Source organism: Enterobacter sp. SM3 (assembly GCF_009811935.2).
Lineage (GTDB): Bacteria > Pseudomonadota > Gammaproteobacteria > Enterobacterales > Enterobacteriaceae > Enterobacter > Enterobacter asburiae_D.
In genome coordinates this window covers 1094650-1325335 of the sequence record NZ_CP099971.1, presented here as the reverse complement: position 1 = coordinate 1325335, position 230686 = coordinate 1094650, and the positions used below count along the sequence as shown (strand labels likewise).

The window sequence follows — 230686 nt, the reverse complement described above, 5'->3', positions numbered from 1 at the left end:
CTACCCATTTCCGGTTTGTTCGGATGGTTAGGCATGGAGACCAGCTCGCTTTCACCCTGCGGATAGTTTTCGATAACCAGTTTCACCGGATCGATAACGGCCATCGCACGCGGGGCGTTTTCGTTGAGATCTTCGCGAATGCAGGATTCCAGGGAGGCCATCTCGATGGTGTTGTCCTGCTTGGTCACGCCGATACGTTTGCAGAACTCACGAATAGAGGCGGCAGTGTAACCACGACGACGCAGACCGGAGATGGTCGGCATACGCGGGTCATCCCAGCCCTCAACGTGCTTGTCGGTCACCAGCAGGTTCAGCTTACGCTTGGACATCACGGTGTATTCCAGATTCAGACGAGAGAACTCGTACTGGCGCGGATGCACAGGAATGGTGATGTTATCCAGCACCCAGTCGTACAGACGACGGTTGTCCTGGAACTCCAGCGTACACAGGGAGTGCGTAATGCCTTCCAGCGCATCGCTGATGCAGTGGGTGAAGTCGTACATCGGGTAGATGCACCACTTGTTACCGGTCTGGTGGTGTTCTGCGAACTTGATGCGGTACAGCACCGGATCGCGCATCACGATGAACGGAGATGCCATGTCGATTTTGGCACGCAGGCACGCTTTGCCTTCTTCGAAGCCACCGGCACGCATTTTTTCAAACAGCGCCAGGTTCTCTTCCACGCTGCGATCGCGGAACGGGCTGTTTTTGCCCGGCGCAGTCAGCGTACCGCGATATTCACGGATTTCATCAGCAGACAGTTCGTCAACATACGCCAGACCTTTATTGATCAGTTCAACCGCGTAGGCATACAGCTGATCGAAATAGTCAGAGGAGTAGCAGATATCGCCAGACCAGTTGAAGCCCAGCCATTGCACGTCATTCTTGATGGACTCAACGTATTCGATGTCTTCTTTTACTGGGTTGGTGTCATCGAAACGCAGGTTGCACTGTCCCTGGTAGTCTTGCGCAATGCCAAAGTTCAGGCAAATGGACTTCGCATGCCCGATATGCAGGTAGCCGTTCGGCTCCGGCGGGAAGCGGGTATGAATTGTGGTGTGCTTACCACTGGCCAGATCTTCATCGATGATCTGACGAATAAAGTTACTCGGGCGGGCTTCTGCCTCACTCATCGTGGATTCCTCAAAGCGTAAACAACGTATAACGGCGTATGATCTTATAAGCCGGACGTAGTGACAACCCTTAGTTACGGAAAATACGTATCTGATGAAAATAATGGGGGCGTTTGCTGCAAAAAAAAGCGGCGGAGGATATCCCCCGCCGCTTAAGGCATGACTCTACTCAGGAGCGATTACTTGCCTTTAATCTCATACAGCGGCGTTTGCCCCGCAACAACCTGACCTTTCGCCTGAATGACCAGGCCACTGAAGTCGTCGATGTTGCTGCAAACGACCGGGCTTATCATGGAGCGCGCGTTGGCGTTCAGGAAGTCCAGATCCATTTCCAGAATCGGCTGCCCGGCCACCACTTCAGCGCCCTCTTCCACCAGGCGAGTAAAGCCCTGACCGTTCAGCGCAACGGTATCGATACCCATATGGACAACGATCTCCGCGCCATTTTCGGTTTCGAGGCAGAACGCGTGGTTGGTATTGAAGATTTTCACGATGGTACCGGCCGCAGGAGACACAACAGTTTTTTCCGTTGGTTTCACCGCCACACCGTCACCAACCGCTTTGCTGGCGAAGGCTTCGTCAGGCACCTGCTCAATCGCAACGACGTCACCGGTTACCGGTGAAACCAGCGCGGCTACCGTTTTGGCGTTGGGTACCGCCTGCGGTTTTGCAGCCGCTGGCGCGGCGGCAGGGGCGGCAAAAGCTTCTGCTGCGGCTACCGGACCGGTGGTTTTCATGGCGTTAGCAATTTTCTCTGCCACGAAGCCAACGATAATCTGCACGCTGGTTTTGTTCAGGCGGATAACGCCGGAAGCCCCCAGACGTTTGGCCAGCGCTTCGTTCACCAGGGAAGAGTCTTTAACGTTCAGACGCAGGCGAGTGATACAGGCGTCGATACCGGTCAGGTTGTCAGAACCGCCGACAGCGGCGATGTACTGACGCGCCAGACCTGATACGTCCTGATCCTGAGCACCGCTCACGTTCACATCCTGACCATCCGCTTCGCTACCGGCCACGGCCAGTTCACGACCCGGGGTCATCAGGTTGAATTTGGTGATAGTGAAGCGGAACACCACGTAGTAGATCGCGAAGAACACCAGACCTTGCGGGATCAGCATCCACCAGTGGGTCGCCAGCGGGTTACGGGACGACAGCACCATATCCACCAGACCGGCGCTGAAGCCGAAACCGGCAATCCACTGCATGCTGGCAGCGATGAACACGGAGATACCGGTCAGCACGGCGTGGATCACATACAGCACCGGCGCCACGAACATGAAGGAGAACTCCAGCGGCTCGGTGATACCGGTGAAGAAGGCCGCGAATGCCCCCGCCATCATGATACCCAGCACTTTCGCTTTGTTCTCTGGACGCGCGCAGTGGTAGATAGCCAGCGCAGCACCCGGCAGACCAAACATCATGATCGGGAAGAAGCCCGCCTGGTAACGACCGGTGATACCGACAACCGCTTTACCTGCTTCGATGGACTGTGCGCCACCCAGGAAGTTAGGGATATCGTTAATACCAGCAACGTCGAACCAGAATACGGAGTTCAGCGCGTGGTGCAGACCGACCGGGATCAGCAGACGGTTGAAGAACGCGTACACGCCCGCACCGACAGAACCCAGTTTCTGGATGTGCTCACCGAAGTTCACCAGACCGTCGAAGATCATCGGCCAGACGTACATCATGATGAACGCGACAACGATCATCACAAACGAGGTCAGGATGGGGACCAGGCGGCGTCCGCTAAAGAAGGAGAGCGCTTTTGGCAGCTCTACGCTGCTGAAGCGGTTATACAGTTCAGCGGAGATGATACCCACAAGGATACCGACGAACTGGTTGCTGATCTTACCGAATGCCGCCGGAACCTGGTCCGCCGGAATTTTTTGGATCATAGCCACCGCTGCAGGCGAGCAGAGGGTGGTTAATACGAGGAAACCGACAAAACCCGTCAGCGCAGCGGCGCCGTCTTTGTCTTTTGACATACCGTAGGCCACACCAATCGCGAACAACACGGACATGTTGTCGATAATGGCGGAACCTGACTTGATAAAGAACGCCGCCAGCGCGCTGGTATTACCCCAGCCGTTGGGGTCGATCCAGTAGCCGACACCCATCAGGATGGCTGCGGCAGGCAGCGTGGCGACCGGCACCATCAGTGCGCGACCAACCTTTTGTAAATAACCTAGAATACTCACTTTCTTCCCCCTATGAGACCCCGTTTAAGGCATGTTCTCAGCTCTGTTTTTTATTGTGTCACGAACGATAGATACCGTTGATGCTTCACTGGCATTGTGAGTGTGTGAAAAATTAATTCGTATCGCAAATTAAACGCGTACTTTTTGTGATTTTTGTCACCAAATATCGTTATTCACCCTCCCTTATACTGGCTAACAGCGAAAACTTATTTTATCATTCAAAAAATCAAGACGGATTGATCCGGCCTGAAAGTTTCCAGGTTACGCTTACGTATCAGGTTCCGATAGCCATCCGCCCGCTCTTCTACTTTAACTCTTGAGGTGAACAATGAGACTGATTCCCCTGGCAACTGCTGAACAAGTCGGTAAATGGGCCGCTCGCCATATCGTTAATCGTATTAACGCGTTTAAACCGACCGCCGATCGTCCTTTCGTTCTTGGACTTCCGACCGGCGGCACGCCACTGACCGCCTATAAGGCGCTGGTTGAGATGCATAAAGCAGGCCAGGTTAGCTTTAAGCATGTTGTGACGTTCAACATGGACGAATATGTTGGCCTGCCAAAGGAACATCCGGAAAGCTACCATAGCTTCATGCACCGCAATTTCTTTGATCACGTTGATATCCCAGCTGAAAATATTAACCTGCTGAATGGAAACGCGCCTGATATTGACGCAGAATGCCGCCAGTACGAAGAAAAAATCCGTTCTTACGGTAAAATCCACCTGTTCATGGGTGGCGTGGGCAACGATGGTCATATCGCGTTCAACGAACCGGCGTCATCTCTGGCTTCTCGCACCCGTATTAAAACGCTGACCCATGACACGCGCGTGGCAAACTCCCGCTTCTTTGACGGCGATGTTAACCAGGTTCCGAAATACGCCCTGACCGTTGGCGTAGGCACCCTGCTGGATGCCGAAGAAGTGATGATTCTGGTGCTGGGCGGCGTGAAAGCGCAGGCGCTCCAGGCGGCCGTAGAAGGCAACGTTAACCATATGTGGACCATCAGCTGCCTGCAGCTGCATCCTAAATCAGTCATCGTCTGCGACGAACCGTCCACGATGGAGCTGAAGGTAAAAACGCTGAAATACTTCAACGAGTTAGAAGCTGAGAACATCAAAGGTCTGTAATTGAATAACCGCCTCTTCATCAAGAGGCGGCCGCTTTTTTTAACCGGGGGTCGTTATGTACGCTTTAACCCACGGTCGGATTTATACCGGCCATGAAATTCTGGATGACCATGCGATTGTTATCGCTGATGGCCTGATTGAACGTGTTTGCCCGCTGGCAGAACTGCCGCCGGAGATTGAACAGCGCTCACTCAATGGAGCAGTAATCTCCCCCGGTTTCATCGACGTACAGCTCAACGGCTGCGGCGGTGTGCAATTCAATGACACCGCGGATGCGGTGACGGTCGAAACGCTGGAGATCATGCAGAAAGCCAATGAGAAATCGGGCTGCACCAGCTATCTGCCAACGCTCATCACCAGCAGTGATGACCTCATGAAGCAGGGTATCCGCGTGATGCGCGAATATCTGGCCAAGCACCCTAATCAGGCGCTGGGTCTGCACCTTGAAGGGCCATGGCTGAATATGGTCAAGAAAGGAACGCATAACCCAAATTACGTGCGTAAACCTGATGCGGAGCTGGTTGACTACATGTGTGCGAACGCCGATGTGATCACCAAAGTGACGCTGGCGCCTGAAATAGCGGGGACGGAGGTCATCAGCAAACTGGCTGGTGCCGGGATTATCGTTTCAGCAGGGCACTCAAACGCGACGCTGAAAGAAGCGAAAGCCGGTTTCCGCGCGGGCATTACCTTCGCAACGCACCTTTACAACGCCATGCCGTATATCACAGGCCGTGAACCGGGTCTGGTCGGGGCGATTCTGGATGAGCCAGACGTCTACTGCGGCATTATTGCTGACGGCTTGCATGTCGATTACACCAACATCCGCAACGCTAAGCGGCTGAAAGGTGACAAGCTTTGTCTGGTGACGGATGCCACCGCACCGGCAGGTGCAAATATTGAGCAGTTCATTTTTGCCGGTAAAACAATATACTACCGCAATGGACTGTGTGTGGATGAAAACGGTACGCTGAGCGGTTCCTCTTTAACCATGATTGAAGGGGTGCGTAACCTGGTTGAACATTGCGGGATTGCGCTTGATGAAGTCCTGCGTATGGCAACCCTTTATCCGGCTCGCGCAATGGGCGTTGATAAACAGCTCGGCGGAATTGCACCAGGTATGGTTGCAAACCTGACGGCATTCACACACGATTATAAAATTATTAAGACCATCGTTAATGGTAACGAGGTCGTCACTGAGTAAGTAAAAGTATGACACCTGGCGGACAAGCTCAAATCGGTAATGTCGATCTCGTTAAACAACTTAACAGTGCGGCGGTGTACCGCCTGATTGACCAGCACGGACCAATCTCGCGAATTCAGATAGCCGAACAAAGCCAGCTTGCTCCCGCCAGCGTGACAAAAATTACCCGTCAGCTCATTGAGCGCGGTCTGATCAAAGAAGTCGATCAGCAGGCCTCCACCGGGGGCCGCCGCGCAATCTCCATTATTACCGAAACCCGCAATTTTCAGGCCATTGGCGTCCGTCTGGGCCGCCATGACACCACGCTCACGCTGTACGATCTGAGCAGTAAAGCCATTGCGGAAGAGCACTACCCTCTTCCGGAGCGCACCCAGGAGACGCTGGAGCATGCGCTGCTCAATACCATCGCGCAGTTTATTGAAAGCTGTCAGCGCAAGATCCGCGAACTCATCGCCATCTCCGTAATTCTACCCGGTCTGGTCGACCCGGAAAGCGGCGTGATCCGCTATATGCCGCACATTCAGGTTGAAAACTGGGGACTGGTCGACGCGCTGGAAAAGCGTTTTAAAGTGACCTGCTTTGTGGGTCACGACATTCGCTCGCTGGCGCTGGCAGAGCACTACTTTGGTGCGAGCCAGGACTGTGAAGACTCTATTCTGGTGCGCGTTCACCGCGGAACGGGCGCGGGTATTATCTCTAACGGCCGAATTTTTATTGGTCGCAACGGTAACGTCGGCGAGATTGGCCACATTCAGGTTGAGCCCCTCGGGGAGCGCTGCCACTGCGGCAACTTCGGTTGTCTTGAAACCATTGCCGCCAACACGGCCATCGAGCAGCGCGTTCGCCATCTCCTTGAACAGGGTTACCAAAGCCGCGTCACTCTGGACGATTGCAAGATAGGCACCATCTGCAAAGCCGCCAATAAGGGCGACGCGCTGGCCTGCGAAGTAATCGAGCAGGTAGGACGCCACCTGGGGAAAACCATCGCCATCGCCATTAACCTGTTTAACCCACAAAAAGTGGTGATCGCCGGTGAAATTGTGGAAGCGGAAAAGGTGCTGCTCCCCGCCATTGAAGGCTGTATTAACACCCAGGCGCTGAAAGCATTCCGCCAGAATCTTCCGGTGGTTCGTTCAAAGCTTGACCATCGCTCGGCGATTGGCGCGTTCGCGCTGGTCAAACGCGCCATGCTTAACGGAATTCTGCTGCAGCATTTGCTGGAAAGCTGATCGGACCTTATAGTAACGCCTTCTTTTTTTGATGTCGGACTGTCCATGACCATTAAGAATGTAATTTGTGATATCGACGGCGTGCTGATGCACGACAACGTTGCCGTGCCGGGTGCTGCGGAGTTTCTTCACCGCATCATCGACAAAGGAATGCCACTGGTTCTGCTCACGAACTACCCTTCCCAAACAGGTCAGGATCTGGCAAACCGCTTTGCCACGGCGGGCGTCGACGTCCCGGACAGCGTGTTTTATACCTCGGCGATGGCCACGGCGGATTTTCTGAAGCGTCAGGAAGGGAAAAAAGCCTACGTCGTCGGTGAAGGCGCGCTGATCCACGAGCTGTACAAAGCGGGTTTTACCATCACCGATGTTAATCCGGACTTTGTGATTGTCGGCGAAACGCGCTCCTTTAACTGGGAGATGATGCATAAAGCTGCATACTTTGTCGCCAGCGGCGCGCGCTTTATCGCCACCAACCCGGATACGCACGGCCGTGGTTTTTATCCGGCCTGCGGCGCGCTCTGCGCCGGTATCGAGAAAATCTCCGGTCGTAAGCCGTTTGTGGTCGGGAAACCTAGCCCATGGATCATTCGTGCCGCGCTGAACAAAATGCAGGCCCACTCTGAAGAAACCGTTATTGTCGGCGACAACCTGCGCACCGATATTCTGGCCGGTTTCCAGGCGGGTCTGGAGACAATACTGGTCCTCTCCGGCGTATCTCAACTTGATGACATTGATTCGATGCCGTTCCGGCCAAGCTGGATTTACCCCTCCGTCGATGAAATTGACATTATCTGATACCGAACCACGCCTCAGGGCGTGGTTTTTCATTTAAGGCCTATACAAACAAAACCCCATCTAACAAAAAGCACGTTTTATTGCATAATCATCAATAAAAGACTTCATGACGTACTCTTTTTTCACTATTCCACAATCACCATTGCACTATTTCCGTTTTCACCCGTAAAACGCTTGCGCGCCCTGCCCCTTTGCGGCATTTTCATAAGCAAGCAACATTACAAAGCAACAGGGTTAACGGAGAAGGTTATGTGTTCAATTTTTGGCGTACTGGATATTAAAACTGACGCGGGCGAACTGCGTAAAAAGGCACTCGAACTGTCCCGCCTGATGCGCCATCGCGGACCAGACTGGTCAGGCGTCTACGCCAGTGATAAAGCGATTCTGGCTCACGAACGTCTGTCTATTGTTGACGTCAACGCCGGTGCACAGCCGCTGTATAACGAGAAAAAAACGCACGCGCTGGCTGTCAACGGTGAGATCTACAACCACCAGGCGCTGCGCGCCGAATACGGCGACCGCTACGCGTTCCAGACCGGTTCTGACTGTGAAGTGATCCTGGCGCTGTATCAGGAGAAAGGGCCCGAGTTCCTGGACGACCTGCAGGGCATGTTCGCCTTCGCTCTGTACGACAGTGAAAAAGACGCTTACCTGATTGGCCGTGACCATATCGGCATTATCCCGCTGTACATGGGCCACGATGAGCACGGCAACTTCTATGTTGCCTCTGAAATGAAAGCCCTGGTACCGGTCTGCCGCACCATCAAAGAATTCCCGGCGGGCAGCTACCTGTGGAGCAAAGACGGCGAGATCCGTCAGTATTATCAGCGTGACTGGTTCGATTTCGACGCGGTAAAAGACAACGTCACGGATAAAGCCGAGCTGCGTCAGGCGCTGGAAGATTCCGTGAAAAGCCACCTGATGTCCGACGTGCCGTACGGCGTGCTGCTCTCCGGCGGTCTGGACTCCTCCGTGATCTCCGCGATCACCAAGAAATTCGCGGCCCGTCGCGTGGAAGATCAGGAGCGCTCAGAAGCCTGGTGGCCACAGCTGCACTCTTTTGCCGTTGGCCTGGAAGGCGCACCGGATCTGAAAGCCGCGCAGGAAGTGGCAAATCACCTCGGCACCGTGCACCATGAGATTCATTTCACCGTGCAGGAAGGTCTGGATGCGATCCGCGATGTGATCTATCACATTGAAACCTATGACGTGACCACCATCCGCGCCTCGACCCCGATGTACCTGATGTCGCGTAAGATCAAAGCGATGGGCATCAAGATGGTGCTCTCCGGTGAAGGTTCTGACGAAGTGTTTGGCGGCTACCTGTACTTCCATAAGGCCCCGAACGCCAAAGAGCTGCACGAAGAGACCGTGCGTAAGCTGCAGGCGCTGCATATGTTTGACTGTGCGCGTGCTAACAAAGCGATGTCCGCATGGGGCGTGGAAGCGCGCGTGCCGTTCCTGGATAAAAAATTCCTCGACGTCGCGATGCGCATCAACCCGCAGGACAAGATGTGCGGCAACGGCAAAATGGAAAAACATATCCTGCGCGAATGTTTTGAATCCTACCTGCCGGCGAGCGTGGCATGGCGTCAGAAAGAGCAGTTCTCTGATGGCGTAGGTTATAGCTGGATCGACACCCTGAAAGAGGTCGCGGCGAAACAGGTTTCTGACCAACAGCTGGAAACCGCAAGCTTCCGCTTCCCGTACAACACGCCGGGTTCGAAAGAGGCCTATCTGTACCGTGAAATTTTTGAAGAGCTGTTCCCGGTACCGAGTGCTGCGGAGTGCGTACCGGGTGGCCCATCCGTCGCCTGCTCTTCTGCCAAAGCGATTGAATGGGATGAATCTTTCAAATCCATGAACGATCCATCAGGACGCGCGGTAGGCGTTCACCAGTCAGCCTACAAATAATCACTCAGATCGCAATCGGGCCCCTCAGGGGCCTGATTTTTTTGCCTCGTATTTCACCGTCTAAATCTGATTAATAACCAATAATTGCCGAATATTCGGTCACGCTGTTCGCAACCTAACCAAACAGTCACATTCCGGCTATTTTCGTTGAAAAAGGTGTTGACGCTGCAAGGGTCTATACGCATAATGCGCCCCGCAACGCCGATAAGGTAACGCGAAAAAAGATGGCTACGTAGCTCAGTTGGTTAGAGCACATCACTCATAATGATGGGGTCACAGGTTCGAATCCCGTCGTAGCCACCATCTTTTTTGCGGGAGTGGCGAAATTGGTAGACGCACCAGATTTAGGTTCTGGCGCCGCAAGGTGTGCGAGTTCAAGTCTCGCCTCCCGCACCATTCCCAGGTAAGCGTTGCACGGATGGGGTATCGCCAAGCGGTAAGGCACCGGTTTTTGATACCGGCATTCCCTGGTTCGAATCCAGGTACCCCAGCCATATTTCTTCGATTTTGCGGTTCTCCGCGGTATTGGGGTATCGCCAAGCGGTAAGGCACCGGTTTTTGATACCGGCATTCCCTGGTTCGAATCCAGGTACCCCAGCCATCGAAGATTGCAGTACTGGCTACGTAGCTCAGTTGGTTAGAGCACATCACTCATAATGATGGGGTCACAGGTTCGAATCCCGTCGTAGCCACCAAATTAAGATTGTCGATTTTTCGGTAATCAAGACAAATTGTTGGGGTATCGCCAAGCGGTAAGGCACCGGATTCTGATTCCGGCATTCCGAGGTTCGAATCCTCGTACCCCAGCCAATTTAAAAAGTCGTTAAGCAGTTTGTTTAACGCAATTGGGGTGTCGCCAAGCGGTAAGGCTCTGGTTTCTGATACCAGCATTCCGGGGTTCGAATCCCTGCACCCCAGCCACTTAAGTAACAAAAAAGCCCGCTCTGCGGGCTTTTTTGTTTTTGTTGCTCAGAATTGTGCGGCCTGATGCCCCCTCACCCTAACCCTCTCCCCAAAGGGGCGAGGGAATAGTCGGAGCAAAGATTAAAGTCCTAAGGCGTATTTCAGCGCCTGACGTTTCAGACCACCGGCACGCTCCGCTGCCATCAATCCAATATTACGCAGAATGCGCACCGGGGCTAAGTCATTGCTGAACCCGGCATAGAACAGATCCATCCCCGACTGCATGATGAAATTGTCCGCCATGCGCCGCGTCTGGTAACGTTTCAGGACCTGATGGCTGGCCCAGTTTTCCGCGTGCCCGCGGGCGCTGCCCAGCACATCCAGTAACGCATCGACATCACGATACCCCAGGTTGACACCCTGCCCGGCCAGCGGATGAATGGTGTGTGCCGCATCGCCCACCAGCGCCAGCCCTGCACGGGCATACTGCAAAGCGTGACGGCGCGTGAGCGGAAACGCCCCGGCAGCGACCGGCGTAACGTTGCCCAGACGGCTCGGGAAGTGCAGGCGGATTTCCCGCTGCAATTGTTCCATTGAAAGTCCCTGCAGCTGGCGAATGCGCGCGGGTTTGTCGTACCACACCAGCGACGCCCAGTTATCAAACAGCGGTAAAAAGGCGTGCGGACCGTTAGGCGTAAAGTGCTGCCAGGTGCTTTCTCCCGGCGCATTCTCGCACTCGACGGTAATCAGCATGCAGGATTGCTCATACTGCCAGGCATGAACCCCGATACCCGCCATCTGTCTGACCTGTGAGTTAGCGCCGTCCGCCCCAACGACCAGCTTCACGGCAAGTTCATCGCCGCTGTCGAGCGTCAGTAAATAGCCGCTCTCGTGAGGGTGCAGTGCCTTAAGCGACGCCGGAACGCGCAGCGTCACCTTCGGATGCGTCTCCAGCGCCTGCCAGAGCGCCAGCTGGAGCACGTTGTTTTCCACCATATAACCCAGGCGCGGCAGCTTCAGCTCAGCGGCATCAAACGCGACGTGGGCATTTTCCCACTCCCAGGTTTCAAGACGGCTGTAAGGATGGGCGCGCATCGCCAGCACCGCCTCCCAGACGCCCAGCCCGCGCAGCAGATCGACGGACGCCGCGCTGATCGCGGAAATGCGCACATCCGGTTTGCTGGCGGGATCGAAGGCCGGCGGAGCAGCCTGTTCAATTACCGTTACCTCAAATCCCTGCTGCGCCAGCCCCAGCGCCAGCGCGCCGCCGACCATACCGCCGCCGACAACGGCAACTTCGGTGTGTAGGAGTGTCATGGTCAATTTTCCTTATTGGAGAATCTCTTAAGTTTACCGGATTTTTGCGGTCCTGAGACACATAACCTTCATACTGGTCACAACCCCACCAAAGCATTACAATACGCGGCTTGCAATCCTGAGCTGAGCAAGTCGATGACTAAAAAACTCCATATAAAAACCTGGGGCTGTCAGATGAACGAATACGATTCATCCAAGATGGCCGATCTGCTGGATTCAACCCACGGATACCAGCTGACAGAAAATGCGAAAGAAGCGGACGTGCTGCTGCTGAACACCTGTTCGATTCGTGAAAAAGCGCAAGAAAAAGTCTTTCACGTGTTAGGCCGCTGGAAGCTTCTCAAGCGAAAAAATCCGGACCTGATCATCGGCGTGGGTGGCTGCGTTGCGTCGCAGGAAGGCAAGCTGATCCGCCAGAGAGCCCCGTATGTGGATATTGTCTTTGGTCCTCAGACCCTGCACCGCCTGCCGGAGATGATCAATCAGGTTCGCGGCAACCGCAGCCCGGTCGTTGACGTCAGTTTCCCGGAGATCGAAAAGTTTGACCGTCTGCCAGAGCCGCGCGCCGATGGCCCGACCGCCTTCGTCTCCATCATGGAAGGCTGCAACAAATACTGCACTTACTGCGTAGTGCCTTACACCCGCGGTGAAGAAGTCAGCCGTCCTGCAGACGATATTCTGTTTGAAATCGCCCAGCTTGCCGCGCAGGGCGTTCGCGAAGTGAACCTGCTGGGCCAGAACGTTAACGCCTGGCGCGGGGAGAACTACGACGGCACCACCGGCAGCTTTGCCGAACTGCTGCGTCTGGTGGCCGCGATTGACGGTATCGACCGCATTCGCTTTACCACCAGCCATCCGATGGAGTTTACCGACGACATCATTGACGTGTATCGCGATACGCCAGAGCTGGTGAGCTTCCTGCACCTGCCGATTCAGTGCGGCTCTGACCGCGTGCTGAACCTGATGGGCCGCACGCATACGGTGCTGGAGTACAAATCCACTATTCGTAAGCTGCGTGAAGCGCGTCCGGATATCCAGATCAGCTCCGATTTTATCGTCGGCTTCCCTGGCGAAACCGCTGATGACTTCGAGCGCACCATGAAGCTCATCGGTGAAGTGAATTTTGACGTCAGCTACAGCTTCATCTTCTCTGCACGTCCTGGAACACCTGCGGCCGATATGGTTGACGATGTGCCGGAAGAAGAGAAAAAGCAGCGTCTGTATATTCTGCAGGAGCGTATTAACCAGCAGGCCAACGCGTGGAGCCGCCGTATGCTCGGCACCGTTCAGCGCATTCTGGTGGAAGGCACCTCCCGCAAGAGCATTATGGAACTCTCCGGTCGTACCGAAAACAACCGCGTGGTGAACTTTGAAGGCACCCCGGATATGATCGGTAAATTCGTGGATGTCGAGATCGTCGACGTGCTGACCAACTCGCTGCGCGCGAAGCTGGTACGCACCGAGGACGAAATGGGCCTGCGTATTGCCGAGTCACCGGAATCCGTGATCTCTCGCACCCGCAAAGAAAACGATTCTGGCGTGGGGATTTACCAGCCTTAATCCTCCTGGCCTGCCTTTCCGGCAGGCCTTGTATTTCCTCTCATCGTCCCCAATATCTTCCGCAACGCTTGCGCCTTTATTCTGTGGCGTGAATAATTTCGGTAATGACCGTTTTATTACGCCCTATCGCAATGGGTCAGTTAACCAATTAAAGAGGAACAGTTTGAATATAGATACGCGTGAAATTAGCCTTGAGCCAGCAGACAACGCTCGCCTGCTGAGCCTGTGCGGGCCGTTTGATGACAACATCAAACAACTGGAGCGACGTCTGGGTATCGAAATCAATCGTCGCGATAATCATTTCAAACTTACCGGACGCCCTATCTGCGTCAACGCCGCTGCGGATATTCTGCGTAGCCTGTATGTTGATACCGCCCCAATGCGCGGCGAAACGCAGGATATCGAGCCGGAACAGATCCACCTCGCCATTAAAGAGGCGCGAGTGCTTGAGCAGAGCGCGGAAAGCGTGCCGGACTACGGCAAGGCCATTAACATCAAGACCAAACGCGGCGTCATTAAGCCGCGTACGCCAAACCAGGCGCAGTACATCGCCAATATCCTCGACCACGACATCACCTTCGGCGTGGGCCCGGCAGGTACGGGTAAAACCTATCTGGCCGTTGCCGCTGCGGTAGATGCGCTGGAACGCCAGGAGATCCGTCGTATTCTGCTGACCCGCCCGGCCGTTGAAGCGGGCGAAAAGCTGGGCTTCCTGCCGGGCGATTTAAGTCAGAAGGTCGACCCGTATCTGCGTCCTTTATACGATGCCCTGTTCGAAATGCTGGGCTTTGAGAAGGTCGAGAAGCTCATTGAGCGAAACGTTATCGAAGTTGCCCCGCTCGCCTACATGCGCGGTCGTACGCTGAACGATGCATTCATCATTCTCGATGAGAGCCAGAACACCACCATCGAACAGATGAAGATGTTCCTGACGCGTATCGGCTTTAACTCGAAAGCGGTCATTACCGGTGACGTCACCCAGATCGACCTGCCGCGCAGCACCAAATCCGGCCTGCGCCACGCCATTGAGGTGCTGGCCGAGGTCGACGAAATCAGCTTTAACTTCTTCCACAGTGAAGACGTGGTACGCCACCCGGTGGTCGCGCGTATCGTTAACGCCTATGAAGCCTGGGAAGAGGCGGATCAGAAGCGTAAGGCCGAACTGGCCGCAGAACGTAAGCGCGAAGCGCAGGAGCAAGAACAGAAATGAGTCAGGTGATCCTCGATTTACAGCTGGCCTGTGAAGACAATTCCGGCATGCCAGATGAGGCACAATTTCAGAAATGGCTGGATGCCGTTATTCCTCAGTTTCAGGAAGAATCAGAAGTCACGATTCGCCTGGTGGATGAAGCGGAAAGCCATGAGCTTAACCTGACCTATCGCGGGAAAGATAAGCCGACCAACGTGCTCTCTTTCCCGTTCGAAGCCCCGCCGGGCATCGAGATGCCGCTGCTGGGCGATCTGATCATCTGCCGTCAGGTGGTTGAGCAGGAAGCCAAAGAGCAGCAAAAGCCGCTTGAGGCCCACTGGGCGCATATGGTGGTACACGGTAGCCTGCACCTGCTCGGCTACGATCACATTGAAGATGACGAAGCGGAAGAGATGGAGTCCCTCGAGACAGAGATAATGCTTGCTCTGGGCTATGAGGATCCGTACATTGCCGAGAAAGAATAGTCCGTCACCTGACTGACTCACATGCCGCCACGAAAGGACATCGCGTGGCGGTAAACGTTGAACTAACAAGAGAACCCTTAACAAACGCCATGAGCGACGACAATTCACACAGTAGCGACACGACAACCAGTAAAAAGGGATTTTTCTCCCTCATTCTGAACCAGCTTTTCCACGGCGAACCCAAAAACCGTGATGAACTGCTGGAGCTGATTCGTGATTCCGGGCAAAACGACCTTATCGACGAAGATACGCGCGAAATGCTCGAAGGGGTTATGGACATCGCCGACCAGCGCGTTCGCGATATCATGATCCCCCGCTCGCAGATGATCACCCTGAAACGTAACCAGACCCTGGACGAGTGCCTCGATGTGATCATCGAATCCGCCCACTCGCGTTTCCCGGTCATCAGCGAAGACAAAGATCACATCGAAGGGATTTTGATGGCGAAAGATCTGCTGCCGTTTATGCGCAGCGATGCCGAAGCCTTCAGCATGGAAAAAGTGTTACGCCAGGCCGTGGTTGTGCCAGAAAGTAAACGTGTGGATCGGATGCTGAAAGAGTTTCGCTCTCAGCGTTACCACATGGCGATTGTTATTGATGAGTTTGGTGGCGTTTCCGGTCTGGTCACGATCGAGGATATTCTTGAGCTGATCGTGGGCGAAATCGAAGATGAGTATGACGAAGAAGAAGATATCGACTTCCGTCAGCTTAGCCGCCACACCTGGACCGTGCGTGCGCTGGCCTCGATTGAGGACTTCAACGACGCCTTCGGTACCCACTTCAGCGATGAAGAGGTCGATACCATTGGCGGGCTGGTGATGCAGGCCTTTGGCCACCTCCCGGCGCGCGGTGAGACCGTTGACATCGACGGTTACCAGTTCAAAGTGGCAATGGCCGACAGCCGACGTATTATACAGGTTCACGTCAGAACGCCGGACGACTCACCGGTGCCAAAACTGGAAGATTAATGTAAATGGCATTTGCCCCACTGCTTGAACGCCAGCGCGTCCGTTTGCTGCTGGCGCTGTTACTTGGAGCCAGCGGTACGCTGGCTTTCTCTCCTTACGATATCTGGCCCGCGGCCATTCTCTCCCTGATGGGGCTTCAGGGCCTGACCCTGAATCGTCGTCCGGTACAGGCTGCTGCCGTCGGTTACTTCTGGGGGCTGGGGCTGTTTGGCTCAGGCATCAACTGGGTTTATGTCAGCATCGCCCAGTTTGGCGGCATGCCGGGGCCGGTTAACGTCTTCCTCGTTGTGCTGCTCGCCGCCTATCTCTCGCTCTATACCGGACTCTTCGCAGGGATCCTCTCGCGTCTGTGGCCTAAAACCACCTGGCTGCGCGTCGCGATTGCGGCGCCCGTCGTCTGGCAAATTACCGAGTTCCTGCGCGGCTGGGTGCTGACGGGCTTCCCGTGGCTGCAGTTCGGCTACAGCCAGATTGACGGCCCGCTGAAAGGTCTGGCGCCGGTAATGGGTGTTGAAGCCATTAACTTCCTGCTGATGGTGGTGAGCGGCCTGCTTGTCCTGGCGCTGGTCCAGCGCTGCTGGAAACCGCTGGCCGTGGCGCTGGTGCTGTTCGCCCTGCCCTTCCCGCTGCGCTATATCCAGTGGTTCACGCCCGAGCCCGCTCGCGCCATGCAGGTTTCCATGGTGCAGGGGAATATCCCGCAGTCCATGAAGTGGGATGAGAAAGAGCTGCTGAATACGCTGAAGATTTACGCCAACGCCACCGAAGAGGTGATGGGTAAATCCCAGCTGATTATCTGGCCGGAGTCTGCAATCCCCGATCTGGAAATTAACCAGCAGCCGTTCCTCAACATGATGAACGACCTGCTGCTGGCGCGCGGCAGCACGCTGATCACCGGGATTGTCGATGCGCGTCTGAATCAGCAGAACCGCTACGACACCTACAACAGCATCATTACGCTCGGGAAAGACAGCGAGTACAGCTACCACTCCACTGACCGGTACAATAAGAATCACCTGGTGCCGTTTGGTGAATTTGTCCCGCTGGAGTCGATTCTGCGCCCGCTGGCCCCGTTCTTTGACCTGCCGATGTCCTCTTTCAGCCGCGGCCCGTACGTACAGCCTCAGCTGCACGCGCACGGCGTTGCCCTGACGGCGGCCATCTGCTACGAAATCATTCTCGGCGAGCAGGTGCGTGATAACTTCCGCCCGGATACTGACTATCTGCTGACCATCTCCAACGACGCCTGGTTTGGTAAGTCAATCGGCCCGTGGCAGCACTTCCAGATGGCACGTATGCGCTCCCTGGAGCTGGCGCGTCCGCTGCTGCGTAGCACCAACAACGGCATCACCGCTGTGATTGGTCCGCAGGGTGAAATTCAGGCGATGATCCCACAGTTTACCCGTGAGGTACTGACCACTAAAGTCACGCCAACCACGGGGCTGACGCCATACGCTCGTACCGGCAACTGGCCGCTGTGGATTTTGACCGTGCTGTTCGGCTTTGGCGCGGTGCTGATGAGCCTGCGTCAGCGTCGGAAATAACCTTCCCTTCTGTTGCCGGGTGGCGCTGACGCTTACCCGGCCTACTTTCCCATGCTGTAGGTCGGGTAAGGCGTAGCCGCCACCCGACAATTCCCTCCAAATGCCCATTCTGGCACGCCTATTGCTTTGTTTATTCAGGTAAACGCAGTTTGGCTTAACGTGCAACTTTGTCGCACCAGCGTAGATCATCGGTAGCACCGAAACGGTGCAACGGGAGATATTTGCCTCTGAATGGTGCGGCGCGCTTCGCAAAAATAAACAATAACGCAGCAAAATCTTTACATTAAGCCAGACTAAATGTTAACAAGCTTGCATAACACTGCACTCGCATTGCGCGAGATATAACAACATCACAATGGGTATCAAAGCGTCTCTGGCGCTGATAAAAAAGGAGTTGGGTATGCAATTACGTAAACTGGCCACAGCAATGCTGGTTATGGGAATGTCTGCTGGCGTGGTTCACGCTGAAGATGCGCCGGCAGCAGGCAGCACTCTCGACAAGATTGCCAAAAACGGCGTCATCGTGGTCGGCCACCGTGAATCTTCTGTCCCGTTCTCTTACTACGACAACACGCAAAAAGTCGTGGGCTATTCACAGGATTACTCCAACGCCATCGTTGAAGCTGTGAAGAAAAAGCTGAACAAACCTGACCTGCAGGTGAAGCTGATCCCAATCACTTCACAGAACCGTATTCCACTGCTGCAAAACGGCACCTTTGACTTCGAGTGTGGCTCCACCACCAACAACCTCGAGCGTCAAAAACAGGCTGCCTTCTCAGACACCATCTTTGTCGTGGGCACCCGTCTGCTGACGAAGAAAGGCGGTGAGATCAAAGACTTCGCTGATCTGAAAGGCAAAGCGGTTGTTGTGACCTCCGGTACCACTTCAGAAGTGCTGCTGCACAAGCTGAACGACGAGAAGAAAATGGATATGCGCATCATCAGCGCGAAAGACCATGGCGACTCCTTCCGTACCCTGGAAAGCGGTCGTGCCGTCGCGTTTATGATGGATGACGCCCTGCTGGCGGGCGAACGTGCGAAAGCGAAAAAACCAGACAACTGGGATATCGTCGGTACCGCGCAGTCTAAAGAAGCCTACGGCTGTATGCTGCGTAAAGACGATCCGCAGTTCAAAAAGCTGATCGATGACACCATCGCTCAGGTGCAGACCTCCGGCGAAGCCGAAAAATGGTTCGATAAGTGGTTCAAGAACCCGATTCCACCAAAAAACCTGAACATGAATTTTGAACTGTCTGAAGACATGAAAGCGCTGTTCAAATCTCCAAATGACAAGGCTCTTAACTAATTAGAACAACAGGGGCGGGATCTCCTGCCCTCTCGATTGTCGGGAAGCATGGACAGACTATACGTTGAGTGGTCGTTCCCCACTCAGCGCGAAAAATGAGCTTCTCACCAATCTTCGAGGGTAGCGCTGCTACCCTTTTTTTTCTGGAGTTTATTATGTCAATAGACTGGAACTGGGGCATATTCCTGCAACAAGCCCCGTTCGGCAACACCACCTATCTTGGCTGGCTGTGGAGCGGCTTTCAGGTCACCGTGGCATTATCGATAACGGCGTGGATCATCGCGTTTCTTGTCGGTTCTTTGTTCGGTATTCTGCGCACCGTCCCAAACCGCTTTCTTTCAACACTTGGCACCCTGTATGTGGAACTGTTCCGTAACGTTCCGCTGATCGTGCAATTCTTTACCTGGTATCTGGTCATCCCGGAACTGCTGCCGGAAAATATTGGCATGTGGTTCAAGTCGGAACTGGATCCGAACGTACAGTTCTTTGTCTCCTCCATGATGTGTCTGGGGCTGTTTACCGCTGCGCGCGTTTGCGAGCAGGTGCGTGCCGCCATTCAGTCATTACCCCGTGGACAAAAAAATGCGGGTCTGGCGATGGGGTTGACCCTGCCGCAAACCTACCGCTATGTGCTGCTGCCAAACGCCTACCGCGTTATCGTTCCACCGATGACCTCTGAGATGATGAACCTGGTGAAAAACTCGGCCATCGCCTCGACTATCGGCCTGGTGGACATGGCCGCGCAGGCGGGCAAGCTGCTGGATTACTCCGCACACGCGTGGGAATCCTTCACCGCGATCACGCTCGCATATGTTCTGATTAACGCTTTCATCATGCTGGTGATGAACCTGGTTGAACGCAAAATCCGCCTGCCGGGTAATCTGGGGGGCAAATAATGTACGAATTTGACTGGAGTTCTATCGTTCCATCCATGCCTTACCTGCTTGATGGCCTGGTGATTACCTTAAAAATCACCGTTATCGCCATCATCATTGGTATCGTCTGGGGTACCCTGCTGGCCGTCATGCGCCTGTCGAGCTTTAAGCCGCTCGCCTGGTTTGCAACCGCCTACGTTAACGTGTTCCGCTCCATCCCGCTGGTAATGGTGCTGCTGTGGTTTTACCTGATTGTACCCGGCTTCCTGCAGAACGTGCTGGGGCTGTCGCCGAAAACCGATATCCGTCTAATCTCCGCCATGGTGGCGTTCTCGATGTTTGAGGCCGCTTACTACTCGGAGATTATCCGCGCGGGCATTCAGAGTATCTCCCGCGGGCAATCCAGCGCCGCGCTGGCGCTGGGCATGACGCACTGGCAGTCCATGCAGCTCATTATTCTGCCGCAGGCGTTTCGCGCCATGGTTCCGCTCCTGCTGACTCAGGGTATTGTGCTGTTCCAGGATACCTCACTGGTCTATGTGCTGAGTCTGGCAGACTTCTTCCGTACCGCGTCAACCATCGGTGAACGTGATGGTACGCAGGTCGAGATGGTGCTCTTTGCGGGTGCGGTCTATTTTGTGATTAGTTTAAGCGCGTCGCTGTTGGTCAGCTGGCTGAAGAAAAGGACGGTATAATGATTTCCCTGAAAAATGTTTCTAAATGGTATGGGCACTTTCAGGTGCTGACCGACTGCTCCACTGAAGTCAAAAAAGGCGACGTGGTGGTGGTGTGCGGGCCGTCCGGCTCCGGTAAATCAACGCTGATCAAAACCGTCAACGGACTGGAGCCGGTGCAGCAGGGTGAGATCGTCGTCAACGGCACCAAAGTCAACGACAAGAAAACCAACCTCGCCCAGCTTCGCTCTCATGTTGGCATGGTGTTCCAGCATTTTGAGCTGTTCCCTCACCTCTCCATTATTGAGAACCTGACGCTGGCGCAGGTAAAAGTGCTTAAGCGTGATAAAAAAGCATCGCGTGAGAAAGGTCTGAAGCTCCTGGAACGCGTTGGGCTTTCGGCACATGCCGATAAGTTCCCGGCGCAGCTTTCTGGCGGCCAACAGCAGCGTGTGGCGATCGCCCGCGCGCTGTGCATGGATCCGGTGGCGATGCTGTTTGATGAACCAACGTCGGCGCTCGATCCAGAAATGATCAACGAAGTGCTGGACGTGATGGTCGAACTGGCGCACGAAGGGATGACCATGATGGTGGTGACCCACGAAATGGGCTTTGCCCGTAAAGTGGCCAACCGCGTGATCTTTATGGACGAAGGGAAAATTGTCGAAGATTCACCGAAAGAAGAGTTCTTCGCTAACCCGAAATCCGACCGCGCCAAAGACTTCCTTGCCAAAATCCTGCACTAATCTTCCCGGTGCGCAATCTGCGGATTGCGCACTGCTTCACGCTTTAACTCACTTCCTCTCGTCGGCGTCACATTGCAGCGTTAACCTTGTCACAAAATAACGCTACGTATGGAGAACGCTATGGCACAGCCTATTATTCTCGATTGCGATCCGGGTCATGATGACGCGATCGCGCTCGTCCTTGCACTTGCCTCCCCTGAACTCGACGTGAAAGCCGTCACCTCGTCCGCCGGAAACCAGACCCCTGAAAAAACCCTGCGCAACGTGCTGCGCATGCTCACGCTGCTCAAACGCACCGATATTCCTGTCGCTGGCGGGGCCGTGAAGCCGCTGATGCGCGAGCTGATTATTGCCGAGAACGTTCATGGTGAAAGCGGGCTGGACGGCCCGGCACTGCCGGAGCCGGGCTTCCGCCGCAAAACTGTACCGCCGTCGAGCTGATGGCGAAGGTGCTGCGCGAAAGTGCAGAACCGGTAACGCTGGTGGCTACCGGACCGCAAACCAACGTTGCGCTGCTGCTGAACAGCCATCCTGAGCTGCATAATAAAATTGCCCGTATTGTGATTATGGGTGGCGCCATGGGGCTCGGTAACTGGACGCCTGCGGCGGAATTCAACATCTTTGTCGACCCGGAAGCCGCTGAGATTGTCTTCCAGTCCGGCTTACCGATTGTGATGGCGGGACTGGACGTTACCCACCGCGCGCAGATTATGGCGGACGATATTGAGCGTTTCCGCTCGGTGGGCAACCCGGTTGCGACAACCGTGGCCGAACTGCTCGACTTCTTCATGGAGTATCACAAAGCCGAGAAGTGGGGCTTCCACGGCGCGCCCCTGCACGACCCGTGCACCATTGCCTGGCTACTGAAGCCTGAGATGTTTACCACGGTGAACAGATGGGTTGGCGTTGAGACGCAGGGAAAATACACCCAGGGAATGACGGTGGTGGATTATTACTCCCTGACGGGCAATAAACCGAATACCACGGTGATGGTGGACATCGACCGGGAGGCGTTTGTGGATTTGCTGGCGGAAAGGCTGGCTTACTATAGTGGGGCCTGATGCCCTCACCCCAACCCTCTCCCACGGGGAGAGGGAGCAAACACTAAAAACGGCAACAGGGTTGCCGTTTTGCTTTTACCTAGGGCTCAAACGGCCGACGCTGGAACTGGTCGTGGCCGCATTTCGGACACATCGGCAGGACATCCGGCGTATACACCGCAATATGGTGGTGGCAATTCTCGCACACCAGATTTCCCAACCCGACCACCTCACCACTGTGATACACACCGTGATGGTTCAAATCCTGAAAAACCTCGCGCCACTCCAGCTGCGTTTTATCCGTGATATCGGCCAGCTCTTGCCACAGGCTCTCTTTAATCACCCGCATAAAAACGCTGTCCGTGACCTCCTCCTGACTCTCCTGGTAGCTGCGCGCGAACTCTTCCAGATCGCGACGCACGGCGCGCGTCACCTCTTCCACTTCGGTTCGCGTTAACTCACCCGTTTGCGTCACGCGGGCTCGCGCTTGCTCCACCAGCGCGTCGATATCTCGCTCGCCGTTACGCAGCCGTTCCGTCAGTGTCGCCACCAGTTCGCGGTAAAATTGAGCAACCTTGTTCATCATTTTGCCTCCCGGGTAAGTAACTATTTCTAATAATAGACCTTATTTCATCGCCGCTTTGTCAGGTGAAGCACAGACCCGGTAAATTCCTGCAAAGCGCATTTGTGCGAAAGGCTGTTTTGACGCGGGCGTTTGGGCTATGCTATGCGGATCTGAATTACCACATCCATTGGCTACATTTGTAGCTGTATTGAAAACAGGACCACTGGCTGCCATGCAAGAGCAATACCGCCCGGAAGAGATAGAATCAAAAGTCCAGCAACACTGGGACGAGAAGCGCACCTTTGAAGTAACCGAAGACGAGAGCAAAGAGAAGTATTACTGCCTGTCGATGCTTCCCTATCCTTCTGGTCGACTACACATGGGCCATGTGCGTAACTACACCATCGGCGATGTGATTGCACGTTACCAGCGCATGCTGGGCAAAAACGTTCTGCAGCCTATCGGCTGGGATGCGTTCGGTCTGCCTGCGGAAGGCGCGGCGGTCAAAAACAACACCGCACCGGCGCCGTGGACGTACGACAACATCGCGTACATGAAAAACCAGCTCAAAATGCTGGGCTTTGGCTATGACTGGAGCCGCGAGCTGGCAACCTGTACCCCGGAATACTATCGCTGGGAGCAGAAGTTCTTCACCGAGCTGTACAAAAAAGGCCTGGTATATAAGAAGACCTCTGCCGTTAACTGGTGTCCGAACGACCAGACCGTTCTCGCGAACGAACAGGTTATCGACGGCTGCTGCTGGCGCTGCGACACCAAAGTTGAGCGTAAAGAGATCCCACAGTGGTTTATCAAAATCACCGCTTACGCTGATGAGCTGCTGAACGATCTGGATAACCTGGACCACTGGCCTGATACCGTTAAGACCATGCAGCGCAACTGGATCGGCCGTTCTGAAGGTGTAGAAATTACCTTCAACGTTGAGAACTACGACCAGACCCTGACCGTCTACACCACCCGTCCGGACACCTTCATGGGCGCGACCTACCTGGCCGTGGCCGCTGGTCACCCGCTGGCGCAGAAAGCGGCGGAAAACAATCCGGAACTGGCTAGCTTCATCGACGAGTGCCGCAACACCAAAGTGGCCGAAGCCGACATGGCGACGATGGAGAAAAAAGGCGTCGCGACAGGCTTCTATGCCAAACATCCACTGACTGGCGAAGCTATCCCGGTCTGGGCCGCCAACTTCGTTCTGATGGAGTACGGTACAGGCGCGGTAATGGCCGTACCGGGCCACGATCAGCGCGACTATGAGTTTGCCACCAAATACAGCCTGCCGATTAAAGCCGTTATTCTGGCCGCCGATGGTTCTGAACCAGACCTGTCCGAACACGCGCTGACTGAAAAAGGCACCCTGTTCAACTCCGGTGAATTTAGCGGTCTGAGCTTTGAAGAGGGCTTCAACGCCATCGCCGACAAGCTGGCCTCTCTGGGCGTGGGTGAGCGCAAAGTTAACTTCCGTCTGCGCGACTGGGGGGTGTCCCGTCAGCGTTACTGGGGTGCGCCAATCCCGATGGTGACGCTGGAAGATGGCACCGTGATGCCAACGCCAGAAGATCAGCTCCCGGTGATCCTGCCGGAAGACGTGGTCATGGACGGCATCACCAGCCCGATCAAAGCCGATCCCGAGTGGGCAAAAACCACCGTTAACGGCCAGCCTGCGCTGCGTGAAACCGACACCTTTGACACCTTTATGGAATCCTCCTGGTACTACGCGCGCTACACCTGCCCGCAGTATCAGGACGGTATGCTCGATTCCGATGCGGCAAACTACTGGCTGCCGGTAGACATCTACATTGGCGGCATCGAACACGCCATCATGCACCTGCTCTACTTCCGCTTCTTCCATAAGCTGATGCGCGATGCGGGCATGGTGAACTCTGACGAACCAGCAAAACAGCTGCTGTGTCAGGGCATGGTACTGGCGGATGCGTTCTATTACGTCGGTGCCAACGGCGAGCGTAACTGGGTTTCTCCGGTTGATGCGATCGTTGAGCGCGACGAGAAGGGCCGTATCGTTAAGGCGAAAGACGCCGAAGGTCATGAGCTGGTCTACACCGGCATGAGCAAGATGTCCAAGTCTAAAAACAACGGTATCGATCCGCAGGTGATGGTCGAGCGTTACGGCGCGGATACCGTGCGTCTGTTCATGATGTTTGCCTCTCCGGCAGACATGACCCTCGAATGGCAGGAGTCCGGCGTTGAAGGCGCGAACCGCTTCCTGAAACGCGTCTGGAAACTGGTTTACGAACACACCGCACTGGGCGATGCCCCGGCGCTGAACGCCGCCGCACTGACTGAAGATCAGCAGGCGCTGCGTCGTGATGTTCATAAAACGATTGCGAAAGTGACCGATGATATTGGTCGTCGTCAGACCTTCAATACCGCAATTGCGGCTATTATGGAACTGATGAACAAGCTGGCGAAAGCTCCGCAGGACGGCGAGCAGGATCGTGCCCTCATGCGTGAAGCGCTGCTGGCCGTCGTTCGCATGCTGAACCCGTTCACTCCGCACGTTAGCTTTACCCTGTGGCAGGAACTGAAAGGCGAAGGCGATATCGACAACGCGCCGTGGCCAGTGGCAGACGAATCAGCAATGGTGGAAAACACGACGCTGGTTGTGGTCCAGGTAAACGGCAAAGTCCGCGGTAAAATTACCGTGGCGGTCGATGCAACCGAAGAACAGGTTCGCGAGCGCGCGGGCCAGGAAACTCTGGTCGCAAAATATCTTGAGGGCGTTACCGTGCGTAAAGTGATCTACGTACCGGGTAAACTGCTCAATCTGGTCGTTGGCTAAGCGCGGGAGGAAACGTGCGACAACTGGCAACAATACTCTTATCTCTGTCGGTGCTTGTCACCGCTGGCTGTGGCTGGCACCTGCGCAATACCACGGCGGTGCCTGCTGAGATGAAAACGATGATGTTCGATTCAGGGGATCCGAATGGTCCACTCAGCCGGGCAATTCGTAATCAGCTGCGTCTGAATGGCGTTGAGCTTGTTGAGAAACAAACGCTGCGCCAGGACATTCCATCTCTGCGTGTCCTGGGGATGACTCTCGGCAAAGATACGGCCTCTATCTTCCAGGACGGTCGTACCGCAGAGTACCAGATGGTTATGACGGTCAACGCAGCCGTTCTGATCCCGGGTAAAGACATCTACCCAATCAGCGCTAAAGTGTACCGTTCATTCTTTGATAACCCGCAGACGGCGCTGGCAAAAGATGCCGAGCAGCAGATTATCATCAACGAAATGTACGACAAGGCGGCGGAACAGCTGATCCGTAAACTGCCAGGTATTGCAGCGTCGACTAAACAAGGATCTGACATCGTTGAAAAACCGGTTGCCGGCACGCTTCCTGCTGCTAACTCTCTGGGTAAATGATGATCAGGCTGTATCCTGAACAACTCCGCGCGCAGCTCAATGAAGGGCTGCGCGCGGCGTATCTGCTCCTTGGAAACGATCCGCTATTACTTCAGGAAAGCCTGGATGCCGTGCGGCATGCCGCCGCCGCTCAGGGCTTCGATGAACACCACACCGTCCAGCTGGACAACAACACCGACTGGCACGCCCTCTTCTCGCTTTGTCAGGCAATGAGCCTTTTTGCATCGCGCCAGACCATTCAGATCCTGCTGCCGGAGAACGGTCCTAACGCGGCAATGAATGAGCAACTCGCCACGCTGGTCAGCCTGCTACACAGCGATCTGCTCATTATTGTGCGGGGCAACAAGCTCACCAAAGCACAGGAAAACGCGGCGTGGTTTACCCAGCTCGCAGCCAACGCGGTGCAGGTCACCTGCCAGACGCCTGAGCAGGCGCATCTGCCCAAATGGGTGGCCGCGAGAGCGAAGCAGAACAACCTTCAGCTGGATGATGCGGCGAATCAACTGCTCTGCTACTGCTATGAAGGTAACCTGCTGGCCCTGGCGCAGGCGCTGGACAGACTCTCCCTGCTCTGGCCGGATGGCAAGCTGACCTTGCCGCGCGTCGAGCAGGCCGTTAATGACGCGGCACACTTCACGCCGTTCCACTGGGTGGACGCGCTGCTGTCGGCGAAAAGCAAACGCGCCCTGCATATTCTGCAGCAGCTGCGTCTCGAAGGGAGCGAACCCGTTATTCTGCTGCGTACGCTGCAGCGCGAATTACTGCTGCTGATTACGCTCAAGCGTCAGTCCGCCCATACGCCGCTGCGTTCGCTGTTTGATAAACACCGCGTGTGGCAAAATCGCCGGGCTTTGACCACCGAAGCCGTCAACCGCCTGAGTCATGAACAGCTTCGTCAGGCTGTACAGCTTCTGATGCGCGCAGAGCTCACGTTAAAACAAGATTACGGCCAGTCGGTCTGGGCGGAGCTGGAAAGCCTTTCTCTGCTGCTCTGCCACAAGGCGCTGGCAGACGTTTTTATTGATGGATAGTATGCATTCATTACAGGCCTTGTATGGCGGCACCTTCGACCCGGTACATTACGGGCACCTGAAGCCGGTTGAAATTCTGGCGAATCTGATTGGCCTTCAGCGCGTCACCATCATGCCCAACAATGTCCCGCCCCATCGTCCGCAGCCCGAGGCGACCAGCGAGCAGCGAAAAGAGATGCTGGCTCTTGCCATCGCAGATAAACCGCTCTTCCGACTTGATGAGCGTGAACTGCGTCGCAACACGCCCTCCTGGACGTCCCAGACGCTTCAGGAGTGGCGCGCCGAACAAGGGCCAGACCAGCCGCTGGCGTTTATCATCGGCCAGGATTCCCTGCTGAATCTCCCCACGTGGCATCAGTATGAAACCATTCTGGAGAACAGCCACCTGCTCGTTTGCCGCCGTCCGGGCTATCCGCTGACCATGCGCGAAGAGCAATACCAGCAGTGGCTGGAAGACCATCTCACCGATAATGTTGAAGATCTTCACAATCAGCCTGCCGGGAAGATCTATCTGGCGGAAACGCCGTGGTTCGATATCTCTGCAACCCTCATTCGTGAGCGTTTACAGCAGGGTTTAGCGTGTGACGATCTGCTCCCGACCCCGGTGCTGGCCTATATCCATACGCACGGTTTGTATCAGAAAAGCGCAGATGAATAGCCGGAGGGCATAAAAAGCGGCTTATTGTTTATCCTGCCTTGACAGGGTAAGCCATACTGTTATTCTCCGCTGCCAGACTTTCCCGCCGATCATTGCTTTACAGAAATTGTTTTACAAAAATGGCGATGCAATCTCTGGCGGAGGGTGGGATGATACCCGCCTTCAAAAGCCCGGCCGGAGACATTTGTCCCGACACAGGCGTGAGTTCAGGTATACTGTCTGGCTACTAATTCAAAGTTTTACAATCTCATTCACCCCAGGGGGAAAACTTGCAGGGTAAAGCACTCCAGGATTTTGTTATTGACAAAATTGATGACCTGAAAGGTCAGGACATCATCGCTATCGACGTTAAGGGTAAATCCAGTATTACCGACTGCATGATCATTTGCACCGGTACATCGACGCGTCATGTTGTTTCGATTGCCGATCACGTGGTTCAGGAATCACGTGCAGCAGGGCTATTGCCGCTGGGCGTTGAAGGTGAAGCGACGGCTGACTGGGTGGTGGTCGACCTCGGCGATGTGATTGTCCACGTCATGCAGGACGAGAGCCGTCGCCTGTATGAGCTGGAAAAACTCTGGGGTTAATGCGTGAAGTTGCAGCTGGTCGCTGTCGGCACCAAAATGCCGGACTGGGTACAAACCGGTTTTACTGAGTATCTGCGTCGCTTTCCAAAAGACATGCCGTTCGAACTGGTGGAAATTCCCGCCGGTAAGCGCGGCAAGAACGCGGATATCAAACGTATTCTCGATAAAGAGGGCGAACTGATGCTGGCTGCCGCAGGCAAAAACCGCATCGTCACCCTCGATATTCCAGGAAAACCCTGGGATACGCCGCAGCTGGCGCACGAACTGGAGCGCTGGAAGCAGGATGGGCGTGACGTCAGTCTGTTGATTGGCGGTCCAGAAGGGTTATCCCCCGCCTGCAAAGCAGCAGCTGAACAAAGTTGGTCCCTCTCCGCGCTGACGCTTCCCCACCCGCTCGTCCGGGTACTGGTGGCAGAAAGCCTGTATCGCGCGTGGAGCATTACTACCAACCACCCCTATCACCGCGAGTAATGACTGACCAGGGTAGATTAAGCAGCGGATGAAACTACAGAATTCTTTTCGCGACTATACGGCTGAGTCCGCGCTGTTTGTGCGCCGGGCGCTGGTCGCCTTTACCGGGATTTTGCTGCTTACCGGCGTGCTGATCGCCAACCTTTATAATCTGCAAATTGTCCGCTTTACCGACTACCAGACGCGTTCAAACGAAAACCGTATTAAGCTGGTGCCTATCGCCCCCAGCCGCGGCATTATTTACGATCGTAACGGCACCCCGCTGGCGCTAAACCGCACCATCTATCAAATCGAGATGATGCCGGAAAAAGTCGATAATGTTCAGGATACGCTGGAAGCGCTGAAAAGCGTTGTCGATCTTAACGATGACGATATCGCAGCGTTCAAAAAAGAGCGCTCCCGCTCTCATCGTTTCACCTCCATTCCGGTTAAAACCAATCTGACGGAAGTCCAGGTAGCCCGCTTTGCGGTGAATCAGTACCGCTTCCCCGGCGTGGAAGTGAAGGGATATAAACGTCGCTACTATCCCTACGGCTCCGCGCTGACACATGTGATTGGCTACGTCTCCAAGATTAACGACAAAGACGTCGACCGCCTTGATAAAGACGGCAAGCTGGCAAACTACGCTGCAACGCACGATATCGGTAAGCTGGGGATCGAACGTTACTACGAAGACGTCCTGCACGGGCAAACCGGCTATGAAGAGGTTGAGGTTAACAACCGCGGCCGCGTGATTCGCCAGCTGAAAGAAGTGCCTCCTCAGGCGGGGCATGACGTCTATCTGACGCTCGATCTTAAACTTCAGCAGTATATCGAAACCCTGCTGGCAGGCAGTCGTGCAGCCGTTGTGGTCACCGATCCTCGTACCGGCGGCATCCTGGCAATGGTCTCCATGCCTAGCTATGACCCGAACCTCTTCGTTGACGGCATTTCCAGTAAAGACTATTCCGGTCTGCTGAATGACCCGAACACGCCGCTGGTGAACCGCGCGACGCAAGGGGTTTATCCGCCGGCATCAACGGTTAAACCGTACGTGGCGGTCTCTGCGCTGAGTGCGGGCGTCATCAATCGTAATACCAGCCTGTTTGACCCGGGCTGGTGGCAGCTGCCGGGTTCAGACAAGCGCTATCGTGACTGGAAAAAATGGGGCCACGGTCATCTGAACGTCACCAAATCGCTGGAGGAATCTGCGGATACCTTCTTCTATCAGGTGGCGTATGACATGGGTATCGACCGCCTGTCAGAGTGGATGAGTAAATTCGGCTACGGGCATTACACCGGCGTTGACCTTTCAGAAGAACGTTCTGGCAACATGCCAACGCGTGAATGGAAGCTGAAGCGCTTTAAAAAACCGTGGTATCAGGGTGACACCATTCCGGTGGGTATCGGCCAGGGCTACTGGACGGCGACGCCGATTCAGATGAACAAAGCCATGATGATCCTCATCAATGACGGCGTGGTAAAAGTGCCTCATCTGCTACAGAGCACGGTTGAAGAAGGCAAAAAAGTGCCGTGGAACCAGCCGCACGAGGCCCCGGTGGGTGACATTCATTCTGGCTTCTGGGAAATTGCGAAAGACGGTATGTACGGCGTGGCAAACCGCCCGAACGGGACCGCGCACAAGTACTTCGCCGGTACGCCGTACAAAGTGGCCGCAAAATCCGGTACTGCACAGGTGTTTGGTCTGAAAGCCAACGAAACCTATAACGCGCACCGCATTGCTGAACGTCTGCGTGACCATAAGCTGATGACGGCGTTTGCCCCTTATGATAACCCGCAGGTCGCGGTGGCGATGATTCTGGAGAACGGCGGTGCCGGGCCAGCAGTAGGGACCATCATGCGCCAGATCCTTGACCACATTATGCTGGGTGATAACAACACCGAACTGCCGGCTGAAAACCCGGCCGCCGCTGCGGCGGAGGACCAATAATCATGACGGATAATCCAAATAAAAAATCGTTGTGGGACAAAATCCACATCGACCCAGCCATGCTGCTGATCCTGCTGGCCCTGCTGGTTTACAGCGCCCTGGTTATCTGGAGCGCCAGCGGCCAGGACATCGGCATGATGGAGCGCAAAATCGGCCAGATCGCCATGGGGCTGATCATTATGGTGGTGATGGCGCAAATCCCGCCGCGCGTCTACGAAGGCTGGGCGCCCTACCTCTACATCTTCTGTATTATTTTGCTGGTTGCGGTAGATGCGTTTGGCGCCATTTCAAAAGGGGCGCAGCGCTGGCTGGATCTGGGCGTTGTCCGCTTCCAGCCTTCGGAAATTGCCAAAATCGCCGTTCCATTGATGGTGGCACGCTTTATCAACCGCGACGTCTGTCCGCCGTCTCTGAAAAATACCGCCATCGCGCTGGTGCTGATTTTCCTGCCGACGCTGCTGGTTGCGGCGCAGCCTGACCTCGGTACCTCAATCCTTATCGCCCTCTCCGGCCTGTTTGTCCTTTTCCTGTCGGGTCTGAGCTGGCGTCTGATTGGTATCGCGGTGGTGCTGATTGCGGCGTTCATTCCTATCCTCTGGTTCTTCCTGATGCATGATTACCAGCGTCAGCGCGTCATGATGCTGCTCGATCCGGAAACCGATCCGCTGGGCGCGGGCTATCATATTATTCAGTCCAAGATTGCGATTGGCTCCGGCGGGCTGCGCGGTAAAGGCTGGCTGCACGGCACGCAGTCGCAGCTGGAATTCTTACCGGAACGCCACACCGACTTTATCTTCGCCGTACTGGCGGAAGAGCTTGGGCTGGTGGGCATCCTGATACTCCTGGCGCTGTATGTCCTGCTGATCATGCGAGGATTGTGGATTGCAGCACGCGCACAAACCACCTTTGGCCGCGTCATGGCTGGCGGGTTGATGCTGATTTTATTCGTTTATGTCTTCGTAAATATTGGTATGGTGAGTGGTATTCTGCCGGTGGTAGGCGTACCGCTGCCGCTGGTGAGTTACGGAGGCTCGGCACTGATCGTGTTGATGGCCGGGTTTGGTATCGTGATGTCGATCCATACCCACAGAAAAATGTTGTCAAAAAGCGTATAAAAATAAGGGGATCGGAATGCGTAAGCAGTGGCTGGGGATCTGCATTGCGGCAAGTTTACTTGCGGCCTGCACAAGTGATGATGGTCAGCAACAGGCAACCGTCGCGCCGCCGCAGCCTGCGGTGTGTAATGGCCCAATCGTTGAAATCAGCGGTGCCGATCCCGTTTATGAACCGCTGAATGCCAGTGCCAATCAGGATTACGAGCGCGACGGCAAAAGCTATAAAATTGTTCAGGATCCTTCCCGTTTCAGCCAGGCGGGCTTTGCCGCCATTTATGATGCCGAGCCGGGCAGTAACCTGACGGCTTCCGGGGAAGCGTTCGACCCAATGCAGCTGACGGCGGCACACCCAACGCTGCCGATCCCGAGCTACGCCCGTATCACCAACCTGGCGAATGGCCGCATGATCGTCGTGCGTATCAACGACCGCGGTCCTTACGGGAATGACCGGGTGATTTCCCTGTCGCGCGCGTCTGCCGATCGCCTGAACACCTCGAACAACACCAAAGTTCGTATTGACCCGATTATCGTCGCGCAGGATGGTTCGCTCTCCGGGCCGGGTACCGCCTGTACGACGGTGGCAAAACAGACCTATGCCCTTCCTGACCGCCCAAATCTTGACGGCGGAATGGGAAGCGTCTCGTCTCCGGCAGAGCCTGCTCAGCCGGGGGGAGAAATACGCCCGATCAGCAATGACACGCTGCAAAGCGAGGATGCTACCGGCGCGCCGGTAAAGAGTAGCGGCTTTCTTGGCGCACCGACGACTTTAGCCTCGGGCGTGCTGGAAGGCAGTGAACCCACTCCAGCCCCTGCTCCCGTAGCTGCGCCAGCAACCCAGCCAGCTCCCGTAACGGCGCCAGCGGCCACGCAAAGTGCGGCGGTGGCGGCTCCAGCAGCGGCCAGCGGCAGCTATGTGGTTCAGGTGGGCGCAGTGAGCGATCAGGCTCGAGCCAAACAGTATCAACAGCGTCTGAGCCAGCAGTTTGGCGTACCAGGACGCGTTGAGCAGAACGGCGCGGTCTGGCGCATTCAGATGGGGCCGTTTGCCAGCAAATCGCAGGCAGCATCCCTTCAGCAGCGTCTGCAGAATGAAGCTCAACTTCAGTCATTTATCGCTGTTGCGAAATAATGAACCGGCGGTATCCGAATTGTCAGTTTGTGTAAAATACATTCACAAACTCATGCTTAAAGTCGGATGCCTGCCTGAATAGCATTTGCTATAGTAAGGCACTTTTTTTAATTCCATCACGGATGTCGTAGTTCTGACCATGAAGACCACTTTTTCTGCTCGTTTTGTGCAGCGCATGGCGCTGACCACGGCCCTTTGCGCTGCTGCGCTCTCTGCAGCTCACGCCGATGACCTGAATATCAAGACCATGATCCCTGGCGTTCCGCAAATCGACGCGGAATCCTACATCCTGATCGATTACAACTCTGGCAAAGTGCTGGCAGAACAGAATGCCGATGCCCGCCGTGATCCGGCCAGCCTGACCAAAATGATGACCAGCTACGTTATCGGCCAGGCGATGAAGGCGGGTAAATTCAAAGAATCGGATCTGGTCACCATCGGTAACGATGCGTGGGCAACCGGGAACCCTGTTTTCAAAGGTTCCTCTCTTATGTTCCTGAAGCCGGGTATGCAGGTTCCTGTTTCCCAGCTGATTCGTGGTATCAACCTGCAGTCGGGTAACGATGCCTGCGTGGCGATGGCCGATTTTGCCGCCGGTAGCCAGGATGCCTTCGTGGGTCTGATGAACAGCTACGTAACCGCGCTGGGTCTGAAAAACAGCCATTTCCAGACCGTACACGGCCTGGACGCAGACGGTCAGTACAGCTCCGCACGTGATATGGCCCTGATTGGTCAGGCGCTGATCCGCGATGTCCCTAATGAATACTCTATCTATAAAGAGAAAGAGTTCACCTTCAATGGTATTCGTCAGACCAACCGTAACGGCCTGCTGTGGGATAACAGCCTGAACGTTGACGGCATTAAAACTGGCCACACCGACAAAGCGGGCTACAACCTGGTGGCCTCTGCCACTGAAGGTCAGATGCGTCTGATCTCTGCCGTGATGGGCGGCCGCACCTTTAAAGGTCGTGAAACAGAAAGCAAGAAACTGCTGACCTGGGGCTTCCGTTTCTTCGAAACCGTGAATCCACTGAAAGCAGGCAAAGAGTTTGCGTCTGAACCCGTCTGGTTCGGCGACAATGACCGTGCTTCTCTCGGCGTTGATAAAGACCTCTACCTGACCATTCCGCGCGGTCGTATGAAGGATCTGAAAGCCAGCTACGTGCTGAACAGCACCGAACTGCATGCCCCGCTGCAGAAAAACCAGGTTGTGGGCACCATCAACTTCCAGCTGGATGGAAAAACGATCGATCAGCGTCCGCTGGTTGTCCTGCAGGAAATTCCTGAAGGCAATTTCTTCGGCAAAATCATTGATTACATTAAATTGATGTTCCACCACTGGTTTGGTTAAAAATTGAACACTTGAAAGTGTGATTTTGATCCCCATATACTAAGTATCCTGATAACTCCCACCTGACGTGGGAGTTATTATTTTTTGACGTTACGCCGGAGCTGACATGAAAACCAAACTTAACGAACTGCTTGAATTCCCTACCTCATTTACCTACAAAGTAATGGGTCTGGCGAAACCTGAGCTGGTTGATCAGGTGGTTGAAGTGGTACAGCGCCATGCGCCGGGTGACTACTCTCCGTCAGTAAAACCAAGCAGCAAGGGCAACTACCACTCGGTTTCTATTACCATCACTGCGACACACATTGAGCAGGTGGAAACGCTGTACGAAGAGCTCGGCAATATCGAAATTGTTCGTATGGTGCTGTAGTCCCTTTGCGGTTACCCGGTTTGCCGGGTAACCCCTCTCCCCGCTGTGATATACTCCCCCACACCTTTTGTCCCTCGTCTTCGGAGACGCAGTTTTGTATCAGGATAAAATTCTGGTCCGTCACCTCGGGCTGCAACCTTATGAGCCTGTCTCCCAGGCTATGCATGACTTCACCGATTCACGCGATGACAGCACCCCAGATGAAATCTGGCTGGTCGAACACCTGCCGGTATTTACGCAGGGTCAGGCGGGTAAAGCAGAGCATCTATTAATGACGGGAGATATCCCGGTTATTCAGAGCGATCGCGGCGGTCAGGTCACTTACCATGGGCCCGGGCAGCAGGTGATGTACGTCCTGCTGAATCTGAAACGCAGAAAGCTGGGCGTGCGAGAGCTGGTGACCCTGCTGGAACAAACTGTCGTCAACACGCTGGCGGAATACGGTATTGACGCGCATCCGCGCGCCGATGCGCCGGGCGTCTACGTTGGGGAAATGAAGATCTGCTCCCTGGGGCTGCGTATTCGTAAAGGCTGCTCATTCCATGGCCTGGCCTTGAATATTAATATGGACCTCGCGCCTTTCCAGCGCATAAACCCCTGCGGCTACGCCGGCATGGAAATGACCCAAATGCGCCAGTGGGTAGAAACCGCTACGCCAGAGAATATTCGTCCCGTGCTTTTGAAGAACGTGTTAGCGCTACTTAACAATCCCCCGCACGAATATATCCCTGCTTAATATATCGTACAACAGGGCTCGATAATTTGACGGGCCGCTGTTTATTTACCGCTTTTGCACTTTACAATAATCCACAGATTCTATATTTTCGAAGCGCCCGAATATTACCGCTACATATTATTTAGCCTCCAGCAAGCTTGGCAAACACGGCATAAGTAACGTGAGCAATTATCACACAACTGTTTGCTTTTGATAAACAAGTGAAACAAAACCAACACTTTACGAATCTCTACAAGCATAATAAATAAATTCAACTATCATTCATATTGTGAATGTATACGGAGTGAAAGCGTGGAGTATAATAATTTACCAGCCAAACGACTGAATGAACCTGGTGGCGAAGACAAGCCGCAAATTTTTCGGACTTTACGTAATATTGATCTCAATTTACTGACTATTTTTGAGGCAGTATATGTCCATAAGGGTATCGTTAACGCTGCGAAAATTCTTAATCTCACGCCATCAGCAATAAGCCAGTCAATCCAAAAGCTACGCGCTATATTTCCTGACCCGTTATTTATCCGCAAGGGCCAGGGGGTAACGCCGACGGCTTACGCCACGCATCTCCACGAGTACATCAGCCAGGGGCTGGAGTCGATTCTGGGCGCGCTGGATTTAACCGGGAGCTATGATAAGCAGAGAACCATCACCATCGGCTGCTCCCCTTCTGTGGGTGTGCTGGTGATGCCAGCAATCTTCCAGGCCGTGAAAGAACATGCTCCGCAGCTCCTGCTTCGCAACGTGCCGCTCAATGAACCTGACATTCAGCTTGCGCAGTTCCAGACGGACCTGATTATTGAAAGCGGCAGCTTCAGTGCCAGAGCGCTGGGGCAGAACGTGCTCTATGCAGATAACCTGGTGCTGGTTTGCCGGCAGCAGCATCCGGTTCTCAGCGAACCGCTGACCATCGAAAACCTGCGCAACTACGACCACTCGTCTTTCATGACCGAAGGGCAGTCTAACCATGCGCTTCGTCAGCGTATTGATGAAATTTTCCCGGAACGTCAGATCAGCTTCAGCAGTTACAATATGTTCACCACGGCATCCCTGATCGGCAGCAGCGACATGCTGTGCGTTATGCCATCACGCCTGTATGGCCTGCTACGAAAATGCTGGCCGCTGGAGAGCATTCCGCTCAGTCAGCTTAATGCGGAATCTTTCGAGATTTCACTGCATTACAACAAGCTGAGTTTGCGCGATCCGGTCCTGGAAAACGTCATCCGCATCATCCGTCAGGCCTTCTGACAGGTTTAGCCAGCACAAGCCCCTGCAACAGGCAGGGCAAAAGGCACAAAACAACAACTATTTTACAAATTGGCGATCTGGCAGGCTGCTTTAACGACCGTTTCAATGATATACTGCCTGTCGTTCGTTCAAAAATAGTTGATAAATACAACATTCCCTTGAATTGAAACGCTTTCCTTCGATATTCGCAACTGGAACACGCACGCTATGAGTAAACCCATTGTGATGGAACGCGGTGTTAAATACCGCGATGCCGATAAAATGGCCCTTATCCCGGTTAAAAACGTGGCTACAGAGCGCGAGGCGCTGTTAAGAAAACCGGAATGGATGAAAATCAAACTTCCGGCCGACTCTTCGCGTATCCAGGGGATCAAAGCGGCGATGCGCAAGAATGGCCTTCACTCAGTATGTGAAGAAGCCTCTTGTCCGAACCTTGCTGAATGTTTCAATCACGGTACCGCGACGTTTATGATTCTGGGTGCTATCTGCACCCGCCGCTGCCCGTTCTGCGATGTTGCTCATGGCCGTCCAGTCGCACCTGATGCTAACGAACCCCAGAAGCTAGCGCAGACCATCGCCGACATGGCGCTGCGTTATGTGGTGATCACCTCCGTTGACCGTGACGATCTGCGTGACGGTGGTGCTCAGCACTTCGCCGACTGCATTACGGCCATTCGCGAGAAGAGCCCTAACATCAAAATCGAGACGCTGGTGCCTGACTTCCGTGGCCGTATGGACCGCGCGCTAGATATCCTGACCGCAACGCCGCCAGATGTGTTTAACCACAACCTGGAGAACGTGCCGCGTCTCTACCGTCAGGTCCGCCCGGGCGCAGACTACAACTGGTCTCTGAAACTGCTGGAGCGTTTCAAAGAAGCGCATCCGCATATTCCGACCAAGTCTGGTTTGATGGTGGGTCTGGGTGAAACCAATGAGGAAATCATTGAGGTGATGCGCGATCTTCGCCGCCACGGTGTAACCATGTTGACCCTGGGACAGTACCTGCAGCCAAGCCGTCACCACCTGCCGGTACAGCGCTACGTGAGCCCGGACGAGTTCGATGAAATGAAAGCCGAAGCGATGGCGATGGGCTTCACCCACGCTGCCTGCGGCCCATTCGTTCGCTCCTCATACCATGCCGATATGCAGGCAAAAGGCGAAGAAGTTAAATAATGCTGTAATATTCTTTTACAGTAATACAAAAAAACCGGCCTCATGAGCCGGTTTTTTTTCGCAAGCCCTCAGGCGTTGCTGTCACTCTTTGTGAGAAAGCTTGTCTGCCGGGACGTCATCCTCGGCGCTTTTCTTCGCCGCTGCATCATCGTCGTTCATCGCTTTCTTAAAGCCTTTGATGGCAGCCCCCAGGTCACCACCCAGCGTGCGTAACTTCTTGGTACCAAACAGCAGGACGACCAGTGCGGCAACCACCAGCAGTTTGGTAATACTAATCTCACCCATAGATACCTTCTTTACTTAAAACAGGCTGCATTCAGCGCCAAAACCTGACTGTATTAACGGTCATTTAGCGCGTGCACACAATAGCAATCTGTAACAAGGTGAATCAAGCGTTGTTGAAAAAAACATCACAATAATTGCGGTGGCGCAAACCGACGATTGCGAAGAACGGGTAATTGCTGGCGCGCAAGTGAAATTCTCTCTAAGTTTATCTCCGCCACCAGCAAATGCGGGGCTTCAGCGGCGGCAACGATCGTCACCCCCAGCGGATCAACCACCCTGCTTTGCCCGATGTTTTTCGTGCCACATTCCCCTGCGGCAACGACGTAGCAGGTTGTATCCAGCGCGCGCGCCGCAAGCAGCGTTGCCCAGTGGTGCTCTTTTAACGGCCCTCTGACCCACGCGGCAGGCAGTACCAGTGCGTCCGCCCCCTGCAGCGCCAGATGGAGCGCCAGCTCGGGAAAACGCAGGTCATAGCACGTCATCAGCCCAATCTTAAATCCGTCAATCTCCAGCAATGGGGGGATACCGTCTCCAGGGTCAACGCGACGCGACTCCTGAATGCTGAACGCATCATAGAGATGAAGCTTGGCGTAACGTGCGACAATGACCCCGCCACGAACAGCCACAAGCGTATTCACCGCGCGACCCGGCGTTGAGGGAACATGGATCGTTAAGATCGTCGTCATCGTATTGCCTACGCTCTGGGCGAGCAGCTGCTGTAAAAATTCGCCGTCCAGCGGCTGCGCGGACTTCACGGATAAATCCGGGTCATTATCATCCCGGGCCAGCAGCGCCTCGGGGAGAACCAGCAGCGACGCCCCTTTCTGCCGGGCCTGCTTCATCAGGTCGACGCACGTGAGCGCATTTTCACGCCAGTCAGGCGTGACCACAAATTGCCCTACCGCAACATACATATTTGTCCCCTCATCATAAACGGCGTTAAACTCGCTTCTCTTACACATCAAATAGCAGGTATTTAGCGTGTTACAACTACTTTTAGCCGTTTTTATTGGTGGGGGAACGGGTAGCGTTGCGCGATGGTTTCTGAGTATGCGGTTTAACCCCCTGCATCAGGCGATTCCCATGGGGACGCTTGCCGCTAACCTGATTGGTGCCTTTATCATCGGCATGGGGCTGGCCTGGTTTAACCGAATGACGCACATCGACCCGATGTGGAAGGTATTGATTACCACCGGATTCTGCGGCGGTTTGACAACCTTCTCAACCTTTTCTGCGGAAACGGTTTTTCTCTTTCAGGAAGGCCGTATCGGCTGGGCGCTGATGAATATGGCGATTAACATGCTCGGCTCCTTTGCGATGACGGGGATCGCATTCTGGCTATTTTCTTCCGCAAGCGCGCATTAACAGCCGAACCGTTAATGTTGGCTTAATTTTTCTCTGTCACTCTGGATGTTGTACAGAACGAGGGTGACAGAATGAAACAGAGTCTGATGAGCGCAGGAATGGTGTTGTTGAGCGTGCTGATCGTAGCCAGCTTTCTGAAAATGTATCTGCTTGGCTGATTCAAAACGAAAAAAACCCGCTCAGTGAGCGGGTTTTGAAATTCTTGCTGACGCGTCTGAATTACAGAGCGATTACGTTAGCAGCAGAAGGGCCTTTGGCACCGTTAGTGATTTCGAACTCTACGCGCTGACCTTCAGCCAGAGTTTTGAAACCATTAGACTGGATTGCAGAGAAGTGTACGAACACGTCTTTGCTGCCATCTTCAGGAGTAATGAAACCGAATCCTTTGGACTCATTAAACCACTTAACGTTACCTTTAATCTTAGACATCAAAATTACCTTTACATTAAAAAACGACACAAATGCTGTGTCGGTTATCAGTACATCAATTGTGGGACCTTTTGTCCAGCGGATCTTTGATAAAAAGTGACTAAAGTCGCGTTAATTTTCACTGACAGATTTTTATCGCTTATGAATCAACGCCTGCGCGTTTTTTCACCACCATTTCACATTTTGTCAGTTAAAACTGAAAACGCATCCAGGCGAAGTAAACGTTTCCGTTGTTGTAAGTCCCCGGGATGTAGGTCATCTGGAACGTTGCGGGGCCATAGCCAATCGAGGCCAGCGGCAGCAGCACCGGGATCGGGATGTAGTTCCAGTTATCACGTGCAGTGACCCCGGCGGTATAGCCCAAACCGACGTGGAAGTTCTCGTCCGCTAGCGGACGCCAGGTTTTCTCCCAACCATATCCCCCAATCGGCTCCCATTTATTAAACGAGTCTTTGAAGGCCATCAGATAGATGCCATGCCAGTTGCCTTTTTCATCCCAGCGAGACTGGCCAAAACCCGCGCCCCACGGACGCTCGTTGTATTTATCGGTTTTCTCTTTGTCATAAGCAAAACGCGCATGCCACGTTATTGCCGGAACATAGAGATCGTAATGTTCAGGTGCCGTCCATGTCTGGGAAACATTATCCGTAAAGGTTGAGAACCAGCCTTTATCCGCCGCGTTGCCTTCTGCCTGTGCAACAGAAGAAAACGTTAACTGCCCAAAAATAAACAACAAAATAGAGAAAAAAGTATTACGTACGATCACAATGCAATTACCATTCTTAGTATTCGAGGCAAAGTTTACCATAAAATAGTTGAATCAAGGCTTAACAGCATCGGCGTTATTCCTAATTATTCGGCCTCTTTCCGGGAATATTCTTAAAGAAAGCCAGAGATAGGTGCAAATAAACCCACAAGGGGTGTGACTTTTCACATTAAGCTTTGTTAATCAGCAACATGCAAAACCATACAAAACATTAACAATTTGTTATCATTAATGGGACATGTTGCGCTATTTCTGAGGGTCAAGGGCCGCATGACATAAATGTATGGGCCATGGCAAAACACAGTTGTTCGGTTCTCTAGTCGTCTGTTTATTGATTTTAATCAGCAAGAACAGGCCAATTATTCGGCACATTTTCATCCTTCTTTTTTTATTGATTTTTTGTGCTCCATTGCAGCAGAGATACAGGGGAAATCATGCTTACGTTATTCGAGCTCCTTATTGGCGTCGTCGTCATTGTCGGCGTCGCGCGCTACATCATTAAAGGCTACTCGGCCACGGGCGTATTATTTGTTGGCGGTTTAACGCTGCTGATTATCAGCGCAATAATGGGGCACCAGGTGTTACCAGCCAGCGCGACCAGCACCGGTTACACCGCTACAGATATTGTTGAATACATTAAAATATTGCTCATGAGCCGCGGCGGCGATCTGGGCATGATGATCATGATGCTGTGTGGTTTTGCAGCCTATATGACCCACATCGGCGCCAACGACATGGTCGTTAAGCTTGCCTCCAAACCCCTGCAGTACATCAACTCGCCGTATCTGCTGATGGTCGCCGCCTATTTCCTTGCCTGCCTGATGTCGCTGGCCGTTTCGTCGGCTACCGGACTTGGCGTACTGCTCATGGCGACGCTGTTCCCGGTCATGGTGAACGTCGGTATCAGCCGCGGTGCGGCCGCGGCAATTTGCGCGTCCCCGGCGGCCATTATTCTCTCCCCAACCTCCGGTGACGTTGTGCTGGCGGCAAAGGCGGCGGAGATGTCACTCATCGACTTTGCCTTTAAAACCACGTTACCGATCTCAATTGTTGCCATCGTGGGCATGGGTATCGCGCATTTCTTCTGGCAGCGCTATCTCGATAAGAAAGAAAACATCAGCCATGAAATGATGGACGTGAGTGAAATCACCACCACCGCTCCCGCGTTCTATGCCATTCTGCCGTTCACCCCGATTATCGGAGTGCTGATTTTTGACGGCAAATGGGGTCCACAGCTGCACATCATCACCATTCTGGTCATCTGTATGCTGCTGGCCGCCGTGCTGGAGTTTGTACGCGGTTTTAACACACAAAAAGTCTTCTCAGGTCTGGAAGTGGCATATCGCGGTATGGCGGATGCCTTCGCTGGCGTGGTGATGCTGCTGGTTGCGGCAGGCGTTTTTGCCCAGGGTCTGAGCACGATCGGCTTTATCCAGAGCCTGATTTCTATCGCCACCTCGTTCGGCTCGGCCAGTATTATCCTGATGCTGGTTCTGGTGGTGCTCACCATGCTGGCGGCCATGACCACCGGTTCAGGTAATGCGCCTTTCTACGCCTTCGTTGAGATGATCCCGAAACTGGCCCACTCATCCGGTATTAACCCGGCCTATCTCTCCATTCCCATGCTGCAGGCGTCAAACCTGGGCCGTACCATTTCTCCGGTGTCGGGCGTGGTCGTTGCCGTTGCCGGGATGGCGAAAATCTCGCCATTCGAAGTTGTCAAACGCACCTCAGTACCCGTTATGGTTGGCCTGATTATCGTGATTATCGCCACGGAAGTGCTGGTACCCGGCGCGGCCTAAGCTAAATTAGGGATATCCAAAAAGCGCCTGCGGGCGCTTTTTGTGCTTTAATAACTTCCAGAAATTAATCGTGCTCATTCGATCAGGAAATCATATGTTCAGGAAGGATATCGTCATCCCGTCTGGCGCAATGGCGCTTGCTCTCTGTCTCTTCTCCGCACAGGCGGAACCGCTGAAGGCAACACAGTATGGCGATTTCGATCGCTATGTGCTGGCTCTCTCCTGGCAAACCGGGTTTTGCCAGAGCATGGTCGAGCGCAACCGTAATGAACCTGACGAATGTCGCCTGCAAAAAGAGCGCGAGAATAAAGCCGATTTTCTGACCGTTCACGGGCTATGGCCCGGCCTGCCGAAATCAATTGCCGCGCGCGGCGTGGATGAACGTCGATGGATGCGTTTCGGCTGTGCCACACGTCCGATTCCGAACATGCCGGAAGTGAAGGCCAGCCGCAAATGCGATGCCGCCGAAACCGGGCTGTCGCTTTCCGCTGCCGCAAAGCTCAACGACGTGATGCCGGGCGCGGGCGGGAATTCCTGCCTGGAACGCTACGAATATGCCAAACATGGCGTCTGCTTTGGTTTCGACCCCGATGCCTATTTCGGCACGATGGTGCGGATGAACCAGGAAGTTAAAAGCAGCGCGGTCGGTAAATTCCTCGCCGATAACTACGGGAAACCCGTCAATCGCAGCGACTTTGACAGTGCCGTTGCCAAAAGCTGGGGCAAGGAGAACATCAAAGCGATCAAGCTGACCTGCAACGGCAACCCGGCGTATCTCACCGAGATGCAGATTTCCCTGAAGGCAGACGCCATTAATAGCCCGCTTTCAGCGGCGTCATTTGCACCGCAGCCACATCCGGGTAACTGCGGAAAACAGTTCGTGATTGATAAAGCCGGTTACTGATCTACCGTCGGGCGCACCATATCAAACCGGTTTTCGTCACTGATGCCATAGTACGCCGTCGGCCCACCCGCACGCAGGATGGGCTGCGCTTTGGCCGTCTGGTATATCCCCTCTTCCAGCAGCGTTTCGGCAATATGGATACCGACCACCTCACCCAATACCAGCCAGGTATCGACCGGCGTGCCGTCGGCACCGGTAAGCTGAATGCACTGCGACAGGCGGCACTCAAAGTTCACCGGGCTTTCTGCGACGCGGGGCGCGTTAACCAGCCGGCTGGCCGCTGGCGTTAGCCCGGCGAAGCTAAATTCATCCCGATCGTGGGGAAGCATCGCTGAGGTTTGGTTCATCGCCTGCGCGAGATCGCGCGTCGCCAGGTTCCAGACAAACTCTTTTGTCTCGGTAATATTCCGCACGCTGTCCTTCCAGCCGTTGCTGGAAAAACCGATGATCGGCGGACGATAGTTAAAGCAGTTAAAGAAGCTATAAGGCGCGAGGTTCAGCTGACCGGCACTATCGCATGAGGAGATCCATCCGATCGGACGTGGACCAATAATGGCGTTCAGCGGATCGTGCGGCAGACCGTGACCCTGAGACGGTTGGTAGAAGTACATAGTTCTCTCTCGTTGGTGGGCAACGCCCTGGTTCAGGACGTTCAGCGTAACGCAATCCGCCGGGAATGCAGACTGAATAAATTTCAGCGAAAATTCATATGGACCATGAATGTGACCTTCATCACTTCAAACTTGGCCGCTCAGCCAGTATCATCGGGAGAGTTAAACCCTCGCTGCCAGACGGCGAGGGTTTTCTTTTGGATCGGTTTCTGCGTGACACGCAGCATTAACGACATGGAGTAAAAATGTCCAGACCTACAATTATCATCAATGAGCTCGACGCAGAACGTATCGACAGATTGCTGGAAAAAGCGGAGTTTGCCTCACTTCCCGTGGCCGACGCCCTGAATGAGGAGCTCGACCGGGCGCAGATGTGCACGCCTGAGTCAATGCCGCATGACGTGGTCACCATGAACAGCCAGGTAAAATTCCGCAACCTGACCACCGGCGAAGAGCTGACCCGCACGCTGGTTTATCCGGCGCAGATGACCGACAGCAGCGCCCAGCTTTCCGTGCTTGCGCCTGTGGGTGCCGCGCTGCTGGGTCTACGCACGGGCGATTCCATCCACTGGGAATTGCCGGGCGGCGCCTCTGCCCATCTTGAAGTGCTGGCATTACTCTACCAGCCAGAAGCCGCGGGCGATTACCTGCGTTAACCTCTTCTGAACAAGCGCCTCCGCGTTGCACAGAGGATGCAGCCGCATCCTCTTTCCGCAAATTCACCCCATTTTCCTATATCGCGCAAAGCGGCCTTCATCCACGCTTAATCTGTTTTGGTGCCGCGGGGACGGTCATGAGTGAGATACTGGTTATCACACTTATTTTTCTGATTTTTGTGGCGATTATCGTCACGGCGGTGCTCTACCTTGAACGCCACAGGTAAGCGAGCACTCATGCAACCCCACCCGGGAAAGCGTTCACCAGGCCCTTAACTTTCTGCTCTGCAGCCTCAGGCGTTTCTGCACCGGGGACCAGAATCACCTTCCGGCACTCCTCCTCCCGTTTTTCGAATACCTGATAGGCGCGCTCCGCATCCGCAAGGGGAAGATAATGGGTCACGATCTCTTCCGGCGTAAGCAGCCCTTTTTCGATCAGCGGTAACAGTTCACCCAGCCAGGCATGGACGTGCGTCTGGCCCATCTTAAACGTCAGCCCCTTATCAAAGGCATCGCCAAACAGGAAGCCATGAATAAACCCGGCGTACACACCGGGTACGCTAACCACCCCACCGCGTCGAACGGCAGCAATGCACTGACGCAACGCTTTGCCGCTGCTGCCTTCAATCTTAAGATTGCTGAGGATCGTTTCGGTGGTGCTGCCTTTCGCTTCGAACCCTACCGCATCAATCACGGCGTCAACCCCGCGCTGGCCAGCGGTCTGCTCGATGATTTTTTCCGCTGCGTCGTTATCATCATCAAAGTTGATGGGGATTGCGCCGTAACGCGCCTCGGCAAAGCGCAAACGGTACGGGTGGTGATCGATAACAAAGATCTGCTCCGCTCCCAGCAGCCGCGCGCAGGCAATGGTCAGTAGCCCCACCGGCCCGGCGCCGAAAACCGCTACGCTTGAGCCTTTTTCAATCTGCGCATTTTTTGCGGCCTGCCAGGCCGTGGGCAAAATATCGGAAAGGAAAAGCGCCTTATCATCGGAAAGGAGCTGCGGGACCTTAAACGGCCCGACGTTGCCTTTTGGCACGCGGACATATTCTGCCTGTCCCCCCGGCACGCCGCCGTAGAGATGGCTATAGCCAAACAGCGCGGCCGGCGCGGGGATTTGCTTTTTGTTCAGCGCGGCGCCCTGCCCGGCATTGGTATTTTCACAGGCCGCGTATTGCTGCAGGCGGCAAAAGAAACAGTCCCCGCAGGCGATGACAAAGGGGATCACCACCCGATCCCCTTTTTGCAAATTCTTCACCTCTGAGCCGCACTCGACGATTTCCCCCATAAACTCATGGCCAAAAATGTCGCCGTGCTGCACCTTCGGGATCTTTCCGCGATAGAGATGCAAATCGGAGCCGCAGATCGCCGTGGCCGTGACGCGCAGAATGATATCGTCGGGCTGTTCGATGATGGGATCGGGGACATTCTCGACGCGAACATGGTGCGGACCGTGATACGTAAGTGCTTTCATGCGACCTCCGAAAGGTTCCAGGTAAGTGTATAAGGGTAGCTACCCCTCAAGGTCTGCCCCGGAATACGGGCCTTTTGAGATTTATCCTGGTGAGATAAGAAAACTGACGGAGCGCTTACAGAAACCATTTATATTTTATGGTTAAATAAGTTCAGCGTTTATAAACAAGGAGAAACGGGTATGTATCAGAGAATCATTATGCCGGTTGATGTTTTTGAGATGGAGCTGAGCGACAAGGCCGTTCGCCATGCGGAGTTCCTGGCGCAGCAGGACGGAGTCATCCATCTGTTGCACGTCCTGCCGGGCTCCGCCAGCCTGAGCCTTCACCGCTTTGCCGCCGACGTGCGTCGCTTCGAAGAGCATTTGCAGCATGAAGCGGAAACCCGTCTGCAGACCATGGTCAGCCACTTCAGCATCGACCCTTCAAGGATCAAAACGCACGTCAGATTCGGCAGCGTACGCGATGCGGTAAACGAACTGGCGAACGAGCTGAAAGCAGACGTGGTGGTCATCGGTTCGCGCAACCCTTCCATTACCACGCATCTGCTGGGCTCTAACGCCTCCAGCGTGATCCGCCACACCCACATACCAGTGATGGTCGTAAGATAAAAAAAGAGGCCACCTTTCGGTGGCCTCTCGCTATTGCAGGTGTAGCCTTACTTTCTTCTGTTATGCGGTTTTGGTGCGGATCAGATAGTCAAATGAACTCAGAGACGCCTTCGCCCCTTCACCCGTGGCGATGATAATCTGTTTGTACGGCACGGTGGTGCAGTCGCCCGCCGCAAACACGCCTTTCACGCTGGTTTCACATTTCGCATCGATGATGATTTCGCCCATGCGGTTGCGCTCAATCGCGCCTTCCAGCCAGGTGGTGTTTGGCAGCAGACCAATCTGCACAAAGATCCCTGACAGCTGAACGCTGTGCACATCGCCGCTCACGCGGTCACGGTATTCCAGTCCGGTCACTTTGCTGCCGTCGCCCTTCACTTCCGTGGTTTGCGCGTTCAGTACGATGTCGACGTTTTTCAGGCTGCGAACTTTATCCTGCAGAACCTGGTCGGCCTTCATCTCTGGAGCAAACTCCAGAAGCGTAACGTGTTCAACAATCCCCGCCAGGTCGATAGCCGCTTCCACGCCGGAGTTACCCCCGCCGATCACCGCCACGCGTTTGCCTTTAAACAGCGGGCCGTCGCAGTGCGGGCAGTAGGTCACACCTTTGGTACGGTACTGATCTTCACCCGGCACGTTCATGTTGCGCCATTTCGCGCCGGTGGCAATGATAATGCTGCGCGCTTTCAGCACCGCGCCGGACGCGGTTTCAATCTGGTGTAACCCCCCCTCCACCGCAGCCGGAACCAGCCTGCTGGCGCTCTGGCTGTCGATCACGTCCACGTCGTAGTCGCTGACGTGCGCCTTCAGCGCCCCCGCCAGCTTCTGGCCTTCGGTCTTCGGCACGGAGATGTAGTTTTCGATGTCCACGGTATCCAGCACTTGACCGCCGAAGCGTTCGCCCATCAGTCCGGTACGAATGCCTTTACGCGCAGAATAAACCGCCGCCGCCGCACCCGCAGGGCCGGAGCCAACAATCAGCACGTCGTAGGCATCGCGTTTGTTCAGCTCTTCCGCCGCACGTTTTTCAGCACCGGTATCCACTTTTGCAACGATTTCGGTCAGCGTCATGCGGCCCTGGCCGAACTCTTTGCCGTTCATGTAGACCGCCGGAACGCCCATCACGTTGCGATCGGTGATTTCATTCTGGAAGGTACCGCCGTCAATCGCCGTGTGCTTAATGCGCGGGTTCAGAACCGACATCAGGTTCAGCGCCTGCACCACGTCCGGGCAGTTGTGGCAGGAGAGCGAGTAATAGGTTTCAAATTCGAAATCACCGTCGATATCGCGGATCTGCTCCAGCAGCGCCTGCGCCTCTTTCGATGGATGACCACCCGTCCACAGGAGCGCCAGCACCAGTGAGGTAAATTCGTGGCCCAGCGGAGAACCGGCAAAGCGCGGTCCCTGGTCGGAGCCTGGGTTGGTAATCAGGAAAGAGGGCTTACGGACCGGCAGCGCGTTGTCTTCTTTGAAGGTCACTTTCGGCGACAGTTCAGCGATCTCCGCCAGCAGTTCCTTGATCTCTGCCGATTTGGCGCTGTCGTCAAGCGTAGCGATCAGCTCAACGGGTTTGGTCAGTTTCTCAAGGTAGGCCTTGAGCTGGGTTTTCATATTTGTGTCGAGCATTGTTCTTCCCTCTCTTAAGACGTCATCATGCAAGCTGCCTTATACGGGCGGCCTGAATGCAACTTGCATCATGGTGCTGGAATGAAATGGGCGCGGGTGCGCCCATTGATTGCCGGGTGGCACTTCGTTTACCCGGCCTACGATACTGTAGGCCTGTGCAAGCGCAGCGCCGCCAGGCTTTACAGACTTAGATCTTGCCGACCAGGTCCAGGGATGGAGCCAGCGTCGCTTCGCCTTCTTTCCATTTCGCCGGGCACACTTCGCCTGGGTGAGAAGCCACGTACTGAGCGGCTTTCACTTTACGCAGCAGGTCAGAAGCATCACGGCCGATACCTTCAGCGGTAACTTCGATAGCCTGGATAATGCCCTGCGGGTCAACAACGAAGGTGGCGCGGTCAGCCAGGCCTTCATCTTCACGCATGTTGTCGAAGTTACGGGTCAGGGCGCCAGTCGGGTCACCGATCATCGCGTATTTGATTTTCGCGATGGTTTCAGAGCTGCCGTGCCATGCTTTGTGGGTGAAGTGGGTATCGGTAGAGACAGAGTAAACGTCTACGCCCAGCTTCTGCAGTTCGTCGTAATGGTCTGCCACGTCGCCCAGCTCAGTCGGGCAAACGAAGGTAAAGTCAGCCGGATAGAAGAAGAAGACGCTCCAGCGGCCTTCGGTATCTTTCTCGGTAACTTCGATGAACTCACCGTTTTTGAACGCCTGGTTTTTGAAAGGTTTAATTTTGGTATTAATCAAAGACATCTGTACTTCCTCCGTGTTTTCGTTGAGATGTAAGGTAACCAACTTTATTCATCGGGGCTAATGCGTATGCTTTATCAAATCAATCAGCCAAACCTTACAACGTCGACAAGACAACAAGGTGAACCTTTTACAGGAAAGCCTGAAAGTAAAAAGGCCGCCTCAACGGGCGGCCCTGATACCTGAATTCCCCGCAGGTACATTCAGTGCCAGCCGAAACTGGCGTTGCGTTGCGCTCTACAACCCTTTATATCAAGGTGGTAACAGCCTTTTGATTACACCACCCGTACAGGGATTGGGCAATCCATAAGAGAGACATTCCTGCCTATGGCTGTGATAGGTTGTGTCGAACATCATTCCGGAGCGTTATAAATTTATTTTTATTATAAAACTATCGCAATATATAAATAACAATTGTCATTTAAAACGTTCACGCCCTCTTCTAAGATAAAATTATCTTAATCACCTTTGAAGCGCTATTTCAATAATCTGACGTCGTGATATATTAAGATGAGTTTAATTTAAAATTAAGAGAGTTAACCGAAAGGATTGTAAATGGTTAACTTCAAACTATAGTTATCAGTGATGTGATAAACACAGCATCCTCAGGACGAAACATGGCAAACCTCTACGACCTTAAAAAATTCGATCTTAATCTGTTAGTCATTTTCGAGTGCATTTACCAACATCTTAGTATCAGTAAAGCCGCCGAGACGCTGTATATCACGCCCTCTGCCGTGAGCCAGTCGCTGCAACGTCTGAGAGGACAACTCAACGATCCTCTTTTTATCCGTTCCGGTAAAGGGATCACGCCCACGACCGTCGGCGTCAATCTGCATCATCATCTGGAACAGAACCTTAACCAGCTTGAGCAGACTATCAATATCATGCACAGCAGCAGGTTGAAGAAAAATTTTGTGATTTACTGCCCGCAGTTTATGAGCACCAAAACGATGCTTGAGCCAATGAAGCTGCTTATGAACAAGTACAATTACTCCATTGAATTACATGATGTTTTTCTTGCTCCTGATTCAGCAGAAGATCTCCTGGCTTACCGAAAAGCCGATCTGATATTTTCTTTTGCCACCTCCAGCAGCCGCTCTATTGCCTGCAGTCTGTATCATAAACTTCCCTTTGTTCTCGTTTGTCGGAAAGATCACCCCCGCATGAGCGGCAAACCGACGCGCGAAGAGATTCTGAATGAAAATTTCACCGCCTACCTGAGCGATGAGAACAGCGTCAAAGACTACCAGGAAAAGGCTGAGAACCTGTTAACCGAAAGAAATATCGTTTACCGAAGCGACTCTTTTATATCCCTTCTGTCGGTGATCAGTTCATCCGACCTCATAGGGCTAGCGCCCACACCGGCCTTTGAACAATATGGTCCCGCGCTTAACCTGCGCAAAGTGGAGACAGACATTCAGTTTCCCAGCATTGATATTTACATGATGTATAATCGTTCCGCGCTGAATAGCTCGGCATTCGCGAGTTTTATTGAAGAAATAACTTTACCGTGAGATGTTGTCGTGGTTCTCGCACAGAATGAGAACCACCTCTTTCAGAAACATACACCATCGTTATAGAAACATTCAGCATAAACTTTATACACCTCATTAATTATTGACTGATATAATTCTCACTTTAGTATTGACGCTAACGTCTGGTATTTATTCCTCAGGATGAGAATAAACATGTCAATTTATAAATACCCTCTTAACCAGGATGTTCTTTCTGCGGCCCGGGAACGAATAAAATGGACCCTCGAGAATTTACCCAGAACCTGTGTCTCTTTTTCAGGAGGTAAAGACTCCACCGTCATGCTGCATCTGGTTGCCCGACAGGCGCGACAGATGAAAATAAAAATAGATGTCCTCTTTATCGACTGGGAAGCGCAGTTTTCCCATACCATTACCCACGTTGAGCATATGCGCGAGCTGTACAGCGATGTTATCGGCCATTTCTGGTGGGTAGCACTTCCCCTGACAACGCAAAATTCCCTGTCGCAATTCCAGCCGGAATGGCAATGCTGGGAACCCGGTACCCGATGGGTCCGCCAGCCTCCTGACGATGCGATAACCGATCCCGCTTTTTTTCCCTTCTACCAGCCCGGCATGACGTTTGAAACTTTTGTCCGCAGTTTCTCCGACTGGTTTTCTCACAATCGCCCGGCGGCGGTGATGATTGGCATCCGCGCCGATGAGTCTTACAACCGTTTTCTGGCTATTGCGTCGGCGCGTAAGCAGCGCTTTGCCGATGATAAACCCTGGACGACTGTCGCCCCGGGCGGGCATGCCTGGTATGTTTATCCCCTCTACGACTGGAAAACAGCCGATATCTGGACCTGGTTCGCCAAATCGGGATGTTGCTATAACCCGCTCTATGACCTGATGTTCCAGGCCGGCGTGCCGCCCCGCTATATGCGTATTTGTGAGCCCTTCGGCCCGGAACAACGCCAGGGGCTATGGCTGTACCACGTTGTTGAGCCCGATCGCTGGGCGGCCATGTGCGAGCGCGTGAGCGGCGTGCGCAGCGGGGGAATTTACGCCGGGCACGATAACCATTTTTACGGCCACCGGAAAATCCTGAAACCCGAGCACCTATGCTGGCGCGAATATGCCATGCTGCTCCTCGACAGCATGCCGCAAAATACCGCTGAGCATTACCGCAATAAAATCGCCATTTATCTGCACTGGTATCAGAAGAGAGGCATAGAGGATATTCCCGATACGCAGGACGGTGATATCGGTGCCAAAGACATTCCCTCCTGGCGCCGTATTTGTAAGGTTATCCTTAATAACGACTACTGGTGCAGAGCGCTATCGTTCAGCCCAAATAAACCCAAACATTATCAGCGCTACAGCGACAGAGTGAAGGCAAAACGCAAGGAGTGGGGAATATTATGCGACAAAGACTAATCACCGAGATGGAAACGTACCTTCAGTCACTTCCCGAAGAGGATCGCATTAACGCCATAAATGCTTTTCGCGAAGCAATCCATAAAAACAGCCCTTTTCGCGAGCAACCGATAGACTGCGTCCTCTGGATCAGACAGGACGCTATTACCGCTAACGACTACAACCCCAATAACGTTGCCCCTCCAGAAAAGCGGCTGCTCAGTAAGTCGCTGGAACTCGATGGATTCACCCAACCTATCGTTGTGACAGAAAGTGAACCGCAGCACTACGAAATTGTGGATGGTTTTCATCGTCATGAAATCGGCAAAAACCGGGCAGCGCTGAAGCATCAGCTTAAGGGCTATCTCCCCATCACCTGCCTGCGCCAGGACCGGCAGGATAAACATAACCGTATGGCCGCAACCATTCGTCACAACCGCGCGCGGGGTCGGCACCAGATTAACGCCATGTCGGAGATCGTTCGCGAGCTGGTGCAGCTTGGCTGGAATGACGAGAGGATAAGCAAGGAGCTGGGAATGGACGGGGATGAAGTCTTACGCCTCAAGCAAATTAACGGTCTGCTGGAGCTGTTTGCAGACCGCCGCTACTCAGAAGCCTGGACGGTGAAATAATCAGAGCGTGTTGAGACGCTCTGCCGCCGCCAGCAGCGTCGATTCCTGCTTCGCAAAGCAAAGACGGATCAGCCTGTGCGGGAAGGGATCGGCGCAGAACACCGACAGCGGAATGGCGGCCACACCCACCTCTTTTGTTAACCACTGGCAGAAGCTGACGTCGTCCAGATCGGAAATCGCGCTGTAGTCGGCCAGCAGGAAGTAGGTCCCTTCACAGGGTAAAATCTCCAGGCGGCTTTTGCTCAGCGCGTTCACAAACAGATCCCGGCGTTTTCGATAGAAGTCCGGCAGCTCGCGGTAGTGCTCCGGCTCGGCGCGCAGCATATCCGCCAGCGCCAGCTGGGCGGGTGTGTTCACCGCAAAAGTCAGATACTGGTGCACCTTGCGAAGCTCGGCGCTGATGGCGGCCGGTGCGACGCAGTAGCCCACTTTCCAGCCGGTCATATGGTAGGTCTTACCGAATGACGAGACGGCGACGGCGCGCTCGCGCAGCTGCGGATGGGCCAACACGCTGGCGTGCCCTTCCTCTGCAAAGCAGATGTGCTCGTAAACCTCATCGCTCAGCACGTAAATTTCACGTTCCGCAATCACCTGCCACAGCGCGGCGAAATCGGCTTTCTGCCACACCGTCGCCGACGGATTGTGCGGCGTATTCAGGATCACCAGGCGGGTTTTGTCGCTCAGAAGGGCCGCAAACGTCCGCCAGTCAGGGCGGAAATGCGGTGGCTGCAGCGCCACGCGTTTCACCACGCCGCCGGAGAGTTCAACCGCAGGCGCATAGCTGTCGTAGCTCGGGTCAAAGCAGATAACTTCATCGCCCGCACGCACCAGCGCGGTGATGGCCGCATACAGCGCTTCGGTCGCCCCTGCCGTCACCGTGATGTCGCTGTTGGCATCGGGCTTATAGCCGTACAGCTCCGCCGTTTTATCCGCAATGGCTTCCCGCAGCGCCTGCACGCCGGTCATCGGCGCATACTGATTCGCCCCCTGCGCCACGTGGTACGCCAGACGCTCCTGCAGATAGGTCGGGCCGTCGAAATCCGGGAACCCTTGGGAAAGGTTAATGGCGTTGTGCTGCTGTGCCAGGGCGCTCATCTGCGTAAAGATGGTGGTCCCGAGATTGGGAAGTTTACTCTGTGGAATCAATGCGTTACTGCTCATTGTGTCGTGCCTGCTTGTAATACTTATGTTGCTGCCACTATAACACGATGTTAGTCTTTGGCAATCAAGACGCTTAGACGTCTAAATCATATGAATATTCCTGGCCGCGAGGGTAAAAGGAAATGACAGACAACCTGCAACTCACACATCTTGTCGACGCCTGCCGCTGGATTGGCGCCAAAGGCTGGGCACCCGCCACCGGCGGCAACATGTCGGTGCGTCAGGACGAACGCCTGTGCTGGCTCAGCGAATCCGGCAAAGACAAGGGCAGCCTGACGACGGAGGATTTTCTGCAGGTGGAGATTGCCACCAACCGCGCGCCGTCTGGTCGTAAGCCATCAGCCGAAACGGGGCTACACACCCTTATTTATCGCCTGTTCCCGGAGGCCAACGCCGTCCTGCACGTGCATACCGTCAACGCCACGGTGCTGTCGCGTCTGGTCAAAGAAGCCGAGCTCAACATCAGCGGCTTTGAAATGCAAAAATCCCTCACCGGGCAGACCACGCATCTGGATACGGTGGCTATCCCGGTTTTTGATAACGATCAGGACATTGACGCCCTCGCCTCCCGAATCGCCCATTACGCGCAGGAACGCCCGCTTAATTATGGTTTTCTTCTTCGCGGTCATGGCTTAACCTGCTGGGGACGCGATGTGGCCGAGGCCCGCCGTCATCTGGAAGGATTAGAATTCTTATTTGAATGCGAAATGCGTTTACGACAACTGGAGAGAGTATGATTCGCGCGATTGTGACGGATATTGAAGGCACCACCAGCGATATCCGTTTTGTCCATGATGTTTTGTTCCCCTACGCGCGTGAGCGGCTGGCGGCCTTCGTGACCGCGCAGCAGTACGCCGAGCCGGTCAAATCCATTCTGGACAACCTGCGTGATGAAATCGGCCACCCGCACGCCAGCGTCAGCGAGCTTATCGACGGCCTGTTTGCCTTTATGGATGAAGACCGCAAATCCACGGCGCTCAAAGCCCTGCAGGGAATCATCTGGCATGATGGCTACGTGAACGGCGACTTTACCGGCCACCTCTACCCGGACGTACTGCCTGCGCTGGAAAAGTGGAAAGCACAAGGGATTGATCTCTATGTTTATTCCTCAGGCTCCGTCGCCGCGCAGAAACTGTTATTTGGCTACAGCGATGAAGGTGATATTACTCATCTGTTCAGCGGCTATTTTGATACCCACATCGGCGCCAAGCGCGAGGTGCAGTCTTATCAAAACATTGCGGCGCAAACGGGCATCGCCCCGTCGCAAATCCTGTTCCTGTCCGATATTCATCAGGAGCTGGACGCGGCTGAACAGGCAGGTTTTCGCACCCTGCAGCTGATTCGCGGCGATGATGACGGCGCAAGCCACCACCATCAGGTCCACCAGTTTGACGAGATTAATCCGGAGCAGATCCCTTCATGAGCGCATTGACCATTTATTCCGATAAAGACGCCAGTCAACACCAGTGGCACAGCACCGACGCCGCCGAGATCGCCCAGCAGCTCAACGCTAAAGGCGTGCGGTTTGAACGCTGGGCTGCGGATCGCGATTTAGGAGACGATCCCGCGCCCGAAGCCGTGATCGAAGCGTATCAGCATGCCATCGACAAGCTGGTGGCGGAGAAAGGCTATCAGAGCTGGGACGTGATCAGCCTGCGCGCCGACAATCCGCAGAAAGAGGCGCTGCGTGCGAAGTTCCTGAACGAACACACCCACGGCGAAGACGAAGTACGCTTCTTCGTAGAAGGCGCGGGGCTGTTTTGCCTGCACATTGGCGATGAGGTGTATCAGGTGCTGTGCGAGAAAAACGACCTGATTTCCGTTCCCGCGGGCACGCCGCACTGGTTTGATATGGGCTCAGAGCCGAACTTTACGGCGATCCGTATTTTCGATAACCCGGAAGGCTGGGTGGCCCAGTTTACGGGCGATGCAATCGCGGATGCGTATCCAAGGCTGGCATGATCTTTTCTCCCTCTCCCTGTGGGAGAGGGCCGGGGTGAGGGCATCAGCGCGCACTACGCGTTAAGCCCTTTTGCATACCCCACCAGCTGATCCAGCACAATCCCCCATCCTTCGTGGAAGCCCATCTGTTCATGCTGCTCGCGGATTTCCTTCGTCGGATGACGCGCAATCGCCGTGTAGCGGGTTTTGCCCTCGCCCACATCTTCCAGCAGCAGGATCGCCGTCATAAACGGTTTCTCCGCAGGTTTCCAGTCCTCCCCGTAACCGTCGGTAAAGACCAGCTTTTTACCGGGATCGATTTCAAGAAATACGCCCCGGTTATCCATTCGCTGCCCGTCCACCTCGAACACGGTGTTGAACCGCCCGCCCACGCGCAGGTCGAGGTCGCATTCGGTCACCTTATGGGGAGCAGGAATGAAGAAGTTTTTGATGTGCTCCGGCGTGGTCCAGCAGAGCCACAGCAGGTCGCGCGGTGCATCCACCACGCGCTCCAGTTTTAAGTCTGTTTCAGGATCGAGCGTCACGATGTTGTCCTCTCAGGGGAACCCCTTACAAGGATAGCCGGACTCAGGCGAATTTCCCGTTTGCCACCGCTTCCGGCGTGACCACGCCCGTATCCAGCACCCAGCCGCTAATCAGCGAGGCAGGCGTAACGTCGAACGCCGGGTTATAGACCTGCGCATCTTCCGGCGCCCACTGCACCGCGCCAAAGCTTCCCGCCACGCCCGTCACCTCGCTGGCGGCGCGCTGTTCAATCGGGATCGCGTCACCGTTCGGGCAGTCAGGATCGAGGGTCGTTTGCGGGGCAGCAACATAGAACGGAATGCCGTGGAATTTCGCCAGCACCGCCAGAGAATAGGTGCCGATCTTATTCGCCACGTCGCCGTTGGCGGCAATACGGTCTGCGCCCACCCACACGGCGTCCACCAGCCCTTTCGCCATCAGGCTGGCGGCCATGGAGTCGGTAATCAGCTGATACGGCACACCCAGCTCGCCAAGCTCCCACGCGGTCAGTCTACCGCCCTGCAGCAGCGGACGGGTTTCATCCACCCAGACGCTGCTGACGTTACCGTCCTGATGCGCGCGGGCAATCACGCCCAATGCGGTGCCGACGCCCGCCGTTGCCAGCCCGCCGGTGTTGCAGTGGGTAAGCAGACGGCTGCCGGGCTTAACCAGCGCGCTGCCGGCTTTCGCAATCGCGTCGCAAAGCCGTTTGTCTTCGTCAATCAGGCGCAGCGCTTCGGCTACCAGCGCCGGAACATAATCTTCCTGCCACAGCGCAATCTTCATGCGGTCGAGATTGTTCATCAGGTTCACCGCCGTCGGGCGGGACGCGCGCAGGGTTTCCAGCGCCGCCGCCAGCTCGTCGCGGCTTTTACCGTTTTCCGCCAGCAGCGCTAGCAGCAGGCTTGCAGAGAGACCAATCAGCGGCGCGCCGCGCACCCGCAGGGCATGAATGTGCCCAACCAGCGCCTCGACCGTCGAGGCATCCAGCCAGCGTTTCTCCTGCGGAAGCGCCTGCTGGTCGAGAATAAAGAGCTGATTATCCGCCACCCGCAGGCTGGTCGTCTGTAATGTCTGCATGTCGTTAATTCCCTGTTGCGTTGTTGTAGCACATTGTGTCAGGATGAAATCCAGATGTATAGACGTCTACATGTCTTTATTAGCAAACCGTGAGGAACAGGCCATGTCGCAATACCGTACCTTTACCGCTCAGGACGCCGTGGAGTATGCCAGGCAGTTTGGCGGCCTTGATGACCCATCATCGCTGGTGGAGGCGCAGGAGGTAGGCGACGGCAACCTCAATCTGGTATTTAAAATTTTCGACAGCGCTGGCGTGAGCCGCATCATCGTCAAGCAGGCGCTGCCCTACGTGCGCTGCGTCGGCGAGTCCTGGCCGCTGACGCTGGACCGCGCCCGTCTTGAGGCGCAAACGCTGGTCGAGCACTACCGGCACAGCCCGCAGCACACCGTGAAAATCCACCACTTCGACCCGGAACTGGCGGTAATGGTGATGGAAGATCTCTCCAGCCATCGCATCTGGCGCGGCGAGCTGATCAACAACATTTACTACCCGCAGGCGGCGCAGCAGCTGGGCGAATACCTCGCGCACGCGCTGTTCCACACCAGCGATTTCTACCTGCACCCGCACGAGAAAAAAGCGCAGGTGGCGAAATTCATCAACCCGGAGATGTGCGAGATCACTGAAGATCTGTTCTTCAACGATCCGTATCAGATCCACGAGCGCAACAGCTACCCGGCCGAGCTGGAAAATGACGTAGCGGCCCTGCGCGACGACGCCCAGCTAAAAATTGCCGTAGCCTCTCTGAAGCACCGTTTCTTTTCTCAGGCTGAAGCCCTCCTGCACGGCGATATCCACAGCGGGTCGATTTTTGTAGCCGACGGCAGCCTGAAGGCCATCGACGCCGAGTTCGGCTATTTCGGGCCGATTGGCTTTGACGTCGGCACCGCCATCGGTAACCTGCTGCTGAACTTCTGCGGCCTGCCGGGGCACCTTGGCATTCGCGATGCCGCCGCCGCACGCGAGCAGCGCCTGACCGATATTCAAGAGCTGTGGAACACCTTCGCAGAACGCTTCCAGGCGCTGGCTAACGAGAAAACGCGCGACGCCGCGCTCGGCGCACCGGGCTATGCCTCGGCGTTCCTGAAAAAGGTCTGGCATGACGCCATCGGGTTCTGCGGCACCGAGCTCATTCGCCGCAGCGTCGGGCTTTCCCACGTCGCGGATATTGACACCATCAAGGATGAAGCCATGCGCCACGAATGTCTGCGCCACGCGATAACGCTCGGTAAAGCGCTGATTGTCATTGCCGACCGCATCGACAGCGCGGAAGAGCTGGTGGCACGAGTGCGGCAGTACAGCTGAGTGCTTTTGCCGGGTGGCGGCTTCGCCTTACCCGGCCTACGATCCTGAGTCGGGGTGAGGGCATCAAACCGCACTTACCCCAAATACTCAATCACCGACATCCCGCCGTTATAATCCGTGCTGTAAATAATCCCCTGCGCATCGACAAACACGTCGCACGACTGGATCACCTGCGGACGATTTGGCCGCGTGTCCATCATTCTCTCCGGCGCGGCGGGCACCAGCGCGCCGGTTTCCACCGGTCGATACGGATTGGAAATGTCGTACGCGCGCACGCCCGCGTTCTGATACGTCGCAAAAATCAGCGTCGAGCTGACGAAGCTCCCCGGCCGGTTCTCGTGCAGGTTGTGCGGGCCGAAGTGCGCCCCTTTCGCCACGTAGTCGGTTTCATCCGGCTGCGGGAAGGTCGAGATGCTGACCGGGTTCGACGGCTCGCGGATATCAAACAGCCAGATCAGCTTTTCGCCGTCCTGCTGGTTATCCAGCACCGCTTCGTCCAGCACCACCAGCAAATCGCGATCCGGCAGCGGCAGCGCAGTGTGCGTCCCGCCGCCAAACGGCGGGCTCCAGTTGCGGTGACTAATCAGCTTCGGCCGGGTGCGGTCCTTCACGTCCAGCAGCGTCAGGCCGCCGTCGCGCCAGCTGCCGTAGGCGGTGTCGCCCGCGATAATCGCGTGGTGCAGCGCGTAGCGTTTGCCTTCCGGCCAGTTCGGCTTCTCCCCTTCGGCCTGGTTCATCCCCGGCAGCCACCAGCGCCCCGCCACTTCAGGCTTACGCGGGTCCGCCAGGTCGATGGTCAGGAAGATATAGTCGGTAAAGCCGTCGATCAGCGCAGACACGTAGGCCCAGCGGCCGCCGACGTACCAGATGCGGTGAATGCCGATGCCGCTCAGCGACAGAAATCCGATTTCGCGCGGCCTGTCCGGCGTGGAGATATCAAACACGCGCAGCCCGGCGCTCCATCCTTTGTCCTGCACGTCGCTGACGGTCTCCCCCACCTGCCGGGTGTAGTAGACCTTCTCGTCGGCAAAGCGGGCATCGGCAAACAGATCCCGGGCGTTAATCACCAGCAGCAGGTCGTCATGCGCCTGCAGGTGCACGTTCCAGGTGCCGGGCGGTGCGGGCACGAAGCCTGCCGCTTTCGGGTTCTTCGGGTCGCGCACGTCGACAATCGAAAAGCCCTGCGAAACCATATGGCCGATCCAGGCGAAACCGCGATGCACCATCAGCTGCACGCCGTCCGGACGACCGCCCTGGTCGCTATGGCCAATCAGCCGCATATTGCGGCTGTATTCGGGTTGAGGTAATGCAGACATAATGGAGTCCTTTCGCCGGGTGGCGGCTGCGCCTTACCCGGCCTACAACACCGTAGGCCCGGTAAGCGAAGCGCCACCGGGCATTATTTTGACCTGGCTTCAAGCGTCGCAAACCACGGCGCGATGAAATCTTCCGTCTGGCCCCAGCCAGGAATGATTTTCCCCAGAGACGCCACGTTCACCGGGCCCGGCTGGGCGGTCAGCAGCGCCTGCGGAATGGCGGCCGCTTTGAAATCGTAGGTTGCAGGCGTCGCTTCCCCGGCAATCTTGTTCGCCACCAGGCGCACGTTAGTCGCGCCAATCAGCTTCGGATCCACCGCCACGCTCACCTTCCACGAACTGCCCGGTTCGCGCATCAACTGCAGATCCTGGTTGGAGATGTCGATGCTGTAGAGCTTGATCTCGGTGCGGCCGTTCTCCTTCAGCGCCTTATACGCGCCCTGGCTGAAGGCGTCCCAGGTGCCCCAGATGGCGTCGATTTTGCCTTTCGGGTATTTCGCGAGGATCGCGCCCACCTTGTTGGCGGTATCCCCCTGCACGTCAGAGGACACTGCGCCGATGGACTCCAGCTCTTTGATGTCCGGATACTGCTTTTGCAGCTCTTTATAGGCCGCCTGACGGCGCTCCATCGGCGGGAAGCCCGCGACCCACAGCTTGACGATATTGGCCTTGCCGTTGAAATCTTTCGCCAGTTGCCCGAAGGAGAGGTTCGTCAGGGAGGCATCGTCCTGCTGGGTGACGGTCACGCCCGGGATCTCGCCGTTAACGGCGGTATCAAAAACGGCGACTTTGATACCGGCATCCACCGCTTTCTTCACCAGCGCGGTGGAGTACGGATCGCGCCCCTGAGAGAGAATAATCCCGTCATATTTCTGGCTGATCGCCTGGTTCACGAAGTCCTGGAATTTGGCGTCATCCCCGTTGCTTAAAAAGGTGCTGACCTTAAAGCCGAGCTTTTTCCCTTCCTGAATCGCCCCGGCAATAAACTGCGTGGTGTTGTCGTCTGAGCCAAGGTTACGGATCACCGCGATGCGGATCGGGCCGTCATGGTTGGCAATGGCAGCCGGAAGCGGCGCGGGCGTAGCCGCGAAGCCTGGCAGAGCCGTAAGCAACCCAAGTGCCACCAAAGAGAGTGCAATCTTTTTCATTTTTTATCCCGTTGTGTTGTCAGCGTTTTTGTATGTAGGTAATCGCCAGTGCCACCGCGAGCACCAGCCCTTTTATAATGTCCATGGCGTAATACGGCACGGAGAGCATCACCAGCCCGTTCGACAGCACGCCGAGAATGACCGCTCCGACCAGGGTTCCCAGCGCATTCGGTTTGCCTGAGCCTGCCAGCGAGAAGCCAATCCAGGCCGCAGCTACCGCGTCCATCAGGTATCCGCCGCCCGCATTCACCTGCGACGAACCAATGCGCGACGCCAGCAAAATCCCGCCCAGGCCCGCCAGCAGCGAGGCGATCACGTAGGCCGCCACCTTGTAGCGCGTGGTGCGAATGCCGGAGAGACGCGCCGCTTCGGGGTTGCCGCCAATGGCGTACATCCGGCGTCCGTGAGTGGTCAACGAGAGGCCAAGCTGCGCCAGCACGGTCACCACCAGCATGACGATCACGATGGTCGGCACCTGCCCCAGCAGGCTGAACGCCGCCGGAATAGTGCCTTCCGCCATGTCGCCGCTCGGCAGCACCATGTTCTCGGTAATCGACCCGCCGTAGCTGTAGGTCATCGCCACGCCCTGAATAACAAACAGGCTGGCAAGCGTCGCGAGCATGTCCGGAATACGCAGGATGACGATCAGAAAGGCGTTAAACAGCCCCACCAGCGTGCAGAGCGCGAGGGTGATCAGAATCGACTCGGTAGTGCCAAAGCCGTGCCAGACGAAAAGGGAAATCACCAGCGCGTTAGCCAGCGAGGCGGTGGATCCGACAGAGAGATCGAAACCGCCGATGGTCAATGAAATCGACACGCCAATGGCAATCACCGTCACGATGGCAATCGAGCGCAGAATGTTGATGATGTTGTTCGGATCGAGGAAGCTGTCCGACGCCAGGCCAAAGACGGCCACCAGCGCGACGACGGTTAACAGCATGCCCCACCTGTAGAGAAAATCGAAAATCTGCTGACGGCCAGACGCCGCCGCGTTCACTGAAAGGGCCTTGCTCACGACGCCGTTCCTCCGGTTGAATAATAAAGTAGTGTCTCTTCGCGGGCCTCGGCCCCGGCGATTTCCGCCACGATGCGCCCGTCCCACAGCACGCAGATGCGGTCGCACAGCCCGACCAGCTCGGCAAACTCGCCCGAGGCGTAAATCACCCCTTTGCCCTCGCGCGCCAGGCCGTCAATCAGTTGGAACAGGTCGGTTTTGGCCTTCACGTCCACGCCTTTCGTCGGCTCGTCGAATATGAGCACGCTGGCGTCATTGCGCAGCCATTTACCGATGGCGACCTTCTGCTGGTTGCCGCCTGATAAGCGGCGCAGCACCTGCCCCGGCCCGCGGGCGCGCACGCCGACGCGGGCAATCACCTCTTCCGCCCAGCGCCACGCCTGACGATGACCAAACAGGCTCCAGCGCGAGAAGCTGTTATCGGCGCACACGGCGAGGTTCATGCTCACCGGCTCGTCGATAAAAATGCCCTCTTTCCGCCGCTCTTCCGGCACCAGCGCCAGACCGCGCAGCACGGAGTCGGCCGGGTCGCGCGGCTGCCAGGATTGATGATTCAGCTCGCCGTTTGCCACGCGGCTTTTGGTGGCACCAAACAGCGCCTTGCAGAGTTCGGTTTTCCCCGCGCCCGCCAGCCCGGCAATCCCGAGGATTTCGCCTTTGCGCAGGTGCAGGGAGATATCTTTCAGCAGCGCATCGTCATGCAGACCTTCCACCCGCAGCAGCGTTTCGTCACCGTGCGGCGGTCGCGCGGGCGGATAGATATCGCTCAGCACGTGGCCGAGCATCTTCTCGACGATCGCTTCGCCGCTAAGATCGGCCATCGGGCCGGACTCGATCAGCTTGCCGTCGCGCAGCACCGTTAAGGTGTCGCAGATGGCCTTCAGCTCGTGAATACGGTGGGAGATAAACACCACGCCGATACCCTGCTGCTTTAAACGTCTCACCACCGCAAACAGGCGCTCGCTCTCGTGCGCATCCAGCGGCGCGGTGGGTTCATCAAGAATCAAAAAACGGCAGTGGTGGGATAACGCGCGTGCCAGCAAAATCTGCTGCTTTTCGGCCAGCGAACAGCTGTCGATGGAACGGCGTACGTCCAGAGGGACATCCAGCTGCGCCAGCGCCTGTCTCGCCTGCTGGCGGATCGCGCGCCAGCTGAAGCGATGCCCCGGCTGCGCCAGCTGGTCGAGCATGATGTTTTCGGCAATGCTCAACCCCGGGATCAGCGCCACGTCCACCTCCTGCTGTACGAGGTGGATCCCCAGCCGTTTGGCGTCAAGCGGTTCGCGGATCGTTACCGGCTGGTTGTTAATGCTGATCTCACCCTCATAGTGGTCGTGCGTGCCGCACAGCACCGCCATCAGGGTCGATTTCCCCGCGCCGTTGGCACCGGTCAGCGCATGTACGGATCCGCCGGTTAAGGTGAAATTCACGCGCGACAGCGCCTGAAAGCCGGAAAAGGCCAGGCTGATACCGCGCATCTCAAGGCGACTGGAAACCATCCGCGTAAATCCTTCATAACTCTTCTGATTTATCGAATTTTTCACAGCTCCGGTTGACTGACAACGACGGAAAAGGCATAAGATAAAGCGAAATATTATTAGCCATCCGGATGTCCAGACATAACATCGGGTTAGCGCTTGCTAAAAAAAGGACAACACCATGAGCAACACCGATATCCGCGTCGTGCCTGGCCCGGCGAACTACTTCTCACATTCCGGAAGCCTGACGCAGCTGGATAACTTCTTTACTCCGGAACAGCTTTCCCGCGCGGTGTGGATCTACGGCGAGCGCGCTATCGAAGGCGCGCGCCCTTTCCTGCCGGAGAGCTTTAACGCGCCGGGGGCGAAACGCCTGCTGTTTAAAGGCCACTGCAGCGAGCGCGACGTCACCCATCTGGTGAATGAATCCGGCAGCGACGCCAGCGTGGTGATTGGCGTCGGCGGCGGCGCGGTGATAGATACCGTCAAGGCCGTGGCGCGCCGCTTAGGGGTGCCGTTCGTGGGTATCCCCACCATTGCCGCCACCTGCGCGGCGTGGACCCCGCTCTCCGTCTGGTACAACGATGCCGGTCAGGCGCTGCATTTTGAGATCTTCGACGACGCTAACTTTCTGGTGCTGGTGGAGCCGCAGATCGTCCTTAACGCCCCGGCGGAATATCTGCTGGCGGGCATCGGCGATACGCTGGCGAAGTGGTACGAAGCGGTGGTGTTGGCACCTGAGCCGGAGAACCTGCCGCTGACCGTGCGGCTGGGCATCAACGGCGCGCTGGCGATCCGCGACGTGCTGCTGGCGCGCAGCGAAGAGGCGCTTGCCGACCAGCAGCGCGGTGACCAGACGCAGGCGTTCCGGGACGTGGTAGATGCGATTATCGCCGGTGGCGGGATGGTCGGCGGCCTGGGCGAACGCTATACGCGCGTTGCGGCGGCGCATGCGGTACACAACGGCTTAACCGTGCTGCCGCAGACGGAAAAATACCTGCACGGCACCAAGGTGGCCTACGGCATTCTGGTGCAGAGCGCCCTGCTCGGCCAGGACGACGTGCTGGCGCAGCTGGTGGCGGCGTATCAGCGCTTTAACCTGCCGACCACGCTTCGCGAGCTGGACGTCGACATCAATAACCGGGAAGCGCTGGATAAGGTCATTGCCCACACCCTGCGCCCGGTGGAGTCGATTCACTATCTGCCGGTTGCGTTAACGCCTGACGTTCTGCGCGCCGCGTTTGAGAAAGTGGAATCCTTCAGCCGTTAATCTCGCCGACAGGCTATACCTAATGATGATTCTTACCACTCTCGTAACGAGGTCATCATGCAGATCGATTTAACAGGTAAAAAGGCGCTGGTTACCGGCGCCAGCCGCGGGTTGGGTCGGGCAATTGCACTCTCGCTGGCGCGCGCCGGTGCGGATGTGATTATTACGTATGAAAAATCGGCCGATAAAGCCCAGGCGGTCGCCGATGAGATTAAGGCGCTGGGACGACACGGCGAAGCGGTGCAGGCGGACAGCGCCAGCGCGCAGGCGATTCAGGATGCCGTCACCCATGCGGCGCGCTCCCTTGGCGGGCTGGATATTCTGGTCAATAACGCCGGGATCGCGCGCGGCGGCCCGCTGGAATCCATGACGCTGGCGGATATTGACGCCCTTATCAACGTCAACATCCGCGGCGTGGTGATCGCCATTCAGGAAGCGCTGGTGCACATGTCCGACGGCGGGCGCATTATCAACATCGGCAGCTGTCTGGCGAACCGCGTGGCGCAGCCGGGGATCGCCGTTTACTCGATGACCAAATCGGCCCTTAACTCTCTCACCCGCGGACTAGCCCGTGATTTAGGGCCGCGCGGCATTACCGTTAACCTGGTCCACCCCGGCCCCACCAACAGCGATATGAACCCTGAAGACGGGGAACAGGCTGACTCTCAGCGTCAGCTTATTGCCCTGGGCCATTACGGCCAGCCGGAAGACGTCGCGGCGGCAGTCACGTTTCTTGCCAGCCCGCTTGCCGGGCAAATCTCCGGAACCGGTCTGGACGTGGACGGCGGTTTGAACGCCTGATCGCATATTCCCTGCAAGCCTCTGTCGCCCGGCAGAGGCGTTTCCGAGCACCCTCGAGGGTTCGCGTTTTGCCGCTTTCTCCCGTTTTTTCTCCGCTCTACAGTATCCCATTAGAAATTCGGAATTTATCTAATAGCCTTATTATTTCCTTATATTTTGTGTGGGCGTACAGTGGAGGTACGGATGAAGATTGTCTGGTCCAATGGTGCAAAGAAGGCGTTTTCAAAGATTGACGAGCGGTATCAGCGTCGCATTGAGGTAAAGCTTGCTGAGCTGGATGACCGCTCGGCTCCCCGGCCCGATATCAAAAAAATATCGGCGACAGAAGATCATTTCCGGCTACGCGTTGGCGATTACCGCATCATCTATACGCTTCGGGACGATCCCGATGACCATTGTTATGTTTTGGCCGTCAAGCGCAGAACTTCAACGACTTACCTGCATGAGGAGAGTGCCAACTATGGCTGTACAGCTAATCAAGGACGATAACGGGAAAACGCAGTACGTCGTTATTCCCTATCACGAATATTTTCGTATGCTCTTACAGATGGCAGAAATTGACGACGAAACCGACGACGATCTGGAGGATATTGAGGTCGAACACGATAGTCTTGATGACGTGGAATTGCCTGGGGAAGTCTGCAGCATCATGACCTGGCAGAACGTCAGCCTGCAGGCCGCGTGGCGTATCCTGCGCGGCATGTCCCAGCAGGAGGTGGCGGAAAAACTCGGCATCACCCAGTCCGCCGTGTCACAGCTGGAAGCGCTGGACTCCCGTCCGCAAAAGCGCACCCGCGAAAAGCTGGCGGCAATTTATGGCTGCAAGCAGGAGCAGATCAGCCTCTATTTACCGAAAGAGGGCTAACAGCACTTCGCCCCGCCCTTGCCGCCGTAGCGGGCGTCCTGACGGTCGCGGAAAAATTCTTCGTAGGTCATGGGCGTCTGGTCCGGATGGTTGACGCGCATATGCTCGACGTAGTTGTCGTAGTCCGGCACGCCAATCATCATTTTGGCAGCCTGGCCCAGGTACTTACCTGCTTTGGAAAGGGTGTCGAACATAATTCTGGTCTCACAGGAAATGTAGGCCGGGTAAGCGCTAGCGCCACCCGGCACACAGGTTAATGCGCCCCTTTGGCCTGGGTGACAATCTCTTCCAGGTTTTCAGGCATCGGCTCGTACGGCGTCTCTTTCGCCGTTGGCTTATCGTTTTTCAACGCCGCCAGCGCGGTCTTGAGAGAATACAACGCCAGCACCACGACCACCACCATAAAGAAGATAGTCAGCCCGGCATCCAGACGGTTGTTAAACACCAGCTGCGACAGCTGGGACTCGGTGTACTGCGCCGGGATCTTGCCGCTGTCGATCATCGCCTGGAACTTGTTGGCGATCGCCAGGAAGCCCACCTTGTTGTCCGGGCTGAAGGCTTTCTGCCAGCCCGCCGTCAGGGTACAGATCAGCAGCCATGCGGTTGGCACTAATGCTACCCAGGCGTAACGCTGGCGCTTCATCTTGAACAGCACCACCGCGCAGAGCATCAGCGCCATGCCCGCCAGCATCTGGTTGGCGATACCGAACAGCGGCCACAGGGTGTTAATCCCGCCCAGCGGATCGACCACGCCCTGGTGCAGGAAGTATCCCCACGCCAGCACGCACAGCGCCGTTGCCAGCAGGTTCGCCGGAAGCGAATCGGTACGCTTCAGGTTCGGCGAGATCACGCCCAGCAAATCCTGGAGCATAAAGCGCGCCGCACGAGTTCCCGCATCCACCGCCGTCAGGATAAACAGCGCCTCGAACAGGATGGCGAAGTGATACCAGAAGGAGACGTCCATCAGCCCGCCCAGCGCGCCGTGCAGGATGTAGGCCATCCCCACCGCCAGCGTCGGCGCCCCGCCTGCACGGGAGATAATCGACTGCTCGCCCACTTCACTGGCGATGCTCGTCAACGTATCAGGGGTAATCGCAAAGCCCCAGCCGCTCACCACCTGCGCGGCGGATGCCACCACGTCGACGGTTCCGGCAGGTGCCAGCACCGCCATCGGGCTGTTCATCGCGAAGTACACGCCCGGATCGATGATACAGGCCGAGACCAGCGCCATGATGGCCACGAAAGACTCCATCAGCATGCCGCCGTAGCCGATCAGGCAGGCCTGATTTTCATTCGCCAGCATCTTCGGCGTGGTGCCGGAGGCAATCAGCGCGTGGAAGCCGGACACCGCACCGCAGGCGATGGTGATAAACAGGAACGGGAACAGGTTACCGGTCCAGACCGGGCCGGTGCCGTCAATAAATTTGGTCAGCGCGGGCATGGTCAGGGTCGGGCGCATAATCAGAATGCCGATCGCCAGCCCGATGATGGTGCCGATTTTCAGGAAGGTGGAGAGGTAGTCACGCGGAGCCAGCAGCAGCCACACCGGCAGCACCGCCGCCACAAAGCCGTAGCCCACCAGCATCCAGGTCAGCTGCACGCCGGTAAAGTCGAAGAACGGTGCCCAGGTTGGGCTTTCCGCCACCCAGCCGCCGGAGATAATGGCGAACACCAGAAATACCAGACCAATCACCGACACTTCACCAATGCGCCCCGGGCGCAGATAGCGAATGTAGATCCCCATAAACAGCGCCAGCGGAATGGTGAAGGCAACGGTATAGGTTCCCCACGGGCTGTGGGTCAACGCTTTCACCACGATCATCGCCAGCACCGCGAGGATGATCACCATAATCATAAAGGTCGCCACCAGTGCAATCACCCCGGCGGTTGCCCCCATCTCCTCTTTCACCAGCTCACCCAGCGAACGCCCGTCGCGGCGGGTGGAGACGAACAGCACCATAAAGTCCTGCACCGCGCCCGCCAACACCACGCCCGCGAGGATCCAGATCATCCCAGGCAGGTACCCCATCTGCGCCGCCAGCACCGGCCCCACCAGCGGGCCCGCCCCGGCAATCGCCGCAAAGTGGTGGCCAAACAGCACCTTTTTGTCGGTCGGCACGTAGTCCAGCCCGTCGTTATGGCGGACGGCAGGCGTCATGCGCGTCGCGTCAACGCCTAATACGTTCTTCGCGATATAGCGGCCATAAAAACGGTACGCGATCAGATAAATGCAGACGGAGGCGACGACGATCCAGAGCGCATTGATCTGTTCCCCCCGGTTGAGGGCGATATAGCCCAGGGCAAAGGCTCCCACAACGGAGAGCCCTGCCCATGTAAGGTATTTCCCTGAGTTGTTCATAGTGGTTATCCGTTGTTGTGAAACAGTGAGATGTTACATTTTGTTTCTAGAACAACCGGAAAAATTTAACAACTTTGAAACGCAATAATGCGTGGTCAAACCAGACATTTACACCACATTGTTAAGCCGATCACTTTCGCGACGTCCTCGGTCACACTTTTGCCTTTTTCAGCCAGACGCGGCCTTACGGAATGATTTGTATCATTTTTTTTGCTCATAACCTCGCCAGAATGATCCTGCGCAATCGCGCGCTTACAAGGAAAAGGATATGAACAGTTCTGTACCTCAGGATCATAAGGTCGGGCCGGGCGCGTACTTCGCCCTGGCGTTTGCAGCCGTTTTCTTCTCTGGCCTGTTAGGCGGAAAAGAGTGGTACGGCGTCTTTGATTTCACCACCCTCAACGGTGCGTTTGGCAAAGTGGTCAGTAAAGCCAGCCTGGATGACGGCACCCTGACGACAGCCAGCAGCGCCTTTCGCGGCACCGGCGGCAGCGGCGCGATGGACGGATTTCTCTTCGCGCTCGGTTTAATTCCCGCGGTGATGTTCGCGCTGGGGATGATCAACGTGCTGGAGCACTACGGCGCGCTGCGTGCCGCCCGCAAACTCTTAACCCCGCTGCTGCGCCCGCTGCTGGGCATTCCCGGCACCACCGGGCTGGCGCTGATCGGCAGCCTGCAAAGCACCGACGTGGGCGCGTCGCTGACCCGTAACCTGTCTGACGAAGGGCAAATCAGCGAAAAAGAGAAAGACGTTTTCGCCATGTTCCAGTTCTCCGCCGGGGCGATGATCACCAACTTTTTCTCTTCCGGGGCGATCCTCTTCACGCTGGTCGCCGTTGACGGCACGGCGGCGGTTCCCACGTCCATCGGGGCCTGTATCGCCGTCATGTTCATCATGAAGATCGTGGGCGCAAATCTGCTGCGATTGATCCTGTCCTTCACCCGTAAAGGAGACGCCGCATGAGTGCCCCACAGTCTAACCCCGTGATTACCGATGTCTTCGTCGAAGGCGCGCGCAAGGGCTGGAGCATTGCCACCAGCAGCACCCTGCCCAACGTGGTGATGGCGTTTATCATCATTAAAGCGCTGGAAATCACCGGTGCCCTGAAAGGGCTGGGCATGATCTTCGCCCCATTGATGGGCCTGTTCGGCCTGCCGGGTGAGGCCGCCGCCGTGCTGATCGGCGGCTGGATGTCGATGGGCGGCGGGATCGGCGTCGCCATCGGCCTGTTTGATAAAGGCATTATCACCGGCGAACACCTGGCGATCCTGGCACCCGCCATCTACCTGATGGGCTCGCAGGTGCAGTATCTGGGCCGCATTCTGGGCGTGATCGGCACCCGCGCCAAACGTATCCCGCTGATGATCGCCATCTCGGTCGTCAACGCGTTTTTAGCCATGCTGCTGATGCGCATTATCCTCTGAACAGGACGTGAACATGAATCTTGACCACTATATTGAAGAGCTGAAAACCCTGGTGAACGTGGACTGCGGCACCCAGACCATTGCGGGCGTTGCCGCCGTGGCAGGCGTTATGCAGCAGCTCTGGCAGCGCGAGGGCTGGCACACCGAGCAGGTGAATCTGGGCGATAAGGTGGGCCCCGGCGTGTTCGTCAGCAACAAGCCGCAGGCGGAACGCTTTGACGTGCTGCTGGTCGGGCACCTGGATACCGTGTTTGCGCCCGGTACCGTCGCCGAGCGCCCGATGAGCGAGGACGATATCCGCCTGTACGGCCCCGGCGTGTCGGATATGAAGAGCGGACTTCTGAATATTTTGTGGGCGATGCGCGGGCTCGACGCTGCGAACAACGATCGTCTCGCGATTGCCGTGGCGATGAACCCGGACGAAGAGACCGGCTCGGTGCATTCCCACGAATGGATCGGCGAGCTGGCTAAGCGTTCCCGCTGCGTGCTGGTCTGCGAAGCCGCCCGCGCCGACGGTTCGCTGGTGAAAGCGCGTAAAGGGATGGCGGGCTATCACCTCACCTTCAGCGGCGTGGCGGCGCACGCGGGTAACGACCCGGAGAAAGGCCGCTCGGCGATTACCGCCCTGGCCAACAGCGTCATCGCCATTAATGCGCTAACCGACTGGGATCGCGGCACCACGCTCAACGTCGGGGTGATTCACGGCGGCAGCGCGGCCAACGTGGTGGCGGATAACGCCGTAGCCGAACTCGACGTGCGCTTCTGGGAAAACGACGAGTACGACCGGGTGAATCAGGCGCTGGAGGCGTTATGTGAAAAAGGCTTTTTAGACGGCGTGACCACGACGCTTGCGCGGGTGAATCACAAACCGGCGATGGCAGCCAGCGTTGCGACTCAGGCCCTGATGCAGCAGGTTGAAGCGGCAGGAAAAGCGGAGGGTATCGACATCACCTGGCAGGCGGTCGGCGGCGGCAGCGACGCCAACCACACCGCCGCGCTGGGCATCCCGACGCTCGACGGCCTGGGGCCGATTGGCGCCGGGTTCCACAGCCCCGCGGAATGGCTGGATAAAGCGTCCATTGAGCCGAGAATTCGTTTGTTAAAGCGGATCGTCTCGACATTGTAAACGCCGGGTGGCGGCTTCGCCTTACCCGGCCTACACCTTACGCGTAGGCCCGGTAAGCGAAGCGCCACCGGGCAATTCTGCACCGTTCAACCCAACACCATCGTACTCAACCGGCAGGTGCAGCACCGCCGCCCCTGCTCGTCGAATACCACAATCTCCCAGCTCTGGGTGGAGCGGCCCAGATGCAGCGGTTGGCACACCCCGCGCACCTTACCGTGAGAGACCGCACGATGGTGCGTGGCGTTCAGCTCCGTTCCCACCACGCTCTGCCCGTCGCGGGTCATCAAAAAACCGGCCATTGAGCCCAGCGTTTCCGCCAGCGCCGCCGACGCGCCGCCGTGCAGCAGGCCAAACGGCTGATGGGTGCGCGCATCCACCGGCATCTCCGCTTCCAGCGTGTCATCGCCGATACGGGTATAGACGATGCCGAGATGCGCCACCAGGGTGTTCAGGCTGGTCGCGTTCAGCTCCTCGAGCGGTAAATGACGTTTCCAGATCATTTTACGCTCCCAGCGTGGAGCCGCCGTCCACCACGATATCCTGCAGGGTGATATGGCTGGCGGCATCGGACGCCAGGAACAGCACCGTGCTGGCAATCTCCTGCGGACGGGCGATTTTGCCCAACGGTATGCCGAGCTTAAACTGCTCGCCAAAGCCGCGAATACGCTGCTGCTCCGCGTCGTCGCGGGTCCACAGGGTGCGCTGCATATCGGTGTCCGTTGAGCCCGGCGACACCAGGTTACAGCGCACGCCGCTGCCCGCCAGTTCCAGCCCGACGGTCAGGGCCAGGCTTTTCAGCGCCGCCTTCGAGGCGCCGTAGGCGCTCATGCCGATGCGCGGCGTGTGCGCCGCGTCGGACGCCACGGTGACTATCGCCCCGCCCTGCTGACGGCGGAACTGGCCCATCGTCTGCTGGAACAGGTTGAACGCGCCGCCGACGTTGACCGCGAAGGTCTGCTGCCAGTCTTCCTGCGAGAGCTGGTCCGTCGCCCCCATGCGCAGAATACCCGCCGCGTTGACCAGCACGTCCAGCCGCTCAAGGGTATTAAGCAAACGCCCACACGCATCGCTGACCTGAGCAAAATCCGCCACGTCCAGCGTTTCGGTGGCGAACGGATAATCACCCAGCGGAAACGCCAGATCGAAGCCGGTCACCTGTGCGCCCGCCTCCACAAACGCCAGCGCCGTCGCGTAGCCTATCCCCTTCCCCGCGCCCGTTACCCAAACCGTTTTGCCGGTAAAATCAAAACCCATCACTTCACCTCGCGGGAGAGCAGCGCCCACCAGGCGTCGATTGTTGGATTTTTTGCCAGCATCACGAAATCAATGTCGCCGTGCACTTTGCGCCAGCGGGCGGCCAGCGCCATCATGCGCACCGAATCCAGGCCGTAGTCGATCAGGTTTTCGTCATCCATCGGCTCGTCGGACTCATCCAGCAGCGGCAGGATCAGCTCGCGCAGCGCCGCCTTCGAGGCAGGAACGGACGGCAGCAGCTCGTCGGTCATCACCACGCGGCCAGAGCGTCCGGCCACGTAGTTGAGCGACATCAGGTGCTCGTCGCGGGTGAAATCCGCCAGCGCGTCGGCGATAAAGAACGGCTTGATGTCGCGCATAAAGGCATCGGTGGCGGTGGTCATGCAGCCGATGTGGGCATAGACGCCGGTAATCAGCAGCTGGTTGCGGCCCGTCTCTTTCAGCATCTGCTCCAGCGGCGAGCGGTGAAACGCGCTGTAGCGCCACTTCACCAGCACCGTATCCGCTTCGTCCGGCGTCAGTTCAGCGACGATACGCTGCTGCTCCGGCGAGCGGGTCAGGCCCGGCCCCCACATGTCGTTCAGCAGGGCGCGGTCTTCATCGCTCTGCTCTTTCGGCTGGGCGGTGTAGTAGACCGGAATATGGTGCGCTTTGCAGTAAGCGCGCAATTTAGCGATGTTCGCCACCACCTGCTGCATCATCGCGCTGTTTTCGCCCCAGAAGTTCAGGAAATATTCCTGCATATCGTGGATTAGCAGCGCGGCGCGCTCCGGCTCAAAGCTCCAGTTCACCTTGTTGGTCGGCAGCTCTGCGGCGGTCGGCAGCGCGTAAGCGGTTAATTTTGGAATGGCCATACTCTGTTCCTCAGCCCCGGGCGCGTTCAGCAAGCCACAGGCGCAACTGTTTCTTATCGACTTTGCCGACCGGCGTCAGCGGGAGCGCATCCACACTCTCCACGCGGTCCGGCAGCTTGAATTCGGCAACGCCCTGCTCGCGCAGGAAGCGACGCACCTCGACCGCACGCAGGGGCTGTTTCACCACCAGATACGCGCAGCTTTTTTCGCCCAGCAGGCTATCCTCCATGCTCACCAGCGCGACGTGGATCACCGCCTCATGGCGCAGCAGCAGGTTTTCGATCTCTTCGGCGGCGATCTTCTCGCCGCCGCGGTTGATCTGATCCTTCTCGCGCCCCTGCACGGTGATGTAGCCCTGCTCGTCAATGGCAATCAGATCGCCGGAGCAGTAAAAGCCGTCGGCGTCAAAGGCGCTGGCGTTGTGTTCCGGGCTGTTGAAATAGCCGCGGAAGGTATACGGCCCGCGCGTCATCAGACGCCCAACCTCACCGCGCGGCAGCGGGTTGCCGTGCTCGTCCGCCACCCACACTTCGTCGTCCGGGCACATCGGGCGGCCCTGGGTGTTGATGATGCGCTCCGGCAAGTCATCGAGCGCGGTGTAGTTCACCAGCCCTTCCGCCATGCCGAACACCTGCTGAAGCTGGCAGCCGATTTCCACCGGAATGCGCGCCGCGAGCGTGGCGGAGAGGCGTGCGCCCCCCACCTGCAGCAGCTTGAGGGAAGTGAGCTGCGCGCTCCCCGCGCCGTCGGCAATCGCCTGCAGCCACAGGCTGACCGCCGGAGGGACCAGCGAGGTGACGTTAATCTGATGCCGTTCAATCAGCGGGAAACAGAGCGTGGCGCTCGGATCGTTCGCCAGCACCACGCAGCCGCCCGCGGTGAAGACGCCTAACGATCCCGGCGAGCTCATGGCGTAGTTATGCGCCGCGGGCAGCGCGTTCAGGTAACGCGTTTCGGCGGTGATGCCGCAGATCTCGTTGCTGCGGCGGATGCTGTAGTCGTAGTCGTTATGCGTGCGCGGGATCAGCTTCGGCGTGCCGGTGCTGCCGCCGGAGAGCTGGAAGAAGGCCACCTCGTCGGCGGGCGTCGGGTTCGGGATGAAGTTGTCCGCCGGACGCGCAATCGCCGCTTCCAGGGCGTGGTCAGCCTTATCGCCGCGCAGGAGTACGACGCGTGCCGAGCGGTGCGCATCCACAAAGGCGTTGAGAAAATCATCGCCCGCAAACAGCGCGTGGTCGCGATCGGCAATCAGCACGGCGGGTTTGATCTGCTCCGCGTAGGCGTTCAGCTCGCTGCGCTGATGGCTAAAGAGCGCGTTCACCGGCGCGACGCCGATCTGCAGCAGCGCGAAGAAGGTGATGTAGAACTCGGCCACGTTGCCGAGCTGCACCAGCGCGGTCTCGCCGCGGTGCAGCCCCTGCGCCTGAAGGGCGGACGCGAGGTTGTTCACCGCCTGATTAAACGCGCGGTAGGTGATGTGCCGCTCGCCGTCGATTATCGCCACGGCATCGCTGTCCGCGCGATCCGTCAGGATGTGGGTCAACGGCCGATCCTGCCAGTAGCCTTTTTCGCGGTAGCGGCGGGCGAATTCCTCAGGCCAGCGGGTAAAGGGAATGGTCATGAGTGTTCCTTAGTGCAGGCCAAACACGTTGAGCATGGTGGAGAGCTTCACGCCCGTTTCGCGCCACTCGCCCACCGGCGAGGAGGCGGGCACAATGCCCGCACCGGCAAACAGGCGAACGGTATTTTTATTCAGACGCGCGCAGCGGATGGTCACCACCCACTCGCCGTTGCCTTCGCTGTCGCACCAGCCGACGATGCCGCCGAACAGCTCGCGGTCGAACGGCTCCAGCTCGGCAATCAGTTCTTTTGCTACCTGATGCGGGAAGCCGCTCAGCGCCGGGGTCGGGTGCAGCAGGCAGGCCAGCGTCAGGGCGTTTTCATTTTCACGCGCCTCGCCTTCTACCGGCGTCGCCAGATGCCACAGCGTCGGCGTGGTAATCAGCTGAGGAGAATCCGGCATGCTCAGATGGTGGCTGCGCGGTGCCAGAATGGCCTTCATCGCCTGGGTCACCAGGTCGTGCTCGTGACGGTCCTTTTCGGAGGCCAGCAGCTTATTGCCCGCTTCGCGATCTAATACGTCGTCCGGCTGACGACGCGCCGAGCCTGCCAGCGGCAGCGAGCTAAAGTGCCCGCCCTCTTTGCGCAGCAGCAGTTCGGGGCTTGCCCCCAGCAGCACGCCGCCGTCTTCCAGCGGCACGTGGAAGTTAAAGCTCGCCGGGTTCTGGGCGATCAGGCGCTCCATCAGCGCACCGCTATCAATGTGTTTATCGGTCGCAATGTCGATCAGGCGCGATAGCACCACCTTGTTCACCTGCGGCGTGGCGGTGAGCGACGCGGCGCGAGCGACCATCTCTTCGAACACGGGCTGCGAGGGGATCTCGGTGCGTTGTTCAACCTTCAGCGCCTGCGAGCCGGAAAAATAACGTGAAGACTGCTGACGCGCCGGGCGGGAAAACGTCTGCCAGCGTTCGGGAATAAACAGCGAAGACGGCTTGCGGGTATCGAAAGGGATGGCCCCAACCATGACCGGATGGGCGATGCCGCTGGCTTTTGCATTCCGAAAAGCCTGGGCTAATTTCTGCTGGAAGCGGCCTGCCGGATCGTCGCCGCCAACGGCGGACTCAGAGAAACGGGCAAAACAGCCGGACGTGGTAAAACTGCGGTAAGGCGACATAAAGAAAAAGCTGTCTGATTGCAGCGTGGTCGCGTTGTGCTGAACTTCCTCAGCCAGGGACGTGTCCATATCATCCTCCTTAAAATGATAAAAGAAGCAATAATGATTATCATTTATATTTTCGTCGGCTAACCTAATCCCACATCGCTTCGCTGTCAACCGTCGGGCAAATAACTTGTGCGACAAAAGCTTGCATCCCTTCGCGGTAGCCATGAAAATGAGAAGCATTATCTTCAACAAAAACAGGATGTCGCGCTGTGAAATTCCCTGCCCTATTCCGTAATACCCTGCTTGTACCTGGACTTTTTGTTTTAGGACTTGCCTCAGCCGCTGCCGCCGACTGGCCGCGTCAGGTGACCGACAGCCGCGGCGTTCACACGCTTGAGAACAAACCGACGCGCATTGTCTCCACCAGCGTGACCTTAACCGGCTCCCTGTTGGCGATTGACGCACCGGTCGTCGCCAGCGGCGCGACCACGCCGAACAACCGCGTGGCGGATGGTCAGGGTTTCCTGCGCCAGTGGGGTGATATTGCGAAACAGCGCAAGGTTGCGCGGCTGTACATCGGCGAGCCGAGCGCCGAAGCGGTTGCCGCCCAGATGCCGGATCTGATTTTGATCAGCGCCACCGGTGGGGATTCCGCGCTGGCGCTGTACGATCAGCTCTCCGCCATCGCCCCAACGCTTATCATCAACTACGACGACAAGAGCTGGCAGGAACTGCTGACCCAGTTGGGCACCATCACCGGACAGGAAAAACAGGCCGCAGAGCGCATTGCCGCGTTTGATAAACAGCTCGCGCAGGTGAAACAGCAGATGAAGCTGCCGCCGCAGCCGGTGAACGCCATCGTCTACACCGCCGCCGCGCACAGCGCTAACCTGTGGACCGCGGAATCCGCGCAGGGCAAGCTGCTGCACCAGCTGGGCTTTACGCTGGCGGAGCTGCCCACCGGGCTGCAGACCTCTAAAAGCCAGGGCAAACGCCACGACATTATTCAGCTGGGAGGGGAAAACCTGGCGACGGGGCTGAACGGCGAAGGGCTGTTTGTGTTTGCCGGCGACCAGAAAGACGTGGATGCGATTTACGCCAACCCGCTGCTGGCGCATCTGCCGTCGGTGAAAAACAAACGGGTTTGGGCATTGGGAACCGAGACGTTCCGCCTGGATTATTACAGCGCGATGTTGGTGTTGCAGCGTTTAAATTCAATTTTTAAATAAGTGGCACGTTCCCCGTAGGCCCGGTAAGCGCAGCGCCACCGGGCGTTTTGTCGGGTGGCGGCTACGCCTTACCCGACCTACAAAGTCAAGATGCTCTCCTGCCTGAATCGGCGCAATTCTGCCAACGACATTAATAAAACCACGCCAATAATTGCCAGTACAAACCCGCTGCTGCTCGCCGAGGCCACCGGAGTCATCATCGCTCCCAGGCCGCCGAGGATCGCCGCGCCAATCGCATCCCCCGTGACGTTCTGCGCCGTCCACAGGCCGTTAATGCGCCCGAGCATGCCTTCCGGCGTCTGGGTCTGGATCAGGGTGTACTGTAGCAGCGAGCTGATAGCGCTCAGCCAGCCGAAGATCACCAGGCACAACACGCCCAGCGCCCACACCGGCATCAGGCTGAAGAAGCCGATGGCGATAAACGACGCCAGCGTGGCAAGCAGCATAATCAGCCCCGGACGCGCGCTCTGCGCCAGGTTGCCGCTGGTCAGCGCCCCGCACGCCGCGCCGAGCGGAATGGTGGCGTAGAGAATACCAATCTCCGAGGCGCTCATCTGCCACTCTCCCGCTAATGCCGGGTAGAGCACGCGCACGGCGCTCGCCATGGTCAGCAGGCCGCCGAGCAGCGCAATGCCGCCAATCAGCGGGTTGCTGAACAGAAAACGAATCGCGGCCATCAGCGATTTCAGCGGATGCTCGCGCGGCTGCGGCGGAGGTGGCAGCAGCGGCAGGCGCAGCAGCGTCAGCGTGGTGATGAAGGTCCCCGCCGCCGCCAGGCCGTAGTTCCACGCCACGTTGCCGGTCGCCAGCAGCAGGCCGCCCACCATCGGTGAAATCACCGAGCCGAGGCGCACGGTGAGCATGGTGATCGCCCCCGCCTGCATCAGGTTCTCACGCCCGACCAGCGCGGGCGTCGCCGCCAGCAGCGCCGTCACGCCCAGCGAGGCAAAAAAGCCGTCCCACAGCCCCAGGGCATAAATCGCGATCAGCGACGGCTCCGGCAGCATGGCGTTCAGACACAGCCCGATAAAGCCCACGCCGCAGGTGCCGCGCGCCAGCAGGATCAGCTTTTTACGCTCGTAGCGGTCCGCCAGCACGCCGCCGACCATCAGGCCGATGAACATCGCCCCGCCGGTTAAGGTGACGGATAACCCCACCAGCCAGCTGGAGTGCGTCATGGTCTGGATCTGTACCGGCACGGCCACGCCGAGCAGCCCGAGGGACAAAATGGAGATAAAGCGAGCGATAAATACGGCGCGATACGCCGGGTGCGTTTTCAGCAGGCTGAGGTTGAGCAGCCAGGATTTTTGATTCATGACAAAGCCTTGAGTCTATTTCTACCCTTTCCATGGGCGCACATGCTAACATAGCCAAATAAGATAGATAACGATAATCACTATCATTATCAAATCATGGATGTTGCTATGTCGTTTTCCTCTTCTGCGGTGCGCGCCGTTGCCGTGCCCGTTTTACTGCTGCTCCTGAGCCTTGCGGTTGCACTCAGCCTGCTGGTCGGCGCGAAGCCGCTGCCCGCGTCCGTTATCGTTGATGCGCTCTCCGGTACCTGCCAGAGCGCTGACTGCATCATCGTGCTCGACGCCCGACTGCCCCGCACGCTTGCCGGACTGCTGGCGGGTGGCGCGCTCGGCCTTGCCGGTGCCCTGATGCAAACCCTTACCCGTAACCCGCTGGCGGACCCCGGCATTCTCGGCGTCAACTCCGGCGCCAGCTTTGCCATCGTGCTCGGCGCGGCGCTGTTCGGGTTGACCTCACCCTCCGAACAGCTGGCGATGGCCTTCTGCGGCGCGCTGGCCGCCTCGCTGGTGGTCGCGTTTACCGGCAGCCAGGGCGGCGGTCAGCTGAGTCCGGTCCGCCTGACGCTTGCGGGCGTGGCGCTCGCGGCGGTGCTGGAAGGCCTATCCAACGGCATCGCCCTGCTCAACCCGGATGTTTACGACCAGCTGCGCTTCTGGCAGGCCGGTTCGCTGGATATCCGCACCCTTGAAACCCTAAAAGTGGTGGCGATCCCGGTCATTATCGCTGCCGCCGTGGCGCTGTTTTTAAGCCGGTCGCTCAACAGCCTGAGCCTCGGCAGCGACACCGCGACCGCCCTCGGCAACCGCGTGGCGCGCACGCAGCTGATTGGTCTGCTCGCCATCACGGTTCTGTGCGGCAGCGCGACCGCGGTGGTCGGCCCGATCGCCTTTATTGGCCTGATGATGCCGCACATGGCGCGCTGGCTGGTGGGGGCGGATCACCGCTGGTCGCTGCCGGTGACGCTGCTGGCCACCCCTGCTCTGCTGCTGTTTGCGGACGTGCTGGGCCGCCTGCTGGTGCCCGGCGAGCTGCGCGTCTCGGTGGTCAGCGCCTTTATCGGCGCGCCGGTGCTGATCTTCCTGGTTCGTCGTAAACGCGGAGGTGGCGCATGATGGCCCCATCCCGTCGTTTACTTATCAGCGTCTCGCTGCTGCTTATCGCCATTCTGCTGCTGGCGGTCTGGAGCCTGCGCAGCGGCGCGGTGACACTCGATTTTTCTCAGGTGTTTAACGCCCTGCTCGGCAGCGCGCCGCGCAACATCACCATGGTGGTGACGGAGTGGCGACTGCCCCGCGTGGCGATGGCGATTCTGGTCGGCGCGGCGCTCGGCGTGAGCGGTGCGATATTCCAGTCGCTGATGCGCAACCCGCTCGGCAGCCCGGACGTGATGGGCCTCAACACCGGGGCCTGGAGCGGCGTGCTGGTGGCGATGGTGCTGTTTGGTCAGCACCTGACGGCGATTACCTTTACGGCAATGGCCGGCGGCATTCTGACGTCCTTACTGATCTGGGCGCTGGCCTGGCGCAACGGCATCGACACCTTCCGCCTGATCATCATCGGGATCGGCATCCGCGCCATGCTGATGGCCTTTAACACCTGGCTGTTGCTGCAGGCCTCGCTGGAAACCGCGCTCTCCGCCGGGCTGTGGTACGCCGGTTCGCTCAACGGCCTGACGTGGGGCAAAGCCTGGCCCGCCGCGCCGCTGATTTTGCTGATGTTTATCGGCGCGCTGCTGCTGGTGCGGCGTATGCGCCTGCTGGAGATGGGCGACGACAGCGCCTGCGCGCTGGGCGTGGGCGTCGAACGCTCACGCCTGATGCTGATGCTGGTCGCCGTACTGCTGACCGCCGCCTCCACCGCGATTGCCGGGCCGATCTCGTTTATCGCCCTCGTGGCACCGCACATCGCCCGCCGCCTTAGCGGGACGGCGTGCTGGGGCTTAACCCAGGCGGCTCTGTGCGGCGCGCTGCTGCTGCTGGCCGCCGATCTCTGCGCCCAGCGGCTGTTTATGCCTTATCAACTGCCAGTGGGCGTGGTGACCGTCAGCCTCGGCGGGATTTACCTCATCGTCTTGCTCGTTCAGGAGTCACGCAGGAAATGACAGACACAACCACCCGCTTGCGCGGCGAAAACCTCACCCTCGGCTACGGCAAAAAAATCATTGCTCGTGACCTGTCCGTCGCCATTCCGGACGGCCACTTCACCGCAATTATTGGGCCAAACGGCTGCGGCAAATCGACCCTGCTGCGCACCCTGAGCCGCCTGATGACGCCGTCTGAAGGCAGCGTGTTCCTCGACGGGGAGCAGATCCAGCGCTTTGCCAGCAAAGAGGTAGCGCGGCGCATCGGGCTGCTGGCGCAGAACGCCACCACGCCGGGGGACATCACGGTGCAGGAGCTGGTCTCGCGCGGGCGCTATCCGCACCAGCCGCTGTTCACCCGCTGGCGCAAAGAGGACGACGAAGCGGTCAGCCGCGCGATGGTAGCAACGGGGATTACCGATCTGGCCCAGCAGAGCGTGGACACTCTTTCCGGCGGACAGCGTCAGCGCGCGTGGATCGCGATGGTGCTAGCGCAGGAGACCTCGATCATGCTGCTGGATGAGCCGACGACCTGGCTCGACATCAGCCATCAGATTGATCTGCTGGAGCTGCTGAGCGAGCTGAACCGCACGCAGGGGTATACCCTGGCAGCGGTGCTGCACGATTTAAACCAGGCGTGCCGCTACGCCACGCATCTGATTGCCTTGCGAGACGGGGAGATTGTGGCGCAGGGCGCGCCGAAAGAGATTGTAACGCCGGAGCTGATCGAGCGGATCTACGGCATGCGCTGCATGATTATTGACGATCCGGTGGCGGGTACGCCGCTGGTGGTGCCGTTGGGCAAACGTGCGGTCTGATGTCCCCTCACCCTGACCCTCTCCCCAAAGGGGAGAGGGGACGATTACACCCTCTCCCCTTTGGGGAGAGGGCTGGGGTGAGGGGCTGTTAACGTTACCCCAATATCCCTTTCAACACCGGCCCGATCTTCTCAAACGCCTGCGGTGAAATGATATCCACGTGGGCGCAGTCCTGGCTGTACACCTCAAGCTCCGCCACCCACGGCGCCCACGCGACCTGCGGATCCATCGTTCGCGTCCGCTCGGCGACGAACAGCGTCGCTTTGCCGTCAAACCGCGCGCTGTGCGCCGTGGTGAGCAGTCGTACCGCGTCGGCGTAGTTGCCTTCGATAGCGTTAAACAGCTCGCTGGAGCCCTGCCCCTGCTGGGCCGCGATAAACGCCTGACGCTCGCGCTCGATTTCCGCCAGCACTTCCGGGTCGAGGCCGTTGGCCTCTTTCTCCGCCCAGTTCTGGGTTTCCGGCGGCCAGGTGTCCAGCAGGCCGAGGAAGGCCACCTCCTGACCCTGCTCGCGCAGACGGGCGGCAATGCCCTGCGCCAGCGTGCCGCCGAGGGAATAGCCGCACAGATAATACGGCCCCTGCGGCTGCTGCTGACGCAGCGTAGCCAGATGATGCTCAATCACTCCATCCAGATCCGCACGCTGCTGCATCGGCCCGTCCGGGCGCGGCGACTGAATGCCGACGATAGACCAGCGCGGGCTGAGGTAGCGCGCCAGCACGCTAAACTGCCAGGCAAAGCCGGACGCGGGATGGAAGCAGAACAGCGTCGGGCCGTCGCCTTCGCGCAGCGGCAGCAGGGTTTCATACCCCAGACGCTGCGCCTGCTCGTCGCTCATCTGCGAGTCCAGCAGCGCGCTGAGCTTGCTCACCGTGGAGGCGACCATAATCTGCCCCGGCGTCACCCTGCGCTCGAACGCGCGGCTTAGCTGCGCCGCCAGGCGCATCGCCAGCAGCGAGTGGCCACCGAGGGCAAAGAAGTCGGCCTCAATGTCGTTGACCTCGCAGTCCAGCAGGGCGGAAAACGCCTGCGCGACGGCGGCTTCGGTTTCCGTCTCCGGCGCGCGGCCGGAGATTTTACTCGTCAGCTCCGGCAGCGGCAGCGCCTTGCGGTCGAGCTTGCCGTTCGCGCTGAGCGGCAGCGCGCTGATTTGCAGCAGCACCACCGGCACCATGTGCGGCGGCAACTGGGCTTTGAGCGATTCCAGCAGCGCGTCGCGATCCAGCGGTAAACCGGATTCAGAGACCAGGTATCCCACCAGCTGGCGGGCATCGCCGCCGGTGGCCGCCGCCTGGTTGAACACGCAGGCGTGCGCCACGGCCTGGGCCACGTCCGGCAGCGACAGCATCGCCCGGTCGATTTCACCCAGCTCGATGCGCTGGCCGCGAATTTTCAGCTGATCGTCGCTGCGGCCGAGATATTCCACCGCGCCGTTGTCGAGCCAGCGGGCAACGTCGCCGGTGCGGTACATCCGCTCGCCGGGGGCAAACGGGTCGGCAATAAAGCGGCTGGCGGTGAGGTCCGGACGGCCCAGATACCCCTGCGCCAGCTGAATGCCGGTGAGATAAAGGTCGCCCGCCACGCCGAACGGCACCGGGCGCATCATCGCGTCCAGAATGCGCAGCCCCGTGTTCCACACCGGGAAGCCAATTAGCACGCTGTTTCCCTCCACCGCCGCCAGCTCGGGGCCAAACGCCGGATACCAGCTCACGTCCACTGCCGCTTCCGTTGGGCCATAGAGGTTATGCAGCGGCGCACGGGTGAGCTGTTCCCACTCGCGGCACAGCTCGGTCGGCAGCGCTTCGCCGCTGCAGAACACCTGCTTTAGGGTTTTGCAGCACGCCGCGTTTTCCGGCGTCAGCGAGGCGACAAAGGCCGCCAGCATCGACGGCACGAAGTGGGTGGTGGTCACGCCGTACCGGGCGAAGAAGCTCTGCATCGCCTGCGGATCGCGGTGCGCGTCCGGCTCGGCCATCACCAGCTTCGCCCCGGCGATAAACGGCCACCAGAACTCCCACACCGACACGTCAAAGCTGCACGGCGTTTTCTGCGCCACCACGTCCGTCGCGTCCAGCGGGTAATGGTCCTGCATCCACTTCAGGCGGTTAACGATGGCGGTATGGCCGACCATGACCCCTTTCGGGCGGCCCGTCGAACCGGAGGTAAAGATGATGTACGCCGTCTGCTCCGGCTTCGCCAGGCGCAGCGGTTCCGCATCCGCAGCCGGTAACAGTGTGTTGTAACTAAAAGCGGTAATCGGCAGATCGCTAAAGCGCGGGAGCTGCTCGTCGGTGGTAATGAGCAGGGACGGCTTCGCGTCCTCGAGCATCATCCGCAGGCGATCGTCAGGGTAGCCGGTGTCGAGCGGCAGCCACGCGGCACCGGCCTCGACGATGCCGTGCAGCGCCAGCGTCAGGAACACCGAGCGCGGCAGGGCCACCGCCACGCTGTCGCCCGGCTTCACGCCGCGCGCGCGCAGCAGGTTTGCCAGCGCGACCACCTGCTCGCGCATCTGACGATAGCTGAGTTCAATATGCGCATCCGCCAGCGCGGGGGCGTCCGGCGTTTTGCTCGCCTGCTCCGCCACCAGATCCGCCAGCGTGGTAGACGGCAGCGCCAGCCCGGTATCGTTGATGCGCGCCAGCTGCTGGTATTCCTGCTCCGAAACGGTTTCCACTTCGCCGCAGCGCAGGTCAGGGTTGGCCGCAAACTGCATCAGCATCGCGTTCAGACGCGCGACGTGACGGGTGAGCGTCGCCTCATCGTAACGCTGTTTATTGGCGAGGATCTCAATGCTCAAGCCGCCCTGCTCGTCCGGGAACAGCGCCAGCTCCAGATCGTTCACCGGGCCGGTTGCCAGCGTGTGGGTGATGGCCTCCACGCCGTCGATATCCAGCTGATAATCGAACACCTTAACGTTCAGCACCGGGCCAAACAACGCTTCGTCGCCCGCGGCACGCCCGCTGTCGCGCACGATCTGCTCGGCGTCGTAGCGCTGGTGGCGGCGCATTTTTTTCAGCTGGTTCGCCAGGCGCAGCGCCAGCGCCGGCAGGCTCTCCTGCGGGTTGATATTCACCGCCAGCGGCAGGACATTGAGCACCGGCCCGGTCGCGGTCAGCGCGGCGGAGCCCATGCGGCGCATAAAGATAAACCCGGCGGCGTAGTCGAGCCGCCCGGTCAGGCGGCCCAGCCACAGCGCCACCAGCGCAAGCGCCAGATCGGTGCGCTGCGCCTGCCCTGCCGCCTGCGCAAGCTGGCTGAAGGCGCGGCCGTCGGCGGCGATTTTCAGGCGCAGGATATCGGTGGTGGCGGCGCGTCCCGGCAACGGCGCGGAAGAGAGCGAGACCGGAGAAGGAAGCTGCCTGCGCTGCTCCGCCCAGAACACACCGTCGCGTGCGTACGCCTCGCTGTCGCGATAGCGCTGATACTCGTCCACCACCTCGGCAAACGACGTAAACGGGGAGGCGGGCATCGGTTCACCCTTTTTCCACGCGGCGTAAATAGCGGCGATCTGGCGGGTAATGGCCGGGAAGCTGAAGCCATCCACCACCAGATGGTGATAGCGCTGATACCAGTACCAGTGGCTTTCTCCCACCTGAATCAGATGGTGAAACGCCAGCGGCTGACCGCTGTCGACGCGCAGGTTCTGGTTAAGATCGGCCTCCATTAGCGCCACGGCGGCGTCGTGAGAGGTAACGCGAACGATGGACGGTTCCGGCAGAATGAAGGTGTCATCCACCCACTGCCACACCTCGCCGTTCTCCTCGGCAAAACGCATCCGCAGGGTATCGGCCTGCATCATGCCTTCCGCAATGGCTTTTGCCAGCAACGGCGCGTCGATATCGCCTTTCAGTTCGGTGTAGTGCGCCACGCTCCAGGCGTTTGGCAGGGAGGACAGCTGTTCCGCCATCCAGATACCCGGCTGGGCGGCGACGAGAGGTAGACGATTCATGCGCTTCCCTCCGCAAAGTGGGACGGTTCAAGCGTGCGCCAGTGCCCGGCCAGCCACTGCTGGCACGCCTCCTGAGACTGCGCTTCGCACACCACGCGCCACCCCGCAGGCAGTTCGCACTGCTGCGGCCACAGGCTGTACTGCCCCTGGTCGTTTTGCAAAATGGCGAACTGTCCCTGCGGATTATCGAAAGGATTGCTGAATTCCATACAGACTCCGTTAGTGAATGAGCGGCTGCCAGAGGGTCATCAGCCCCTGCGTCAGCCCACCGCGCCAGCAAAGCGCGTCGTGTCCGCCGTCAACCTGACGCCAGGTAACCTGCTGCTGCGCGTGTAGTTCGGCGTAAATCGCCTGATTGGCATTGAAAATCAGCGGCTCGTTGCGCCCAGCCTCAAGAACGATACGCAGCCCGCTCGCGGTTAGCTCACCCGCTCTGAGCTGTTCGATGAGGCACCCTTCCAGCTGCCCGCCGCGGTGCGGCCACCAGTACGAGCCGGACTGGCTCAGCACGCAGCCAAAACGCTGCGGCCAGTTGAGGCCAGCATAAAGCGAAGAGAGTCCGCCAAAGCTCTGGCCCGCCACCACGGTACGGTCGGCGCGGTCGCTAAATGGCGCGAGATTGTTGACTTGAGGGAGAAGTTCTTCCTGCACCGCCAGCCAGAAATCGCGGTAACAGGGCAGTTCCCGGCTGCGATGTTCTGTATCGATCGCATCAATTAAGACGTAGACCGCAGGCGGCAGTTTGCGCTCGGTGGTGAGCGACGCCAGCGCGGGCCAGACGGGCATGCTTTCGGCCCAGAACTGCCCGTCAAGCAGCACCGCCAGCGGGCGTTGGGGGTTCTCGTCACCGGTGGTATAAATCCACACGCGGCGGCGGTTGTTCAAACGCGCGCTGTTCCACTCAATGCAGACCGGCGGCTGATACGGCGTATCGGGACGACTCCAGCCGGGCTGAACGGGGGCGTCCGGCATCTCCAGTGCCGAGACGGCGTGGCCGCGCCCGCCGCGCCAGCTCTGCGGATTCAGCGGGTCGGAAACCGCGTGCGGCAGCAGCTTGCGCCAGCCTTCGCGCAGCGCCATGCGGTCCGGCTGCGCGCCTTCAAACACTGCGCTGGCAAAATCATTTTCATTCACAGAAGGGATAAAACAGTAGCTCCCGCGCCACTCGGGGCTGAACTCGCCCTGCCACTGCCAGACGTCGGTATCCGGGATGCGCTCGAGGGACTGCGGGCGGGCATGTTGATGGTGATCGGTCACGCCGGTGATGTAGAGCCAGACGCGTTTAACTGCTGACGTTTTCTGCGTTCCTGCCGGGTCTCGCCACCAGAAGGTGACGCGATAGCTCGCCCTCAGACGTTCCCATTCTGGCCCATTTTTCGACTGCCACCAGGCTTCACTTCCCGTTGTTAACGCCGTCACCCTTATAACCTCATGTTTAACAGACTTTTTTGTTTCAGGACAAATTTTATTGATAATATTATTGATAACTATTTGCATTTGCAATAGCGTAATGCCCGCGCTGTGGGAAGCGCGCTCATTAAATAACCATAAAAGCGGGACGTACAATGAATAAGAAGATTCACTCTCTGGCCTTGCTGGTCAATTTAGGGATTTATGGTGTCGCGCTGCCCGCTATGGCAGACGACAAGACCGCCTCTGCGCAGCACGAAGATACGATGGTGATCACCGCCGCCGAACAGAATTTACAGGCGCCGGGGGTGTCAACCATCACCGCCGATGAGATCCGCAAAAACCCGCCTGCGCGGGACGTGGCTGAAATCATTCGCACCATGCCGGGCGTTAACCTGACCGGAAACTCCACCAGCGGCCAGCGCGGGAATAACCGTCAGATTGATATCCGCGGCATGGGGCCTGAAAACACGCTGATCCTGATCGACGGCAAGCCGGTGACCAGCCGCAACTCCATCCGTCTGGGCTGGCGCGGCGAGCGCGACACCCGCGGGGACACCGGCTGGGTGCCGCCAGAGATGATCGAACGCATCGAAGTGATCCGCGGCCCAGCCGCCGCGCGCTACGGCAACGGTGCGGCAGGCGGCGTGGTAAACATCATCACCAAAAAATTCGACGACCAGTGGCACGGCTCCTGGAACACCTACCTGAACGCGCCGGAACACAAGGACGAAGGTTCCACCAAACGCACCAACTTCAGCCTGAGCGGCCCGCTGGGCGGCGACTTCAGCTTCCGCATGTTCGGGAACCTCGATAAGACCCAGGCCGACGCGTGGGACATTAACCAGGGCCACCAGTCTGACCGTACCGGTGCCTACGCCGACACGCTGCCGGCGGGCCGTGAGGGTGTGGAGAATAAAGACATCAACGGCGTGGTGCGCTGGGACTTTGCGCCAATGCAGTCCCTGGAGTTTGAGGCGGGCTACAGCCGCCAGAACAACCTCTACGCGGGCGATACCCAGAACACCAACAACGACAACAGCTCTAGCGGGCTGGTGAAGAAAAACTACGGCAAAGAAACTAACCGTATTTATCGCCAGAACTTCGCGGTCACCTGGAACGGAGGCTGGGATAACGGCATCACCACCAGCAGCTGGGCGCAGTACGAACACACCCGCAACTCCCGTCTGGGCGAAGGGCTGGCGGGCGGGCTGGAAGGGCTGTTCAACAGCAACAAGTTCACCGACACCGACCTGGCCGACGTGATGCTGCACAGCGAAATCAACCTGCCGATTGATTTCCTCGTCAACCAGAACCTGACCCTGGGCACCGAGTGGAACCAGCAGCGCATGAAGGACTCAACCTCCTTTACGCAAACCCAGCAGGGCGGCACCATCCCGGGCATGAGCGACGACCGCAGCCCGTACACCTCAGCGGAGATCTTCTCCCTGTTCGCGGAAAACAACATGGAGCTGACCGACAGCACCATGCTGACCCCTGCCCTGCGCTTCGACCACCACACCATCGTCGGCAACAACTGGAGCCCGTCCCTGAACCTGTCGCAGGGTCTGGGGGATGACTTCACGCTGAAGATGGGGATCGCGCGCGCCTACAAAGCGCCGAGCCTGTACCAGACCAACCCGAACTACCTGCTGTACAGCAAAGGCCAGGGCTGCTACGCCAGCGGTGACGGCGTGGGCTGCTACATGATGGGCAACGACGACCTGAAAGCGGAAACCAGCATCAACAAAGAGATTGGACTGGAGTGGAAACGCGACGGCTGGCTGGCGGGCGTGACCTGGTTCCGCAACGACTATCGCAACAAGATCGAAGCGGGCTACGCGCCGATTGGCCACATCTCTTCCGGTAAAGTGCAGACGGATATCTACCAGTGGGAAAACGTACCGAAAGCGGTGGTCGAAGGGCTGGAAGGCTCCCTGAACGTGCCGGTTAGCGACACGATCAACTGGACCAACAACATCACCTACATGCTGCAGAGCAAGAACAAGGAGACCGGCGACCGTCTGTCGATCATTCCGGAGTACACGCTGAACTCAACCCTGAGCTGGCAGGTGCATCAGGACGTGTCGCTCCAGTCGACCTTTACCTGGTACGGCAAGCAGCAGCCGAAGAAGTACAACTACAAAGGCCAGCCTGTGACCGGGTCTGAGAAAGACGAAGTCAGCCCGTACAGCATCGTTGGCCTGAGCGCGACGTGGGACATGACCAAAAACGTCAGCCTGACCGGCGGCGTGGACAACGTCTTCGACAAACGCCAGTGGCGCGCGGGTAATGCCCAGACAACCGGAAACACCACCACCGGTGCGTATATGTACGGTGCGGGTGCGTACACGTATAATGAACCGGGCCGCACCTGGTACATGAGCGTGAATACGCGATTCTAGGTAAAAGCAAAACGGCAACCCCGTTGCCGTTTTTAGTGTCTGCTCCCTCTCCCCGTGGGAGAGGGCCGGGGTGAGGGCGAGGTAAAAGCAAAACGGCAACCTCGTTGCCGTTTTTAGTGTTTGCTCCCTCTCCCCGTGGGAGAGGGCCGGGGTGAGGGCATCAGGCCGCACAATTCAAAAGGAAAAACATGCACACCACCCATACCACGTTCATTCTCGCCGGCCACACCGTCCACCACGTCACCTTCGACCCAACCACCTTCACCGACACCGATCTCCTCTGGCTCCCCCACCACGCTGAGCTTTCAAACGCCGGGCGCAAACGCAAAGCCGAGCATCTTGCCGGACGCATCGCCGCCGCGCATGCCTTACCCGATCGCACCGTTCCCGGCATCGGCCCCAGCGGAGAACCGCTCTGGCCGGAAGGGGTTTCGGGAAGCATCACCCACAGCGGCACGCAGGCGATGGCGGTTGTCGTCCGTCATCCAGATGCGCTGGTGGGTATTGATTGCGAAGCCATTCTTCCAGACCGGGAAGCCCGCGAAATCAAGGACGGCATCGTTGATGCGCAGGAAGCGATATGCCTGACACACTCGGGCTACCCTTTTGCGCTGGCATTGACGCTCGCTTTTAGCGCCAAAGAGAGTTTGTTTAAAGCCCTCTTCCCGCAGATGAAGATTTACATGGGTTTTGAGTGGGCGAGAGTCACAGAGATAACGGAAAAAACAATCACACTGGCGCTTTCGCGCCCGGCTGGAGAATATCCTGAGGGTAAACGCTTCACCCTCGTCTGGCAGAATAATGATGGGAACGTGTGGACGCTGCTAAAAGCCTGATGGCGCTGCGCTTATCAGGCCTACGGTAAAGCGGTTTTGTAGGCCGGGTAAGCGCAGCGTCACCCGGCGCTCACTGCCCCGCAAGCGCTCTGTAAAACGCGGGATTATCTCTAATCACATTCAGCACTTTCGCCGCTAATCCCGTTGGGTTTCGCCGTTTCGACTCCCAGCTTTTAATCGTGTCAATGCTTGTACCCAGAGCCTTCGCCATTTCGCTTTGAGTGACATTTAACTGCTCTCTTATCGCCCGAACGTCCGCGACCTCATAGCGAGTTACTCGTGATGGCGTTTTCTTACCACGTTGGATTTCGGCTGCCTCTTCAAGCGAAGCCTTCAGTTCATCGAAGATACTCATTGTCTGCCTCTTTTGCCTGATGGAGTACATAGTACACCTTTAGTTAACGGAACTGGAAGCGGTATTTGTGAGAACAGACGTGAGTTTTTTGAGTTCGGCTTTCTCTAGATCGGTCAGGCTGTCCTTAATGCTTTTTGGGTAGGCCATGATGAAATAAATCACCTCCTCCGTGGCCAAAAAGTAGATCACTCTGGCACCGCCTCTCTTTCCCTTTGAGCCTGCGGCCATCCTGATTTTCCGTAGCCCACCCGTGTGTTGGATCAGGTCGCCTTTATCAGGCCAGGCAATGAGTTCCTTTTGGAGATCCTTTAATTCATCATCCGTAGCAATGCTTTTAATCTGCCGGGTAAAGAGTGATGTTTCGATAAACTCTATTGCGTGACTCATCCATAGTTCCTTCCCTGGACGCAGCAAAAGCCTGAATGCTTCAGCACCAGGCTTTTGCTGCATGGTTACTCTTCCTTGAGTAATATTGCGCCGAATAACTGTATTTATATACAGTCAAAAGGTATTTTAAGAATCCGTTTAGACATCCGGGAACATCACGCTATTGCCCGGCGCTTCCCTGTGCAGGTGGATAAAGTTCAGGTGCCGTTCATACTGGTCCAGAATGTCCGTAATCACCTGCTCCTTGCTGTAGTCCATCAAATCATTCCCCTGGCTGCCTTCCAGCAGGAAGGTCTCAAGCCGGTAGTAGGTCGATTTCCCGCTGCGCGCCCGGTAGGTAAACCCGGGTACCGAGTACTGCTGCGGCCAGATCTGATAGACAAAGTTCTGCTCGTCGCCCATGTGCACCAGCAGATCCAGGTGCCCCAGGGTCTCGCCCTCCTCCGGCGGCAGGTTTTTCAGCTCCACGTACGCGCCGCGCAGCTTCAGCTCCTGCGCCACCTCTTCCATCGCCGGGAAGCAGACCGTCTCCATCATCTGTTTGGTGTAGCGCGTGCCCGGGTAGTTCATCAGGCGCGAGAGGCGTTTCTTCCAGCTCAGCCTGTCCTGCGCGCCCATCGGCCGCGGCGCGGTGTCGCGGCTGGCGCTGACGCGGCGGTAGTCTTCCACCTTGAGCGATTTATACAGCCCGGCCATCACAAAGAAGATGACGAAGCTGAACGGCAGTCCCATGATTACCGTGGTGTTCTGCAGCGCAGAGATACCGTTAGTCATCAGCATGCCGAGCGTCAGCAGGCCGATGGCGACGGACCAGAAGATGCGCAGCCAGTTCGGCGCGTCGCTGTTGATGTCTTTAAGCTTCGAGGTGAAGTTGCCCAGCACCAGCGCGCCGGAATCCGCCGAGGTGACGTAAAACAGCAGGCCGGTGATGGTCGCCACGGAGGCGCTAAAGGTGAACGCCGGGTACTGCGCCAGCAGGCTGTAGAAGCCGCGCTCCGGGTGCGCCATCGCTTCCTGCGCGAAGGTTGCATTGCCGTGGATGATCTCGTGCAGCGCGCTGTTGCCGAACACCGACAGCCACAGCAGGGTAAAGGTGAACGGGATAATCAGCGTGCCCATCACAAACTGGCGGATGGTGCGGCCACGTGAAATACGCGCCAGGAACAGGCCGACAAACGGCGACCACGCCACCCACCACGCCCAGAAAAACAGCGTCCAGTTGTTCATCCACTCTACCGGGCGGTCGAAGGCGAAGCTGTTCAGCGTCATGCCCATAAAGCGGTTTACGTAGTCGCCCACGTTCAGCACTAAGGCATTGAGCAGGAACGAGGTATCGCCCATAAAGAGCACGAACAGGATCAGGCCCAGCGCCAGCGCCACGTTCAGCTCGGACAGCACGCGGATGCCTTTATCCACGCCCGACGTCACCGAGATGGTGGCGATAATGACGGAGAGCGCAATCAGCGCCGCTTTGGCCGCCATCGAATCCGGGATATCAAACAGCACGCTCAGCCCGTAGTTGAGCTGCACCACGCCAATCCCGAGCGTCGTCGCGATACCAAAGATGGTGCCAATGACCGCCGCAATGTCGACGCTGTGTCCAATCGGGCCGTTAATTTTTTTACCAAAAATCGGATACAGTGCGGAGCGGATGGTGAGAGGCAAATTATAACGATAGCTAAAGTATCCGAGCGCCATGCCCATCAGGGCGTACATCGACCAGCCCGTCAGGCCGTAGTGGAACAGCGTCCAGACCATCGCCTGGCGCGCGGCCTCCATCGTCTGACCTGCCCCTTCCGGCGGCTGCATATACTGCGTGACCGGTTCCGCCACGGAGAAGAACATCAGGTCGATGCCGATACCCGCGGCAAACAGCATCGCGGCCCAGCTCAGCAGGCTGAACTCGGGCTTGGACTGCTCTGGCCCGAGCTTCACCGACCCGAAGCGCGAGCAGGCGATGCAGACCACGAAGACGATATAGAGCGTCGCGGCCAGCAGATAGTACCAGCCGAAGGTCTTCGACACCCAGTACAGGGTGCGCCCAATCCACTCGGCAGAAAAATCACGAAAGAAGATGGTCGTCAGGGAAAACAACAAAATCAGCCCGGCGGAAGTATAAAAAACGACCGGGTTGATTTTGTCTTTTTCTCTGTCTTGTGAAAGGTCTGTCATCCAGTATCCCCACTGTTTTTGTAACTATTGAAATCCAAATCCGCAACAATTAAGACACATTTTATATTGAACGTCCAATCAAAAACCGCTTTAATGTATTACCAACGCTGATGAATGGAGTGGCAAAAATGCCCAAAGTGGGGATGCAGCCGATCCGGCGCAGGCAGCTTATCGACGCCACGCTGGAAGCAATAAATGAAGTGGGAATGCATGACGCGACGATCGCGCAGATCGCCCGTCGGGCGGGCGTTTCCACGGGGATCATCAGTCACTACTTCAAAGACAAAAACGGTCTGCTGGAAGCGACCATGCGCGACATCACCGGCCAGCTGCGCGACGCGGTTTTGAGCCGCTTACGCGCCCTGCCGGACGGCAGCGCGGAGCAGCGCCTGCAGGCAATTGTCGGCGGCAATTTTGATGAAACCCAGACCAGCGGAGCGGCCATGAAGGCCTGGCTGGCCTTCTGGGCGAGCAGCATGCACCAGCCGATGCTCTACCGTCTGCAGCAGGTGAGCAGCCGTCGCTTGTTGTCAAACCTGGTGTACGAGTTCCGCCGTGAGCTGCCGCGCGAACAGGCCGAAGAGGCGGGCTACGGCCTGGCGGCGCTGATCGACGGGCTGTGGCTGCGCGCCGCGCTGAGCGGCAAGCCGCTGGATAAAACCCTGGCGCAATCGCTCACCAGCCACTTTATCAGCCAGCATTTACCGACCGAATAACCGAGGAGAATTTATGTCCCGAATGGCAGAACAGCAGCTTTATATCAATGGTGGTTATACATCCGCCACCAGCGGTCGCACCTTCGAGACCATCAACCCGGCCAACGGTGAAGTTCTGGCGACCGTACAGGCCGCCGGGAGAGAAGACGTCGATCGCGCCGTGGAAAGCGCAAAACGCGGGCAAAAAATCTGGGCGGCGATGACCGCCATGGAGCGCTCGCGCATCCTGCGTTGCGCCGTCGATATCCTGCGCGAGCGCAACGACGAACTGGCGAAGCTGGAAACCCTCGACACCGGTAAAGCGTATTCCGAAACCTCAACCGTCGACATCGTCACCGGCGCGGACGTGCTGGAGTACTACGCGGGGCTGATCCCGGCGCTGGAAGGCAGCCAGATCCCGCTGCGTGAGACCTCGTTCGTCTACACCCGCCGCGAGCCGCTGGGCGTGGTGGCGGGCATCGGCGCGTGGAACTACCCGATCCAGATCGCCCTGTGGAAATCGGCCCCGGCGCTGTCGGCGGGCAACGCGATGATCTTCAAGCCGAGCGAGGTCACCCCGCTCACCGCCCTGAAGCTTGCCGAGATCTACACCGAAGCGGGCGTGCCGGACGGCGTGTTTAACGTCCTGCCTGGCGTGGGCGCAGAGACCGGCCAGTACCTGACCGAGCATCCGGGCATCGCGAAAGTCTCCTTCACCGGCGGCGTCGCCAGCGGCAAAAAGGTGATGGCCAACTCGGCGGCCTCGTCCCTGAAAGAGGTGACGATGGAGCTGGGCGGCAAATCCCCGCTGATCATTTTTGACGACGCGGATCTGGATCTCGCGGCGGACATCGCCATGATGGCGAACTTCTTCAGCTCCGGCCAGGTGTGCACCAACGGCACCCGCGTGTTCGTGCCCGCGAAATTGAAAGCCGCGTTTGAGCAGAAAATCGTCGAGCGCGTGGGCCGCATCCGCGCGGGCGATCTGTTCGATGAAACCACCAACTTTGGCCCGATGGTCAGTTTCCCGCACCGCGACAGCGTGCTGCGCTACATCGCCAAAGGCAAAGAGGAAGGCGCGCGCGTGCTGTGCGGCGGAGACGCGCTGAAGGGCGAAGGTTTTGACAAAGGCGCGTGGGTCGCCCCGACCGTGTTCACCGACTGCACCGACGAGATGACCATCGTGCGCGAAGAGATCTTCGGCCCGGTGATGTCCATCCTCACCTATGAAAGCGAAGAAGAAGCCATTCGCCGCGCCAACGACACCGACTACGGCCTGGCGGCGGGCATCGTGACTGCCGACCTGAACCGCGCGCACGGCGCCATTCATCAGCTCGAAGCGGGCATCTGCTGGATCAACACCTGGGGTGAATCCGCCGCAGAGATGCCGGTCGGCGGCTACAAACACTCCGGCATTGGCCGCGAGAACGGCGTGATGACGCTGCAGAGCTACACCCAGGTGAAGTCCATCCAGGTTGAGATGGGTAAATTCCAGTCCATATTTTAACCGGGAGGTTTATTTGCAATTTGACTACATCATTATCGGGGCCGGCTCTGCCGGCAACGTATTGGCAACGCGACTGACTGAAGATCCGAACACCACCGTCCTGCTGCTTGAGGCGGGCGGGCCGGACTACCGCTTTGACTTCCGCACCCAGATGCCCGCCGCGCTGGCGTTCCCGCTGCAGGGCAAGCGCTACAACTGGGCGTATGAAACCGAGCCAGAGCCGCACATGAACAACCGCCGCATGGAGTGCGGACGCGGAAAAGGGCTGGGCGGCTCGTCGCTGATCAACGGCATGTGCTACATCCGCGGTAACGCAATGGATCTTGACCACTGGGCCAAAGAGCCGGGTCTGGAGCACTGGAGCTACCTCAACTGCCTGCCCTACTACCGCAAGGCAGAGACGCGCGACGTGGGGCCGAACGACTATCACGGCGGCGACGGTCCGGTGAGCGTTACTACCTCGAAGCCGGGCGTGAACCCGCTGTTTGAGGCAATGGTGGAAGCGGGCGTGCAGGCGGGCTATCCGCGCACCGAGGATCTCAACGGCTACCAGCAGGAAGGCTTCGGCCCGATGGACCGCACGGTCACGCCGCAGGGCCGACGCGCCAGCACCGCGCGCGGCTATCTTGACCAGGCAAAGCAACGTCCGAACCTGACCATCCGCACCCACGCCACGACCGATCGCATTATCTTTGACGGCAAGCGCGCGGCGGGCGTCGAGTGGCTGGAAGGGGAAAGCACTATCCCGTCCAGAGCGACGGCGAACAAAGAGGTGCTGCTGTGTGCAGGCGCGATTGCCTCCCCGCAGATCCTCCAGCGCTCCGGCGTGGGCAGCGCGGACCTGCTCGCCGAGTTCGATATCCCGCTGGTGCACGACCTGCCCGGCGTGGGCGAAAACCTGCAGGATCACCTGGAGATGTACCTCCAGTACGAGTGCAAAGAGCCAGTCTCCCTCTACCCTGCCCTGCAGTGGTGGAACCAGCCGAAGATTGGCGCCGAGTGGCTGTTTGGCGGCACCGGCGTAGGCGCGAGTAACCACTTCGAAGCGGGCGGGTTTATCCGCAGCCGCGAGGAGTTCGAGTGGCCGAACATTCAGTACCACTTCCTGCCGGTAGCGATTAACTACAACGGTTCGAACGCGGTAAAAGAGCACGGCTTCCAGTGCCACGTCGGCTCCATGCGCTCGCCGAGCCGCGGCCACGTGCGCATCAAGTCGCGCGATCCGCACCAGCATCCGGCGATCCTGTTCAACTATATGTCCCACGAGCAGGACTGGCAGGAGTTCCGGGACGCGATTCGCATCACCCGCGAGATCATGCACCAGCCCGCACTGGACAAATATCGCGGTCGCGAAATCAGCCCGGGCGTCGAGTGCCAGACCGACGAACAGCTGGACGAGTTCGTGCGTAACCACGCTGAAACCGCCTTCCACCCATGCGGCACCTGCAAGATGGGTTACGACGAGATGGCGGTGGTCGATGGCGAAGGCCGCGTTCACGGACTGGAAGGGCTGCGCGTGGTGGATGCGTCGATCATGCCGCAGATCATCACTGGTAACCTGAACGCCACCACTATTATGATTGGCGAGAAGATTGCCGACGCCATTCGCGGGCGCGAGCCGCTGGCGAAGAGCACGGCGGCGTATTATGTGGCGAACGGTGCACCGGTAAGACGCTGAGTGCGTTTATCCCCTCACCCTAACCCTCTCCCCTTTGGGGAGAGGGGTAAGTCTTTTACTACCGAAATTCCTCTAACCGCTTAATCTGCCGCCCTTCCCCGTCAAAATTCTCTGCCGCCAGCCAGGCGCGCAGTTCGGCGTCTCTTTGCGGCCATTCGCCGTCAATAATAGAAAGCATATCGCTGTCGCGGTTGCGCCCTTTGCGCACCAGCTTCTGGCGCAGGCGTCCTTCCCAGACAAACCCCAGCCGCTCCGCCGCGCTGCGTGACGCAATGTTCATGGAATCGCACTTCCACTCGAGACGCCGGTAGCCGTGCTCAAACGCATTTTTCAGCAGCAGCCACACCGTTTCGGTGCCCATCCGGGTCCCTTTCATCCTGCGCGACCAGGTCACGTGCCCGATCTCCACCGACCCCAGCAGCCGCTCGTTAGCCATATAGCTCACCAGCCCCACCGCCCGCTCGGTGCGTAAATCAATGACGGCAAAGGGCACCAGCTCATCGTCCATGACCTTAGCCATGATCCAGTGCGCGGTGGCTTCCACGTTCGCTGGCTGCGTGCTGGCAAGCCATGTCCAGTCGCTGTCATCGCCCAGCGCGTAGGCCTCATAGAGATCGGCCGCGTGACGATCGGCATCCAGCGGCTCCAGGCGGCAATACTGGCCGAACAGCGGCGTGCGGGTTAATACGCGCGCGCCTTTCCAGTCGGGAACGATATCGTTAACGGTTTGACCATGTTGATTGATTTCGGGCACGGCGGTGACTCCCTGAAAGGTAAGGAGTTTGTTATAGCAGGTTAAAAAGCGGGCGAAAAGCAGCGTATTCTAATAGCCCGAGCGCATGCGATATTCCCGTAAGATATAAGCAAAGCTGAATTTCGACTTTGCGGAATGTAAGAGTCGACCTAACGTAGCGGAGCATAAAACAATCACAATATATTCTTCTCAGGGATCGCTATGACGAAAAAACTGTTGCCGTTACTGGTGCTGGCTGCGCTCTCAAGCGCGGCCCACGCCGCTACTCCGCCCAACACGCTGGTTGTAGCCCAGGGGCTTGATGATATCGTAAGCCTCGACCCGGCCGAAGCCAACGAGCTTTCCAGCATCCAGACCGTGCCGAGCCTGTATCAGCGCCTGGTACAGCCGGACCGCGATAACCCTGAAAAAATCACCCCGATTCTGGCAGAAAGCTGGGAAGCGGACGCGGCAGCAAAAACGCTGACGATCAAACTTAAGCCCGATGCCAAATTCGCCTCCGGCAACCCGCTGCGCCCGGAAGACGTGATTTTCTCGTACACCCGCGCCGTAACGCTGAACAAATCTCCGGCATTCATCCTGAACGTGCTGGGCTGGGACGCGAGCAACATCGCCAGCCAGCTGAAAAAGGTGGACGACCATACCCTCACGCTTCACTGGACTGCGGACGTTAGCCCGTCGGTGGCGCTGAATATTCTCTCCACGCCGATTGCCTCCATCGTCGATGAAAAGCAGGTCGCGGCGAACGTGAAGGATAACGACTTCGGTAACGCCTGGCTGAAAATGCACTCGGCGGGCAGCGGCGCGTTCAAAATGCGCGTCTATCAGCCGCATCAGGCCATCGTGCTGGAAGCCAACGAGTCAGCGCCCGGCGGCGCGCCGAAGCTCAAAAGCATCATCATTAAAAACGTCCCCGACCCGGCTTCACGCCGCCTGCTGATCCAGCAGGGTGATGCGGACGTGGCGCGCGATCTGGGTGCAGATCAGATAAGCGCCCTGGACGGCAAGGCGGGCGTGAAGGTGCTGAGCATTCCGTCCGCGGAGCAGAATTACCTGGTGTTTAATACCGGCAACAGCGCCAACCCGCTGCTGAACAACCCGGCGTTCTGGGAAGCCTCGCGCTGGCTGGTGGATTATGAAGGCATCACCAAAAATCTGCTGAAAGGCCAGTACTTTGTTCACCAGAGCTTCCTGCCGGTCGGTCTGCCGGGCGCGCTGGAAGACAATCCATTTACGTTTGCCCCGGCAAAAGCGAAAGCGATCCTCGCCAAAGCGGGCATTAAAGACGCGCACTTCACGCTGGACGTGGAGAACAAGCCGCCGTTTATCACCATCGCCCAGTCGATGCAGGCGAGCTTTGCCCAGGGCGGCGTGAAGGTCGATCTGCTGCCTGCCGCCGGGAGCCAGGTCTATGCCCGCGTGCGCGCAAAGCAGCATCAGGCGGCGATTCGTCTGTGGATCCCGGACTATTTTGACGCGCACTCTAACGCCAGCGCCTTTGCGTGGAACGACGGCAAATCCAGCACCGTGGCCGGGCTGAACGGCTGGAAAATTCCAGAGCTGAACAAAGCTACGCTGGCGGCGGTAGCCGAGCCGGATCCGGCGAAGCGTCTGGATCTGTATAAGAAGATGCAGAAACAGCTGCAGCAGAATTCGCCGTATGTGTTCGTCGATCAGGGTAAAACCCAGATCGTGGTGCGCGATAACGTGAAGGGGTATCAGCAGGGGCTGAACGCGGATATGGTCTGGTACGACCGCGTCACGAAGTAGCCCTTGTTGCCGGGTGGCGCTGCGCTTACCCGGCCTACGTTCTCGGTTTTTGTAGGCCGGGTAAGGCGAAGCCGCCACCCGGCATGAAGAGATTTCCCATGCCACATCTTTCCACCCGCGTGCTCCAGGGTCTGCTGACCCTGCTGCTTACGCTCTTCGGGCTGCTGCTCGTCACGTTTGCGCTCTCGGCGTTTTCACCGGTCGATCGCGTGCTGCAGATCGTCGGCGATCACGCCAGCCAGTCAACCTACGATCAGGTTCGCCACCAGCTTGGGCTGGATCGTCCCCTGCCCGTGCAGTTCTGGCACTACCTGCAAAATCTTGCCCACGGTGATTTAGGCACGGCCAGCGCCACCGGGCAGCCGGTGCTGCAGGATCTGCTGCACGCCTTCCCCGCCACGCTGGAGCTGGCAACCCTTGCCTTGATCATCGGCGCCGTGCTCGGCGTGATCGCCGGGGTGCTGTGCGCCCGCTACGCCGGTTCGCCGCTCGATCTCGCCATCAGAACCCTCACCCTGCTCGGCAACTCGGTGCCCATTTTCTGGCTCGGCCTGCTGATGCTGGCCCTGTTCTACGCGAAGCTGCAGTGGAGCGCGGGTCCCGGCAGGCTGGACGATATCTGGCAGTTCACCGTCGAGCCGCGCACCGGCTTTGCGCTGGTGGATACCTGGCTTTCCGGCGATCGCGAGGCGTTCCGCAACGCCCTCAGCCACCTGGTGCTGCCGGTGCTGCTGCTGGCCTATTACTCGCTGGCGAGCATCACCCGCCTGACGCGCTCCGCCTGTCTGAGCGAAATGAACAAAGAGTACATCCTGCTTGCCCGCGCCAAGGGCGCCGGGGAGATGGCCATTCTGCTGCGCCACGTGCTGCCGAACATTCGCGGCACCCTGCTGACGGTGATCGCGCTGGCCTACACCAGCATGCTGGAAGGCGCGGTATTAACCGAAACCGTCTTCTCGTGGCCGGGCATCGGGCGTTATCTCACTACCGCCCTGTTCGCCGGAGACACCACCGCCATCATGGGCGGCACGCTGCTGATTGGCGTCTGCTTTGTGCTGATCAATAACCTTACCGACCTGCTCGTGCGGGCAACCGATCCCAGGGTGCGCTAATGCCGTTTTATCTTTTCTTACGCCGCCTGCGCCGCTCCCCCGCCGCGTTTTGCGGACTGATTGCCATCGCGCTGCTGGTGCTTATCGCCCTGTTCGCGCCGTGGCTCGCGCCGCTTGACCCGAACTGGCAGGACGCGGCCGCGCGCCTGCAGGCACCGAACGGCCAGCACTGGCTGGGCACCGACAGCTACGGGCGCGACCTGCTCTCGCGCCTGATTTACGGCACGCGACCGGCGCTCGGGCTGGTGGCATTAGTCACCGTTATCACCCTGCCCGCCGGACTGCTGGTGGGGATTTTGTCCGGCTATTACGGCGGCTGGATGGAGCGCATCCTGATGCGCTTTACCGACGTGGTGATGTCGATGCCGCGCCTGATCCTCGCCTTCGCGTTTGTGGCGATGCTTGGCCCGGGACTGGTCAACGGCGCGCTGGCGCTGGCCCTAACCACCTGGCCGGCCTACGCGCGGCAGGCGCGGAGCGAGATCCAGCGTCTGCGCCACAGCGACTATCTCGCCGCCGCCGAGATGATGGGCATTCGCGGGCTGCGCCTGCTGGTCGGCCATATTCTGCCCCTGTGCCTGCCGTCCGCGATTGTGCGGCTGGCGCTGGATCTGGCGGGGATTATTCTGGCGGCTGCCGGTCTGGGCTTCCTCGGCCTTGGCGCACGCCCTCCAATGGCCGAATGGGGCGCGATGATTGCCGACGGCATGCAGGTCATTTTCGACCAGTGGTGGATTGCCGCCATTCCGGGCGGCGCGATTCTGTTTGCCAGCCTCGCCTTTAACCTGCTGGGCGATGGCCTGCGCGACGTACTGGAGCCACAGCATGACTGAACAACGCGTCATCGTCGATGCGCTGAATATCGACTACCCCGCCGCGCGCGTGGTCAACAGCCTGAGCTTCACGCTGGGCAACGAGCGGCTGGCGCTGGTGGGAGAGTCCGGCTCGGGCAAGTCGATGTCCGCCCGCGCCCTGATGGGGCTGGTGCGCAAGCCCGGCATCGTGAGCGCGGACCGGCTTAACGTGCTCGGCAACGACCTGCAGACCCTGAGCCCCCGCCGTTGGCAGGCGCTGCGCGGTAACGGGATTGCGATGGTCCTGCAGGACCCGCGCTACGCGCTGAATCCGGCGAAAAACGTCGCCGCTCAGCTTGATGAAGCGCTGACCCTGCATCAGCGCCTGCCCCGCGCCGAGCGCCGGGCGCGCATTCACGACATCATCCGCGCCGTCGGACTCAACGAACATGTCCTCCAGCGCTACCCCGGCGAGCTATCGGGCGGCATGGGCCAGCGGGTGATGATTGCGATTGCGCTTATCAACAACCCGCAGGTGCTGATTGCCGACGAACCCACCTCCGCGCTGGACGCCCGCCTGCGCAACCAGATCCTCGAACTGCTGGTGCAGCAGAGCGAAGAACGCCGGATGGCGATGCTGTTAATCAGCCACGACCTGCCGCTGGTGGCGGAACACTGCGACCGCGTGCTGGTGATGTATCAGGGCGAGAAGGTCGATGAGATGGCGGCGAACCGGCTGCCGCAGGCGACGCACCCGTATACGCGCACCCTGTGGACCTGCCGTCCAAACGCCAACACCTTCGGTCAGATGCTGCCGACGCTGGACCGTTCGCAGCCGTGGAAGGAGACCGATAATGACGCTCGTTGACGTTAAGGATCTCCAGGTGAGCTTCGGAGAGAAAACGGCGGTGTCCGCCGCCAGCTTTGCCATCGAGAAAGGCGAAACCTTCAGCCTGATTGGCGAATCCGGCTGCGGGAAATCGACTATTCTGCGCGTGCTGGCGGGATTGCAGCGCGAGTGGAACGGCCGCATTTCGATACTGGGAGACGCGCTACGGCCAGGACGGCGTTTTGAAGGCGAGCTTCGCCGCAACGTGCAGATGGTGTTTCAGGATCCGTGGGCGTCGCTGCACCCAAACCACACCGTTGCACGCACCCTGTCGGAGCCGTTAAACATCCACGGCGAAACGCAGGTTGCTGAAAAGGTGGCGGATGCGCTGCAGCAGGTGGGGCTTTCCGCCGACGCGGGCAAGCGTTATCCGCATCAGCTTTCCGGCGGCCAGCGCCAGCGCGTGGCGATTGCCCGGGCGCTGCTGCTGCGCCCGCAGCTACTGCTGCTGGACGAGCCGACTTCGGCACTGGATATGTCGGTGCAGGCGGAAATTCTCAATCTTTTGAACCGCCTGAAGGCCGAGCACGGCATGACCTACTTGCTGGTGAGCCACGATGCGGACGTGATTGCGCATATGTCCGACCGGGCAGCGTTTATGGCGCACGGGGAGATCCAGAGGGTGTTTGACCGCGAGGCGATGTTGCGGGGCGAGCACAGGATGGGGTAACCCGCGTGGCGGCGAGCGCCGCGCGGGTTTCGTAGGCCGGGTAAGGCGTAGCCGCCACCCGGCAAAAAATCACTTCAGCAGCTTCACCGTGGCATCAATGTCGATCTCATCTTCGGTGAAGATCAGCGTCGTATTCTGGAAGGTGGTGATCGCCAGCTTCTTCACCGTGCGCATTTCGCCCGGCTTTTTCTCGGATTTCGGCTTGATGCTGTTCATCAGCAGCCCAACCGACAGTACCGCGTTCTCTTTGTCGATTTTGGTATCAACCGGCTCTTCTTCGTTAAACACCACGAAGGATTTGATGGAGGTGAGCTTCACGCGCTCGCCGGCAATAAAGAGATGTTTGCTTTCGGGGATCACCTTCACCGCATAGGCGGAAAGGCCTTTGTTGTTGGTGGTTGGCTCAAAGGTCACCGCGGCATCTTTCTTAATCAGATCGGGGTTCGCGACCTTAATCACATGAAAATAGCGGTTGTCGCCGTTTTCATCTTTGATAAATCCAAAGCCTTTATCTTTAAACCACGTTGTGATTGTACCGTTCATCGCTGTTACCGCCTGTCAGATCGTAATGACTAAAGTTTTGCAGCGCGCAGTGTAATGCACAATGACGGAGGAGACAAAAAAAAGCCCCTGCACGGGTGCAGGGGAAAACTCATGTCAGAGCTTATTAGAATTTAATTAAACACCATTCCACCATCAATTAAGAGCGACTGGCCAGTCATGTAGTCGGAATCCGGGCCTGCCAGGTATGAGACGCAGGCGGCGACATCTTCCGGCTCGGACAAACGGCCAAGCGTAATGCGTTTGGCAAAGGTTTCCGTCCCGTAGCCGAGCGGTTTACCCGCCGCCTCGGAGACCTGACGGTCGATTTCCGCCCACATCGGCGTTTTGACGATGCCCGGGCAGTAAGCGTTAACGGTGATCCCCAGCGGCGCGAGATCCCGTGCCGCGGTCTGGGTTAAGCCACGAACCGCGAACTTGCTGGAACTGTAGACCGCCAGTTCAGGATTGCCGGTGTGGCCCGCCTGGGAGCAGGCGTTGATGATCTTGCCGCCGTGCCCCTCTTTGCGGAAGGCGTCAATCGCGGCCTGGATCCCCCAGATCACCCCTTTCACGTTGATGTTGTAGACCTTGTCGACAATGTCCGGCGTGATGGATTCGATGGGGGTAGACGGCGCAATCCCGGCGTTATTCACGATAACGTTAAAGCCGCCCAGCGCGGTGCGCGCTTTCTCCACCGCCGCAAACACCTGTTCGCGGTCAGAGACATCGACCTTCACGGCAACGGCGTTGCCGCCGTTACGGATGATTTCATCGGCGACGGCTCTTGCCGTCTCAACGTTATAGTCGGCGATGGCGACGGCAAAGCCGTCTTTCACCAGGCGAAGCGCGATCGCTTTACCAATCCCCTGGCCTGAGCCTGTTACGAGAGCAACTTTTTGCATTTCTCTGTCCTTATCGTGAGTCACAAAATCTGGCTGAGATGGAGCTGGCCCATCAGCAGCGGGTTATCGCTGTAGTCAACGGGAATGGCCACCACGGCAGGACCATCCACATCCATCGCCGCGCGCAGCGTCGGCTCAAGCGCCTCGGCGCTCTCAACGGCAAAGCCTTTCGCACCGAAGGCGTCGGCATAGACTTTGAAATCGACCGGGCCGAACTCGACGCCGGAAAGCCGCTGGTATTTTTTCTCTTCCTGAATCGCCACCATGTTGTAGGCGTTATCCACCCAGATGATGTGCAGCACGTTGGCGTTGAGGCGCACCGCGGTTTCCAGCTCCATGCTCGACTGCAGGAAGCCACCGTCACCGGAGACCGATACCACCTTGCGGCCCGGATTCACCAGCCACGCGCCAATCGCCCACGGCAGGGCAACGCCCATGGTCTGCTGACCGTTGGAGATCATCACCTGACGCGCGCGGAAGCTGTAGAGATAGCGGGCGATCCAGATGTGGAAGCTGCCCATGTCGACGGTGAGCGTCACGTCGTTATTCACGATGTCCTGCATGGCGCGCACGATGCGCAGCGGATGCAGGGCAAACTGGTTAAGCGAGGCGCCGCGGCGATCGAGGAGATCGCGCTGATGCTGGCGATCGACCAGAATTTCGGAGGCGCGCTGGCTCAGCTCCAGCTTACGATCGATGCGGTTAGCGAGCAGGTTCAGCGTCTCGGCGATGTCCCCCACCAGCTCCAGATCCGGGACGTAGTTACGTTCTTCATAGGCAGGCAGTACGTCAATGTGCACCAGCGTCGCGTCGCCGCTGTTCCACATGGACGGCTCGTACTCCACCGGGCTGTAGCCAACGCAGATAATCAGATCCGCCAGATGCAGCAGCCGGTCGCCCGCCTGGTTGTTAAAGAGGCCGACGCGTCCGGCGAAGCGGGTGAAGTGCTCCTGATTTACCGCCCCGGCGGCCTGATAGGTGCTGGTCACCGGAATACGGCTTTTCTCCAGCAGCTTGCGCAGCGCGGCGCTGTTCGCGGGCTGGCTGGCCATCAGGCCGAGTAAGATGACCGGGTTTTTGGCGTTTTCGATAAGCTTCGCCACGTCGTTAATCGCCGACTCCGGTGCCGGGCCCATCAGCGCCGGGCCGCTGGCGGGTAAAATCGCGCCCGTCGCGGGCTGGTCGACAATATCCTGCGGCAGGCTGACGAACGCGCCCCCCGGTCTGCCGTGCTCGGCAGCGCGAAACGCGTTCGATACCACCTCGGCAATCGCGTCCGGTGAGCTGACCTCCACGGCGTATTTAGTGACAGGGCTGAACATGGCGACGGTATCCATGCTCTGATGCACCAGCTTGGCTTTATCCGCCCGCTTCACCGCCCCGCCCAGCGCGACTACCGGGTCGCCTTCGCTGTTGGCGGTAGCAATACCGGTGATCAGGTTAGAGCAGCCCGGCCCGGAGGTGACCAGCGCCACTCCGGCCTTGCCGGTTAGACGCCCTACCGCCGCCGCCATAAACGCGGCGTTGGCCTCGTGGCGCACCGGGATAATCTCGATGGAGGAGTCCAGCAGGGAGTCGAAAACCTTGTCAATTTTTGCGCCCGGGATCCCGAACACCTGCTTCACGCCCTGCGCTTCCAGCTGGCCGACAACCATATCGGCGCCGTGCGCCCACTGACGTGACTGTTTCTCACTGTTCACGGTAGTTCTCCTGTTAGTTTTCGACGGAACGGATCGCTGCATCAAGATTGCTGGGGTGAAGGTTGGCCTGTAAGAACGCGCTGTCGGCGGGCAGGTCAATCATCAGCTTGTGAATTTCACCGAAGGTGAGCACGCCGCTCTCCAGTTGGTAGTCGAGCAGATGGCCCCCGCCCTGGCGGTCGTCGGTGATGAAATGCTCGTGATAGCCCGCCACGTTGATGCCCTGCATGTGCTGCGGCGTGCGGAACCCGACCAGCACCCCTTCGCGCTGGTTAAAGCGGAACACCGGCTGGTCGTCCAGCACGTCGGTCATCGCGCGGTACGGCGGCTTCTGACGCGGTACGGTGCGGGTGTGGGCGTGGCGGAAGTTGCCGTCAATGCGCAGCGCGCAGAACAGGTTGTCTGAGGGGATCTGCTGGTCGATTGCGTCGTGGATCTGCTGGCGGCTGACCGGCGCATCGAAGGTGATACGGTACTGCGGCTGGAACCAGGTCATCACCGCGAACGGCGTTTTCTGCTCTGGCTTCGCGGCCCTGGCGCTGCCGTCGGCGCGCAGCTGGTACACCTGACTGCTGAAGGCAATCATTTCACCGTCCAGCTCGTTGAAGGTCCCCAAACCAAAATCACCGTGTGCCAGCAGATCGGCGATGGTGGTCTCTCCTTCGTACACGCCGCTTAGCAGGGCGCTCATTAGCGATGTCTGATAGATCACGCTGTCAGGATGCCGGGCGGAGAACCCCTGCAGGGTCTCGCACAGGCTGGCCTCACAATCGCAGGCAGATGCATGCATCATCGTGCTCGTCCTCTTCAACTTTATTTAGAAAGGTTAAATAAATGTTGACCCGATTCAGCAGAGAGTTCCAATATAGAAACTATGCTGGTTTGAGACGTTTTAGATATGGAACTTCGTTATCTGCGGTATTTTGTCGCGGTTGCACGCGAGCGACACTTCACCAGGGCGGCCGAAGCGCTGGGGATTTCACAGCCTCCTCTGAGTCAGCAGATCAAACGGCTCGAAGAGGAAGTGGGCACGCCGCTGTTCAGACGCCTGACGCGGGGCGTGGAGCTGACCGAGGCGGGAGAAGCCTTCTATGAGGACGCCTGCAAGATCCTTGCGCTGAGCGATGCCGCGCTGGAAAAGGCCCGCGGTATCGCACGCGGGCTGAACGGCAACCTGTCGATTGGGATCACCAGTTCAGATGCCTTTCACCCTAAAATTTTCGCGCTGATTCGCCAGTTTCAGGTGCAGAACATGGCGGTGCAGGTTCACCAGGTGGAAGCCAATATGTCGTCGCTGACGACGATGCTGGCGGAGGGTGAGCTGGATATTGCCTTCGTGCGCCTGCCGTGCGAGAGCAGCAAGGCGTTCGAGTTAAAAGTCCTCGACCGGGAGCCGATGGTGGTAGCGTTGCATCGCGACCATCCGCTGGCGGCGTGCGATTCGCTGGCGCTTGAGCAGCTTCGGGATACGCCGGTGGTGCTGTTCCCGCAGGAGGTCGCGCCGGGGTTGTACGATCGGGTTCACGGCTGCTGCGAGCGGGCCGGTATTAACGTGCAGCGCGCGCTGCAGTCGTCGCAGCTTTCGTCGTCCCTGAGCATGGTTTCCGCGGGCGGCGGGTTCGCGCTGGTGCCAAAATCCATGGCGGCTATTTCACCGCCGAATGTGACCTATCATACGCTGAGCTCACCGGAGCTTTATACCGATATCGCGCTGTGCTGGCGGCGTTTTGAACGCTCGCGGACGGTGAAGCGGTTTTTGACGATGATGAGTGAAGGGTGACGGCTGTGCGGCTGTGCCCGGCGGCGCTTCGCTTGCGCGGGCCTACGGTTCGTGTCGCGGGTAGATTGGTTGGCGGTTTTGTAGGCCGGGTAAGGCGTAGCCGCCACCCGGCAAGTCAGCCTCCGTCGTCAAATCCAGACGTCGTTCTCTGCGGTGCGCTCCCCGCCTTCGTGTCCGGTATTCAGGACCCCACAAGGTTCTATCATCATCATTTTTACCGTTGATTCAGCAGACGTTTTATGTTCAACGCCTTTCGGCACAACGTACATTTCTCCTGGATTGACGAGCACATGCCCGTCACGAAAATCAATACGTAACACGCCCTCGACCACGATGAATGCCTCATCGGTTTCAGGGTGCGCGTGCCATATAAAATCACCCGATATTTTGACGATTTTAAACTGATAGTCATTCATCTGGGCGATGACTTTCGGCTGCCAGTGCGCGTCGAAGAGAGAGAATTTATTGTCTAAATTAACAGGACTATACATTGCGACACTTCCTATGGTTGAGAAGCATCCAGGATAGAATAAGGCCGGCGTGCCGGTCTTGAACGATCGTGCAAATCAGGCAGGATGACCTTTGATGAATTTTTGCCAGCGCCCCGGCGACATACCCAACGTTTTGATGAACTGACGAGTCATGTGACTCTGATCTGAAAACCCCGCAGTAGCGGCAGCCTCAGCAAGCGACAGGCCCGCCTGAATCAGGCGTCGACAGTATTCAAGTCGACGCATGGTCACATAGCGATAAGGACTCGTTCCATAAAGCGCACGAAAATCCCGACTCAGGCTCCAGCGATCTCTGCCACTGACGGCGGATAAAGTATCCAGCGTAATATTGTGAATGAATTCAGCGTGTATATATTCGCGCGCGCGTTCTGCGGATTGATAATCCACCCGATTCCGGCGAAAACGTTGTCCTCCCACGACGGCCAGCGTGTGGGCGAGATCGTAGAGCGCATCGTCTTCTTCCAGCGTATCGAAAGATTCTTCTGGCGCTTTTAACAGCGGTTCGGTCGCTGCAAAAAGCCGGGGATCGGATGAAATTCCGCCGGGAATAAACGGCAAAGGCTTTCCGACCAGGATTTTTTGAATTAACGCCGGATCGATATACAGCATCCGATACTGGAATCCGTCGTTCGTTCCCGCCTCTCCGTCATGTATTTCGTCAGGGTGCAGGACCATTGTCCCGCCCGGCAGGCTATGTTGTTTACTTCCCCGATAGTGAAAACTCTGCACCCCGGATAAGGTCCGGCCTATGGCATAAGTGTCGTGACGATGCGGCTCATAGCCATGCCCGCTGAAATACGCCTCTATGCGCTCTATTTTACCGGGTTGTTGCGCCAGTCTGACCCAGTCTTTGTTGGCTTTTGCCTTCGACATATATGACACCTGATGCCCTGTGAGGGTGAAACAACACCATAAACGCATCGGGTGCAGTTTGGAAAGTTGTTGCAGGCAATCCGGGGAAGCAGGATGCAGTGAAAAGCGCCAGGCAATCAGATGCAGAGTGACAGTATGCTAACCCATCCTGACTCCACATCCTCATTTGCCTCCTGCTTCAGGCGTTAATTGTTGCGCCGGAATACGCAGAACTAGACTTTCGCCTCCGCACGTAATGCGGCCTGCACGGCGGGACGGGCACTGATTTTTTCCCTGTACGCCAGTAGCGCGGGCCAGTCGTTGAGTTCAATTGAGAAGTACGTGCACCATCCCAGCACGGTGAAAAGATAGGCATCCGCCACGCTGAAAGACGCTCCCATCAGATAAGCGCTTGTGGAGAGCGTTTTCTCAAGAAAATCGAACCGCCTGAACAGCTTCTCGCGAAAAATCGATTTGGCCTCTTCGGGCAGCGCACGGTTGAAAAGAGGTGCCGATCCCGCGTGTATTTCGCTGGTGATAAAGTTTAGCCATTCCTGATGCCGCACTCGCTCCCAGCCGTCTGCACGCGGTGCCAGCCCACTTTCTGGCTTGAGGTCTGCCAGGTACTGCAAAATGGCTGGCCCCTCGGTCAGGATTTTCCCGTCATCCAGCTCAAGCGCTGCGACATAACCTTTAGGGTTAATGGTCAGGAAGTCGCGCCCGTCAGCGGTAAGCTTGCTCCTGTTGTCCACTTTAACCAGTTCAAACTCAATCGCCAGTTCGCGAAGCACGATATGGGGTGAGAGTGAGCAGGTGTCCGGGGCGTAATAGAGTTTCATAATCTCTCCGTTAAAGCTGTTGAGTGGTGACGATTCAGTTTGAATACACTGTGCTTAAAACCAATCACCCTGTAAAATTAATGACTCATAAATTAGCTATTAGCTGAGCTACTGATACCCATGATGAATCTTTTACACTGGCGCTTGCTGGTTGCAGTAGCCGATGCCAGTAATATTTCGCGTGCCGCTGAAGAGGTAGGCATGACGCAGTCTGGTGCCAGCCAGGCGATCGCTCAGTTAGAGGCTTCATTAGGATTTGCTGTATTCACGCGAGAGCGGCGCCACATCGGCGTAACAGCCCTGGGCGAGAAGGTGGTCAAAGAGGCAAGGAGCATGCTGGCGCGACTGGACGCCATCCGCGTACTGGCGGATGAGAGCCGGGGGTTAAGTGGGGGGCGCATTCGTCTTGCCAGTTTCCCTTCAGTGACATCCACATTTTTGCCCGGACTGCTGCGCGACTTTAAGCGCCTGCATCCTGAAATCGAGGTTATCGTACTCGAAGGGACGGACCAGGAGGTCGAAGAGTGGCTGGCGGCAGATACGGTTGATCTGGGCGTGGTCATGAACCCTGTTCCTGAGCGTGCTGAAGCGGTCTTAGGGCAGGATGCATGGGTCGCGGTGTTGCCAGCCAGCCACCGTCAGGCTCGTTATACACGTACGCGCGGCATCCCCCTTGAGGAACTGGCAGACCAGCCCTTCGTGCTCGCAACGGGCGGTTGTGCCGTCAATGGAAAAAGCCTGATGGAACAGGCTGGCTTGCAGCTGTCTGACGTGCGGGTGACCGTCCGCGACTGGATCAGCGCCTGCCTGCTGGTGCGCGAAGGTATGGGCGTCGCGCTGATACCTGAATCCGCCCTGCCGGATGAATTACGCGGCCTGTGCGTCGTGCCCGTGGCACCTTCGCTGTGCCGGGAGTTTGGGGTGGTTTGTTCGCAGGCGGGTAAATCCTCCCGCGCGACGCAGGCGTTATTAGAAGGGTTGCTCAAAATGAAAAGGTCTGCGTGAAGGAGTAACCGCGGTGCAAACTGTGCCCGGCGGCGCTGCGCTTGCGCGGGCCTACGGTTCGTGTCGCGGGTAGGTTGGTTGGCCGTTATGTAGGCCGGGTAAGGCGTAGCCGCCACCCGGCAATGCCCTTCTGGAAGCCGCCTCGCAAACCTGCAAGCAACCTTATGTAATTCAGGGGAGATCCCTTTTCATCCCTTCTTTGCGGTCGTAAAGTGCCTGCGTTGCGGCACATCCGTAACCGGGCGTAGGAACCCGTTAGCATAACATGACGTTTTTTTAGACAAAGAGGATGCTAAATGGCGACTACCCCTGGATTTTCTTACGCGCTCTCTGAGGAAAGCGCAGTTCATCACCTCATCAACACTTCAATTTCCGATTCTGCGGATCTCTTCGAACTGACTGACGCTTGTACTGCGTATGTGAGCGTATTGGTGGAAACTGATGACGCAGTGACGTTTGCTACGCTCTGTAAGCGATTGCTGGCTGCGCTTAAGCGACTGCGGGAGTGCTGTGATGCCGAACTTCCTTCGTACCTGGTTGAACAGTTGATTGCGGGGGAAAAGATTACCTCCTGCGTGCCGGACTGCTGGCAGGAGACGACGCTGCAGGTGGACTATGCCGTAGCGTTAACGCTGGCAGTGATGGGTGAGACATTGCCTGTGAGCGTGGCGAAAGAACTCACCGGGCTGCTGCATGATATGGTTTGGTTATTGGCGGAGTTTGTGAAGGAGCCGTATATCACGGCGCACTGAGGCGGGTGATGGGAGCCGGAATCTAGCTGGGTAGAAGCATGGTTCCGGCCTTACGCTAACGTTGAATGTCTGCTAAGAGCGAAAAGCGGACATCTTAAGTCGGTTGTTTTTATTTATACTATTACCTCTATGTAGCCATGTTATATGGCTACATTTATACAGCAGTAAGGATTAGTCTTTTCCTGGACCATAATTGAATTTTGTACCTTTACCAATGGCGTAAAACTGTCCGCCAGCTACGTAATGGACAGTACGTAATTCATCAGGCGCATCATCAAAAATCCAGTGCCCATTTCTGAAAACGCGGTCATCACTCCATGCTCCGACAATTTCCCCCATGAACAAGTTGTGCTGTTTTTGATTTTCTACATTAGGTATGACCTTACAGACTAGCCAGCCAGCGCAACCTTCAACTAAAGGAAGATCAAACTCTTTCTGATAAAATAGTGGAATTTTACTGTTTTTATCGGATGTGTCAGAATAACTGTGGCCTCCAGCATATAAAACCATTTCCATCTGTTTTACTACTGGGATCTGGACAACGTAATATCCACTTTTTTCTACAAGTCCGCGAGTAAATGCTTGTGGACCTATAAAAGCCATCACTTTGTTATTACCTACTAACCCCACCCAGGCAGCTGCCATGACATTTTCAATGCCATCATTTTTAGCCGATATCATCGTCGTTGGCCCGACCTGCAATAAACGATAGGCTTTGTTTAACTCTACTGGTTGAATTGACATAATTTTCTCTTTTGAGTTCTGATAAAAAAGTAATACAGATTACTTATTTGATTGTTCGATTATATGACTGGAATAGTTGCAGATTAATTGCTATTATCAAAATACATTATTGCAATTTCCACAACAATCATGAACAAACTTGATGCTCTAAAGTTTTTTATCATCGCCTCTGAAACCCTGAACTTCCGCGAAGCAGCCATAAAGCTGTCGGTTTCACCATCAGTAGTAACCCGAACAGTCGCTGAGTTGGAGAAACAGCTTGGTGAACCTCTTTTCAAACGCAATACTCGGTCGATCTTTCTCACCAGTTTCGGTGAGTTATTTTTACCCCAAGCGAAGCGACTGCTGGAAGATTCTGAAAAGTTATTTCTGATGGCGAAAGATGATAATGAAATGAAAGGTATTGTTCGTATCACATTACTTCGATTTCCAAATCATGAGCAAATCTTGTATGAACTGTTGACTGCACTGCGTCCATATCCTGAGTTATTTATCGACTGGCGTTTAGATATGATGAAACTTGATACTATCGAGCATCGTATCGATATAGGCATACGCGTAGGGCGAGAGCCTAATCCAAACTTCATCATTAAAAATATCGGGCAAGTTGAACATATTTTGGTTGCATCCCCTGAACTCATTGCGCGCCTGGGAGCACCAACTGATTTAGAAGATCTTCGACAGCGTTATCCATTTAGTGGTTTAATTAATCCTGAAACGGGGAAGTCATTTGAGTTTATGAGTGACGCAGTGAATACTTTTGTCCCTCGTCATATTGAGTTTTATACTACAGACCCATACGCCGAAATTCAGGCTGCATTGGCCGGAAAAACGGTTGTACAATCCAGCGATTTTATCTGTAGGGAGTACTTAGCAAGCGGCCAACTTGTTCCCCCACTGCCAGAACTGCGACAGGAGAAATGGCAATTTTATTTATATCGACCTTATCAGCTGATTACTCCCAAAAGGGTCACGGTCGTTTTCTCGCTATTAGAAAAAATATTACGCAAATATTTCACATCTAAATAATACTTTCCTCAACGTCTGCTTCTGGCACAACACAGACATTCATACTCACATCTATCACCTTCCCTCCCTATCCCCCCACCGCCACGCTCGCCGACAGCCCCGCCACCAGCTCAACCCCCTCCGGTAACCTGTCGATATGAATGCGCACCGGCACGCGCTGTGCCAGCCGGACCCAGCTAAAGGTCGGCTCGACGTCGGGCAGGCCCAGCCCGCCCGTCTCGTCGTTGCTGTCCCCGATCCCATGTCCGATGCTCTCCACGTGCCCCGTGATGACAGGCTCGTATCCCATCAGCACCACCTGCGCGGCATCCCCGACGCGAATATGGCGCAGCTTGGTCTCCTCAAAGTACCCCACCACCCAGAAGCTGTGGGCATCGACGATGGCGACCTTTGTCTCCCCCGCCGTCGCGTAGTCTCCGGGGCGAAGCCGCAGGTGCGTAACGTATCCCGAAACCGGCGCACGGACGGTGGCGTGCGCCAGATTAAGCTCGGCCAGATCCAGCGCGGCTAGCGCGCCGTGATAGTTGGCCGCCGCGACGTTCGCCGCGCTGCCGGTTTGCTGCAAATCCTCGCTCGAAATGGCGTTTTTAATCAGCGTGCGGCGGTGGGCCGCATCCTGGCGCATCAGCATCTCATGGCGTTTCGACTCAACGTCTGCCTGCGCGCTGACCACAGCCAGCTTAAGCCAGCGCGGATCGATGGTGTAGAGCACATCGCCCCGGTTCACCCACTGATTGTCCCGCACGGCCACGCTAATGACCGGCCCGGAGACGTCCGGCGCAATCTGCACCACATCCGCCCGCACGCGGCCGTCGCGGGTCCACGGCGTTTGCGCGTAGTGTTTCCACATCATAAACGCCAGAAGCGTGGCCGCCGCGACGACGCTCAGCGTCAGCGCATAGCGAGCCAGTAAAGAGAGCAGTGATTTCATGACAATAACCCCAACGCGGTCAGACCCTGCATCAGCAGGAAAAAGGTGACAATCCAGGTTGAAACATCCATCAGCGGGCGAAACGGCAAGCGCCGGTAGAGCCTGCTGAGAGAGAAAAGCGCGACGAGGCCCAGCGTGCAGACCAGCGCCGCGAGGGCGACCATCAGCAGCCCCGGAATCAAAACGCCGCCGATATTGAGATCGTTAACCATGGTCTGGCTCCCGTAATGCACAGTGCAGATCCACCAGCCTGAAGACCAACTGGCGCGTATGTTCATCTGCCGCAGGCAGATGGCGTTCGATAAGGGTAACGATGCGTTCGCGTAAGGCGTGGCGGTCTGCGGCGTTTATCCGATGAAAAAGCGCGTCAACCTCCCTGCCGGGCGGTGCGTCAATGCGGCGTAAATGCATAACCGAAAGCCCCAGACGCAGCGCGTGTAACAGCCGATCGAGCGCCTGCTCCGGCGCGCGCTCGCTGCGCTGTAAACGCGGCAGCAACAGCGCGGTTCGGTCCATCATCAGGTTGATCCAGTGCGTTTCATCAACCCGCAGCGTGCCCTTCAGGCTGCGGCGAATGTCGCGCTGGCACAGGTTCAGCAGACGGGTGATGGCACCATCCGCCTGCACGGTTTGCAGCAGGCTCATGCTGACGACGGCATAGCCGGTGGCGGCAAAGAGCGCGATGGCGGTGTTGGCCGCAACGGCGAAATCTCCGCTGTAGTGCGCCCCCAGCTCGCAAAGAATGGGCAGCGTCAGGGTGATACCCATCGCCATAAACGTGGTGGGCGGACGCGCCTGAAACGACCCGGCCAGCAGATATGCCGGGGCAAGTACCGCCACCAGCACCGGGAAATCGCTCACCAGCGGCAGCAGCGCAAAGCTGTAGAACAGGCTAATGACCACGCCCCAGAATGAGCCAATGATGTATTTCACGATGTGCGGTGCCGGGGTGTCGAAGCTGCCAAACAGCGTGCAGCAGACCCCCAGGATAGATACCGCCGTGCCGCCATCCGGCCACGCTGAGAAGATCCAGACCAGGCAGCCGCTCAGGATGATGGCGAAAGCCCCCAACGCCGTGCGGGCCGCGGTAAGAGGATCGCGGTGGAAAACGTAGCCTTTCGCCGCGCGGGTTTGCATCTCCCCAAAGACGGGTTTGGCGTAGAGGATAGCCCCGGAAAGACGTTCGCACTGCTGCAGAAGCGCGATAGCCTCCGAGAGGTAGCGAATAAAACTGACCTGCAGCGCGTCGTCAAACGTCTGCGCCTGCGCGGCATACCGATCGATAAGAAGCGCACAGCGGAGCCGCAGCGCCTCTGCCGTGCTGCTGGCCCCCGCGCCTTCAGCGGCAAGCCAGGCCTGAACGTCCTCCAGCAATGCCTGCACGTCGGCGGGCAGGGCTCCGATCGCTGGCAGGCGATCGTGTAGTTCACAGTTGACGATAACCAGCCGCGCCAGCCGGTCGTGGATCGCCTTTCTGGCCTGCCGCACCGGGGCTGAAAGGGCAAAATCGTACGGAATATGGTGGCTTATTCCCTGCAGGAACTGCAGCGCGAGGGCCAGATGCAGCGGGCCGGAAGCCGCATCGGGTTTACCGGCTATGGTATCCGCCACCCGCCCGCGCGCGGCCTGTAGCGTCTGGGATAATTTCGCGTTGAACTGGCCCGATACGCGCGCGGGCAGCACGTAGCGGTGAATCAGCGCCGCGCAGAAAATCCCAATCGAAATCTCCTGCACGCGGACGATGGCGACGTTAAAGATGCCGCCGGGATCGGACACCGCCGGAAAGCCAATCAGGCTCGCGGTGTAGCCCGCCAGCACGAAGGCATAGGCCCGGGGCGTGCGCTCCAGCAGGGAAAGCCACAGGCAGAACGCGATCCAGCCCGTCAGCACCGCGCTGCACAGGACTGGTGTATTCGCGAAGGTGGGCACAATCAAAACGGTCGCGCTGGCACCTATCACGGTACCGGCCAGCCGGTAGAGGCTCCTGCTCAGCGATGCCCCGACCGACGTCTGCGACACGATGTAAACCGTAATAATGGCCCACGAGGGACGCTCGAGGCCGATCGACAGCGCGAGGTAATAAGCCAGCATCGCCGCGGCAAAACTCTTCGCGGAATAGATCAGCGCGCCCGCATCGTTTCGCAGCGCGGCGGGGAGACGCACGGGATGAGAGAAGATGTTTTTCATGCCGGGATTATTACCGGCTTGCAGACCCGCTTAAATACTCTATTCTGTCAAAAAATACCTAAATGTTGCCAGAATCGTGAAGCCTCAACCCGCTACTACGCTGTATGACCCTGACTCTACCGCCTCTCCTGCCGTGGCGCGTCATCTGGACTTCGTGGATTACGCCGCGGAAGTGCCGGTACACACCCACCGCAAGGGCCAGCTGATTATTGCCCGATACGGTGCGGTCAGCTGTTACGCGGAGAATGACATCTGGATCGTGCCGCCGGACTGCGCCGTCTGGATCCCCGGCGGGATCCCGCACAGCGCCAAAGCGACCTGGAACGCGCATCTCAACTATCTGTTTATTGAGCCCGGCGCGGCGGCGCTGCCGGAGAAGTGTTGCACGCTGGCGATCTCGCCGCTGATTAAGGAGCTGGTCGATCGTCTGACGCGCGAAGGCGTGGATTATCCCGCCGACGGCCACGTCGCGAGGCTGACCCGTGTCACGCTGGACGAGCTTGCCAGCATGCCGCAGCAGAAGCTGAGCCTGCCGGTCTCGACCGTTCCGAAAATTCGCGCCATGGCAGACGCGCTGGTTACCCGCCCTGAGGACAGAAGCACCCTGAAGGACTGGGCGAAACGGCTCGCCCTCAGCGAGCGCTCGTTTGCCCGCCTGATGCAGCGCGAGACCGGGCTGAGCTTCGGGCGATGGCGCCAGCAGCTGCATTTGATTATTGCCCTGCGGGAACTGGCAAGCGGCGTGCCCGTCCAGAACGTGGCGACAACGCTCGGGTACGAATCCGTGAATGCATTTATCACCATGTTCCGAAAAGCGATGGGCAGCACGCCCGCCCACTACTTTGCCGAACGGAAAAACAGCGGCCGTTAGCCCGGTCCCTCGCTCCCCGCCGCCAGCAGCGGCACCACCACGTCGCTGATGGGCACTGTAATACCGTGCTTGCGACCGTAGCGCTGGATCACGCCGTTACGGATATCCCACTCCATCGGGCGATCGGCCTGACGGTCGGCCAGGATCGACGTGCCCAGGTCCTCAGGCGCACGCTGGAAGTTCGCCAGGATCTCCTGCGCCACCGCATCGCCCAGCTTTGCCCCCTCAGCGCGGGCGACGGCAAGCCCCTCGCGCAGGTAGGCCAGCGAAAGTTCGCTAATATCCTCGCGCCTGAACATCCCGGCGCGGCGGTTGGCCAACACCATCAGCCCGGCGACCGCGTTTTGCAGCAGCTTGCGCCAGGCGACAGTGGCGAAATCTGTTGAGAGCTCAACTTGACAGCCCGTACCGCGAAGCGCCTCCACCACCCGCTGCGCCTGCGGCACGTCCGGCAGCGTCAGGCGCGGTTTGGCACGCAGCCAGACGGAGGCATCCGGCTCGCGCTGCGCCGGGAACCAGACCACCGACGGCAGTACCGTCGCGCCGTTAACCCACGGTTCAAGCTGGGCTTTTTGCTCCACGCCGTTTTGCAGCGCGCAGACCACGGTGTTCTCATCGCACAGGGCGCGCAGCCATCCGGCGCTGTCGGCATTTTGCGTCGTTTTTACCGCCACGAAAACGAGATCGACGGGGCGCGTGATGACGGCCGGATCGGTTAATACCGGACCAGGCACCACGGTTTCACCCTCGTCGTGGCGCAGGCGTAATTCCGGGTGCGCGGTGCGTCCGCACAGCAGCGGCGTGCGCCCCGCGTCGTGCAGCACTGCGGCAATGGTGGTACCAATTGCACCCGGTCCAAGCAGCGCTATGTTTGGATAGTCAGACATGAGTCACTCCCCTTTTCGCTAAGCCTGCTAACAGTTATACCACCCAGAAAAATGAGCGCCACGTCGTTGTCTATACTCAACACACAACAGACAACGGAGTGCGCCATGCCTTTACCCGATTTCAAATCCTCTGAACCTTTTACCCTCGGCATTGAGCTTGAGCTGCAGGTGGTTAACCCGCCTGGCTACGATCTCAGCCAGGACTCCTCCGCGCTCATCGCCGCCGTCAAAGACGACATCAAAGGCGGCGAGGTCAAACACGACATCACCGAAAGCATGCTCGAAATCGCCACCGGCGTATGCCAGAACATCGACCAGGCGGCGGCGCAGTTCTCGGTGATGCAGCAGAGCATCCTGCGCGCGGCGGCGGAGCAGCATATCCAGATCTGCGGCGGCGGGACGCACCCGTTCCAGAAGTGGCAGCGTCAGGAGGTCTGCGACGACGAGCGCTATAACGTCACGCTGGAGCGCTTTGGCTATCTGATTTTGCAGGCAACGGTGTTCGGCCAGCACGTGCATGTGGGGTGTCGAACCGGGGACGACGCGATTTACCTGCTGCACGGCCTGTCGCGCTTCGTGCCGCACTTTATCGCCCTGGCGGCCGCCTCGCCGTATATGCAGGGCACGGACACGAAGTTCTCCTCGTCGCGACTCAACATCTTCTCCGGGTTCCCGGATAACGGCCAGATGCCGTGGGTCAACAGCTGGCAGGAGTTCGAAGGGCTGTTCCGCCGCCTGAGTTCGACCAGCATGATCGACAGCATTAAGGATCTGCACTGGGACATCCGCCCCAGCCCGCACTTCGGCACCGTCGAGGTGCGGGTGATGGATACGCCGCTGACGCTCGGCCACGCCATTAACATCGCCGGGCTTATACAGGCGACGTCCCACTGGCTGCTAACCGCGCGGCCCTATAAGCATCAGGAAAAAGATTTTCTGCTGTACCGCTTTAACCGTTTTCAGGCGTGCCGCTACGGGCTGGAGGGGATCCTGACGGACGTGCACACCGGCGAGCACAAAACCGTGGCGGAAGACATTTCGTGGCTGCTGGAGCAGGTTGCGCCGTCGGCCGAGAAGCTCGGCGCGACGAGCGCAATCAATGAAATTGCCCTGCTGTTAAAGCAGGGCAAGAGCGAGGCGCAGCGCATGCGGGAGTTTATCGCCGACGGCGGCTCGCTGATCTCTCTGGTGCAGAAGCACTGCGAGCTGTGGGCGACGAGTCCGTAAGGCCGTGGCCCCACTCGCGCAGGCGCTGGAACAGCACGAACAGCGCGGGGATGAACAGGATCCCCACCACGGTCGCCACCAGCATGCCGCTGAACACCGTGGTGCCGATGATGCGGCGGCTCTGGGCACCTGCCCCGGTCGCCAGCATCATGGGCAGGACGCCGATAATGAACGACACGGCGGTCATCATCACCGCGCGGAAGCGGCGCGAGGCCCCTTCCCGCGCGGCATCGACAATCGCCATCCCGTCCATGCGCCGCGCGCGGGCGAACTCCACGATAAGAATCGCGTTTTTAGCCGCTAGCGCGATCAGCAGCACCAGGCCTATCTGCACGTACACGTCGTTGGCGTAGCCCGCCAGCCACAGCCAGACCAGCGCCCCGCCGATGGCGAACAGCACCGAGAGCATCACGCTCGCCGGGAGCGTCCAGCTCTCGTACTGGGCGACGAGGAACAGCCACGCCATCACCACCGCCGCCAGCACGATCCATATCGCCTGATTGCCGGTCTGCTGCTCCTGATACGACATGCCGCTCCAGGCATAGTCGTACCCGGCTGGCAGGTTTTCCGCCAGAATCTCGCCCATCGCCGCCATCGCGGTGCTGCTGCTCACTCCTTCCGCCGCCGAGCCGCTCACCGACACGGACGGGAACTGGTTGTACTGCTGCAGAAACGGCGCGCCGACGCTCGGCGTAATGGTGACCAGATTGCTCAGGCGCACCCGCTCGCCGCTGTTGCTGCGCACGAACAGCTCGCTGATTTGCTCGGCGCGCTCGCGCCACTGCATCTCGTTTTGCATCACCACGTGGTAGACGCGGTTGTTGACGCTGAAATCCCCGGCGCGCGTGCCGCCAAAGGCGGTTTGCAGGCTGCTGAAGATGCGCGACACCGGCACGTCGAGGCGCGCGGCGCGCTCGCGGTCAACGGTCAGCGTCAGCTGCGGCACGTTGCTGCTCCAGGTGGTGAACACGCGGCTCAGCTGCGGGTGCTGGTTGGCTTTCGCCAGCACCTCACGCGTCACGCGCTCCAGCTCCGCCGGGCTCTGCCCCGCCTGCGCCTGGATGCGCAGGTCGAAGCCGGAGGCGTTGCCCAGCCCCGGCAGCGTCGGCGGCGCGAAGGTCATGATGGTCGCCTCCGGCAGGGCCAGCAGCTGGCGCTGCAGGGTGCCCATCACCTCGTCCAGCGGCGGACGCTCGCTCCAGTCTTTGAGCATGATGGAGATAAACCCGCCGTTGGAGGCGCTGGTGCCGTTGAGGATGTTAAACCCGGAGACCTGAATCACGTCTTCCACCGCCGGATTTTTAGCGATCAGTTCACGCGCCGTGGTCATCACCGCCTCGGTGCGCTCCAGCGAGGCCGCTTCCGGCAGCTGGACGCTGGCGAAGAAGTAGCCCTGATCTTCCTGCGGCAGAAAGCCCTTTGGCATCGACGTAAAGCTGAACGCTACCACGGCCGCCGCGCCCGCGGTAGCCAGCAGCGCCAGCCACGGACGCTGGTTTAAGACATGCACGATGCGGGTGTAGAAACCGCGCGTGGCGTCCAGCCCGCGGTTAAAGGCGCGATAAACCGCCGCAGGTTTCTCCGGGCGCGGACGCAGCAGCATCGCGCACAGGGCGGGCGTCAGGGTCAGCGCCACGAGGCTTGAGAGCGTGACGGCGGTGGAGAGCGTCACCGCGAACTGGCGGTACAGCTCGCCGACAATCCCCGGCAGGAGCGCCACCGGCACAAACACCGCCAGCAGCACCAGCGTCGTTGCGATGACCGGCCCGGCAATCTGGCGCAGCGCCAGCGCGGTCGCCGCCGTGCGGCTCTGCCCTTCCGCCATCAGGGTTTCGACGCTCTCCACCACCACGATGGCGTCATCCACCACCATGGTCAGCGCCAGAATGATGGCAAACAGGCTAAGGGTGTTGGCGGAGTAGCCGAGCGTGTAGAGCACCGCGAAGGTGCCCACCAGCGACACCGGAATGGCGAGCGCGACAATCAGCGTTGCGCGCCAGCTTTGCAGGAACAGGGAAACGACCACCACAACCGCCAGCATGGTGAGCGCCAGCGAGACGCCGATCTCCTTAATGGTGGCGGCAACAAAGGAGGTGGTGTCGAATTTCACCTCGTAGACCAGGTCGTCCGGGAAGCGCGTCGAGAGGCGCTCCAGCTCCGCGCGCACCGCATCGGCCACGCGCAGGGCGTTGGCGGACGGCGTCGGGTAGATGCCGAGGTAGGCGGAGTCGTGCCCGTTCAGCTGCGCGCCGGAGCTGTAGCTGCGCGAGCCGAGCTCGATGGTGGCGACGTCCTTCAGGCGCACCAGCTGGCCCATCTCGCCCGCGCGGATAATGATGTCGGCAAAGTCTTCGGCCTGATTCAGGCGCCCCAGCCCGTTGATGGTCAGGGTCTGCTGCTGACCGTTAAACACCGGCGGCGTGCCGACCTGGCCTGCCGCCCCCTGCACGTTCTGCTCGCGCAGCGCCTGCGCCACGTCGTCGGTGGTGACGTTCAGGGCGTTCATGCGGTCCGGACGCAGCCAGATGCGCATGCTGTAGTCGCGCGCGCCAAACATCTGCACCTGCCCGACGCCCGGCAGGCGGGACAGCGCCTCGCGCACCTGGGTGCTGGCGTAGTTGCTGACGAACAGCGGCGTGTGGGTGTTGTTCGGTGAGTAAAGACTTACCCCCATCATCAGGTTGGTGGCGCGCTTGCGCACCTGCACGCCGTTTTGCTGCGCCTCGGTCGGGAGCTGCGCCACGGCCTGCGCCACGCGGTTTTGCACGTCGATGGCGGCAAGGTCCGGATCGGTGCCCGCCGCAAAGGTAATGTTCAGGCTATAGGTGCCTTCGTCCGAACTGGTCGACTCCATATAGAGCATGTGATCCACGCCGTTCAGCTGAGTCTCCAGCGGCGTGGCGATGGCCTCCGCCACGTCAGCCGAGCTGGCACCCGGCCAGCTGGCCGACACATTCACCACCGGCGGCGTGATCTGCGGGTACTGCTCCACCGGGATAATTCTCAGCGCGATGGCCCCCAGCAGGGTAACGACCAGAGCAATCACCATCGCGAAGCGCGGGCGTTTGATGAAAAACGTCAGCATGATGGCTCCTTAATTCAGTATCTGGACGGCGGTGCCGGGCTGCACGCGCTGCGCGCCGTCAGTAATCACTCGCTCACCGGGCTTCATGCCGGAGGTAATCTGGAACTGCTGGCCAATCTGACCGGCAATTTTCAGCGGGCGCATTTCGGTCTTACCGTCGGCGTTAACTACCCAGGCGAAGAACCCGTCGCCGTTCTGCTGGACCGCGGCGGCGGGCAGGGTCAGGACCGGCTGTTCGCTTGCTGGGCGCAAATACACGTTCACGTTGCCGCCGGGCAGGAGCTGATGGCGCGGATTGGCAAACTCGGCGCGCAGCATCACGCTGGCGGTGCGCGGGTCGATGCGATTGTCCACGGAGGTCAGCTCACCGCTGACGCGCTGGCCGTTGCTGTCAATTAACGCCTGCCAGGCCTGCTTCATGGCGCTGATATCCGCATGCTGTCCGGCTTTGGTGGCAAACGCCCCCTCTTCCAGCGCAAAGGCGATGCGAATGGGGTCGAGCTGCACGACCTCCACCAGCACGCCGCTGGCAGGGTTGACCAGGCTGCCGACGTGGAACTGGCTGTGCCCCACGCGCCCGCCAATCGGCGAGGCGATGCGGGTGTAGTTCAGAATGACGCTGCGGTTGTCGAGACGGGCTTTGGCCTGCTCCAGCGCGGCGCTCGCCACGTCCCGCTGCATGCGGGCATTGTCCACGTCGTGACGGCTGATGGCGTTGCTGCTGCCCAGGCTTTCAAAGCGGGAAAGCTGCTGCTGCGCCTGACGCAGCGTGGCTTCGGCGCTTCTCACCTCGGCCTGCGCCAGGCGCAGGGCGGCGCGCGGTTCGGCGTCGTCCAGCTCGAACAGCACGTCGCCTTTTTTCACGTACTGCCCGTCGCGGAAGTGGATTTTGGTGATCGCGCCTTCCGTACGGGCGCGCAGCTCAACGGTGTGGATTGCTTCGATGCGGCCCGGGATCTGGCGCTCGGCGGCGTGGGCGGTCTGCTCCACGGCGGCGACGCGAACGGGGAGGACGGCGGCGAATGCGGGTTGCAGGGTACTGACAAGAAGTGCTAACAGAACCGGGAATTTCATGGGAGTACCTCAGCGTTGTCTCCCCTCACCCCGGCCCTCTCCCCAAAGGGGCGAGGGAGAAAACCGAGCCCAAAGGAGAGTACCTGACTGTCCCCTCTCCCCTATGGGGAGAGGGTTAGGGTGAGGGGTAAGGTTTTAAGGTTTTCGTTATGCAGCCTTACAGAACCTGCGGGTCAGTCGCTTCTCGATTTCGACGACGAAGAACATCACGCCCGCCACCGCCAGGGTCACAAACCAGTAGCGCAGCGGCAGGGCTTCGGTGCCGAACAGCATCTGCATAAACGGCAGGTAGATAATCGCCGCCTGGAGCAGGAACAGCACGCCCGTCACCAGCCAGATCCCTTTGTTCGCCAGCAGGCCGCGGTTCAGGGAGAACCCCTCGGTGTTGCGGCAGTTAATCATGTACACCCACTGGGCGCAGACCAGCATCTGCAGCAGCACGGTGCGGATGAACTCCGCGCTGTGGCCGCGCGGGGCCAGCCAGGCTTCCAGCGCAAAGGCGGCTATAGCAATCATGGTGCCGACGAAGGCCACGCGCCACACGGCGTAGGCGTCCATGACGTGCTGCCCGGTCTGACGCGGCGGACGGCGCATGATGTTGCGCTCGGCGGCCTCAAAGGCCAGGCCGAAGGAGAGCGTGGCGGAGGTGGCCATGTTCATCCACAGAATCAGCACCGGCGTCAGCGGAATGATGTTGCCCGCCAGCAGCGCAATCACAATCAGCAGCCCCTGCGCGAGGTTGGTCGGCATGATGAACAGAATGGTCTTCTTCAGGTTGTCGTAAACGCGACGCCCCTCTTTCACCGCGCTGGCGATGGTGGCGAAGTTATCGTCCGTCAGGACCATGTCCGCCGCCTCTTTGGTCACTTCCGTGCCCTTGATGCCCATCGCGATGCCCACGTCAGCCTGACGCAGCGCCGGGGCATCGTTCACGCCGTCACCGGTCATGCCGACGATTTCACCTTTATCCTGCAGCGCTTTCACCAGGCGCAGCTTATGCTCCGGGCTGGTACGGGCGAAGATGTCATACTTCACTGCGGCTTCCGCCAGCGCGGCGTCGTCCATCTTCTCCAGCTCGTAGCCGGTAACCGCCTGCTCGCTGTTGGTGATCCCCAGCATCTGGCCGATGCTCATCGCCGTCTGCGGGTGATCCCCGGTGATCATCTTCACGCGGATCCCCGCCTGCTGACAGGCGTTAATCGCATCAATCGCTTCCGGACGCGGCGGATCCATCATCCCGGCGATGCCGAGGAAGATCAGGCCGTGGCTCAGGTCGTCGTGGGTCAGTTCCTGCTCGCCGTTCGCCGGCTTGAACGCCGCGGCGACCATGCGCAGCCCCTGCCGCGCATAGCGCTCCATCTCGGTTTCCCAGTACGCACGGTTGAAGGCTTCCGCACCGTTGCGGGTCTGCTGCTTGGCGCATAGAGCGAAAATCACGTCCGGCGCGCCGGTGATCAGGATCTGCTCCTCACCGCCAATCTGGTAGTGGGTACTCATGTACTTATACTGCGAGTCGAACGGGATCTTGTTAACCAGCGTGGTCATCACCGGCTCAAGGCTGGCCTTCGCCGCCAGCACCTTCAGCGCGCCCTCGGTTGGCCCACCGGTAATGCCCCACAGGCCGCGCTCGTCCTGAATCATCTGGCTGTCGTTACACAGGTCGATGGTGCGCAGGTACTGCTCCAGCACGGTGCCCGGCTGGATCTGCACCGGCTCGTCGCTGCCTTCCAGGAAGATGTTGCCCACCGGCTCGTAGCTGTTGCCGTCCACGCGATAGCAGGCGTCGGCGGTGATGATGGCTTTCACCGTCATCTCGTTCATGGTCAGGGTGCCGGTTTTATCCGAGCAGACCACGGTCATCGCGCCCAGAGTTTCAACCGTCGGCAGCTTGCGGATAATCGCCCGCTTGCGCGCCATCGCCTGTACGCCCAGCGAGAGGATGATGGAGATAATCGCAGGCAGACCTTCCGGCACGGAGGCCACCGCCAGGCTAATCAGGGAGAGCAGCAGCTCGCCCATTGGGATTTCGCGGAACACCAGGCTGAAGACGAACAGCGCGGCCATCATTGCCAGGATAATGGCGAAGATCGCTTTACCCAGCTTGTCCATCTGCACCAGCAGCGGCGTGCGGTGTTTTTCGATACCCGCCATCATCTGGTTGATGTGGCCGAGCTCCGTCTCCTTACCGGTCGCGGTGACCACGCCGACGCCGCCGCCCGCGCTTACGGTCGTCCCGGAGAAGACCATATTGGTGCGGTCTCCCAGCGGCAGTTCGCCACTCAGCGGATTAATGTGCTTATCCACCACGGTAGATTCACCGGTCAGAATCGCCTCTTCCACGCGTAAATTATGCGCTTCGATTAAACGCATATCCGCCGGAATACGATCCCCCGCGCGTAATACAATAATATCGCCCGGGACTATTTCAGTTGTGGGTATCGTTTCGTGATTGCCGTTACGAATAACGCGCGCCTCGCTGGAGAGCATATTGCGAATACTCTTCAGGGATTTTTCCGCGTTGCTTTCCTGAATATGGCCAATTAAGGCATTGATTACCGCGACGCCCAGAATAACCAGCGTATCCACCCAGTGGCCCATTACTGCCGTTAATACGGCGGCGGCCAGCAGGACATAAATCAGCACATCATTAAAATGGGCTAAAAAACGCAGCCAGGCGGGTTTACCTTTTTTCTCCGGCAGCGCGTTCGGACCTGATTTTTGCAGACGTGCCTGCGCCTCTGCACGATCCAGACCGCTGGCCTGGCTCTGCGTGTGAGCAAGCACCTGCGCTGCGGTCTGCTGGTATGCCAGCCCGCCGGAAGGCGGCACGTTTGGGGACAATTTTTTTTCGGTCATCGTATTTTTCCTTCAATATCCGGTGAACAGAAGCCTGAATTCCTTTCTGGCTAAATAAATTCATTTTTAAGTCTTGCGGGTAAAATTGATCTACCGCAATATAATGACTTCTCGGTTATTCAAAACTGATTAAAACTATTTCGATGACCTGATTTTTACAAAATATTTCTAAACCAACACTAAACGAGGGGGAACCATGTTTGGTATTTATCGCGGACGACGCCTGGCGTTATACATTGTCGCAGCCATTGTTATTGCCACGTTAATTGGATACAGCACTTATATGTTTGTAAAATTATTTTCCTGAAACGGACGTTTATTTACATAACGCGATATTAATATAAATACCGGGTCATATGTTGTTATTTATTCGCAGTAATAATGTCGTTGTCTTATTCAAAAAGGCCAGCGGGGCTGATATTGCTTTACGTTACAGAATGCCGGACAATGACATTTTTAACTGACGATTAACATTACGATGAAACACCCGTTAGAATCGCTGCTTACGGCGGGGGGCATTTTATTGCTGGCCCTGATCTCCTGTCTGCTGTTACCCGCGCCTTCGCTGGGTCTGGTGCTGGCGCAGAAGCTGATGACGACCTTCCACATGGTCGATCTAAACCAGCTCTACACCATTCTGTTCTGCCTGTGGTTTTTAGCGCTCGGCGCCATCGAATTCTTCATCCTGCGTTTCGTCTGGCGCCGCTGGTTTTCACTGGCGTCGTAAGCCGGTGAAATCGCGCATGCCGTGGATCAGCGCTTCACACCAGGCCGCGTAATCGTGGCCGCTGGATGAGGGATGGAAGCTGACGCGATACCCTTTCTCCCTCAACGCCTGTTCGAAATCCTGCGTAGTGCGATAAATGCCCCCGCCCGGCCCCATGGTTTCAAACTTTCCGGCCTGCAGCCAGAAGCGAACCGGATATGGCGGCGACTGATTATATTGCCGCGTCAGCCAGCCGGGAGCCTCCCCTTTCGGTGCCCACCAGTACGAACCTGAAAGACTCAGCACGTTACCAAACAGGCGCGGATAGCGCAGCGCGACCCATGACGACGCGATTCCCCCGTAGCTCGACCCCGCCAGCACCGTTTTCTGCCGCTGCATCGCGATGCCCTGTCCGCGCAGCCACGGCAGCAGTTCATGCGCCATAAAGTCGGCGAAATCCGGGTTCGGCGGCAGCTCGTTGCCGCGTCGGGCGTGATCGAGGCTGTCGATAAACACCACGTTAATCGGCGGAAGATGATGGCGAGCGATCAGACCGTCCAGCACGTTAGCGAAATGGTACTCGTCCTGATAAATCTGCCCGTCGAAGAGGATGAGCGTCCAGCGTGCAGGCTGTGCGCCGCGCGGTTTATAGATCATCACCTCGCGGGAATTACCGAGGATTTTGCTTGTGATGCTCTGGCGGCTTAACGATCCGTGGACCAGCGGCTGGGCCGTGGCCTGCACGGAGCAATAGCGTGACGGACTGAGATCGAGCAGCGAATAGCGATTCCAGCGATCCGCCTTCTGTTCACCAAAGGTATTCGGGTTGAGCGGATCGGCCTGGGCGCTCACCAGGATCGCGCGGCGCTGGTCGCGTGCGGAACCCTCGACGATCGGCACGTCCGGCGCGAGCTTGTACTGCATCACCGTGTCGGCGGGCACCACATAGCTGCGGAACCAGACGTCGCTGTTGCCCAGGCGAAACAGCGGGTCGTGATCCCCCGCCGGTGAGCCGAGAATAAAGACGTTATCCCGCGCGCCGCGCCACAGGAAGGTGACGCGCTTGTGTTCTGCGTCTACCGGCTCCACCATCGGCGTTCCCTGCCGAATCTGCGTCTGCCAGAACGCGTCGGTACGCCCTCCGGCAGCAATCTCTTTTGCCAGCGCCTGAAGCGTCGGGCTTTCAGGCGCCAGCATCTGCACGCGCGGTAATGCGGAAGTTTCTTTCATCCGCCACTGAAAACGCCAGGGTTTACCCGCTTCGCCGTGCAGGACCAGCGAGGTGCTCTGCTTTACCGGCAGGGCAAACAGCAGCGCGTGTTCGCCATCGGCGGGCCCATTTTCAATCAGCGTACGAATGCGGCGGTTTTGCCCGTCCAGCAGGCGAGCATCCGTTACGCCATTCAGCGTGGCCGAAACATAATTTTCAGCAAGCTCTGGCAGCATAAAACAGACTTCACCGCTGGCATCAAACTTCCCTTGGACGTCTCCCTGCCGGGAAGAGTGTTCACAGGTTGCCGCCACCGCAGGCAGCACACCTATCCCGAGTAATAATCCGCTCCATACCCTCTTCATTACCGCTTGTTCCCTGACGAAATTTGTTATCAACGCTAATGCAAATGGTAATAATTTGCAATATCATCTAACGCGTTTTAACGGTGTTTTTATGGCGATAGCAAACAAGGATGAGTAGAAAAAATGTTTAAGAATAATAAGATAATGCAGCTGTGGCTGCTGAGTCTGGCGACGACCAGCGTGGCGGCTCAGGCTGAAAATAGAGAAGAAACCATAACGGTGACGCAGAGCGTGAGTGAAGACCCCACCGCCCCGGTAAAAGGGATTGTGGCAACCCAGACGCTCTCCGCGACCAAGACCCGCGCGGAGATCGTGAAAACGCCGCAGTCGGTATCGGTGATCACCCGCGATCAGATGAACATGCAGGACGTGACGTCCGTCTCGCAGGCGCTGCGCTACTCGGCGGGCGTGTTTACCGAGTACCGCGGCTCGTCGAACCGTAACGACGAGGTTTTCGTGCGCGGCTTTAGCTATGTGCCGAAATTCCTCGACGGCCTGAGCTTCGGCGCGACGGCCTCGTCCCAGACGGGTACGATTGACCCGTGGCTGCTGGAGCGCGTGGAGCTGGTGCGTGGCCCGGCGTCGGTCCTGTTTGGTCAGGTCAATCCTGGCGGGTTAATCAGCATGACCAGCAAACGGCCGACCGCGGAACCCATCCATAACGTGCAGTTCCGCACCGGCAATAACGATCTGGCCGAAGGCGCGTTTGATTTCGGCGGCAGGCTGAGCGACGACGGCCGCGTGCTGTATCGCGTCAACGGTATCGCCCGTACTCAGCATAATCAGGTGGATGATTATAAAGAGACGCGGATGGCGATTGCGCCTGCCATCACCTGGTACCCGAACGACCAGACCCGCTTTACGCTGCTGACCAGCTACCAGAAGGATCCGGACGCGGGCTACCGCAACTTCCTGCCCGCCTACGGCACGGTCAAAAGCGTCGACGGAAAATACATCCCGCGCGACTTTAACGTCAGCGATCCGAATTACAATCAGTCCTGGCGCGAGCAGACGACGATCGGCTACGAGCTGGAACATCAGTTCGCCGACGACCTCACCTTCCGCCAGAACGCGCGTTACGCCGCCATCAAACAAAAATACCGTTACCTCGTCTACGCCAGCAGCGCGGCCAACAGCACGGTATTAACGCGACGCGCGCAGCATGAAGAGCGCACCACCAATGAATTTGGCCTGGATAACCAGCTGGAGTATCTGCTGGAGACCGGCAGCGTCAGCCACACCCTGCTCGGCGGGTTCGACTACAAGACCAGCAAAGATAAACAGCTGCTGGCACGCGGGAGCGGTTCACAGTATGACCTTGACTGGACGAACCCGGTGTACGGCGTGAACGTGGATGAAAGCACCTTCAAAACCGCCTCCGCCGAGCAGCAAAATCTCGACCAGATGGGGCTGTATTTGCAGGATCAGATGAGCTGGAACAGCTGGGAATGGCTGGTCTCCGGGCGCTACGACTGGAGCGAAGTGCGAACCAACGACTTCACCGACGGCAGCGTTACCCAGCAGAACGACAGCAAGTTCACCTGGCGAACCGGACTGCTGTACGCGTTCGATTCTGGCCTGTCGCCGTACGTCAGCTACAGCACCTCGTTTGAACCGAACCTGCAAACCAACCGCGCGCCGGGCGTTGCCCCCTTCAAGCCAACCACCGGGGAGCAGACCGAGATTGGCCTGAAGTATCAGCCGGTCGACAGCACGCTGATGACCCTCGCGCTGTACGATTTAACCCAGGACAACGTGGCGACCTATAACAGCGCCGAAGGCTGGTTCGAGAACGCGGGCAAGGTGCGTTCGAAAGGCGTTGAGGCGGAAATCCACTCCACGCTGATGGACAACATCAACCTGATTGGCTCGTATACCTACACCAATGCGAAAACCAAAAGCACGACGGTGGCGGGAACAGAAGGCAAAACGCCTGCGCGCATTCCGGCGCATATGGCATCGGCGTTTGCCAGCTATACCGTTCCGGGCGGCGCGCTGAAGAGTCTGACCGCAGGCGTGGGGATGCGCTACATCGGCACCAGCTACGGCGATGCGAAGAACACCTTCAAGGTGCCGTCGGTGGATCTGTATGACGCGATGCTGAGCTACGATCTGGGCGAGATGAACCGCAGCCTGAAGGGGGCGAGCGTGCAGTTCAACGTCAATAACGTGGCGGACACCAAGTATGTCGCGTCGTGCGCAAGCGATACGGCGTGCTTCTACGGGATTGGCCGGACGGTGACGGCAACGGTGAATTACCGCTGGTAAGCTATCTGTAGGCCCGGTAAGCGTAGCGCCACCGGGCAATTTACGGGCACCATGCCCACAAAAAAGCCGGGTGGCGGCTGCGCCTTACCCGGCCTAGACGCGACATGTTAATGTGTCTGGCTATGGTTCTCTTTACGGTACGCTCCCGGCGGCTGGTTGAACGTACGGGTGAAGATGCGGGTAAACGTCTGCTGCGAATCAAACCCGTAGCGCAGGCAGATATCGTACACGCGCGCATCGGATTCACGCAGGTCGCGCGCCGCCAGCAGCAGCTTGCGTTCACGGATATAGCGCCCCAGGCTCTCCCCTTTGTACTGCATAAACAACCGCTGCAGGTGCCACTTCGAGTAACCCGCGTGGCGGGCAATCTCTTCTATACGTAATGGCTGGTGCAGATTGTCGTCGATCCATTCGACGATAGTGTCGATGACTTGAGCGGAAATGGTCATGCTGCTCTCCCCCTCTGCTTCTCGCTTAAACATTATTCCCACCACGCGCGAAATGCCTGAGTGGTATCACTCACCCGCACGGGCTCACCCAGTTCCGGCGTCAGCAGCCGATAATTTTTGTCCTTGCTGGCGCGCGCCAGCTGGATCAGCGGGTCGTTCCACGCATGTTTCGCCAGCACGAAACGCCCGTTGTGCCCCGGCACCACGGCTTTGGCGTTGAGATCCGCCGAGGCTTGCGCCGTTTCCTCCGGCAGCATGTGGATGTACTTCCAGTCCTGGTCGTACTGGCCGTTTTCCACAATGGCTAAATCCACCTCGCCAAACTGCTCGCCGATGGCCTTAAAGTGCGGGCCGTAGCCGGAATCCCCGCTGTAATAAACCTTCTGCTCTGGCGTGACGAACATAAAGCTGCCCCACAAGGTCTGGTCGCGCTTGATGCCGCGCCCGGAGAAGTGACGCGCCGGCAGAACATGCACCGTTAATTCATCGCTGATGCGCACCGACTGGTTCCAGTCGCGCTCGTCAATAATCTCAGGCTTCATTCCCCAGTAGCGCAGGTGGGATCCCACGCCCAGCGGCGTCACCACGCGCTTCACCTTCGGCAGTAGCGCCCTGATGGTGGCGTAATCCAGATGATCGTAGTGATCGTGCGAGATAATCAGCAGGTCGATTTCCGGCATGCTTTCAGCGCGCCACGGATACTCGCCGGCAAAGGCTTTATTCAGGAACGAGAACGGCGCGGCGTAGTTGCCGAGCACCGGGTCAATCAGGATGCGTTTACCCGCGAGCTGCAGGTACCACGAAGAGTGACCGAGCCACACCAGGGTGTCCTGCTCCAGCGGCAGGCTTGCAAGATCGGTTTTCACCAGCGGCAGCGGCTGGGCCGGGCGCGCATTTTCGGTTTTTTTGGTCAGAAAATCCCACGTCGCGACCAGCATATTTTTGTCGCCGTTATAACCCGGCGTCGGCAGCGTATTGTGGAATTTACCCTCGCGATACTGGGGGGAGGCCTCCACTTCAGTGAGCTGCTCACCCTGCGGTGGCTGGCCGAATCCGGCATTCAGAACAAACGGTAAACTCGCAGCTGAAGCTATGATCATGATTAATACCACGCAGATGAAGAGAGGTTTTTTCATATCCTGACCCGAAAACGCGCCCCATCCGATAGTTTGCGCGGGGTAAACTTGATTATGAGTGAGTAAGCACTCATTATAGATATGATGATAAAGTCGTCAAGACGTTTTCGATCTTTGACATTCCGCGTTGCAGCGTGTCAAAGCACGTGTTTCAATCAGGGTTTTTACAATTGACAGGGGGAAAAATTTAGTGGCACGTCCGAAGAGTGAAGATAAAAAACAGGCCTTACTGGAAGCCGCAACGGTGGCATTTGCACAGTCAGGTATCGCCGCCTCAACGGCGTTAATCGCCCGTAACGCGGGCGTCGCCGAAGGTACCCTGTTTCGCTACTTTCCCACTAAAGACGATCTGCTGAATGCCCTCTACCTGCACCTGAAGCAGGATCTCTGCCAGGCCATGCTGGCAAACCTCGATCGCACCATCACGCTTCCCAAAGAGCATACCCGCAATATCTGGAACAGCTACGTGGACTGGGGTATTCGTAACCCCGTTTCTCATGCGGCTATCCGCCAGATTGGCGTCAGTGAAAAGCTGAGCACCGAAACGGAACTGGCGGTAAAGGAGATGTTCCCGGAACTCCATGAGCTGTGCCGCCGCTCGGTGCGCCCGGTGTTTATGTCAGATGAATTTAAAACGTTTGGCGATGCGCTTTTCTTATCGCTGGCGGAAACCACCATGGAGTTTGCCACCCGCGACCCTTCACGCGCCGTCGATTTTAAAGCGCTGGGTTTTGAGGCCATGTGGCGCGGGCTTGCTCAGGAGGATAGCGATGGACAGTAAATCCCTGCAGGAACACGCAATGCGCGTGGCCCTTGAGTTGCCCTTCACCGAGCACTGTTGGCCGTTTGGGCCGGAGTTTGATGTGTTTAAAGTAGGCGGAAAGATTTTCATGATCGTCGCGGTCGCACATGGGCGGCCGCACGTCAGCCTGAAGTCAGACCCGGAGAAATCCCTGCTCAATCAGCAGATCTATCGCGGGATAGAGCCGGGCTACCACCTGAGTAAAAAGCACTGGATTTCCCTTTACGGCACCGACGACGTAACGCCGGAACTGGTGACCGACCTCATCAATGATTCCTGGAATCTGGTGGTGGATAAGCTGCCGAAAAAAGACCAGAAGTGGATCCGGCCGGTCTGATTGTTCGTCTGAGACGAACAGATTAAGCGCTCGAATTGCACTTATCTTTTGCCGCTTCGCACGGTAATCTGCTTTCCTTTCGCGCCCGCGAGCGGGCGAATTTCATCACCAGGAGTTGTTATGGATATCATTTCTGTCGCCCTGAAACGCCACTCTACCAAGGCGTTCGACGCAAGCAAAAAACTGACCGCGGAAGAAGCGGAAAAAATCAAAACCCTGCTGCAGTACAGCCCGTCCAGCACCAACTCCCAGCCGTGGCACTTCATTGTGGCCAGCACCGAGGAAGGAAAAGCGCGCGTGGCGAAATCCGCTGCGGGCACCTATGTGTTCAACGAACGCAAAATGCTGGACGCTTCTCACGTGGTGGTGTTCTGCGCGAAAACCGCGATGGACGATGCCTGGCTGGAGCGCGTCGTGGATCAGGAAGAGGCCGACGGCCGTTTCAACACGCCAGAAGCTAAAGCTGCCAACAATAAAGGCCGCCACTACTTCGCCGACATGCACCGCGTGGATCTGAAAGATGACGACCAGTGGATGGCGAAACAGGTTTACCTGAACGTCGGTAACTTCCTGCTGGGCGTGGGCGCGATGGGTCTGGACGCGGTGCCGATTGAAGGTTTCGACGCCGCTATTCTTGACGAAGAGTTTGGCCTGAAAGAGAAAGGCTTCACCAGCCTGGTCGTGGTACCGGTTGGGCACCACAGCGTGGAAGATTTCAACGCCACGCTACCGAAGTCACGCCTGCCGCTGAGCACGATTGTGACTGAGTGCTAATGGCTGTTGGCACGCTGGGTTCCGGCGTGCCTGTTTTCAATAAAGCGTAATCTGCGGGTGTTTAACCCCGCACACCAGTGCATAACGCGTTAAGGTATCAAGGCTCGCCCGGGTTATATTCGCTTCCATTCTTGATACGGTAGGTGCGCTGACGCCCATTCGCTCCGCCACCTGTGCGCGCGTCAGACCAGCATGGTCGCGCCATTGCGCTAGCATCTCCCGCAGGCGCTCCTTGCGCTCTTCTGCATCAAAAGAAGCCTGTACCTCTGAATTGCTTAACAGCTCCGCTCTGAGTTCATCCCAGTCAATAATCTTTTTGCTCATCCAACATCTCCTGTTGTCGTTTCAATGCCACACGGAGTTCAGCAGAGGGCGTTTTTTGCGTTTTCTTGATAAACACCCGCAGCAGAAAAATTGTCTTTTCCCGCTGATATACGTAGATCCCACGAGTGTGAATCAGCCCGACGGTTCTTATTTCAAACAAACCATAGGGTAAGGGTTTGCTGTTGGGTTCTCGTAGTGCTGTCGGGTTACTACGTAATTTATCAAGCTGGCGAATCAGCTTTGCCTGGACCCCAGCAGGCAGTGAGAGAATCTCTTCCCTGACCGCCTGATGAACGATAAGTCTGAACACGGTATTTCATCCCTGATGATATTAGCATATAAGGCAATTTGCATTAAAGGCTAATTTAGCTTTTCGTGTCCCACCTTACCCGTTTTTAACAGGCTGAACCGGATCCGCTTTGATTCCCTGAAAGCGTCTCGCAAAAAACTTATTTCCCCTGCTCCGCCAGCCATTCCATCGCCCGCTCCCCCGCCTCGTCCACCGGCAGATACACCAGCAGCCGCGAGCCGTTTCGCGGCGCGGAGTACCAGTACATCTGCTGCAGCGTAAAATCCCCCAGCTCGGGATGGGTAAACAGCTTGAGCTGGTTCTCCACGCCGCGTACGTCGTTGCGCTGGTGCCACAGGGTTTTGAACTCTTCGGACACCGCAAAGAAGCGCGCCAGTTTGGCTTCCCACAGCGGGTCGCCCCGGTGCTCGGCCATCGCCGCGCGGAAATAGGAGACAAATATAGGCAGCACGTCGTCGCGCCTGCCGAGACGCGCGCGCCACGCCGGATGGGTGAGGAACAGGTAAATACAGTTGCGGTCTTCCGGCGGGATTTCATTGAAATCCACGCCCATCAGGTGGCCAAAGCTGTCGTTCCACGCCACGATGTCGAAGTTGGGCTTCTGGATGCTGGCCGGTTTTGGCAGCAGGGTATCAAGCAGGCGGCGCGTGCCTTCGCTGATGCCCTCGCAGCAGACCGCCTGCGGGGCTTCACCCGGCGGCAACCCGGCCAGCACAAACAGGTGCCGAGCCTCGGTCGGGGTGCACTGCAGCGCTTTTGCCACAGCGGCCATCACCGCGCTCGAAGGGTTGACGTCCCTGCCCTGCTCCAGCCAGGTGTACCAGGTCACGCCGACGTCAGCGAGCATCGCCACCTCCTCCCGGCGCAGGCCCGGCGTGCGGCGTCGACCACTGCGCGGCAGGCCGAGACGCTGCGGATCGAGGCTTTCACGTCGCGCGCGTAAAAATGCCCCCAGCTGTTTTCGCGTGTCATCCTGAAGTGAGACGACGGGTTCAGACATCAAGGTCATAAATCCCCCTGCATGGTAGTGCCAGTACCAGTATAAGTAAGAACTGGTACCCGTTTATCAGATGGTTGATGCTACGACCATCTGATGAATGACGCAATGGAGATCCCATGAATACGTCAGTTGTTTCACCGGGCCGCGCTGGCCTGATATTGCTCTTAACCGGCCAGATGCTGCCGATGATTGATACCTCAATCACCAACGTGGCGCTGGACGCCATCACCCACTCGCTGCACGCCACCGCCACCGAGCTGGAGCTGATTGTCGCCCTCTACGGCGTGGCCTTCGCCGTCTGCCTGGCGCTCGGCAGCAAGCTGGGGGATAACTTTGGCCGTCGACGCCTGTTTATGTGGGGCGTCGCGAGCTTTGGCCTCGCCTCTCTGCTGTGCGGGATGGCGGGGAACATTGAACAGCTGCTGGCCGCGCGCATCGTTCAGGGAGCAGGTGCGGCACTGATCATGCCGCAAATTCTTGCCACGCTGCACGTCACGCTGAAAGGTACCGCCCACGCAAAAGCCATCAGCCTGTTTGGCGGCATCGGTGGGATTGCGTTTATCGTCGGGCAAATGGGCGGCGGCTGGCTGGTATCGGCGGATATTGCCGGGCTGGGCTGGCGCAACGCCTTCTTTATCAACGTGCCGATCTGTCTGGTGGTGCTGGCGCTGAGTCGCCATTTCGTACCCGAAACCCGCCGCGATACGCCGTCACGCATAGACTGGCCGGGCACCGTGCTGCTGGCGATCGTGCTTTGCTGCCTGCTGTTCCCGATGGCGCTCGGCCCCCAGTGGCACTGGTCGTGGCCGCTGAAGGTGATGCTGCTCGCCATTATTCCACTGGCCTGGCTGATGGCGCTGAATGCGCGCAAAAAGGAGCGTGAGAATGCCCACCCGCTGATCCCGCCGCGCCTGCTGCAGCTTCGCAGCGTTCGCTTTGGCATACTGATTGCGATGCTCTTTTTCAGCGTCTGGTCCGGTTTTATGTTCTGTATGGCGCTGACCATGCAAACCGGTCTGGGGATGGCGCCGTGGCAGTCGGGGAATAGTTTCATCGCCCTTGGGGTGACTTATTTTATCTCCGCGTGGTTCGCGCCGCGGCTGATTGCTCGCTACAGCACCAGTACCATTCTGCTGACCGGTCTGGCGATCCAGATTGTCGGCCTGCTGGCGCTGATCGCCACGTTCCGCGTCTGGGGAATGGAGAATACCGCGCTGACGCTGGCGCCCGCGACCGGGCTGGTCGGCTACGGGCAGGCGCTCATCGTGAACAGCTTCTACCGCATCGGGATGCGCGATATCCAGCCTGACGACGCCGGGGCCGCGAGCGCCATTCTCAGCACGCTGCAGCAGGCTGCGCTGGGGCTTGGCCCGGCCATTTTTGGCGCGATTTTGCTCCACGCGCTGCAGAACCACCACGGAGATTACACCCAGGCGGTGAACGTCTTCCTGATGGTGGAAACGGCGATGATGGTGGTGCTTGCTCTGGCGACACTGCGCATCCGCCATCGCCTGTGCCTGCCGGTGGTGAAGGTCTGCCAGGCCACCAAATAAGCCCGTGAATTTGCATAATAGATCCGCAGCCGCCATTATGGGGCTGCATCAATAAAGGAGACGTTATGCAGGAATTAATTGCTCAGGTTGAAGAGTTAGGCATTGAAATTAATCACACCACCTCTTTAGTGATTATCTTTGGTATTATTTTTCTTACCGCCATCATCGTTCATTTTATTCTGCACAAAGTGGTGCTTCGCGCGTTCGAAAAACGCGCGCAGGCCAGTAGCCATTTGTGGCTGCAGATCATTACCCAGAATAAATTATTTCACCGTCTGGCCTTCACCCTTCAGGGGATAATCGTCAACGTTCAGGCGGTACTGTGGCTGCAAAAAGGCAGCGAAGCGGCGGAAATTCTCACGACATGCGCAAAGCTGTGGGTGATGGTGTATGCCCTGCTCTCCTTCTTCTCGCTGCTGGACGTGATTTTTAATCTGTCGCAGAAAATGGCCACCGCATCACAGCTGCCGCTGAAAGGGATTTTCCAGGGCATCAAGCTGGTAAGCGCCATCCTTGTGGGGATTCTGATTATCTCCCTGCTGATCGGTCAGTCCCCGGCGATTCTGATAAGCGGTCTGGGCGCCATGGCCGCCGTGCTGATGCTGGTGTTTAAAGACCCGATACTCGGACTTGTGGCGGGGATTCAGCTTTCCGCCAACGATATGCTCAAGCTCGGCGACTGGCTGGAGATGCCGAAATACGGTGCCAACGGCACGGTGACGGACATCGGTCTGACCACCGTTAAAGTACGCAACTTCGATAATACGATTACCACCATTCCGACGTGGGCCCTGGTCTCTGACGCCTTTATTAACTGGAGCGGCATGTCGGCCTCCGGCGGGCGACGCATTAAGCGCAGCCTGAATATTGATACCACCAGCATTCATTTCCTCGACGAGCAGGAGCAGCAGAAACTCATTCAGGCGAAACTGCTGAAGCCCTATCTGGCCGCGCGCCACGAGGAAATTAACCTGTGGAATCAGAAGAACGGCGAAGGGGAGTCGGTATTAAACCTGCGTAAGATGACCAATATTGGCACCTTCCGCGCCTACCTGAATGAATATCTGCGCAACCATCCCCGTATTCGCAAAGATATGACGCTGATGGTGCGCCAGCTCGCGCCTGATGCGAATGGTTTGCCGATTGAAATCTATGCCTTCACCAACACGGTGGTCTGGGCAGAATATGAGGAGATTCAGGCCGACATCTTCGACCATATTTTCGCGGTGGTGGATGAATTTGGGCTGCGTATTCACCAGTCGCCAACCGGGAACGATATTCGATCCCTGGCGGGCGTCATCGCCAATTAATTCGTTTGTAGGCCCGGTAAGCGAAGCGCCACCGGGCGTGAAGGCAGGTGCGGTCTGGTGCCCTCACCCCGGCCCTCTCCCACAGGGAGAGGGAGAAAACCGCGCTACTTTTTGCGCGAGAGCTTAAAAGCAATAAACAGGAACACCACCCACACCGGCAGCAGCATCGCCGAAAGGCGCATCTCATCCATAGTGCACATCAGCACCAGAATCAGCCCCAGGAACGCGATACAGATGTAGTTCCCCGCCGGATAAAGCAGCGCCTTAAACTGCGTCTCGCGTCCCTTGCGGCGCATCGCGGCGCGAAAGCGCAGGTGCGCGAGGCAAATCATGATCCAGTTCAGCAGCAGCGTGGCGACAACCAGCGCCATCAGCAGGCCAAAGGCCTCTTTCGGCAGCAGATAGTTAATCAACACCACCAGCGAGGTGATAGCGCCGGAAAGGAACAAGGAATTCACCGGTACGCCGCGACGGCTGACGCGGGTGAGGAACTTCGGCGCGTTGCCCTGCACGGAGAGGCCGAACAGCATGCGGCTGTTGGAGTAAACGCCGCTGTTATAGACCGACAGAGACGCCACCAGAATAACGAAGTTCAGCGCCGAGGCCACCAGGTTGCTGTTCATATCATGGAAAATCATCACGAACGGGCTGCTGTCGGACTTCACTTCCACCCACGGATAGAGCGCCAGCAGCACCACCAGCGAGCCGATGTAGAACAGCAGAATCCGGTACACCACCTGGTTGACCGCTTTTGGAATGCTTTTATGCGGGTCGCGCGCTTCCGCGGCGGTAATGCCAATCAGCTCTAGTCCACCGAAGGAGAACATGATCACCGCCAGGGAGAGAATCAGCCCTTTCCAGCCGGTCGCCAGGAAGCCGCCGTGCTGCCACAGGTTGTCGATCGTGGCGCGCTCGCCGCCGTGACCGGAGAACAGCAGCCACAGGCCAAAGCCGATCATCCCGATAATCGCCAGCACCTTGATCAGCGCAAACCAGAACTCGGTTTCGCCATACAGGCGCACGTTGACGAGGTTAACGGCGTTAATAATGATGAAGAAGGCCGCCGCCCAGATCCACGTCGGCACGTCCGGCAGCCAGTACTGCATGTAAATGCCTGCGGCAGTCAGCTCCGCCATCCCCACCAGCACGAACATGACCCAGTAGTTCCAGCCGGACAGGAAGCCTGCAAACGGTCCCCAGTATTTATAAGCAAAGTGTGCGAAGGAGCCTGAAACCGGCTCTTCAACGACCATCTCGCCAAGCTGGCGCATGATCAGGAAGGCGATAATCCCGGCGATACCGTAACCCAGCAGAACCGCCGGGCCAGCCATCTGAATAGCGGGGCCGATGCCGAGAAACAGCCCGGTACCGATCGCGCCGCCAAGGGCAATGAGTTGAATATGTCGATTTTGCAAACCACGTTGCAGCGTCGGATTCTGATCCGACGAGGCTTCAGCGCTACCTTGGCCTGAAGCGGATGACGCGTCTTTCACGTCCTACCCCTGTCTCTTTTTTAGAAGGGGCACGTTTTAACACTTCATGCTGGAGGTGGCAAGGGATTGGGGCATCCCTGCCCCGGATAACGAGATGGAACGCTTAAAACGCGTAGCCCACCGAGACCTTAAAGGTGCGCGGTTCGCCCTGCGTAATATAGGTACCGGAATCGTCCACGCTGGCCCAGTAGTTCTCGTTGGTCACGTTATCGATGCCTGCACGAACCGTCATCTGGTTTTCATTGTGATTCACCGCGAAGCGATAGCGCATCCCCAGATCCAGCGTGGTGTAGCTGTCCAGCTTTTTGGTGTTTGCCAGATCAGCGTACTGCGCGCCGGAGTGGTTCACGCGGGCGGTGGCGGTCAGGCCATCAATCGGCTTGATGTCGTACTCTGCGCCCAGCACGGCGTAAAAGTTCGGAATACCGATCGCATCGTTACCCTGATTCACGCCATTTTTGGTTTTGGTCAGCTCGGCCTGCAGCCAGGTGGCGCTGGCGTTCAGACGCATCCCCAGCATTGGCTCACCGAAGACGTTCAGCTCCACGCCACGGTTACGCTGTTCAGCGTCAAGGCCGTAGTGACCGCTGTCGTCGAGGATCGCCGACGGCATTTTGATTTCGAACAGCGCAAGCGATCCGCCCACGCGGCCAAAGTCCGCCTTCACGCCCACTTCGTTCTGCCTGGAGTGAACGATTCCGGTGCTCTGGCCGTAGTTGGTGGCGGTGTTAGGCGCGGTTTTGCCAGGCTGCAGCGCTTCGGTGTGGTTAGCATAGAGGGAGATCGCCTCCCACGGCTTGTAGACCACGCCGTAGGTGGGCATCCAGCGGCTGCCGTCGAAGCCGTCCGCCGCGTTTTCCGCACCAGTGACTTTGTTATACCCGCGAATGACCACCTTCTGATGGCGCGCGCCGGCGGTAAACAGCAGCTTATCGTCCAGCACGCCCAGCGTATCGCTCAGCAGCCAGCCCTGCGTACGGGTGCGCCCGCTGGTCAGCGGATCGCTGTACTTCCCGCCAGAGCCGTTGAAGTTGGTGCTGTCCGGCATATCGACGCCGGTATTGTGATAGATGTTGGTGGTCGGGTTATCCTTCGCCGCCGACATTTTCCACGCGATTTTTTCGTTTTTGGTCATCGCCGAATAGCCAACGTTGACCTTGTGCGATACGAAGCCCGTAGTGAAGTTACCGCGAACGCCCGCCATGCCGCTGACGGAATCGCTGATGCGGTTGGTATCCAGACGGCTGACCGTTGCCTTGCCGCTTTTATCCACCAGCTTCGGCGCGCTGTAGATGCCTTCCTCATGCGCGTGCTGCGCGCCCAGACCGGTATAGGCCGTCCAGCCGTCGGTGATGTCGTACTCGCTGCGCCACATCCCAAATTCGTTTTCGATGTTGCTGTAGGCCCACTTCTGCGAGAAGTTGCGATCGTTTTTCGGCGGCTCGGGTACGAAATCCACCGCGGAAATATTGACGCTGGTCGGGCTGCCGTGGAAGGTTTTCTTCTGATAGCCGAGATCCAGCGAGGTGCGGAAGCGTTCGCCCGTGTAATCGAGACCGGTTGAGAGCAGCGTGGTGCGGCGGCGATCGTTCGCAATGCCGGTTTCCCCTTCGCGATGGACCAGGTTAACCCGCGCGCCAAACTGGTCGCTGTCGCCGTAGCGACGGCCCGCATCCAGCGTGGTGCCAATCTGGGAATCCGAGGTGTAGTCCACGCCGACCTTCGCCTGCGGGAGCTCGCCCGCGTGTTTTGGCTCAAGGTTGATCATCCCGCCCACGCCGGAGCTTGCCGCGCCGTTCATCAGCGAGTTGGCCCCTTTGAAGATCTCTATGCGGTCAACCATCTGGGTATCCACCACCTGGCGCGGCAGCACGCCGGACAGGCCACCGAAGGTCATGTCGTCGCCGTCAAACTTAAGGCCACGGATGCGGTAGGTCTCCGCGCTGTTGCCGTACCCCTGAACGAACTGCACGCCCGCGTCGTTCGCGACGACATCGGCAATAGTTTTCGCCTGCTGATCTTCCACTAGCTTCGAGGTGTAGCTGATGATGTTGAACGGCACGTCCATGGCGTTTTGCTGGCCCAGCATCCCCATGCGCCCGCCGTTCGCCACCTGTCCGTCAAGAAAGGCCGGTACCAGCTGGTCGCCGCCGGGTTTGAAATCGCTGGCTGGTGCAGCCTGGACAACGAGGGTGTCCTCTTTTTGATCGTCCGCCGCGAAGGCGGAATGTGTCACCGCGCCAACGGCGAGCGCCAGCAGCGTTTTGTGCATGATGGTGTTGTTCATAGTTAACTCATTTTAAAGTGCGCGCAAAAATGACCCGTTGTCGGGCCTTAGAATGTATTGGGTGCAATGCAAATGAGAACTATACGCATTATCTATGTGTTAGCAAGTGTAACCGCGTACATAAGGGGGCGTGACGGGAAAAAAAGGGGGAACAACCGCCCCGCTGCGGGGCGGTGACTATCACAAAACGCGCGCGATACCTGCAACATCAATACGCACCGCCGTGCCCGGGTTCCAGCCAGGCTGACTGACGGTCTTGAGGATAACGGGCTGCGCATACCCAGCTAACCCAAGGGTGAGGGTCGACAGCTGGCCGGTGAAGTCCACATCAAGAATTGAGATCGGGCTTTCATGCGCTGCACATGCCGTCACGCGTAATTGTTCAGGGCGCATCATTACCCTGCCCTCTCCTGTCGCCTGCGCGTTGTCCGTCGGCACTTCGCCCAGCGCGCACACCGCATACCCGGCAGCGAGCCGAGCAGGCAGGATCACGGCATCACCCAGAAACAGCGCCGTCTCTTCGTCAACGGGACGGGTGTAGACGTCATAAGGCGTGCCAACCTGTGTGAAGCGCCCGGCACGCATCACGGCAACCTGCGTGGCAAAGGACAACGCTTCGTTCTGATCGTGGGTGACCAGAATAGAGGCCACGCCCGCTTCGGCCAGCAGATCGGCCGTTGCCTTACGCGTCATGGCGCGCAGGCCGGTGTCCAGCGCCGAGAACGGTTCATCCAACAGCATCAGGGAAGGACGCTGGGCCAGCGCGCGGGCAAGCGCCACGCGCTGCTGCTGTCCGCCGGAAATCTCGTGGGGCCAGTGCGTTGCGAGCTGCCTGTCCAGAGAAACCATCTCCATCAGAGCCTCAACGCGCTGGCGCTTCTCGTGGCGGGTGCCGTCCAGCCCCCAGGCGATGTTGTCTGCCACGTTGAGGTGCGGGAACAGCGCGCCCTCCTGAGGCACGAAACCGATTCGGCGCAGGTGGGCGGGAACAAAACTGTTTTCATCAAACAGCGCTCTCCCCTGCATGACAATGCGCCCGGTGTCAGGCGTTTCGAACCCGGCAAGAATACGCAGCAGCGTGGTTTTCCCCGACCCGGACGGCCCGACAATCGCCGTCCTGCTGCCCGGCGCAACGCTCAGGTTTAAGCTGTCGAGCACCTGCACATCAGAAAACGATTTAGAAATGGCGGTTAATTCAAGCATGTCATAGCCCTGCAATTTTTTTCGACTGCATATAGAGAATGGCGGTCAGCGGGAGTGAAATCAGGATCATCAGCATCGCGTAAGGCGCGGCGGCCACATAGTCAATCTCGCTGGTCAGCGCCCAGAATCCGGTGGAAAGCGTGCGCGTGCCCAGCGGAGAGAGCAGCAGCGTGGCGGTCAACTCGTTGCTGACGCCGAGGAAAACCAGCGCGGCACCCGCTGCCGCACCCGGCGCGGCCAGCCGCATCGTGACGCTCCATAGCGCCTTCGCGGGCGTGCTGCCCAGGCTGCGCGCCACGTTTTCCAACTCGACCGGCGCCTGCGCAATCCCCGCCCGCAGGTTGATGAGCGCGCGGGGCATAAACATCAGCAGGTAGGCCAGGAACAGGGTGATTTCCGTCTGGTAAATGGGGCGGGCGTAATGAATGGTGACGGTGACCAGCGCCAGGGCCGTGACGATTCCCGGCAGTGAACTGGTGATATAGATGCACCCTTCCAGCATCCGGAAGATACGGTGCGGATAGCGGATACCGAGCCACGCGATGGGGATCACGCACGCCGTCGTCAGGAGCGCACCGCCCACGCCGAGCATCAGCGTCTGGCGAAGGGAGTGCCAGAGATCGGGACTCATCCAGTTTTGCACGCCGCCGAGCCAAATCCAGCGGCACAGAACAATTAGCGGCACGCCCAGCGCCAGCGCGATCAGCACGATGAAAAACAGCTGCCCCAGCGCGGCGGCCGCAGGCTTCAGCGGCCAGCGTTTTTGTTCACGTGCGGCCCCGGCGCCAATGCGCGCGTAGCGTGCTTTGCCGCGGGTTACGCCTTCCAGCATCAGGATAGCCAGACAGCACAAGGCCAGCACGCCCGCCAGCATGTTTGCCGCCGGGCCGCTGAAGGTAGACTGGAACTGGTCATAAATTGCCGTGGTGAAGGTATCAAAGCGGATCATCACGTACAGGCCATATTCCGCCAGCAGGTGCAGCGCCACCAGCAGCGCGCCGCCGCAGATAGCCAGCTTGAGCTGGGGCAGCACCACGCGGAAAAAGACCCGCCACGGCGGCGTACCCAGCGAAGCGGCGACATCTTCAAGCGTCGGGTCAAGACGACGCAGCACCGCCGCAACCGGCATATAGATAAACGGATAGTAGGCAAGAACGGAGAGGAACACGCCCGCGGAGAGCCCGTGCATGGACGGGACAACGCTCACCCAGGCATAGCTTTGCACAAACGCGGGGATTGCCAGCGGGGCGACCGCCAGCGCAGACCAGATCCCCCGCCCGGCAAGCTGCGTGCGCTCTGTGAGCCAGGCGATTGCCACGCCCGTCACGATACACAGCGGAACCGCTAAAGCCGTCAGCCACAGCGTGTTGCTGAGCAGCTCAGCCACGCGCGGGCGAAACACCAGCGCCTTAATGGTTTCCCAGCCGGTCTCAATGCCAATGGCAATGATAAAACCCAAAGGCAGAAGCGCCATTAATGAAAACAATACAGCTAACGCAACCATCGGCAGTGCAGGACGCCTGCGGGCAGGCTCCTGCACTCTGTTTTTTCCGATGTCGAGACTCAGACCAGACATAAGGCGTTCACTTCACTCTCAGAATCACAGCAGACCGGCTTGCGTCATCAGCTCGATAACTTTTTTACTGTTGAGCGTTGAAGGTTCAACTTTCGGCGCATCAAGATCTTTCAGCGGAACCAGTTTCGGGTTTGAGGCCGCGTTCACGCCCACCGCATACTCAAAGGCGTTGTTGGTACGCAGGCTTTCCTGACCTTCTTTACCGGTAATGTATTTGATGAAGGCCTGCGCCTGCGCTTTGTGCTTGCTGGATGCCAGCACGCCGCCGCCAGAGAGGCTTACGAACGCGCCCGGATCCTGGTGTTTGAAGTAGTAGAGCTGGGTGTTTTTGCTGTTTTCACCGGTTTTGGACTGATCGACAAAGCGGTAGTAGTGATAAATCACGCCGCCATCAATCTGACCGGCATTGACCGCTTTCATCACGGTGCTATTGCCTTTATAGGCAACGAAATTGGCTTTCATTGCCTTTAGCCATTCCAGGGTGGCCTTCTCGCCTTTCAGAGCCAGCATCGCGCTCACGATGGCCTGGAAATCCGCGCCTGACGGGGATGCCGCCCAGCGGCCTTTCCACTCGGGTTTTGCCAGATCCATCAGCGATTTAGGCAGCTGCTGTTCGTTCAGCTTCGCCGGGTTATACACAAACACCGTGCTGCGGGCGGCAATGCCGATCCAGCGGCCGTGCGCCGGACGATATTCTGCCGGTACCTGCTTCAGGGTATCTGCATCCAGCGGCGCAAACAGGTTTGCATTATCCACCAGCACCATTGACGGTGAGTTTTCCGTCAGGAACACGTCGGCCGGAGACGCGCTGCCTTCCTGAACCAACTGGTTACCCAGCTCGCTGTCATCACCATTACGCAGAGTGACTTTAATGCCGGTTTCTTTGGTAAAACCGTCAACCCACGACTTCACCAGGTTTTCGTGCTGCGCGTTATAAACAACGATACCTTCGTTGTTATCGGCGGCAACCGCTTGTGTGGAAAGGAAAAGGGATGAAGACAACAAGGCAAGCGAGAAGCAGGACAGCAGGCGAGAATTCATGAACATATCCTTTATAGACCAACGGGATTAACGACTCATAGCTTTGTGGGACAGGATTAAAGCATACAACAACGCTAATGATAATTAGTATCAATCCAGTTTACGCGTAAAAGTGTAAAATTTCATTTTCGTTGGGTTTGAAGTGATAAAAATCCAGATTTAAAAAACGGATTAATTAAAGATTAAGAAAACCTTAGGCTTCGTGATAACGGCTTTTAATTAGGCTTCTATTTATTACGCGGTTATTTATCTGTTCAGGGAAGAATAATGAAACGGATGACAAACTCTGCCATTAATAATATAAGCGCCTTTCTTGCCGGGTGGCGCTGCGCTTACCCGGCCTACATTTCTCACCGTTGCAGGCCCATGCAAGCGTAGTAACGCCATACGAAATGCATAAAATGCGCGTTGTCTGCAATAACGTTCGAAGAGAGTAAGGAGAGGGAGAGAATTCAGTACCTGAGACTAAATGGCACGCCCTGTAGGATTCGAACCTACGACCTACGGCTTAGAAGGCCGTTGCTCTATCCAACTGAGCTAAGGGCGCACTGAGAAGCGTGAACTTCGCGGTGGTGAAACGCGAAGAATTATACGGTCAATGGCAGGTGAGTCAATGCCTTTTCCGTTTTCCACGGCAATTACCGCTAGCCGGTTGTAAATACGGCTATTTTCTCAACATTCACCCCTGTTTCACCGTAAAATTTAGCGCTGCGAAAAGGCTTAGTTGCATTTAAGTAACGCCTGCTGTTTTCCTGAACGTCAGCTCGTCACACTAGAGCCAGGTATCCCGGCCGCCTGGAGGCTGACAGACAACAGGACAATGGAGTGACAGCGCAAAACCCGATCGATACGCCCCCCCGGTTACAGTACATTTCTCAGGACATCGTCGGCATTAAGCTTGAGCCCATCGTCGCCCTTTCCTCCTTGCGCCAGGTTGGCGTGGAGGTACTTAGCGTTCTGTCCGACAGGCGGCACAGCGAGGACTTTTTTTGCGAGCGGTCCGCTGACTGGTCGATAACGCTGCTTGAAGCACAGCTTGCCGCGTTAAAAAAACCGCCGCACGGTCATAACCTTTTTATTAATCTGCCGATAACCGTCCTGACAGAGCCTGCGTCTTTTCATCGACTTATCCGGTTGCCTGACGTGCCGCTCAATATTGAGATTGTCGACCTCGCGTCCTTTTTAGCGCTGCCCGTCGCGCAAAAGCAGCATGTGGTTCAGAATCTGCAGCAGCTTCGCAGACAGGGACACGCTATCTGGCTGGATGACGTGGATGATGTCTTAGTGCAGTCGTTTTTATCCTGCCGACTCCCGTTAAGCGGCATCAAAATAGATAAGGAAGCATTCTGGCGTTTACGCGACACCCCTGCGCTGAGGCAACTGGTTTCCCTTTGCTTTCAGCTGGCCGGGAAAGTGCTTATCGAAGGTATTGAGACTGAACGCGATCGTACCTGGGCACTGCAGGCAGGCGCAGATCTCGGCCAGGGGTATTACTGGCCGTCCTGGACATGGCCGGAGGATTAAAAAGCCATTTCCAGGAGGGAGACCATGCGAATGACAGTGCGCCGTTACCGGCGGCGGCGTACAGGAAGTGATGCACTGGGATTTACGCGCTCACCTTTTGCTCCCCCCTTTTTCGACCGGCTCGAATTTTTGAGCCAGTCCATCAGCCAGCCCCGCAAAACAGACGCCCCGTTTATCCTTCTGGTGACGGAGGATCACTATCTGCGTACCGGTTTTCTCAACGGGCAGTTTCCCCTGAGCAGCTGCTGCGACTACGCCACGCTGGACGATGCCCTTATCGCTCAGACCCAGTGGCCCTCAGCCCGTCTGGTCGTGGATATAGAAAGCAGGTCCACGGGGCTGCTGGAGAGACTGGATCAGCTGAGACGGCATAGCCTGTTTCCTCCGTTCCTGACGCCCTGGCTGTTAGTCCGGGCCGATAATTACGACACCCGCCTCTTCTGCAAAGCGGCAGGTCCCTTTCATGTGCTCGAACGTCAGCTGAACGCCGCCGCGCTCCAGCACAGCCTGCTGGATCCCCTCCCTCCGCCGGGTACCGAGAAAGACTGGTTCTCTCGCAATGAATGGCCCATCCTGCAGGAACTCTCACGGGGCAAGACGCTGCGTCAGATTGCCCTGATGCAGAATCGACCCTATAGCCGCATTATCTATCGTCTCAGCTGCATCCTGCTGAAGCTGGGGCTAAGCCATCGCCAGGAATTGCTGCATCTTCTTAATAACCTCTCAGACTGCACGTTTTAACTCACGTCCTAACCCCTTATTTCCTAAAGCGGTTTAGGAATTTACTTACCAATCGCGTTGCATAAATGTTAATTTTTAACAATAAAATCGAATTTATAACTATTCCTAATTTATGGGCGTAAACCTTGTGAAATGCCATAAATTGAATGAACGGCAGCACTTTCCTCCATCCGTTAAGCGAATGCAGAAGGCGTTAACAAGATGATAATGATGTAAAAACAAGCAGCTTAGCGACAACTGCCAGGAGTAAAAAGCGAAGCGGGTAGCATGTTCTCCTGTACGACAGACGCCGTTATCCGGATCAGAGTTAGCACTTTCAGATGAAGGTTTGACGGCCTGCGAGGGCAATTTTTAACCTCACTTTTGTAGGTTAGACCCCTTAAAAGAGGTGTATTTTTGTTAACAATTAATCAACATACAGAGATATCTGTTATTTTTTGTTATTACATAAAGATGAAAATATGCGGTAAATGAGATAATAGGATATTTCCGCTAATTTTAAAAAAATAGCGATTCAGATCCAGAAGATAATACAAACTAATACCCTCATATTAATTTACAGGGTTTTCGGAAAAAACTTACCCTGTATAATAAGATGCGTATCAAATATGAATAAGAAAAACCTTTTTGCCAACACCAGCCTAATGAGATGACCGCGCTGAGGCATAGTTCTTTTCATTACGTAAACAAGGATGCTTTCGCTCTTTCCAGGGAAATACTACGGTATAGGGATCTGCACTTTATATCCTTCCGGCATTTCGAGAGTTTTACCAAACTCTGCATAACGCTTTTAACAATCTGAGGCATTAAAAATGAAACCGGCATCCGTTATCATTATGGACGAACATCCTATCGTCAGAATGTCGATAGAAGTCCTGCTACAGAAAAATAAGAATATCATAGTCAAGCTCAAGTCTGGCGATAGCCATGAAGTCCTTGACTGTATCCGCAATCACCCTATCGATCTGGTGATCCTTGACATTGAACTCACGGGCACGGATGCTTTCGCTTTACTTAAGAGAATCAGAAACTTAAACAAAGATATTAAGGTTCTGTTCCTCTCGTCTAAATCAGAGTTATTTTACGCGGGTCGCGCTATTCGCGCCGGGGCAAATGGCTTCGTCAGTAAACGAAAAGATTTAGGGGAGATCTACAACGCCGTAGAAATGATCCTGATGGGCTATTCTTTTTTCCCATCGGAAACGCTGAACTTTATAAACCATTTGGGTTCAGGGAAAGGGATGGCAGTGGATATGCCATTATCGAATCGCGAGGTTACGGTATTACGGTATCTGGCAAATGGATTATCCAACAAGGAAATTGCTGAACAGCTGCTATTAAGCAACAAGACCATTAGCGCGCATAAATCCAATATTTATTCCAAGCTGGGCGTGCAAAGCATCGTGGAATTAATTGATTACGCCAAAGCTCACGAACTGCTATAACCTGAATTCACTCCCTGCAGTTTATCTGAGCTGCAGGGAGTGCGGTCAGTGCTAATTATAGTTAATCATGAAGGTGGCATCCGCATCGGCACGGCCGGGCTGAGGGTTATCGGCAGTGGCAATATAATTGGCATAAAACGACAGAATCGCATTCCCCTGCGCATCAACCGAGACCGGCTGGCTGGCCTGCTGTAGAGCCAGACGCGTTTTATCCGCATCCCTGATCTCGACGGCGACGTGAGTTGCTGTACTGGCGTCATTCAGCGCCAGCAAGCCGCTATTGCTCCCGTCGGCTTTCCCCGAAAACGTAATGGACGCCGCGCCCGGCGGACAGCCGGTCAGCTTCAGCGTAAACGGCATGGGCTGAGTGCGGCTCCCGGTGGTGCTGAGCTGTTTCGTGGGCCAGGTGCCAAGAGGGACGGTCTTGTCGCTGTCGCTGCCCTCGGCAACGCAGGTAAAATCGACGATATTCCCGTAGAGCCGAATGTTAATCTCGCCCAACGCGGTGTCCGCCTGAGCCTGCGTGCAAAGCGCAAGGAGCGCCACGGTGATTAAACGGATCCCGTTTCGCATATTGGCTCCTTAGTCGTAATCCACGCGCAGATACCCGCGCGAGGTGAAGCGCCCTTCCGCTGGCTTATTGCCCGTCACGCTTACCGGCCAGACGCGGATCCCCACCTGCGCCTGCGCGCTGTCGTCGAGGCGGAACGGAATTTTGCTCGTCAGGTTGTTGGGCGTGAGCGGCGCCCCGCTCTCGTTGGCAATGATGAACCCCACGTCCGGGTTATCCGACACCAGCACATTATCAGAGACTTTTTCCGCCTCGACGCGCATCGTCAGCATGGCGTTCGCCTCCACGTTGGTGCATTTGATCGCAATGGTTTTGCTTTGCGATGAGACTCCCTCCGGCTTGTTACCCACGCCCGCCTTGCTGAACAAGGAGGCGCCAATGTCGCCGAAATCAAACTCCACCACGTTACCGGCATTAATGGCGCAGCTTTGCGGCACCTGGATGGTTCCGCTGTAGCTGATGGTATAAACCGGCGTGGTTAACGGATCGGATGAAGTTGTGGTGACGTAGACGCGGAACATGGTGGCACGCGGGATCACCACCATGTTGATAAAACGCCGGGTCACCTTAAGACGGAAGACAAGGCTGGAGTCCTGAACGCCAAACGGTTTGTTTTTGGAGACGTTAGGATGGCTCCCCATCTGGATATAGCTTTTTGGCGGGTAAAACACGCCAGCATAGCTGTCCGTGATTTTCATCGCCCCATCCAGATAGTCGTTAAGCTTCAGATATTGATAGCCATCGCTCGTTCCCGTTACCGGATAGTCGGTCACATAGCTACGCTTGGTGGTATTCCCGACGGTGCCCTTCGGGCAAACGGCATTCACCCCTACCCACTGCGATTTCTCGCTGAGCGTCACGACCTGCCCAATCTGGTTATTCGAGCTGTTGAATTTATCCGTCAGGTCGTAATGCACCTCCGTCGGCACGCCTTTTTCATTGACGCACACGGTCGCCAGTGCGTTGGTCGCGGGCAGTAACGCCAGCAGCGACAGGGCAAAGATTTGGGTTTTAATCACAGCCGATCCCCTTAAGTGTGATTGCCTGTTGCAGGCTCTGTTCAGACAAGCTGTAAGGTGCGCGACACTGGGACTGCGCCCCGTCGCCCCACTGGATCAGCAGTTCACCTTCCAGCGGCAGCCCACTCAGGTATATTTGTCCGTCATCCCCCACCATGCTGGTGACGCCGCTTTTGGTCTCACGGACCACCGCGCCGAACGGCACCGGCTGGTTGCCGCGCATCACCGTCAGCAGGGCGCGCACGCCAATGCGGGTATCGAAGCTGGCGCGCACCAGCGCGCCTTTGGTCGGCACCACGCTGCTCACGTTGTTTTCGATATCGGTGTTGTTGCTCATGGTGTTGGTATCCAGCGCCACGCGGTTGTAGCGGTAGACGGTGGCATACGGCATCACCGCGTAGCCTCGCCAGTCGGTTTTCACCCCTGTCTGGTTTTCAATACTGACGCCCGATGCTCCCGGCGCTTTGATCAGCACGTTGGTGTCGCCCAGCGGCTGGCTGAAGGTCACGCCGTCGGCGTGGCCGACCACCCCGCCGGAGAGCTGCCAGTTGAGATCGTGCTGGTCGCGGGAGTAGTTGTAGCCCACGCCCAGCGTGCCGTAGGTCGCCTGCCAGTTGGCGCTGGCGCTTCCGCTTGAGCCGTTGGTGCTGGCGTGTCCCTGGGTCACGCTGTAGTTCAGGTTGCGGTCTTCCAGCAGCGTTCCGCTGACGCCGGTTTGCCAGCTTGTGTCGCCATCGCTGTTTCGACTGGCAGATGCCGTAGCGTAGGCGCGGTCAATCGCGCTGTCCCGGCGATAGCCCTGACGGGTAAAGAGGCTGAACGGCACGGAGACGTTAAACGACGCGATCCGGTCGGTGCCGTCTATCCCAACGGATTTGTTCCACGACCACGAGACGGAGTAGTTGATCCCCTTCACGCCTCCCGCATAGCCCAGCTGGTACCAGAGGTTCGTCTCGTCCGTTCCCCAGTAGGTCTGCTCGCTACCGGAGATATAGACCGAGCCATAGTCCCCCAGCGACTGAGAGACGTTGAGCTGGAAGCGGCCTTTTTTATTCCACGTCAGGTTGTGATAGCTCTGCACGTCCGGCACATCGTTATCGTTCTGGCTATCGGCATACTGATAGCCCTCCATTGAGCGCCAGGCCACATCGTCGAGGGTGTAAAACCCTTTTGTGGAGTAGCGATAGCCCAGCAGCTGGAAGTTGGTGCCGAAGCCGTTAAGGGATTTTGCGTAGAGGAAGCGCAGAGACTGCCCTTCATGCTTGCTGTCGTCCGCGAGCTGGCTGCGGGCGTGGGTGATATCGAGCGAGACCGCGCCCCAGTCACCCAGGTTTTTCCCGGCCCCGACGGCCACCGCTGTATAGCGTGACGCCAGCTGCGTGCCGCCGTAGAGCGTGTAGCCGTTGGCAAGACCGGTAACCAGGGTGCCCTGGGTGAAGAACGGCGTATCCTGATCGCTGTTCCCGCTGCGGTAATCCCCCGCGACGAGGTCGTACTTCCAGCGCCCTTCACGCTGCAGGAGCGGCACGGTGGAGTACGGCACGGTATAACGCTGCTGGGTGCCGTCTTTCTCTTCGACCGTGACTTCCAGGTCACCGCTTGAGGAGGTCGGGTTAAGATCGGTAATGGCAAATGCGCCCGGCTGGACGTAGCTTTGATAGATAACGTAGCCATTCTGGCGAACCACCACTTTGGCGGGCGTACGGGCGATCCCGCGCACGGTCGGTGCGTAGCCCTGCAGGCTGTCCGGGTACATGCTGTCAGACGAGAAGAGCCGCCCGCCGCGAAAACCCATGCTGTCGAAAACGTCATTCCCGGTATTGCTGTCGCCCAGCACCAGTTCGCTTTTAAGCGGGATAACGGTGCGCTGCGCCCAAGTGCCAATATTCTGCCACTCGCTGTGCCGCTGCCCGTTATTCTGCGTGTACCGCCATGCGCCGTTGTTACGTAAACGCCAGGCGCCATAGTTCAACCCGCTCTGCAGGTTGAGGTAATAGCTGTCGTCTTCGCTTCCCCGGTTACCGGTGAAGCTGTAGTTCACCAGCGCGGCGGGAATGCCTTCATCCCACTGTTCGGGCGGAATATAGCCCCGGGCGCTGTTTTGCAACGCCACCTGCGGCAGGCTGACGTCCAGACGCTGGGAGGCAAAGTTGAATACCGTTTCGCTGCCGGGTATGGCCGTGGTCAACGGAACGCAGGTCTCTCCCTGCACCTTCGCCAGCTCGGGAAACGCCGCGACGTTGACGCCAAAGCGATCGAGCATCGCGCGCGTAATGCAGGCCGACAAACCGCCCGCCACCGGCGGCGTGTTTTCGGCCTGCTCAAAACGCACGTCCTGGGTACCGATAAACTCATCGTTACGCCAGATATCCACGCGATAAACGCCGGGTGCCTGCTGGTGTCCTTGTTCAAAACGCGACAAATCCGCCACGCTGGCGGCGTCGTCGGACAAGAAGGCCGGGTTGAAATAACTTTCGCTCCAGCCAGCCTGCGGCCAGAGCGCAGCCATCAGCGCCAGTGCAACCGGGCAGTAACGTCTCTGGTGGTTTTTCATCGCCCTGACTCTGCTCACAGGTTGACGCTACGCGCCGGAGTAATGGCACCGTAGTCATTCACGCTCTGCCAGGAAAGCGTACCGCTGGCACCGGCTGGCAGCACCTGCTGAGCCGAGCTTTTCGGCGCAACCATCAGGTTATCCAGCTGCTGCCCGCCTAGCTTCAGATTGACGAGGGTGATGTAATACGGAGAAGCGTTGCTGACTTTGAGATGGGTGCCCGCGCGCTCAAACCGCAGCTGGGAAAGCGCCTCTTCAGGCTGCATCGCCAGGTTGTTCGGGCGCACAAACAGCTTGATGCGCGAGAGGATCGCCAGCTGCAGCACGTTATTGTTTTCCGTTTTCGCTTTGTTCACCGACGGGATCGCCTTCACGTTCATGTAAAAGAGCGATTCGCGATCGGCAGGCAGCGCCGGCCCGGCGTAAATAATACGCAGCGTGTTTTCACTGTTCGGCTCGCTAACAAACAGGGGCGGGGTAACGGCAAAGGTTTTTTCTTTTTGCCCGCTCGCATTCTCGATCCACGCGTTAATTAAATAACGTTCCTGTTTATTGCTGTTGGTGATCGCTAGCGACGTTTGCTTCGCCTCTGCCGGATAAATAACGCGCGTGGCCCCCAGCGCAATACCGCCGGAAGCATTTGCGCAGGCAGAAACCATCATCAAAATAAACGATAAAAAAAGTCCTGGTTTAATTAGGGTATTCATCACAACCGTACCTTTAATAATGTGTTCGCAGGTGTTATGGATAAATCAACGTAAACCAGACATCCGACTGAATTTTGCCTGGCTCGAGGTGTTCGGAAATAGCCCGATAGCGGGCGCTAAAATGGAACGCGAGCTCGCGGGTCTCGATCGGTAGCCAGCTGACGGCCGTGGCGTTTGGGATAATCTGACGCTGCTGTTCGTCAAAGAGCGCCAGCCCCACGCCGCTGCTGACAGGCGTTTCACCCGGCCGCGATGTCGCCAGAAAAACCTGCGGATCTTCTGCGGGCGTCACGCCCTGAAACTGGATCCCCACGGTGCGCGAAACATCAACGCTGCAGTCCAGCAGCCGCACGGTGAAAGGCACATTCACCGTGGAAAAACTGCCCACACCGGAAAATGAATTGGTTCGGTACTGCCCCATGTCGATGCGCATATTCTGGCTGTCGGGCGCCACGGCGCAGCCGCCGTTCACCAGTTCACCACGGAGATGAACCTTGCCACCTTCAATCACCACGGTATGCGCCGATGCCGGACAAGCCATCGCAAGGGTTAACAGCAGTAGTGTTCCAGTCCTTGTCATCCTTCGTTCCTGGCATTTGCGTATGACGGGCCTCGTCCCTGAGGCCTGAACATCCCTGTGCGGAGGAATTACTCGTATTTCATTACGAAGGTGGCGTCAGCGTTCGCCTGGCCCGGCTCGGTGGTGGCAGCCGTTGATTTATAACGCGCGGTGAACTTCAGGGTGTTGGTCCCTTCGATCAGCGTCTGCGCAGCAGAGAAGGTCGCGCCGTCTGGGGTCAGAACGCTGGATTTGCTGTCGAGGATCTCGATACCCACGCCTTTCGCGGTGTTGTCGTTGTTACCGGAGGTAACGGCCAGCAGGGTTTTGTCGGTTGGGTCGATCTGACCGGTGAACGCAACAGCGGCAGTTTTGGCAACCAGAGGATCGCAATCATTCAGTTCAATGTTGAATGGAATATTGGAGGTGGTGTCGCCCACTTTGGTAAATTTCGCGGTGCGATACTGACCCAGATTAACGGTCTGCTCGGAAGAATCAGTATTTACTGAACAAGCCGCATTAACCAGCTCACCTTTAAAATGTACGGTACCGCCATTTACGGAAACCGGCGCAGCAGGATCTGCTGCATTTGCGGCACCCGCAACCAGGGCCAAAGTTGCAATAACAGTAGAAGCAATGTTGCTGAGTTTCATGTCTATTCCTTTAAAATGTAAATAACCCTTCCCGCGAATAATCGGGAATAAGAAATACGTTCAATTGAGTAATTGAAAGCTTATTTCGGAGGAGACAAAGTAGCTCAGGAAGCGATTTTTAAATATGTCAAAACGCTGCCATTTCGCCAGGTCACATCCTAATCCCGCCTAAGAAATTGACCATCCCCTAAGAAGGGTTTTTGCGTCTTGCTGATAAAAACGCGTAAAGGGTGACTGACAGCGACGCTCGCTTCTGACAAAATACACGCCATCCCCCCTTTCAAACGTTACAGACGGAATCTTCTCTCTGATGGCAGCAAAGATTATTGACGGTAAAACGATTGCGCAGCAGGTGCGCTCTGAGGTCGCTGAAAAAGTGAAGGCGCGTAAAGCTGCCGGAAAGCGCGCCCCCGGGCTGGCCGTTGTGCTGGTTGGCAGCAACCCGGCATCGCAGATTTATGTCGGCAGCAAGCGCAAAGCGTGTGAAGAGGTGGGCTTCGTCTCCCGCTCTTACGATTTGCCGGAAACCACCAGCGAAGCAGAACTGCTGGAACTTATTGACACCCTGAATGCCGATAAAGAAATCGACGGTATTCTGGTTCAGCTGCCGCTGCCGGCGGGTATCGACAACGTGAAGGTGCTGGAGCGTATCGCACCGGATAAAGACGTGGACGGTTTCCATCCGTACAACGTTGGCCGCCTGTGCCAGCGCGCGCCGCGTCTGCGCCCGTGCACGCCGCGCGGGATTGTGACGCTGCTGGAGCGTTATAACATCGACACCTACGGTCTGAACGCCGTGGTTATCGGTGCGTCCAACATCGTGGGCCGCCCGATGAGCATGGAGCTGCTTCTGGCCGGCTGCACCACCACCGTGACCCATCGCTTCACCAAAAACCTGCGTCACCACGTCGAAAATGCCGATCTGCTGATCGTCGCGGTCGGCAAGCCGGGCTTTATTCCGGGCGAGTGGATTAAAGAGGGTGCGATCGTCGTGGACGTCGGGATTAACCGTCTGGAAAACGGCAAAGTGGTCGGCGACGTGGTGTATGAAGATGCCGCGGCTCGCGCCTCTTACATTACCCCAGTACCGGGCGGCGTAGGCCCGATGACCGTTGCAACACTGATTCAGAATACGCTGCAGGCGTGCGAAGAATATCACGACGTAGAGGACGCGTAAGATGGCGACTTTTTCATTAGGAAAACACCCGCACGTTGAGCTGTGCGATCTGCTGAAGCTGGAAGGCTGGAGCGAAAGCGGCGCGCAGGCGAAAATCGTTATCGCCGACGGGCTGGTGAAAGTCGACGGCGTAGTAGAAACGCGCAAGCGCTGCAAGATTGTCGCGGGGCAGACTGTGAGCTTTGAAGGACAGAGCGTAACCGTTACGGCCTGAGCCGTCTGATGCCCGGTGGCGCTGCGCTTACCGGGCCTACGTACTGTCTCCGTTTGTAGGCCGGGTAAGGCGAAGCCGCCACCCGGCAATTTCTCTCACAATCCCCTCACACCCATCGCGGTTATTTATCGATCAACTTCAAATAATCACTATTTCATCTGTTGAAACGTGAAAATTCAGTTGCGCGTTTTTCACTCTTTGCCCACGATAAGTAGAACGTTCTACTAAAACGTTCTACTTACAATAACAGCGCCAAAAAAAGCGCTACTCGGGGGAAATCAGCATGAGTCTGATATCAGGGTTTGTTAAATCGCTGTCAAAGTTATCGATGATTGGTCGCGCCTTAATGCTGCCAATTTCACTGCTTCCCGCTGCGGGCCTGCTGCTGGCCTTCGGCGATAAGTTCCATCTGCCGCTGATGATGAACGCGGGCGGGGTTATCTTTGATAACCTGCCGATGCTGTTTGCCATTGGCTCCGCCGTGGGTCTGGCGTCTGAATCCGGTATTGCGGCGCTGTCTGCGGCCGTTTCGGTGTTTGTCACGAATATCACCATCAGCACCGTGCTGAGCATCACGCCGGAGATGGCCTCCCAGGGCGGGAAATACGCCATGGTGGTCGGTATCCCGACGCTGCAGATGGGCGTCTTCGGCGGCCTGATCTGCGGTATTCTCGCGGCCTGGTGCTATAACCGCTTCCACACCATGCAGCTGCCGGAGTTCCTGGGCTTCTTCTCCGGTAAGCGCTTCGTGGCCATTGCAACGGCGTTCCTCTCGTTCCTGATGGGGCTGCTGCTGCCGTACGTGTGGCAGCATATCCAGGCCGGTATCGACGCGCTCTCCGTGGTGGTTAACGGCGATAATCAGGCGGCGTCGACCTTTATCTTCGGTCTGGTGGAGCGCGCGCTGATCCCGCTCGGCCTGCACCACATCTGGTATCCGTCCTTCTGGTATTCGTTCGGGGATTACACCACCCAGGCAGGCCAGGTGATCCACGGCGACCAGACCATCTGGTTCAAGATGCTGGAAGAAGGGGTGAAATCCTTCAGCAGCGATACCTACCAGAACGCCGGTAAGTTCATGCAGGGTGAATTCCCGCTGATGCTGTTCGCACTGCCCGCAGCGTGCCTGGCGATGTACCACGAAGCGCATACGAAGAATAAGAAAATCGCGGCCGGTATTCTGTTCTCTGCGGCGCTGACCTGCTTCCTGACGGGGATCACCGAACCGGTTGAGTTTACCTTTATCTTCGTGGCGCCAATCCTGTACGTCTTTAACGCCATCATGGCGGGTCTGGCCTACATGACCATGTATCTGCTGCATGCGCATATCGCCAAGTCGTTCTCGGCGGGCTTTATCGACTACCTGTCGTTCGGGATCCTGCCGTCCTTTAACGGCTACCAGACCAACTTCCTGAATGCCATTATCATCGGTATCCCAATGGCGCTGATTTACTACTTTACCTTCCGCTTTGTGATCCGTCGCTTCGACGTGAAGACGCCGGGCCGCACTGAAGTGACCGCCAGTGCGAATGACAAATCCGATTCCGAACTTGCAACCGAAATCATCGGCCTGCTGGGCGGCGCGCAGAACATTGATTCCGTCGGCTCCTGCATCACCCGCCTGCGTCTGGAAGTGGCGAAGAGCGATGCGGTGGACAGAGACGGGCTGAACGGGCTCGGCGCGCGCGGCGTGGTCTTCGTCGGCGACAACGGGATTCAGGTGATTTTCGGTGCCAGAGCACAGTTTATCGCCCAGACCATGTCCACCATGATCGGCAAATAATAAGATGCCTGAACGACACGTCTCCTGTACGCTGGGAGACGTGTTTTATCTGGCTGATAATCGGCAAATTTCAGGGAGCGGTTTTGAAGAAAGTCAGCATTATTGATGTCGCAAAGCACGCGGGCGTGTCGGTCTCAACCGTCTCGCTGGTTTTGCGCCAGAAAGGGAAAATCTCAGAGGCAACGATCGGGAAGGTCAACGCTGCCATCAATACGCTGGGCTATGTTCATAACGTCGCCGCTGCCAACCTCCGCGCTAACACCTCCAATCTTATCGGCCTGATCCTCCGCGACTTCAGCGACAGCTTTTCCATCAAGGTGATGGCGAGCATCGTTCAGGAGCTGGAGAAGCAGGGATATATGGTTTTTCTCGGCCAGCCGCTGAACGATCGGGAACATCTGGAACGAACCCTGCTGTCGTTTAAGCAGCAGGGTGTCGCGGGCGTTATTTATCTCGCGTCTGACACCCGCACCTCTGCTCTGCCGGAGCAGATCCGCCAGTGTCCGCTGCCGCTGGTAGTGGTCTCGCAGTCTCTGCTCGATGAAAAATGCAATCTGGTGATGCGCGACAACCGCCAGGCGGCGAACCTGGCCGCGCGCTATCTTATCGAGCGTGGACACCGCACGATCGCCTATATTGGCGGACGCGAGGGCTGCCTTATCCGCGAGCAGCGCCTGCTCGGTTTTCGCAGCGCCATGACACAGAACGGACTGGTCTGGCGCGATGACTATTCACCGGCCTGCAGCGACGACACGCAGGCCGCCGCGATGGCGACTCGCCAGCTGCTGGAAAAAAATAACGCCATCACTGCCCTGCTCTGCCATTCGCCGGATGCCATGATCGGTTCAATTTCCGGCATTCATCAGGTGGGTCGCACCGTAGGGAAAGATGTGTTTTTAACTCAGCAGGTGGCGCTGATCGGTTTTGAAGATATGCTGCACGTTAACCTCACGTCACCGTCATTTACCTACGTCTCCTCGGCCAGTGACGAAACCGGGCGCCAGGCGGCGGGGCTGATTATCCGCAAGCTGAAAGAGCCTGATCTGCAAACCCAGCGCATTACCCTCTCCGGGCAGCTTATCGCGCGCGAATCGGCGTAAAATCAGAATTTAGCACAGGTTTGTAAAAGCGAATTCGCTGCTATATTTCCATGATTTACCATGGATAATCGTAATGCCTACCGTTATTACCCACGCTGCCGTTCCGCTTTGTCTGGGCTTAGGCCTGGGAACCAAAGTGATTCCTCCCCGCCTGCTGTTTGCCGGAATTGTCCTCGCCATGCTGCCGGATGCCGACGTGCTGGCGTTTAAATTCGGCGTCGCGTACGGCAATGTTTTCGGCCATCGCGGCTTTACCCACTCCCTGCTGTTCGCCTTTGTGGTGCCGATACTGTGTGTGCTGATCGGCCGACGATGGTTCCGGGTCAGCCTGACGCGGTGCTGGCTGTTTTTAACGGTGTCATTGCTGTCGCACAGCCTGCTGGATTCGATTACCACGGGCGGGAAAGGCGTCGGCTGGCTGTGGCCATGGTCAGATGAACGCTTCTTTGCGCCGTGGCAGGTCATTAAGGTCGCGCCGTTTGCGCTGTCGCGCTATACCACGCCGTACGGGCATCAGGTGATCGTTTCAGAACTGCTGTGGGTGTGGCTACCGGGGGTAGTGCTGATGGGGTTGCTGTGGTGGAGGCGGAGGTAAAAGCAAAACGGCAACTCAAGTTGCCGTTTTTAGTGTTTGCACCCTCTCCCTGTGGGAGAGGGCTGGGGTGAGGGCATCAGCGCGCACTGGACCTACTTACGGCGCCAGGTCGTTCCCTGCGGGCCGTCTTCCAGAATGATGCCCATCTCGGTCAGACGGTTACGCGCCGCATCTGCTGCCGCCCAGTCTTTCGCCTGACGCGCTTCCAGACGCGCGTTGATCAACGCTTCAATTTCCGCCACTTCACCGTCGTCCGCCTGCGCACCACTCTGCAGGAACACGTCCGGATCCTGCTCCAGCAGGCCAAGCACGGAGGAGATCTTACGCAGATGGGACGCCAGCGCATTCGCCGCGGCCATATCTTCTGACTTCAGGCGGTTCACTTCGCGCGCCATGTCGAACAGCACGGAGTAGGCTTCCGGGGTGTTGAAGTCGTCGTTCATCACCTCAACAAAGCGTGCTTCGAACGCTTCGCCGCCCGCAGCAGGAACAGACCTGTCGGTCCCGCGCAGCGCGGTGTACAGACGCTCCAACGCCGAGCGCGCCTGTTTCAGGTTCTCTTCGCTGTAGTTCAGCTGGCTGCGATAGTGGCCGGACATCAGGAAGTAGCGCACGGTTTCCGCGTCGTAATACTTCAGCACGTCGCGCACGGTGAAGAAGTTACCCAGCGATTTAGACATCTTCTCGCGGTCAACCATTACCATCCCGGAGTGCATCCAGTAGTTAACATACTCGCCGCCGTGGGCGCAGGTGGACTGCGCGATTTCGTTTTCGTGGTGCGGGAACATCAGGTCCGAACCGCCGCCGTGAATGTCGAAGTGCTGGCCAAGCTGCTTGCAGTTCATCGCGGAACATTCAATGTGCCAACCCGGGCGGCCTTCGCCCCACGGGGATGGCCAGCTTGGTTCGCCCTCTTTGGACATTTTCCACAGCACGAAGTCCATCGGGTTACGCTTCACGTCAACCACGTCAACGCGCGCGCCGGCCTGGAGCTGGTCCAGATCCTGACGGGAAAGCGAACCGTAGGTTGGGTCCGTCGGCACCGAGAACATCACGTCACCGTTGTCGGCAACGTAGGCGTGACCGCGTGCGATCAGCTTTTCGGTGATCTCGATGATTTCGTGAATATGGTGGGTCGCGCGCGGCTCGCTGTCCGGGCGCTGAATATTCAGGGCGTCGAAATCTTTGTGCATCTCGACGATCATACGATCGACCAGCGCAACGAAGCTTTCGCCGTTCTCATTAGCGCGCTTGATGATTTTGTCGTCGATGTCGGTGATATTACGCACGTATTTCAGGGTATAGCCCAGAAAACGCAGGTAGCGGGACACCACGTCAAAAGCGACAAAGGTACGGCCATGGCCAATGTGACAGAGATCGTAAACCGTAATACCACACACGTACATGCCGACTTCCCCGGCATGGATAGGTTTAAATTCCTCTTTTTGGCGCGTCATTGTATTAAAGATTTTTAACATCGAAGATTCCATGTAAACACGTGTGTGGTTGAAAACCGGCTATTCTACCCGTAATTCAAACCCGAAGCAGCACACAATGCAAGGTGATCGCATCCTGTGGTTATGCTATAACAAGCCCCTATAGATGACCCGAACGCGGGTCGACGTACCACAATAACGGAACAGGATGCAAAAATGGTTACTTTCCACACTAATCATGGCGATATCGTAATCAAAACCTTTGATGACAAAGCGCCTGAAACAGTTAAAAACTTCCTGGACTACTGCCGCGAAGGTTTCTACAACAACACCATTTTCCACCGCGTGATCAACGGTTTTATGATCCAGGGCGGCGGTTTCGAACCTGGCATGAACCAGAAAGCCACCAAAGAAGCGATCAAAAACGAAGCGAACAACGGCCTGAAAAACACCCGCGGCACGCTGGCGATGGCGCGTACTCAGGCACCTCACTCTGCAACCGCGCAGTTCTTCATCAACGTGGCTGACAATGACTTCCTGAACTTCTCCGGTGAAAGCCTGCAGGGTTGGGGCTACTGCGTATTCGCAGAAGTGGTTGAAGGTATGGACGTGGTTGACAAGATCAAAGCCGTCTCTACTGGCCGCAGCGGTATGCACCAGGACGTTCCTAAAGAAGACGTTGTGATTACAAGCGTGACCGTCAGCGAGTAATTGGTGGCGACACTCTTTATTGCGGATCTGCATCTGCAAACGGAAGAACCGGCGATAACCGCCGGTTTTCTGCGTTTTTTACGCGGTGAAGCGAAAAGCGCCGATGCGCTGTACATCCTGGGCGACCTCTTTGAAGCCTGGATTGGCGACGACGACCCTAACCCGCTGCACCGTGAAATGGCCGCCGCCGTTCACGCGCTGGTAGATTCCGGCGTCCCCTGCTACTTCATTCACGGCAACCGTGATTTCCTGATCGGCAAGCGCTACGCCCGCGAAAGCGGCATGACGCTGCTGCCGGAAGAGCAGGTGCTCGACCTCTATGGCCGCAAGGTCCTGATCATGCACGGCGACACGCTTTGCACCGACGATACCGGCTACCTGGCGTTTCGCGCCAAAGTCCACACCCCGTGGATCCAAAAGGCGTTCCTTGCACTGCCGCTGTTTATCCGCAACCGCATCGCCGCCAGAATGCGCGCGGGTAGTAAAGCCGCCAACAGCAGCAAATCCATGACCATCATGGACGTGAACCCGCAGGCCGTGGTGAGCGTGATGGAGAAGCATGGCGTCCAGTGGTTGATCCACGGTCATACCCATCGTCCCGATGTCCATACGCTGGTGGCCAACGGTGAGCCCGCCCATCGCGTGGTATTGGGTGCCTGGCACACTGAGGGATCGATGGTCAAAGTCACCCCAGAAGGTGTCGAACTGATCGCGTTTCCGTTTTAACCTTTTCTCGTCGTTTCGCTTATTTCTCAGCCACGCAACCGTTTTCCTTGCCCGTATTACATGCTATTCTCTGTGCCCTCGAAAGCAGTGTGTTTCGCACCACAGGAGTTTTAAGACGCATGTCTTCCCGCAATAATCCGGCGCGTGTCGCCATCGTGATGGGGTCCAAAAGCGACTGGGCTACCATGCAGTTCGCCGCCGAAATCTTTGAAATCCTGAATGTTCCGCACCACGTTGAAGTGGTCTCCGCGCACCGTACACCGGACAAACTGTTCAGCTTCGCCGAAAGCGCCGAAGAGAACGGTTATGAGGTGATCATTGCCGGCGCGGGCGGCGCAGCACATCTGCCGGGCATGATTGCCGCCAAAACCCTGGTGCCGGTTCTGGGCGTCCCGGTACAAAGCGCCGCGTTAAGCGGTGTGGATAGCCTCTACTCCATCGTCCAGATGCCACGCGGTATTCCTGTCGGCACGCTGGCGATTGGTAAAGCGGGTGCGGCGAACGCAGCCCTGCTGGCAGCGCAAATTCTTGCGACGCACGATAAAGCATTGCATCAGCGCCTGGCGGACTGGCGTAAAGCCCAGACTAACGAAGTGCTGGACAATCCGGACCCGCGGGGTGCGGCATGAAGCAGGTTTGCGTCCTCGGTAACGGCCAGCTAGGCCGCATGCTGCGTCAGGCCGGTGAGCCGCTGGGTATTGCCGTCTGGCCCGTCGGGCTGGATGCTGAACCGGAAGCGGTGCCGTTCCACCAGAGCGTGATCACCGCCGAGATCGAACGCTGGCCGGAAACCGCGCTGACCCGCGAGCTGGCGCGTCATAACGCCTTCGTTAACCGCGACGTGTTCCCGATCATCGCCGACCGTCTGACGCAAAAGCAGCTTTTCGACAAGCTCGGTCTGCCGACCGCACCCTGGCAGCTTTTATCCGATAAAAGCGAGTGGAATGACGTTTTCGCGATGCTGGGCGAGCTGGCAATCGTGAAGCGCCGCGTGGGCGGCTACGACGGCCGCGGGCAGTGGCGTTTGCGTGCAGAAGAAACGGCAGAACTGCCGGACGACTGCTACGGCGAATGCATCGTTGAGCAGGGCATCAACTTTAGCGGCGAAGTGTCGCTGGTTGGCGCGCGCGGGCACGACGGGCATACCGTCTTTTATCCGCTGACGCATAACCTGCACCAGGACGGCATTCTGCGCACCAGCGTCGCCTTCCCGCACGCCAATGCTGACCAGCAGGCGCAGGCGGAAGAGATGCTCTCTGCCATCATGCACGAACTGGGCTATGTGGGCGTCATGGCGATGGAGTGCTTTATCACCCCGTCCGGCCTGCTGATCAACGAACTTGCGCCGCGCGTGCACAACAGCGGCCACTGGACGCAAAACGGCGCGTCCATCAGCCAGTTCGAACTGCACCTGCGCGCGATCACCGACCTGCCGCTGCCGCAGCCGGTGGTGGACAGCCCGTCGGTGATGATCAACCTGATCGGCACCGATCTGAACTACGACTGGCTGAAGCTGCCGCTGGTGCATCTGCACTGGTATGACAAAGAGGTTCGCGCGGGTCGTAAGGTCGGTCACCTTAACCTGAACGACACCGATACCGATCGTCTGAGCGCCACCCTGGAAGCGATGATCCCTCTCCTGCCGCCGGAATACGCGAGCGGTATTGTCTGGGCACAGTCAAAGCTCAAGTAAGACATCTGCGCCGGGGAGTTGACCTTCCCCTTCCCCGGCGTACAATCCCCGCCCATTGCTGCTGAGTTTTCTTCTGGAATAACCATGAACGATGGAACGGACTATCGCGCGATCCTCGCGTCTGATACCCCTTTAATCGACGTTCGCGCGCCGATCGAATTTGCCCAGGGCGCGATGCCTGCGGCGGTTAACCTGCCCTTAATGAACGACGACGAACGTGCCGCTATTGGTACCTGCTATAAACGCCAGGGGCCCGACGCGGCGCTGGCGCTCGGCCACAGACTGGTGAGCGGCGAGACGCGTGAGGCACGCCTCAACGCCTGGCGCGAAGCGAGCCTTGCGCACCCGGAGGGCTATCTTTGCTGCGCGCGCGGCGGCCAGCGCTCGCATATCTCACAGGCCTGGCTTAAAGAGGCGGGTGTCGACTACCCGCTGATCCGCGGCGGCTATAAGGCCCTGCGTCAGACGGCGATTCAGGTGACGATCGAGCAGTCGCAAAAGCCGATGGTGCTTATCGGCGGCTGCACCGGAAACGGTAAAACCCTGCTGGTGAAGCAGCACGCGCAGGGCATCGATCTGGAAGGGCTGGCGCACCACCGCGGTTCGTCGTTTGGCCGCACGCTGACGCCGCAGCTTTCCCAGGCCAGCTTTGAAAATCACCTTGCGGTTGAGCTATTGAAAAAAGACGCCGCGCGCTGGGTGCTGGAAGATGAAGGCCGGATGATTGGCTCCAACCACCTGCCGGAGTGCCTGCGCGACCGCATGGTTGAAGCCCCTATCGTTGTCGTCGAAGACCCGTTTGACGTCCGCCTTGAGCGCCTGCGCGAAGAGTATTTCGACCATATGTGGGCGGACTTTTCTGCTGCCTACGGCGAGGAAGCGGGCTGGAAAGAGTACAGTGAGTACCTGCATCACGGCCTGTTCGCCATTCGCCGCCGTCTGGGGCTGCAGCGATATGCAGAATTCACCGCGCTGTTAGATTCCGCGCTGCTGGAACAGCAGCGTTCTGGCAGCACTGACGCGCACTTTAGCTGGCTTGCACCGCTGCTGAAGGACTATTACGACCCGATGTACGGCTATCAGCTGGCGAAAAAGGCGGAGAAGATTGTGTATCGCGGAACGTTCGCAGACATTGCCGAGTGGCTTGATCGCTGAAAAAAACCGGGTGGCGGCTGCGCCTTACCCGGCCTACGCGTGCTTTTGTAGCCCCGGTAAGCGCAGCGCCACCGGGGAACAGACGGCTTAGAAGTCGTAACGCAGACGCACCAGGTTCATGTCGCCCAGGTTGTCGGTGCTGGAGGTGAACACGTGTTCGTAATCCACGCGGAAACCGTAATCCAGCTGGAAGCTGATACCCACGCCGTTGTCGATGCGCTGGTAGTTGCGGCCGTTCACGTACTCAATGCGGTCGCCCATGAAGTAAGGCTGGATGGATTTAACCGCGTACTGGCCGATTGGGAATTTGTAGCCCGCAAAGTATTCAATACCCCATGCATCACCGGCGAAGTAGTCGTTAACCGACACTTTTTTGGTGGTCAGGAAGTTCTGGTACCAGCCGCCGCCCGCGGAGAAGGTCCAGTTGTCCGGCGTCCAGCTCAGCGCGGTACCGAGGATGTTCTGGTCGTAGGTTTTGCTGTCGCCGTTGTCCGGGTTACGCATATCCGCACGGGTGTAGTTCCACGCGGCGCCCCAGGTCAGATCGGTGGTCAGGTGGTAATCCAGACCCAGTGAACCGCCGCCTTTACGCTTGTAGCGCAGGCCGTTGCCCGGCAGGTATTCGCTGTCTTCAAACAGGTAGGATGCATAAATGTCAGCATCGCCCACGGTTTTCTTATATTTCAGCATCTGGCGTGAACGATAAGAACCGTCGTAATCGCCGTTGATCCCGTTACCTGGCGCCTGACCAATCATGTCGTAGTCCCAGATATCGGTTTTCACGCCAACCACATCATAGTAAACGCTGTTCTGTTGACCGAAGGTCAGCGTACCCCAGGTGTCGCTCTTCAGACCGGTGTAGAGCATACGACGCGTGGTGTCGTGTGCGCCGTCGGCGTAGTGGTGATCCCAGTTGAACTGCGCAGGAATATTGACACCCAGCTCGTAGTAGCTGATCCAGCTGATGTCATCAAACAGGTAGTAATCAGCCGCGAAACGGAAACGGGTGCCGCCGTCAAAGCCGTTACGCTTGTAGCTGTTTTTACCGTCGTCGCCGGTCATGTTCTGGAACTGAGGACGAATACTGCCGCCAACGGTGAAGTTCAGGCGGCTCAGCGGGTTACCCGCCTGAGGATCCTGCTTAAGAACGGTGATTTCCGCCTGAGAAGCGAAGGTAGTCAATGCCACTGCCGCGCCGATCGTTGCCGCCAGCGCTGATTTTTTTATAGTCATTATTTTTCCTTAATAGACACGCTGCTAAATATTTAGCGGGTGAATATTAACTGGAAATAATCGGGCTGTGTGTTCGGGTTTTTAATGTTTTGTGCTACTAAATGAGTGGGTATTATCACTTTGTGCTATTTAAACACTGCGCACCGGCATTAAAAACCGGTGCGCAACTATCACTTCGCTAAATCAACTCGCAAACTGACGGAACAGGGCTTTCCCCTTTAACAGCCGCGTGCCGAGCCAGCCTCCGCAGAGAGAAAGCAGCACCGCGCCACAGAGAGGCAGGATCAACCAGAGGCGCCAGTCAGGCTCCCACGGGAAGTCAAAGACCTTTGTCTGCAGCACCGCCAGCGCCGTCTCTGCGCCAATGGCCGCCACCAGACCCGCCACCAGCCCCAGCAGCGCAAACTCGCTCCAGAGCGTCATCCGCAGCAGCCGCTTTCCGGCCCCCAGCGTGCGGTAAACCACCAGCTCCTGATGGCGCTGGCGCATGCCCACCTGCACCTGGGCCAGCAGCAACAGCACGCCGCAGATCGTCACCAGCACCACCATCACCTCCAGCGCGCGGCTCACCTGCTCCAGAACCTGCCCGACCTGCTTCAGGATCGCCCCAATATCCAGCAGGCTAACCGTTGGAAACTCCCGGTTGAGCTGGGTCAGCATGCCGTTGCCGTTCTCCCAGCGGAAGCTGGTCAGCCAGCTCTGCGGCTGACCGTCCAGCGCGCCTGGCGGGAAAATAAAGAAGAAGTTTGGCCGCAGGCTTTCCCAGTCCACTTTACGCAGGCTGGTGACTTTCGCGGTGAAATCCTGGGTATCGCCGGTAAAGGTCACGCTGTCCCCGAGCTTCACGTTCAGGCGCGTCGCCAGCCCTTCCTCCATCGACACTTCCCCCGCTTTTGGCGGCCAGATACCGGCGGTTATCGGGTTGTGGTCAGGGCGTTTCTCCTGCCAGGTCAGGTTCAGCTCGCGGTTCAGCGACTCGTCCTTGTTCCCCTCCGTTGGCTGACCGTTGATCTGCGTCAGACGCGCGCGAACGATGGGATAGAACGACTCAGGGATAATGTGATGCTCCGACAGGAAGCCCTTCAGCGGCGTGACCTGTTCTTGGGCAATGTTGATCAGGAAATAGTTCGGGCTTTCCGGCGGAAGCTGCTGCTGCCAGCGATCGAGCAGATCCCCGCGCAGCACTAAAAGCAGCGCCAGCAGCATAAACGACAGCGAGAAGGCCGACAGCTGGCTGAGCGTTGACCACGGCTGATGCAGCAGGCGGTTGACCGCCAGACGCACGGGCAGGGATTTTACCGTCAGCCTCTTCAGGACGTTGAGCAGTATCCAGCCCAGCACACCGCACAGCAGCGCCAGCACCACCGCCCCGGCCAGTACCGCCCACAGCAGCGTGCTGCCCCCCATCAGCCACGCCAGAAGCCCCACCGCCACTGCAATAATCACCGGAAGGTAGAACTTCAGCGGCCAGACGTTCGCCACTACATCGTTGCGGAGCACGCGCAGCGGCTGCGTTGCGAGCAGCAGGCGGTAGGGTCGTAGCCCCACCAGCACCGAGATCACCGTCATCGCGCCGATTGCCCACAGCCACGGCCAGAGGCTGGCGGGCGGCAATGCGGCCGGGAGCACCGGTTTCAGCATCACCATCAGCAGTTTTTCAAACAGCAGCCCCATTATTCCGCCAGTAATCGCGGAGAGGACCAGCAGCATCAGCCACTGGCCGACGATCAGCTTGCGCAGCTGCGCCCTGCCCGCCCCCAGGGTTTTGAGGATCGCCACCAGGTCGTAACGGCTGCGGCAGTAGTGCCCCATCGCCACGGCCACCGCCGCCACCGCCAGCAGCAGGGTCAACAATGCCGACAGCAGCAGGAACTGCTGAGAACGCTCGAGAGATTTACCCAGCGCCCCTTCGTCCTGCTCCAGCCCGTACCAGCGGTGTTCCGGTTTTAACTGCGGCAGAAGCCATTTTTCATACGCGTCAAGCTGGGCAGGCGTGCCGCCAAACTTGTAGCGCCAGGTGACGCGGCTGCCCGGCTGAACGGCATGGGTTGCCGCAACATCCGCGGTGTTCATCAGCAGGCGGGGTGCAAGCTGGAAGGGATTAAAGCCGGAGTCGGGCTCCTGCACCACTTCCCCGGCGATTTTCAGCGTGGCGTCACCGACGTCGATACTGTCGCCGGGTTTGAGGTTCAGAAGCGCCATCAGACGTGATGCCAGCAGCACCGTACCAGGCGTCGGCTTTAACCCCGGCGGGCTGGTTTGTAAGTCACCGTACATCGGGTAGATGTCATCCACGGCCTTCACGCTGGCAAGCTGCGGCGTGTCGCCCGCAAAGGTCATGGTCTGGAAGGTTATCTGCTCCCCCACCTTCAGCCCTTCTTTGCGCGCTTCGTCAATCCAGCCCGACGGTACCGGGCGGGAGCTTTGCAGCGTCCTGTCCCCCGCCATAAACTCCCGGCTTTGCTGGCTGAGCCCTTTTTCCATGCGGTCGCTGACGCTGCCGAGCGCCAGCACGCAGGCCACCGCCAGACTGAGCGCCAGCCAGACGATCAGCAGCGAGGGGGAACGCCACTCGCGCCAGAACCAGCGGGTAATCATGCCTCCTCCTGAAGAATACCGTTGACCAGCCGCAGGCGACGGTCGCAGCGGGCGGCGAGCTGAGGATCGTGGGTCACGAGGATCAGCGTGGTGCCGTGCTCGCGGTTGAGCGAAAACAGCAGGTCGGCAATCCTGTCTCCGGTTTTACGGTCAAGGTTACCGGTGGGCTCATCGGCAAACAGGACTTCGGGACGGCCGTTGAACGCCCGCGCCAGCGCCACGCGCTGCTGCTCGCCGCCGGAAAGCTGCGCGGGAAGATGGTCGAGACGTTTCCCCAGACCGAGCTGTTCCAGCAGCGCCTTCGCATGCGTGCGGCTTTCACGGCTGTTTTCACCGCGCAGCAGCGCCGGGAGTTCGACGTTTTCCAGCGCGTTCAGGGTCGGGATCAGCATGAAGGACTGGAAGACAAAACCAACGTGGCGCGCGCGCAGCGCGGCCCGCGCCTCTTCATCAAGCTGATGCAGCGGCTGCCCGACAAGGTGGACCTCGCCGCTGCTACCGTCGTCCAGACCGGCTAAAATCGCCAGCAGCGTGGACTTGCCGGAACCGGATTCGCCAATCAGCGCGATGGTTTCAGCGCGTTTGACAACGAGTTCAACTCCAGTAAGGATGGAAAGCTCGTGTTCCCCCTGACCGACGGACTTCTTAAGATGATGAACTTCAACACTGTTTTCCGCTGGCATTTGCCCTTCCTGTTTTTGATTCTGATGACCTTCCGCGCGGCGGCAGCGGACACGTTACTGGTTCTCGGCGACAGCCTGAGCGCAGGCTATCGCATGGCGGCCAGCGCGGCCTGGCCCGCCCTGCTCAATGACAAATGGCAGAGCAAAACCGCTGTAATCAACGCCAGCATCAGCGGTGATACCTCGCAGCAGGGCCTGTCGCGCCTGCCTGCGCTGCTCAAACAGCACCAGCCGCGCTGGGTGCTGGTGGAGCTTGGCGGTAATGATGGACTGCGCGGTTTCCAGCCTCAGCAAACCGAGCAAACGCTGCGCACCATTTTGCAGGACATCAAGGCGGCAAACGCTCAACCGCTGCTGATGCAAATTCGCCTGCCCGCCAACTACGGTCGTCGGTATAATGAGGCCTTTAGCGCGATCTACCCTAAGCTTGCCAAAGAGTTTGATATTCCGCTGCTGCCATTTTTCATGGAAGAGGTCTATCTCAAACCCCAGTGGATGCAAGACGACGGGATCCACCCCAATCGCGATGCGCAGCCGTTTATTGCCGACTGGATGGCAACGCGGCTGGCTCCTTTAGTTAAACATGACTCCTGATTAAGCGGAGATCCTGACAGGTAAAGTTATGCAAAAATCGGTCTTAATTACAGGATGTTCCAGTGGAATCGGTCTGGAAAGCGCGCTCGAACTGAAGCGCCAGGGGTTTCGGGTCCTGGCGGCCTGTCGTAAACCCGGCGATGTCGAACGCATGAACGGGCTGGGCTTTACCGGCGTACTGCTGGATATGGACTCGCCGAAGAGCGTTGAACGCGCCGCCGATGAAGTGATCGCGCTGACCGACAATCGTCTCTACGGGCTCTTTAACAATGCCGGCTACGGCGTATATGGCCCGCTGGATACGCTCTCCCGCGAAACGCTGGAGAAACAGTTTTCGACCAATTTCTTCGGCGTGCATCAGCTCACCATGCGTCTGCTCCCCGCGATGCTGCCCCACGGTGAAGGGCGCATCGTGATGACATCGTCAGTGATGGGGCTGATTTCCACCCCGGGCCGCGGCGCCTACGCCGCCAGCAAATATGCGCTGGAGGCCTGGTCCGACGCCCTGCGCATGGAGCTGCGCCACAGCGGCATTAAGGTCAGCCTGATTGAACCCGGCCCGATCCGCACCCGCTTTACCGAAAACGTGAACCAGACGCAGGCGGATAAACCGGTCGAGAACCCCGGCATTGCCGCACGTTTTACCCTCGGGCCAGAGGCGGTGGTAGCCAAAGTGCGCCATGCTTTTGAGAGCGAACATCCCAAAATGCGCTATCCGGTGACGCTGGTCACCCACGCCGTAGGCTGGTTAAAACGCCTGCTGCCGGGCCGAATGATGGACAAAATTTTACACGGTTGAGTTGAAGCGACGACGCGCATCCCCATGTAAAGAACAAACCGACAAAAGAGAAAGCCGCATGTCCGTACAGAATATCGTCAATATTACAGAAGCTAACCTGCAACAGACCCTTGAACAGTCGATGACCAAACCGGTGCTGTTCTACTTCTGGTCTGAACGCAGCCAACACTGCCTGCAGCTGACGCCGGTGCTGGAGAGCCTTGCCGCCCAGTACAACGGTCAGTTCATTCTCGCTAAGCTGGACTGCGACGCCGAGCCGATGGTGGCGTCCCAGTTTGGCCTGCGCGCCATTCCTACGGTCTATCTGTTCCAGAACGGTCAGCCTGTTGACGGCTTCCAGGGGCCGCAGCCGGAGGAGGCTATCCGCGCCCTGCTGGATAAAGTGCTGCCGCGCGAAGAAGAGCTGAAAGCGCAGGAAGGCATGGCGCTGATGCAGGAAGGCAAATACGACGAGGCGCTGCCGCTGCTCAAAGACGCGTGGCAGCTGTCGAATCAGAACAGCCAGATTGGCCTGCTGCTGGCGGAAACGCAGATCGCCCTGCACCGCTCAGAAGACGCGGAGGCCGTACTCAAAACGGTTCCGCTGCAGGATCAGGACACCCGCTATCAGGGGCTGGTCGCACAAATTGAGCTGCTGAAACAGGCCGCGGACACCCCGGAAATTCAGCAGCTGCAGCAGCAGGTCGCCGACAACCCGGCCGACGCCGCGCTGGCAAGCCAGCTGGCGCTGCAGCTGCACCAGGTGGGACGCAACGAAGAAGCGCTTGAGCTGCTGTTTAGCCATCTGCAAAAAGATCTGGCCGCCGCAGACGGTCAGGCGCGTAAGATGTTCCAGGAGATCCTGGCCGCGCTGGGCACCGGAGACGCGCTGGCGTCGAAGTATCGTCGTCAGCTGTACGCCCTGCTGTACTGACAAAAAAGCCCGGTGGCGGCTTCGCCTTACCGGGCCTATAAAAGCACGAATCGTAGGCCGGGCAAACGCAGTGCCGCCCGGCACAATCAGCGCACGTTTTTCAACTGCGTCACCACCAGCTGGTGGCGCGCGTTGTAGAACTTCCGATAGGTCAGGTAACAGGCAATAATGGTTGACAGGCTTGCTGTGGAAAGCAGCATAAACGTCACCATGATCTGATACTTAATCGCTTTTACCGGATCGATACCGGCAAAAATCAGCCCCGACATCATGCCCGGCAGGCTCACCAACCCCACCGTTTTGGCTGAATCTACCGTTGGGATCAGCGATGAGCGAATGCTCTCACGAATCAGCCGCGCCGAGGCTACCTTAGGCGTCGCCCCCAGGCTTAATTTCTCCTGCAGCTGCTGCTGTTCACTGCTGAAACGCTGGCCGAGATTGTTATAACACAGCCCAACGGCCACCATGGCGTTCCCCGCAATCATCCCGGAGATAGGGATAACCTGCATCGGCGTAAACGCAATCGAGCCGGAGAGCACCAGCACCGCCAGGGTGAGCGCTGTCCCGGTGGTAATGGCGATAAACGACGAGATAAACGCCTTATCAATGTATTTACTGCGCTTTTTCGCATTCCACGCCGCGTTGAAACAGATAAAGAGCACCATCAGCAGCGTCAGCACCGCGTGGTTGACGTTGAATATATACTTCAGCACATAGCCGACGATGATGAGCTGAACCACCGCGCGGCAGATACTCCACACAATATCTTTTTCCAGCCCCAGCTTTTCCCGGTAGCTGACTACAATCGCAATCAGCACCAGCACCATCGAAAACGCCAGTGATTCATTGGTAATGTTATGCTCACCCACGGTTTGCCTCCTGCATTTTCCCGCCGTGCGGCTGAAGCGTAATCACGTCATCCGCATGGGTAATTTCGTTAGCGTCGTGCGTCACCCACAGCACGGCAATATTCTGCTCCCGGGCGTAGCGATGAATAATCTCGTTGACGTTGCGCTTGTTGGCGTCATCAAGCGCGCTGGTAATTTCGTCCAGCAACAGCACCTTCGGTAAAAACTGCAGATTACGGATCAGCGAGACGCGCTGCTTTTCTCCCCCCGACAGCGCATTGATGGATTTGGTTAACGTCTCCTGCGCCAGGCCAAAGCGGGTCAGATCGCTGATAAATTTTTCCGGCTCCGGCGTTTTATTGCGGATTTGCCACGGGAAAATCAGGTTGTCATAAACTGTGTCGCCAAAAAGCGTGGGGGTTTGCACGCAGTAGGAGACCTGCTGGCGATAGCTTTCCGGGGACAGCGTTGCGATATCCTCTCCTTCAAACAGAATGGTTCCCTCCGTCGGGCTGAGGAGGGAAGCCACCATCTTCAGCAGCGTGCTTTTACCGCAGCCTGAGGGACCCGTGATGAGTTTAAACTCGCCCGGCGACAGGCTAAACCCGACGTGCTGAAGAATAGTATTTTCCCCGACACGAAATCCGATATCCCTGAGTTGTAATAGTTTTTTTTTATCGTTCATTACGCTTCCGTTAACCGCTTATTGTAAGAAACGCCTGTAGCATAATCCTTTCGCCTGCACAGAGCGAATAGCCTCACGCTTAAGCAAGTGTTAAACTTTTTGTTTGTTATTTGTCACCACCATCACTACAGGAAGTATGCGACATGGCACATATCTTTTATGAGTTTCCTTCCCTGAAGCCTGGTGTTCCTGATGTCGAAACATTAATGGAAGTCATCAAATCGTCGGAACTCACGCGTTTTGTGATTGGTGCAGAGGTGGTGGATTTTGTTAAGAAGGCGCTCATCGTGAACACCACGATCGGCAGTTTCAAAAACTGCTATTTCGCCTTCGACAACGGGACACACTTCCTTGAATTTGACGGCAAGGGAAAATCAAAACGCTTCAATGAGGTACCCGACTGGTTCGTCTCTCCGGCTGAATTTTCTCGTACCCAGTGGCTTATCAACCACGATCTTGCGGATGTGAAAGCCACCCGATTCATTGACGTGCTGATGTCCTACCCGCTGAAAGAGCGCCGCGCGCACTGTAATTTGCTATTCGGGCTGGAGCTGGAAAAGGTGAATGCGGTTCCGGCCTCAGCGTCAGCCGCAGGTAAAATCGGCAATAAGAACGGTAAAACCACCAAACCGCGCGTGACCGATCTGGGATCGTTTGAATTGTTCAGCCAGTTCTTTGCGCGCATGAAAACCGCCGTGCTGGCCGACGAGTTCCCTACCCTGCAGGTCCTGACGGGCATGGATAACCTGACAAAAGCGCCGCATAATTTAAAACAAGGCATCAGAACGTGGTTCAAAGCCATCGCGGGCGACCTTCCACCGAATAACAAACGCGTAGAAGCGGGGAATGCCGTTCTGTTCTGCGCCCCTATCCGCGAACAGATCCAGCGTATTGAAGCGTTGGGGCTGGAGAAGTACTACCAGGGATTATCCAAAGCCATTGCCGAAGCGGGTGATGGCTTCATCTCTGACTTTACCTATACTTACGAGCAATAAACACACACATCTCTCGTCACAGCATGCAAAACAGGAGGTTTTTATGCTTATCGTTGTTCCTGTCCTTATTTTTGTTGCGCTGGTTATTGTGGGCGCAGGCGTCAAAATTGTCCCTCAGGGTTATCAGTGGACCGTTGAGCGTTTCGGTCGATACACCAACACGCTCCAGCCGGGCTTAAGCCTGATTGTTCCGTTCATGGACAGAATCGGTCGCAAGATCAACATGATGGAACAGGTGCTGGACATTCCTTCTCAGGAGATCATCTCCAAGGATAACGCCAACGTCACCATCGACGCCGTCTGCTTTATTCAGGTGATTGATGCGCCGAAAGCGGCGTATGAGGTCAGCAACCTGGAGCTGGCGATCGTCAACCTGACGATGACCAACATCCGTACCGTGCTCGGCTCGATGGAGCTGGACGAGATGCTTTCCCAGCGCGACAGCATCAATACCCGCCTGCTGCATATTGTCGATGAGGCAACCAACCCGTGGGGGATCAAGGTCACTCGTATCGAGATCCGCGACGTGCGCCCACCGGCGGAGCTGATCGCTTCCATGAACGCCCAGATGAAGGCCGAGCGAACCAAGCGCGCCTACATTCTGGAAGCCGAAGGGGTGCGTCAGGCGGAGATCCTCAAAGCGGAAGGGGAAAAACAGTCGCAGATCCTGAAAGCGGAAGGCGATCGTCAATCCGCATTCTTACAGGCGGAAGCGCGTGAACGTTCGGCAGAAGCGGAAGCCCGTGCGACGCAGATGGTCTCCGAGGCGATTGCCGCCGGTGATATCCAGGCCGTGAACTACTTTGTCGCGCAAAAATATACCGATGCGCTGAAAGAGATCGGCTCCGCGAACAACAGCAAGGTGGTGATGATGCCGCTGGAGGCCAGCAGCCTGATGGGCTCTATCGCCGGTATTGCAGAGCTTATCAAAGACAGCGGAAACGAGCGTAAAAAATGATTGAGCTGATTGTTGCACATCCTCACGCCTTCTGGCTAAGCCTCGGTGGCTTATTGCTGGCGGCGGAGATGCTGGGCGGCAACGGCTACCTGCTCTGGAGCGGTGTTGCCGCCGTCATTACTGGCCTTCTGGTCTGGATCCTTCCGCTGGACTGGGCGTGGCAGGGCGCACTGTTTGCCGTGCTCACGCTGGTGGCAGCGTGGCTGTGGTGGCGCTGGCTAAACCGGCGGGTTAAGGAGCAGAAGCCGCTGGACGCGCACCTTAACCAGCGCGGACAGCAGATTGTCGGCAAGCGTTTTACGCTCGACACCGCGCTGGTGAACGGGCGCGGGCATATGCGCGTGGGCGACAGCTCGTGGCCGGTGGTCGCCGACGACGACCTCAGCGCCGGCACGCGGGTTGAGGTCATTGCGGTGGAAGGCATTACCCTGCGGGTGAAAGCCTGCTAAGCAGAAGCCTTACGATGACAGCAGCCGGCAAGATTGTCGATAATCGGGCAGTCGGCGCTGTCATCCCCCGGACAGGATTCCGCGAGCTGCAACAGCTGTTCGCGCATCGCCTGCAGCTCGATGATGTGGCGTTCGATCTCGGCCACTTTTTCCAGCGTGCGTTTTTTCACGTCGGCGCTATGACGCTTCGGATCGTTAAACAGGTTAACCAGCTCGCCACACTCTTCCAGATTAAAACCGACCTGCCTTGCCTGGCGCAGTAGCGTCAGCTCATCAATATGCAGTTTCGTATAGCTGCGGTAGCCGTTTTCGCTGCGCAGCGGCGGCGTTACCAGCCCCTTCTCTTCATAAAAGCGGATTGCCTTGCTGGTTAAGCCAGTTTTTTTTGCCACGTCACTGATATTCACATTTCCCCCTTGACCTTCCCCTTGATGGAAGGTTTAACCTTCATAACAGTTAGCGAAAAGCGTTACTCCGGTCAACTACTGACCAGTTCATTATACGGGAGTTTTGTTATGTCTCACACTATCGACCTGACGCTGGACGGCCTCTCATGCGGCCACTGTGTCAAACGCGTTAAAGAAAGCCTGGAACAGCGCCCTGACGTTGAAAGCGCTGAGGTGACTATCGATCATGCCGCCGTGACCGGCAGCGCCAGCGCGGATGCGCTGATCGATACCATCAAGCAGGCAGGTTACGGGGCGGAGTTAAGCCACCCAAAGGCTAAACCGCTGGCAGAGTCATCATCCCCGTCGGAAGCGCTGACAGCGGCCACTCCTGAGCTTCCGGCAGCGGATGATATTGACGACAGCAAACAGCTGCTGATCAACGGCATGAGCTGCGCCAGCTGCGTCTCCCGGGTACAAAACGCCTTGCAGGCCGTACCGGGCGTCGCGCAGGCACGGGTCAATCTTGCGGAGCGTACTGCGCTGGTGATGGGCAGTGCCTCCGCCGCAGATTTAGTGCAGGCCGTTGAGAAAGCGGGCTACGGGGCGGAGGCTATCGAAGATGATGCCGAGCGCCGCGAGCGCCAGCAGGAAACGGCTATCGCCACCATGAAACGCTTCCGCTGGCAGGCGATTGTCGCTCTGCTGGTGGGTATTCCGGTGATGGTGTGGGGGATGATCGGCGACAACATGATGGTCACCGACGGCAACCGTACGCTGTGGCTGGTGATTGGCCTGATTACCCTTGCGGTGATGGTGTTTGCAGGCGGACATTTCTATACCAGCGCCTGGAAAAGCCTGAAAAACCGCACCGCGACAATGGATACGCTGGTGGCGCTCGGTACCGGCGCGGCGTGGCTCTATTCGATGAGCGTGAACGTCTGGCCCCAGTGGTTCCCGATGGAGGCGCGGCATCTTTACTATGAAGCGAGCGCGATGATTATCGGCCTGATTAACCTGGGCCATATGCTGGAAGCCCGCGCCCGCCAGCGCTCCTCGAAAGCGCTGGAAAGATTGCTTGATTTAACCCCGCCGACGGCCCGCGTGGTCACGGACGAGGGGGAGAAAAGCGTCCCGCTGGCGGAAGTTCAGCCCGGCATGACGCTGCGCCTGACGACGGGCGATCGCGTTCCCGTTGACGGTAAGATAACCCAGGGCGAAGCCTGGCTGGATGAAGCGATGCTGACCGGTGAGCCTATCCCTCAGCAGAAATCAGACGGCGACGCCGTTCATGCCGGGACGGTGGTGCAGGACGGCAGCGTGCTGTTTACCGCCAGCGCCGTCGGCAGCCACACGACGCTGTCGCGTATCATCCGCATGGTGCGCCAGGCCCAGAGCAGCAAGCCGGAAATTGGCCAGCTTGCTGACAGAATCTCGGCCATTTTTGTGCCGGTGGTGGTCGGCATTGCCCTGCTGAGCGCGGCGATCTGGTATTTCTTCGGCCCCGCACCGCAGATTGTTTACACCCTGGTGATCGCCACCACGGTGCTGATCATCGCCTGTCCTTGCGCCCTTGGCCTGGCGACCCCAATGTCGATTATCTCCGGCGTAGGCCGCGCGGCCGAATTTGGCGTACTGGTGCGGGATGCCGACGCGCTGCAGCGGGCCAGCACCCTCGACACGCTGGTGTTTGATAAAACCGGCACGCTGACCGAAGGCAAACCGCAGGTGGTGGCCGTCACTACCGCAGGCATTGCGCAAGAGGACGCGCTGCGTCTCGCCGCCGCGCTGGAGCAAGGATCCAGCCATCCGCTGGCGCGCGCCATTCTCGATAAAGCAAATGCTTCTGCCCTGCCGCAGGTGAGCAATTTCCGCACCCTGCGCGGGCTCGGCGTCAGCGGTGAAGCAGAAGGCCACGCGCTGCTGCTGGGCAACCAGGCATTGCTCAATGAAAACGGTATTGATACCGCCGCGCTGGAAAGCGAGCTGAAAGCGCAGGCGTCTCAGGGCGCCACGCCGGTTCTGCTGGCGATGGATGGCAAAGCCGCCGCGCTGCTGGCCGTGCGCGATCCGCTTCGCCAGGACAGCGTGGACGCCCTGCAGCGCCTGCACCGTGCGGGCTATCGTCTGGTGATGCTGACCGGGGATAACCCGACCACCGCCAACGCCATCGCGAAAGAGGCCGGAATTGATGAGGTCATTGCAGGCGTACTGCCGGACGGTAAAGCGGACGCCATCAAGAAACTGCAAAGTCAGGGTCGTCAGGTGGCGATGGTCGGCGACGGCATCAACGATGCCCCGGCGCTGGCCCAGGCGGACGTGGGGATTGCCATGGGCGGCGGGAGCGATGTCGCCATTGAAACCGCTGCTATTACGCTGATGCGCCATAGCCTGATGGGGGTTGCCGACGCGCTGGCCATTTCAAAAGCCACGCTGCGCAACATGAAGCAGAACTTGCTGGGAGCGTTCGTCTATAACACCCTCGGTATTCCCATCGCGGCCGGGATTTTATGGCCGTTGACCGGCACGCTGCTTAACCCGGTGGTCGCGGGCGCGGCGATGGCGCTCTCCTCCATTACCGTGGTGAGCAACGCCAACCGGCTGCTGCGCTTTAAACCGAAGGATTGAACCTTGTACCCGTACGCGCTAGCATGAACCTTTCCATTCATGGAGCGCGTATGGGTCTGTTTAATCGTATAAAAGCATCGTTTCGCGCCCTCTTTCCTCGCCGTTACGCCTGGCCCGGTCTGGATATCTCTCTCCCCGGCGGGCAGCACCTGCACCTGGTCGGCAGCATCCATATGGGTACGCAGGATATGTCTCCCCTGCCACCCGGCCTGATAAAACTGCTGAAACGCGCCGACGCGCTGGTCGTTGAGGCGGACATTTCGGGTCAGGAGTCACCGTTTGCCGGGCTCGAGAGCGATCTCACCCTGGCGGAACGTCTGGATGATGCCCAGCTTGCGGAACTGACGCGCGTCGCGGATGAAACCGGCGTGTCGCTCTCCATGATTGACACCCTGCCGCTCTGGCAAATTGCGATGGTGCTGCAGGCCACGCAGGCCCAGCGTCTGGGACTGCGCGGTGACTACGGCATTGATTACCAGCTGCTGAACGTGGCAAGGGCGCGCAGCCTGCCCATCATCGAGCTGGAAGGGACGGACAGCCAGATTGCGCTTCTGCGCCAGCTTCCCGACGACGGTCTAATGCTGCTGGATGATACGTTGACCCACTGGCACACCAACGCGCGCCTGCTGCAGACCATGATTGGCTGGTGGCTGGATGCGCCGCCTGAGGACGGTAAGCTGGCGTTACCGTCGACGTTCAGCGAATCGCTGTACGACGTGCTGATGAACGCGCGCAACAAAGCCTGGCGGCAGACGCTGCATGCGTTACCTGCGGGGCATTACGTGGTGGCGGTTGGGGCGTTACATTTGTACGGAGAAGGGAATTTGCCGTCACTGTTAAAATAAAAAAATGGCCAATATTTCTATTGGCCCGTCAAAGAGGAATTTCATCGTTTTTATTATGCCGAAGGAGACCTTCGGTTGAGCCGATTGTCGCTCAAAGTGACCATCACTGCCAATACTATTGCGCAAGATGGTGCTATTTTTTAGACAAACGTCAGGCGTATGCTGTTGGCATGATTTGTCTGTCGTAAGAAGGATAGCTATGACTCCCGCCGTTAAATTACTCGAAAAAAACAACATTTCTTTCCGGATCCACACTTACGATCACGATCCGAATGAGACTAACTTTGGTGATGAAGTGGTGCGCAAGCTGGGCCTGAACGCGGACCAGGTTTACAAAACGCTGCTGGTTGCGGTAAACGGTGATATGAAACACCTCGCCGTCGCGGTTACCCCGGTGGCGGGACAGCTGGATCTGAAGAAAGTCGCCAAAGCGCTGGGGGCGAAGAAGGTGGATATGGCGGATCCGATGGTGGCGCAGCGCACCACGGGCTACCTGGTGGGCGGGATCAGTCCGCTCGGGCAGAAAAAACGCCTGCCGACGCTGATCGATGCGCCTTCCCAGGAGTTTGAAACTATCTTTATATCCGGCGGCAAACGCGGGCTGGATATCGAGCTGGCGGCGGGCGATCTGGCGAAAATGCTGGACGCGAAGTTTGCGGATATTGCGCGCCGGGATTGAGAAAATTGCCCGGTGGCGGCTTCGCCTTACCGGGCCTACATTTTTCATCCGTAGGCCCGGTAAGCGCAGCGCCACCGGGCAACACAACCGCACTACTGCCAGCTCACCTCACCCTTCGGCTCATACGCATTCACATCAATCGGCGAATTCTGCTCGATGAACTGCTTCAGCACTTCCGCATCGATAAAGCCGGTATTCACGTATCCCGGTTTGTTATCAATATGCGGATAGCCGTCGCCGCCGGTGGCGTTAAAGCTTAACGTCGCCAGACGGTACGTTTTAGCCGGGTCAACCGGTTCGCCTTTGATCTTCAGATCGTTAAGCTTGCCGTCTTTCGCGACGAAGCTGACGTTAGCAAACTGCGGATAGGCCCCGGAATCCGGCTTCATCTGCGCCACGGCGGTCAGGTAGTCAATCACCTCTTTCCCGCTCATATCCGCATAGACCACCACGTTGCCGAACGGCTGCACCTTCAGGACGTCTTTATAGGTGATGTTTCCACCTTCGATGGAATCACGAATGCCGCCGCCGCTCATCACACCGAAGTCAGCGCCGGTACGCGCCATTTGCGCCGCCAGCACCAGGTGGCCCATGTTGGTCTGCACGAAGCGAACTTTACTGCGGTCCCCCTCCAGACGACCGTTCAGCGTGCCGATTTTCACGTCCAGCTGCGCCTTGCCTTTGTTCTGGAACGGCGTCAGCAAGGAGAGCATCTGCTGGTTTTCTGGAATCTCTGGCGTGTAAAGTACGCGCTCACTTTTCCCGTCCGGGTAGGTGACTTTCTTCTTCAGGTTGACCGGAATGAGCTGGTAATGGACCAGCTTCATCTCACCGTTACGGAACTCGAAGTCCGCGCGGCCCACGTATTTGCCCCATTCGTGCGCCTGAACTATCCAGATACCGTTCTGACGGTCCGGCGCGCACGGCGTGCCCGGCACGTAGTCCACCTGCTTTTTGTTCTCCGAGGCCATGCACACCGGATCCTGTGAGTGACCACCCACAATCATCGCCAGCGAGCCCGCAGGCAGGCTGCGCGCCATCTCCACGTCGCCGGGGGCATTGGAGCCGTGCTCACCGTTGTCGTAGTGCCCCATGTGCGTGGTGGCGATAATCACGTCCGGCTTTTCGTTTTGCTGCAGCTCCTGAATCACCAGCTTCGCTTCGTCTGCCGGTTTGCGGAATTCGATATCGGTAAAGAACTCGGGGTTACCAATTTTCGCCGTATCGTCGGTGGTTAAGCCGATGACCGCGATCTTCAGATCCTGACGCTTAAACAGCGCCCACGGCTTAAACAGGCGTTCGCCGGTACTTTTCTGGTAAATATTGGCGGAGAGGAAGGGGAATTTGGCCCATTTTTCCTGCTGACGCAGCACGGTCAGGGGATTATCAAACTCATGGTTACCCACGGCCATCGCGTCGTAGCCAATCAGGTTCATACCGCGAAAATCAGGTTCCGCGTCCTGTAAATCGGATTCCGGCACGCCGGTATTGATATCGCCCCCCGACAGCAGCAGCACGCTGCCACCCTGGGCCGCAACCTCTTTACGAATGCCGTCCACCAGCGTTTTTTGTGCCGACAGGCCATATTCGCCGTATTCACTGCGCCAGAAATGACCGTGGTGATCGTTGGTATGCAGAATGGTGATTTTATAGGTTTTGTCTTTTTCATACGCCTGCGCGGGCAGGCTTACCAGGCCCCATGCGGCGATGAGCGCCAGCGCGACGCCCCGCTTCATTAACTTCATCTTCTCTCTCCCTGACCAATAGATAAAGGCAAAAATTACAGTGACTAACAAGAATAGACAAATAAGTTTTCAGAATTGCGACTTTCTTCAAATGTCCCGGGCGGGTATGTTAGTCGGATAATAATTACACCCTGCATCTCTAATAACTAAAGACGTGGTACTTCTCTCTATGGCAATCAGTGAATCAACCCAGCCCGTTCCGGGCGCACCGGCGTCGCGCACCTCCTTTAAAGTCTTAGGCGCAATCAGCCTCTCGCACCTGCTCAACGACATGATCCAGTCGTTGATTCTGGCCATTTATCCGCTGCTGCAGTCCGAGTTTTCGTTAACTTTCGTGCAGATAGGGATGATCACCCTGACCTTCCAGCTGGCTTCCTCACTGCTGCAGCCGGTGGTGGGCTACTGGACGGATAAATACCCGATGCCGTGGTCGCTGCCGATCGGCATGTGCTTTACCTTAAGCGGGCTGGTGCTGCTGGCCATGGCGGGGAGTTTTGAAGCGGTGCTGGTTGCCGCCGCGCTGGTGGGCACCGGATCGTCCGTGTTCCATCCGGAGTCCTCGCGCGTGGCGCGGATGGCTTCAGGGGGGCGTCACGGGCTGGCGCAGTCCCTCTTCCAGGTGGGCGGCAACTTTGGTAGCTCTCTCGGCCCGCTGCTGGCCGCGGTGATTATTGCCCCTTACGGTAAAGGCAACGTGGCATGGTTTGTGCTGGCCGCGCTGCTGGCGATCATCGTGCTGGCGCAGATCAGCCGCTGGTATGCCGCTCAGCATCGCGTGAATAAAGGGAAACCTAAAGCGAAGGTTATCAATCCCCTGCCGCGCAATAAGGTTATCCTGGCCGTCTCTGTGCTGCTGGTGCTGATTTTCTCGAAATACTTCTATATGGCGAGCATCAGCAGCTATTACACCTTTTATCTGATGCAAAAATTCGGATTATCGGTACAGAATGCGCAGATCCACCTGTTTGCCTTCCTGTTCGCCGTTGCGGCCGGTACGGTCATTGGCGGGCCTGTGGGGGATAAGATTGGGCGTAAATATGTCATTTGGGGCTCTATCCTCGGCGTGGCGCCGTTTACCCTTATTTTGCCGTACGCCAGCCTTGAATGGACGGGGATTTTAACCGTGATTATTGGTTTTATCCTCGCTTCCGCCTTTTCCGCCATTCTGGTTTATGCCCAGGAACTGCTGCCTGGCCGTATCGGTATGGTTTCCGGACTCTTTTTCGGTTTCGCCTTCGGCATGGGAGGGCTTGGCGCAGCGGTGTTAGGGATGGTCGCGGACCACACCAGTATCTTCCTGGTTTATAAAATCTGCGCTTTCCTGCCGTTTCTTGGGATGTTAACCATATTCCTGCCTGATAACCGTCATAAAGCCTGAATTACGGGTAGCCAAAGTTTTACTTTGGCTACCTGATACCCTGATGCCATAAGGGTTTCTTCTTCATCCCCTCGCTGAATTTATCAAAATGCGCTTTTTTACGTGCATATTGCTGTTTTATTCAAACTTCAACAATTATTCATAAACATAAGGGTAAAAATTGTCATAAACTATTACTCGGTTTTTTGGTTTTCGCCAAAAAGGAACACCCACAACGAAAGGAGACGGAATGCACCACGCCACACCGCTTATCACCACCATTGTTGGTGGACTTGTGCTCGCTTTTATCCTCGGCATGATTGCCAATAAACTGCGTATTTCTCCTCTTGTCGGCTATCTGTTAGCGGGTGTACTGGCGGGACCGTTTACGCCCGGCTTCGTGGCGGATACCAAACTGGCCCCTGAGCTGGCGGAATTGGGCGTGATTCTGCTGATGTTTGGCGTCGGCCTGCACTTCTCCCTGAAGGATTTGATGGCGGTAAAGTCGATTGCCATACCGGGAGCGATCGCCCAGATAGGGGTGGCGACGCTGCTGGGGATGGCGCTTTCGGCGGTGCTGGGCTGGTCGTTAATGACCGGTATCGTTTTTGGGCTGTGTCTCTCAACCGCCAGTACCGTGGTGCTGCTGCGCGCGCTTGAAGAGAGACAGCTGATAGACAGCCAGCGCGGGCAAATCGCGATAGGCTGGCTGATTGTTGAAGATCTGGTGATGGTGTTGACGCTGGTGCTGCTGCCTGCCGTCGCCGGGATGATGGAAAAAGACAACGTCGGCTTTGCCTCGCTGGCGCTGGATATGGGCATCACCATCGGTAAGGTGGTGGCGTTTATCGCCATCATGATGCTGGTGGGCCGCCGTCTGGTGCCGTGGATCATGTCCCGCAGCGCGGCAACCGGCTCGCGCGAGCTGTTTACCCTCTCCGTGCTGGCGCTGGCGCTGGGTATCGCTTTTGGTGCCGTAGAGCTGTTTGATGTCTCCTTTGCCCTGGGCGCGTTCTTCGCCGGGATGGTGCTGAACGAGTCCGAGCTGAGCCACCGCGCGGCGCACGATACCCTGCCGCTGCGCGACGCCTTCGCCGTGCTGTTTTTCGTCTCCGTCGGGATGCTGTTTGATCCGATGGTTCTGATTCACCAGCCGCTGGCCGTGCTGGGCACGCTGGCGATCATCATCTTTGGTAAATCGCTCGCCGCCTTCTTCCTGGTGCGGATGTTTGGCCACTCGCCGCGGACGGCGCTGACCATCGCCGCCAGCCTGGCGCAGATCGGTGAGTTCGCCTTTATTCTGGCCGGTCTCGGCATGGCCCTGAACCTGCTGCCGCAGGCGGGGCAAAACCTGGTGCTGGCGGGAGCGATTCTGTCGATTATGCTGAACCCGGTGCTGTTTGCCCTGCTGGAAAAATACCTCGATAAAACCGAAACGCTGGAAGAACAGACGCTCGAAGAGGCCATCGAAGAAGAGAAGCAGATCCCGGTGGATATTTGCAATCACGCCCTGCTGGTCGGCTTTGGCCGCGTGGGCAGCCTGCTCGGTGAGAAGCTGATGGCGCAGGGCATTCCGCTGGTTGTGATTGAGACCTCACGCACCCGCGTCGACGAGCTGCGCGAGCGCGGTATTCGTGCGGTGCTGGGCAATGCGGCAAACGAAGAGATCATGAATCTGGCGCATCTGGACTGCGCGCGCTGGCTGCTGCTGACCATACCTAACGGCTATGAAGCGGGTGAGATTGTGGCTTCCGCGCGCGAGAAGTGCCCAACGATTGAGATTATCGCCCGGGCGCATTATGACGACGAGGTGGAATACATTACCGAGCGCGGTGCGAATAAGGTGGTAATGGGCGAGCGCGAGATTGCGAATACGATGCTGACGCTGCTGGAGAAACCGCCGGTTGAAGAGGCGGTGACGGGGTAAGTTTTGTGCGGTCTGGTCCCCTCACCCCAGCCCTCTCCCCATAGGGGAGAGGGTGTTCGAGTTCCCTCTCCCCTATGGGGAGAGGGTTAGGGTGAGGGGTTTTCTTTTACCTGTCCCAGTACGCCTCTTCGAGGCTGTCTTCCCGTTCCGGCAGCCCGCGCGTTAAGCGTGGAGAATGCTGATTCAGCACCTGATAGCTCACGCGGTTGGCATATTTACACACCTGCGCCAGCGACGAATAGGTCAGCCAGCTGAACTTGTGCTTGCTGGAGTTCGGCACGTTGGTTTTGTGGTAGGCGTTAGCGGTGATGTCGTGCAGCAGCGCGGCCAGCGCGCCGTCGCCCGCACCGTTGGTGTTCATGATCTTCTCCGGCCCGCCCATATAAGGCGCGATATGCGAGTAGATACGCAGCGGATTGACGCAATCTTTGTAACGCATGCCGCGGCTGAACTCGTACTGGTTGAACTCGGCAATAGCGCCGGGCAGCAGCGGGTGCTGGGTTTTGCGCTTGCTCTCTTCTTCCGTGAAGCCTGCCATGTACAGCCCAACCGGGCCAGCGGTGCAGAGCACCAGATCAACCCAGTCCAGCGCTTTGTCAGACGCCAGCAGCGGATCGCTTTCGCCGGTCAGCGCTTCGGCCTCTTCTTCGTTCATCGCCAGAATAGAGACGTGCTCTTTCAGGAAGGCCTGCCACCACTCCGGGTTATCGGCGATAACGAATTTGGTGCCCAGCGTCAGGACGACCGGGACATCGTACTTCTTCGCGTACTCAATCGCCTTCATGGTCGCTTCCGGCATCGGCTCGCCCGGCTTGCAGCGCACCAGATACGACGTCAGCACCAGCGCCGAGGCGCCCGCAATGACCTCTTCAGGAATACTCTCGGCGCGCAGCTTGTTCATGTGGCCAGGGCTGATGGCAAATGTACGCTCGCCGGACTCACCGATCAGCGTAAAGCAGCGGCCAATCGGCCCGTCAACGCCCTGCAGGTAGTTCAGATCGGTACGGCTGGAGGTGTTGCAGAGATAGCGATAGGCATAGCCACCGATTTCGATATTGCTGCACATCACGCCGAGCAGCACCGAACGATCGTCTGCCAGTACGGAGTAGTTGTGCATCGTATTGCCGATGGTGCCACCGGCGAACTGATGGGTAATCAGGTTTTCGCGCACCAGCTCCTGGTACAGCGCTTCGGCAACGTCGTCTTCAATCACCAGCGAATGCCCGGCGCTCAGACCGTAACGGGCAACAAACGCATCATCCACTTTGGCTTCAATATCCACCAGCGTCTGATCGATACCCACTACCCATGCGGCGCTGGTTTCATTTTCAGGCTGGATTTGCTGCAGGAGCGGATCGCGAGCGTTAACGGGGAAGTAGTGTTTTGATTTACGTTTACCGGGAAATTTCATGGTCTGAACTGTGCAAGGAATCGAAGCCGGGAATGGTAGCACAAACCCGGCCTCAAGCGCGATCAGCGGCTTTTCGTCACCAGCGAGACCATCATGTCGATATGCTCAGGGGAGTCGTTAAGCGCCGGAATGTACTCGTACTTTTCGCCGCCAGCTTCCAGGAAAAATTCCCGGTTTTGTACCGCGATCTCCTCCAGCGTTTCCAGACAGTCGGCCGAGAAGCCCGGCGACATCACCTGAATGTGCTTCACGCCCTTCTCGCCCAGCATTTTGAGGGTTTCATCGGTGTACGGCGTCAGCCACGGCTCGCGGCCGAAGCGCGACTGGAAGGTCATCATCACCTTCTCCGGTGGCAGGCCAAGAGCGGAGACCAGCTCGCGCGTGGTATCGCGGCAGCGCTGCGGGTAATCATCCCCTTCATTGGCGAAACGCTGCGGGATCCCGTGATAGGAAAGCAGCAGCAGATCCGGCTCGCCGTGCTTTTCAAACGACGCGCGCGCGCTGTTGGCAAGCGCCTGGATGTAGAGATCGTTATCCGCGTAGTCGCGAATAAAGGTGACGCCCGGAATGCGGCGGCGGGTCGCCAGAATGCGGGCTAGCTCGTCCCAGACGGCGGCCACCGTCGAGCAGGAATACTGCGGGTAGAGCGCCAGCACGACGATATGGTCCACGCCCTGCGCCAGCAGTGATTCCACCGCGCTTTTCAGGGACGGTTTTCCGTAGCTCATGCCGAGCGCGACGGGCATATCCGGCAGGCGGGCGGCCAGCGCTTTTTCCTGGCGACGGCTGTAAACCATCAGCGGCGAGCCCTCTTCCATCCAGACGGACTGATAGAGTTTGGCGACGCGCGGAGAACGAATCGGCAGAATGACGCCACGAAGCAGCGGCCACCACAGCAGTCTCGGGAAATCCACGACGCGCGTGTCGCTTAAAAATTGTCGCAGGTAGCGTTTTACCGCGTCTGATGTAGGTGCTTCTGGAGTGCCCAGATTGGCAAGCAGGATGCCGGTTTTCGCCTGACTCATTCACGCCTCTTAACCATTTGATAGGTTGTCAATTGTAGCGGAAATGCGTTTAAACGAAACCCATTGCTGTAATAGGTAAGATGAGAATATTTCTCACCCGGGAGCCCGGGTGAGAGGCGCGCGATTAGCCGAGGATTTTTTCCAGCTCTGCACGTACGTCAGCCACGGCTTTGGTGCCGTCAACTTTCGCGTATTTGGTGTTACCCGCCTGCGCTTCTTTGGTGTAGTAGCCGATCAGCGGAGCGGTCATCTGATGGTATTCCACCAGGCGTTTACGCACGGTCTCTTCCTGATCGTCTTTACGGGTGGTCAGCTCTTCGCCGGTCACGTCGTCTTTGCCTTCAACCTTAGGTGGGTTGAATTTGATGTGGTAAACGCGGCCAGAAGCAGCGTGTACGCGACGACCAACGATACGGTCAACGATCAGCTCGTCCGGCACGTCGAACTCCAGAACGTAGTCCACGTTGATGCCCGCTTCTTTCATGGCGTCAGCCTGAGGAATGGTGCGTGGGAAGCCGTCCAGCAGGAAACCGTTACGGCAGTCTTCCTGAGCAATGCGCTCTTTGACCAGAGCAATTACCAGCTCATCGGTCACCAGCTTGCCTGCGTCCATGATGTCTTTCGCTTGTTTACCCAGCTCGGAGCCAGATTTAACAGCGGCGCGCAGCATGTCACCGGTGGAGATTTGCGGAATACCGTATTTCTCCATGATGAACTGAGCCTGAGTTCCTTTACCCGCGCCCGGAGCGCCAAGCAGAATAATACGCATTGCGAAAATCCCCTCAAAAGTCGTTTCAATTTTTCAAAAGCGCTAAACAATACCACCAGAACGGGCATCGCTCAAGGAAGGCGGGAAGGCTGAAACGGTTAACGGGGGGAGATTATTTGGGTTAGTGCGGTTGATTCCCCTCACCCTAACCCTCTCCCCAAAGGGGAGAGGGAATTTGAACACCCTCTCCCCTTTGGGGAGAGGGCAGGGTGAGGGGCAGGTGTTTAGTTACGCCAGCAGCAGCGCATTCACACGTTTAATGAACAGGTTAGGATCTTCCAGCGTGCCGCGCTCGGCAAGCAGAGACTGATCCAGCAGCAGTTCAACCCACTCGGCAAAGCGGGCGTCGTCCTGGGTATCCGCCGCGCGTTTCACCAGCGGATGATCCGGATTAAGCTCAAAGATATATTTCACTTCCGGCATCGCCTGGCCCGCCGCCGCGAACAGTTTCGCCATCTGGGTGCCCATTTCGTCGGCATCGGTGGTGACAATAGCCGGGGTGTCGGTCAGACGGTGCGTGAAGCGCACCTCTTTCACGCGATCGCCCAGCAGGGTTTTCACGCGCTCAACGAACGGCTCCAGCGCCTTCTCGGCTTCTTTCGCGCTTTCGTCCACTTCATCCGCCAGCTTGTCGATGGACTCGTCGGCTTTGGCAACAGACTGGAAGGATTTACCGTCGAACTCGGTCAGGTAGTTCATCATCCACTCGTCGATGCGGTCAGAAAGCAGCAGCACTTCGATGCCTTTCTTACGCAGCAGCTCCAGGTGCGGGCTGCTCTTCGCCGCCGCGTAGCTGTCGGCGGTGATGTAGTAGATCTTCTCCTGCCCGTCTTTCATGCGGGAGACGTACTCTTCCAGCGACACGGTCTGCGCGGAGGAGTCGGTGTGCGTAGAGGCGAAGCGCAGCAGCTTAGCGATCGTTTCAACGTTCGCGGTGTCTTCCGCCGGGCCTTCTTTCAGCACCAGGCCGAACTGTTTCCAGAAGGTCTGATATTTTTCCGCATCGTCTTTCGCCAGTTTTTCCAACATCTGCAGCGCACGTTTGGTCAGGGCGTTGCGCAGGTTACGGGTGACGGTGCTGTCCTGCAGAATTTCACGCGAGACGTTGAGCGGCAGATCGTTGGAATCTATCAGACCGCGCACAAAGCGCAGGTAGTTCGGCATGAACTGCTCGGCGTCGTCCATGATGAACACGCGCTGCACGTACAGCTTCAGGCCGTGCTTGTGATCGCGGTTCCACATGTCCCACGGCGCCTGTGCCGGGATGTACAGCAGGCTGGTGTACTCCTGCTTACCTTCCACGCGGTTGTGGCTCCAGGTCAGCGGGTCGGTAAAGTCGTGGGCGATGTGCTTGTAGAACTCGTTGTATTCGTCGTCTTTAATTTCAGACTTGTTGCGCGTCCACAGCGCCTGCGCCTTGTTGATCTTCTCCCAGGAAACCACGGTTTCGCCGTCTTTCTCTTCCTGTTTTTCAATCTCTACCGGCAGGGCGATGTGATCGGAATATTTACTGATGATGGAGCGCACGCGCCAGTCGTTCAGGAAATCGTCTTCGCCTTCGCGCAGGTGCAGGGTGATTTCGGTGCCGCGATCCGCCTTGGTGATGTCATCAACGGTGTATTCGCCTTCGCCTTTAGATTCCCACAGCACGCCGTTCTCGGCGCTGTCGCCCGCGGCACGGGTGCGCACGGTGACTTTATCCGCCACGATGAACGCCGAGTAGAAACCGACGCCGAACTGGCCGATCAGTTGGCTGTCTTTCGCCTGGTCAGAGCCCATTGACTCGAGGAACGCTTTGGTGCCGGATTTGGCGATGGTGCCGAGGTGGTCGATCACCTCGTCGCGGTTCATCCCGATGCCGTTATCGGCGATGGTCAGGGTGCGGTTCTCTTTGTTGAACGAGACGCGCACGCGCAGCTCGCCGTCGCCTTCGTACAGGTCCGGGTTGGACAGCGCGCGGAAGCGCAGCTTGTCCGCCGCGTCCGAGGCGTTGGAAATCAGCTCACGCAGGAAAATTTCTTTGTTGGAATACAGGGAATGGATCATCAGGTGCAGAAGCTGTTTTACTTCTGACTGGAAACCACGGGTTTCTTGTCCTTTCATCTAAGTCGACCTCAACAATGCCATTTAATGGGGTTGTAAAACGTTGAGTGAGAGATGGGGATAAGGGGGGAAATTTTCAAGCGGAGGCCGCGCGCGCAGCCTCCGTTTGGTCAGAAAATAATCTTGTGACGTCCGGCCAGAGAGTGTGACAGCGTGGTGCCGTCCACCATTTCCAGCTCGCCGCCCACCGGCACGCCGTGGGCGATGCGGCTGGCGTCAACGCCGTACTGCGAGCACAGTTCAGCGATATAGTTGGCGGTTGCCTCCCCTTCCACCGTCGGGTTGGTGGCGAGGATCACCTCTTTGATGGTTTCGGACTCAAGACGCTGTTCAAGGCGGTCAAGACCGATATCATCCGGGCCAATGCCGTCGAGCGGGGAGAGATGCCCCATCAGCACGAAGTAGCGGCCGGAAAACTGCCCGGTTTGTTCGATGGCGTAGATGTCCGCCGGACTCTCCACCACGCAAATCTGACCGTTTTCCTGACGACGCGGGTTCGTACAGATGTTACACACGTCCTGCTCGGTAAAGGTGCGGCAATCCGCACAGTGACCAATTTCTGACATGGCGCGGGTTAAAGCCTGCGCCAGGCGCATCCCGCCGCTGCGGTCGCGCTGCAATAGCGTAAACGCCATGCGCTGCGCCGACTTCGGGCCAACGCCCGGCAGGCAGCGCAGTGCTTCCATTAACTGCGTGAGCAGCGGACTGGTTTGCATCAGAATGGCATCTTGAAGCCAGGCGGCAGCTGCATACCGCTGGAAACAGAGGCCATTTTCTCTTTCTGAGTTTCGTCGATACGGCGAGCGGCATCGTTAAACGCGGCTGCAACCAGATCTTCCAGCATCTCTTTGTCGTCTTCGAGCAGGCTCGGGTCGATTTCCACGCGACGGCAGTTGTGCGCACCGTTGATGGTCACTTTGACCAGACCGGCACCGGACTCACCCGTGACTTCCAGCTGAGCGATCTCTTCCTGCATCTTCTGCATTTTTTCCTGCATCTGCTGAGCCTGCTTCATCAGGCCACCCAGACCGCCTTTTCCACCAAACATAGGCTTCTCTCTTTTTCACGTTTAAGGATTACAACCGTAAGTCAGACTCACGATCAAATGGGGCGAATACTCTCTTCATCCAGATCGGCGTCGAAGAACCGGCGCAGGGTCTGAATGTTGTTATCCGCAATAATCGCCTCGCGCGCCTGCGCGAGCTTTTCTTCATAAATGGCCTGGCGCCACTCGAGCGGCGTTTTCACTGCCGGATTATCATCTTCAATGATAGTCAATTCAACCGGCGCACCCTGTAATGCGGTGAGCGCCTCGGCCAGCGCCTTTTGCGCGCCAGGGGAATTGAGGTGCCGCTGACCCGGACGCAGGTGTAAACGCACCTGATTGCCGTCCTGCTCTTTCCAGGCATTCAGCGCGACCTGCTCGACCAGCTTCGGCAGCTGGAGTTTGCTGACCTCGGCGGCCCAGGCGTCGCGCGCAATAGACTCTTCGGCAAGCTTCGCGGAAAGCTCCGGCGTTTTCTCATGCTCCAGCGCCTTTTTCAGCGCTTTCGGCGTGGCAACCTCTTCCTTCACCGTTTCAGTGATGGTGGTTGCCTTCCAGCGGTAAGCCTCTTCTTTCACCGGGGCTTTCTGCTCGAGCGCGGACGGTGCCGGACGCGACTGAACGCGCTCCGTTACCGAGGCCAGACGTTCAAGCGCGGCGTTGTTCACCGGCCGCGCTCTTCCTGGCGCTGCCGGTTCACTCTTTTTTGGTTTGGTTACTCCCTGCGCACGCTGCAGCTGGCTGCGTGCGGCAAGCACCGAACTGGTGGCATCGGACAGCGGCACGTTCTGCTGCGGCGGCGGTGTCGGCTGCGGTGGCACCTGCTGCGGCGACATCACCGCCGTAGGGGCGACCGGCGCAAAGGACTGCCGCGGCACTTCCGGCTCGGGCAATGGCATGCGCGGGTGGAACGCCAGCGCGCGCAGCAGCGTCATTTCAACGCCCATCCTGGGGTCCGGCGCGAACGGTAGCTCTTTGCGGCCAATCAGCAGCGTCTGGTAATACAGCTGCACGTCGGCAGGCGGCACGGTGCGGGCAAGTTCACGCATCCGCTGTTCAATGGCGGCCATATCCGCGCCGATGGCCGAGGGAGAAAGCTGCAGCATCGCCACGCGGTGCAGCAGGCTGAGCATCTCAACCAGAAGCCCTTCCCATTCAATACCCCGGGCAGCGGCGGCATTCACCTGCGACATCACACGTTCGCCGTTGGCGGCAATCATCGCTTCGATAAGCGACAGCGCCTGATCGTCATCCAGCGTGCCGAGCATGGTGCTGACCGCCTCGGTGGAGAGCTTGCCGTCACCGCTGGCAATCGCCTGGTCGGTCAGGCTTAGCGCATCACGCAGGCTGCCGTCCGCCGCGCGGGCCAGCAGCTGCAGGGCGCGCGGCTCGTGAACGATCTTCTCTTCATCAAGAATGTGCTCAAGCTGCGCGCGGATCTGCTCAACGTCCAGCGCCTTCAGATGGAACTGCAGGCAGCGCGACAGGATCGTGACCGGCAGCTTTTGCGGATCGGTGGTCGCCAGCAGGAACTTCACGTGCGCGGGCGGCTCTTCCAGCGTTTTCAGCAGGGCGTTAAAGCTGTGGCGCGACAGCATGTGCACTTCATCGATCAGGTAGACCTTGAAGCGGCCGCGCGCCGGGGCGTACTGCACGTTATCGAGCAGATCGCGGGTATCTTCTACTTTGGTGCGCGAGGCGGCGTCGATCTCAATCAGATCGACAAAACGCCCCTGCTCGATCTCCCGGCAGTTATCACACACGCCGCACGGGGTGGCGGTGATCCCGGTTTCGCAGTTGAGACCTTTCGCCAGCAGACGGGCAATAGAGGTCTTACCGACGCCGCGGGTGCCGGAGAAAAGATAGGCGTGATGGATGCGACCTAGCGACAAGCCGTTCGCCAGGGCCGTCAGCACATGTTCCTGACCGACAACGTCAGCAAAGGTTTGTGGTCGCCATTTACGGGCTAACACCTGATAACTCATGGGCAGGCTCTGCAACGCTGGAAGGTGAATTTATGGAGGGGAATGCTATCACAACCTCACCCATTGAGCGAGGTTGTGAAAACCGGGATTAATGACCCGGGAAAGGCACCAGGCTGTAGCTGGTGATGCCCTGTTTTTCCAGGCGCTGTTCACCGCCGAGATCGAACAGGTTGATGATGAATGCCGCGTCGGTCACTTCACCACCCAGACGACGGATCAGCTTCACGGTCGCTTCAATGGTACCGCCGGTTGCCAGCAGGTCGTCGACCACCAGCACTTTGTCGCCAGGCTTGATCGCATCAACGTGGATCTCCAGCTGATCGGTGCCGTACTCCAGTTCGTAGCTCTCAGCTATGGTTTCACGCGGCAGTTTGCGCGGCTTACGCACCGGCACAAAACCCACGCCCATTGCCAGCGCAACCGGTGCGCCGAACAGGAAGCCACGGGCTTCGGTACCTACTACTTTGGTGATCCCGGCGTTTTTATAACGCTCGACCAGCAGTTCAATGCTGAGCGCGTACGCTTTCGGGTCTTCCAGCAAGCTGGTGACATCACGGAAAAGAATGCCAGGCTTTGGATAGTCCTGGATGCTTTTGATGCTGTTTTTCAGATATTCAAGCTGCTGTGCAGTTGCGGTCATCGGTTTTGCCTAAATGAAACAGTGTTACTCACAGCGCGCAACGAGTCGGCCAAGGCAACAATTGTTTAACCTTTGACCAGGCGCACCTGTGCTCGAAAACGGTCGAATTTACTGGCTGCGCGTGATAATTGCAACAGCCATGATGAGGCTTCAGTGCTTTTGTTGCTTTTCATCAACCACGGGGATCCGCCACATAAAGAAAAGCAGGCAGATCAGGATCGCCAGCAGCAGAATGCGTACCCACATCATTTTCACCAGCCATAATGAAATAGCGAAGGTGATGAGGATCACCGCGATCGCGCGGGGCTTCGCGCCGGGCGGCATGGCCCGGTGTTTTTGCCAGTGCCGCAGATAGCCGCCAAACCATGAGCGGTAGAGCAGCCAGTGGTGAAAACGCGGCGATGAGCGGGCGAAGCACCAGGCCGCCAGCAGGATGAACGGCGTGGTCGGCAGTAAGGGTAAAAACACACCCAGCGTGCCAAGCACTACCGCGAGCCAGCCAATGATGATTAAAATAGTACGCTTCATAATGCGAATCGTTATCAAACTGAACGGCTACTTTACCACTGGAGAGCGCCTTGAAAACAGCACTGCTTCTTGAGAGGCTGCAAAATCAGCTGATTGCTCTGCGGGAGCAGGCTACACCGCTAATGGGGCACGCCACGCTGAAGCCGCGCTTTGACCGACAGCTTTTTCGTACTCGCAGCACCGTCATTCAGGATTACCTGGCGGAAACGCAGACGAACCTCGACGAGCTTCGCCATGCGGTTGAGAGTGAACAGCAGGAACAGGTGGCGTGGCTTGCGGAGCATCTCACTGAACAGATCACTGCTCTGCATCGCGAAATCGCCGCCTGGCCGCTGCGCGCCTGGGACAGCGCCTCGCCGGGGCTCGGTAAATGGCAGCGCAAGCGGCTGGAAAACCAGGAGTTTGAGCGCCGGCTGTTTGAGATGAAGCGCGAACGCGAAGTGCGGCTGAACAACAGCGAAACGCTGGAAGAGCAGCAGCTATTGATGCGCGAGATTAGCGCGCTGGAAGGACGCATCGTCCGCTGCCGTCAGGCGCGGGATGAGATTGAGCGCGTCATTGAACGTTTGACCCGTTAACAGGAGCCACACCCATGTCACTGGAAAATGCACCCGATGAGGTCAAGCTGGCCGTCGATTTGATTATGCTGCTGGAGAATCATGAGATCCCCGCCGAAACGGTGCTTAAGGCACTGGAGATTGTGCGGCGGGATTTTGAGGGAAAACTTCCCCCCCACCCTGCCCTCTCCCCTTAGGGGAGAGGGTAAAAACAGCCCGCACCAGATTATTCCCTCTCCCTTCAAGGGAGAGGGTTAGGGTGAGGGTCATCTCCCTTAATCTCGCGCTTCACTTCCGTATGCTCATCACCTTTCTCGTTACGCAGGTGAACCTCAAGCTGGTTGAAGGCGATATTAATATCGTTTTCACGACACAGACGATCGATAGAGCGGTTAAGTTCATCCACCGTGTAGCTGCGGTCACGCAGCTCGCGCACGTATAAACGCAGCTCGTGATCCAGCGTACTCGGCCCAAAGGTGGTGAAGAAGACCGCCGGAGCAGGATCGTGCATCACTTTCGGATGTTCTGACGCCGCCTTAAGCAGCACCTCTTTCACCTTCTCCAGATCCGATCCATAGGCTACGCCCAGGCGGATCACCACGCGCGTCACCGTATCGGAGAGCGACCAGTTGATCAGACGCTCGGTCACGAACGCTTTGTTCGGGATGATCACCTCTTTGCGATCGAAGTCGGTGATGGTGGTGGCACGAATGCGGATCTTGCTGACCGTACCGGAGAAGGTGCCGATGGTAACCGTATCGCCGATTCGTACCGGACGTTCGAACAGGATAATCAGGCCGGACACAAAGTTACCGAAGATCTCCTGCAGGCCAAAACCAAGACCCACCGAGAGGGCGGCCGCCAGCCACTGCAGTTTATCCCACGAGACGCCAAGCGAGCCAAAGACCGTCATCGCCCCAACAATAATGATCACGTAGTTGAGGATCGTAGTAATGGCGTAGGAAGCCCCCTGGCGAAGATTCAGACGTGACAGGAGCAGCACTTCGAGCAGGCCTGGCAGGTTGCGAATCAACGCCCAGGCCACCACCGACGACACCAGCGCAAACAGCAGGCTGCCCATGGTCACGCTTTTCATGACCGCAGCGCCCGCTTCGGTACCGTTGTATTGCCAGAGGGTAATACTGTCGAGATAGGCGAAAACGGTAATAAGATCGGACCAGATTGCCCAGAACATCACCGCAAACAGAGCGATCATTACCAGCATGGTAATACGCAGCGTCTGCTGGTTAACCTGCTCCAGGGCGATGGTCGGCTCTTCCTGAGGCTCCGCGCCCTCGGCCCCCTCTTTCACCTGATGCTGACGACGCGCGATAGCACGACGATAGGCAATGCGGCGGGCCGCCACGCTCAGGCCGCGCAGCACGGTCTGATAGAGCAGGTTCCAGACGATCACCAGATAGACCGTTTCAATCCAGCGCCCGGACAGGCGCAGCGTGGTGTAGAAGTAGCCCGTTGCCGTCAGCACCATCAGCGCCAGCGGAATGATTGCCAGCACCGTCACGGTGGCCAGGCGAATATTATGGGACTCTTTATCACGCCAGCTGTCGCGGCACATCGGCCACATCAGGATCGCAATCAGCAGCAGGTTCAGCAGGATGACCAGCTGGCCCAGCACGTCATCCATCAGATGCAGCGGGGAAAGCTCAGAAACAACCGACCAGAAGTGCAGCGGCAGGAGCGCCAGGCTGATGCGCACAATCTGACGACGCCAGTGGCTGGTCAGCTGCGCAGGCATGTTGAAATGACGCACCGCCACGCCGTCTTTTTCCAGCACCTTCCAGCACACGCCAAATACCAGCCAGAACAGCGCCAGTTTTTTACTGAACGCCCACAGCAGATCGCTGACGTTGAGCTGCATGGTGAGCAGAATCAGACCCACGGCCAGAATAATCAGGCACACCGGCAGGGCGCGGATGAGATCGATCAGAATCGCTTTTGGCGTATGGAGCTGGCTATCGTTGCGAAGCTGCCCCACTTCGGACGCCAGCTTCGCCTGGTATTTCTTAAGCCAGCCCAGACGCCAGCGGATCAGGCCAGCAATCAGCAGCAGCGGTAATCCCGCCAGCAGGGCAATCGTCACCGCAGGCCAGGCTTTCTCCCAGTTTACGGTGATCTTCATGCTCTTGATCTGCGTTTTCAGCGTCTCCGGGAAGGATTTAATCCAGTCCCAGTCCATCGGCTTGTTGCTGTTCACCCAGAAAATCTGCTGGGTCAGGATCTCCTGCAGACTTTTCGAGACGCTCACCAGCTGCTGCTGGTTGATTTGCAGGTTAATGGCCATCATCAGCTGGTTACCCAGCTGTTTGTTGAGCTGGTCCAGCAGCTCGCGACGCATATCGACGACCTGGAGCAGCGCATCGTGCACTTCCGGGTTCACGTCGCTGGAATGCCCCTCTTCAATTTTGGCGACAAAGGTATCGCTCTGGAAAAGGGCATCGCGCTGCTGGTTGACGTCAAACTGTTCCAGACGTAAATCCGCAATGCGGTTGGTCATGTCCTCCAGCTCATCGGCGGACGGGAGCGTCTGCTGCTGCTGGTAGAGAATACGCGACAGCAGGAGGCTGCCCTTCAGGACCGCGATCTGCTCTTTGATGTTGCGCTCAGCCTGCAGCGCGCGATCCAGCCAGTTCTTCACTTTGATATTTTGCTGAACCAGCGAGTTACCGTTTTCCGTCGCCAGTATCAGGCGCTGGCTAAGCTGGTGGTTGGCCTCGAGCTCCTGTTTCACCAGCGGATTCGCCTGAATGCGGGCGGTTTCGTCAGGGGATACGGCCTCCTGGGCGGTTTTTTCCGTCAGGGTCAGGCGCTTGCTGTTTACCGCCTCCTGCAACAGCTGAAGCTGGTGTTCCAGACGATTAATGTTCGCGGTGACGTAATCACGCTGTTTCTGAAGCGTGTCCTGCAGCACCGTATTCCCTTCCAGACTTTTACGCTGCTGTTCAATCTGCGCGTTGAGCAAGGTCTGCTGAACCAGCAGCAGGGTTTGCTGCGTCGGACGTAGCGTGCCCTCTCCCACCGTTGTGCCGTTCAGACGGTTGCGGATCTGCTGCAGCTGCTGAGAGGCGGAGTACATCGCGTTTTGCACGCGTTCCGGCTGGGTTTGCAGGGAGACAAGCTGGCTGTTATAGGTCGCGAGGTCGGACTGCGCGGTTTGCAGGTCGTCGAGCAGTTGCGCGACGCGCGACTCCAGCTGGCGTAAAGAGAGCGTTGAGAGCGTCTTGCGCGTTTCGGTATCGTTATCGACGTCGCTCAGGGCGTTCAGCGATTCCGTCGCCTTGCGCATATTTTCAGGAGCCTGCGCCACCTTCTGACGAAGCTGGGCAGTTTCTGCTTTGACGCGTTCAATTTTATCCAGCGTTTCCAGCGTTTCCGTCAGATCCTGCTGGATGAGCTTATCCTGAGGAGAGAGCTCTTTTTGTTTGTTCAGCGTGTCGAGCTGCGACTGAACATCGCCGCGCGAGGGAATATCGTTGCTGTTATCGGCGCGGGCCCAGGTCAGCGGCGCCGTGGCGAAGAAAAACAGCATCGCAAAGAGCAATGCAAAAACAGGATGTTGCGAGCGATTGATGGGCAGCATAGTTGTGAATGATGTCAGAAGATGACCGAAAATAGTCCGGCGTGAAGAATATCACGCTCGCTGAAAGCAGAATAGCGCGAACGTTATCCTCTGAGATAAATCCTGGAAGGGATCAGGCCGTTAGAGAAGGCGCGTCGCTGCGCAGCGTGGGGCAGAGCTGTAGCATTTCCAGTAAAATCGCCACGTAGCTGCGGGCTTCCTCTTTGAGGTCAAAGGATTGCGGCGCAAAAAGCCAGTTTTCCATCAGACCTGAGATGTAGCCGCGCATCAGGATAGCCGCCCGGCGGGTCAAGAGATTGGCCGGTAATAGCTTTGCCTGCATACACAGGTTCAGGTTCTGCTCAATACGGTCATAGCTCTCGAGGCTGAGGCTGCGTTGCGCCTGCTGCACCACCGCCATTTCGCCGACAAACTCGCATTTATGATAAATTATTTCCATCATTAATCTGCGACGTTCTTCAACTACCGTCGCTTCAAGGATATATACTAATATTTCTCTCAATACTGAGAGTGGATCGTCAGGGAATTTTGCCCGATACTCACTCTCGAGATCGCTAATGCTGGACTCTGAAAGCTCCCAGATTTCACCGAACAGATCTGACTTGTCTTTAAAATGCCAGTAAATCGCTCCTCGCGTCACACCGGCAGCCTGAGCAATTTGTGCCAGCGAGGTGGATGAAACACCTCGCTGAGAGAACAAACGTATTGCCACATCCAGTATGTGTTGTCGGGTTTCCAGCGCTTGTTGTTTAGTTTTTCGTGCCATAGGTGGGTGAATTTACAGGAGTCAGATTTACATACATTTGTGAATGTATGTACCATAGCATGACGATAATATAAACGCAGCAACGGGTTTTAGACTCAGGACCCTTGATCAATTTGAAATCGGACACTCGAGGTTTACATATGAACAAAAACAGAGGGTTAACGCCTCTGGCGGTCGTTCTGATGCTCTCAGGCAGCTTAGCGCTTACAGGATGTGACGACAAACCAGCTCAACAAGGAGCTCAGCAGGCGCCAGAAGTAGGCGTTGTGACGCTCAAATCTGAACCTCTACAAATCACCACCGAATTACCAGGCCGTACAAATGCTTACCGCATTGCGGAAGTGCGTCCTCAGGTTAGCGGCATTATCCTGAAGCGTAACTTCACCGAAGGTGGTGATGTGAAAGCCGGTGAGTCTCTGTATCAGATTGATCCAGCAACCTATCAGGCATCGTATGAAAGCGCGAAAGGCGACCTGGCAAAAGCGCAAGCCGCGGCCAAAATCGCCCAGCTGACGCTGAACCGCTACCAAAAACTGCTCGGCACTAAGTACATCAGCCAACAGGATTACGATACCGCCCTGGCAGATGCACAGCAGGCTAACGCGGCCGTGGTGGCAGCCAAAGCGGCTGTCGAAACCGCGCGCATTAACCTGGCCTATACCAAAGTGACCTCCCCTATCAGCGGTCGTATTGGTAAGTCTTCCGTTACGGAAGGGGCTCTGGTGCAGAACGGTCAGACCACGGCGCTGGCGACCGTGCAGCAGCTCGATCCGATCTACGTTGACGTGACGCAATCCAGCAATGATTTCCTGCGCCTGAAACAGGAGCTGGCTAACGGCACCCTGAAACAGGAAAACGGCAAAGCCAAAGTGGAGCTGATTACCAACGACGGTATCAAGTTCCCGCAGGAAGGTACGCTGGAATTCTCTGATGTGACGGTCGACCAGACCACCGGTTCCATCACCTTACGTGCGATTTTCCCGAACCCTGACAAAAATCTGCTGCCAGGTATGTTCGTTCGCGCACGTCTGGAAGAAGGAACGAATCCAACCGCACTTCTGGTTCCACAACAGGGTGTGACCCGTACGCCACGCGGCGATGCAAGCGCGCTGGTTGTTGGGGCTGATGACAAAGTCGAAACGCGCAATATCACCGCTACCCAGGCGATTGGCGATAAATGGCTGGTGACGGAAGGTCTGAAAGATGGCGATCGCGTGATTGTTACTGGTTTGCAAAAAGTTCGTCCTGGCGCGCAGGTTAAAGCACAGGAAGTGAAATCTGACGATAAACAACAAGCTTCGGCCGCTGGCCAGTCAGAACAAACCAAGTCTTAACTTAAACAGGAGCCGTTAAGACATGCCTAATTTCTTTATCGATCGCCCCATATTTGCGTGGGTGATCGCCATTATCATCATGCTGGCCGGGGGACTTGCGATCCTGAAGCTGCCTGTCGCGCAATATCCAACGATTGCGCCACCGGCGGTGACAATTTCCGCAACCTACCCGGGGGCTGATGCGAAAACGGTGCAGGACACCGTTACCCAGGTTATCGAACAGAACATGAACGGTATCGATAACCTGATGTACATGTCCTCAAACAGTGACTCCACCGGTACAGTACAGATCACCCTGACCTTCCAGTCAGGTACGGATGCTGACATTGCGCAGGTTCAGGTGCAGAACAAACTGCAGCTGGCAATGCCTTTGCTGCCGCAGGAAGTACAACAGCAGGGTGTGAGCGTCGAGAAATCGTCCAGTAGCTTCCTGATGGTTGTCGGCGTTATCAACACCAACGGCACCATGACGCAGGAGGATATTTCCGACTACGTGGGCGCCAACATGAAGGACGCCATCAGCCGTACTTCCGGTGTGGGTGACGTGCAGCTGTTCGGTTCCCAGTACGCGATGCGCATCTGGATGGATCCTAACAAGCTGAACAACTTCCAGCTAACGCCGGTTGACGTGATCAGCGCGATTAAAGCGCAGAACGCCCAGGTAGCGGCCGGTCAGTTAGGCGGTACACCGCCGGTGAAAGGCCAGCAGCTTAACGCCTCGATCATCGCGCAGACCCGTCTGACCTCTGCCGATGAGTTCAGCAAAATTCTGCTGAAAGTGAATCAGGACGGTTCGCAGGTTCGCCTGCGCGACGTGGCGAAAGTGGAGCTGGGCGGTGAGAACTACGACATCATCGCGAAGTTCAACGGTAAACCGGCTTCCGGTCTGGGTATCAAACTGGCGACAGGCGCTAACGCCCTGGACACCGCCACGGCGATCCGCGCAGAGCTGAAGAAGATGGAACCGTTCTTCCCGTCAGGTCTGAAAATCGTTTACCCGTACGACACTACGCCGTTCGTAAAAATCTCGATTCACGAAGTGGTTAAGACGCTGGTTGAGGCGATCATCCTGGTCTTCCTGGTAATGTACCTGTTCCTGCAAAACTTCCGCGCGACGCTTATCCCAACGATTGCCGTGCCGGTTGTTCTGCTCGGGACCTTTGCGATCCTGTCGATATTTGGCTACTCGATAAACACCCTGACAATGTTCGGGATGGTGCTCGCCATCGGCCTGCTGGTGGATGACGCCATCGTGGTGGTCGAGAACGTCGAGCGTGTGATGGCGGAGGAAGGTCTGCCGCCGAAGGAAGCGACCCGTAAATCAATGGGCCAGATCCAGGGCGCGCTGGTCGGTATCGCGATGGTGCTGTCTGCGGTATTTATTCCGATGGCCTTCTTCGGGGGCTCTACCGGTGCGATTTACCGTCAGTTCTCTATTACCATTGTTTCCGCGATGGCGCTGTCGGTGCTGGTGGCGTTGATCCTGACCCCTGCCCTGTGTGCCACCATGCTGAAGCCCATTCAGAAAGGCGGTCACGGCGAGCATAAAGGGTTCTTCGGCTGGTTTAACCGCATGTTCGATAAGAGCACGCACCACTACACCGACAGCGTAGGTAACATCCTGCGCAGCACCGGTCGTTACCTGCTGCTCTATATCATCATCGTGGTGGGCATGGCTTTCCTGTTCGTTCGTCTGCCAAGCTCGTTCCTGCCAGATGAAGACCAGGGCGTGTTCCTGACGATGGCACAGCTTCCGGCGGGTGCCTCGCAAGAGCGTACCCAGAAAGTGCTGGATGAAGTGACGGACTACTACCTCACCAAAGAGAAAGACAACGTTGAATCCGTGTTTGCGGTTAACGGCTTTGGCTTTGCGGGTCGTGGTCAGAACACCGGTATTGCCTTCGTTTCTCTGAAAGACTGGTCTGAACGTCCGGGCGAAAAGAACAAGGTTGAAGCCATCACCGGCCGTGCAATGGGCACCTTCTCGCAGATTAAAGATGCGATGGTCTTCGCCTTTAACCTGCCAGCGATTGTTGAACTGGGTACCGCGACCGGCTTCGACTTCCAGCTGATTGATCAGGGCGGTCTGGGTCACGAGAAACTGACACAGGCGCGTAACCAGCTGTTTGGTGAAGTCGCTAAACACCCTGACCTGCTGGTCGGCGTGCGTCCAAACGGCCTGGAAGATACGCCGCAGTACAAGATCGATATCGACCAGGAGAAAGCCCAGGCGCTGGGCGTATCCATCAGTGACATCAACACCACGCTGGGTGCAGCCTGGGGCGGTAGCTACGTTAACGACTTCATCGACCGCGGTCGCGTGAAGAAAGTTTACGTGATGTCAGAGGCGCAGTACCGTATGTTGCCGAACGATATCAACAACTGGTTCGTGCGCGGCAGCAATGGTCAGATGGTTCCGTTCTCGGCGTTCTCAACGTCACGCTGGGAATACGGTTCACCGCGTCTGGAACGCTATAACGGTCTGCCGTCTATGGAGATCCTGGGTCAGGCAGCGCCGGGCCGAAGCACCGGTGAAGCCATGAACCTGATGGAAGAGCTGGCGAGCAAACTGCCTGCGGGTATCGGCTATGACTGGACCGGTATGTCCTATCAGGAACGTCTGTCCGGTAACCAGGCCCCTGCTCTGTACGCCATTTCACTGATTGTGGTCTTCCTGTGTCTGGCGGCACTGTACGAGAGCTGGTCGATTCCGTTCTCCGTTATGCTGGTGGTTCCACTCGGGGTTATCGGTGCGCTGCTTGCGGCAACGTTCCGTGGACTGACCAACGACGTTTACTTCCAGGTAGGCCTGCTGACAACCATTGGCTTGTCGGCGAAGAACGCGATACTTATCGTTGAATTCGCCAAAGATCTGATGGAGAAAGAAGGCAAAGGTCTTATTGAGGCGACGCTTGAGGCGGTTCGTATGCGTCTGCGCCCAATCCTGATGACGTCACTGGCGTTTATCCTCGGCGTACTGCCGCTGGTTATCAGCTCCGGTGCGGGCTCCGGCGCGCAGAACGCGGTAGGTACAGGTGTGATGGGCGGTATGGTTACCGCGACCGTACTGGCTATCTTCTTCGTACCGGTGTTCTTCGTGGTGGTTCGCCGCCGCTTTAGCCGAAAGAATGAAGATGTTGAACACAGTCATTCGGTAGAACCTCACTGATACCGGTTTCACATGATAAAAAGGTCGCATTAGCGGCCTTTTTCATTTTCAGAAAAAATCATAAATTACGCTTATTGTGGTTCTATTTATTTTCTGCCATCTTAAATAGACATATCATAATTAACTGATAACTTAATCGGTGAATTCAGGATTTTTTTAATTTCATTTCTCCGCTTAAGCTATTAGGAATATTCCTAATAAGAAGTTCTTACAAAGATAAGTCTGAATCTGAACTTTTCTCATCATTTTTGCTAAGCCAATGAAACGTAAGGAAGCGATAAAACACACTCGTTAATTTGGATAAAAAAGTTGAGTCCAGGACGACCATTTGCGTAGATGCTCGCAGTCTGCGGTTTTATTTGTAATTTTTCGTAATAGCGCGATGAAATCCAGGAAGGAGTGGCTTATAGTTAGGTTATCAGGAACACAGCACTCATGTAGCTAAGTCAGTTGTATCCATCCCGACAATGATGTTCGGTGAGTAAGAAATCACTCAGAAGGGGATGCGCTATGGACGAGTACTCGCCAAAAAGGCATGATATCGCGCAGTTGAAATTTCTCTGCGAATCCTTGTACCATGACTGCCTTGCCAACCTTGATGAAAGCAACCATGGCTGGGTAAACGATCCAACGTCTGCTATCAATTTACAGTTGAATGAGCTGATAGAGCATATCGCAACCTTCGCACTTAATTATAAAATTAAGTACAATGAAGATAATAAGCTCATTGAGCAAATTGATGAATACCTGGACGACACCTTTATGTTGTTCAGCAGTTACGGCATTAACGCCCAGGATTTGCAAAAATGGCGTAAATCGGGAAACCGGCTATTCCGCTGTTTCGTCAACGTGAGCAGAGCTAACCCGGTTAGTCTTTCCTGTTAAAATTATTACAATTACTAAGGTGAATTTATGTCTGATAAACCACTCACAAAGATCGATTATTTGATGCGCTTACGACGTTGTCAGTCAATTGACACCCTTGAGCGCGTCATTGAAAAGAATAAATACGAGCTTTCGGATAATGAACTGGCGGTATTTTATTCAGCCGCTGACCATCGTCTTGCTGAACTGACAATGAATAAGCTGTATGACAAAATCCCTACTTCTGTGTGGAAATTTGTCCGTTAATCTTTGAAGGGTGTCTGTAGAGTTCTACGCCTCGTTCTCAGTATTTACCTATCCCGTTATGCTCCCTGTGCGTAAGCCAGGTCTCCGTGTAAAACGTGTTCAGCAGCAGCAATGTTGTGACTCCAGTCACATCGGCTTTTCGGGAACGTTCCCCTCCTGGCCAGTTCCGATTACCCTGCGGTAATCACATCCAGAGAGGTTTCCAATGAGCTTAGAAAAACAGAAAATGATTGCCGGTGAACCTTACCGCCCCGGCGATGAGACGTTACGGGCCGACCGACTGCGGGCGCGCCATCTGGTATATCGCTATAACCACACCGCGCCTGATGAAAAAACAGAACGCCAGAACATTCTGGCGGAACTTCTGGGACAAGGCGAAGGCGCTTATATAGAACCGAGCTTCCGCTGCGACTATGGATATAACATTTATCTCGGCAAAAACTTTTACGCTAACTTCGACTGCGTAATGCTGGATGTCTGCCCTGTCCATATTGGCGATAACTGCATGCTCGCGCCGGGTGTTCATATTTATACGGCCACCCACCCGCTTGACGCAGAAGAACGGAATAGCGGCGTGGAGTTTGGAAAACCCGTCAGGATTGGCAATAACGTCTGGATTGGTGGCCGGGCGGTCATTAACCCTGGCGTCACCATTGGTGATAATGTGGTGGTGGCCTCCGGTGCCGTCGTGACGAAAGACGTCCCGGCTAACGTCGTCGTTGGCGGCAACCCGGCAAAAATCATCAAAACGCTGTGAGGTTACGGGGAGCCAACTGTTATGGTCTTTTAGGTCCAGACTGTTACTTTTTTCAGCCTGATGGCTCCCCTAAAATTGGCAGACACCCTGTATTGTCAACTCTCATGAAGGCAAATAATGACCGAGATACAGCGCCTGCTTACCGCCACCATCGACGATCTTAACCTCCGCGAAAAGCGCGACAATCGCCCGCGCTTTAGCATTAGCTTTATTCGCAAACATCCTGGACTGTTTGTCGCCATGTATGCCGCCTGGCTGGCGACGCTTGTTGTGATGCTGACATCCGAAACGCTGGTGGACTCCGTCTGGCTGCTGGTTGTACTGTTTGTCGTCTTTAACGCCTTTTTCTTTTTCGACGTGAATCCGCGCTACCGTTACGAAGATATCGACGTGCTCGATTTCCGGGTCTGCTACAACGGCGAATGGTACAACACGCGTTACGTGCCAGAGGAGCTGATCGAAAACATCCTGCACTCTCCGGCGGTTGAAGCCGGGCAAAAAGAGAAGCTGCAGAAAATGGTCTCCACCAAAGGCCAGCTCTCTTTCTATGATGTCTTTACCCTTTCCCGCCCTGCTGCTGCGTAATTAACGACTGCAGGCGTCGGATCCCCGGCGTAAACAGAGAAGCAGAGGTATTGCCGTAGCCTAAAACCAGACCGGTTTGCCCCTGCTTCGCCTCCAGGTAGTACCCGCTCAGTGCAGCAGGTGCCAGTTGAAACGCCCTCGCCTGCTCCACCAGCCTCTGGTCGTCAATACCGTCTATCGCCAGCGTCAGATGCATTCCCCCTTCGCCTGCCAGAATGCGGTGCGGAGAATGAAGCTCTGCGCTCAGCACCTCCCGCAGCTGGCGGTAGCGTTTACGGTAGAGCCGACGCATGGCGGCAAGATGGCGGGCGTAATGACCTTCCTCAATGAACAGAGCCAGGGTGCGCTGCTCCGCACGATGCCCGCCGCGCAACAGCGAGCCGATGGCCGGGCGAGCCGCTTTCGCCAGCGCTGGCGGTAACACCATGAACCCCATTCTGAGCGACGGAAACAGCGTTTTACTGAACGTCCCCAGATACACAACGGGCGCATTGTTGACCATTCCCAGCATCGCCGGTACGGGCTCACCGGCATAGCGGAACTCGCTGTCGTAATCATCTTCAATGATCCACGCGTTGTGCTGCCGGGCCAGTTCCAGCAGCGCCAGCCGCCGCCGCGCGCTGAGCACGCTTCCGTAAGGGTACTGGTGCGAAGGCGAGGTAAAAATCAGCGAGGGAGCAGGCGCATCAAGACCTTCCCAGCACATTCCCTCGTCATCAACCGGTATTCCCGTCATTGCCAGGCCGGTTTTAACAAACGCGCTCTTTGCCCCGCTATAGCCGGGGTTTTCTACCCAGGCGACATCGCCAGGCTCGCTTAACAGCATCGTGCAGAGGTTGACGCCCTCAAGCGCGCCTTCCGTGATCACAATCTGGCTGGCGTCGCAGTCAATACCGCGGGACAGGGCGAGATGCCGGGCAATCGCGGCCCGCAGCGACGGCTCGCCGGCCGGGTCGCCATACCCTAGCAGAGCATTTCCCTCCTCCCGCATCACGCGGTCGTACAATCGCCGCCACAGCGGCAGAGGAAAATAGTTGATGGCCGGCGTGCCTGGGGTAAACGCCAGAACCGGCGTGTCCCGGGGCACTGGCGCAGGCAGCAGCCCGACCCGTTTTGCGAGCGTGATGGCAGGGTCCGGCATTGTCCGGGTGACGGAACGGTGAGCTAACTGCGCCACCCGCGTTCCCTGGCGATTACGCTGCAAATACCCTTCGAGGGTGAGCTGGTCCAGCGCTGCATTGACGGTATTCCGGGAAAGGGAGAGCTGCTGAGCCAGCGTTCGCGAACCGGAAAGCTGGCTGCCGGATCGAAGCCTTCCGCACAGTATGGCCTCCCGCAGAGCAAGATAGAGCGTGCGCTGGAGCGTCTCTTCCCCGCGTGTTTTCAGGGCTGAATGGAGCAAGGTATAAAATTCATCACCCGGTATATTCATCTCGCCTCCTCGTGGCACCATCAAAACATAGCGCAGTGGTTCTTTTTAAGGAACCAGTAATTCACTAGTCTAAAGCTCTTTTCAACGTCACGGAAATTAAGATGAAGACATTCAATCAGTTCGGACAGCCGGTGGGCGAAGCGCTTACCGACTGGCAACCCCGTCAGCACCCGTCCCGGGTGGTCCTTCAGGGTCACTATTGTCGGCTTGAGCCGCTGCGCGTAGCGCATGCCCACGCGCTGTTCTCTGCGTATTCCCTGGCCGAAGATACCCGCGGCTGGACGTGGCTACTGCGTGAACCCGATGCCACCGCAGAGGAGTTTGCCGAATGGGTGACGAGCGTAAGTGAGTTATCCGATCCCATCCACTTTACCGTGATGGATAACCGGACCCAGTCCCCCGTCGGGACGCTGTCCCTGATGCGTATCGATCCTAAAAACGGGGTCGTAGAAGTGGGGCACGTTCACTTCTCGCCTCTTTTAAGCCGCACGCCCATGTCGACAGAAGCGCAGTATCTGCTGATGCGGTACGTGTTCGATACCCTGGGCTATCGGCGTTATGAATGGAAGTGCAATAGCCTGAACGAACCTTCCCGTAAGGCGGCACTGCGTCTGGGCTTTCAGTTTGAGGGGCGCTTTCGCCAGGCGCTGGTCATAAAAGGCCACAACCGGGATACCGACTGGTTTTCGATACTCGACAAAGAATGGCCGGCGCTGGCGAGCGCCTTTGAAAGCTGGCTTGCCACCGACAATTTTACTGCCGATGGCAAACAGAAAAGATCCCTGGAAAGCTGGCGAGAAACGCGCGTCTAGCGTCTTTTTTTACGTCCTTGAACCGCCTTAAAGCGCGGATTGGTTTTGCAAATCACGTATAAGCGCCCCTTGCGTTTGACTATCTGGCAATCAGGGTGACGCTGCTTTGCACTGCGTAATGAGTTAAGTACCTGCATGGTTAGCCCCGCTTCGCATTGAGAAAGCCGCCAAAACGCTTGCGGAAGCGCGCTGCGCTGCCGTCCGTAGAGAACGTTTTCTGCTTACCGGTATAAAACGGGTGCGATTTTGAAGAAACCTCGATGGTGATGTACGGATATGTTTCACCGTCGAGTTCAATTTCACGGTCGGTCTTAATGGTTGAGCCAACCTTGAAGTATTCATTCGCGCTGGTGTCGTGGAATACCACGGTGCGATAGGCTGGATGGATATCGGGTTTCATCGTAAATCCTTTATGTTTTGTTATAACATAACAAAATAATATCCAGGCCAGGTGGAAAAAACAACCCCTCTCTTCTGACGTTATTTTCTGGTTTACCTTAGATAAAATGAAAACCACGCCATCCACGTGCTATAACTATATCATTTCGCGGTAAAATCTTTCTCTTCAGGCAGGGAACTCAATGCCCAGGAACGGGTATACGAGGAAGGACACGACAGCATGAAAACCCGACATCTGGTCAGTCTGGTGACTGGCGTACTTATCTTTTCCGTGCTGGTCCCCATTTGCCTCAGCATCTGGCTGGCCCATCGCCAGGCGGAAGATAAATTTGTCGATGCGCTGGAAAACTATGCCTCACGCGTGCTGGTACGAACCGACCGGGTTGTGGATCAGGCAAAGGAGGCGCTCGATCACCTGCAGGCCTTTGAGGGCGTGCCGTGTAGCCCTTTGCAATTAAGGGAGATGCGCCGGGTTGCTTTCTCATGGCGATATGTCCAGGAAGTGATTTATATCGATAACCTTCGCCCGCTCTGCTCCTCCCTGGAGCAAACCAGTCATTCGGCCCCTTTTCCCCCTCCGATGCGCATTACCGAAGATGGCTACAGCGCCTGGCTGACCACGCAGAACGATCTTGGGTTTAACCGCTACATGGCGGTGCTGGGTAAAGGCCACTACCTTGTGATGGTCGATCCTGCCTCGCTGGTGGACGTGATCCCTTTCGGCGAGATAGCGATTGATGCCGCCCTGGTAGGAAGCACAACGCACCGCATATTCGCCAGCAGCAATAAGCTCGATTCCCACATCCGCGACATGATTCAGGAACAGGGTGCCGGCAGCGTGCAGTACAACGGTTCAATGTACGTCATGAAGTCTGTACCTGAACTGGGGTTTACCGTCGTCGCATGGGCAACGCTTAAACCGCTGGCTGAAACCTGGCACCGGCAGCTGCTTTTCTGGTTACCGTTCGGCATGTTGATGAGCCTGCTTGCCGCGCTCTTTGTCCTGCGGATACTGCGCCGTATCCAGTCGCCGCGCAATCGCCTGCTTGACGCCATTAACAGCCGCGATTTTGTGGTTCACTATCAGCCCATCGTGGCGCTGTGCAGCGGAAAGATCGTGGGCGCCGAAGCGCTGACGCGCTGGCCCCAGCCGGACGGAAGCAGTCTGTCGCCTGATATCTTTGTTCCCCTTGCCGAGCAAACGGGGCTCATTTCGCAGCTGACGCAGCTCGTCATCGAAAAGGTGTTTGAAGATATGGGCCACTGGCTGCAGCGCCATTCGGATCAGCATATCTCCATCAACCTCGCGCCTGCTGATTTAACCTCCGGCATCCTGCCGCCGCTGCTGAGTCAGCTCCTGAATAAGTGGCAAATCCATCCCCGACAGATCGCCCTTGAGCTCACCGAGCGCGGCTTTGCCGACCCCAAAATAAGCGCACCGGCTATCGCGGCATTCCGTCGTTCGGGCCACCCTGTCTATATTGATGATTTTGGCACGGGCTATTCCAGCCTGAGCTATCTGCAGGATCTGGACGTCGACACGCTAAAAATCGACAAGTCGTTCGTGGATGCGCTGGAATATAAAAACGTGACGCCGCACATCATTGAAATAGCGAAGTCGCTGAAGCTGGCGATGGTGGCGGAGGGTGTCGAAACCGCAGGGCAGCTCGCCTGGCTTCACCAACACGGCGTGCAGTACGGGCAGGGGTGGTACTACAGCAAAGCGCTGCCAAAAGCGGAATTCATTCTCTGGGCAGAAAATAACCTCGGCACGCACGCTACTTGAGATAGGACTTCATCACCCGCAGTACCACGCCAAGATCGGCTTCACGCTGCGCTTCTTCAGGCTCTTTCACCACATGATCGGTTAAATGCCCTTCGATCACCTGCATCATCATGCCATTGACCGCCCCGCGGATCGCCGCCAGCTGCTGTAACACCTCGGCGCATTCGTGATCGCTGTTGAGCATTTTTTCCAGAGCATGACTCTGCCCCTGAATTTTCTTCAGGCGAGTCAGTAACATTTTCTTGTCGCGAACGGTATGTGACATCTCTGTATCCCTTGTTTTTAGCTTTTAAAGCATATCACGCTCTACTCCCCCTGAGTATTTTTCTACTGGGGGGTAGTATTAAACTACTGGGGGGGAGTAGTATCTTCGCACGCTTTCCACTCCGGAATTTCCCATGACCGATTTTGCTTCACTCCTTCAGCAGGGCAATGCCTGGCTGTTTGTTCCCAGCGCTATCCTGCTCGGTGCGCTACATGGCCTGGAGCCGGGCCACTCAAAAACAATGATGGCCGCCTTTATTGTGGCCATCCGCGGCACGCTGAAACAGGCGGTACTGCTCGGCCTGGCGGCCACGCTCTCCCATACGGCAGTGGTCTGGCTCGTTGCCATGGCGGGACTGTGGTTTGGTCGGGGCTGGGATGCGCATACGTCCGAACCCTGGTTCCAGCTGATCTCCGGGGTGTTGATCGTTGCGATCGCCCTGTGGATGGCGTGGCGAACCTGGAAAGAGAGCCAGCCGCACGATCATCATCACGACCATGATCACCACCATGACCATGACCATGAACACCATCATGATCATCACCACCACGAGCACACGCTGATTGAAGAAGAGTGGCAGGACGCCCACCAGCGCGCGCACGCGCAGGATATTAACCGCCGCTTCAGCGGTCAAAACGTCACCACCGGACAGATCGTGATGTTTGGCCTGACCGGCGGACTTATCCCCTGCCCGGCGTCCATCACCGTGCTGCTGATCTGCCTGCAGCTAAAGCATTTTGCCCTCGGCGCGACGCTGGTATTTAGCTTCAGCATCGGTCTGGCGTTAACGCTGGTCGCTTCCGGCGCGATTGCCGCCTTAAGCCTCAAACATGCGACAAAACGCTGGCCCGGGTTTAGCGAATTCTCCCGTAAAGCGCCGTGGATCTCCGCTGCGCTGATTACCGTAGTAGGGATTTACATGAGCCTGCATGGCCTGAACAGCATTCTGGGGTAAGCGTGCGGCCACGCCGTGTGGCCGCATCTTCTGGTCAGTTAAGGGTTCTGCTGCCAGCTGAAGGTATAGCGAAGCTGACGTGTCTGCAGGATGAATTCCGGCGAGACGCTGGGGCTCCAGGAGTCGTCGCCGCCCACGCCCATATGGAACGCATCGAGGTTGAGCCAGCATCCCGGTTCTTCCCGCAGCAGGTGATGATGGGTTGTCTCTCGTAGCTGCTGCTGGCTATAGCGGCTCACCGAGAAGTGGAAATGGCCATTCAGCTGATGCATTCCCACCACAAGTTCCCGGGTATCGCAGCGCAAACCATTTTCCGTCGGGAAGATATACGGCGTGTGCATGGCTTCGAGAGGTAACGTCCAGCGCCCCTGCTGCTGCGCCAGCTTTCTGTCCGGGTAGTTTTCATGCGGCCCCAGCCCAAGCCAGCGAACGTTTTCCGGCGTTTCGGCGAGATGAACGCTCAGGCCAATCCGCGCAGGTTCAGGGATATCAGACGCCATATCGACCTGAATATCGCCATGCAGAACGCCCCGATCGTCCACCCGCCAGACTTTACGGCTCATGAACAAGGCCTTGCCGCGATACTCAAGCACGTGTTGGGTTGTGACCACCACCTCGCCTGCGTGCTGCTCTGCCTCACAGTGCAGCACGCGCGGGGTGAGATCGTACATGCCCGCCGCTTTCCAGCGTTCAACCCAGGCGTTCGGATCGATCTTCGTCGCTTCGCTCACGCCAATGTCGTTGTCCAGCGGCGCGCGGCTGACGTTATCCGTCAGAGGTGAAAGCAGCGTTTCAACGCCATTTCGCCACCATTGAGTCAGGTTTCCGGATGCGCGATCGAACTGCCAGCGCTGTTGACGGTGGGCGATCTCCAGGTGGCGATCGCTTTGCGTTAACACCGGCGGCTCGCCCGCCGCGGCTGGCGGAGCAATAAAGAGCGGAGCCGGAAGCGGCCACTGCTCCCACGCGCAGCGATGGTCTGCCGGTGACCACGGCGTTGCCCGCGGCTGACGTACTTCAACGTTCAGCCAGACCTCACCCGGCCCGGCGTTCAGCTCCGGCAGGGCAATCTCCAGACGCTGAGTGCCTTCAGGCGCCATCGCCAGCGTCACCTCGCCCGCAGCGAGCACGTCCCCGTCCCGGGCAACCGTCCAGTTCAGCACTTCGTTATCGGTGTGGCGGAACAGGTAGCCGCTTTGCACCTCAATCACCAGCGGCGAGGTGCTGATCCGCGTAAAGGTAAAGAACTGCTGGGCGCGCTGCGCCTCGTACAGCGCCGGGTGCGGCGTGCGATCGGGGAACACCAGTCCGTTAAGACAGAACTGTCGGTCGTTCGGCTTATCGCCGAAGTCTCCGCCGTAGGCCCAGAACGTATTGCCCTCTTTGTCCCGTTTTGTCAGGGCCTGATCGACCCAGTCCCAGACAAACCCACCCTGCAGGCGAGGATGGCTGCGAAACGCCTGCCAGTATTTTGCAAACCCACCGAAGCTATTTCCCATCGCGTGGGCGTATTCACAGAGGATCAGCGGGCGCGTTTCATCCGGCATGCCGATCCATTTCTTGATTGACCATTTAGGCACTGCCGGGAACGGCTGATCCCGATCGACCCGGGCGTACATAGGACAAACAATATCGGTCGCCGCCGTGTTCGCGCCGCCGCCTTCATACTGCACAGGGCGTGTCGGGTCGGTGGTTTTCAGCCAGCGGTACAGCGCATCGTGATTCGCGCCGTGGCCCGACTCATTGCCCAGGGACCAGATGATAATTGAGGGGTGATTACGATCGCGCTGCACCATGCGGGTCACGCGCTCGCTCATGGCGGGCAGCCAGCGCGGATCGTCAGCAAGGCGGCTCATCGGCACCATGCCGTGCGTTTCGATATTGGCTTCGTCAACGACGTACAGCCCGTAGCGATCGCAAAGCCGGTACCACAGCGGATGGTTCGGGTAGTGCGAACAGCGCACGGCGTTGAAGCTGTGCTGCTTCATGGTTTCGATATCGCGACGCATGGTTGCTTCGTCCATCACCTGGCCGTTTTCCGGGTGATGCTCGTGCCGGTTAACCCCGCGGATCAGCAGCGGTTTACCGTTGAGCTTCAGCAGCCCATTGCTGATTTCAACGCGGCGGAAGCCCACGTCGCACGCTTCTATCTCAAGCACCTCACCCTGCGGGTTAAGAAGCGCCATCGTCAGGCGATACAGCTCCGGCGTTTCCGCACTCCAGAGCGCAGGTGTCTCAACGGGGATTGTTACCGTTAAGCGCTCGGCCCAGCTGCCGCGCTCGTCAACAATGGCAGATCCCGGCTGTCGGGAGACGCTGGCGCATTTTTCCCCCTTGCGCCACAGGGTAAAGACCACCTCGCCGTCCGCAAAGCCAGCGCCTGCCAGCGTGACATCAACCTTCAGCACCGCGCGGTCCAGTTCCGCATTCAGATCCGTCACGACGTGATAATCGGCAATCTGCGTCTCGGGTTTATGCAGCAAGGTCACATCGCGGAAGATGCCGCTCATGCGCCACATGTCCTGATCTTCCAGATAGCTGCCGTCGCACCAGCGCAATACCATGACCGCCAGGCGGTTCTGTCCGGGGCGTAGTGCCGCCGAGAGGTCAAATTCGGCGGGCAACCGGCTGTCCTGGGAATAGCCTATCCACTGCCCGTTGCACCAGAGATGGAACGCCGAGTTCACGCCGTCAAAGATGATGCGGGTCTGCCCGCTCTGAAGCCAGGCGTCATCCACCTCAAATGTGAGCGAGTAACAACCGGTCGGGTTTTCCTGCGGCACAAAAGGTGGGTTAACGGGAATGGGATAGGTGACATTGGTATAGATGGGCGTGTCGAATCCCTGCATCTGCCAGTTAGACGGTACGGGCATCGCAACGGCATCCGCGCAATCTTCGGTTACCCATGACTGAGGAACCTGCTCCGGCGCGGTAAAGTAGCTAAACCGCCATAGCCCGTTGAGAGTTTGCCTTCTGGCAGATCCGGCGTCATCTCTGGCCGAAGGCTCATTGCGCCAGCTGTGCAACGGCGCGTGTGCGGCCAGACGGTTCCACTGGGTAACTACGGGGTTTTCCCAGTCCCGACGGGCCAGGAGGGCGCTGAGGGTCAGCGAGGGAGTGTCAGACATGTTAACCTCTTTGCGAAGCGCTCACAATTTTGGTTAACATGCCCTGGCACTCTGCGACGGTAAAGCACGCGATCGCAGGGTAGCGAGTCAGATCACAAAAGTCTTATTTACGGGCAAGCTGCTCGGCCAGGAGTGCCAGGCTTCTGAGCTGCTGCGCCAGATCCTCGCGTTCGGCCTGCTGCGGGTTGCGGCGCGCGCTGGAATGGCGGGTAACCAGCGTCACCGGCAGCTGAACCTGCCAGCACGCCTCGTCCCCGGAGGGGGCCAGCAGCCACTCAACGCTGCGTTCGCCCGCCTCGCGAAACGCCTGGCGAATGGTCGTCAGCGGCGGAGAAAACCAGGCGCTGTCAGCCGTATCATCAAACCCAACCACCGATATCTGGCCCGGGATCGCTACCCCTTTTTCCGCGCAGGCGCGCATCACCCCGAGCGCCATTTGGTCGTTCGCCACCAGAATCGCGTCCGGTAATGTCGCCGCAGACAGCAGCAGATGTCCCTTCTCATATCCGCTGGCCGCGCTCCAGTCACCGCAGGCCACCGCAGCGGCTTCAAGCCCCGCGAATGCGAGAGCGGCTTTCCATCCCGCCAGGCGCGCCCGTGCAGAGACCGAGCTTTCCGGCCCGCTCAGCAGGGCAATGCGCTGATGTCCCAGCGACAGCAGATGCTCAACGCCCAAATGCGCCCCCAGCTCTGCGTTAAACACGAGGCTGTGTACCTGCGCTGAGGGTGATACATCGAGAAACAGCACCGGAACAGGCGACGCCAGCGCCCTGAGCTCTTCAGCGTGCGGATCGTCCAGCGGCACATTCACCAGCAGCGCCTCCACCCGCTGTGCCAGCAGCGCCTGAAGCGCGGCCTGACACTGCCGGGGCTGCTCCACCATGGAGATAAGGACGCTCGCCCCCTGTTCCGCCGCGCGAGATTTTACCGCCGACACAATTTGTGAAGGGGCGTGCAGGGCCAGGTCGGTAGTGATGAGGCCCAGCGTACGGGTGCGTTTACCCGCCAGCTGCTGTGCCCGTAGGTTTGGAACGTAGTGCAGCTCCGCCATCGCCTGCTGCACCTTTTCTCGCGTGCGGGCAGACACATGTTCCGCGTTGTTAATGACGCGGGAAACGGTCTGATAAGAAACCCCCGCAAGGAGGGCGACATCATAGAGAGTGATAGCTTTCATGCATTCTGGCATCGCGTTTATCGTGCCTCTATTCTGGCACAGCGACGCCGTTAAAACTTGTGAGCGCTTCGCAAAATTAAACAACCCGCTCCGGCCGGGGGATTTCCGCAATGCGCGGCTTCTGGCGGAACCAGGGCAGACAGAGCTGAATAAGCGGGCCAATGGTCAGGGCATACAGTACGGTTCCCACACCAAACGTGCCGCCAAGCACGCACCCAATCAGCAGGACGGAGACCTCAATTGAGGTGCGCACGCTGCGAATGGACCACCCCAGACGGGCATGAATGCCGGTCATCAGGCCGTCGCGCGGACCGGGCCCGAAGCCGGCACCGATGTACATGCTGGTCGCAATCGCGTTCATCACGATGCCCGACACCAGGAAAGCGATTCGAACGGGTAACGAATCCAGTTCCGGGATAAGCGCCATGCTGGCGTCCGCCGCCAGACCGATACAAATCACGTTACTGATCGTGCCAAGGCCCGGCATCTGGCGCAGCGGGATCCACAGCAGCAGCACCGCAGCACCAACTAAAATGATCACCGTCCCGATAGTCATCCCCAGCTGCATCCCCACCCCAAGGTGAAAAACATCCCAGGGATCGACACCCAAATCGGAACGAATAAACATTGCGGTGGAAAGGCCATACAGTCCTAAACCGACATAAAGTTGTAGCAGACGACGTACCATTTTTATCTTCTCCAGTGAACCAGGCTTTCATCCTGACCTAAAATGGCACTATGATTAATGTCCAGTTTTCAAATAGTGGACTGCATATGTCATCACGTCGCTTCGGAAGCCAGTCTCTGGTACGCCTGTTAGGCCACTGGCAGCAAGCCTCATCCCGCACCCCGCTCTGGCGACAGCTGGCCGACGCGCTGCGTCTGTTAATCCTTGATGGGCGTCTGGCTTTGAATACGCGTCTCCCGGGCGAGCGTGAGCTGGCCTCCGCGCTGGACGTGAGCCGAACCACCATCAGCAGCGCCCTCGCCCACCTGCGAGAAGAGGGTTATCTTGAAAGCCGCCACGGCAGCGGGTCACGCGTGCTCCTCCCGGATACGCGCGCCGTTCCCACCCTTTCAGCGGCAAGTGCCGCACTGGATCTCTCCACTGCCGCCCTCAATGCCGGGCCGGAGATCCATCAGGCCTATGCCCATGCGCTCACGGCCATTACGCAGCATCTCTCGCTGACGGGCTACGATCAGCTTGGGCTGCCGACGCTGCGGGAGGCCATCGCTGCGCGCTATACCGCGCGGGGTCTTCCCACCCGCGCAGACGAAGTGATGGTGGTCAATGGCGCCGTCAGCGGCTTTGCGCTGGTACTGCGGATGATGACCGGGCCGGGGGACCGCGTCGTGGTCGATCACCCCACCTACCCGCTGGCGATTGCCGCTATTCAGGGCGCGCAGTGTCGGCCCGTGGGGGTGTCGCTGCCGGAAACCGGCTGGGATACGGATGGCTTCGCGGCAACGCTTGCCCAGACGGCGCCGCGCCTGGCGTATCTGATGCCTGATTTTCATAACCCCACCGGGCGCTGTATGGATATCGCCACCCGTCGGGCCATCACGGATATCGCTGCCCAAACCCGCACGGCGCTGGTGGTGGATGAAACGATGGTGGATCTCTGGTTTGATGCGCCTCCCCCGCCACCGCTGGCCGCCTTTAACCCGCAGGCCACCGTCATCACCTTAGGCTCTGCCGGAAAAAGCTTCTGGGGAGGGCTGCGTCTCGGCTGGATCCGCGCCTCCTCGCGCACTATCGCCACGCTTGCCCAGACGCGGGATACACTGGATTTAGGCTCGCCGCTGCTGGAACAGCTGGCGATGGAGTGGCTCATTAACAACAGCGAGACGTTTCTGCCCGCACGCCGGAAGATGCTGGCGGAACGACGCGATCGATGCGGTAAACTGTTGCGCGAACATTTCCCGGACTGGAAATTCCATGAAGCGGAAGGCGGGCTCTCTTACTGGATAGAGCTCCCGGGCATGCTGGCGACACAGCTTGCCGCGCGGGCGGAGATTCTGGGGATCAATCTGGGGACCGGTACGCGGTTTGGTTTATCCGGCGCGTTTGACCGCTATTTGCGGATGCCCTTCTCACTCGAATCGACAGAGCTTGAGCAGGCGTTGCTGAGGATCAAACCGCTATGGCTCGCCCTGAATAAAAACGTGCCATCGTTAAAACGCAGCGTGATCTAATATTAAAATTTTTGAAGCAGATCATAAAAAATAAAAACTGCTGACTGTCACGGAGGCAGTCAGCAGTTTTCACCGGTCAGGAGTTAATGCTGAGCAGGAATAGGAAAACCTTTCAGTGAAATAACGAAGCTTTCACCGTCTTTCTTTATTTTTGCGCCGGTATCACACCAGTCAGACGCAATACGAAAGAACTCATCACTTCCGACATTCCAGCCAAGACGTACATGCTTCACGTAGCCTGAACGCAACAGATCGCAGGCCTCTTTGTAGTCACTGGCAGTTGACAGTTGTTGTTTCATTTTCTCTTCTTCAGAAGTTTGCGTAGAGCTTTGATTTCTTTAGGAGTAAAAGGAGAAACACTCTCTTCTTCCGTATGCTGATTATCAATATCCTCTTCCGATACTCCCGCCTCTTCTACTGCTTCGAACGCCAGCAGCAGCAGTTTCTCTGTCGTCACGCTTAAATTCTCGTTATTGACTTCCGCATAGTGGCGAAGCCTTTCTTTTAGCGCGTCATCAATTTTAACGTTTAATACCGCTGTAGCCATGTTTGTCACTTCCCTTCGGAACAAGTACTTTATTTAATACACGAAGTTAACAATGTTATCCAGATATATATTTTTTTGAGTTATGGAAGAAAATAACCGTCCAATTATAAAATGACAGTCTATTATTACAGGTTTATGACAATAATATTTCAGTACAATGAAATATATATTACACGATATAGGCACAATCTTATTGTGGAATAACTTTTCAAGTGGAGAGGTGAAGCAGGAAGATCTTATGAGGGCAGAAATGGGTGGGGGCCCTGCCAGCTACATCCCGGCACACACGTCGTCTGCCCTGGCTGCTTCCTTCCGGACCTGACCTGGTGAACAGAGTAGCGTTGCGGGAGAACCAACAGAGCCCCCATTGAGAGCGTTGATAACCAACGCGCTGGCGCATTATCCCTGTGCTAAGGCCCAATTGCAAGCGACCAGGAACCGGATGCTGGTTTCTTGCGCAAACAGGCGCAGCAATCATTAAGATCTTCGTTTACCATAGCTTTCCAGAAACTCCCTACAGGTGAAGGTATGGACGAACAAGACTCCTTTCCACAGCGCGTATGGCAAATCGTGGCCTCAATCCCGGAAGGCTACGTCACCACCTATGGTGATGTCGCACGCCTGGCCGGTTCCCCGCGCGCGGCACGACAGGTTGGCGGCGTCCTGAAACGGCTGCCGGAAGGAAGTACGTTGCCCTGGCATCGGGTGGTGAATCGTCATGGCGCCATTTCGCTTACCGGGCCGGATCTCCAGCGTCAGCGTCAGGCGTTACTATCAGAAGGGGTGCAGGTGTCAGGGTCGGGTCAGATCGATTTGCAGAAATTTCGCTGGGTATATTGACCCCTCTCCCGGAGGAGAGGGGCAATGCAGACATTACATCTGAGTCGGTGGGGTTGGCAGAGACGGCTGATTGGTCTGCGGTGCGACCGGTACTTCGGTCTGCTGCACCGGCACCAGGTTCAGGTCGACTTTGGTCCCGCCGTTGTTAATCGCTTCCTGGACCGTATCGGTGATAAAGACCAGCTTACCGTTGATGGTTACCGCTGCGCTCAGCAGGATACGGGCGTTAGGCTGCACGTCCGACGGGTTATACGGCAACACGAAGCTAAACGGCGCCTGCTTGCCTTCAGTACGAACGGCGCGCTGAGCCACGACTTTCGACGGCGCGTCGGCCAGAGAAGCATCAGACAGCGTCACGGTTAATACCGCATCCGGCGGCAGCGCAACTTTCTGTTTAATCCAGATGGTACCGGAAACGTTAGGCTGCTGAATGGATTGCTGCGAAAGGGTATTAATCCCGTTCGGGTCTGCTGCTGGCACTGGCACCTGGGCGCTCTTACCGGCACAGGCGGACAACGCCACCGCAATAGCTACACCACTTAGCATGGGCACGAGTTTCATTGAAGTCTCCTTATCAATGCACCAGCGGGATCGATCCCATCCGATGTCGTTTCAATCACATAACGTATTTAAGTGTGGCACAGATCACCGATTTATGCCTGAAAACGTGCAGATATTCAGATTATTCTACCCATCGGACCACTTTCATTTCTGCGTTATACTCTGCCTATCTTTCGCTACGGCGTTTATTGAGGACAACTATGAGTCAGGCACTGAACAATCTGCTGACATTACTGAATCTGGAAAAAATTGAGGAAGGACTCTTTCGCGGACAGAGCGAAGATCTCGGCTTACGCCAGGTCTTCGGGGGGCAAGTCGTTGGACAAGCGCTGTACGCTGCAAAGGAGACTGTCCCGGCAGACCGTCTGGTGCATTCGTTCCACAGCTATTTCTTACGCCCTGGCGATAGCGCGAAACCAATCGTGTATGACGTTGAGGTCCTGAGAGACGGCAACAGCTTCAGCGCTCGCCGCGTAGCGGCCATTCAGAACGGCAAGCCAATCTTTTATATGACCGCCTCTTTCCAGGCGCCGGAACCCGGCTACGAGCATCAAAAAGTGATGCCGCCGGCACCCGCGCCAGACGATCTCAAATCAGAGACCGATATCGCCCGTGCGCTGGCGCATCTGCTTCCGCCGCAGGTCAAAGAGAAGTTTCTCTGCGATAAACCGCTGGAGATCCGCCCGGTTGAGTTCCATAACCCGATGAAAGGCCACCCCGCAGAGCCAAAGCGCCAGGTCTGGATCCGAGCTAACGGCACCGTGGCTGAGGACTTCCGCGTTCATCAGTATCTGCTGGGGTATGCGTCGGATTTCAACTTCCTGCCGGTGGCGCTGCAGCCGCACGGCGTCGGGTTCCTTGAAAAAGGGATGCAGGTCGCGACGATCGATCACTCCATGTGGTTCCACCGTCCCTTCAACATGAATGAGTGGCTGCTCTACAGCGTGGAGAGTACGTCAGCGTCGAGCGCTCGCGGGTTTGTGCGCGGGGAGTTTTATACGCAGGACGGCGTGCTGGTGGCTTCTACGGTGCAGGAAGGGGTGATGCGTAACCGAGGTTGATGTTGTGCGGTCTGATGCCCTCACCCTGACCCTCTCCCACGGGGAGAGGGAATACACACTAAAAACGGCAACCTCAGGTTGCCGTTTTGCTGTTTATCAGGCGTTATACGCATTCTCGCCGTGGCTGTTGACGTCCAGACCTTCGCGTTCCTGCTCTTCAGGGACACGCAGACCGACCGTCATGTCCGCCAGTTTGTAGCCAATGAAAGCAACAACGGCAGACCACACAACGGTGAGAGCAATACTTTCCAGCTGCACCAGCAGCTGATGAACCATGGTGACGCCTTCAGCGTAGCCTACACCGCCCAGCGATTTGGCAGCAAAGATACCGGTCATGATACAGCCGACGATGCCGCACACGCCGTGCACGCCAAACACATCGCATGGGTCGTCAACGCGCAGCACGCGTTTCAGTGCGGTAACGCCCCACAGACCCGCCAGACCGGACACCAGGCCGACCAGCAGCGCACCGCCTACGCCGACATAACCGCACGCCGGGGTGATGCCAACCAGACCGGCAATGGCACCCGAACAGGCACCCAGCAGAGAAGGTTTACCGCGTACCGCCCACTCGCCAAACACCCAGGAGAGGATTGCACCCGCCGTGGCCACAACGGTGTTCACGAAGGCCAGCGCGGCGATTTCGTTTGCTGCACTCGCTGAGCCGGCGTTGAAGCCAAACCAGCCAAAGTAGAGGATAGCCGTACCGGTAAACACCATCGGCAGGTTGTGCGGTTTAAACGCTTCTTTACCAAAGCCCACGCGTTTGCCAATCAGGTATGCGCCAACCAGACCCGCTACCGCGGCGTTGATGTGTACAACGGTACCGCCCGCGAAGTCCAGCGCACCGTGCGTTGCCAGCAGACCGCCACCCCAGACCATGTGCGCAATCGGCACATAGGAGAGCGTCAGCCAGACCACCACGAAGATCAGGACGGCAGAGAAACGAATACGCTCGGCGAGCGCGCCCACAATCAGCCCGACGGTAATACAGGCGAAGGAGCCCTGGAACGCAACGTGGATATACTGATAGAAACTGCCCATCAGCGCGGTCAGCTCAATATTTTTCAGCATCACCCAGTCGAAGTTACCAAAGAACGCGTTGCCCGTGCCGAACGCCAGCGAGTAACCGTAAACCACCCACAGCACGCAGACCAGTGCGAACGTCACGGCAACCTGCGTCAGCATGGAGAGAACGTTTTTGCCACGGATCAGGCCGCCGTAGAACAGCGCAATGCCCGGAATTGACATGAACAGCACCAGCGCGGTGCTGATCATCATAAAGGCGTTATCGGCTTTGTCGACCACCGCAGGGGTAGCAGCCAGCGCCAGGCCCGGCAGCAGTGCCAGCGAACCCAGACCCGTTTTGAGTGTTGCTATCTTCATTTTCTCGATCCCTATCACTGTGTGCCAGGAGTTACTTACAGAGCCGCTTCGTCAGATTCGCCGGTACGAATGCGAATGACGCGCTGCAGTTCGGCAACGAAAATTTTGCCGTCGCCAATTTTGCCGGTATAGGCCGCTTTGCTAATGACATCAATAACTTCATCAAGCTGATCGTCAGCAATTGCGACATCAATTTTTACTTTTGGCAGGAAGTTAACGCTGTATTCCGCCCCGCGATAAAGCTCGGCATGACCCTTCTGACGACCAAAGCCTTTCACTTCGGTGACAGTCAGTCCCTGAATACCCATTGAAGACAACGCTTCACGCACGTCTTCGAGTTTGAATGGTTTGATTACAACCGTAACCAGCTTCATAGATCCCCTCCAGTCAGAATTCGGTAATGGCCGTAGCTTACGCAGAAGGTATTGCAAGGGGTGTGCCAGAAATGAAAACGAGGGGGAACAGCGGTGCGATGAGCGTTACACGGTTCTGTTAAACGCGCAGGTGAAAAAAAACGCACCATGCCGGTGCAGGGTGCGTTTCAGTTTTGCACCAACAGGAATGACTGTTAGCGCGGCGCCTCATTTTAGTGCATCAGGCGCTAAGCGACTCTTCATCACGCACGCTGGCCGCCAGCTCCTCGCCCGCCAGCTGCAGCTGGTACATCTGCCAGTAGCGCCCTTTTGCTTCCAGCAGTTCACGGTGCGTACCGCGTTCAACGGCCTGTCCGCGATGCAGCACCAGAATAGTGTCCGCTTCGACGATGGTGGAAAGACGGTGGGCAATTACCACCAGCGTCGTATGGTCGCGTACCGCGGCCAGCGCCTGCTGGATGGCCTGCTCGGTGCCGGAGTCAATACTGGCCGTCGCTTCATCCAGAATCAGTATCTGCGGCGTTTCAATCAGCACCCGCGCCAGCGCCAGGAGCTGCTTTTGCCCGACGGAGAGATTGTTCCCCTGCTCGCCCAGTTTGGTATTGATCCCATCGCTAAACCCGCGCGCCAGCTCTGCCAACTGCACTTTTTCCAGCACGTCCCAGACCTGCTCCTGGGTGTAGTCTCGCCCCAGGGTCACGTTGGCGTAGAAGGTATCGGCCAGCACGACCGGATCCTGCTGCACCATCGCAACGCCTTTGCGTAACACAGTATGGCTGAGAGACGCGAGCGGGCGTCCGTCGAGACGGATTTCACCTTCCGTGACCGGGTAATAGCCCATCAACAGGCTGGCAAGCGTGCTCTTACCGCTGCCGGTATGCCCCACCAGCGCCACGAAACCGCGAGATGGAACGTCAAGCGTAATGTCCTGCAACACCAGCCGGTCTTCGCGATAGGCAAACGAGACGTTATCAAAGGCGATAGTCCCGCTTTGCAGAGGTCGCTCGTCATTGCCGTAGGCCTGGCGTGGCCTGTCCATTAACTCAAACACGCGCTCACCGGCAACCACCGCCTGTTGCAGCATCGATTGCTGGGTGGTGAGTTCGATCAGCGGCTCGTTAAGGCGTCCCAGATAGCTAATAAAGGCGTACAGCACGCCCACTTCGATCGTACCGTTTGAGCTCAGGCCAAAGAGCATCAGCAGCCCGCAAAGCACCAGCGCAGAGAAAAGGCTGAGCAGCGGACGCAGCAGGAAACCGTCGAGGCGCAGCGTCTGCATACGCGCCATGTAGTGCGAACGGCTGGCTTCGCCCATGCGCTCGCCAAAGCGCGCCTGCTGGCGGAACTGCTGGATGACGCTCATGCCGTTGATCACTTCGTTGAAGCCATCGTTGATGTCGGCCAGATAAGCGCGCACCCGACGCACAATCGGCGTGCTGTAGCGCTGGTAAATGATCATGACAATCAGCACCGCCGGGAAAATGGTGATCGCCACCAGTGCCATGCGCCAGTCGAGGCTGAACATCGCCACCAGCATCGCGCCAATCAGCGCCGCGCTGCGCAGTACGGTTGCCACCACGGTGACGTACAGATCGCGGATCACCTCGGTATCGTTGGTCACGCGCGAAATCACCTGCCCGACCGGCTGGATATCAAATTCGCTGAGCGGCTGGCGAAGCGCCGCGTCCATCACATCCGTACGCAGCTGCTGAACAACGCCCACGGCTGCACGGTTAAACAGCAGCGACTGAGCATAGTGCAACCCTGCTGCCGTCAGCTGTAAGCCAACGTAGGCCACGCCTAAACCCGCCACCAGCCCCAGCGGCAGATAGCTTTTGGCGACCATGTTGTCGATAAAATAGCTGATGAGCAGCGGACCGCTCACCTCAGCAATCGCCGCAATCCAGAGTAAAAGCACGGCCACGGAGAGCGGTTTACGCCACGGAGAGCCGTAGGCCAGCAGACGTTTGAGCGTCGGCCACATCGTTCCAAGCTTACGCATTGGCGGCCTCCTCATTCTGCTCCGGCGCATCGTCCAGCGCCGCCTCAAGCTGTTGATAGCGGTACATATCGCGATACCATCCCGGCTGCTCGGCAAGCGTTTCATGCTGTCCGCGCTGGGCAATGTGCCCGTGCTGCAATACCAGAATTTCGCTGGCCTCAGTGAGCGCTGACAAACGGTGGGCGCTGATAATCACCGTGCGTCCGTCGCCCCACTGGCGCAGGTTATGTAGGATCTGATGCTCGGTACGGCCGTCCACGGCGGAAAGCGCATCATCCAGGATCAGGATTTCAGCATTCAGCAGCAGAGCGCGGGCAATGGAGATACGCTGCTTTTGCCCCCCGGACAGCATGACGCCGCGCTCCCCGACTTCCGTTTCGTAGCCCTGCGGCAGACGCAAAATGTCATCATGTACGCTGGCCAAACGCGCCACATGCTCAATTTCTTCCTGCGTTGCCGAAGGACGTCCCAGGGCAATGTTGTTCGCCACGGTGTCCGAAAATAAAAACGGCGTCTGGCTGACGACCGCCAGGCGACCGCGCCACTCGTCCAGCAGCAGTCTGGTCAGGGGAATATCGTGGAAGCGGATATCGCCTTCGGTAACGTCAAAGTGGCGCTGAAGCAGAGAGAGCACGGTACTTTTGCCGGATCCCGTCGGGCCGCAGATGCCCAGCATCTGCCCTGGCTGCAGGGTAAAGCTGACGTTTTCCAGTACCGGATGCTCCGTATGCGGATAGATAAACTGCCGGACGTCGACGGCCATGACGCCGCGCCCTTCCGGTACGGCTTCGCTACCGTCGATGACCACCGGCGCTTCGGCCAGCATGGCGCGAATGCGGCTATAGGCGGCGCTGCCGCGCTCCACGATGTTAAACATCCAGGCCAGCGCCAGCATCGGCCAGATCATGAGCCCCAGATACATCGCAAAGCTGGTCAATTGCCCCAGGGTCAACGAGCCCTGCACCACCATCCAGCTTCCGCCGCCAATCGCCAGCAGGTTTGCCATGCCAATCGCGATATAAATCGTCGGGTCAAACCGGGCGTCGATACGCGCGACGCGCATGTTCTTCGCTCCCGTGTCCGCCGCATCGGCGGCAAACAGCGCGGACTGACGGTCTTCCAGGCCAAACGCTTTGATCATGCGGATGCTGGTCATGCTCTCCTGGGTGCGATCGTTCAGAGACGAAAACGCCGCCTGCGCCAGCTTAAAGCGCTCGTGCAGCTGTTCACCGTAGCGATTGATCGCCAGCGCCATGATCGGCATCGGCAGCAGGGCAAGCAGGGTCAACTGCCAGCTGATCTGCGTGGACATCACGATCAGCACCGCACAGCCCATCACCAGCGAGTCCACCAGCGTCAGCACCCCTTCCCCGGCGGCAAAGACCACGCGATCGACGTCGTTAGTCGCACGGGCGATGAGATCCCCGGTGCGATGGCGCAGATAAAATTCGGGATGCTGTCGGCTCAGCTGGCGGTAAAAATCTTCACGCAGCTCAACGGCCAGCTGATAGGACGCACCGAACAGCAGCACGCGCCAGACGTAGCGCAGCAGATAAACAATGACGGCCGTCAGCACCAGCGTGCCGACCCACATCAACACCCGTGCGGTGGTGTAATGCTGTTCGGTGACGCCATCCACGACGTACCCCACCACTTTCGGCGGGATCAGCTGCAGGATGGCAATGATAATAAGCAGGAATACTGCGCCGAGGTAGCGTTGCCACTCCCGACGAAAGTACCAGCTTAGTTGGGCAAATAATCGCACGCGGTTTGTTCCTGAAGGTATTTTACGAAGTTATTCAATAGGTAATGCTGTGGTGTATTTAATCTGTTCCATGGCGAAGCTTGAGGTGACGTCCGACAAACCCGGTACGCTGTTCACCAGCCGCTTGTAGAAATCATCATAGCGCTTCATGTCGGCCACCTGAACGCGCATCAGGTAATCGTACTCTCCGGCCATTCGCCAGAAACCGAGCACCTCGGGCATCTCCGACACCTGAGTGACGAAGCGGCAATACCAGTCGCTGCTGTGATGCTGGGTTTTTATCAGAACAAACGCCGTCAGCCCAAGCCCCAGCTTTTCGGGATCTAACAACGCGACACGCCCCAGAAGAATGCCGTCATCTTCCAGCTTCTTAAGGCGCTTCCAGCACGGGGTGGTGGTCAGATTAACGGCATCTGCCAGCGCCTGCAAAGAGAGGGTACAGTCATTTTGCAGCAATGAAAGGAGCTTGCGGTCAATTTTATCTAGCATACCCACCTCGCAGAGAAAAATTTTCTCCCTTCATTCTATTTTAAAGGGCAGATAGCAACAATTTTTTCTGTGCTTTTCGCTATGCTAGGCACAAAATGACAAACGGATAACGACGATGAATAGCACCTGGGTTAAACATGCGATCAGCGAAATCAATGCCGACTATCAGCGCTCGGCGGATACGCACCTGATTCGCCTTTCCCTGCCGGGATTTGACGGCATTCAGCTCTATCTGAAAGATGAAAGCACCCATC

The 230686-nt window shown here is 57.5% G+C and carries 213 protein-coding genes, 8 tRNA genes, 1 other RNA gene, 2 pseudogenes and 1 other annotated feature (2 of these 225 running past the window's edge); of the genes and pseudogenes, 122 read left to right on the top strand and 102 right to left on the bottom strand.

Annotated features, from left to right (window positions below):
- Together glnS and nagE are read right to left on the bottom strand one after the other, a co-directional pair.
- Positions 1-1133: the 5' portion of a glutamine--tRNA ligase gene (gene glnS, locus GVO84_RS06135; protein ID WP_159513657.1), read on the bottom strand. Its footprint begins 535 nt before the window's first position; 1133 of the gene's 1668 nt are visible here — the first part of the coding sequence; it begins with the start codon at positions 1131-1133; the stop codon falls past the left edge of the window.
- Positions 1134-1312: 179 nt separating this feature from the next.
- Positions 1313-3334 (bottom strand): N-acetylglucosamine-specific PTS transporter subunit IIBC, encoded by a 2022-nt coding sequence (gene nagE / locus GVO84_RS06130; RefSeq protein WP_159513656.1) that lies wholly within the window; start codon positions 3332-3334, stop codon positions 1313-1315.
- 328 nt (positions 3335-3662) lie between these two features.
- Between nagE and nagB the strand changes: the two genes are divergently transcribed.
- The 12 genes from nagB (at position 3663) to GVO84_RS06070 (ending at position 10529) form a co-directional block, all read left to right on the top strand.
- A complete protein-coding gene (gene nagB, locus GVO84_RS06125) occupies positions 3663-4463 on the top strand; it encodes a glucosamine-6-phosphate deaminase (protein WP_028012356.1) in 801 nt (266 codons plus the stop codon).
- Between the two features lie 55 nt (positions 4464-4518).
- Positions 4519-5667 carry an N-acetylglucosamine-6-phosphate deacetylase gene (nagA, locus tag GVO84_RS06120; protein WP_159513655.1) on the top strand — a complete coding sequence of 383 codons (1149 nt, stop codon included), beginning with the start codon at positions 4519-4521 and terminating at the stop codon, positions 5665-5667.
- 8 nt (positions 5668-5675) lie between these two features.
- Complete coding sequence (gene nagC, locus GVO84_RS06115; protein ID WP_021242995.1) at positions 5676-6896, top strand: DNA-binding transcriptional regulator NagC; 1221 nt, start codon at positions 5676-5678, stop codon at positions 6894-6896.
- A 45-nt stretch (positions 6897-6941) separates the two neighbouring features.
- Positions 6942-7694 (top strand): ribonucleotide monophosphatase NagD, encoded by a 753-nt coding sequence (nagD, locus tag GVO84_RS06110; RefSeq protein WP_063143173.1) that lies wholly within the window; start codon positions 6942-6944, stop codon positions 7692-7694.
- 249 nt (positions 7695-7943) lie between these two features.
- Entirely contained in the window at positions 7944-9608 is a 1665-nt protein-coding gene (asnB, locus tag GVO84_RS06105; protein ID WP_014069343.1) for an asparagine synthase B, read from the top strand.
- A 226-nt stretch (positions 9609-9834) separates the two neighbouring features.
- Positions 9835-9911: transfer RNA gene (locus GVO84_RS06100), tRNA-Met, on the top strand.
- 8 nt (positions 9912-9919) lie between these two features.
- Positions 9920-10004: transfer RNA gene (locus GVO84_RS06095), tRNA-Leu, on the top strand.
- A gap of 23 nt (positions 10005-10027) precedes the next feature.
- A tRNA-Gln gene (locus GVO84_RS06090) sits at positions 10028-10102 on the top strand.
- A 32-nt stretch (positions 10103-10134) separates the two neighbouring features.
- Positions 10135-10209, top strand: a tRNA-Gln gene (locus tag GVO84_RS06085).
- A gap of 17 nt (positions 10210-10226) precedes the next feature.
- Positions 10227-10303, top strand: a tRNA-Met gene (locus tag GVO84_RS06080).
- A gap of 40 nt (positions 10304-10343) precedes the next feature.
- Positions 10344-10418 (top strand) — tRNA-Gln (locus tag GVO84_RS06075).
- Between the two features lie 36 nt (positions 10419-10454).
- A tRNA-Gln gene (locus tag GVO84_RS06070) sits at positions 10455-10529 on the top strand.
- Between the two features lie 123 nt (positions 10530-10652).
- Here the strand turns inward: GVO84_RS06070 and ubiF are convergent.
- Positions 10653-11828, bottom strand: a complete 1176-nt coding sequence (ubiF, locus tag GVO84_RS06065; protein WP_159513654.1) for a 3-demethoxyubiquinol 3-hydroxylase — start codon at positions 11826-11828, stop codon at positions 10653-10655.
- Positions 11829-11963: 135 nt separating this feature from the next.
- Here ubiF and miaB point away from each other — a divergent pair, with 135 nt between their 5' ends.
- The 10 genes and pseudogenes from miaB to rihA all read left to right on the top strand — a co-directional run bounded on the left by miaB (position 11964) and on the right by rihA (position 22236).
- Positions 11964-13388: a tRNA (N6-isopentenyl adenosine(37)-C2)-methylthiotransferase MiaB gene (gene miaB / locus GVO84_RS06060; protein WP_159513653.1), complete on the top strand. Its 1425-nt coding sequence runs from the start codon at positions 11964-11966 to the stop codon at positions 13386-13388.
- A gap of 163 nt (positions 13389-13551) precedes the next feature.
- Positions 13552-14598, top strand: a complete 1047-nt coding sequence (locus GVO84_RS06055; RefSeq protein ID WP_023310759.1) for a PhoH family protein — start codon at positions 13552-13554, stop codon at positions 14596-14598.
- Complete coding sequence (ybeY, locus tag GVO84_RS06050; protein ID WP_008501052.1) at positions 14595-15062, top strand: rRNA maturation RNase YbeY; 468 nt, start codon at positions 14595-14597, stop codon at positions 15060-15062. The genes GVO84_RS06055 and ybeY overlap by 4 nt, the downstream gene beginning before the upstream one ends.
- A gap of 89 nt (positions 15063-15151) precedes the next feature.
- Positions 15152-16030, top strand: a complete 879-nt coding sequence (corC, locus tag GVO84_RS06045; RefSeq protein ID WP_021242574.1) for a CNNM family magnesium/cobalt transport protein CorC — start codon at positions 15152-15154, stop codon at positions 16028-16030.
- A gap of 5 nt (positions 16031-16035) precedes the next feature.
- Positions 16036-17574: an apolipoprotein N-acyltransferase gene (lnt, locus tag GVO84_RS06040; protein WP_159513652.1), complete on the top strand. Its 1539-nt coding sequence runs from the start codon at positions 16036-16038 to the stop codon at positions 17572-17574.
- Between the two features lie 400 nt (positions 17575-17974).
- The gene (locus GVO84_RS06035; RefSeq protein WP_023334902.1) at positions 17975-18880 is read left to right on the top strand and encodes an amino acid ABC transporter substrate-binding protein; all 906 of its coding nucleotides are present in this window, start codon (positions 17975-17977) and stop codon (positions 18878-18880) included.
- Between the two features lie 155 nt (positions 18881-19035).
- Positions 19036-19776 carry an amino acid ABC transporter permease gene (locus tag GVO84_RS06030; RefSeq protein WP_023310756.1) on the top strand — a complete coding sequence of 247 codons (741 nt, stop codon included), beginning with the start codon at positions 19036-19038 and terminating at the stop codon, positions 19774-19776.
- The gene (gltK, locus tag GVO84_RS06025) at positions 19776-20450 is read left to right on the top strand and encodes a glutamate/aspartate ABC transporter permease GltK (protein ID WP_014883002.1); all 675 of its coding nucleotides are present in this window, start codon (positions 19776-19778) and stop codon (positions 20448-20450) included. The genes GVO84_RS06030 and gltK overlap by 1 nt, the downstream gene beginning before the upstream one ends.
- The gene (locus GVO84_RS06020) at positions 20450-21175 is read left to right on the top strand and encodes an amino acid ABC transporter ATP-binding protein (protein ID WP_010428605.1); all 726 of its coding nucleotides are present in this window, start codon (positions 20450-20452) and stop codon (positions 21173-21175) included. The genes gltK and GVO84_RS06020 overlap by 1 nt, the downstream gene beginning before the upstream one ends.
- A gap of 120 nt (positions 21176-21295) precedes the next feature.
- Positions 21296-22236: pseudogene (rihA, locus tag GVO84_RS06015) on the top strand (pyrimidine-specific ribonucleoside hydrolase RihA).
- A gap of 79 nt (positions 22237-22315) precedes the next feature.
- Here rihA and GVO84_RS06010 read toward each other — a convergent pair.
- Positions 22316-22798 carry a zinc ribbon-containing protein gene (locus GVO84_RS06010; protein ID WP_029740138.1) on the bottom strand — a complete coding sequence of 161 codons (483 nt, stop codon included), beginning with the start codon at positions 22796-22798 and terminating at the stop codon, positions 22316-22318.
- A gap of 214 nt (positions 22799-23012) precedes the next feature.
- On the opposite strand from GVO84_RS06010, the gene leuS reads away from it, so the two are divergent.
- From leuS to lipA, 14 genes are all read left to right on the top strand, one after another.
- Positions 23013-25595 carry a leucine--tRNA ligase gene (leuS, locus tag GVO84_RS06005; protein ID WP_159513651.1) on the top strand — a complete coding sequence of 861 codons (2583 nt, stop codon included), beginning with the start codon at positions 23013-23015 and terminating at the stop codon, positions 25593-25595.
- Between the two features lie 14 nt (positions 25596-25609).
- Complete coding sequence (gene lptE / locus GVO84_RS06000) at positions 25610-26179, top strand: LPS assembly lipoprotein LptE (RefSeq protein WP_159513650.1); 570 nt, start codon at positions 25610-25612, stop codon at positions 26177-26179.
- Positions 26179-27210 (top strand): DNA polymerase III subunit delta, encoded by a 1032-nt coding sequence (gene holA / locus GVO84_RS05995; RefSeq protein WP_159515607.1) that lies wholly within the window; start codon positions 26179-26181, stop codon positions 27208-27210. The genes lptE and holA overlap by 1 nt, the downstream gene beginning before the upstream one ends.
- On the top strand, positions 27203-27868 hold the full coding sequence (nadD, locus tag GVO84_RS05990; RefSeq protein ID WP_147430023.1) for a nicotinate-nucleotide adenylyltransferase: 666 nt from the start codon (positions 27203-27205) through the stop codon (positions 27866-27868). Before holA ends, nadD begins: the two co-directional genes overlap by 8 nt.
- 269 nt (positions 27869-28137) lie before the next feature.
- On the top strand, positions 28138-28455 hold the full coding sequence (rsfS, locus tag GVO84_RS05985; RefSeq protein ID WP_023334893.1) for a ribosome silencing factor: 318 nt from the start codon (positions 28138-28140) through the stop codon (positions 28453-28455).
- 3 nt (positions 28456-28458) lie between these two features.
- A complete protein-coding gene (gene rlmH, locus GVO84_RS05980; protein ID WP_003858701.1) occupies positions 28459-28926 on the top strand; it encodes a 23S rRNA (pseudouridine(1915)-N(3))-methyltransferase RlmH in 468 nt (155 codons plus the stop codon).
- Positions 28927-28954: 28 nt separating this feature from the next.
- Entirely contained in the window at positions 28955-30856 is a 1902-nt protein-coding gene (mrdA, locus tag GVO84_RS05975) for a peptidoglycan DD-transpeptidase MrdA (protein WP_121425460.1), read from the top strand.
- A 2-nt stretch (positions 30857-30858) separates the two neighbouring features.
- Positions 30859-31971 carry a peptidoglycan glycosyltransferase MrdB gene (gene mrdB / locus GVO84_RS05970; protein ID WP_023310746.1) on the top strand — a complete coding sequence of 371 codons (1113 nt, stop codon included), beginning with the start codon at positions 30859-30861 and terminating at the stop codon, positions 31969-31971.
- Between the two features lie 16 nt (positions 31972-31987).
- Positions 31988-33100 carry an endolytic peptidoglycan transglycosylase RlpA gene (gene rlpA / locus GVO84_RS05965; RefSeq protein WP_159513649.1) on the top strand — a complete coding sequence of 371 codons (1113 nt, stop codon included), beginning with the start codon at positions 31988-31990 and terminating at the stop codon, positions 33098-33100.
- 139 nt (positions 33101-33239) lie between these two features.
- On the top strand, positions 33240-34451 hold the full coding sequence (gene dacA, locus GVO84_RS05960) for a D-alanyl-D-alanine carboxypeptidase DacA (RefSeq protein ID WP_014069323.1): 1212 nt from the start codon (positions 33240-33242) through the stop codon (positions 34449-34451).
- Positions 34452-34557: 106 nt separating this feature from the next.
- The gene (gene ybeD, locus GVO84_RS05955) at positions 34558-34821 is read left to right on the top strand and encodes a DUF493 family protein YbeD (protein ID WP_006177135.1); all 264 of its coding nucleotides are present in this window, start codon (positions 34558-34560) and stop codon (positions 34819-34821) included.
- A gap of 94 nt (positions 34822-34915) precedes the next feature.
- Positions 34916-35557: a lipoyl(octanoyl) transferase LipB gene (gene lipB, locus GVO84_RS05950; protein ID WP_023334889.1), complete on the top strand. Its 642-nt coding sequence runs from the start codon at positions 34916-34918 to the stop codon at positions 35555-35557.
- Positions 35558-35848: 291 nt separating this feature from the next.
- Entirely contained in the window at positions 35849-36802 is a 954-nt protein-coding gene (locus GVO84_RS05945; RefSeq protein WP_159513648.1) for a YbeF family transcriptional regulator, read from the top strand.
- A 207-nt stretch (positions 36803-37009) separates the two neighbouring features.
- Positions 37010-37975, top strand: coding sequence for a lipoyl synthase (lipA, locus tag GVO84_RS05940; protein ID WP_024907012.1), 966 nt, complete (start codon positions 37010-37012; stop codon positions 37973-37975).
- Between the two features lie 81 nt (positions 37976-38056).
- On the opposite strand, the gene tatE is transcribed toward lipA, so the two are convergent.
- Both tatE and GVO84_RS05930 read right to left on the bottom strand, forming a co-directional pair.
- Complete coding sequence (gene tatE / locus GVO84_RS05935; RefSeq protein ID WP_023310742.1) at positions 38057-38260, bottom strand: twin-arginine translocase subunit TatE; 204 nt, start codon at positions 38258-38260, stop codon at positions 38057-38059.
- A 125-nt stretch (positions 38261-38385) separates the two neighbouring features.
- A complete protein-coding gene (locus GVO84_RS05930) occupies positions 38386-39174 on the bottom strand; it encodes a deaminated glutathione amidase (protein ID WP_121425463.1) in 789 nt (262 codons plus the stop codon).
- A gap of 67 nt (positions 39175-39241) precedes the next feature.
- Between GVO84_RS05930 and crcB the strand changes: the two genes are divergently transcribed.
- Positions 39242-39625: a fluoride efflux transporter CrcB gene (gene crcB / locus GVO84_RS05925; RefSeq protein WP_008501029.1), complete on the top strand. Its 384-nt coding sequence runs from the start codon at positions 39242-39244 to the stop codon at positions 39623-39625.
- 219 nt (positions 39626-39844) lie between these two features.
- Here crcB and cspE read toward each other — a convergent pair whose 3' ends face one another.
- Together cspE and pagP are read right to left on the bottom strand one after the other, a co-directional pair.
- Positions 39845-40054: a transcription antiterminator/RNA stability regulator CspE gene (gene cspE / locus GVO84_RS05920; RefSeq protein ID WP_002439184.1), complete on the bottom strand. Its 210-nt coding sequence runs from the start codon at positions 40052-40054 to the stop codon at positions 39845-39847.
- 190 nt (positions 40055-40244) lie between these two features.
- Positions 40245-40862 (bottom strand): lipid IV(A) palmitoyltransferase PagP, encoded by a 618-nt coding sequence (gene pagP / locus GVO84_RS05915; protein ID WP_168979849.1) that lies wholly within the window; start codon positions 40860-40862, stop codon positions 40245-40247.
- A gap of 392 nt (positions 40863-41254) precedes the next feature.
- Here pagP and dcuC point away from each other — a divergent pair, with 392 nt between their 5' ends.
- Both dcuC and rna read left to right on the top strand, forming a co-directional pair.
- Positions 41255-42622 (top strand): anaerobic C4-dicarboxylate transporter DcuC, encoded by a 1368-nt coding sequence (dcuC, locus tag GVO84_RS05910; protein ID WP_021242585.1) that lies wholly within the window; start codon positions 41255-41257, stop codon positions 42620-42622.
- Between the two features lie 130 nt (positions 42623-42752).
- On the top strand, positions 42753-43526 hold the full coding sequence (gene rna, locus GVO84_RS05905) for a ribonuclease I (RefSeq protein WP_370686473.1): 774 nt from the start codon (positions 42753-42755) through the stop codon (positions 43524-43526).
- On the opposite strand, the gene GVO84_RS05900 is transcribed toward rna, so the two are convergent.
- On the bottom strand, positions 43520-44137 hold the full coding sequence (locus tag GVO84_RS05900; protein WP_121425467.1) for a flavin reductase family protein: 618 nt from the start codon (positions 44135-44137) through the stop codon (positions 43520-43522). The two genes, rna and GVO84_RS05900, sit on opposite strands and share 7 nt — an antisense overlap.
- 245 nt (positions 44138-44382) lie before the next feature.
- Between GVO84_RS05900 and rnk the strand changes: the two genes are divergently transcribed.
- Together rnk and yldA are read left to right on the top strand one after the other, a co-directional pair.
- The gene (rnk, locus tag GVO84_RS05895) at positions 44383-44793 is read left to right on the top strand and encodes a nucleoside diphosphate kinase regulator (protein ID WP_121425468.1); all 411 of its coding nucleotides are present in this window, start codon (positions 44383-44385) and stop codon (positions 44791-44793) included.
- Between the two features lie 137 nt (positions 44794-44930).
- A complete protein-coding gene (gene yldA, locus GVO84_RS05890; protein WP_283771125.1) occupies positions 44931-45020 on the top strand; it encodes a small membrane protein YldA in 90 nt (29 codons plus the stop codon).
- 8 nt (positions 45021-45028) lie between these two features.
- Here yldA and GVO84_RS05885 read toward each other — a convergent pair whose 3' ends face one another.
- Positions 45029-46267 (bottom strand): zinc-dependent alcohol dehydrogenase, encoded by a 1239-nt coding sequence (locus GVO84_RS05885; RefSeq protein WP_159513645.1) that lies wholly within the window; start codon positions 46265-46267, stop codon positions 45029-45031.
- Positions 46268-46447: 180 nt separating this feature from the next.
- Here GVO84_RS05885 and uspG point away from each other — a divergent pair, with 180 nt between their 5' ends.
- On the top strand, positions 46448-46876 hold the full coding sequence (uspG, locus tag GVO84_RS05880) for a universal stress protein UspG (RefSeq protein ID WP_023310731.1): 429 nt from the start codon (positions 46448-46450) through the stop codon (positions 46874-46876).
- 60 nt (positions 46877-46936) lie between these two features.
- Here the strand turns inward: uspG and ahpF are convergent, their stop codons facing one another.
- Positions 46937-48502, bottom strand: a complete 1566-nt coding sequence (ahpF, locus tag GVO84_RS05875; protein ID WP_029740125.1) for an alkyl hydroperoxide reductase subunit F — start codon at positions 48500-48502, stop codon at positions 46937-46939.
- Between the two features lie 187 nt (positions 48503-48689).
- Positions 48690-49253 (bottom strand): alkyl hydroperoxide reductase subunit C, encoded by a 564-nt coding sequence (ahpC, locus tag GVO84_RS05870; RefSeq protein WP_032638815.1) that lies wholly within the window; start codon positions 49251-49253, stop codon positions 48690-48692.
- A gap of 614 nt (positions 49254-49867) precedes the next feature.
- On the opposite strand from ahpC, the gene citR reads away from it, so the two are divergent.
- The 3 genes from citR to GVO84_RS05855 all read left to right on the top strand — a co-directional run bounded on the left by citR (position 49868) and on the right by GVO84_RS05855 (position 52776).
- Positions 49868-50767 (top strand): DNA-binding transcriptional repressor CitR, encoded by a 900-nt coding sequence (gene citR, locus GVO84_RS05865; RefSeq protein ID WP_121425470.1) that lies wholly within the window; start codon positions 49868-49870, stop codon positions 50765-50767.
- A gap of 174 nt (positions 50768-50941) precedes the next feature.
- A complete protein-coding gene (locus GVO84_RS05860) occupies positions 50942-52165 on the top strand; it encodes a phosphoadenosine phosphosulfate reductase (protein WP_159513644.1) in 1224 nt (407 codons plus the stop codon).
- A complete protein-coding gene (locus GVO84_RS05855; RefSeq protein WP_159513643.1) occupies positions 52150-52776 on the top strand; it encodes an IbrB-like domain-containing protein in 627 nt (208 codons plus the stop codon). The genes GVO84_RS05860 and GVO84_RS05855 overlap by 16 nt, the downstream gene beginning before the upstream one ends.
- On the opposite strand, the gene GVO84_RS05850 is transcribed toward GVO84_RS05855, so the two are convergent.
- A complete protein-coding gene (locus tag GVO84_RS05850) occupies positions 52777-53937 on the bottom strand; it encodes a pyridoxal phosphate-dependent aminotransferase (RefSeq protein WP_159513642.1) in 1161 nt (386 codons plus the stop codon).
- Between the two features lie 122 nt (positions 53938-54059).
- Between GVO84_RS05850 and GVO84_RS05845 the strand changes: the two genes are divergently transcribed.
- From GVO84_RS05845 to GVO84_RS05835, 3 genes are read left to right on the top strand one after another with little or no spacing between them, the layout of a single operon-like run.
- Positions 54060-54674 (top strand): methylthioribulose 1-phosphate dehydratase, encoded by a 615-nt coding sequence (locus GVO84_RS05845; RefSeq protein WP_024906998.1) that lies wholly within the window; start codon positions 54060-54062, stop codon positions 54672-54674.
- Positions 54671-55360 (top strand): acireductone synthase, encoded by a 690-nt coding sequence (mtnC, locus tag GVO84_RS05840; protein ID WP_159513641.1) that lies wholly within the window; start codon positions 54671-54673, stop codon positions 55358-55360. The genes GVO84_RS05845 and mtnC overlap by 4 nt, the downstream gene beginning before the upstream one ends.
- Positions 55357-55899, top strand: a complete 543-nt coding sequence (locus GVO84_RS05835) for a 1,2-dihydroxy-3-keto-5-methylthiopentene dioxygenase (RefSeq protein ID WP_121425474.1) — start codon at positions 55357-55359, stop codon at positions 55897-55899. The genes mtnC and GVO84_RS05835 overlap by 4 nt, the downstream gene beginning before the upstream one ends.
- Positions 55900-55952: 53 nt before the next feature.
- Here GVO84_RS05835 and GVO84_RS05830 read toward each other — a convergent pair whose 3' ends face one another.
- The gene (locus GVO84_RS05830; protein ID WP_121425475.1) at positions 55953-56423 is read right to left on the bottom strand and encodes an SRPBCC family protein; all 471 of its coding nucleotides are present in this window, start codon (positions 56421-56423) and stop codon (positions 55953-55955) included.
- 43 nt (positions 56424-56466) lie between these two features.
- Positions 56467-57483, bottom strand: coding sequence for an S-methyl-5-thioribose-1-phosphate isomerase (mtnA, locus tag GVO84_RS05825; protein ID WP_159513640.1), 1017 nt, complete (start codon positions 57481-57483; stop codon positions 56467-56469).
- A gap of 103 nt (positions 57484-57586) precedes the next feature.
- On the opposite strand from mtnA, the gene mtnK reads away from it, so the two are divergent.
- The gene (gene mtnK, locus GVO84_RS05820) at positions 57587-58786 is read left to right on the top strand and encodes an S-methyl-5-thioribose kinase (protein ID WP_159513639.1); all 1200 of its coding nucleotides are present in this window, start codon (positions 57587-57589) and stop codon (positions 58784-58786) included.
- 74 nt (positions 58787-58860) lie between these two features.
- Here the strand turns inward: mtnK and GVO84_RS05815 are convergent, their stop codons facing one another.
- The 4 genes from GVO84_RS05815 to GVO84_RS05800 form a co-directional block, all read right to left on the bottom strand.
- Positions 58861-60102, bottom strand: a complete 1242-nt coding sequence (locus tag GVO84_RS05815) for an LVIVD repeat-containing protein (protein WP_201283057.1) — start codon at positions 60100-60102, stop codon at positions 58861-58863.
- Between the two features lie 83 nt (positions 60103-60185).
- On the bottom strand, positions 60186-61250 hold the full coding sequence (locus GVO84_RS05810) for a sugar ABC transporter substrate-binding protein (RefSeq protein ID WP_159513638.1): 1065 nt from the start codon (positions 61248-61250) through the stop codon (positions 60186-60188).
- A 19-nt stretch (positions 61251-61269) separates the two neighbouring features.
- Complete coding sequence (locus GVO84_RS05805) at positions 61270-62265, bottom strand: ABC transporter permease (protein ID WP_023334863.1); 996 nt, start codon at positions 62263-62265, stop codon at positions 61270-61272.
- Positions 62262-63764: a sugar ABC transporter ATP-binding protein gene (locus GVO84_RS05800; RefSeq protein WP_159513637.1), complete on the bottom strand. Its 1503-nt coding sequence runs from the start codon at positions 63762-63764 to the stop codon at positions 62262-62264. The genes GVO84_RS05805 and GVO84_RS05800 overlap by 4 nt, the downstream gene beginning before the upstream one ends.
- Positions 63765-63924: 160 nt before the next feature.
- On the opposite strand from GVO84_RS05800, the gene GVO84_RS05795 reads away from it, so the two are divergent.
- From GVO84_RS05795 to GVO84_RS05780, 4 genes are all read left to right on the top strand, one after another.
- A complete protein-coding gene (locus GVO84_RS05795; RefSeq protein ID WP_121425481.1) occupies positions 63925-65013 on the top strand; it encodes an oxidoreductase in 1089 nt (362 codons plus the stop codon).
- Positions 65014-65070: 57 nt separating this feature from the next.
- Entirely contained in the window at positions 65071-65814 is a 744-nt protein-coding gene (locus tag GVO84_RS05790) for an SDR family NAD(P)-dependent oxidoreductase (protein ID WP_063143210.1), read from the top strand.
- A 183-nt stretch (positions 65815-65997) separates the two neighbouring features.
- Positions 65998-66303 (top strand): type II toxin-antitoxin system RelE family toxin, encoded by a 306-nt coding sequence (locus GVO84_RS05785; RefSeq protein WP_159513636.1) that lies wholly within the window; start codon positions 65998-66000, stop codon positions 66301-66303.
- On the top strand, positions 66275-66679 hold the full coding sequence (locus tag GVO84_RS05780; protein ID WP_029740113.1) for a helix-turn-helix domain-containing protein: 405 nt from the start codon (positions 66275-66277) through the stop codon (positions 66677-66679). The genes GVO84_RS05785 and GVO84_RS05780 overlap by 29 nt, the downstream gene beginning before the upstream one ends.
- Here GVO84_RS05780 and GVO84_RS05775 read toward each other — a convergent pair.
- Together GVO84_RS05775 and cstA are read right to left on the bottom strand one after the other, a co-directional pair.
- Entirely contained in the window at positions 66676-66873 is a 198-nt protein-coding gene (locus GVO84_RS05775) for a YbdD/YjiX family protein (protein ID WP_006809671.1), read from the bottom strand. The two genes, GVO84_RS05780 and GVO84_RS05775, sit on opposite strands and share 4 nt — an antisense overlap.
- A gap of 59 nt (positions 66874-66932) precedes the next feature.
- Positions 66933-69038 (bottom strand): pyruvate/proton symporter CstA, encoded by a 2106-nt coding sequence (cstA, locus tag GVO84_RS05770; protein WP_024906987.1) that lies wholly within the window; start codon positions 69036-69038, stop codon positions 66933-66935.
- 268 nt (positions 69039-69306) lie between these two features.
- On the opposite strand from cstA, the gene GVO84_RS05765 reads away from it, so the two are divergent.
- Genes GVO84_RS05765 through GVO84_RS05755 form a run of 3 tightly spaced genes read left to right on the top strand, consistent with a single transcriptional unit; the run spans position 69307 to position 71589 of the window.
- Positions 69307-70002 (top strand): nucleoside recognition domain-containing protein, encoded by a 696-nt coding sequence (locus GVO84_RS05765; protein WP_010428444.1) that lies wholly within the window; start codon positions 69307-69309, stop codon positions 70000-70002.
- Positions 69999-70463 (top strand): YjiG family protein, encoded by a 465-nt coding sequence (locus tag GVO84_RS05760; RefSeq protein ID WP_010428441.1) that lies wholly within the window; start codon positions 69999-70001, stop codon positions 70461-70463. The genes GVO84_RS05765 and GVO84_RS05760 overlap by 4 nt, the downstream gene beginning before the upstream one ends.
- Before the next feature lie 13 nt (positions 70464-70476).
- Positions 70477-71589 carry a M20 family metallopeptidase gene (locus tag GVO84_RS05755; RefSeq protein ID WP_159513635.1) on the top strand — a complete coding sequence of 371 codons (1113 nt, stop codon included), beginning with the start codon at positions 70477-70479 and terminating at the stop codon, positions 71587-71589.
- Between the two features lie 86 nt (positions 71590-71675).
- On the opposite strand, the gene entH is transcribed toward GVO84_RS05755, so the two are convergent.
- From entH to entC, 5 genes are read right to left on the bottom strand one after another with little or no spacing between them, the layout of a single operon-like run.
- Positions 71676-72089, bottom strand: coding sequence for a proofreading thioesterase EntH (gene entH, locus GVO84_RS05750; protein ID WP_063143215.1), 414 nt, complete (start codon positions 72087-72089; stop codon positions 71676-71678).
- Position 72090: 1 nt separating this feature from the next.
- Positions 72091-72843: a 2,3-dihydro-2,3-dihydroxybenzoate dehydrogenase EntA gene (entA, locus tag GVO84_RS05745; RefSeq protein ID WP_228057785.1), complete on the bottom strand. Its 753-nt coding sequence runs from the start codon at positions 72841-72843 to the stop codon at positions 72091-72093.
- Complete coding sequence (locus GVO84_RS05740) at positions 72843-73697, bottom strand: isochorismatase (RefSeq protein ID WP_159513633.1); 855 nt, start codon at positions 73695-73697, stop codon at positions 72843-72845. The genes entA and GVO84_RS05740 overlap by 1 nt, the downstream gene beginning before the upstream one ends.
- 10 nt (positions 73698-73707) lie before the next feature.
- Positions 73708-75318, bottom strand: coding sequence for a (2,3-dihydroxybenzoyl)adenylate synthase EntE (gene entE, locus GVO84_RS05735; RefSeq protein ID WP_159513632.1), 1611 nt, complete (start codon positions 75316-75318; stop codon positions 73708-73710).
- Positions 75319-75327: 9 nt separating this feature from the next.
- On the bottom strand, positions 75328-76503 hold the full coding sequence (gene entC / locus GVO84_RS05730) for an isochorismate synthase EntC (RefSeq protein ID WP_159513631.1): 1176 nt from the start codon (positions 76501-76503) through the stop codon (positions 75328-75330).
- 188 nt (positions 76504-76691) lie between these two features.
- Here entC and fepB point away from each other — a divergent pair, with 188 nt between their 5' ends.
- Complete coding sequence (fepB, locus tag GVO84_RS05725; RefSeq protein ID WP_159513630.1) at positions 76692-77651, top strand: Fe2+-enterobactin ABC transporter substrate-binding protein; 960 nt, start codon at positions 76692-76694, stop codon at positions 77649-77651.
- 77 nt (positions 77652-77728) lie between these two features.
- Here fepB and entS read toward each other — a convergent pair whose 3' ends face one another.
- Positions 77729-78967, bottom strand: a complete 1239-nt coding sequence (gene entS / locus GVO84_RS05720; RefSeq protein ID WP_159513629.1) for an enterobactin transporter EntS — start codon at positions 78965-78967, stop codon at positions 77729-77731.
- Positions 78968-79075: 108 nt separating this feature from the next.
- On the opposite strand from entS, the gene fepD reads away from it, so the two are divergent.
- The 3 genes from fepD to fepC are packed head-to-tail and all read left to right on the top strand — an operon-like array spanning position 79076 to position 81866.
- Complete coding sequence (gene fepD, locus GVO84_RS05715; RefSeq protein WP_159513628.1) at positions 79076-80080, top strand: Fe(3+)-siderophore ABC transporter permease; 1005 nt, start codon at positions 79076-79078, stop codon at positions 80078-80080.
- Complete coding sequence (fepG, locus tag GVO84_RS05710) at positions 80080-81069, top strand: iron-enterobactin ABC transporter permease (protein ID WP_159515605.1); 990 nt, start codon at positions 80080-80082, stop codon at positions 81067-81069. The genes fepD and fepG overlap by 1 nt, the downstream gene beginning before the upstream one ends.
- Positions 81066-81866, top strand: coding sequence for an iron-enterobactin ABC transporter ATP-binding protein (gene fepC, locus GVO84_RS05705; protein WP_121425493.1), 801 nt, complete (start codon positions 81066-81068; stop codon positions 81864-81866). Before fepG ends, fepC begins: the two co-directional genes overlap by 4 nt.
- A 94-nt stretch (positions 81867-81960) precedes the next feature.
- Here fepC and entF read toward each other — a convergent pair whose 3' ends face one another.
- From entF to fes, 3 genes are read right to left on the bottom strand one after another with little or no spacing between them, the layout of a single operon-like run.
- Positions 81961-85818: an enterobactin non-ribosomal peptide synthetase EntF gene (gene entF / locus GVO84_RS05700; protein ID WP_159513627.1), complete on the bottom strand. Its 3858-nt coding sequence runs from the start codon at positions 85816-85818 to the stop codon at positions 81961-81963.
- A complete protein-coding gene (locus GVO84_RS05695) occupies positions 85815-86027 on the bottom strand; it encodes an MbtH family protein (RefSeq protein ID WP_032662857.1) in 213 nt (70 codons plus the stop codon). Before GVO84_RS05695 ends, entF begins: the two co-directional genes overlap by 4 nt.
- A 10-nt stretch (positions 86028-86037) precedes the next feature.
- A complete protein-coding gene (gene fes, locus GVO84_RS05690; RefSeq protein WP_159513626.1) occupies positions 86038-87237 on the bottom strand; it encodes an enterochelin esterase in 1200 nt (399 codons plus the stop codon).
- 146 nt (positions 87238-87383) lie between these two features.
- On the opposite strand from fes, the gene GVO84_RS05685 reads away from it, so the two are divergent.
- Positions 87384-89633, top strand: coding sequence for a TonB-dependent siderophore receptor (locus tag GVO84_RS05685; protein WP_159513625.1), 2250 nt, complete (start codon positions 87384-87386; stop codon positions 89631-89633).
- Between the two features lie 188 nt (positions 89634-89821).
- Positions 89822-90469 carry an enterobactin synthase subunit EntD gene (gene entD, locus GVO84_RS05680; RefSeq protein ID WP_121425498.1) on the top strand — a complete coding sequence of 216 codons (648 nt, stop codon included), beginning with the start codon at positions 89822-89824 and terminating at the stop codon, positions 90467-90469.
- A 70-nt stretch (positions 90470-90539) separates the two neighbouring features.
- Here entD and nadS read toward each other — a convergent pair whose 3' ends face one another.
- From nadS to betT, 3 genes are all read right to left on the bottom strand, one after another.
- The gene (gene nadS, locus GVO84_RS05675; RefSeq protein WP_121425658.1) at positions 90540-90824 is read right to left on the bottom strand and encodes a NadS family protein; all 285 of its coding nucleotides are present in this window, start codon (positions 90822-90824) and stop codon (positions 90540-90542) included.
- Positions 90825-90863: 39 nt separating this feature from the next.
- A complete protein-coding gene (locus tag GVO84_RS05670) occupies positions 90864-91211 on the bottom strand; it encodes a type II toxin-antitoxin system RelE/ParE family toxin (RefSeq protein WP_159515604.1) in 348 nt (115 codons plus the stop codon).
- Positions 91212-91349: 138 nt separating this feature from the next.
- Positions 91350-93383, bottom strand: coding sequence for a choline BCCT transporter BetT (gene betT, locus GVO84_RS05665; RefSeq protein WP_159513624.1), 2034 nt, complete (start codon positions 93381-93383; stop codon positions 91350-91352).
- Between the two features lie 128 nt (positions 93384-93511).
- Here betT and betI point away from each other — a divergent pair, with 128 nt between their 5' ends.
- From betI to betA, 3 genes are read left to right on the top strand one after another with little or no spacing between them, the layout of a single operon-like run.
- Positions 93512-94099: a transcriptional regulator BetI gene (gene betI, locus GVO84_RS05660; RefSeq protein WP_032662864.1), complete on the top strand. Its 588-nt coding sequence runs from the start codon at positions 93512-93514 to the stop codon at positions 94097-94099.
- Between the two features lie 13 nt (positions 94100-94112).
- Complete coding sequence (betB, locus tag GVO84_RS05655; protein WP_159513623.1) at positions 94113-95585, top strand: betaine-aldehyde dehydrogenase; 1473 nt, start codon at positions 94113-94115, stop codon at positions 95583-95585.
- A gap of 13 nt (positions 95586-95598) precedes the next feature.
- Positions 95599-97263 (top strand): choline dehydrogenase, encoded by a 1665-nt coding sequence (betA, locus tag GVO84_RS05650; protein ID WP_159513622.1) that lies wholly within the window; start codon positions 95599-95601, stop codon positions 97261-97263.
- 58 nt (positions 97264-97321) lie between these two features.
- Here the strand turns inward: betA and GVO84_RS05645 are convergent, their stop codons facing one another.
- Entirely contained in the window at positions 97322-98017 is a 696-nt protein-coding gene (locus tag GVO84_RS05645) for a GNAT family N-acetyltransferase (RefSeq protein ID WP_159513621.1), read from the bottom strand.
- A gap of 201 nt (positions 98018-98218) precedes the next feature.
- Between GVO84_RS05645 and GVO84_RS05640 the strand changes: the two genes are divergently transcribed.
- From GVO84_RS05640 to GVO84_RS05620, 5 genes are all read left to right on the top strand, one after another.
- Positions 98219-99787, top strand: coding sequence for an ABC transporter substrate-binding protein (locus GVO84_RS05640; RefSeq protein WP_159513620.1), 1569 nt, complete (start codon positions 98219-98221; stop codon positions 99785-99787).
- Between the two features lie 98 nt (positions 99788-99885).
- On the top strand, positions 99886-100899 hold the full coding sequence (locus GVO84_RS05635) for an ABC transporter permease (protein WP_159513619.1): 1014 nt from the start codon (positions 99886-99888) through the stop codon (positions 100897-100899).
- Entirely contained in the window at positions 100899-101732 is an 834-nt protein-coding gene (locus tag GVO84_RS05630) for an ABC transporter permease (RefSeq protein WP_108415794.1), read from the top strand. Before GVO84_RS05635 ends, GVO84_RS05630 begins: the two co-directional genes overlap by 1 nt.
- On the top strand, positions 101725-102561 hold the full coding sequence (locus tag GVO84_RS05625; RefSeq protein WP_159513618.1) for an ABC transporter ATP-binding protein: 837 nt from the start codon (positions 101725-101727) through the stop codon (positions 102559-102561). The genes GVO84_RS05630 and GVO84_RS05625 overlap by 8 nt, the downstream gene beginning before the upstream one ends.
- A complete protein-coding gene (locus GVO84_RS05620) occupies positions 102548-103252 on the top strand; it encodes an ABC transporter ATP-binding protein (protein ID WP_159513617.1) in 705 nt (234 codons plus the stop codon). The genes GVO84_RS05625 and GVO84_RS05620 overlap by 14 nt, the downstream gene beginning before the upstream one ends.
- 69 nt (positions 103253-103321) lie before the next feature.
- Here GVO84_RS05620 and GVO84_RS05615 read toward each other — a convergent pair whose 3' ends face one another.
- From GVO84_RS05615 to budA, 4 genes are all read right to left on the bottom strand, one after another.
- Positions 103322-103795 (bottom strand): cold-shock protein, encoded by a 474-nt coding sequence (locus GVO84_RS05615; RefSeq protein ID WP_047650520.1) that lies wholly within the window; start codon positions 103793-103795, stop codon positions 103322-103324.
- A gap of 131 nt (positions 103796-103926) precedes the next feature.
- The gene (locus tag GVO84_RS05610) at positions 103927-104697 is read right to left on the bottom strand and encodes a (S)-acetoin forming diacetyl reductase (RefSeq protein WP_024906954.1); all 771 of its coding nucleotides are present in this window, start codon (positions 104695-104697) and stop codon (positions 103927-103929) included.
- A 20-nt stretch (positions 104698-104717) separates the two neighbouring features.
- The gene (alsS, locus tag GVO84_RS05605; RefSeq protein WP_370686443.1) at positions 104718-106439 is read right to left on the bottom strand and encodes an acetolactate synthase AlsS; all 1722 of its coding nucleotides are present in this window, start codon (positions 106437-106439) and stop codon (positions 104718-104720) included.
- On the bottom strand, positions 106411-107190 hold the full coding sequence (gene budA / locus GVO84_RS05600) for an acetolactate decarboxylase (RefSeq protein WP_159513616.1): 780 nt from the start codon (positions 107188-107190) through the stop codon (positions 106411-106413). The genes alsS and budA overlap by 29 nt, the downstream gene beginning before the upstream one ends.
- A gap of 105 nt (positions 107191-107295) precedes the next feature.
- On the opposite strand from budA, the gene GVO84_RS05595 reads away from it, so the two are divergent.
- Positions 107296-108177, top strand: coding sequence for a LysR family transcriptional regulator (locus GVO84_RS05595; RefSeq protein WP_121425510.1), 882 nt, complete (start codon positions 107296-107298; stop codon positions 108175-108177).
- A 128-nt stretch (positions 108178-108305) separates the two neighbouring features.
- On the opposite strand, the gene GVO84_RS05590 is transcribed toward GVO84_RS05595, so the two are convergent.
- The 3 genes from GVO84_RS05590 to gstA form a co-directional block, all read right to left on the bottom strand.
- Positions 108306-108668, bottom strand: a complete 363-nt coding sequence (locus GVO84_RS05590) for a cupin domain-containing protein (protein ID WP_047648474.1) — start codon at positions 108666-108668, stop codon at positions 108306-108308.
- A gap of 75 nt (positions 108669-108743) precedes the next feature.
- Positions 108744-109562, bottom strand: a complete 819-nt coding sequence (locus GVO84_RS05585) for an AraC family transcriptional regulator (protein ID WP_201283056.1) — start codon at positions 109560-109562, stop codon at positions 108744-108746.
- A gap of 212 nt (positions 109563-109774) precedes the next feature.
- Positions 109775-110380, bottom strand: a complete 606-nt coding sequence (gene gstA / locus GVO84_RS05580) for a glutathione transferase GstA (protein WP_159513614.1) — start codon at positions 110378-110380, stop codon at positions 109775-109777.
- A 120-nt stretch (positions 110381-110500) separates the two neighbouring features.
- On the opposite strand from gstA, the gene GVO84_RS05575 reads away from it, so the two are divergent.
- On the top strand, positions 110501-111385 hold the full coding sequence (locus GVO84_RS05575) for a LysR family transcriptional regulator (protein WP_159513613.1): 885 nt from the start codon (positions 110501-110503) through the stop codon (positions 111383-111385).
- Between the two features lie 296 nt (positions 111386-111681).
- Entirely contained in the window at positions 111682-112137 is a 456-nt protein-coding gene (locus tag GVO84_RS05570; protein WP_159513612.1) for a hypothetical protein, read from the top strand.
- Between the two features lie 171 nt (positions 112138-112308).
- Here GVO84_RS05570 and GVO84_RS05565 read toward each other — a convergent pair whose 3' ends face one another.
- Positions 112309-112881 carry a flavin reductase family protein gene (locus tag GVO84_RS05565; protein ID WP_159513611.1) on the bottom strand — a complete coding sequence of 191 codons (573 nt, stop codon included), beginning with the start codon at positions 112879-112881 and terminating at the stop codon, positions 112309-112311.
- A gap of 129 nt (positions 112882-113010) precedes the next feature.
- On the opposite strand from GVO84_RS05565, the gene GVO84_RS05560 reads away from it, so the two are divergent.
- Positions 113011-113910: a LysR family transcriptional regulator gene (locus GVO84_RS05560; protein ID WP_159513610.1), complete on the top strand. Its 900-nt coding sequence runs from the start codon at positions 113011-113013 to the stop codon at positions 113908-113910.
- 67 nt (positions 113911-113977) lie between these two features.
- Here GVO84_RS05560 and GVO84_RS05555 read toward each other — a convergent pair whose 3' ends face one another.
- From GVO84_RS05555 to GVO84_RS05545, 3 genes are read right to left on the bottom strand one after another with little or no spacing between them, the layout of a single operon-like run.
- Positions 113978-114841 carry an HlyD family secretion protein gene (locus tag GVO84_RS05555; RefSeq protein ID WP_159513609.1) on the bottom strand — a complete coding sequence of 288 codons (864 nt, stop codon included), beginning with the start codon at positions 114839-114841 and terminating at the stop codon, positions 113978-113980.
- Positions 114838-115053: a DUF1656 domain-containing protein gene (locus GVO84_RS05550; protein ID WP_159513608.1), complete on the bottom strand. Its 216-nt coding sequence runs from the start codon at positions 115051-115053 to the stop codon at positions 114838-114840. The genes GVO84_RS05555 and GVO84_RS05550 overlap by 4 nt, the downstream gene beginning before the upstream one ends.
- Positions 115046-117028 (bottom strand): FUSC family protein, encoded by a 1983-nt coding sequence (locus GVO84_RS05545; protein ID WP_159513607.1) that lies wholly within the window; start codon positions 117026-117028, stop codon positions 115046-115048. The genes GVO84_RS05550 and GVO84_RS05545 overlap by 8 nt, the downstream gene beginning before the upstream one ends.
- Positions 117029-117104: 76 nt before the next feature.
- Between GVO84_RS05545 and GVO84_RS05540 the strand changes: the two genes are divergently transcribed.
- Complete coding sequence (locus GVO84_RS05540) at positions 117105-117899, top strand: AraC family transcriptional regulator (protein WP_159513606.1); 795 nt, start codon at positions 117105-117107, stop codon at positions 117897-117899.
- Here the strand turns inward: GVO84_RS05540 and GVO84_RS05535 are convergent.
- Positions 117896-118786: an oxidoreductase gene (locus GVO84_RS05535; protein ID WP_159513605.1), complete on the bottom strand. Its 891-nt coding sequence runs from the start codon at positions 118784-118786 to the stop codon at positions 117896-117898. The genes GVO84_RS05540 and GVO84_RS05535 overlap by 4 nt on opposite strands.
- 105 nt (positions 118787-118891) lie before the next feature.
- On the opposite strand from GVO84_RS05535, the gene GVO84_RS05530 reads away from it, so the two are divergent.
- Positions 118892-120013 (top strand): YbdK family carboxylate-amine ligase, encoded by a 1122-nt coding sequence (locus GVO84_RS05530; protein WP_023334807.1) that lies wholly within the window; start codon positions 118892-118894, stop codon positions 120011-120013.
- Here the strand turns inward: GVO84_RS05530 and GVO84_RS05525 are convergent.
- From GVO84_RS05525 to GVO84_RS05515, 3 genes are all read right to left on the bottom strand, one after another.
- Positions 119943-123098 (bottom strand): efflux RND transporter permease subunit, encoded by a 3156-nt coding sequence (locus GVO84_RS05525; RefSeq protein WP_159513604.1) that lies wholly within the window; start codon positions 123096-123098, stop codon positions 119943-119945. The two genes, GVO84_RS05530 and GVO84_RS05525, sit on opposite strands and share 71 nt — an antisense overlap.
- A 9-nt stretch (positions 123099-123107) precedes the next feature.
- On the bottom strand, positions 123108-124172 hold the full coding sequence (locus tag GVO84_RS05520) for an efflux RND transporter periplasmic adaptor subunit (RefSeq protein ID WP_159513603.1): 1065 nt from the start codon (positions 124170-124172) through the stop codon (positions 123108-123110).
- A gap of 147 nt (positions 124173-124319) precedes the next feature.
- Positions 124320-127028, bottom strand: a complete 2709-nt coding sequence (locus GVO84_RS05515; RefSeq protein WP_159513602.1) for a cation-transporting P-type ATPase — start codon at positions 127026-127028, stop codon at positions 124320-124322.
- Between the two features lie 478 nt (positions 127029-127506).
- Here GVO84_RS05515 and GVO84_RS05510 point away from each other — a divergent pair, with 478 nt between their 5' ends.
- Complete coding sequence (locus GVO84_RS05510; protein WP_010428319.1) at positions 127507-127755, top strand: DUF1158 domain-containing protein; 249 nt, start codon at positions 127507-127509, stop codon at positions 127753-127755.
- Here the strand turns inward: GVO84_RS05510 and GVO84_RS05505 are convergent.
- A complete protein-coding gene (locus tag GVO84_RS05505) occupies positions 127741-129309 on the bottom strand; it encodes an alpha/beta hydrolase-fold protein (RefSeq protein ID WP_159513601.1) in 1569 nt (522 codons plus the stop codon). The genes GVO84_RS05510 and GVO84_RS05505 overlap by 15 nt on opposite strands.
- Positions 129310-129432: 123 nt before the next feature.
- Here GVO84_RS05505 and GVO84_RS05500 point away from each other — a divergent pair, with 123 nt between their 5' ends.
- Entirely contained in the window at positions 129433-131577 is a 2145-nt protein-coding gene (locus GVO84_RS05500; protein ID WP_159513600.1) for a TonB-dependent siderophore receptor, read from the top strand.
- 107 nt (positions 131578-131684) lie between these two features.
- On the opposite strand, the gene GVO84_RS05495 is transcribed toward GVO84_RS05500, so the two are convergent.
- Positions 131685-132026, bottom strand: a complete 342-nt coding sequence (locus tag GVO84_RS05495; RefSeq protein ID WP_010428317.1) for a RamA family antibiotic efflux transcriptional regulator — start codon at positions 132024-132026, stop codon at positions 131685-131687.
- A gap of 32 nt (positions 132027-132058) precedes the next feature.
- Positions 132059-133162, bottom strand: a complete 1104-nt coding sequence (locus GVO84_RS05490) for an MBL fold metallo-hydrolase (protein WP_159513599.1) — start codon at positions 133160-133162, stop codon at positions 132059-132061.
- A 190-nt stretch (positions 133163-133352) separates the two neighbouring features.
- Between GVO84_RS05490 and GVO84_RS05485 the strand changes: the two genes are divergently transcribed.
- From GVO84_RS05485 to nfsB, 3 genes are all read left to right on the top strand, one after another.
- On the top strand, positions 133353-133943 hold the full coding sequence (locus GVO84_RS05485) for a TetR/AcrR family transcriptional regulator (protein WP_159513598.1): 591 nt from the start codon (positions 133353-133355) through the stop codon (positions 133941-133943).
- Positions 133933-134301, top strand: coding sequence for an MmcQ/YjbR family DNA-binding protein (locus GVO84_RS05480; RefSeq protein WP_032662927.1), 369 nt, complete (start codon positions 133933-133935; stop codon positions 134299-134301). Before GVO84_RS05485 ends, GVO84_RS05480 begins: the two co-directional genes overlap by 11 nt.
- Positions 134302-134421: 120 nt before the next feature.
- Positions 134422-135075: an oxygen-insensitive NAD(P)H nitroreductase gene (nfsB, locus tag GVO84_RS05475; RefSeq protein ID WP_121425534.1), complete on the top strand. Its 654-nt coding sequence runs from the start codon at positions 134422-134424 to the stop codon at positions 135073-135075.
- Positions 135076-135111: 36 nt separating this feature from the next.
- Here the strand turns inward: nfsB and GVO84_RS05470 are convergent, their stop codons facing one another.
- The 3 genes from GVO84_RS05470 to GVO84_RS05460 form a co-directional block, all read right to left on the bottom strand.
- On the bottom strand, positions 135112-135399 hold the full coding sequence (locus GVO84_RS05470) for a helix-turn-helix domain-containing protein (RefSeq protein ID WP_121425535.1): 288 nt from the start codon (positions 135397-135399) through the stop codon (positions 135112-135114).
- Entirely contained in the window at positions 135380-135709 is a 330-nt protein-coding gene (locus tag GVO84_RS05465) for a type II toxin-antitoxin system RelE/ParE family toxin (RefSeq protein ID WP_121425536.1), read from the bottom strand. The genes GVO84_RS05470 and GVO84_RS05465 overlap by 20 nt, the downstream gene beginning before the upstream one ends.
- A 139-nt stretch (positions 135710-135848) precedes the next feature.
- Positions 135849-136718, bottom strand: a complete 870-nt coding sequence (locus GVO84_RS05460) for a helix-turn-helix transcriptional regulator (protein WP_159513597.1) — start codon at positions 136716-136718, stop codon at positions 135849-135851.
- A gap of 107 nt (positions 136719-136825) precedes the next feature.
- Here GVO84_RS05460 and GVO84_RS05455 point away from each other — a divergent pair, with 107 nt between their 5' ends.
- Positions 136826-138262 carry an MFS transporter gene (locus GVO84_RS05455; protein ID WP_159513596.1) on the top strand — a complete coding sequence of 479 codons (1437 nt, stop codon included), beginning with the start codon at positions 136826-136828 and terminating at the stop codon, positions 138260-138262.
- Positions 138263-138327: 65 nt separating this feature from the next.
- The gene (locus GVO84_RS05450) at positions 138328-139572 is read left to right on the top strand and encodes a mechanosensitive ion channel family protein (RefSeq protein ID WP_032662934.1); all 1245 of its coding nucleotides are present in this window, start codon (positions 138328-138330) and stop codon (positions 139570-139572) included.
- A gap of 104 nt (positions 139573-139676) precedes the next feature.
- Here the strand turns inward: GVO84_RS05450 and pheP are convergent, their stop codons facing one another.
- The 6 genes from pheP to GVO84_RS05420 all read right to left on the bottom strand — a co-directional run bounded on the left by pheP (position 139677) and on the right by GVO84_RS05420 (position 147719).
- Positions 139677-141065, bottom strand: a complete 1389-nt coding sequence (gene pheP / locus GVO84_RS05445) for a phenylalanine transporter (RefSeq protein ID WP_121425539.1) — start codon at positions 141063-141065, stop codon at positions 139677-139679.
- Between the two features lie 103 nt (positions 141066-141168).
- Positions 141169-143352: a TonB-dependent receptor gene (locus tag GVO84_RS05440; protein WP_159513595.1), complete on the bottom strand. Its 2184-nt coding sequence runs from the start codon at positions 143350-143352 to the stop codon at positions 141169-141171.
- Positions 143353-143532: 180 nt separating this feature from the next.
- Positions 143533-144555 carry an ABC transporter ATP-binding protein gene (locus tag GVO84_RS05435; RefSeq protein ID WP_159513594.1) on the bottom strand — a complete coding sequence of 341 codons (1023 nt, stop codon included), beginning with the start codon at positions 144553-144555 and terminating at the stop codon, positions 143533-143535.
- Between the two features lies 1 nt (position 144556).
- Positions 144557-146131: an ABC transporter permease gene (locus tag GVO84_RS05430; protein ID WP_201283055.1), complete on the bottom strand. Its 1575-nt coding sequence runs from the start codon at positions 146129-146131 to the stop codon at positions 144557-144559.
- Positions 146132-146155: 24 nt separating this feature from the next.
- Positions 146156-147172: an iron ABC transporter substrate-binding protein gene (locus GVO84_RS05425; protein ID WP_121425543.1), complete on the bottom strand. Its 1017-nt coding sequence runs from the start codon at positions 147170-147172 to the stop codon at positions 146156-146158.
- Positions 147173-147642: 470 nt separating this feature from the next.
- Positions 147643-147719: transfer RNA gene (locus tag GVO84_RS05420), tRNA-Arg, on the bottom strand.
- Positions 147720-147997: 278 nt separating this feature from the next.
- Between GVO84_RS05420 and GVO84_RS05415 the strand changes: the two genes are divergently transcribed.
- From GVO84_RS05415 to fimZ, 3 genes are all read left to right on the top strand, one after another.
- Positions 147998-148696, top strand: a complete 699-nt coding sequence (locus GVO84_RS05415; RefSeq protein WP_121425544.1) for an EAL domain-containing protein — start codon at positions 147998-148000, stop codon at positions 148694-148696.
- Between the two features lie 24 nt (positions 148697-148720).
- Positions 148721-149437 (top strand): helix-turn-helix transcriptional regulator, encoded by a 717-nt coding sequence (locus GVO84_RS05410; protein ID WP_121425545.1) that lies wholly within the window; start codon positions 148721-148723, stop codon positions 149435-149437.
- Positions 149438-150249: 812 nt separating this feature from the next.
- The gene (gene fimZ / locus GVO84_RS05405) at positions 150250-150882 is read left to right on the top strand and encodes a fimbria biosynthesis transcriptional regulator FimZ (protein ID WP_023334775.1); all 633 of its coding nucleotides are present in this window, start codon (positions 150250-150252) and stop codon (positions 150880-150882) included.
- 51 nt (positions 150883-150933) lie between these two features.
- Here fimZ and sfmF read toward each other — a convergent pair whose 3' ends face one another.
- From sfmF to fimA, 6 genes are all read right to left on the bottom strand, one after another.
- Positions 150934-151455 carry a fimbria assembly protein gene (sfmF, locus tag GVO84_RS05400; protein WP_121425546.1) on the bottom strand — a complete coding sequence of 174 codons (522 nt, stop codon included), beginning with the start codon at positions 151453-151455 and terminating at the stop codon, positions 150934-150936.
- A 9-nt stretch (positions 151456-151464) separates the two neighbouring features.
- Entirely contained in the window at positions 151465-152472 is a 1008-nt protein-coding gene (gene fimH / locus GVO84_RS05395) for a type 1 fimbria D-mannose specific adhesin FimH (RefSeq protein ID WP_121425547.1), read from the bottom strand.
- Positions 152465-155026: a fimbrial biogenesis usher protein gene (locus GVO84_RS05390; protein WP_159513593.1), complete on the bottom strand. Its 2562-nt coding sequence runs from the start codon at positions 155024-155026 to the stop codon at positions 152465-152467. Before GVO84_RS05390 ends, fimH begins: the two co-directional genes overlap by 8 nt.
- Before the next feature lie 14 nt (positions 155027-155040).
- A complete protein-coding gene (gene fimC / locus GVO84_RS05385; protein ID WP_121425549.1) occupies positions 155041-155733 on the bottom strand; it encodes a type 1 fimbria chaperone FimC in 693 nt (230 codons plus the stop codon).
- 34 nt (positions 155734-155767) lie between these two features.
- A complete protein-coding gene (gene fimI / locus GVO84_RS05380; protein ID WP_024906881.1) occupies positions 155768-156313 on the bottom strand; it encodes a type 1 fimbrial protein subunit FimI in 546 nt (181 codons plus the stop codon).
- A 68-nt stretch (positions 156314-156381) separates the two neighbouring features.
- Positions 156382-156945: a type 1 fimbrial major subunit FimA gene (gene fimA, locus GVO84_RS05375; RefSeq protein ID WP_023310641.1), complete on the bottom strand. Its 564-nt coding sequence runs from the start codon at positions 156943-156945 to the stop codon at positions 156382-156384.
- A gap of 310 nt (positions 156946-157255) precedes the next feature.
- Between fimA and folD the strand changes: the two genes are divergently transcribed.
- The 5 genes from folD to GVO84_RS05350 all read left to right on the top strand — a co-directional run bounded on the left by folD (position 157256) and on the right by GVO84_RS05350 (position 161814).
- Positions 157256-158122 carry a bifunctional methylenetetrahydrofolate dehydrogenase/methenyltetrahydrofolate cyclohydrolase FolD gene (gene folD, locus GVO84_RS05370; protein ID WP_008499332.1) on the top strand — a complete coding sequence of 289 codons (867 nt, stop codon included), beginning with the start codon at positions 157256-157258 and terminating at the stop codon, positions 158120-158122.
- Position 158123: 1 nt separating this feature from the next.
- Positions 158124-158336, top strand: a complete 213-nt coding sequence (gene ybcJ, locus GVO84_RS05365; protein ID WP_023334767.1) for a ribosome-associated protein YbcJ — start codon at positions 158124-158126, stop codon at positions 158334-158336.
- Between the two features lie 283 nt (positions 158337-158619).
- Positions 158620-160119, top strand: coding sequence for a PTS transporter subunit EIIC (locus GVO84_RS05360; protein WP_121425550.1), 1500 nt, complete (start codon positions 158620-158622; stop codon positions 160117-160119).
- Between the two features lie 83 nt (positions 160120-160202).
- Positions 160203-161219, top strand: a complete 1017-nt coding sequence (malI, locus tag GVO84_RS05355; protein WP_121425551.1) for a Mal regulon transcriptional regulator MalI — start codon at positions 160203-160205, stop codon at positions 161217-161219.
- Between the two features lie 73 nt (positions 161220-161292).
- Complete coding sequence (locus tag GVO84_RS05350; RefSeq protein ID WP_159513592.1) at positions 161293-161814, top strand: metal-dependent hydrolase; 522 nt, start codon at positions 161293-161295, stop codon at positions 161812-161814.
- A 92-nt stretch (positions 161815-161906) separates the two neighbouring features.
- Here the strand turns inward: GVO84_RS05350 and cysS are convergent, their stop codons facing one another.
- Complete coding sequence (cysS, locus tag GVO84_RS05345; RefSeq protein ID WP_159513591.1) at positions 161907-163292, bottom strand: cysteine--tRNA ligase; 1386 nt, start codon at positions 163290-163292, stop codon at positions 161907-161909.
- Positions 163293-163466: 174 nt separating this feature from the next.
- Between cysS and ppiB the strand changes: the two genes are divergently transcribed.
- From ppiB to mnmH, 5 genes are all read left to right on the top strand, one after another.
- Positions 163467-163961 carry a peptidylprolyl isomerase B gene (ppiB, locus tag GVO84_RS05340; protein ID WP_023334762.1) on the top strand — a complete coding sequence of 165 codons (495 nt, stop codon included), beginning with the start codon at positions 163467-163469 and terminating at the stop codon, positions 163959-163961.
- A 3-nt stretch (positions 163962-163964) separates the two neighbouring features.
- A complete protein-coding gene (lpxH, locus tag GVO84_RS05335) occupies positions 163965-164687 on the top strand; it encodes a UDP-2,3-diacylglucosamine diphosphatase (RefSeq protein WP_121425663.1) in 723 nt (240 codons plus the stop codon).
- Positions 164688-164806: 119 nt separating this feature from the next.
- Positions 164807-165316 carry a 5-(carboxyamino)imidazole ribonucleotide mutase gene (purE, locus tag GVO84_RS05330; RefSeq protein WP_159513590.1) on the top strand — a complete coding sequence of 170 codons (510 nt, stop codon included), beginning with the start codon at positions 164807-164809 and terminating at the stop codon, positions 165314-165316.
- A complete protein-coding gene (gene purK / locus GVO84_RS05325; RefSeq protein ID WP_159513589.1) occupies positions 165313-166380 on the top strand; it encodes a 5-(carboxyamino)imidazole ribonucleotide synthase in 1068 nt (355 codons plus the stop codon). The genes purE and purK overlap by 4 nt, the downstream gene beginning before the upstream one ends.
- Before the next feature lie 84 nt (positions 166381-166464).
- The gene (mnmH, locus tag GVO84_RS05320) at positions 166465-167535 is read left to right on the top strand and encodes a tRNA 2-selenouridine(34) synthase MnmH (protein WP_159513588.1); all 1071 of its coding nucleotides are present in this window, start codon (positions 166465-166467) and stop codon (positions 167533-167535) included.
- Between the two features lie 87 nt (positions 167536-167622).
- On the opposite strand, the gene GVO84_RS05315 is transcribed toward mnmH, so the two are convergent.
- From GVO84_RS05315 to ybbA, 3 genes are all read right to left on the bottom strand, one after another.
- Positions 167623-168768: a porin gene (locus GVO84_RS05315; RefSeq protein ID WP_121425555.1), complete on the bottom strand. Its 1146-nt coding sequence runs from the start codon at positions 168766-168768 to the stop codon at positions 167623-167625.
- A gap of 183 nt (positions 168769-168951) precedes the next feature.
- The gene (ybbP, locus tag GVO84_RS05310; RefSeq protein WP_159513587.1) at positions 168952-171366 is read right to left on the bottom strand and encodes a putative ABC transporter permease subunit YbbP; all 2415 of its coding nucleotides are present in this window, start codon (positions 171364-171366) and stop codon (positions 168952-168954) included.
- Positions 171363-172049: a putative ABC transporter ATP-binding protein YbbA gene (ybbA, locus tag GVO84_RS05305; protein WP_032642011.1), complete on the bottom strand. Its 687-nt coding sequence runs from the start codon at positions 172047-172049 to the stop codon at positions 171363-171365. Before ybbA ends, ybbP begins: the two co-directional genes overlap by 4 nt.
- On the opposite strand from ybbA, the gene tesA reads away from it, so the two are divergent.
- Genes tesA through GVO84_RS05290 form a run of 3 tightly spaced genes read left to right on the top strand, consistent with a single transcriptional unit; the run spans position 172020 to position 174355 of the window.
- Positions 172020-172643 carry a multifunctional acyl-CoA thioesterase I/protease I/lysophospholipase L1 gene (gene tesA / locus GVO84_RS05300; RefSeq protein ID WP_047650472.1) on the top strand — a complete coding sequence of 208 codons (624 nt, stop codon included), beginning with the start codon at positions 172020-172022 and terminating at the stop codon, positions 172641-172643. The two genes, ybbA and tesA, sit on opposite strands and share 30 nt — an antisense overlap.
- Positions 172644-172671: 28 nt before the next feature.
- The gene (locus GVO84_RS05295; RefSeq protein WP_159513586.1) at positions 172672-173442 is read left to right on the top strand and encodes an SDR family oxidoreductase; all 771 of its coding nucleotides are present in this window, start codon (positions 172672-172674) and stop codon (positions 173440-173442) included.
- A 58-nt stretch (positions 173443-173500) separates the two neighbouring features.
- Complete coding sequence (locus GVO84_RS05290) at positions 173501-174355, top strand: co-chaperone YbbN (protein ID WP_024906867.1); 855 nt, start codon at positions 173501-173503, stop codon at positions 174353-174355.
- A gap of 86 nt (positions 174356-174441) precedes the next feature.
- On the opposite strand, the gene fetB is transcribed toward GVO84_RS05290, so the two are convergent.
- Positions 174442-175224 (bottom strand): iron efflux ABC transporter permease subunit FetB, encoded by a 783-nt coding sequence (fetB, locus tag GVO84_RS05285; RefSeq protein WP_159513585.1) that lies wholly within the window; start codon positions 175222-175224, stop codon positions 174442-174444.
- A complete protein-coding gene (gene fetA, locus GVO84_RS05280; protein WP_159513584.1) occupies positions 175217-175888 on the bottom strand; it encodes an iron efflux ABC transporter ATP-binding subunit FetA in 672 nt (223 codons plus the stop codon). Before fetA ends, fetB begins: the two co-directional genes overlap by 8 nt.
- 143 nt (positions 175889-176031) lie before the next feature.
- Between fetA and GVO84_RS05275 the strand changes: the two genes are divergently transcribed.
- The 3 genes from GVO84_RS05275 to GVO84_RS05265 are packed head-to-tail and all read left to right on the top strand — an operon-like array spanning position 176032 to position 178290.
- Entirely contained in the window at positions 176032-176883 is an 852-nt protein-coding gene (locus GVO84_RS05275; RefSeq protein ID WP_121425560.1) for a hypothetical protein, read from the top strand.
- 43 nt (positions 176884-176926) lie between these two features.
- A complete protein-coding gene (locus GVO84_RS05270) occupies positions 176927-177841 on the top strand; it encodes an SPFH domain-containing protein (protein WP_032661456.1) in 915 nt (304 codons plus the stop codon).
- Positions 177838-178290, top strand: a complete 453-nt coding sequence (locus GVO84_RS05265) for an NfeD family protein (RefSeq protein ID WP_121425561.1) — start codon at positions 177838-177840, stop codon at positions 178288-178290. Before GVO84_RS05270 ends, GVO84_RS05265 begins: the two co-directional genes overlap by 4 nt.
- Here the strand turns inward: GVO84_RS05265 and cueR are convergent.
- Positions 178287-178697, bottom strand: a complete 411-nt coding sequence (gene cueR / locus GVO84_RS05260; protein WP_032661458.1) for a Cu(I)-responsive transcriptional regulator — start codon at positions 178695-178697, stop codon at positions 178287-178289. The genes GVO84_RS05265 and cueR overlap by 4 nt on opposite strands.
- Positions 178698-178805: 108 nt before the next feature.
- On the opposite strand from cueR, the gene copA reads away from it, so the two are divergent.
- The 3 genes from copA to ybaK all read left to right on the top strand — a co-directional run bounded on the left by copA (position 178806) and on the right by ybaK (position 182828).
- The gene (gene copA / locus GVO84_RS05255; protein WP_159513583.1) at positions 178806-181304 is read left to right on the top strand and encodes a copper-exporting P-type ATPase CopA; all 2499 of its coding nucleotides are present in this window, start codon (positions 178806-178808) and stop codon (positions 181302-181304) included.
- 50 nt (positions 181305-181354) lie between these two features.
- The gene (locus GVO84_RS05250) at positions 181355-182149 is read left to right on the top strand and encodes a TraB/GumN family protein (RefSeq protein WP_121425563.1); all 795 of its coding nucleotides are present in this window, start codon (positions 181355-181357) and stop codon (positions 182147-182149) included.
- A 199-nt stretch (positions 182150-182348) separates the two neighbouring features.
- Complete coding sequence (ybaK, locus tag GVO84_RS05245) at positions 182349-182828, top strand: Cys-tRNA(Pro)/Cys-tRNA(Cys) deacylase YbaK (RefSeq protein WP_023310615.1); 480 nt, start codon at positions 182349-182351, stop codon at positions 182826-182828.
- Positions 182829-182920: 92 nt separating this feature from the next.
- Here the strand turns inward: ybaK and ushA are convergent, their stop codons facing one another.
- Entirely contained in the window at positions 182921-184573 is a 1653-nt protein-coding gene (gene ushA, locus GVO84_RS05240) for a bifunctional UDP-sugar hydrolase/5'-nucleotidase UshA (RefSeq protein WP_087822113.1), read from the bottom strand.
- Between the two features lie 169 nt (positions 184574-184742).
- On the opposite strand from ushA, the gene GVO84_RS05235 reads away from it, so the two are divergent.
- Positions 184743-185951, top strand: a complete 1209-nt coding sequence (locus GVO84_RS05235) for an MFS transporter (protein ID WP_159513582.1) — start codon at positions 184743-184745, stop codon at positions 185949-185951.
- A gap of 229 nt (positions 185952-186180) precedes the next feature.
- Positions 186181-187857, top strand: a complete 1677-nt coding sequence (ybaL, locus tag GVO84_RS05230; RefSeq protein WP_121425566.1) for a YbaL family putative K(+) efflux transporter — start codon at positions 186181-186183, stop codon at positions 187855-187857.
- Positions 187858-187963: 106 nt separating this feature from the next.
- Here the strand turns inward: ybaL and GVO84_RS05225 are convergent, their stop codons facing one another.
- The 9 genes from GVO84_RS05225 to GVO84_RS05185 all read right to left on the bottom strand — a co-directional run bounded on the left by GVO84_RS05225 (position 187964) and on the right by GVO84_RS05185 (position 197363).
- Positions 187964-189268 (bottom strand): inosine/guanosine kinase, encoded by a 1305-nt coding sequence (locus tag GVO84_RS05225; RefSeq protein WP_159513581.1) that lies wholly within the window; start codon positions 189266-189268, stop codon positions 187964-187966.
- Positions 189269-189330: 62 nt separating this feature from the next.
- Positions 189331-190293: a ferrochelatase gene (gene hemH, locus GVO84_RS05220; protein ID WP_121425568.1), complete on the bottom strand. Its 963-nt coding sequence runs from the start codon at positions 190291-190293 to the stop codon at positions 189331-189333.
- A gap of 124 nt (positions 190294-190417) precedes the next feature.
- On the bottom strand, positions 190418-191062 hold the full coding sequence (gene adk / locus GVO84_RS05215) for an adenylate kinase (protein ID WP_006809841.1): 645 nt from the start codon (positions 191060-191062) through the stop codon (positions 190418-190420).
- Positions 191063-191290: 228 nt separating this feature from the next.
- Positions 191291-193165, bottom strand: a complete 1875-nt coding sequence (gene htpG, locus GVO84_RS05210; protein WP_159513580.1) for a molecular chaperone HtpG — start codon at positions 193163-193165, stop codon at positions 191291-191293.
- 110 nt (positions 193166-193275) lie between these two features.
- Positions 193276-193881, bottom strand: a complete 606-nt coding sequence (gene recR / locus GVO84_RS05205; protein WP_008499298.1) for a recombination mediator RecR — start codon at positions 193879-193881, stop codon at positions 193276-193278.
- Positions 193881-194213 (bottom strand): YbaB/EbfC family nucleoid-associated protein, encoded by a 333-nt coding sequence (locus GVO84_RS05200; protein ID WP_003858972.1) that lies wholly within the window; start codon positions 194211-194213, stop codon positions 193881-193883. Before GVO84_RS05200 ends, recR begins: the two co-directional genes overlap by 1 nt.
- A gap of 53 nt (positions 194214-194266) precedes the next feature.
- Complete coding sequence (gene dnaX / locus GVO84_RS05195; RefSeq protein ID WP_159513579.1) at positions 194267-196195, bottom strand: DNA polymerase III subunit gamma/tau; 1929 nt, start codon at positions 196193-196195, stop codon at positions 194267-194269.
- Positions 194873-194937, bottom strand: a sequence feature (DnaX frameshifting element). Its footprint overlaps the gene before it by 65 nt.
- 88 nt (positions 196196-196283) lie before the next feature.
- A complete protein-coding gene (apt, locus tag GVO84_RS05190) occupies positions 196284-196835 on the bottom strand; it encodes an adenine phosphoribosyltransferase (RefSeq protein ID WP_000127359.1) in 552 nt (183 codons plus the stop codon).
- A 150-nt stretch (positions 196836-196985) separates the two neighbouring features.
- Entirely contained in the window at positions 196986-197363 is a 378-nt protein-coding gene (locus GVO84_RS05185) for a DUF454 family protein (protein WP_121425570.1), read from the bottom strand.
- A gap of 50 nt (positions 197364-197413) precedes the next feature.
- Here GVO84_RS05185 and priC point away from each other — a divergent pair, with 50 nt between their 5' ends.
- Positions 197414-197941 (top strand): primosomal replication protein N'', encoded by a 528-nt coding sequence (priC, locus tag GVO84_RS05180; protein WP_159513578.1) that lies wholly within the window; start codon positions 197414-197416, stop codon positions 197939-197941.
- Between the two features lie 14 nt (positions 197942-197955).
- Positions 197956-198117 carry a pleiotropic regulatory protein RsmS gene (gene rsmS / locus GVO84_RS05175; protein ID WP_159513577.1) on the top strand — a complete coding sequence of 54 codons (162 nt, stop codon included), beginning with the start codon at positions 197956-197958 and terminating at the stop codon, positions 198115-198117.
- 44 nt (positions 198118-198161) lie between these two features.
- Here the strand turns inward: rsmS and mscK are convergent, their stop codons facing one another.
- Both mscK and acrR read right to left on the bottom strand, forming a co-directional pair.
- The gene (gene mscK, locus GVO84_RS05170; protein WP_121425573.1) at positions 198162-201518 is read right to left on the bottom strand and encodes a mechanosensitive channel MscK; all 3357 of its coding nucleotides are present in this window, start codon (positions 201516-201518) and stop codon (positions 198162-198164) included.
- Positions 201519-201630: 112 nt separating this feature from the next.
- On the bottom strand, positions 201631-202284 hold the full coding sequence (gene acrR, locus GVO84_RS05165; protein ID WP_121425574.1) for a multidrug efflux transporter transcriptional repressor AcrR: 654 nt from the start codon (positions 202282-202284) through the stop codon (positions 201631-201633).
- A gap of 140 nt (positions 202285-202424) precedes the next feature.
- Between acrR and acrA the strand changes: the two genes are divergently transcribed.
- From acrA to GVO84_RS05135, 6 genes are all read left to right on the top strand, one after another.
- Positions 202425-203618, top strand: coding sequence for a multidrug efflux RND transporter periplasmic adaptor subunit AcrA (acrA, locus tag GVO84_RS05160; RefSeq protein WP_023310601.1), 1194 nt, complete (start codon positions 202425-202427; stop codon positions 203616-203618).
- Between the two features lie 22 nt (positions 203619-203640).
- Entirely contained in the window at positions 203641-206787 is a 3147-nt protein-coding gene (gene acrB / locus GVO84_RS05155; protein WP_063145542.1) for a multidrug efflux RND transporter permease subunit AcrB, read from the top strand.
- A 510-nt stretch (positions 206788-207297) separates the two neighbouring features.
- The gene (gene tomB / locus GVO84_RS05150) at positions 207298-207672 is read left to right on the top strand and encodes an Hha toxicity modulator TomB (RefSeq protein WP_008499288.1); all 375 of its coding nucleotides are present in this window, start codon (positions 207298-207300) and stop codon (positions 207670-207672) included.
- A 27-nt stretch (positions 207673-207699) separates the two neighbouring features.
- Positions 207700-207918, top strand: coding sequence for an HHA domain-containing protein (locus GVO84_RS05145; protein ID WP_008499287.1), 219 nt, complete (start codon positions 207700-207702; stop codon positions 207916-207918).
- A gap of 205 nt (positions 207919-208123) precedes the next feature.
- Positions 208124-208675: a maltose O-acetyltransferase gene (maa, locus tag GVO84_RS05140; protein ID WP_159513576.1), complete on the top strand. Its 552-nt coding sequence runs from the start codon at positions 208124-208126 to the stop codon at positions 208673-208675.
- Between the two features lie 117 nt (positions 208676-208792).
- The gene (locus tag GVO84_RS05135) at positions 208793-209260 is read left to right on the top strand and encodes a YlaC family protein (protein ID WP_121425576.1); all 468 of its coding nucleotides are present in this window, start codon (positions 208793-208795) and stop codon (positions 209258-209260) included.
- Here GVO84_RS05135 and GVO84_RS05130 read toward each other — a convergent pair.
- Positions 209232-210692 carry a PLP-dependent aminotransferase family protein gene (locus tag GVO84_RS05130; RefSeq protein ID WP_159513575.1) on the bottom strand — a complete coding sequence of 487 codons (1461 nt, stop codon included), beginning with the start codon at positions 210690-210692 and terminating at the stop codon, positions 209232-209234. The two genes, GVO84_RS05135 and GVO84_RS05130, sit on opposite strands and share 29 nt — an antisense overlap.
- A gap of 101 nt (positions 210693-210793) precedes the next feature.
- Here GVO84_RS05130 and GVO84_RS05125 point away from each other — a divergent pair, with 101 nt between their 5' ends.
- A complete protein-coding gene (locus tag GVO84_RS05125; RefSeq protein ID WP_159513574.1) occupies positions 210794-211504 on the top strand; it encodes a GNAT family N-acetyltransferase in 711 nt (236 codons plus the stop codon).
- Here the strand turns inward: GVO84_RS05125 and ykgO are convergent.
- On the bottom strand, positions 211501-211641 hold the full coding sequence (gene ykgO / locus GVO84_RS05120) for a type B 50S ribosomal protein L36 (RefSeq protein WP_005125190.1): 141 nt from the start codon (positions 211639-211641) through the stop codon (positions 211501-211503). The genes GVO84_RS05125 and ykgO overlap by 4 nt on opposite strands.
- Before the next feature lie 2 nt (positions 211642-211643).
- Positions 211644-211904, bottom strand: coding sequence for a type B 50S ribosomal protein L31 (locus tag GVO84_RS05115; RefSeq protein ID WP_010428154.1), 261 nt, complete (start codon positions 211902-211904; stop codon positions 211644-211646).
- A 219-nt stretch (positions 211905-212123) separates the two neighbouring features.
- Between GVO84_RS05115 and GVO84_RS05110 the strand changes: the two genes are divergently transcribed.
- Complete coding sequence (locus GVO84_RS05110; RefSeq protein WP_159513573.1) at positions 212124-213689, top strand: EAL domain-containing protein; 1566 nt, start codon at positions 212124-212126, stop codon at positions 213687-213689.
- On the opposite strand, the gene GVO84_RS05105 is transcribed toward GVO84_RS05110, so the two are convergent.
- A complete protein-coding gene (locus GVO84_RS05105; protein ID WP_121425580.1) occupies positions 213682-213954 on the bottom strand; it encodes a metal/formaldehyde-sensitive transcriptional repressor in 273 nt (90 codons plus the stop codon). The genes GVO84_RS05110 and GVO84_RS05105 overlap by 8 nt on opposite strands.
- A 133-nt stretch (positions 213955-214087) precedes the next feature.
- On the opposite strand from GVO84_RS05105, the gene GVO84_RS05100 reads away from it, so the two are divergent.
- On the top strand, positions 214088-214909 hold the full coding sequence (locus GVO84_RS05100) for a nickel/cobalt efflux protein RcnA (protein ID WP_159513572.1): 822 nt from the start codon (positions 214088-214090) through the stop codon (positions 214907-214909).
- A 38-nt stretch (positions 214910-214947) separates the two neighbouring features.
- Here the strand turns inward: GVO84_RS05100 and GVO84_RS05095 are convergent, their stop codons facing one another.
- From GVO84_RS05095 to GVO84_RS05085, 3 genes are all read right to left on the bottom strand, one after another.
- Entirely contained in the window at positions 214948-218037 is a 3090-nt protein-coding gene (locus GVO84_RS05095; RefSeq protein ID WP_159513571.1) for a beta-galactosidase, read from the bottom strand.
- Between the two features lie 103 nt (positions 218038-218140).
- The gene (locus GVO84_RS05090; protein WP_159513570.1) at positions 218141-219211 is read right to left on the bottom strand and encodes a LacI family DNA-binding transcriptional regulator; all 1071 of its coding nucleotides are present in this window, start codon (positions 219209-219211) and stop codon (positions 218141-218143) included.
- Positions 219212-219287: 76 nt separating this feature from the next.
- On the bottom strand, positions 219288-219899 hold the full coding sequence (locus GVO84_RS05085; protein ID WP_121425583.1) for a YczE/YyaS/YitT family protein: 612 nt from the start codon (positions 219897-219899) through the stop codon (positions 219288-219290).
- A gap of 86 nt (positions 219900-219985) precedes the next feature.
- On the opposite strand from GVO84_RS05085, the gene GVO84_RS05080 reads away from it, so the two are divergent.
- Complete coding sequence (locus tag GVO84_RS05080; RefSeq protein WP_159513569.1) at positions 219986-221407, top strand: PLP-dependent aminotransferase family protein; 1422 nt, start codon at positions 219986-219988, stop codon at positions 221405-221407.
- Positions 221408-221490: 83 nt separating this feature from the next.
- On the opposite strand, the gene GVO84_RS05075 is transcribed toward GVO84_RS05080, so the two are convergent.
- The 3 genes from GVO84_RS05075 to ffs form a co-directional block, all read right to left on the bottom strand.
- Entirely contained in the window at positions 221491-221706 is a 216-nt protein-coding gene (locus GVO84_RS05075; protein WP_023334722.1) for a hypothetical protein, read from the bottom strand.
- Positions 221703-221954, bottom strand: coding sequence for a hypothetical protein (locus GVO84_RS05070; protein ID WP_023310587.1), 252 nt, complete (start codon positions 221952-221954; stop codon positions 221703-221705). The genes GVO84_RS05075 and GVO84_RS05070 overlap by 4 nt, the downstream gene beginning before the upstream one ends.
- A gap of 261 nt (positions 221955-222215) precedes the next feature.
- Positions 222216-222312: signal recognition particle sRNA small type (ffs, locus tag GVO84_RS05065), an RNA gene on the bottom strand.
- A gap of 84 nt (positions 222313-222396) precedes the next feature.
- Between ffs and GVO84_RS05060 the strand changes: the two are divergent.
- Positions 222397-222794, top strand: a pseudogene (locus GVO84_RS05060) (MGMT family protein).
- A 33-nt stretch (positions 222795-222827) separates the two neighbouring features.
- On the opposite strand, the gene GVO84_RS05055 reads toward GVO84_RS05060, so the two are convergent.
- Positions 222828-223355, bottom strand: a complete 528-nt coding sequence (locus GVO84_RS05055) for a YbaY family lipoprotein (RefSeq protein WP_029741632.1) — start codon at positions 223353-223355, stop codon at positions 222828-222830.
- Between the two features lie 200 nt (positions 223356-223555).
- On the opposite strand from GVO84_RS05055, the gene tesB reads away from it, so the two are divergent.
- Entirely contained in the window at positions 223556-224416 is an 861-nt protein-coding gene (gene tesB, locus GVO84_RS05050; RefSeq protein ID WP_121425586.1) for an acyl-CoA thioesterase II, read from the top strand.
- 96 nt (positions 224417-224512) lie between these two features.
- Here the strand turns inward: tesB and amtB are convergent, their stop codons facing one another.
- The 5 genes from amtB to GVO84_RS05025 all read right to left on the bottom strand — a co-directional run bounded on the left by amtB (position 224513) and on the right by GVO84_RS05025 (position 230432).
- Positions 224513-225802, bottom strand: coding sequence for an ammonium transporter AmtB (gene amtB, locus GVO84_RS05045; RefSeq protein WP_063144758.1), 1290 nt, complete (start codon positions 225800-225802; stop codon positions 224513-224515).
- Between the two features lie 35 nt (positions 225803-225837).
- Positions 225838-226176, bottom strand: coding sequence for a P-II family nitrogen regulator (glnK, locus tag GVO84_RS05040; RefSeq protein WP_008503304.1), 339 nt, complete (start codon positions 226174-226176; stop codon positions 225838-225840).
- 220 nt (positions 226177-226396) lie between these two features.
- Positions 226397-228178: a SmdB family multidrug efflux ABC transporter permease/ATP-binding protein gene (locus GVO84_RS05035; protein ID WP_159513567.1), complete on the bottom strand. Its 1782-nt coding sequence runs from the start codon at positions 228176-228178 to the stop codon at positions 226397-226399.
- Entirely contained in the window at positions 228171-229943 is a 1773-nt protein-coding gene (locus GVO84_RS05030; RefSeq protein ID WP_159513566.1) for a SmdA family multidrug ABC transporter permease/ATP-binding protein, read from the bottom strand. The genes GVO84_RS05035 and GVO84_RS05030 overlap by 8 nt, the downstream gene beginning before the upstream one ends.
- 30 nt (positions 229944-229973) lie before the next feature.
- Positions 229974-230432, bottom strand: coding sequence for an Lrp/AsnC family transcriptional regulator (locus GVO84_RS05025; protein WP_029739897.1), 459 nt, complete (start codon positions 230430-230432; stop codon positions 229974-229976).
- Between the two features lie 115 nt (positions 230433-230547).
- Here GVO84_RS05025 and GVO84_RS05020 point away from each other — a divergent pair, with 115 nt between their 5' ends.
- Positions 230548-230686: the beginning of a PLP-dependent cysteine synthase family protein gene (locus tag GVO84_RS05020; RefSeq protein WP_159513565.1), read on the top strand. 908 nt of this gene lie beyond the right edge of the window; 139 of the gene's 1047 nt are visible here — the first part of the coding sequence; the start codon lies at positions 230548-230550; the stop codon falls past the right edge of the window.

Excerpts from the sequence above, each read along its gene's own strand:
- nagB (WP_028012356.1), top strand. The coding sequence starts at position 3,663 with ATGAGACTGATTCCCCTGGCAACTGCTGAACAAGTCGGTAAATGGGCC.
- nagA (WP_159513655.1), top strand. The coding sequence starts at position 4,519 with ATGTACGCTTTAACCCACGGTCGGATTTATACCGGCCATGAAATTCTG.
- nagC (WP_021242995.1), top strand. The coding sequence starts at position 5,676 with ATGACACCTGGCGGACAAGCTCAAATCGGTAATGTCGATCTCGTTAAA.
- nagD (WP_063143173.1), top strand. The coding sequence starts at position 6,942 with ATGACCATTAAGAATGTAATTTGTGATATCGACGGCGTGCTGATGCAC.
- asnB (WP_014069343.1), top strand. The coding sequence starts at position 7,944 with ATGTGTTCAATTTTTGGCGTACTGGATATTAAAACTGACGCGGGCGAA.
- ubiF (WP_159513654.1), bottom strand. The coding sequence starts at position 11,828 with ATGACACTCCTACACACCGAAGTTGCCGTTGTCGGCGGCGGTATGGTC.
- miaB (WP_159513653.1), top strand. The coding sequence starts at position 11,964 with ATGACTAAAAAACTCCATATAAAAACCTGGGGCTGTCAGATGAACGAA.
- ybeY (WP_008501052.1), top strand. The coding sequence starts at position 14,595 with ATGAGTCAGGTGATCCTCGATTTACAGCTGGCCTGTGAAGACAATTCC.
- corC (WP_021242574.1), top strand. The coding sequence starts at position 15,152 with ATGAGCGACGACAATTCACACAGTAGCGACACGACAACCAGTAAAAAG.
- lnt (WP_159513652.1), top strand. The coding sequence starts at position 16,036 with ATGGCATTTGCCCCACTGCTTGAACGCCAGCGCGTCCGTTTGCTGCTG.
- GVO84_RS06035 (WP_023334902.1), top strand. The coding sequence starts at position 17,975 with ATGCAATTACGTAAACTGGCCACAGCAATGCTGGTTATGGGAATGTCT.
- GVO84_RS06030 (WP_023310756.1), top strand. The coding sequence starts at position 19,036 with ATGTCAATAGACTGGAACTGGGGCATATTCCTGCAACAAGCCCCGTTC.
- gltK (WP_014883002.1), top strand. The coding sequence starts at position 19,776 with ATGTACGAATTTGACTGGAGTTCTATCGTTCCATCCATGCCTTACCTG.
- GVO84_RS06020 (WP_010428605.1), top strand. The coding sequence starts at position 20,450 with ATGATTTCCCTGAAAAATGTTTCTAAATGGTATGGGCACTTTCAGGTG.
- GVO84_RS06010 (WP_029740138.1), bottom strand. The coding sequence starts at position 22,798 with ATGAACAAGGTTGCTCAATTTTACCGCGAACTGGTGGCGACACTGACG.
- leuS (WP_159513651.1), top strand. The coding sequence starts at position 23,013 with ATGCAAGAGCAATACCGCCCGGAAGAGATAGAATCAAAAGTCCAGCAA.
- holA (WP_159515607.1), top strand. The coding sequence starts at position 26,179 with ATGATCAGGCTGTATCCTGAACAACTCCGCGCGCAGCTCAATGAAGGG.
- nadD (WP_147430023.1), top strand. The coding sequence starts at position 27,203 with ATGGATAGTATGCATTCATTACAGGCCTTGTATGGCGGCACCTTCGAC.
- mrdA (WP_121425460.1), top strand. The coding sequence starts at position 28,955 with ATGAAACTACAGAATTCTTTTCGCGACTATACGGCTGAGTCCGCGCTG.
- mrdB (WP_023310746.1), top strand. The coding sequence starts at position 30,859 with ATGACGGATAATCCAAATAAAAAATCGTTGTGGGACAAAATCCACATC.
- rlpA (WP_159513649.1), top strand. The coding sequence starts at position 31,988 with ATGCGTAAGCAGTGGCTGGGGATCTGCATTGCGGCAAGTTTACTTGCG.
- dacA (WP_014069323.1), top strand. The coding sequence starts at position 33,240 with ATGAAGACCACTTTTTCTGCTCGTTTTGTGCAGCGCATGGCGCTGACC.
- ybeD (WP_006177135.1), top strand. The coding sequence starts at position 34,558 with ATGAAAACCAAACTTAACGAACTGCTTGAATTCCCTACCTCATTTACC.
- lipA (WP_024907012.1), top strand. The coding sequence starts at position 37,010 with ATGAGTAAACCCATTGTGATGGAACGCGGTGTTAAATACCGCGATGCC.
- tatE (WP_023310742.1), bottom strand. The coding sequence starts at position 38,260 with ATGGGTGAGATTAGTATTACCAAACTGCTGGTGGTTGCCGCACTGGTC.
- GVO84_RS05930 (WP_121425463.1), bottom strand. The coding sequence starts at position 39,174 with ATGTATGTTGCGGTAGGGCAATTTGTGGTCACGCCTGACTGGCGTGAA.
- cspE (WP_002439184.1), bottom strand. The coding sequence starts at position 40,054 with ATGTCTAAGATTAAAGGTAACGTTAAGTGGTTTAATGAGTCCAAAGGA.
- pagP (WP_168979849.1), bottom strand. The coding sequence starts at position 40,862 with ATGGTAAACTTTGCCTCGAATACTAAGAATGGTAATTGCATTGTGATC.
- dcuC (WP_021242585.1), top strand. The coding sequence starts at position 41,255 with ATGCTTACGTTATTCGAGCTCCTTATTGGCGTCGTCGTCATTGTCGGC.
- rna (WP_370686473.1), top strand. The coding sequence starts at position 42,753 with ATGGCGCTTGCTCTCTGTCTCTTCTCCGCACAGGCGGAACCGCTGAAG.
- GVO84_RS05900 (WP_121425467.1), bottom strand. The coding sequence starts at position 44,137 with ATGTACTTCTACCAACCGTCTCAGGGTCACGGTCTGCCGCACGATCCG.
- rnk (WP_121425468.1), top strand. The coding sequence starts at position 44,383 with ATGTCCAGACCTACAATTATCATCAATGAGCTCGACGCAGAACGTATC.
- yldA (WP_283771125.1), top strand. The coding sequence starts at position 44,931 with ATGAGTGAGATACTGGTTATCACACTTATTTTTCTGATTTTTGTGGCG.
- GVO84_RS05885 (WP_159513645.1), bottom strand. The coding sequence starts at position 46,267 with ATGAAAGCACTTACGTATCACGGTCCGCACCATGTTCGCGTCGAGAAT.
- uspG (WP_023310731.1), top strand. The coding sequence starts at position 46,448 with ATGTATCAGAGAATCATTATGCCGGTTGATGTTTTTGAGATGGAGCTG.
- ahpF (WP_029740125.1), bottom strand. The coding sequence starts at position 48,502 with ATGCTCGACACAAATATGAAAACCCAGCTCAAGGCCTACCTTGAGAAA.
- ahpC (WP_032638815.1), bottom strand. The coding sequence starts at position 49,253 with ATGTCTTTGATTAATACCAAAATTAAACCTTTCAAAAACCAGGCGTTC.
- citR (WP_121425470.1), top strand. The coding sequence starts at position 49,868 with ATGGCAAACCTCTACGACCTTAAAAAATTCGATCTTAATCTGTTAGTC.
- GVO84_RS05860 (WP_159513644.1), top strand. The coding sequence starts at position 50,942 with ATGTCAATTTATAAATACCCTCTTAACCAGGATGTTCTTTCTGCGGCC.
- GVO84_RS05855 (WP_159513643.1), top strand. The coding sequence starts at position 52,150 with ATGCGACAAAGACTAATCACCGAGATGGAAACGTACCTTCAGTCACTT.
- GVO84_RS05850 (WP_159513642.1), bottom strand. The coding sequence starts at position 53,937 with ATGAGCAGTAACGCATTGATTCCACAGAGTAAACTTCCCAATCTCGGG.
- GVO84_RS05845 (WP_024906998.1), top strand. The coding sequence starts at position 54,060 with ATGACAGACAACCTGCAACTCACACATCTTGTCGACGCCTGCCGCTGG.
- mtnC (WP_159513641.1), top strand. The coding sequence starts at position 54,671 with ATGATTCGCGCGATTGTGACGGATATTGAAGGCACCACCAGCGATATC.
- GVO84_RS05835 (WP_121425474.1), top strand. The coding sequence starts at position 55,357 with ATGAGCGCATTGACCATTTATTCCGATAAAGACGCCAGTCAACACCAG.
- mtnA (WP_159513640.1), bottom strand. The coding sequence starts at position 57,483 with ATGCAGACATTACAGACGACCAGCCTGCGGGTGGCGGATAATCAGCTC.
- mtnK (WP_159513639.1), top strand. The coding sequence starts at position 57,587 with ATGTCGCAATACCGTACCTTTACCGCTCAGGACGCCGTGGAGTATGCC.
- GVO84_RS05815 (WP_201283057.1), bottom strand. The coding sequence starts at position 60,102 with ATGTCTGCATTACCTCAACCCGAATACAGCCGCAATATGCGGCTGATT.
- GVO84_RS05810 (WP_159513638.1), bottom strand. The coding sequence starts at position 61,250 with ATGAAAAAGATTGCACTCTCTTTGGTGGCACTTGGGTTGCTTACGGCT.
- GVO84_RS05800 (WP_159513637.1), bottom strand. The coding sequence starts at position 63,764 with ATGGTTTCCAGTCGCCTTGAGATGCGCGGTATCAGCCTGGCCTTTTCC.
- GVO84_RS05795 (WP_121425481.1), top strand. The coding sequence starts at position 63,925 with ATGAGCAACACCGATATCCGCGTCGTGCCTGGCCCGGCGAACTACTTC.
- GVO84_RS05790 (WP_063143210.1), top strand. The coding sequence starts at position 65,071 with ATGCAGATCGATTTAACAGGTAAAAAGGCGCTGGTTACCGGCGCCAGC.
- GVO84_RS05785 (WP_159513636.1), top strand. The coding sequence starts at position 65,998 with ATGAAGATTGTCTGGTCCAATGGTGCAAAGAAGGCGTTTTCAAAGATT.
- GVO84_RS05780 (WP_029740113.1), top strand. The coding sequence starts at position 66,275 with ATGGCTGTACAGCTAATCAAGGACGATAACGGGAAAACGCAGTACGTC.
- GVO84_RS05775 (WP_006809671.1), bottom strand. The coding sequence starts at position 66,873 with ATGTTCGACACCCTTTCCAAAGCAGGTAAGTACCTGGGCCAGGCTGCC.
- cstA (WP_024906987.1), bottom strand. The coding sequence starts at position 69,038 with ATGAACAACTCAGGGAAATACCTTACATGGGCAGGGCTCTCCGTTGTG.
- GVO84_RS05765 (WP_010428444.1), top strand. The coding sequence starts at position 69,307 with ATGAACAGTTCTGTACCTCAGGATCATAAGGTCGGGCCGGGCGCGTAC.
- GVO84_RS05760 (WP_010428441.1), top strand. The coding sequence starts at position 69,999 with ATGAGTGCCCCACAGTCTAACCCCGTGATTACCGATGTCTTCGTCGAA.
- GVO84_RS05755 (WP_159513635.1), top strand. The coding sequence starts at position 70,477 with ATGAATCTTGACCACTATATTGAAGAGCTGAAAACCCTGGTGAACGTG.
- entH (WP_063143215.1), bottom strand. The coding sequence starts at position 72,089 with ATGATCTGGAAACGTCATTTACCGCTCGAGGAGCTGAACGCGACCAGC.
- entA (WP_228057785.1), bottom strand. The coding sequence starts at position 72,843 with ATGGGTTTTGATTTTACCGGCAAAACGGTTTGGGTAACGGGCGCGGGG.
- GVO84_RS05740 (WP_159513633.1), bottom strand. The coding sequence starts at position 73,697 with ATGGCCATTCCAAAATTAACCGCTTACGCGCTGCCGACCGCCGCAGAG.
- entE (WP_159513632.1), bottom strand. The coding sequence starts at position 75,318 with ATGACCATTCCCTTTACCCGCTGGCCTGAGGAATTCGCCCGCCGCTAC.
- entC (WP_159513631.1), bottom strand. The coding sequence starts at position 76,503 with ATGGACACGTCCCTGGCTGAGGAAGTTCAGCACAACGCGACCACGCTG.
- entS (WP_159513629.1), bottom strand. The coding sequence starts at position 78,967 with ATGAATCAAAAATCCTGGCTGCTCAACCTCAGCCTGCTGAAAACGCAC.
- fepD (WP_159513628.1), top strand. The coding sequence starts at position 79,076 with ATGTCGTTTTCCTCTTCTGCGGTGCGCGCCGTTGCCGTGCCCGTTTTA.
- fepG (WP_159515605.1), top strand. The coding sequence starts at position 80,080 with ATGGCCCCATCCCGTCGTTTACTTATCAGCGTCTCGCTGCTGCTTATC.
- fepC (WP_121425493.1), top strand. The coding sequence starts at position 81,066 with ATGACAGACACAACCACCCGCTTGCGCGGCGAAAACCTCACCCTCGGC.
- entF (WP_159513627.1), bottom strand. The coding sequence starts at position 85,818 with ATGAATCGTCTACCTCTCGTCGCCGCCCAGCCGGGTATCTGGATGGCG.
- GVO84_RS05695 (WP_032662857.1), bottom strand. The coding sequence starts at position 86,027 with ATGGAATTCAGCAATCCTTTCGATAATCCGCAGGGACAGTTCGCCATT.
- GVO84_RS05685 (WP_159513625.1), top strand. The coding sequence starts at position 87,384 with ATGAATAAGAAGATTCACTCTCTGGCCTTGCTGGTCAATTTAGGGATT.
- entD (WP_121425498.1), top strand. The coding sequence starts at position 89,822 with ATGCACACCACCCATACCACGTTCATTCTCGCCGGCCACACCGTCCAC.
- nadS (WP_121425658.1), bottom strand. The coding sequence starts at position 90,824 with ATGAGTATCTTCGATGAACTGAAGGCTTCGCTTGAAGAGGCAGCCGAA.
- GVO84_RS05670 (WP_159515604.1), bottom strand. The coding sequence starts at position 91,211 with ATGAGTCACGCAATAGAGTTTATCGAAACATCACTCTTTACCCGGCAG.
- betT (WP_159513624.1), bottom strand. The coding sequence starts at position 93,383 with ATGACAGACCTTTCACAAGACAGAGAAAAAGACAAAATCAACCCGGTC.
- betI (WP_032662864.1), top strand. The coding sequence starts at position 93,512 with ATGCCCAAAGTGGGGATGCAGCCGATCCGGCGCAGGCAGCTTATCGAC.
- betB (WP_159513623.1), top strand. The coding sequence starts at position 94,113 with ATGTCCCGAATGGCAGAACAGCAGCTTTATATCAATGGTGGTTATACA.
- GVO84_RS05640 (WP_159513620.1), top strand. The coding sequence starts at position 98,219 with ATGACGAAAAAACTGTTGCCGTTACTGGTGCTGGCTGCGCTCTCAAGC.
- GVO84_RS05635 (WP_159513619.1), top strand. The coding sequence starts at position 99,886 with ATGCCACATCTTTCCACCCGCGTGCTCCAGGGTCTGCTGACCCTGCTG.
- GVO84_RS05630 (WP_108415794.1), top strand. The coding sequence starts at position 100,899 with ATGCCGTTTTATCTTTTCTTACGCCGCCTGCGCCGCTCCCCCGCCGCG.
- GVO84_RS05625 (WP_159513618.1), top strand. The coding sequence starts at position 101,725 with ATGACTGAACAACGCGTCATCGTCGATGCGCTGAATATCGACTACCCC.
- GVO84_RS05620 (WP_159513617.1), top strand. The coding sequence starts at position 102,548 with ATGACGCTCGTTGACGTTAAGGATCTCCAGGTGAGCTTCGGAGAGAAA.
- GVO84_RS05615 (WP_047650520.1), bottom strand. The coding sequence starts at position 103,795 with ATGAACGGTACAATCACAACGTGGTTTAAAGATAAAGGCTTTGGATTT.
- GVO84_RS05610 (WP_024906954.1), bottom strand. The coding sequence starts at position 104,697 with ATGCAAAAAGTTGCTCTCGTAACAGGCTCAGGCCAGGGGATTGGTAAA.
- alsS (WP_370686443.1), bottom strand. The coding sequence starts at position 106,439 with ATGCAGCGATCCGTTCCGTCGAAAACTAACAGGAGAACTACCGTGAAC.
- budA (WP_159513616.1), bottom strand. The coding sequence starts at position 107,190 with ATGATGCATGCATCTGCCTGCGATTGTGAGGCCAGCCTGTGCGAGACC.
- GVO84_RS05595 (WP_121425510.1), top strand. The coding sequence starts at position 107,296 with ATGGAACTTCGTTATCTGCGGTATTTTGTCGCGGTTGCACGCGAGCGA.
- GVO84_RS05590 (WP_047648474.1), bottom strand. The coding sequence starts at position 108,668 with ATGTATAGTCCTGTTAATTTAGACAATAAATTCTCTCTCTTCGACGCG.
- GVO84_RS05585 (WP_201283056.1), bottom strand. The coding sequence starts at position 109,562 with ATGTCGAAGGCAAAAGCCAACAAAGACTGGGTCAGACTGGCGCAACAA.
- gstA (WP_159513614.1), bottom strand. The coding sequence starts at position 110,380 with ATGAAACTCTATTACGCCCCGGACACCTGCTCACTCTCACCCCATATC.
- GVO84_RS05575 (WP_159513613.1), top strand. The coding sequence starts at position 110,501 with ATGATGAATCTTTTACACTGGCGCTTGCTGGTTGCAGTAGCCGATGCC.
- GVO84_RS05570 (WP_159513612.1), top strand. The coding sequence starts at position 111,682 with ATGGCGACTACCCCTGGATTTTCTTACGCGCTCTCTGAGGAAAGCGCA.
- GVO84_RS05565 (WP_159513611.1), bottom strand. The coding sequence starts at position 112,881 with ATGTCAATTCAACCAGTAGAGTTAAACAAAGCCTATCGTTTATTGCAG.
- GVO84_RS05560 (WP_159513610.1), top strand. The coding sequence starts at position 113,011 with ATGAACAAACTTGATGCTCTAAAGTTTTTTATCATCGCCTCTGAAACC.
- GVO84_RS05555 (WP_159513609.1), bottom strand. The coding sequence starts at position 114,841 with ATGAAATCACTGCTCTCTTTACTGGCTCGCTATGCGCTGACGCTGAGC.
- GVO84_RS05550 (WP_159513608.1), bottom strand. The coding sequence starts at position 115,053 with ATGGTTAACGATCTCAATATCGGCGGCGTTTTGATTCCGGGGCTGCTG.
- GVO84_RS05545 (WP_159513607.1), bottom strand. The coding sequence starts at position 117,028 with ATGAAAAACATCTTCTCTCATCCCGTGCGTCTCCCCGCCGCGCTGCGA.
- GVO84_RS05535 (WP_159513605.1), bottom strand. The coding sequence starts at position 118,786 with ATGTCTGACTATCCAAACATAGCGCTGCTTGGACCGGGTGCAATTGGT.
- GVO84_RS05530 (WP_023334807.1), top strand. The coding sequence starts at position 118,892 with ATGCCTTTACCCGATTTCAAATCCTCTGAACCTTTTACCCTCGGCATT.
- GVO84_RS05525 (WP_159513604.1), bottom strand. The coding sequence starts at position 123,098 with ATGCTGACGTTTTTCATCAAACGCCCGCGCTTCGCGATGGTGATTGCT.
- GVO84_RS05520 (WP_159513603.1), bottom strand. The coding sequence starts at position 124,172 with ATGAAATTCCCGGTTCTGTTAGCACTTCTTGTCAGTACCCTGCAACCC.
- GVO84_RS05515 (WP_159513602.1), bottom strand. The coding sequence starts at position 127,028 with ATGACCGAAAAAAAATTGTCCCCAAACGTGCCGCCTTCCGGCGGGCTG.
- GVO84_RS05510 (WP_010428319.1), top strand. The coding sequence starts at position 127,507 with ATGAAACACCCGTTAGAATCGCTGCTTACGGCGGGGGGCATTTTATTG.
- GVO84_RS05505 (WP_159513601.1), bottom strand. The coding sequence starts at position 129,309 with ATGAAGAGGGTATGGAGCGGATTATTACTCGGGATAGGTGTGCTGCCT.
- GVO84_RS05500 (WP_159513600.1), top strand. The coding sequence starts at position 129,433 with ATGTTTAAGAATAATAAGATAATGCAGCTGTGGCTGCTGAGTCTGGCG.
- GVO84_RS05495 (WP_010428317.1), bottom strand. The coding sequence starts at position 132,026 with ATGACCATTTCCGCTCAAGTCATCGACACTATCGTCGAATGGATCGAC.
- GVO84_RS05490 (WP_159513599.1), bottom strand. The coding sequence starts at position 133,162 with ATGAAAAAACCTCTCTTCATCTGCGTGGTATTAATCATGATCATAGCT.
- GVO84_RS05480 (WP_032662927.1), top strand. The coding sequence starts at position 133,933 with ATGGACAGTAAATCCCTGCAGGAACACGCAATGCGCGTGGCCCTTGAG.
- nfsB (WP_121425534.1), top strand. The coding sequence starts at position 134,422 with ATGGATATCATTTCTGTCGCCCTGAAACGCCACTCTACCAAGGCGTTC.
- GVO84_RS05470 (WP_121425535.1), bottom strand. The coding sequence starts at position 135,399 with ATGAGCAAAAAGATTATTGACTGGGATGAACTCAGAGCGGAGCTGTTA.
- GVO84_RS05460 (WP_159513597.1), bottom strand. The coding sequence starts at position 136,718 with ATGACCTTGATGTCTGAACCCGTCGTCTCACTTCAGGATGACACGCGA.
- GVO84_RS05455 (WP_159513596.1), top strand. The coding sequence starts at position 136,826 with ATGAATACGTCAGTTGTTTCACCGGGCCGCGCTGGCCTGATATTGCTC.
- GVO84_RS05450 (WP_032662934.1), top strand. The coding sequence starts at position 138,328 with ATGCAGGAATTAATTGCTCAGGTTGAAGAGTTAGGCATTGAAATTAAT.
- GVO84_RS05440 (WP_159513595.1), bottom strand. The coding sequence starts at position 143,352 with ATGAACAACACCATCATGCACAAAACGCTGCTGGCGCTCGCCGTTGGC.
- GVO84_RS05435 (WP_159513594.1), bottom strand. The coding sequence starts at position 144,555 with ATGCTTGAATTAACCGCCATTTCTAAATCGTTTTCTGATGTGCAGGTG.
- GVO84_RS05430 (WP_201283055.1), bottom strand. The coding sequence starts at position 146,131 with ATGTCTGGTCTGAGTCTCGACATCGGAAAAAACAGAGTGCAGGAGCCT.
- GVO84_RS05425 (WP_121425543.1), bottom strand. The coding sequence starts at position 147,172 with ATGAATTCTCGCCTGCTGTCCTGCTTCTCGCTTGCCTTGTTGTCTTCA.
- GVO84_RS05410 (WP_121425545.1), top strand. The coding sequence starts at position 148,721 with ATGCGAATGACAGTGCGCCGTTACCGGCGGCGGCGTACAGGAAGTGAT.
- fimZ (WP_023334775.1), top strand. The coding sequence starts at position 150,250 with ATGAAACCGGCATCCGTTATCATTATGGACGAACATCCTATCGTCAGA.
- sfmF (WP_121425546.1), bottom strand. The coding sequence starts at position 151,455 with ATGCGAAACGGGATCCGTTTAATCACCGTGGCGCTCCTTGCGCTTTGC.
- GVO84_RS05390 (WP_159513593.1), bottom strand. The coding sequence starts at position 155,026 with ATGAAAAACCACCAGAGACGTTACTGCCCGGTTGCACTGGCGCTGATG.
- fimC (WP_121425549.1), bottom strand. The coding sequence starts at position 155,733 with ATGAATACCCTAATTAAACCAGGACTTTTTTTATCGTTTATTTTGATG.
- fimI (WP_024906881.1), bottom strand. The coding sequence starts at position 156,313 with ATGACAAGGACTGGAACACTACTGCTGTTAACCCTTGCGATGGCTTGT.
- fimA (WP_023310641.1), bottom strand. The coding sequence starts at position 156,945 with ATGAAACTCAGCAACATTGCTTCTACTGTTATTGCAACTTTGGCCCTG.
- folD (WP_008499332.1), top strand. The coding sequence starts at position 157,256 with ATGGCAGCAAAGATTATTGACGGTAAAACGATTGCGCAGCAGGTGCGC.
- ybcJ (WP_023334767.1), top strand. The coding sequence starts at position 158,124 with ATGGCGACTTTTTCATTAGGAAAACACCCGCACGTTGAGCTGTGCGAT.
- GVO84_RS05360 (WP_121425550.1), top strand. The coding sequence starts at position 158,620 with ATGAGTCTGATATCAGGGTTTGTTAAATCGCTGTCAAAGTTATCGATG.
- GVO84_RS05350 (WP_159513592.1), top strand. The coding sequence starts at position 161,293 with ATGCCTACCGTTATTACCCACGCTGCCGTTCCGCTTTGTCTGGGCTTA.
- cysS (WP_159513591.1), bottom strand. The coding sequence starts at position 163,292 with ATGTTAAAAATCTTTAATACAATGACGCGCCAAAAAGAGGAATTTAAA.
- ppiB (WP_023334762.1), top strand. The coding sequence starts at position 163,467 with ATGGTTACTTTCCACACTAATCATGGCGATATCGTAATCAAAACCTTT.
- purE (WP_159513590.1), top strand. The coding sequence starts at position 164,807 with ATGTCTTCCCGCAATAATCCGGCGCGTGTCGCCATCGTGATGGGGTCC.
- purK (WP_159513589.1), top strand. The coding sequence starts at position 165,313 with ATGAAGCAGGTTTGCGTCCTCGGTAACGGCCAGCTAGGCCGCATGCTG.
- mnmH (WP_159513588.1), top strand. The coding sequence starts at position 166,465 with ATGAACGATGGAACGGACTATCGCGCGATCCTCGCGTCTGATACCCCT.
- GVO84_RS05315 (WP_121425555.1), bottom strand. The coding sequence starts at position 168,768 with ATGACTATAAAAAAATCAGCGCTGGCGGCAACGATCGGCGCGGCAGTG.
- ybbP (WP_159513587.1), bottom strand. The coding sequence starts at position 171,366 with ATGATTACCCGCTGGTTCTGGCGCGAGTGGCGTTCCCCCTCGCTGCTG.
- tesA (WP_047650472.1), top strand. The coding sequence starts at position 172,020 with ATGAACTTCAACACTGTTTTCCGCTGGCATTTGCCCTTCCTGTTTTTG.
- ybbA (WP_032642011.1), bottom strand. The coding sequence starts at position 172,049 with ATGCCAGCGGAAAACAGTGTTGAAGTTCATCATCTTAAGAAGTCCGTC.
- GVO84_RS05295 (WP_159513586.1), top strand. The coding sequence starts at position 172,672 with ATGCAAAAATCGGTCTTAATTACAGGATGTTCCAGTGGAATCGGTCTG.
- GVO84_RS05290 (WP_024906867.1), top strand. The coding sequence starts at position 173,501 with ATGTCCGTACAGAATATCGTCAATATTACAGAAGCTAACCTGCAACAG.
- fetA (WP_159513584.1), bottom strand. The coding sequence starts at position 175,888 with ATGAACGATAAAAAAAAACTATTACAACTCAGGGATATCGGATTTCGT.
- GVO84_RS05275 (WP_121425560.1), top strand. The coding sequence starts at position 176,032 with ATGGCACATATCTTTTATGAGTTTCCTTCCCTGAAGCCTGGTGTTCCT.
- GVO84_RS05270 (WP_032661456.1), top strand. The coding sequence starts at position 176,927 with ATGCTTATCGTTGTTCCTGTCCTTATTTTTGTTGCGCTGGTTATTGTG.
- GVO84_RS05265 (WP_121425561.1), top strand. The coding sequence starts at position 177,838 with ATGATTGAGCTGATTGTTGCACATCCTCACGCCTTCTGGCTAAGCCTC.
- copA (WP_159513583.1), top strand. The coding sequence starts at position 178,806 with ATGTCTCACACTATCGACCTGACGCTGGACGGCCTCTCATGCGGCCAC.
- GVO84_RS05250 (WP_121425563.1), top strand. The coding sequence starts at position 181,355 with ATGGGTCTGTTTAATCGTATAAAAGCATCGTTTCGCGCCCTCTTTCCT.
- ybaK (WP_023310615.1), top strand. The coding sequence starts at position 182,349 with ATGACTCCCGCCGTTAAATTACTCGAAAAAAACAACATTTCTTTCCGG.
- ushA (WP_087822113.1), bottom strand. The coding sequence starts at position 184,573 with ATGAAGTTAATGAAGCGGGGCGTCGCGCTGGCGCTCATCGCCGCATGG.
- GVO84_RS05235 (WP_159513582.1), top strand. The coding sequence starts at position 184,743 with ATGGCAATCAGTGAATCAACCCAGCCCGTTCCGGGCGCACCGGCGTCG.
- ybaL (WP_121425566.1), top strand. The coding sequence starts at position 186,181 with ATGCACCACGCCACACCGCTTATCACCACCATTGTTGGTGGACTTGTG.
- GVO84_RS05225 (WP_159513581.1), bottom strand. The coding sequence starts at position 189,268 with ATGAAATTTCCCGGTAAACGTAAATCAAAACACTACTTCCCCGTTAAC.
- hemH (WP_121425568.1), bottom strand. The coding sequence starts at position 190,293 with ATGAGTCAGGCGAAAACCGGCATCCTGCTTGCCAATCTGGGCACTCCA.
- adk (WP_006809841.1), bottom strand. The coding sequence starts at position 191,062 with ATGCGTATTATTCTGCTTGGCGCTCCGGGCGCGGGTAAAGGAACTCAG.
- htpG (WP_159513580.1), bottom strand. The coding sequence starts at position 193,165 with ATGAAAGGACAAGAAACCCGTGGTTTCCAGTCAGAAGTAAAACAGCTT.
- recR (WP_008499298.1), bottom strand. The coding sequence starts at position 193,881 with ATGCAAACCAGTCCGCTGCTCACGCAGTTAATGGAAGCACTGCGCTGC.
- GVO84_RS05200 (WP_003858972.1), bottom strand. The coding sequence starts at position 194,213 with ATGTTTGGTGGAAAAGGCGGTCTGGGTGGCCTGATGAAGCAGGCTCAG.
- dnaX (WP_159513579.1), bottom strand. The coding sequence starts at position 196,195 with ATGAGTTATCAGGTGTTAGCCCGTAAATGGCGACCACAAACCTTTGCT.
- apt (WP_000127359.1), bottom strand. The coding sequence starts at position 196,835 with ATGACCGCAACTGCACAGCAGCTTGAATATCTGAAAAACAGCATCAAA.
- GVO84_RS05185 (WP_121425570.1), bottom strand. The coding sequence starts at position 197,363 with ATGAAGCGTACTATTTTAATCATCATTGGCTGGCTCGCGGTAGTGCTT.
- rsmS (WP_159513577.1), top strand. The coding sequence starts at position 197,956 with ATGTCACTGGAAAATGCACCCGATGAGGTCAAGCTGGCCGTCGATTTG.
- mscK (WP_121425573.1), bottom strand. The coding sequence starts at position 201,518 with ATGCTGCCCATCAATCGCTCGCAACATCCTGTTTTTGCATTGCTCTTT.
- acrR (WP_121425574.1), bottom strand. The coding sequence starts at position 202,284 with ATGGCACGAAAAACTAAACAACAAGCGCTGGAAACCCGACAACACATA.
- acrA (WP_023310601.1), top strand. The coding sequence starts at position 202,425 with ATGAACAAAAACAGAGGGTTAACGCCTCTGGCGGTCGTTCTGATGCTC.
- acrB (WP_063145542.1), top strand. The coding sequence starts at position 203,641 with ATGCCTAATTTCTTTATCGATCGCCCCATATTTGCGTGGGTGATCGCC.
- tomB (WP_008499288.1), top strand. The coding sequence starts at position 207,298 with ATGGACGAGTACTCGCCAAAAAGGCATGATATCGCGCAGTTGAAATTT.
- GVO84_RS05145 (WP_008499287.1), top strand. The coding sequence starts at position 207,700 with ATGTCTGATAAACCACTCACAAAGATCGATTATTTGATGCGCTTACGA.
- maa (WP_159513576.1), top strand. The coding sequence starts at position 208,124 with ATGAGCTTAGAAAAACAGAAAATGATTGCCGGTGAACCTTACCGCCCC.
- GVO84_RS05135 (WP_121425576.1), top strand. The coding sequence starts at position 208,793 with ATGACCGAGATACAGCGCCTGCTTACCGCCACCATCGACGATCTTAAC.
- GVO84_RS05130 (WP_159513575.1), bottom strand. The coding sequence starts at position 210,692 with ATGAATATACCGGGTGATGAATTTTATACCTTGCTCCATTCAGCCCTG.
- GVO84_RS05125 (WP_159513574.1), top strand. The coding sequence starts at position 210,794 with ATGAAGACATTCAATCAGTTCGGACAGCCGGTGGGCGAAGCGCTTACC.
- ykgO (WP_005125190.1), bottom strand. The coding sequence starts at position 211,641 with ATGCAGGTACTTAACTCATTACGCAGTGCAAAGCAGCGTCACCCTGAT.
- GVO84_RS05115 (WP_010428154.1), bottom strand. The coding sequence starts at position 211,904 with ATGAAACCCGATATCCATCCAGCCTATCGCACCGTGGTATTCCACGAC.
- GVO84_RS05110 (WP_159513573.1), top strand. The coding sequence starts at position 212,124 with ATGAAAACCCGACATCTGGTCAGTCTGGTGACTGGCGTACTTATCTTT.
- GVO84_RS05105 (WP_121425580.1), bottom strand. The coding sequence starts at position 213,954 with ATGTCACATACCGTTCGCGACAAGAAAATGTTACTGACTCGCCTGAAG.
- GVO84_RS05100 (WP_159513572.1), top strand. The coding sequence starts at position 214,088 with ATGACCGATTTTGCTTCACTCCTTCAGCAGGGCAATGCCTGGCTGTTT.
- GVO84_RS05095 (WP_159513571.1), bottom strand. The coding sequence starts at position 218,037 with ATGTCTGACACTCCCTCGCTGACCCTCAGCGCCCTCCTGGCCCGTCGG.
- GVO84_RS05090 (WP_159513570.1), bottom strand. The coding sequence starts at position 219,211 with ATGAAAGCTATCACTCTCTATGATGTCGCCCTCCTTGCGGGGGTTTCT.
- GVO84_RS05085 (WP_121425583.1), bottom strand. The coding sequence starts at position 219,899 with ATGGTACGTCGTCTGCTACAACTTTATGTCGGTTTAGGACTGTATGGC.
- GVO84_RS05080 (WP_159513569.1), top strand. The coding sequence starts at position 219,986 with ATGTCATCACGTCGCTTCGGAAGCCAGTCTCTGGTACGCCTGTTAGGC.
- GVO84_RS05075 (WP_023334722.1), bottom strand. The coding sequence starts at position 221,706 with ATGAAACAACAACTGTCAACTGCCAGTGACTACAAAGAGGCCTGCGAT.
- GVO84_RS05070 (WP_023310587.1), bottom strand. The coding sequence starts at position 221,954 with ATGGCTACAGCGGTATTAAACGTTAAAATTGATGACGCGCTAAAAGAA.
- GVO84_RS05055 (WP_029741632.1), bottom strand. The coding sequence starts at position 223,355 with ATGAAACTCGTGCCCATGCTAAGTGGTGTAGCTATTGCGGTGGCGTTG.
- tesB (WP_121425586.1), top strand. The coding sequence starts at position 223,556 with ATGAGTCAGGCACTGAACAATCTGCTGACATTACTGAATCTGGAAAAA.
- amtB (WP_063144758.1), bottom strand. The coding sequence starts at position 225,802 with ATGAAGATAGCAACACTCAAAACGGGTCTGGGTTCGCTGGCACTGCTG.
- glnK (WP_008503304.1), bottom strand. The coding sequence starts at position 226,176 with ATGAAGCTGGTTACGGTTGTAATCAAACCATTCAAACTCGAAGACGTG.
- GVO84_RS05035 (WP_159513567.1), bottom strand. The coding sequence starts at position 228,178 with ATGCGTAAGCTTGGAACGATGTGGCCGACGCTCAAACGTCTGCTGGCC.
- GVO84_RS05025 (WP_029739897.1), bottom strand. The coding sequence starts at position 230,432 with ATGCTAGATAAAATTGACCGCAAGCTCCTTTCATTGCTGCAAAATGAC.